Source organism: Duganella sp. Dugasp78, assembly GCF_059491455.1.
This window is the reverse complement of the sequence record NZ_CP168506.1, coordinates 3469144-3696141: the sequence shown is the minus strand read 5'-3', so window position 1 is coordinate 3696141 and position 226998 is coordinate 3469144. Positions and strand designations below refer to the sequence as shown.

201 protein-coding genes (2 of these 201 cut by a window edge) are annotated in these 226998 nt (G+C 65.0%); 106 read left to right on the top strand and 95 right to left on the bottom strand.

Going from position 1 to position 226998, the window contains the following annotated elements; all coding sequences use genetic code 11:
* Positions 1 to 847: the 3' portion of a LysR family transcriptional regulator gene (locus ACEN9O_RS16375; RefSeq protein WP_495612933.1), read on the top strand. The gene continues 173 nt to the left of window position 1, outside the view; only the last 847 of its 1020 coding nucleotides appear in the window; its start codon lies beyond the left edge, outside the window; the stop codon is at positions 845 to 847.
* Here the strand turns inward: ACEN9O_RS16375 and ACEN9O_RS16370 are convergent.
* From ACEN9O_RS16370 to ACEN9O_RS16355, 4 genes are all read right to left on the bottom strand, one after another.
* Positions 839 to 1408 (bottom strand): hypothetical protein, encoded by a 570-nt coding sequence (locus ACEN9O_RS16370; protein WP_495612932.1) that lies wholly within the window; start codon positions 1406 to 1408, stop codon positions 839 to 841. The two genes, ACEN9O_RS16375 and ACEN9O_RS16370, sit on opposite strands and share 9 nt — an antisense overlap.
* Before the next feature lie 136 nt (positions 1409 to 1544).
* A complete protein-coding gene (locus ACEN9O_RS16365; protein WP_495612931.1) occupies positions 1545 to 2549 on the bottom strand; it encodes a GlxA family transcriptional regulator in 1005 nt (334 codons plus the stop codon).
* A 189-nt stretch (positions 2550 to 2738) separates the two neighbouring features.
* A complete protein-coding gene (locus ACEN9O_RS16360) occupies positions 2739 to 3362 on the bottom strand; it encodes a hypothetical protein (RefSeq protein ID WP_495612930.1) in 624 nt (207 codons plus the stop codon).
* A gap of 58 nt (positions 3363 to 3420) precedes the next feature.
* Positions 3421 to 3951, bottom strand: coding sequence for a glycoside hydrolase family protein (locus tag ACEN9O_RS16355; RefSeq protein ID WP_495612929.1), 531 nt, complete (start codon positions 3949 to 3951; stop codon positions 3421 to 3423).
* Positions 3952 to 4171: 220 nt separating this feature from the next.
* Between ACEN9O_RS16355 and ACEN9O_RS16350 the strand changes: the two genes are divergently transcribed.
* The 5 genes from ACEN9O_RS16350 to ACEN9O_RS16330 all read left to right on the top strand — a co-directional run bounded on the left by ACEN9O_RS16350 (position 4172) and on the right by ACEN9O_RS16330 (position 11683).
* Positions 4172 to 4663, top strand: a complete 492-nt coding sequence (locus ACEN9O_RS16350) for an Hcp family type VI secretion system effector (protein WP_495612928.1) — start codon at positions 4172 to 4174, stop codon at positions 4661 to 4663.
* Between the two features lie 975 nt (positions 4664 to 5638).
* The gene (locus ACEN9O_RS16345; protein WP_495612927.1) at positions 5639 to 7066 is read left to right on the top strand and encodes an AAA family ATPase; all 1428 of its coding nucleotides are present in this window, start codon (positions 5639 to 5641) and stop codon (positions 7064 to 7066) included.
* On the top strand, positions 7038 to 7712 hold the full coding sequence (locus ACEN9O_RS16340; RefSeq protein WP_495612926.1) for an HNH endonuclease: 675 nt from the start codon (positions 7038 to 7040) through the stop codon (positions 7710 to 7712). Before ACEN9O_RS16345 ends, ACEN9O_RS16340 begins: the two co-directional genes overlap by 29 nt.
* Positions 7713 to 8000: 288 nt before the next feature.
* Positions 8001 to 10691, top strand: coding sequence for a DNA mismatch repair protein MutS (mutS, locus tag ACEN9O_RS16335; protein ID WP_495612925.1), 2691 nt, complete (start codon positions 8001 to 8003; stop codon positions 10689 to 10691).
* Positions 10691 to 11683, top strand: a complete 993-nt coding sequence (locus tag ACEN9O_RS16330) for a hypothetical protein (RefSeq protein WP_495618488.1) — start codon at positions 10691 to 10693, stop codon at positions 11681 to 11683. The genes mutS and ACEN9O_RS16330 overlap by 1 nt, the downstream gene beginning before the upstream one ends.
* Before the next feature lie 57 nt (positions 11684 to 11740).
* Here ACEN9O_RS16330 and ACEN9O_RS16325 read toward each other — a convergent pair whose 3' ends face one another.
* On the bottom strand, positions 11741 to 12283 hold the full coding sequence (locus tag ACEN9O_RS16325; RefSeq protein ID WP_495612924.1) for an FKBP-type peptidyl-prolyl cis-trans isomerase: 543 nt from the start codon (positions 12281 to 12283) through the stop codon (positions 11741 to 11743).
* Positions 12284 to 12386: 103 nt separating this feature from the next.
* Between ACEN9O_RS16325 and ACEN9O_RS16320 the strand changes: the two genes are divergently transcribed.
* The 3 genes from ACEN9O_RS16320 (at position 12387) to ACEN9O_RS16310 (ending at position 14539) form a co-directional block, all read left to right on the top strand.
* A complete protein-coding gene (locus ACEN9O_RS16320) occupies positions 12387 to 13508 on the top strand; it encodes a JmjC domain-containing protein (protein ID WP_495612923.1) in 1122 nt (373 codons plus the stop codon).
* Between the two features lie 15 nt (positions 13509 to 13523).
* Positions 13524 to 14000, top strand: coding sequence for a DUF7931 domain-containing protein (locus ACEN9O_RS16315; RefSeq protein ID WP_495612922.1), 477 nt, complete (start codon positions 13524 to 13526; stop codon positions 13998 to 14000).
* A 296-nt stretch (positions 14001 to 14296) separates the two neighbouring features.
* Positions 14297 to 14539, top strand: a complete 243-nt coding sequence (locus ACEN9O_RS16310; protein WP_116990225.1) for a hypothetical protein — start codon at positions 14297 to 14299, stop codon at positions 14537 to 14539.
* Positions 14540 to 14679: 140 nt separating this feature from the next.
* Here the strand turns inward: ACEN9O_RS16310 and bamC are convergent, their stop codons facing one another.
* From bamC to ACEN9O_RS16260, 10 genes are all read right to left on the bottom strand, one after another.
* Positions 14680 to 15795, bottom strand: coding sequence for an NlpB/DapX family lipoprotein (gene bamC, locus ACEN9O_RS16305; protein WP_495612921.1), 1116 nt, complete (start codon positions 15793 to 15795; stop codon positions 14680 to 14682).
* Between the two features lie 138 nt (positions 15796 to 15933).
* Positions 15934 to 16809: a 4-hydroxy-tetrahydrodipicolinate synthase gene (gene dapA, locus ACEN9O_RS16300; protein WP_495612920.1), complete on the bottom strand. Its 876-nt coding sequence runs from the start codon at positions 16807 to 16809 to the stop codon at positions 15934 to 15936.
* A gap of 84 nt (positions 16810 to 16893) precedes the next feature.
* Positions 16894 to 17454 carry a class I SAM-dependent methyltransferase gene (locus ACEN9O_RS16295; protein WP_495612919.1) on the bottom strand — a complete coding sequence of 187 codons (561 nt, stop codon included), beginning with the start codon at positions 17452 to 17454 and terminating at the stop codon, positions 16894 to 16896.
* On the bottom strand, positions 17451 to 18653 hold the full coding sequence (locus ACEN9O_RS16290; RefSeq protein WP_495612918.1) for a tryptophan--tRNA ligase: 1203 nt from the start codon (positions 18651 to 18653) through the stop codon (positions 17451 to 17453). The genes ACEN9O_RS16295 and ACEN9O_RS16290 overlap by 4 nt, the downstream gene beginning before the upstream one ends.
* Before the next feature lie 8 nt (positions 18654 to 18661).
* Positions 18662 to 19339 carry a site-2 protease family protein gene (locus ACEN9O_RS16285; RefSeq protein WP_495612917.1) on the bottom strand — a complete coding sequence of 226 codons (678 nt, stop codon included), beginning with the start codon at positions 19337 to 19339 and terminating at the stop codon, positions 18662 to 18664.
* Positions 19340 to 19446: 107 nt separating this feature from the next.
* A complete protein-coding gene (locus tag ACEN9O_RS16280; RefSeq protein ID WP_495612916.1) occupies positions 19447 to 20070 on the bottom strand; it encodes an L-threonylcarbamoyladenylate synthase in 624 nt (207 codons plus the stop codon).
* 43 nt (positions 20071 to 20113) lie between these two features.
* The gene (gene htpX, locus ACEN9O_RS16275; RefSeq protein WP_495612915.1) at positions 20114 to 20998 is read right to left on the bottom strand and encodes a protease HtpX; all 885 of its coding nucleotides are present in this window, start codon (positions 20996 to 20998) and stop codon (positions 20114 to 20116) included.
* A 129-nt stretch (positions 20999 to 21127) separates the two neighbouring features.
* Positions 21128 to 21961, bottom strand: a complete 834-nt coding sequence (locus ACEN9O_RS16270) for a 3',5'-nucleoside bisphosphate phosphatase (protein ID WP_495612914.1) — start codon at positions 21959 to 21961, stop codon at positions 21128 to 21130.
* Positions 21962 to 21990: 29 nt separating this feature from the next.
* Positions 21991 to 23031: a threonine ammonia-lyase gene (locus tag ACEN9O_RS16265; RefSeq protein WP_495612913.1), complete on the bottom strand. Its 1041-nt coding sequence runs from the start codon at positions 23029 to 23031 to the stop codon at positions 21991 to 21993.
* Between the two features lie 253 nt (positions 23032 to 23284).
* Positions 23285 to 24169, bottom strand: a complete 885-nt coding sequence (locus tag ACEN9O_RS16260; protein ID WP_495612912.1) for an alpha/beta fold hydrolase — start codon at positions 24167 to 24169, stop codon at positions 23285 to 23287.
* Between the two features lie 156 nt (positions 24170 to 24325).
* Here ACEN9O_RS16260 and ACEN9O_RS16255 point away from each other — a divergent pair, with 156 nt between their 5' ends.
* From ACEN9O_RS16255 to ACEN9O_RS16245, 3 genes are all read left to right on the top strand, one after another.
* Positions 24326 to 24850, top strand: coding sequence for a gamma carbonic anhydrase family protein (locus ACEN9O_RS16255; RefSeq protein ID WP_495612911.1), 525 nt, complete (start codon positions 24326 to 24328; stop codon positions 24848 to 24850).
* A gap of 3 nt (positions 24851 to 24853) precedes the next feature.
* Positions 24854 to 25819 carry an Hsp33 family molecular chaperone HslO gene (gene hslO, locus ACEN9O_RS16250; RefSeq protein WP_495612910.1) on the top strand — a complete coding sequence of 322 codons (966 nt, stop codon included), beginning with the start codon at positions 24854 to 24856 and terminating at the stop codon, positions 25817 to 25819.
* Positions 25820 to 26163: 344 nt separating this feature from the next.
* Positions 26164 to 27174 (top strand): IS110 family RNA-guided transposase, encoded by a 1011-nt coding sequence (locus tag ACEN9O_RS16245; protein WP_495612909.1) that lies wholly within the window; start codon positions 26164 to 26166, stop codon positions 27172 to 27174.
* A gap of 5 nt (positions 27175 to 27179) precedes the next feature.
* Here ACEN9O_RS16245 and ACEN9O_RS16240 read toward each other — a convergent pair whose 3' ends face one another.
* Positions 27180 to 27494, bottom strand: coding sequence for a hypothetical protein (locus ACEN9O_RS16240; protein WP_495612908.1), 315 nt, complete (start codon positions 27492 to 27494; stop codon positions 27180 to 27182).
* Between the two features lie 118 nt (positions 27495 to 27612).
* Here ACEN9O_RS16240 and ACEN9O_RS16235 point away from each other — a divergent pair, with 118 nt between their 5' ends.
* Both ACEN9O_RS16235 and ACEN9O_RS16230 read left to right on the top strand, forming a co-directional pair.
* Positions 27613 to 30012: a TonB-dependent receptor gene (locus ACEN9O_RS16235; RefSeq protein WP_495612907.1), complete on the top strand. Its 2400-nt coding sequence runs from the start codon at positions 27613 to 27615 to the stop codon at positions 30010 to 30012.
* Positions 30012 to 31181 (top strand): glycerophosphodiester phosphodiesterase, encoded by a 1170-nt coding sequence (locus ACEN9O_RS16230; RefSeq protein ID WP_495612906.1) that lies wholly within the window; start codon positions 30012 to 30014, stop codon positions 31179 to 31181. Before ACEN9O_RS16235 ends, ACEN9O_RS16230 begins: the two co-directional genes overlap by 1 nt.
* A gap of 111 nt (positions 31182 to 31292) precedes the next feature.
* On the opposite strand, the gene ACEN9O_RS16225 is transcribed toward ACEN9O_RS16230, so the two are convergent.
* On the bottom strand, positions 31293 to 32045 hold the full coding sequence (locus ACEN9O_RS16225) for a DUF4440 domain-containing protein (protein ID WP_495612905.1): 753 nt from the start codon (positions 32043 to 32045) through the stop codon (positions 31293 to 31295).
* Between the two features lie 171 nt (positions 32046 to 32216).
* On the opposite strand from ACEN9O_RS16225, the gene ACEN9O_RS16220 reads away from it, so the two are divergent.
* Positions 32217 to 33299 carry an extracellular catalytic domain type 2 short-chain-length polyhydroxyalkanoate depolymerase gene (locus ACEN9O_RS16220; protein ID WP_495612904.1) on the top strand — a complete coding sequence of 361 codons (1083 nt, stop codon included), beginning with the start codon at positions 32217 to 32219 and terminating at the stop codon, positions 33297 to 33299.
* 18 nt (positions 33300 to 33317) lie between these two features.
* Positions 33318 to 33800 (top strand): hypothetical protein, encoded by a 483-nt coding sequence (locus tag ACEN9O_RS16215; RefSeq protein WP_495612903.1) that lies wholly within the window; start codon positions 33318 to 33320, stop codon positions 33798 to 33800.
* Between the two features lie 12 nt (positions 33801 to 33812).
* On the opposite strand, the gene ACEN9O_RS16210 is transcribed toward ACEN9O_RS16215, so the two are convergent.
* The 11 genes from ACEN9O_RS16210 to pyrG all read right to left on the bottom strand — a co-directional run bounded on the left by ACEN9O_RS16210 (position 33813) and on the right by pyrG (position 42655).
* The gene (locus ACEN9O_RS16210) at positions 33813 to 34343 is read right to left on the bottom strand and encodes a gamma carbonic anhydrase family protein (RefSeq protein ID WP_495612902.1); all 531 of its coding nucleotides are present in this window, start codon (positions 34341 to 34343) and stop codon (positions 33813 to 33815) included.
* A gap of 4 nt (positions 34344 to 34347) precedes the next feature.
* Positions 34348 to 34974 carry a glutathione S-transferase gene (locus ACEN9O_RS16205; protein ID WP_495612901.1) on the bottom strand — a complete coding sequence of 209 codons (627 nt, stop codon included), beginning with the start codon at positions 34972 to 34974 and terminating at the stop codon, positions 34348 to 34350.
* Positions 34975 to 34989: 15 nt separating this feature from the next.
* A complete protein-coding gene (locus ACEN9O_RS16200) occupies positions 34990 to 35682 on the bottom strand; it encodes an aspartate/glutamate racemase family protein (protein WP_495612900.1) in 693 nt (230 codons plus the stop codon).
* Between the two features lie 89 nt (positions 35683 to 35771).
* On the bottom strand, positions 35772 to 36083 hold the full coding sequence (locus ACEN9O_RS16195) for a DUF4124 domain-containing protein (protein ID WP_495612899.1): 312 nt from the start codon (positions 36081 to 36083) through the stop codon (positions 35772 to 35774).
* Between the two features lie 78 nt (positions 36084 to 36161).
* On the bottom strand, positions 36162 to 37076 hold the full coding sequence (locus tag ACEN9O_RS16190; RefSeq protein WP_495612898.1) for a L,D-transpeptidase family protein: 915 nt from the start codon (positions 37074 to 37076) through the stop codon (positions 36162 to 36164).
* A gap of 58 nt (positions 37077 to 37134) precedes the next feature.
* Positions 37135 to 37530: a VOC family protein gene (locus ACEN9O_RS16185; protein WP_495612897.1), complete on the bottom strand. Its 396-nt coding sequence runs from the start codon at positions 37528 to 37530 to the stop codon at positions 37135 to 37137.
* Positions 37531 to 37534: 4 nt separating this feature from the next.
* Positions 37535 to 38332: a hypothetical protein gene (locus tag ACEN9O_RS16180; RefSeq protein WP_495612896.1), complete on the bottom strand. Its 798-nt coding sequence runs from the start codon at positions 38330 to 38332 to the stop codon at positions 37535 to 37537.
* Between the two features lie 7 nt (positions 38333 to 38339).
* Positions 38340 to 38660 (bottom strand): cell division protein FtsB, encoded by a 321-nt coding sequence (gene ftsB / locus ACEN9O_RS16175; RefSeq protein WP_444844257.1) that lies wholly within the window; start codon positions 38658 to 38660, stop codon positions 38340 to 38342.
* 42 nt (positions 38661 to 38702) lie between these two features.
* Positions 38703 to 39986, bottom strand: a complete 1284-nt coding sequence (eno, locus tag ACEN9O_RS16170; protein WP_495612895.1) for a phosphopyruvate hydratase — start codon at positions 39984 to 39986, stop codon at positions 38703 to 38705.
* 129 nt (positions 39987 to 40115) lie between these two features.
* On the bottom strand, positions 40116 to 40970 hold the full coding sequence (gene kdsA, locus ACEN9O_RS16165) for a 3-deoxy-8-phosphooctulonate synthase (protein WP_161083621.1): 855 nt from the start codon (positions 40968 to 40970) through the stop codon (positions 40116 to 40118).
* Positions 40967 to 42655 carry a CTP synthase gene (gene pyrG / locus ACEN9O_RS16160; RefSeq protein WP_495612894.1) on the bottom strand — a complete coding sequence of 563 codons (1689 nt, stop codon included), beginning with the start codon at positions 42653 to 42655 and terminating at the stop codon, positions 40967 to 40969. Before pyrG ends, kdsA begins: the two co-directional genes overlap by 4 nt.
* 223 nt (positions 42656 to 42878) lie before the next feature.
* Here pyrG and ACEN9O_RS16155 point away from each other — a divergent pair, with 223 nt between their 5' ends.
* The gene (locus tag ACEN9O_RS16155; RefSeq protein ID WP_495618487.1) at positions 42879 to 43298 is read left to right on the top strand and encodes a PRC-barrel domain-containing protein; all 420 of its coding nucleotides are present in this window, start codon (positions 42879 to 42881) and stop codon (positions 43296 to 43298) included.
* On the opposite strand, the gene ACEN9O_RS16150 is transcribed toward ACEN9O_RS16155, so the two are convergent.
* On the bottom strand, positions 43295 to 46468 hold the full coding sequence (locus ACEN9O_RS16150; RefSeq protein ID WP_495612893.1) for an error-prone DNA polymerase: 3174 nt from the start codon (positions 46466 to 46468) through the stop codon (positions 43295 to 43297). The two genes, ACEN9O_RS16155 and ACEN9O_RS16150, sit on opposite strands and share 4 nt — an antisense overlap.
* Positions 46469 to 46667: 199 nt before the next feature.
* Here ACEN9O_RS16150 and ACEN9O_RS16145 point away from each other — a divergent pair, with 199 nt between their 5' ends.
* The 10 genes from ACEN9O_RS16145 to ACEN9O_RS16100 all read left to right on the top strand — a co-directional run bounded on the left by ACEN9O_RS16145 (position 46668) and on the right by ACEN9O_RS16100 (position 60200).
* The gene (locus ACEN9O_RS16145; protein WP_495612892.1) at positions 46668 to 49070 is read left to right on the top strand and encodes a TonB-dependent receptor plug domain-containing protein; all 2403 of its coding nucleotides are present in this window, start codon (positions 46668 to 46670) and stop codon (positions 49068 to 49070) included.
* Positions 49071 to 49165: 95 nt separating this feature from the next.
* Positions 49166 to 50050 carry a LysR substrate-binding domain-containing protein gene (locus ACEN9O_RS16140; RefSeq protein ID WP_495612891.1) on the top strand — a complete coding sequence of 295 codons (885 nt, stop codon included), beginning with the start codon at positions 49166 to 49168 and terminating at the stop codon, positions 50048 to 50050.
* Between the two features lie 122 nt (positions 50051 to 50172).
* Positions 50173 to 51246, top strand: coding sequence for a porin (locus tag ACEN9O_RS16135; protein ID WP_495612890.1), 1074 nt, complete (start codon positions 50173 to 50175; stop codon positions 51244 to 51246).
* Positions 51247 to 51331: 85 nt separating this feature from the next.
* Positions 51332 to 52630: an MFS transporter gene (locus tag ACEN9O_RS16130; RefSeq protein ID WP_495618486.1), complete on the top strand. Its 1299-nt coding sequence runs from the start codon at positions 51332 to 51334 to the stop codon at positions 52628 to 52630.
* 10 nt (positions 52631 to 52640) lie between these two features.
* On the top strand, positions 52641 to 53981 hold the full coding sequence (gene gudD, locus ACEN9O_RS16125) for a glucarate dehydratase (RefSeq protein WP_495612889.1): 1341 nt from the start codon (positions 52641 to 52643) through the stop codon (positions 53979 to 53981).
* Between the two features lie 130 nt (positions 53982 to 54111).
* Complete coding sequence (locus tag ACEN9O_RS16120) at positions 54112 to 54552, top strand: DUF2844 domain-containing protein (protein WP_495612888.1); 441 nt, start codon at positions 54112 to 54114, stop codon at positions 54550 to 54552.
* Positions 54553 to 54562: 10 nt separating this feature from the next.
* Complete coding sequence (locus tag ACEN9O_RS16115) at positions 54563 to 56344, top strand: DUF3443 family protein (RefSeq protein ID WP_495612887.1); 1782 nt, start codon at positions 54563 to 54565, stop codon at positions 56342 to 56344.
* A gap of 318 nt (positions 56345 to 56662) precedes the next feature.
* Entirely contained in the window at positions 56663 to 58759 is a 2097-nt protein-coding gene (locus tag ACEN9O_RS16110; RefSeq protein WP_495612886.1) for a bifunctional 2',3'-cyclic-nucleotide 2'-phosphodiesterase/3'-nucleotidase, read from the top strand.
* A 55-nt stretch (positions 58760 to 58814) separates the two neighbouring features.
* Positions 58815 to 59558 (top strand): tetratricopeptide repeat protein, encoded by a 744-nt coding sequence (locus ACEN9O_RS16105; protein ID WP_495612885.1) that lies wholly within the window; start codon positions 58815 to 58817, stop codon positions 59556 to 59558.
* A 135-nt stretch (positions 59559 to 59693) separates the two neighbouring features.
* A complete protein-coding gene (locus ACEN9O_RS16100) occupies positions 59694 to 60200 on the top strand; it encodes a hemerythrin domain-containing protein (RefSeq protein WP_495612884.1) in 507 nt (168 codons plus the stop codon).
* A gap of 73 nt (positions 60201 to 60273) precedes the next feature.
* Here the strand turns inward: ACEN9O_RS16100 and coaD are convergent, their stop codons facing one another.
* From coaD to ACEN9O_RS16075, 5 genes are all read right to left on the bottom strand, one after another.
* On the bottom strand, positions 60274 to 61422 hold the full coding sequence (gene coaD / locus ACEN9O_RS16095) for a pantetheine-phosphate adenylyltransferase (protein ID WP_495612883.1): 1149 nt from the start codon (positions 61420 to 61422) through the stop codon (positions 60274 to 60276).
* 33 nt (positions 61423 to 61455) lie between these two features.
* On the bottom strand, positions 61456 to 62844 hold the full coding sequence (locus ACEN9O_RS16090; RefSeq protein ID WP_495618485.1) for an ATP-binding protein: 1389 nt from the start codon (positions 62842 to 62844) through the stop codon (positions 61456 to 61458).
* 5 nt (positions 62845 to 62849) lie between these two features.
* Complete coding sequence (locus ACEN9O_RS16085) at positions 62850 to 63509, bottom strand: response regulator (RefSeq protein WP_495612882.1); 660 nt, start codon at positions 63507 to 63509, stop codon at positions 62850 to 62852.
* Positions 63510 to 63555: 46 nt separating this feature from the next.
* Positions 63556 to 65058: a Do family serine endopeptidase gene (locus ACEN9O_RS16080; protein WP_495612881.1), complete on the bottom strand. Its 1503-nt coding sequence runs from the start codon at positions 65056 to 65058 to the stop codon at positions 63556 to 63558.
* Positions 65059 to 65289: 231 nt separating this feature from the next.
* Positions 65290 to 65748 (bottom strand): Hsp20 family protein, encoded by a 459-nt coding sequence (locus ACEN9O_RS16075; RefSeq protein WP_495612880.1) that lies wholly within the window; start codon positions 65746 to 65748, stop codon positions 65290 to 65292.
* Positions 65749 to 66000: 252 nt separating this feature from the next.
* Here ACEN9O_RS16075 and ACEN9O_RS16070 point away from each other — a divergent pair, with 252 nt between their 5' ends.
* The 3 genes from ACEN9O_RS16070 (at position 66001) to ACEN9O_RS16060 (ending at position 69261) form a co-directional block, all read left to right on the top strand.
* Positions 66001 to 67881, top strand: a complete 1881-nt coding sequence (locus ACEN9O_RS16070) for a M61 family metallopeptidase (RefSeq protein WP_495612879.1) — start codon at positions 66001 to 66003, stop codon at positions 67879 to 67881.
* A gap of 61 nt (positions 67882 to 67942) precedes the next feature.
* A complete protein-coding gene (locus ACEN9O_RS16065) occupies positions 67943 to 68869 on the top strand; it encodes a sensor domain-containing diguanylate cyclase (protein WP_495612878.1) in 927 nt (308 codons plus the stop codon).
* A 44-nt stretch (positions 68870 to 68913) separates the two neighbouring features.
* Entirely contained in the window at positions 68914 to 69261 is a 348-nt protein-coding gene (locus ACEN9O_RS16060) for a hypothetical protein (RefSeq protein ID WP_495612877.1), read from the top strand.
* 82 nt (positions 69262 to 69343) lie between these two features.
* On the opposite strand, the gene ACEN9O_RS16055 is transcribed toward ACEN9O_RS16060, so the two are convergent.
* From ACEN9O_RS16055 to imuA, 3 genes are read right to left on the bottom strand one after another with little or no spacing between them, the layout of a single operon-like run.
* Positions 69344 to 70099, bottom strand: coding sequence for an alpha/beta hydrolase family protein (locus tag ACEN9O_RS16055; protein ID WP_495612876.1), 756 nt, complete (start codon positions 70097 to 70099; stop codon positions 69344 to 69346).
* A gap of 31 nt (positions 70100 to 70130) precedes the next feature.
* Positions 70131 to 71609, bottom strand: a complete 1479-nt coding sequence (locus ACEN9O_RS16050) for a Y-family DNA polymerase (RefSeq protein ID WP_495612875.1) — start codon at positions 71607 to 71609, stop codon at positions 70131 to 70133.
* A complete protein-coding gene (gene imuA, locus ACEN9O_RS16045; RefSeq protein ID WP_495618484.1) occupies positions 71539 to 72255 on the bottom strand; it encodes a translesion DNA synthesis-associated protein ImuA in 717 nt (238 codons plus the stop codon). Before imuA ends, ACEN9O_RS16050 begins: the two co-directional genes overlap by 71 nt.
* A gap of 133 nt (positions 72256 to 72388) precedes the next feature.
* Here imuA and ACEN9O_RS16040 point away from each other — a divergent pair, with 133 nt between their 5' ends.
* On the top strand, positions 72389 to 73642 hold the full coding sequence (locus ACEN9O_RS16040; protein WP_495612874.1) for a putative Na+/H+ antiporter: 1254 nt from the start codon (positions 72389 to 72391) through the stop codon (positions 73640 to 73642).
* Between the two features lie 14 nt (positions 73643 to 73656).
* Here ACEN9O_RS16040 and ACEN9O_RS16035 read toward each other — a convergent pair whose 3' ends face one another.
* Positions 73657 to 74505, bottom strand: coding sequence for an extracellular catalytic domain type 1 short-chain-length polyhydroxyalkanoate depolymerase (locus tag ACEN9O_RS16035; protein ID WP_495612873.1), 849 nt, complete (start codon positions 74503 to 74505; stop codon positions 73657 to 73659).
* 360 nt (positions 74506 to 74865) lie between these two features.
* Positions 74866 to 79134, bottom strand: a complete 4269-nt coding sequence (gene hrpA, locus ACEN9O_RS16030; protein WP_495612872.1) for an ATP-dependent RNA helicase HrpA — start codon at positions 79132 to 79134, stop codon at positions 74866 to 74868.
* 55 nt (positions 79135 to 79189) lie between these two features.
* Here hrpA and argA point away from each other — a divergent pair, with 55 nt between their 5' ends.
* Together argA and ACEN9O_RS16020 are read left to right on the top strand one after the other, a co-directional pair.
* Positions 79190 to 80500 carry an amino-acid N-acetyltransferase gene (gene argA, locus ACEN9O_RS16025; protein ID WP_495612871.1) on the top strand — a complete coding sequence of 437 codons (1311 nt, stop codon included), beginning with the start codon at positions 79190 to 79192 and terminating at the stop codon, positions 80498 to 80500.
* 34 nt (positions 80501 to 80534) lie between these two features.
* Positions 80535 to 80807, top strand: coding sequence for an oxidative damage protection protein (locus ACEN9O_RS16020; RefSeq protein WP_008451241.1), 273 nt, complete (start codon positions 80535 to 80537; stop codon positions 80805 to 80807).
* A 44-nt stretch (positions 80808 to 80851) separates the two neighbouring features.
* On the opposite strand, the gene ACEN9O_RS16015 is transcribed toward ACEN9O_RS16020, so the two are convergent.
* Both ACEN9O_RS16015 and rpiA read right to left on the bottom strand, forming a co-directional pair.
* Positions 80852 to 81214, bottom strand: a complete 363-nt coding sequence (locus ACEN9O_RS16015) for a hypothetical protein (RefSeq protein ID WP_495612870.1) — start codon at positions 81212 to 81214, stop codon at positions 80852 to 80854.
* Between the two features lie 118 nt (positions 81215 to 81332).
* A complete protein-coding gene (gene rpiA, locus ACEN9O_RS16010) occupies positions 81333 to 82010 on the bottom strand; it encodes a ribose-5-phosphate isomerase RpiA (protein ID WP_495612869.1) in 678 nt (225 codons plus the stop codon).
* Positions 82011 to 82233: 223 nt separating this feature from the next.
* On the opposite strand from rpiA, the gene ACEN9O_RS16005 reads away from it, so the two are divergent.
* From ACEN9O_RS16005 to ACEN9O_RS15985, 5 genes are all read left to right on the top strand, one after another.
* The gene (locus ACEN9O_RS16005; RefSeq protein ID WP_495612868.1) at positions 82234 to 82605 is read left to right on the top strand and encodes a response regulator; all 372 of its coding nucleotides are present in this window, start codon (positions 82234 to 82236) and stop codon (positions 82603 to 82605) included.
* A 2-nt stretch (positions 82606 to 82607) separates the two neighbouring features.
* On the top strand, positions 82608 to 83234 hold the full coding sequence (locus ACEN9O_RS16000) for a chemotaxis protein CheC (RefSeq protein WP_495612867.1): 627 nt from the start codon (positions 82608 to 82610) through the stop codon (positions 83232 to 83234).
* The gene (locus ACEN9O_RS15995; RefSeq protein ID WP_495612866.1) at positions 83231 to 84205 is read left to right on the top strand and encodes a GGDEF domain-containing protein; all 975 of its coding nucleotides are present in this window, start codon (positions 83231 to 83233) and stop codon (positions 84203 to 84205) included. The genes ACEN9O_RS16000 and ACEN9O_RS15995 overlap by 4 nt, the downstream gene beginning before the upstream one ends.
* A gap of 73 nt (positions 84206 to 84278) precedes the next feature.
* Positions 84279 to 84686, top strand: a complete 408-nt coding sequence (locus ACEN9O_RS15990) for a DoxX family protein (protein ID WP_495612865.1) — start codon at positions 84279 to 84281, stop codon at positions 84684 to 84686.
* 21 nt (positions 84687 to 84707) lie between these two features.
* Positions 84708 to 85151 (top strand): VOC family protein, encoded by a 444-nt coding sequence (locus ACEN9O_RS15985; protein WP_495612864.1) that lies wholly within the window; start codon positions 84708 to 84710, stop codon positions 85149 to 85151.
* Between the two features lie 81 nt (positions 85152 to 85232).
* Here ACEN9O_RS15985 and ACEN9O_RS15980 read toward each other — a convergent pair whose 3' ends face one another.
* Positions 85233 to 86084, bottom strand: coding sequence for a DUF6597 domain-containing transcriptional factor (locus ACEN9O_RS15980; protein ID WP_495612863.1), 852 nt, complete (start codon positions 86082 to 86084; stop codon positions 85233 to 85235).
* Between the two features lie 91 nt (positions 86085 to 86175).
* Here ACEN9O_RS15980 and ACEN9O_RS15975 point away from each other — a divergent pair, with 91 nt between their 5' ends.
* The 6 genes from ACEN9O_RS15975 to ACEN9O_RS15950 are packed head-to-tail and all read left to right on the top strand — an operon-like array spanning position 86176 to position 89698.
* Positions 86176 to 87606, top strand: a complete 1431-nt coding sequence (locus ACEN9O_RS15975; RefSeq protein ID WP_495612862.1) for a cytochrome P450 — start codon at positions 86176 to 86178, stop codon at positions 87604 to 87606.
* A 13-nt stretch (positions 87607 to 87619) separates the two neighbouring features.
* Positions 87620 to 88237, top strand: coding sequence for a hypothetical protein (locus ACEN9O_RS15970; RefSeq protein ID WP_495612861.1), 618 nt, complete (start codon positions 87620 to 87622; stop codon positions 88235 to 88237).
* A 53-nt stretch (positions 88238 to 88290) separates the two neighbouring features.
* Positions 88291 to 88509, top strand: coding sequence for a DUF7661 family protein (locus ACEN9O_RS15965; RefSeq protein ID WP_495612860.1), 219 nt, complete (start codon positions 88291 to 88293; stop codon positions 88507 to 88509).
* Positions 88510 to 88569: 60 nt separating this feature from the next.
* Positions 88570 to 89085, top strand: coding sequence for a hypothetical protein (locus ACEN9O_RS15960; protein ID WP_495612859.1), 516 nt, complete (start codon positions 88570 to 88572; stop codon positions 89083 to 89085).
* A 60-nt stretch (positions 89086 to 89145) separates the two neighbouring features.
* The gene (locus ACEN9O_RS15955) at positions 89146 to 89427 is read left to right on the top strand and encodes a BrnT family toxin (protein ID WP_495612858.1); all 282 of its coding nucleotides are present in this window, start codon (positions 89146 to 89148) and stop codon (positions 89425 to 89427) included.
* Positions 89420 to 89698 (top strand): BrnA antitoxin family protein, encoded by a 279-nt coding sequence (locus ACEN9O_RS15950; RefSeq protein ID WP_495612857.1) that lies wholly within the window; start codon positions 89420 to 89422, stop codon positions 89696 to 89698. Before ACEN9O_RS15955 ends, ACEN9O_RS15950 begins: the two co-directional genes overlap by 8 nt.
* Positions 89699 to 89881: 183 nt before the next feature.
* On the opposite strand, the gene eda is transcribed toward ACEN9O_RS15950, so the two are convergent.
* Both eda and edd read right to left on the bottom strand, forming a co-directional pair.
* Entirely contained in the window at positions 89882 to 90505 is a 624-nt protein-coding gene (gene eda / locus ACEN9O_RS15945) for a bifunctional 4-hydroxy-2-oxoglutarate aldolase/2-dehydro-3-deoxy-phosphogluconate aldolase (RefSeq protein ID WP_495612856.1), read from the bottom strand.
* 3 nt (positions 90506 to 90508) lie between these two features.
* Complete coding sequence (gene edd, locus ACEN9O_RS15940) at positions 90509 to 92431, bottom strand: phosphogluconate dehydratase (protein WP_495612855.1); 1923 nt, start codon at positions 92429 to 92431, stop codon at positions 90509 to 90511.
* A gap of 220 nt (positions 92432 to 92651) precedes the next feature.
* Here edd and pgi point away from each other — a divergent pair, with 220 nt between their 5' ends.
* The 10 genes from pgi (at position 92652) to ACEN9O_RS15890 (ending at position 108013) form a co-directional block, all read left to right on the top strand.
* The gene (gene pgi, locus ACEN9O_RS15935; RefSeq protein ID WP_495612854.1) at positions 92652 to 94301 is read left to right on the top strand and encodes a glucose-6-phosphate isomerase; all 1650 of its coding nucleotides are present in this window, start codon (positions 92652 to 92654) and stop codon (positions 94299 to 94301) included.
* Between the two features lie 133 nt (positions 94302 to 94434).
* The gene (locus ACEN9O_RS15930; RefSeq protein WP_495612853.1) at positions 94435 to 95331 is read left to right on the top strand and encodes an SMP-30/gluconolactonase/LRE family protein; all 897 of its coding nucleotides are present in this window, start codon (positions 94435 to 94437) and stop codon (positions 95329 to 95331) included.
* Positions 95332 to 95451: 120 nt separating this feature from the next.
* Positions 95452 to 96924 carry a glucose-6-phosphate dehydrogenase gene (gene zwf / locus ACEN9O_RS15925; protein WP_495612852.1) on the top strand — a complete coding sequence of 491 codons (1473 nt, stop codon included), beginning with the start codon at positions 95452 to 95454 and terminating at the stop codon, positions 96922 to 96924.
* Entirely contained in the window at positions 96925 to 97779 is an 855-nt protein-coding gene (locus tag ACEN9O_RS15920) for an SIS domain-containing protein (RefSeq protein WP_495612851.1), read from the top strand.
* Positions 97780 to 98016: 237 nt separating this feature from the next.
* On the top strand, positions 98017 to 98952 hold the full coding sequence (tal, locus tag ACEN9O_RS15915; RefSeq protein ID WP_495612850.1) for a transaldolase: 936 nt from the start codon (positions 98017 to 98019) through the stop codon (positions 98950 to 98952).
* 181 nt (positions 98953 to 99133) lie between these two features.
* A complete protein-coding gene (locus ACEN9O_RS15910) occupies positions 99134 to 100333 on the top strand; it encodes an efflux RND transporter periplasmic adaptor subunit (protein WP_495612849.1) in 1200 nt (399 codons plus the stop codon).
* A gap of 12 nt (positions 100334 to 100345) precedes the next feature.
* Positions 100346 to 103498, top strand: a complete 3153-nt coding sequence (locus ACEN9O_RS15905; RefSeq protein WP_495612848.1) for an efflux RND transporter permease subunit — start codon at positions 100346 to 100348, stop codon at positions 103496 to 103498.
* Complete coding sequence (locus ACEN9O_RS15900) at positions 103491 to 104948, top strand: efflux transporter outer membrane subunit (protein ID WP_495618483.1); 1458 nt, start codon at positions 103491 to 103493, stop codon at positions 104946 to 104948. The genes ACEN9O_RS15905 and ACEN9O_RS15900 overlap by 8 nt, the downstream gene beginning before the upstream one ends.
* A 107-nt stretch (positions 104949 to 105055) precedes the next feature.
* On the top strand, positions 105056 to 106135 hold the full coding sequence (locus tag ACEN9O_RS15895) for a patatin-like phospholipase family protein (RefSeq protein ID WP_495612847.1): 1080 nt from the start codon (positions 105056 to 105058) through the stop codon (positions 106133 to 106135).
* 135 nt (positions 106136 to 106270) lie between these two features.
* Positions 106271 to 108013, top strand: a complete 1743-nt coding sequence (locus ACEN9O_RS15890; RefSeq protein ID WP_495612846.1) for a methyl-accepting chemotaxis protein — start codon at positions 106271 to 106273, stop codon at positions 108011 to 108013.
* Positions 108014 to 108020: 7 nt separating this feature from the next.
* On the opposite strand, the gene ACEN9O_RS15885 is transcribed toward ACEN9O_RS15890, so the two are convergent.
* The 7 genes from ACEN9O_RS15885 to ACEN9O_RS15855 all read right to left on the bottom strand — a co-directional run bounded on the left by ACEN9O_RS15885 (position 108021) and on the right by ACEN9O_RS15855 (position 114992).
* A complete protein-coding gene (locus tag ACEN9O_RS15885) occupies positions 108021 to 109265 on the bottom strand; it encodes an anthrax toxin-like adenylyl cyclase domain-containing protein (RefSeq protein ID WP_495612845.1) in 1245 nt (414 codons plus the stop codon).
* 87 nt (positions 109266 to 109352) lie between these two features.
* On the bottom strand, positions 109353 to 110612 hold the full coding sequence (hemW, locus tag ACEN9O_RS15880; protein ID WP_495612844.1) for a radical SAM family heme chaperone HemW: 1260 nt from the start codon (positions 110610 to 110612) through the stop codon (positions 109353 to 109355).
* Positions 110609 to 111193 carry an RdgB/HAM1 family non-canonical purine NTP pyrophosphatase gene (gene rdgB, locus ACEN9O_RS15875; RefSeq protein ID WP_176363572.1) on the bottom strand — a complete coding sequence of 195 codons (585 nt, stop codon included), beginning with the start codon at positions 111191 to 111193 and terminating at the stop codon, positions 110609 to 110611. The genes hemW and rdgB overlap by 4 nt, the downstream gene beginning before the upstream one ends.
* Before the next feature lie 63 nt (positions 111194 to 111256).
* Positions 111257 to 112186, bottom strand: coding sequence for an ABC transporter substrate-binding protein (locus ACEN9O_RS15870; protein ID WP_495612843.1), 930 nt, complete (start codon positions 112184 to 112186; stop codon positions 111257 to 111259).
* A 66-nt stretch (positions 112187 to 112252) separates the two neighbouring features.
* Positions 112253 to 112987 carry a ribonuclease PH gene (gene rph / locus ACEN9O_RS15865; protein ID WP_495612842.1) on the bottom strand — a complete coding sequence of 245 codons (735 nt, stop codon included), beginning with the start codon at positions 112985 to 112987 and terminating at the stop codon, positions 112253 to 112255.
* A gap of 12 nt (positions 112988 to 112999) precedes the next feature.
* Positions 113000 to 113962 (bottom strand): PP2C family protein-serine/threonine phosphatase, encoded by a 963-nt coding sequence (locus tag ACEN9O_RS15860; protein ID WP_495612841.1) that lies wholly within the window; start codon positions 113960 to 113962, stop codon positions 113000 to 113002.
* Between the two features lie 19 nt (positions 113963 to 113981).
* Entirely contained in the window at positions 113982 to 114992 is a 1011-nt protein-coding gene (locus ACEN9O_RS15855) for a serine/threonine protein kinase (RefSeq protein WP_495612840.1), read from the bottom strand.
* 88 nt (positions 114993 to 115080) lie between these two features.
* Between ACEN9O_RS15855 and ACEN9O_RS15850 the strand changes: the two genes are divergently transcribed.
* Positions 115081 to 115971, top strand: a complete 891-nt coding sequence (locus ACEN9O_RS15850) for a YicC/YloC family endoribonuclease (RefSeq protein ID WP_495618482.1) — start codon at positions 115081 to 115083, stop codon at positions 115969 to 115971.
* Between the two features lie 259 nt (positions 115972 to 116230).
* Positions 116231 to 117616: an NCS2 family permease gene (locus ACEN9O_RS15845; protein WP_495612839.1), complete on the top strand. Its 1386-nt coding sequence runs from the start codon at positions 116231 to 116233 to the stop codon at positions 117614 to 117616.
* Positions 117617 to 117625: 9 nt separating this feature from the next.
* Here the strand turns inward: ACEN9O_RS15845 and ACEN9O_RS15840 are convergent, their stop codons facing one another.
* Genes ACEN9O_RS15840 through ACEN9O_RS15795 form a run of 10 tightly spaced genes read right to left on the bottom strand, consistent with a single transcriptional unit; the run spans position 117626 to position 129487 of the window.
* A complete protein-coding gene (locus ACEN9O_RS15840) occupies positions 117626 to 117988 on the bottom strand; it encodes a response regulator (protein WP_495612838.1) in 363 nt (120 codons plus the stop codon).
* A 28-nt stretch (positions 117989 to 118016) separates the two neighbouring features.
* Positions 118017 to 119465 (bottom strand): ATP-binding response regulator, encoded by a 1449-nt coding sequence (locus ACEN9O_RS15835; RefSeq protein WP_495612837.1) that lies wholly within the window; start codon positions 119463 to 119465, stop codon positions 118017 to 118019.
* On the bottom strand, positions 119462 to 120535 hold the full coding sequence (gene cheB / locus ACEN9O_RS15830; RefSeq protein ID WP_495612836.1) for a chemotaxis-specific protein-glutamate methyltransferase CheB: 1074 nt from the start codon (positions 120533 to 120535) through the stop codon (positions 119462 to 119464). Before cheB ends, ACEN9O_RS15835 begins: the two co-directional genes overlap by 4 nt.
* A complete protein-coding gene (locus ACEN9O_RS15825; protein ID WP_495612835.1) occupies positions 120532 to 122823 on the bottom strand; it encodes a hybrid sensor histidine kinase/response regulator in 2292 nt (763 codons plus the stop codon). Before ACEN9O_RS15825 ends, cheB begins: the two co-directional genes overlap by 4 nt.
* A gap of 15 nt (positions 122824 to 122838) precedes the next feature.
* Entirely contained in the window at positions 122839 to 124611 is a 1773-nt protein-coding gene (locus ACEN9O_RS15820) for a sensor histidine kinase, YfiR-like protein-associated (RefSeq protein WP_495612834.1), read from the bottom strand.
* Complete coding sequence (locus ACEN9O_RS15815; RefSeq protein ID WP_495612833.1) at positions 124612 to 125178, bottom strand: YfiR family protein; 567 nt, start codon at positions 125176 to 125178, stop codon at positions 124612 to 124614.
* Positions 125166 to 127103, bottom strand: coding sequence for a TOL_0244 family TonB-dependent receptor (locus ACEN9O_RS15810; RefSeq protein WP_495612832.1), 1938 nt, complete (start codon positions 127101 to 127103; stop codon positions 125166 to 125168). Before ACEN9O_RS15810 ends, ACEN9O_RS15815 begins: the two co-directional genes overlap by 13 nt.
* A gap of 14 nt (positions 127104 to 127117) precedes the next feature.
* The gene (locus ACEN9O_RS15805; RefSeq protein ID WP_495612831.1) at positions 127118 to 127729 is read right to left on the bottom strand and encodes a chemotaxis protein CheW; all 612 of its coding nucleotides are present in this window, start codon (positions 127727 to 127729) and stop codon (positions 127118 to 127120) included.
* The gene (locus tag ACEN9O_RS15800) at positions 127729 to 129045 is read right to left on the bottom strand and encodes a CheR family methyltransferase (RefSeq protein WP_495612830.1); all 1317 of its coding nucleotides are present in this window, start codon (positions 129043 to 129045) and stop codon (positions 127729 to 127731) included. Before ACEN9O_RS15800 ends, ACEN9O_RS15805 begins: the two co-directional genes overlap by 1 nt.
* On the bottom strand, positions 129035 to 129487 hold the full coding sequence (locus ACEN9O_RS15795; RefSeq protein WP_495612829.1) for a chemotaxis protein CheW: 453 nt from the start codon (positions 129485 to 129487) through the stop codon (positions 129035 to 129037). Before ACEN9O_RS15795 ends, ACEN9O_RS15800 begins: the two co-directional genes overlap by 11 nt.
* A 169-nt stretch (positions 129488 to 129656) precedes the next feature.
* Here ACEN9O_RS15795 and ACEN9O_RS15790 point away from each other — a divergent pair, with 169 nt between their 5' ends.
* From ACEN9O_RS15790 to ACEN9O_RS15775, 4 genes are all read left to right on the top strand, one after another.
* Positions 129657 to 130409, top strand: a complete 753-nt coding sequence (locus ACEN9O_RS15790; RefSeq protein ID WP_495612828.1) for a DUF72 domain-containing protein — start codon at positions 129657 to 129659, stop codon at positions 130407 to 130409.
* A gap of 83 nt (positions 130410 to 130492) precedes the next feature.
* A complete protein-coding gene (gmk, locus tag ACEN9O_RS15785) occupies positions 130493 to 131131 on the top strand; it encodes a guanylate kinase (RefSeq protein ID WP_495612827.1) in 639 nt (212 codons plus the stop codon).
* 24 nt (positions 131132 to 131155) lie between these two features.
* Complete coding sequence (rpoZ, locus tag ACEN9O_RS15780; RefSeq protein ID WP_056443456.1) at positions 131156 to 131359, top strand: DNA-directed RNA polymerase subunit omega; 204 nt, start codon at positions 131156 to 131158, stop codon at positions 131357 to 131359.
* Between the two features lie 113 nt (positions 131360 to 131472).
* Positions 131473 to 133803, top strand: a complete 2331-nt coding sequence (locus tag ACEN9O_RS15775) for a RelA/SpoT family protein (RefSeq protein ID WP_495612826.1) — start codon at positions 131473 to 131475, stop codon at positions 133801 to 133803.
* A 91-nt stretch (positions 133804 to 133894) separates the two neighbouring features.
* On the opposite strand, the gene ACEN9O_RS15770 is transcribed toward ACEN9O_RS15775, so the two are convergent.
* Together ACEN9O_RS15770 and greB are read right to left on the bottom strand one after the other, a co-directional pair.
* Entirely contained in the window at positions 133895 to 134497 is a 603-nt protein-coding gene (locus tag ACEN9O_RS15770) for a transposase (RefSeq protein WP_495612825.1), read from the bottom strand.
* Between the two features lie 83 nt (positions 134498 to 134580).
* Positions 134581 to 135147, bottom strand: coding sequence for a transcription elongation factor GreB (gene greB, locus ACEN9O_RS15765; RefSeq protein ID WP_495612824.1), 567 nt, complete (start codon positions 135145 to 135147; stop codon positions 134581 to 134583).
* A gap of 115 nt (positions 135148 to 135262) precedes the next feature.
* Here greB and ACEN9O_RS15760 point away from each other — a divergent pair, with 115 nt between their 5' ends.
* From ACEN9O_RS15760 to ACEN9O_RS15705, 12 genes are all read left to right on the top strand, one after another.
* Positions 135263 to 135832, top strand: coding sequence for a hypothetical protein (locus tag ACEN9O_RS15760; RefSeq protein ID WP_495612823.1), 570 nt, complete (start codon positions 135263 to 135265; stop codon positions 135830 to 135832).
* Positions 135833 to 135858: 26 nt separating this feature from the next.
* Positions 135859 to 137043: a sensor histidine kinase gene (locus ACEN9O_RS15755; RefSeq protein WP_495612822.1), complete on the top strand. Its 1185-nt coding sequence runs from the start codon at positions 135859 to 135861 to the stop codon at positions 137041 to 137043.
* A 20-nt stretch (positions 137044 to 137063) separates the two neighbouring features.
* On the top strand, positions 137064 to 137711 hold the full coding sequence (locus ACEN9O_RS15750; RefSeq protein ID WP_495612821.1) for a response regulator: 648 nt from the start codon (positions 137064 to 137066) through the stop codon (positions 137709 to 137711).
* A 149-nt stretch (positions 137712 to 137860) separates the two neighbouring features.
* Entirely contained in the window at positions 137861 to 139432 is a 1572-nt protein-coding gene (locus ACEN9O_RS15745) for a GGDEF domain-containing protein (RefSeq protein ID WP_495612820.1), read from the top strand.
* A gap of 299 nt (positions 139433 to 139731) precedes the next feature.
* Positions 139732 to 141342 (top strand): flagellin N-terminal helical domain-containing protein, encoded by a 1611-nt coding sequence (locus tag ACEN9O_RS15740; RefSeq protein ID WP_495612819.1) that lies wholly within the window; start codon positions 139732 to 139734, stop codon positions 141340 to 141342.
* 89 nt (positions 141343 to 141431) lie between these two features.
* Positions 141432 to 141821 (top strand): flagellar protein FlaG, encoded by a 390-nt coding sequence (locus tag ACEN9O_RS15735; RefSeq protein WP_495612818.1) that lies wholly within the window; start codon positions 141432 to 141434, stop codon positions 141819 to 141821.
* 251 nt (positions 141822 to 142072) lie between these two features.
* A complete protein-coding gene (fliD, locus tag ACEN9O_RS15730; protein ID WP_495612817.1) occupies positions 142073 to 144763 on the top strand; it encodes a flagellar filament capping protein FliD in 2691 nt (896 codons plus the stop codon).
* A gap of 28 nt (positions 144764 to 144791) precedes the next feature.
* Complete coding sequence (fliS, locus tag ACEN9O_RS15725) at positions 144792 to 145226, top strand: flagellar export chaperone FliS (RefSeq protein ID WP_495612816.1); 435 nt, start codon at positions 144792 to 144794, stop codon at positions 145224 to 145226.
* Between the two features lie 3 nt (positions 145227 to 145229).
* Positions 145230 to 145559: a flagellar protein FliT gene (locus ACEN9O_RS15720; protein ID WP_495612815.1), complete on the top strand. Its 330-nt coding sequence runs from the start codon at positions 145230 to 145232 to the stop codon at positions 145557 to 145559.
* Positions 145560 to 145573: 14 nt separating this feature from the next.
* Complete coding sequence (gene fliK / locus ACEN9O_RS15715; protein WP_495612814.1) at positions 145574 to 147247, top strand: flagellar hook-length control protein FliK; 1674 nt, start codon at positions 145574 to 145576, stop codon at positions 147245 to 147247.
* Positions 147244 to 147576, top strand: coding sequence for an EscU/YscU/HrcU family type III secretion system export apparatus switch protein (locus ACEN9O_RS15710; RefSeq protein WP_495612813.1), 333 nt, complete (start codon positions 147244 to 147246; stop codon positions 147574 to 147576). The genes fliK and ACEN9O_RS15710 overlap by 4 nt, the downstream gene beginning before the upstream one ends.
* 14 nt (positions 147577 to 147590) lie before the next feature.
* Positions 147591 to 148349 carry a flagellar brake protein gene (locus ACEN9O_RS15705; RefSeq protein WP_495612812.1) on the top strand — a complete coding sequence of 253 codons (759 nt, stop codon included), beginning with the start codon at positions 147591 to 147593 and terminating at the stop codon, positions 148347 to 148349.
* Here the strand turns inward: ACEN9O_RS15705 and fliE are convergent.
* The gene (gene fliE / locus ACEN9O_RS15700) at positions 148346 to 148690 is read right to left on the bottom strand and encodes a flagellar hook-basal body complex protein FliE (protein ID WP_495612811.1); all 345 of its coding nucleotides are present in this window, start codon (positions 148688 to 148690) and stop codon (positions 148346 to 148348) included. The genes ACEN9O_RS15705 and fliE overlap by 4 nt on opposite strands.
* Before the next feature lie 227 nt (positions 148691 to 148917).
* On the opposite strand from fliE, the gene fliF reads away from it, so the two are divergent.
* The 15 genes from fliF (at position 148918) to ACEN9O_RS15625 (ending at position 171071) form a co-directional block, all read left to right on the top strand.
* A complete protein-coding gene (gene fliF, locus ACEN9O_RS15695; protein ID WP_495612810.1) occupies positions 148918 to 150669 on the top strand; it encodes a flagellar basal-body MS-ring/collar protein FliF in 1752 nt (583 codons plus the stop codon).
* Entirely contained in the window at positions 150662 to 151660 is a 999-nt protein-coding gene (fliG, locus tag ACEN9O_RS15690; protein WP_008451337.1) for a flagellar motor switch protein FliG, read from the top strand. Before fliF ends, fliG begins: the two co-directional genes overlap by 8 nt.
* Entirely contained in the window at positions 151660 to 152415 is a 756-nt protein-coding gene (locus ACEN9O_RS15685; protein WP_495612809.1) for a flagellar assembly protein FliH, read from the top strand. The genes fliG and ACEN9O_RS15685 overlap by 1 nt, the downstream gene beginning before the upstream one ends.
* Before the next feature lies 1 nt (position 152416).
* On the top strand, positions 152417 to 153832 hold the full coding sequence (gene fliI / locus ACEN9O_RS15680) for a flagellar protein export ATPase FliI (protein WP_495612808.1): 1416 nt from the start codon (positions 152417 to 152419) through the stop codon (positions 153830 to 153832).
* Between the two features lie 36 nt (positions 153833 to 153868).
* On the top strand, positions 153869 to 154309 hold the full coding sequence (gene fliJ, locus ACEN9O_RS15675) for a flagellar export protein FliJ (protein WP_495612807.1): 441 nt from the start codon (positions 153869 to 153871) through the stop codon (positions 154307 to 154309).
* Positions 154310 to 154344: 35 nt separating this feature from the next.
* Positions 154345 to 156054, top strand: a complete 1710-nt coding sequence (locus tag ACEN9O_RS15670) for a flagellar hook-length control protein FliK (RefSeq protein ID WP_495612806.1) — start codon at positions 154345 to 154347, stop codon at positions 156052 to 156054.
* A 204-nt stretch (positions 156055 to 156258) separates the two neighbouring features.
* Positions 156259 to 156783, top strand: coding sequence for a flagellar basal body-associated protein FliL (gene fliL, locus ACEN9O_RS15665; RefSeq protein ID WP_495612805.1), 525 nt, complete (start codon positions 156259 to 156261; stop codon positions 156781 to 156783).
* Between the two features lie 10 nt (positions 156784 to 156793).
* Positions 156794 to 157774 (top strand): flagellar motor switch protein FliM, encoded by a 981-nt coding sequence (gene fliM, locus ACEN9O_RS15660; protein ID WP_008451348.1) that lies wholly within the window; start codon positions 156794 to 156796, stop codon positions 157772 to 157774.
* 44 nt (positions 157775 to 157818) lie between these two features.
* The gene (gene fliN / locus ACEN9O_RS15655; protein WP_495612804.1) at positions 157819 to 158247 is read left to right on the top strand and encodes a flagellar motor switch protein FliN; all 429 of its coding nucleotides are present in this window, start codon (positions 157819 to 157821) and stop codon (positions 158245 to 158247) included.
* On the top strand, positions 158244 to 158921 hold the full coding sequence (gene fliO, locus ACEN9O_RS15650; RefSeq protein ID WP_495612803.1) for a flagellar biosynthetic protein FliO: 678 nt from the start codon (positions 158244 to 158246) through the stop codon (positions 158919 to 158921). Before fliN ends, fliO begins: the two co-directional genes overlap by 4 nt.
* Positions 158911 to 159687, top strand: a complete 777-nt coding sequence (fliP, locus tag ACEN9O_RS15645; RefSeq protein ID WP_495612802.1) for a flagellar type III secretion system pore protein FliP — start codon at positions 158911 to 158913, stop codon at positions 159685 to 159687. Before fliO ends, fliP begins: the two co-directional genes overlap by 11 nt.
* A 9-nt stretch (positions 159688 to 159696) precedes the next feature.
* Entirely contained in the window at positions 159697 to 159966 is a 270-nt protein-coding gene (gene fliQ / locus ACEN9O_RS15640; RefSeq protein WP_116990396.1) for a flagellar biosynthesis protein FliQ, read from the top strand.
* A gap of 96 nt (positions 159967 to 160062) precedes the next feature.
* On the top strand, positions 160063 to 160905 hold the full coding sequence (gene fliR, locus ACEN9O_RS15635; protein WP_495612801.1) for a flagellar biosynthetic protein FliR: 843 nt from the start codon (positions 160063 to 160065) through the stop codon (positions 160903 to 160905).
* Positions 160906 to 160990: 85 nt separating this feature from the next.
* Entirely contained in the window at positions 160991 to 169783 is an 8793-nt protein-coding gene (locus tag ACEN9O_RS15630) for an SPM autocatalytic domain-containing protein (protein WP_495612800.1), read from the top strand.
* A gap of 277 nt (positions 169784 to 170060) precedes the next feature.
* Entirely contained in the window at positions 170061 to 171071 is a 1011-nt protein-coding gene (locus tag ACEN9O_RS15625; RefSeq protein ID WP_495612799.1) for an IS110 family RNA-guided transposase, read from the top strand.
* Between the two features lie 23 nt (positions 171072 to 171094).
* Here the strand turns inward: ACEN9O_RS15625 and flgL are convergent, their stop codons facing one another.
* The 11 genes from flgL to flgB form a co-directional block, all read right to left on the bottom strand.
* Complete coding sequence (gene flgL / locus ACEN9O_RS15620) at positions 171095 to 172357, bottom strand: flagellar hook-associated protein FlgL (RefSeq protein WP_495612798.1); 1263 nt, start codon at positions 172355 to 172357, stop codon at positions 171095 to 171097.
* A 5-nt stretch (positions 172358 to 172362) separates the two neighbouring features.
* Positions 172363 to 174321, bottom strand: a complete 1959-nt coding sequence (gene flgK / locus ACEN9O_RS15615) for a flagellar hook-associated protein FlgK (RefSeq protein WP_495612797.1) — start codon at positions 174319 to 174321, stop codon at positions 172363 to 172365.
* A gap of 52 nt (positions 174322 to 174373) precedes the next feature.
* On the bottom strand, positions 174374 to 175348 hold the full coding sequence (flgJ, locus tag ACEN9O_RS15610) for a flagellar assembly peptidoglycan hydrolase FlgJ (RefSeq protein ID WP_495612796.1): 975 nt from the start codon (positions 175346 to 175348) through the stop codon (positions 174374 to 174376).
* Positions 175349 to 175360: 12 nt separating this feature from the next.
* On the bottom strand, positions 175361 to 176533 hold the full coding sequence (locus ACEN9O_RS15605; protein WP_495612795.1) for a flagellar basal body P-ring protein FlgI: 1173 nt from the start codon (positions 176531 to 176533) through the stop codon (positions 175361 to 175363).
* Complete coding sequence (locus ACEN9O_RS15600; RefSeq protein WP_495612794.1) at positions 176533 to 177192, bottom strand: flagellar basal body L-ring protein FlgH; 660 nt, start codon at positions 177190 to 177192, stop codon at positions 176533 to 176535. The genes ACEN9O_RS15605 and ACEN9O_RS15600 overlap by 1 nt, the downstream gene beginning before the upstream one ends.
* Positions 177193 to 177202: 10 nt before the next feature.
* Positions 177203 to 177985: a flagellar basal-body rod protein FlgG gene (gene flgG / locus ACEN9O_RS15595; RefSeq protein ID WP_008451365.1), complete on the bottom strand. Its 783-nt coding sequence runs from the start codon at positions 177983 to 177985 to the stop codon at positions 177203 to 177205.
* An 81-nt stretch (positions 177986 to 178066) separates the two neighbouring features.
* A complete protein-coding gene (gene flgF, locus ACEN9O_RS15590) occupies positions 178067 to 178807 on the bottom strand; it encodes a flagellar basal-body rod protein FlgF (protein WP_495612793.1) in 741 nt (246 codons plus the stop codon).
* A gap of 11 nt (positions 178808 to 178818) precedes the next feature.
* Positions 178819 to 180378 carry a flagellar hook protein FlgE gene (locus ACEN9O_RS15585; RefSeq protein WP_495612792.1) on the bottom strand — a complete coding sequence of 520 codons (1560 nt, stop codon included), beginning with the start codon at positions 180376 to 180378 and terminating at the stop codon, positions 178819 to 178821.
* 37 nt (positions 180379 to 180415) lie between these two features.
* On the bottom strand, positions 180416 to 181117 hold the full coding sequence (locus ACEN9O_RS15580; protein WP_495612791.1) for a flagellar hook assembly protein FlgD: 702 nt from the start codon (positions 181115 to 181117) through the stop codon (positions 180416 to 180418).
* A gap of 16 nt (positions 181118 to 181133) precedes the next feature.
* The gene (gene flgC / locus ACEN9O_RS15575; protein WP_026334163.1) at positions 181134 to 181541 is read right to left on the bottom strand and encodes a flagellar basal body rod protein FlgC; all 408 of its coding nucleotides are present in this window, start codon (positions 181539 to 181541) and stop codon (positions 181134 to 181136) included.
* Between the two features lie 2 nt (positions 181542 to 181543).
* Positions 181544 to 181969 carry a flagellar basal body rod protein FlgB gene (gene flgB / locus ACEN9O_RS15570; RefSeq protein ID WP_495612790.1) on the bottom strand — a complete coding sequence of 142 codons (426 nt, stop codon included), beginning with the start codon at positions 181967 to 181969 and terminating at the stop codon, positions 181544 to 181546.
* A gap of 158 nt (positions 181970 to 182127) precedes the next feature.
* On the opposite strand from flgB, the gene flgA reads away from it, so the two are divergent.
* The 3 genes from flgA (at position 182128) to ACEN9O_RS15555 (ending at position 183742) form a co-directional block, all read left to right on the top strand.
* Complete coding sequence (gene flgA / locus ACEN9O_RS15565; RefSeq protein ID WP_495612789.1) at positions 182128 to 182838, top strand: flagellar basal body P-ring formation chaperone FlgA; 711 nt, start codon at positions 182128 to 182130, stop codon at positions 182836 to 182838.
* A 108-nt stretch (positions 182839 to 182946) separates the two neighbouring features.
* Positions 182947 to 183258 (top strand): flagellar biosynthesis anti-sigma factor FlgM, encoded by a 312-nt coding sequence (gene flgM / locus ACEN9O_RS15560; RefSeq protein ID WP_495612788.1) that lies wholly within the window; start codon positions 182947 to 182949, stop codon positions 183256 to 183258.
* Positions 183259 to 183265: 7 nt separating this feature from the next.
* A complete protein-coding gene (locus ACEN9O_RS15555) occupies positions 183266 to 183742 on the top strand; it encodes a flagella synthesis protein FlgN (protein ID WP_495612787.1) in 477 nt (158 codons plus the stop codon).
* Positions 183743 to 183842: 100 nt separating this feature from the next.
* Here the strand turns inward: ACEN9O_RS15555 and motD are convergent, their stop codons facing one another.
* From motD to ACEN9O_RS15505, 10 genes are all read right to left on the bottom strand, one after another.
* Positions 183843 to 184613, bottom strand: a complete 771-nt coding sequence (gene motD / locus ACEN9O_RS15550) for a flagellar motor protein MotD (protein WP_495612786.1) — start codon at positions 184611 to 184613, stop codon at positions 183843 to 183845.
* A 1-nt stretch (position 184614) separates the two neighbouring features.
* The gene (locus tag ACEN9O_RS15545) at positions 184615 to 185361 is read right to left on the bottom strand and encodes a flagellar motor protein (RefSeq protein ID WP_495612785.1); all 747 of its coding nucleotides are present in this window, start codon (positions 185359 to 185361) and stop codon (positions 184615 to 184617) included.
* Positions 185343 to 186074, bottom strand: a complete 732-nt coding sequence (locus tag ACEN9O_RS15540) for an RNA polymerase sigma factor FliA (protein ID WP_161082781.1) — start codon at positions 186072 to 186074, stop codon at positions 185343 to 185345. Before ACEN9O_RS15540 ends, ACEN9O_RS15545 begins: the two co-directional genes overlap by 19 nt.
* A gap of 43 nt (positions 186075 to 186117) precedes the next feature.
* Positions 186118 to 186915 carry a MinD/ParA family ATP-binding protein gene (locus ACEN9O_RS15535; protein ID WP_495612784.1) on the bottom strand — a complete coding sequence of 266 codons (798 nt, stop codon included), beginning with the start codon at positions 186913 to 186915 and terminating at the stop codon, positions 186118 to 186120.
* Entirely contained in the window at positions 186908 to 188344 is a 1437-nt protein-coding gene (flhF, locus tag ACEN9O_RS15530) for a flagellar biosynthesis GTPase FlhF (protein ID WP_495618404.1), read from the bottom strand. Before flhF ends, ACEN9O_RS15535 begins: the two co-directional genes overlap by 8 nt.
* A 150-nt stretch (positions 188345 to 188494) precedes the next feature.
* A complete protein-coding gene (locus ACEN9O_RS15525; RefSeq protein ID WP_495618403.1) occupies positions 188495 to 189466 on the bottom strand; it encodes a DUF4351 domain-containing protein in 972 nt (323 codons plus the stop codon).
* Positions 189467 to 189515: 49 nt separating this feature from the next.
* Complete coding sequence (gene flhA, locus ACEN9O_RS15520) at positions 189516 to 191636, bottom strand: flagellar biosynthesis protein FlhA (protein WP_495618402.1); 2121 nt, start codon at positions 191634 to 191636, stop codon at positions 189516 to 189518.
* On the bottom strand, positions 191633 to 192814 hold the full coding sequence (flhB, locus tag ACEN9O_RS15515; protein ID WP_495618401.1) for a flagellar biosynthesis protein FlhB: 1182 nt from the start codon (positions 192812 to 192814) through the stop codon (positions 191633 to 191635). Before flhB ends, flhA begins: the two co-directional genes overlap by 4 nt.
* Before the next feature lie 107 nt (positions 192815 to 192921).
* On the bottom strand, positions 192922 to 193932 hold the full coding sequence (locus ACEN9O_RS15510) for a fumarylacetoacetate hydrolase family protein (protein ID WP_495618400.1): 1011 nt from the start codon (positions 193930 to 193932) through the stop codon (positions 192922 to 192924).
* Entirely contained in the window at positions 193929 to 194648 is a 720-nt protein-coding gene (locus ACEN9O_RS15505) for a pseudouridine synthase (protein WP_495618399.1), read from the bottom strand. Before ACEN9O_RS15505 ends, ACEN9O_RS15510 begins: the two co-directional genes overlap by 4 nt.
* A 170-nt stretch (positions 194649 to 194818) precedes the next feature.
* Between ACEN9O_RS15505 and ACEN9O_RS15500 the strand changes: the two genes are divergently transcribed.
* Positions 194819 to 195109, top strand: coding sequence for a hypothetical protein (locus ACEN9O_RS15500; protein WP_495618398.1), 291 nt, complete (start codon positions 194819 to 194821; stop codon positions 195107 to 195109).
* 208 nt (positions 195110 to 195317) lie between these two features.
* Here ACEN9O_RS15500 and ACEN9O_RS15495 read toward each other — a convergent pair whose 3' ends face one another.
* The 4 genes from ACEN9O_RS15495 to ACEN9O_RS15480 are packed head-to-tail and all read right to left on the bottom strand — an operon-like array spanning position 195318 to position 198440.
* Positions 195318 to 196343 (bottom strand): S49 family peptidase, encoded by a 1026-nt coding sequence (locus ACEN9O_RS15495; protein WP_495618397.1) that lies wholly within the window; start codon positions 196341 to 196343, stop codon positions 195318 to 195320.
* A gap of 19 nt (positions 196344 to 196362) precedes the next feature.
* Positions 196363 to 196734, bottom strand: a complete 372-nt coding sequence (locus ACEN9O_RS15490; protein ID WP_495618396.1) for a Rieske (2Fe-2S) protein — start codon at positions 196732 to 196734, stop codon at positions 196363 to 196365.
* Positions 196734 to 197393 (bottom strand): HAD-IIIA family hydrolase, encoded by a 660-nt coding sequence (locus ACEN9O_RS15485; protein WP_495618395.1) that lies wholly within the window; start codon positions 197391 to 197393, stop codon positions 196734 to 196736. The genes ACEN9O_RS15490 and ACEN9O_RS15485 overlap by 1 nt, the downstream gene beginning before the upstream one ends.
* Positions 197394 to 197441: 48 nt before the next feature.
* Positions 197442 to 198440 (bottom strand): RluA family pseudouridine synthase, encoded by a 999-nt coding sequence (locus tag ACEN9O_RS15480; RefSeq protein ID WP_495618394.1) that lies wholly within the window; start codon positions 198438 to 198440, stop codon positions 197442 to 197444.
* Positions 198441 to 199143: 703 nt separating this feature from the next.
* On the opposite strand from ACEN9O_RS15480, the gene ACEN9O_RS15475 reads away from it, so the two are divergent.
* The 5 genes from ACEN9O_RS15475 (at position 199144) to ACEN9O_RS15455 (ending at position 206800) form a co-directional block, all read left to right on the top strand.
* Positions 199144 to 202173 carry an Rne/Rng family ribonuclease gene (locus ACEN9O_RS15475; RefSeq protein WP_495618393.1) on the top strand — a complete coding sequence of 1010 codons (3030 nt, stop codon included), beginning with the start codon at positions 199144 to 199146 and terminating at the stop codon, positions 202171 to 202173.
* A 183-nt stretch (positions 202174 to 202356) separates the two neighbouring features.
* On the top strand, positions 202357 to 203466 hold the full coding sequence (moaA, locus tag ACEN9O_RS15470; RefSeq protein WP_495618392.1) for a GTP 3',8-cyclase MoaA: 1110 nt from the start codon (positions 202357 to 202359) through the stop codon (positions 203464 to 203466).
* Position 203467: 1 nt separating this feature from the next.
* On the top strand, positions 203468 to 205354 hold the full coding sequence (gene moeA, locus ACEN9O_RS15465) for a molybdopterin molybdotransferase MoeA (RefSeq protein ID WP_495618391.1): 1887 nt from the start codon (positions 203468 to 203470) through the stop codon (positions 205352 to 205354).
* Positions 205355 to 205358: 4 nt separating this feature from the next.
* Positions 205359 to 205994: an ABC transporter ATP-binding protein gene (locus ACEN9O_RS15460; RefSeq protein WP_495618390.1), complete on the top strand. Its 636-nt coding sequence runs from the start codon at positions 205359 to 205361 to the stop codon at positions 205992 to 205994.
* Entirely contained in the window at positions 205991 to 206800 is an 810-nt protein-coding gene (locus ACEN9O_RS15455) for an ABC transporter permease (protein WP_495618389.1), read from the top strand. The genes ACEN9O_RS15460 and ACEN9O_RS15455 overlap by 4 nt, the downstream gene beginning before the upstream one ends.
* Here the strand turns inward: ACEN9O_RS15455 and ACEN9O_RS15450 are convergent.
* From ACEN9O_RS15450 to cqsA, 4 genes are all read right to left on the bottom strand, one after another.
* Positions 206797 to 208761, bottom strand: coding sequence for an acyl CoA:acetate/3-ketoacid CoA transferase (locus ACEN9O_RS15450; RefSeq protein WP_495618388.1), 1965 nt, complete (start codon positions 208759 to 208761; stop codon positions 206797 to 206799). The genes ACEN9O_RS15455 and ACEN9O_RS15450 overlap by 4 nt on opposite strands.
* A gap of 94 nt (positions 208762 to 208855) precedes the next feature.
* Positions 208856 to 210169, bottom strand: coding sequence for a DNA recombination protein RmuC (locus tag ACEN9O_RS15445; RefSeq protein ID WP_495618387.1), 1314 nt, complete (start codon positions 210167 to 210169; stop codon positions 208856 to 208858).
* A 4-nt stretch (positions 210170 to 210173) separates the two neighbouring features.
* On the bottom strand, positions 210174 to 210572 hold the full coding sequence (locus ACEN9O_RS15440) for a group II truncated hemoglobin (RefSeq protein WP_495618386.1): 399 nt from the start codon (positions 210570 to 210572) through the stop codon (positions 210174 to 210176).
* A gap of 30 nt (positions 210573 to 210602) precedes the next feature.
* Positions 210603 to 211862, bottom strand: a complete 1260-nt coding sequence (gene cqsA / locus ACEN9O_RS15435) for an alpha-hydroxyketone-type quorum-sensing autoinducer synthase (RefSeq protein ID WP_495618385.1) — start codon at positions 211860 to 211862, stop codon at positions 210603 to 210605.
* A 169-nt stretch (positions 211863 to 212031) separates the two neighbouring features.
* Between cqsA and ACEN9O_RS15430 the strand changes: the two genes are divergently transcribed.
* Both ACEN9O_RS15430 and ACEN9O_RS15425 read left to right on the top strand, forming a co-directional pair.
* Positions 212032 to 213312 (top strand): sensor histidine kinase, encoded by a 1281-nt coding sequence (locus ACEN9O_RS15430; RefSeq protein WP_495618384.1) that lies wholly within the window; start codon positions 212032 to 212034, stop codon positions 213310 to 213312.
* Between the two features lie 3 nt (positions 213313 to 213315).
* The gene (locus ACEN9O_RS15425; protein ID WP_495618383.1) at positions 213316 to 214326 is read left to right on the top strand and encodes a response regulator; all 1011 of its coding nucleotides are present in this window, start codon (positions 213316 to 213318) and stop codon (positions 214324 to 214326) included.
* A gap of 3 nt (positions 214327 to 214329) precedes the next feature.
* Here ACEN9O_RS15425 and ACEN9O_RS15420 read toward each other — a convergent pair whose 3' ends face one another.
* Together ACEN9O_RS15420 and ACEN9O_RS15415 are read right to left on the bottom strand one after the other, a co-directional pair.
* Complete coding sequence (locus ACEN9O_RS15420) at positions 214330 to 216867, bottom strand: ABC transporter permease (protein WP_495618382.1); 2538 nt, start codon at positions 216865 to 216867, stop codon at positions 214330 to 214332.
* A gap of 113 nt (positions 216868 to 216980) precedes the next feature.
* Positions 216981 to 217988, bottom strand: coding sequence for an adenosine deaminase (locus ACEN9O_RS15415; protein ID WP_495618381.1), 1008 nt, complete (start codon positions 217986 to 217988; stop codon positions 216981 to 216983).
* A gap of 507 nt (positions 217989 to 218495) precedes the next feature.
* Here ACEN9O_RS15415 and ACEN9O_RS15410 point away from each other — a divergent pair.
* The 8 genes from ACEN9O_RS15410 to ACEN9O_RS15375 form a co-directional block, all read left to right on the top strand.
* On the top strand, positions 218496 to 220418 hold the full coding sequence (locus ACEN9O_RS15410; protein ID WP_116990439.1) for a PrkA family serine protein kinase: 1923 nt from the start codon (positions 218496 to 218498) through the stop codon (positions 220416 to 220418).
* A 110-nt stretch (positions 220419 to 220528) separates the two neighbouring features.
* A complete protein-coding gene (locus tag ACEN9O_RS15405) occupies positions 220529 to 221797 on the top strand; it encodes a YeaH/YhbH family protein (RefSeq protein WP_495618380.1) in 1269 nt (422 codons plus the stop codon).
* Positions 221798 to 221808: 11 nt separating this feature from the next.
* The gene (locus ACEN9O_RS15400) at positions 221809 to 223347 is read left to right on the top strand and encodes a SpoVR family protein (RefSeq protein WP_495618379.1); all 1539 of its coding nucleotides are present in this window, start codon (positions 221809 to 221811) and stop codon (positions 223345 to 223347) included.
* A 506-nt stretch (positions 223348 to 223853) separates the two neighbouring features.
* A complete protein-coding gene (locus ACEN9O_RS15395; RefSeq protein WP_495618378.1) occupies positions 223854 to 224513 on the top strand; it encodes an energy transducer TonB in 660 nt (219 codons plus the stop codon).
* Between the two features lie 83 nt (positions 224514 to 224596).
* Positions 224597 to 225490, top strand: a complete 894-nt coding sequence (locus tag ACEN9O_RS15390) for a MotA/TolQ/ExbB proton channel family protein (RefSeq protein WP_495618377.1) — start codon at positions 224597 to 224599, stop codon at positions 225488 to 225490.
* 6 nt (positions 225491 to 225496) lie between these two features.
* Positions 225497 to 225925 carry an ExbD/TolR family protein gene (locus ACEN9O_RS15385; protein WP_353403241.1) on the top strand — a complete coding sequence of 143 codons (429 nt, stop codon included), beginning with the start codon at positions 225497 to 225499 and terminating at the stop codon, positions 225923 to 225925.
* Positions 225926 to 225985: 60 nt separating this feature from the next.
* Entirely contained in the window at positions 225986 to 226417 is a 432-nt protein-coding gene (locus tag ACEN9O_RS15380) for an ExbD/TolR family protein (RefSeq protein WP_199538691.1), read from the top strand.
* Positions 226418 to 226488: 71 nt separating this feature from the next.
* Positions 226489 to 226998, top strand: partial view of a tetratricopeptide repeat protein gene (locus tag ACEN9O_RS15375; protein WP_495618376.1) — the 5' end (the start) only. Its footprint extends 714 nt past the window's final position; 510 of the gene's 1224 nt are visible here — the first part of the coding sequence; its start codon is at positions 226489 to 226491; its stop codon lies off the right edge, out of view.

Below are 226998 nucleotides of genomic sequence, written 5' to 3'. Positions count from 1 at the left end.
ACTGGAGCGCCAGATCGATACCCGGCTGTTTCTGCGCACCACGCGCAGCACTTCGCTGACGGGCGAAGGCGAACTGTTTTACGAGAACTGCAAGCCGGGAGTGGAACGCATCGCCCGCTCGATCGAAGAGATGCGCGAGCTACGCAGCGGCACGCCGCAAGGCACGCTGCGCCTGAGCGCCACGACGGGCTTCGGGCGCAAGGTGGTGGCGCCGCTGTTGCGCGGCTTTCGCGCAGCCTACCCGGATATCAAAATCGATCTGCTGCTCGACGACCATCCGGCCGACTTCATCGCCGACCGTATCGACGTGGCCTTCCGCAATGGCCGCATGGATGACAGCCAGGTGGTGGCCAAGCAGCTGATCCCCATGCAGATGCTGGTGTGCGCATCCCCCGACTACATTCGGCGGCACGGCATGCCGCACACCATCGGCGAGCTGGCGCAACACCGCTGCATCAATCTGCTGCTGGCCTCGGGGCGGACGGGTGAGTGGCAATTCAAGGTGGCGGGGATCGAGCAGAAATTCATGCCCCGGTCCAACAGCAGCTACAACGATGCCGAGCTGGTGTTGCAGGCCGTGCTCGACGGCGAAGGCCTGGCGCAGCTGGCGGGCTATCAAGTCTGCGAGCACCTGCGCACCGGCCGGCTGGTGGCCTGCCTGGCCTCGTATGCGCCCGACGACCGCGGCCACTATGTGTGCTACCTGAGCCGCCATCAGCTGCCGCAGAGGATACGGGTCTTCATCGACTACATGACCCAGCACATCCGCGCGCTGGACCTGCACTGCCTGACCCATTTCACGCCGGTGGCACAGGCAGAGGGCCTGCGCCGCGACGGCTCAGAATAAGCTGCTGTCGATGACGTCGGGGCGATGCTGGTCGTAGCGCACGGCGTCATTGATCTTGCCGCCCAGGCCGGTCAGCTGTTTGTAATCATCCGGCAGTTGCGCATCGAACGCCATCAAGGCCTGGCGTATCTCCGCATTGGACTTGCCGCCGGCTTTCTGCTCGTTGTAGAGGCTGATACGCTGATGGGTAACCTGGTCGAGCTGCCGCCGGACCCGTTGCCGTACCGTGTCGGTCAGCGTTTCGCCGGTTGCGGCCAGACGATAGGGCATGACATTGTCAGGGATGATGGCGGCGCCGTCCGGGCGGTAGGCGTTGTACTCCAGGTCGTCGGCGTCGGCCGGCGGCAATTCTGGAAAGCCCCAACCTATCTCGTCAAAGTAACGCACCGGCATTTTTTGCCCGCTACGCGGTGCGGCGCTGGCGGCCGGGCTGGCCGTGGAGGCCACGCGATCGGGTGCCGGGAAAAGCGTGGCGCGGGCGGCATCCTGGTTCTGGCGCGGGTTCACCGCCGTCGCGGCCTGGTAGGGATGGGGGTGGACGTTTCCGATTCGATTGATCATGCGGCATCTCCGTTTCAAGCGCCATGTGGACGGCAACGCGCACGTCCACCGCGCTCCATCATGCCTGCTGCGCCGGCCCCGGATTGGCGCATTTCCGACAACACGGCGGTGAGCTGTGCGCACCACTGCGGTGGACTCAGTCGGCTTGCGCACCGGCCGAAAAGCGCTTGCGGTAATCCGATGGCGACATGCCCAGGTGGCGATGAAAAATCACCCGCATGCGCTCCTGGTCGGCAAAGCCGCAGTCGCCGGCGATCTGGTCCAGATTGCGGGTCGAGTTCTCCAGCTGGCGCCGCGCCTTCTCCAGACGAAACAGCTCGACCGCCTTATACGGCGCGTTGCCGGTCTTTTGCTTGTAGACCCGCGAGAAATTGCGCGGACTCATGCACGCACGCTCGGCCAGCATGCTGACCGAGATGTTTGCCAGGCTGAGGTTTTCGGCCAGCCACAGGTGCAGCTCGTCAAAAGCCGCCGTATCCTTGGACTGCGCCTGCAACAACTCGCTGTGCTGCGGCTGGCCGCCGGAGCGCTTCATGAACACCACCAGCTCCTTGGCGACCTGCATGGCCATGGCGCGGCCGCTGTCGGCCTCGATCAAGGCCAGCGCCAGGTCGATGCCGGCGGTGACGCCGGCCGAAGTCCAGGTCGCGCCCTGCTGCACGAAGATGGCTTCGGTGTCCACGCTCAGCGCGGGGAAACGCCGTTGCAGCTCGTCGCACATGGCCCAGTGGGTGGCGACCCGTTTTCCCTGCAACAAACCGGCCTGGGCCAGCAGAAAGGCGCCCGTGCACACCGATGTCGTGCGGCGCGCCAGCTTGGCGTTGGCGCGTATCCAGTCGATCGTGGCCCGGGTTTCTCCCAACACCTCCAGGATGTACGGTGCGCCCGGCACCACGATGGTGTCGATCACACGCCCGTCGAAGTCGCTAAACGGCCGGCTATCGATGCCGACGCCTTCCGCCGTTTGTATCAGTCCACCGTCCAGGCTGACGGTATGCCGCTCGTAGCCGGGCGAGCCACGCTTGAGCATGTTCTTCGAAGCGACCCAAAACGCGGAGTGCGGACCGGTCAGGTCCAGCAATCCCATTTGGGGGAACGCAACGAATAACACCAGCGGTGCTTGGCGATGGGATAGCAGCATAGGAGGTAGGCTTGTAAGGATTAGGCGGGAAGTTGATTTTTACGGAAATAATACGCGCTTCAGCACGGCGTGCGCGCTTGCACCGGCAACGATAGCGCAGTCGGGCCAAGGGCGGTAGTGCCGAGCCGGACGTCACGCTGTTGCATTGCGGGCACCAATGCCCGCAAGGAGTGAATGATGAGCTACGTCTCAAAAAACAGTACGACCGCATGAAAACAGGACACGAGGCCAAGCTAGCGCATCAACGTCCCGCTGAAGAAGCGTAATACGATCAGTCAACCGACACCGTTTTACTCGCGCTGAAAAGTGGAAGCCGTCATAAGCTGTGCTGTAAGGTCGCCGATGTCCCTCTCTAACGGCGTCGAAATAGTATCCTTCCCAATGAATGACAATGCGGCCGGCGGCTTTAAGGTAGATGTGGGTGCAACCGGCATCGATGGCCGTCACCGGATCAGGCAGTCCCATGTTCACCGAGCTTACATGCCCCTCCTCCCGGAAGGACTTGGCGAGATCGTCCACGCTGCGCTCGTAGGATGGCCCCTTACACGTCCGGTTAGCGATTCTGAATCGATCCTTGGCGATCAGGACCTCTTCGCCGAGCATGGCCTTGGCTTGGCGGTCCGACATCGCCGCGATGTCGGCAGAGTCAAGCACCTTAACGAGACGCCATTTTCCGTAGATGTCCACGTTCGGCTCGACCGGAAACTCCACAGCACCTGCTGACCAAGACGCCAGCGCCGTGAGCAGAAGCGCAGCCAGCGCGCGCCGGGCAGCAGTCTGGCGCGCCGTCGAAAATAAGTCGGCAAATCGCATGTCGATCCCTTCAAAGTCTGGATAATTGGACCGCCGCGAAAACGGCGTTGCGCCTATGCTAATTCGATGGCGCCCGGAAAGGCGCGCTCTCCTCCGCGCGCCTTCCGATGAGGCCGTGAGCGATGACCTTCTTCGGCCCCTTCTTCGTGCGCACCGTCATGTAGATCGTTCGAGAGATCGCGCTTGCGGCACCCTTGAAATCGCCATCGTCGACAAGCGAGAGCGCGTTCTCGGCGCCTCTTACGCCCGCGTTGTAGACAAAACTGACCAGTGCGTCGAACTGCTCCTGACTTAGGGCCTGGCGCGACACTTTTCGGCGGACTATCCTCTCCGCGTCGGCGATCCGCGATACGAAGGCCGCCTCGACCTCGGCCGGCCCGACCTTCGTCTTGAGCTCGGTTTCGGAACAGGGCCCTTTATGCGCGAGTGTCCCGATGCCCCACGTACAATTACCGCGACCGGGCCTTCCACCATCGTCGTAATAATAGTATTTGGGGTCTTCGTTCTTGCGCATGCGCGCCTTGGCGGTAGAGCTCATCCGCAGTTTGGAGTTGTCGGTTTTCTGGTCTTTCGAGGCATCATCCGGCATGTCTTCCTCCCGGTGGTTGTGGCTTGGACCGGCCGGCCCAGCCTTGGCACAACTCTATGCTCGCCGGACGCCCCCACCGTGACAACGCGCAAGGGCCGGCATGGCACGCGGTCGGGCAGTGAGCCAACCCATTGAGCGGCCGCAACGGGCTCGGCAGGCGGTGGCGGAATAATGGGTTCCCGCCCGGCGCCGCCGCGCGCGAACCCACGAGGAGAAGGCCATGGCGATCGACGTATATCTGCGCATCGGCGACATCAAGGGCGAGTCCAACGACGACCGCCACAAGGATTGGATCGAATGCAGGTCCGTCCGTTGGGAGCTCTCGCAGCCCAGGTCGGCGACGGCATCGACGGGTGGCGGCCACACGGCCGAGCGGAGCGACCACGGCGACATCGTAATCTCCAAGCTCGCGGACCTGTCCTCGCCGCAGCTCTTGCAGCACTGCTCGTCGGGCAAGACCTTCCCGCCGGTCACCATCGAATTCATGCGCGCCGACGCGATGGGCGAACGGGTCAAGTATTTCGAGATCGCGTTGGAGAATGTGCTGATCGGTGGCGTATCCGCGGCCATCCGGGAAGGCGACATCTTGGGAGAGCATGTCGCGCTGAAATACTCGAAGATTACCTGGCGCTACACGCAGCAGAAGATCACGGGCGGCGCGGGCGGTAACACTGCTGGAAGCTGGAATCTTTCAACCAATCGAGTAGCTTGACCAGCTTGCCACCGCGCTTCCAGTTTCGATCACCGCCCTGAAAGCGAACGCGCTGAGCAGGACGTCTATGGAAAAAACGATCACTATGAAATCCTGAATGAATCCATATCTCGGTTGCGCAGACGAATCCACATAAAAAGTCGCGACTTTGTCAGGTATAACAAAGAGGTCAAAGCGTTCATCCTTGCGCTTGCCAATTTCGGCCACGTCAATTATGGACAGGCATCCTATTACCCTCCTCTAGCCGTCCTTACCGAGCCTACTACGACCCAGATGACAAGTCGGACCTGCTAATTCTTTGCGAAGACTTGTTCGATCGAGAATACAAATACAAAGAGCGTCATGGGGGAAATAGTGAACAGGGCTTTGCTCTTGGATTGTTCGCATCAGACAACCACAAGTACATATCGGCCCTTCTCTACACCTCATCTCTGTCATTAGAAAAACTCACGAGCCTAGCCCCAGATCACGGAAATACGCCAAAGTACGTTTGTGTGGAGCGAGAGATTGTCGAGATGCTTCGGATCAGCGGCAGCTCCCCAAACGAATCTCTCGGGGACGGAGTGTCTTTCCCCCCCCTCGCAGAGTACCCGCTGGAAAATGATTTTTTGCCCTTAAAAAGTATTAGCCATGTGCGATTCGTGGAGGACGAAGCTCAGATAAAAATATCCTGCCATGGCAATAGCTCCCTAATTCAGCGGCGCATCGGACCTCTTGAATTATTACAGGGCAAAATTGACAACCTTGAAAATTTAATACCCCCCCCACAGCTTCCAAAACGATAATGGAAGCGCTCTTGCACGGCTGTCCTGATCGCGGAGCAACTCCTTTTGACGACCTTTCATGTCCGCAGCCATGAATCGATTGTGACAATTGATTGTGACAATTTGATATAAACCAGCCAATTGCAACATGCTAAGATTTATCTAATTTCAAAATGAAATTTTTGATCGAAAAACTACAACCAGGAAAAAAATGCTATTGCGCAACATGAGCATCAATGGGCACGACCTTTTCGGAAATGTTTCATTTGATTTGTCTGATTCGGACGATGTCAACGTCAATTATAAAACTGTGGTGATCGGCCCCAATGGAACGGGGAAAAGCACCATCCTCTCCTGTCTCGCTGATGCGATCACCATTGAATGTAGCGAAAAGAAAAACAAATCGTTAATGGCAATCAATTATGGCTACGACCTGCAACTAAGAGATGGCGAAAAAGATCTGTTGGTGAGTAGTAGTGATCAGACAAAAATAAAAAAATACGGAAAAGGAAAAATTTTAGCGATTTCGTCGACTCCCAACGACCGTTTCCCTTATTTAGCAAAAAACAGCGTCAGAAAGACGCAACAGTATTGCTACTTGGGAATGAAGTCCGCCTCGAATAATATATTCTTCGCGAACATGAAGGAGAAATTATTTCAGGATATCGTGGTCGTTTGTAATTCATTAACGCGCGTGAAAGGCGCGCGACGTGTCTTAGGCGAATTGGGATTTAGTAGCAAATTTTCAATCACCCTCAATAAAGGCAGTAATTTCTCCGCTTTTCAGAAAGCATCCGTCAATATCGCGCCTCGCACTAATAGCAGTACGAAATTTCAAAATGCGGCTTTTTCGGATTTTATTGCATCCACCTTATTTAAGAGAAATCGTAAGTCCATCGGCGGAATAATACGTGAGATCAACAGTTCGAGCGCACCTTACCGGATAGATGCCAATATCGCTACTATTCGTCGAAATAAGATCCTTCTGGATAAGATTGCCTTGGTATCCAATCTTGTGGCAACAAAAATATTGACCATTAGCTCATTTTCAATATTTTCTGAAAATGGTATCGATTTGCACCAGGCCAGCTCGGGTGAGTTTAATATCTTGAAAATCCTCCTTTCCATTCTTGCAAATGTGGAAAACAACTCCGTCATATTAATTGACGAACCGGAGGTAAGCCTGCATCCCAACTGGCAAATCAGCTTCCTCGATTTGTTGGACAAAACCCTGAAGGATTTCTCAGGCTGCCACTCAGTCATAGCGACGCATTCGCACTTCATACTCTCCAACCTGCAGGACAGCGATTCGAGCATCCTCGCGCTTCAACGCAACCATGCGGAAAATAGTATTGAAATTAACAAGCTGGATGTGCATAGCTACGGCTGGTCCCCCGAACACACCTTATATGAGGTATTTGGTGTTACCGGATTCAGAAATAAATATTTGGAACTGGATCTTAGAATACTTATTTCATACATAAGCAATAACAGGGGAAATTTCGCTGATTTTTCCGCCGCCGTTAAGCGTGTAGCAAAATTCAATATTCAAAAAAACGACCCGCTCTACAAATTAATACAGAACGCCAAAGCGATGATAGGAGAAAAAAATGCGAAAAGCGTTGCTATTTCAAGATAAAATAACTTCTGTGGGGACGCTGCTGCCGGCGGAGCGAGCTGTAGTGAAGGCTCTTCTTGCATCAAGTTTAACTCATGATAAAATTTGGAGTGGCACTGGCTGGACCGTTTCTTCTGCCACCATAACAGAACGGAACGACATAAAGAAAAGAATTAAAGATTTTCTGTTGATTGAGCAGGAAAAGTATTGCTACTATTGCGGCTTCAGCTTTGAGTTTAGAAATGGTTTGAAAGGGATACGAGGCATACATCTTGATCATATCGCACCAAAACATAATCACAGAGATCAAATATTTGGCACGAAAAATCTTATACTTGCCTGTTCAAAATGCAACTCCTCCGATTATAAAGGACCTAAGGATACCGTATTAAAAAAGGCCGCTGCGTATAAAAATTGGGAATTCAACATCATCCATCCTTATTTGGATACGTTTTCAGATCATTTGCAATTGTATGATGATGGTAGCCTGCGCTTGGTAAAATCTTCTTCAAAAGGGCGTGCAACCAAGGATATGTTTGGATTGGATGAATCCACGATGGTGCAGATGAGGTCATGTTGCCTCATGTTTGATGCGCATGAAATAGATGACCTGGCCGAGCTGGAAGTTAGGCGGATTACCAAAAAGAACCTTACATCGCATCGATAGGGCCAGGATTCGCTTCGGCCGCCCGACGAGGATGGAGTGGATGCGCACATCTACTACATCGAGAAGATGCTGGCAGGCCTGAACGGCAACTCCCAACGGCGTTCGGTGCCGGGCGAAATGTGCTTCGCCGCTACGTAGCCGGCGACTTGCTGCGAGCCGCGAGCGCGCTCACGTGCGGAACGCAGTTCTTTGGGCACGTGCGTCCGAAAGCGGTAAAATGACAGGTTACGCGCGGGGGCCGGTTGAGCCTTCGCAAAACCAGACTCATGCACCGCCGAAAAAGAACCAATGACCACCGTCCCGAACGAAATCAACGCCGCCGCCGTCAAGAACAGCCCTACCGAAAAAGTCACTCCCATGATGCAGCAGTACCTGAGCATCAAGGCCGAATACCCGGACATGCTGGTGTTCTACCGCATGGGCGACTTCTATGAGCTGTTCCACTCCGACGCGGAGAAGGCGGCGCGGGTGCTGGGCATCACGCTGACCGCGCGCGGCAGCTCGGGCGGGCAGCCGATCAAGATGTGCGGCGTGCCTTTCCATTCGCTCGAAGGCTACCTGGCCAAGCTGGTCAAGATCGGCGAGTCCTGCGCGATCTGCGAGCAGATCGGCGACCCGGCCACCAGCAAGGGGCCGGTCGAACGCAAGGTGATGCGCGTGGTCACGCCAGGCACGCTGACCGACGCCGACCTGCTGCCGGAAAAGGCCGAACGTCCGCTGCTGGCAATGTGCATCATCAGCCAGCGCAAGGTGGCCACGGCCGGCCTGGCGTGGCTGTCGCTGGCCAGCGGCGCGTTGAAGCTGATGGAGTTCTCCGGCGACAGCCGCACCGTCACCGCCCGCATGCAGCAGGAGCTGGAGCGCATCGCGCCGGCCGAGGTGCTGCGCGGCGATAACGCCGACCTGTTTGAAGAAACCCTGAGCTGTCACGTCAACCGCGTGCCGGACTGGCACTTCGACGTCGTCAGCGGCCACAAGTCCCTGCTCGACCAGCTGAGCGTGGCCACGCTGACCGGCTTCGGCGCCGACGGCCTGGGCGCGGCGTTCGGCGCGGCCGGCGCGCTGCTGCGCTATGCCCAGTCGACGCAGGGACGCGGCCTGCAGCACGTGCGCACGCTGACCACCGAAACCGAGAACGAATTCATCGGCCTCGATGCGGCCACGCGCCGCAACCTGGAACTGACCGAGACCATCCGCGGCCAGGAATCCCCCACCCTGTTCTCGCTGCTGGACCACTGCCGCACCGCGATGGGTTCGCGCCTGCTGCGCCACTGGCTGCACCATGCGCGTCGCGACCAGGCCATCGCCCGCTCGCGCCACGAAGCCATCGCCGCGCTGGGTCACGCCGATGCCACCGGCGCGCTGTCGCACACGCTGGCGCAGGTGCCGGATATCGAACGCATCACCACCCGCATCGCGCTGCTGTCGGCGCGTCCGCGCGACCTGGCCAGCCTGCGCGACGGCGTGCAGCAACTGCCGGCGCTGCGCCACGCGATGCAACGCGCGCTGACCGATACCGACGGCCTGCTGGCCGCGATCCACGCCGACATGGCCACGCCCGAAGCCTGCCTCGACCTGCTGCAACGCGCGGTGGCATTGGAGCCAGCGGCGATGGTGCGCGACGGCGGCGTGTTCGCGCGCGGCTTCGACGCCGAGCTGGATGAACTGCGCGCGCTGTCCGAGAACGCCGGCCAGTTCCTGGTCGACCTGGAGACGCGCGAACGCGCCCGCACCGGCATCGCCAACCTGCGCGTGGAGTACAACAAGGTGCACGGCTTCTACATCGAAGTCACGCACGGCCAGACCACCAAGGTGCCGGACGACTACCGCCGCCGCCAGACCCTGAAGAACGCCGAGCGTTACATCACGCCGGAGCTGAAGGCCTTCGAGGACAAGGCGCTGTCGGCGCAGGACAAGGCGCTGGCGCGCGAGAAGATGCTGTACGACCAGCTGCTGGGCGACCTGGCGCCATTCATCGGCAGCCTGCAGACGATCTCCAAGGCGCTGGCCCAGCTGGACGCCCTGACCTCGCTAACCGACCACGCGCTGCGCCACAACTGGTGCGCGCCGCAGCTGGTGGACACGCCGTGCATCAACATCGCCGAGGGCCGCCATCCGGTGGTGGAGAATCAGATCGAGCGCTTCATCGCCAACGATTGCCGCTTCGTCGAAGACCGCCGCCTGCTGCTGATCACCGGCCCGAACATGGGCGGTAAATCGACCTTCATGCGCCAGGTGGCGCTGATCACGCTGCTGGCCTACGTGGGCAGCTACGTGCCGGCCACCAGCGCCACCATCGGCCCGATCGACCGCATCTTCACCCGCATCGGCGCCACCGACGACCTGGCCGGCGGCCGCTCGACCTTCATGGTGGAGATGACCGAATCGGCGGCGATCCTGAACGGCGCCACCGAACACTCGCTGGTGCTGATGGACGAAGTGGGCCGCGGCACCTCGACCTTCGACGGCCTGGCGCTGGCGTGGGCCATCGCGCGCCACCTGATCGACACCAGCCGCAGCTTCTCGCTGTTCGCCACCCACTACTTCGAACTGACGCAGCTGCCGGAGAGCCATCCGACGGCGGCCAATGTGCACCTGTCCGCGGTCGAGCACAAGGACAGCATCGTGTTCCTGCACGCGGTGCAGGATGGTCCGGCGTCGCAGAGCTACGGCTTGCAGGTGGCGCAGCTGGCCGGCGTGCCGCAGCCGGTGATCAAGGCCGCGCGCAAGCACCTGGCGCGCCTGGAAGCGCAGGCGCTGGACGCCACGCCGCAGCTGGACCTGTTCGCCGCGCCGACCACCGACGCCGACGACGAGGAACTCGACGCGCCGGCGCATGGCGCGCCCGCAGCCGCCAGCCCGGCGATGCGTGAGCTGCTCGATGCGCTCGACGATCTCGATCCCGATGCGCTGACCCCGCGCGAAGCGCTGGAGCGCCTGTATCAGCTCAAGCGCCTGACGGAGACGGCGCAGGCATGATGCGGCTGCGCGTCTCCGGCACGGCCACCGCGACTACGCCGTTGCGCCGCCTGCTCGCGATCGCGGCCGGCGTGGCGGTGCTGGCCGCGGGCCATGTGCAGGCCGCGCAGGCCGTGCAGCCGGCCGTGCGCGGCTTCCAGTTCGGCGTGATCGGCCACTCGTTCAAGAGCGGAGCGGATGAATCGGTGCTCAGGCGCGCCATCGCCGACGTCACGCAGACCGCGCCCGCCTTCATCGTCACCACCGGCATCAAGGCCAGCAGCGAGCCTTGCAGCGACAAGCTGTATGCGCAGCGCCGCGCGCTGCTCAACGAGGCGGCGGCGCCGATGATCGTCTCGCTGGCCGGCAGCGACTGGAGCGGCTGCGTCAATTCCATCGGCCGCTCCAACGCCATCGAGCGCCTGAACCGCTTGCGCGAATTGTTCTACGCCGACGGCGAATCGCTGGGCGAACGCCGCCTGCCGCTGACGCGTTTGTCGGCCAGCGCCAAGTTCCGCAGCTACGCCGAGAACGCCCACTGGGAGTATGGCAAGGTGCTGTTCGCCACCATCAACCTGCCGGCCAATAACAACCACTTCCGCGCGGAGGCTGGCCGCAACAGCGAGTATGAAGACCGGCTGGTGGCCAACCGCGCCTGGCTGCACCGGCTGTTCACGCTGGCGGAGCGGCAGAAGATGCACGGCCTGGTGCTGTTCTCGGACGGCGATGTCGGCGTGCAGGCGGAGCAAGGCTTCTCGCTGCTGCCGAGTTTTCAGTCCAAGCAGGATGGCTACGCCGAACCGCGCCGGCAGATACGGGCGATGGCGGAAAAACTCAAAGGGAAGGTGCTGCTGGTCGATACCCAGGGCGGCGCCGGGACCGAGCCGTCCATCGTCTGGCGCGGCAATGTGGGGCATCTGAGCCTGGCCGCGGAATGGGCCGAGGTGCGCGTCGCCCCCGGCACCGCCGCCCTGTTCACGCTCAAGGGCGGCAGCGCCGAGACGACACCGTAACCCCCACCGCAAAGGGGTCAGACCCCGTTCGGGGTCTGACCCCAGGCTTTCGGGGTATCAGTGGATCGGGTGGATGGCGACGTGATCGCCCTCTTCGCCTTCGTCGTCCTCGTCGCCGTGGTGGTGGCCGTGGGCGCCGTGCACGTGGCCGTGGGCGATTTCCTCGTCCGATGCTTCACGCACTTCGGCGACGTTCAGCGCGAAGCGCAAGGCCATGCCGGCCAGCGGGTGATTGCCGTCCAGGACCACTTTGTCGTCAGCGATTTCGGTGACGGTGAAGATCATCGCTTCTTCGCCATCGTCGCCGTCCGGCATGCCTTCGAACTGCATGCCCACTTCCAGCGGCTCCGGCAGGCGGTTGCGCGGCTCGACCTTCACCAGCGAGGCGTCGTAGTCGCCGAACGCATCTTCCGGTTCGATCTGGATGATGGAGGAGTAACCGACTTCCTTGCCATCCAGTTCTTCTTCAATTTTTGGCAAGGTGTTCTCGTAGCCACCATGCAGGTAGACCATGGGCTGACGGCCGTCTTCGATCAGATTGTCCTGGGCATCGGACAGCTTGTAATTCACAGTCACGACCGTGTTCTTGGCAATCTTCATTTTGTAAATCCTTTCTGTATATGAGCCCCGGAATTATACCTTGGATCGCCGGGCGGACCGCCGCCGGCCCGACAATCGGCGCGGCGATGGTTATAATGAGCGCATGAAAAAATTACCTCTCCTCGGCGATATCACGCCGGCGCAATTCCTGCGCGACTACTGGCACAAGAAGCCCCTGCTGATCCGTAACGCCATCCCCGGTTTCAAGCCTTTGCTGAGCATGGAGGCGCTGACCAAGCTGGCCTCGACCAACCACACCGAATCGCGCCTGGTGACCAATGTCGACGGCCAGTGGAATATGCAGCACGGCCCGCTGGAAAGCCTGCCTCCGATGGACCAGAAGGAATGGACCATGCTGGTCCAGGGCGTCAACCTGTTCGACGCCAAGGCCGACGCGCTGCTGCGCCAGTTCCGCTTCCTCCCCGATGCCCGCCTGGACGACCTGATGGTCAGCTTCGCCACCGACGGCGGCGGTGTCGGCCCGCACTTCGATTCCTACGACGTGTTCCTGCTGCAGGCCCAGGGCCAGCGCCGCTGGAGCATCGGCCCGCAGAAGGACCTGACGCTGGTCGAAGGCCTGCCGCTGAAGATCCTGGCCAATTTCAAGCCGAACGAGGAGTTCGTGCTCAATCCGGGCGACATGCTGTACCTGCCGCCGCACTACGCGCACGACGGCATCGCCATCGGCGACTGCCAGACCTATTCGATCGGCTTCCGTTCGCCGTCCTACCAGGAGCTGGGCGAAGCCTTCCTGCAATTCATGGCCGATTCGATCGACCTGCCGGGCCGCTACGCCGATCCGGAGCTGGAAGCGACCGCCAAGCCAGCGGAAATCCCGCGCCACATGCTGAACACCATCGCCGAGGAAATCAACAAGGTCAGCTTTACCGAGGAGGACATCACCATCTTCCTGGGCGAATACATGTCCGAGCCCAAGCACAATGTGTTCTTCACCGGCCCGGCCAAGCCGCTCACGTTCGGCAAGTTCGGCGAAGCGGCGGCGAAAAAAGGCTTGTCGCTGTCGCGCAAGACGCAAATGCTGTACCGTGGCAAACATGTGTTCATCAACGGCGAGTCGTTCGGCGTCGGCCGGGCCGACAAGGTCACGCTGGAACTGCTGGCCAATCACCGCGCGCTGGCCGGCGCGGAAGTCACCCAGGCGTCTGACGATGTCATGGACGCTTTGTACACCTGGTATCAGGACGGCTGGATCGAGTTGGGCTAACCACGGGGAGGCAGCATGGACAGGCAGAGTTTTCCATTCACCACCAGGGCGGAATTTCTCCAGCACCTGTCCAGCTGCTTCACCCGCGCCGCGCACACGCTGACGCTGTTCGACCCGGATTTCGCCATCTGGGAGCTGGGCAGCAGCGCCACCGACGCGCTGCTGCGCCATTTTCTCAAGGCCGGCGGGCAGTTGCAGCTGGTGGCGCATGACGGCCATGCGGTGGAGCGCGACGCGCCCCGCTTTCTGCGCTTGATCAAGGACTACGGCCACCTGGTGGAAGTCCGCCGGACCAGCCAGCAATTACGCCAGCTGACGGACTCGTTCTGCATCGCCGACGGCCGCGATATCGTGCGCCGTTTTCATGCCGATCATTTCCGTGGCGAAGCGGTTTTTGACGGACCGGAAGATACCCAAACCAGCGCCGACCGCTTTATTACAATTTGGTTAGAATCTACCCCCGGTTTGTTCGCAAACTCAACTGGATTATGAGTCAGTTCAAGGTAAAATGCCGGTGTTCGATGCGAACGCTGGTATTTGGTGCGGATTCTGCTAAAGTAGAGTCGAAACCGAAATGTTGCGATATCGCAAAATAGTTGTGCTTACGGCTGTTTGTCCTATTGCGACGCACTAAAAATCGCTATAATATTCGGTTAGGAAGTTTCCGTTGTCTGGCAGGCACCATTTCAGGTACGAAAGCCTTCGAAGACGACCTAATGAGCGATAATTACCGGTAATTATTAATCGCAACAATTGTGTTTAATTTTGAATTAATTAAGGAAAACCCCATGAAAAAATCCCTGCTGATCGTTTCCCTGCTGGCTGTTGCTCTGGCTGCTTGCTCGAAAAAAGAAGAAGCTCCTGCTGCTCCAGCTCCAGTAGCTGCTCCAGAAGCTGCTGCTCCAGCTGCTGCTCCAGCACCAGCACCAGCTGCTGACGCTGCTGCTCCAGCCGCTGCTGCTCCTGCTGCTTCGGACGCTGCTGCTGCTCCAGCCGCTTCGGCTGCTGCTGCTCCTGCTGCTTCGAAGTAATCAGCTTGCGAAAAAAAGCCGGCCTTCGGGTCGGTTTTTTTTCGCCTAAAGCTTTTGCGCAGTTATAAAAAAACCCCGACTGCCTGAACGCGCTCAAGATCGCGCTCAGTGCAGTCGGGGTTTTTCTTTAATGGAACGCTTTATTTCAATTGCTCGTGCAGCAGCGTCAGGATCTTATCGGCCACTGGCGAAGCTTCCGCTTTACCGGCATTGCTCAACACGGTAACGGTGCTGCTGTTACCCGCACCGGCTTTCACCGAAATGCGATAGCGCTGCGCTTCCTTATCGGCTTCCGACGACGAACCCCAGCTGAACAGCTTGCTGAAGAAGCCCTTGGTCTCGGCCGCATCGTCGACATAACGCACGAAGTACATACCCTGGGTACGGTCGCGGTCTTCCACGGTGAAGCCGGCGCGGTCCAGCGCCAAACCGACACGGCGCCAGGCGCGGTCGAAGCCCTCGTCCACCTGCACGGCGCGGTCGGCGCCAGCGCCCACCAGCGACGCATGCTGCGGTTGCACAATCGCGGTATCCACGGCGGTCTTGGCTTGCGCCACTTCCGAACCGTTGCCCAGCTTGGTCATCAGACGCGCCAGGAATTCGGCTTCCAGACCGGGATCGTTAGGACGCGGAGTCCAGGTGGTCGATTCCTTCTGGGCACCGGTCACCACTTCCTGGGCGCCGCGATGGCTGATGTAGATCTCGCTGGCGCCATCGGCGCGGCGTTCGATGCGGGTGCGGAACTTGTCACGCTCGCCGCTCGAATACACCGAGTCGAAGACCTTGCCGATGGTGTTGCGGATGAAGTCTTGCGGGATTTTCGCGCGATTTTCATTCCATTCGGTTTCCATGGTGCCGGCGGTGGCATTTTCCTTGGCCAGCACAAAGCCCGAATCTTCCCAGAACTGCTTCAGCTGCGGCCACAGTTGCTCAGGCGTTTGCTTGATCACCAGCCAGCGCTGGTTGCCGTCGCGCTCGACCTTGATATCGTTGACACTGGTCGGCACCACGGTACCGGCGGCAGGCGTGCCCGGCATGATGGCGGCCGGGCCGGTGGCGATGCCCTTGGAAGCGTTGTAGCCGGAAGCGGTGGCCACACCGTTGTTCGAGTCCGGCAGCGAGTAGCGGTTATCTTTCTGCAATTGCGTCAGATCCGGAGGCACGTCCAGCGTGCTGGCCTTCTTGGCGGACTTGTAATCCACCTTGTCGTTGCCGATTACGGAGCCGATCATGCCGCAACCGGTCAAACTGGCCATCAATGCGCCTACTACGACGGCGCGCTGCGAGGAAATAGAAGCTGTCTTGCGAATAGTCATGTCGTTACTGTTTAAGAAGCTGAAAAGCAGCAAATCAGGGATGATCCGAACCGAAGTCGGGGCTTGTTGCTAAGGTTTTTACAGTACGCCGGCTTCTCGCAGGGCCGCGCGCACCGCTTCGTGGCAATCGGCCGCCAGCGGCACCAGCGGCAGACGGATGCCGCCTGGCATTTTGCCCATTTCCGCCAGCGCCCATTTGACCGGCACCGGATTCGGCTCGATGAACAGTTTCTGGTGCAGCGGGAACATTTTATTGTTCAGCTCCACAGCCTTGGCGATGTTGCCGGCGATGGCAGCTTCGCACATGTCGGCCATGTCGCGCGGGGCGACGTTGGCGGTGACGGAGATATTGCCCGCGCCGCCGGCCAGCATCAGGGCCATCGCGGTCGGATCGTCGCCGGAGTACACGGCGAACGATTTCGGCGCCAGGCGCAGCAGGTCGTAGCCGCGGCCGATGTTGCCGGTCGCGTCTTTGACGCCGACGATGTTCGGGATCTGCGCCAGGCGCAGGATGGTGTCGTTGCTCATGTCGGCAACGGTACGGCCCGGCACGTTGTACAGGATCACCGGCAGGTCCACCGCCTCGGCGATGGCCTTGAAGTGCTGGTACATGCCTTCCTGGGTAGGACGGTTGTAGTAGGGAACCACTTGCAGCGTGGCGTCCGCACCGGCTTCCTTGGCGTAGCGGGTCAGCTTGATCGCCTCGGCGGTCGAGTTGGCGCCGGCGCCGGCGATGATCGGGATGCGGCCCTTGGCGTGGGCAACCGTCGCCTTGATCAGCGCGCAGTGCTCGTCCACGCTCACCGTGGCCGATTCGCCGGTAGTGCCGGCGATGACGATGCTGTCCGTACCTTCGGCGATGTGCCAGTCGATCAGCTGATTCAGACCCTCGAAGTCCAGACTGCCGTCTGCGTTCATCGGGGTGACGATTGCTACTATGCTGCCCTTAATCATAGGTAACCACTGCATAAAGTATTAAAACAACGATTGTAGACGATAGGCCGCTCATATGGTGCAATCAGGGCGACAAATCGGCCGTCAAAATGGCGGTAAAAGCGCCGCCACGCGCGGGAAATCCGGCTTCACGGCGCATAGACGTTGCACCATAGCAGCTTTTGGCGTGTCGATGACGCCGTCTTCGAAGGCCACCACCCGCAAGCCGTGGGTGAGCGCCCATTCCAGCAGCTCGCCGGTCCGCAGCAAAAAGTCGGGATTCGATGGTTTGCCGAACTGCGCATTGCCGTCCGCGAAGGTCTCGTAAATCAACACGCCGTTTGGCGCCAGACTGCTCAACATGTCGGCGATTAGCGGACGATGCAGATAGTTTGTGACCACGATGCCGGCAAATCGATCCGGACCGAAGGGCCAGGCGGCGCCCGCCTGTTCCAGGTCGATGGCGCTGGTGATGATCTCTGGCCCGGCTGCGGCGGCCAGCGCCTCGGCATCGCGGTCCACCGCCACCACGGCATGGCCCAGCGAGGCCAGGTGGCGCGAGTGGCGGCCGCTGCCGCAGGCGAGGTCCAGCACTTCCCCGCCCGGTATCAACGGGGCGTAGCGCTGCACCCAAGGGGAGACGGGATTGCTCAAGGCGTCGCTCATGTGTAGGCCAGGCCCATCGCTTCGCGCACGTCGCGCATGGTTTCCAGCGCCAGCTTGCGGGCGGCGTCGTTGCCGTCGGCGACGATGGCGCGCACCAGCGACGGGTCGTCCAGGTATTGCTGGGCGCGCTCGTGCATCGGCTCCTGCTCCTTGACGATGGCGTCGATCACCGGCTGCTTGCATTCGATGCAGCCGATGCCGGCGGATTTACATCCTTTTACCACCCATTCCTGGGTTTCGTTGTTGGAATACACCTGATGGAACTGCCAGACCGGGCAACGGGCGGGATCGCCGGCGTCGGTGCGGCGCACGCGGGCCGGGTCGGTCGGCATGGTGCGGATCTTCTTTTCCACCGAAGCCTTGTCTTCACGCAGCGCGATCGAGTTGCCATAGCTCTTGGACATCTTGCGGCCGTCCAGGCCCGGCAGGCGCGAGGCGGCCGTCAAACGGGCCTGCGGCTCGACCAGGATCAGCTTGCGGCTGCCTTCCAGATAGCCGAACAGGCGCTCGCGGTCGCCCATCGACAGGCTCTGGGCGTCGTCCAGCATGGCCTTGGCCTGTTCCAGCGCCTCTTCCTTGCCGTCCTGCTGGTATTCGGTACGCAGTTCGTTGTAGAGCTTGGCGCGTTTGCTGCCCAGCTTTTTGACGGCGTCCTGCGCCTTTTCCTCGAAGCCTTTTTCCTTGCCGTACAAGTGATTAAAACGCCGCGCAATTTCGCGCATCATCTCGATATGCGGCACCTGGTCGTCGCCCACCGGCACCTGGCTGGCGCGGTAGATCAGCACGTCGGCCGCCTGCAGCAGCGGGTAGCCGAGGAAGCCGTAGGTGGCCAGGTCCTTGTTGGCCAGGTTCTCGATCTGGTCCTTGTAGGTCGGCACGCGCTCCAGCCAGCCCAGCGGCGTGGCCATCGACAGCAGCAGGTGCAGCTCGGCGTGCTCCGGCACGCGCGACTGGATGAACAGCGTGGACTGCGACGGATCGACGCCGGCCGCCAGCCAGTCGACCAGCATGTCCCAGGTACTGCGCTCGATGACGGACGGGTCGTCGTAGTGCGTGGTTAGCGCATGCCAGTCGGCCACGAAGAACAGGCATGGCAGCTCGGACTGCATCTTGATCCAGTTTTTCAAGGCGCCGTGGTAGTGGCCCAGGTGCATGGCGCCGGTGGGGCGCATGCCGGATACAACACGATCGGGATACATAGTCAGGCTCAGTTCAGAAGGAAAATAAGGGGGTACAACAGCACGTGGAAAATGCTCTGCAAGATGTGCATGCCACCGATCAGGAAGCCGGTCAACAGGCCGAACTGCATCATCAGGATCAGGCCGATGAACACGTACATGCCGTAGCGCTCGATCTGGGCGTATTTACGGGCCAGCGGCAGCGGCAGGATGCCGGTGACGATGCGGCCACCGTCGAGCGGCGGCAACGGGATCAGGTTGAAGATGCACATGGCCGAATTGACGCCGATGCCGGCCTTGCTCATCTCGATAAAGAAATCGTCCTGCGGCACGCTCAGCGCGTAGGTCAGCACCACCCACAGCGCCATCCAGCCCAGGCCCATGGCGAAATTGGCCGCCGGACCGGCCGCCGCCACCAGCGCCATCTGCTTTTTCGGATTGCGCAGGCGGCCGTAGTCCACCGGCACCGGCTTGGCGTAGCCGAGCGCGGGCAGGTGCAGCAGGCTCAGGATCAGCGGCAGGATCACCGTGCCGAAGGGGTCGATATGACGCAGCGGATTGAGGCTCAGGCGGCCTTCGTTGGCTGCGGTGGGGTCGCCGAAGTAGCGGGCGACGTATCCGTGTGCGGCTTCGTGCAGGGAAATTGCAAAAAGAACAGGGATCAGGTAGACCGCGATGGTCTGGATAATACTGTCGGTGTCGTTCATGAGGGGGATTTTACCAGAGGCCGCGAAGTGCTCTTGTTGCGCCGTCAGGGGCCGGCGCACTTGCCCTATTGAAAGCCTGACAATGACAGCCCAGGCTTAGGCCGGGCTTACAGGCCGAACATGGCCGCATCACCCCGGCCCTGGCGCACCAGCTCGGCTTCCGAGCCGCTGAGGTCGATCACCGTGGTCGGCTCCAGGCTGCAGGCGCCGCCGTCGATGACCAGCTCGATCTGCTTGCCGAGCCGCTCGCAGATGGTGTCGGCGTCGTTCAGCGCATCGTCCTCGCCCGGCATGATCAGGGTGGTGCCCAGCAGCGGCTGCTGCAACTCCTCCAGCAGCGCATGGACGATGGCATCCTCCGGCACCCGCAGGCCGATGGTCTTGCGCGACGGATGACTGAGCCGGCGCGGCACGCACTTGGTCGCCTCCAGGATGAAGGTGAACGGCCCCGGCGTGGCGGCCTTGAGCAGGCGGAACTGGCGGTTGTCGACCCGCGCGTAGACGCCGATCTCGCTCAGGTCGCGGCACAGCAGGGTCAGGTGGTGTTTCTCGTCGATGCCGCGGATGCGCCGCAGCCGCTCGACGGCCGCCTTGTCGTCCAGATGGCAGACCAGGGCGTAGCAGGAATCCGTCGGCACGGCGACGATGCCGCCGTCGTGCACAATCTGCGCCGCCTGCTTGATCAGGCGCGGCTGCGGATTGACGGGGTGAACCTGGAAGAATTGACTCATATGGCCGCTGCCGGGGCATGCTCCCGGCCGCTGTTAATAATGGTTAAGATTGTACGCTACGCAAGGCGGCAATACGCTGTTCGAACGGCGGATGGGTCGAAAACAGCGCAGTCCAGCCGCCGGCGGCGGTGATGCCGGCCGCCGCGATCGACTGCGGCAAGGCGCCCGGCTCCATGCCGTTCAGGCGCGCCAGCGCGTGCTGCATCGGCAAGCTGCTGCCCAGCAGCTTGGCGGAACCGGCGTCGGCGCGGAACTCGCGCTGGCGCGAGAACCAGGCCACGATCAGCGAGGCGGCCAGGCCGAAGATGATTTCGCAGACGAACACCGTCACCATGTAGCCGATGCCGGGGCCGCGGCGCTCGCTGTCGGCATTCTTCAGCAGCACGTTGTCGACGAAGAAGCCGACCACGCGCGCCAGGAACACCACGAAGGTATTCACCACGCCCTGGATCAAGGTCATGGTGACCATGTCGCCGTTGGCAATGTGGGCGACTTCGTGGCCCAGCACGGCTTCCACCTCATCGCGGTTCATATTGGCCAGCAGACCGGTGGAGACGGCCACCAGCGCGGAATTCTTGAAGGCGCCGGTGGCGAAGGCGTTCGGTTCGCCGTCGTAGACCGCCACTTCCGGCATGCCGATGCCGGCCCGCTCGGACAGCGCCTTGACGGTGTTGACCAGCCACAGCTCGGTCGACGACGACGGCGTGGCGATCACGCGGGCGCCGGTCGACCACTTGGCCATGGGTTTGCTGATCAGCAGCGAGAAGATCGCGCCGGTAAAACCAACCACCAGCGAAAACGCCAGCAGGCTGCCCAGTTGCAGCGTGTTGCCCGATCCCGGACGGCCTATGCCCAGCAGCGACAGGACGATGGACAGCACCAGCATCACGGCGAGGTTGGTGGCGATAAACAGGATGATGCGTTTCATGGGAGGTCTCCGGTACGGACAAAGTTTGTCCAAGTAGTAAGGTATGACCGTGCGAACGCGAATTCAAGATACAAGCTATTACAAGGCGCCGGTAATCGGCGCGGTAATTCACCGCTCAGAAGTAAGGTCCTAGAACCAGTCGTGCCAGACCGGGGTGACGCTGGCCGGCAGCGGCGGCAGCAGCGAGAAATCGACGCGCGACTCGCCCGGCGCATGGAAATCAGTGCCGCGCGAGGCCAGGAAGCCGTAGCTGTTGGCCAGCTGCGCGTAGACCGCGTATTGCTCCGGCGTGTGACTGCCGGTAACCACCTCGATCGCCGTGCCGCCCAGCTGCTTGAACTCGTCGAACAACTGGCCCTGGGCCAGCTGGCTGAACTTGTAGCGGCCCGGATGGGCGATCACGGCGACGCCGCCGGCGCCGCGTATCCAGTTGACCGAATCGGCCAGCGTGGCCCAGCAATGCGGCACATAGCCCGGCTTGCCTTCGGACAGGTACTTCTTGAACACATCGGGAATATTGGCGCAGGCGCCAATTTCCACCAGGTAGCGGGCGAAGTGCGTGCGCGACATCAGGTCCGGATTGCCGACATACTTGAGCGCGCCCTCGTAGGCGCCCTCGATGCCGACCCTGGCCAGCTGGTTGGCAATCTCGCGGCCGCGGTTGTCGCGGCCGGAGCGCGTGCGGGCCAGGCCGGCGACCAGCCCCGCATTGGCTTCATCGATCTGCAGGCCGACGATGTGCACGGTTTCATTGGCCCAAGTGATCGAGATCTCGACCCCGGTCACAAAGCGCATGCCCTGCTCCTGCGCGGCGGCGCGGGCGGCCGGGATGCCGCCCACCTCGTCATGGTCGGTCAGCGCCCACACGTCCACGCCCGCCTTGCGCGCGTGCTGCGCCACGGCGGCCGGCGCGAGGACGCCGTCGGAAACGTTGGAATGGCAATGCAGATCGACTTTCAACATATGGCTCTGTGATTACGGCAATGAAGTGATCATTGTACGCTGCCTGCGCAAAATCCATCCATCGCCACATCAAGGCTCGCGCCACGGACGCGCGCGCCGCGTGCCAGCAGTTCGGCAAAGCGCACCGGGTCGATGTTGGAGCCGCACACCAGCAGCGCCACGCGCTTGCCCGCCAGCCGCTCGCGCAGCGGACCGAACAGGGCGGCGGTCGCCACCGCGGCGGCCGGTTCCGCCACCAGCTTGGCATCGCGGAACAGGTGCAGCATGGCCAGGCAGATCTCGTCGTCGGTCACCCGCACCACCTCGTCGACGAAGCGCCGGCAGACGCCGAAACTATAGGCCATCGCGTACGGCGCGCCCAGACTGTCGGCCACGGTGTCGACCCGCTCCAGCGCTTCCGGCTGGCCCGACACGAAGGAGCGGTACAGCGCATCCGCGCCGAACGGTTCCACGCCGTACACCGCGCAGGCTGGATTGATCTGCTTGACGGCGGCGGCGATGCCGGCACACAGGCCGCCACCGCCCACCGGCACCACGATCGCGTCGAGCTGCGGCACCTGCGCCATCAGTTCCAGGCCGATCGTCGCCGTGCCTTGCGCGGTCAACGGTCCCTCATAGGGATGCAACATGGTGCGCGTCTCGTCGCGCTCGATCTCGCGGCCGCGCGCGAAGGCCTGGTGCACATCGGACATCAGCAGCACTTCGGCGCCCAGTTCGCGGCAGGCGGCGATGCGGGCAGGACAGGCGTGCTGCGGCATCACCACCTTGGCGCTGCACGCGGCCAGCCTGGCGGCGTAGGCTGCGGCGATCGCGTGGTTGCCGGCGCTGACGGCGACGATGCCGCGCTGCCGCGCTGGCTCATCCAACGCTTCGATGCAGTTGAGGGCGCCGCGCAGCTTGAAGGTGCCGGTCTTTTGAAACAGTTCCAGCTTGAGCCAGAGTTCGCCGCCGGCGAACTGCTGTTCGGCCACGCCGGTCTGCCAGCGCCACACGGGCGTCTCCAGGATTTTGCCTTGCAGGCGACGTGCGGTGTCGTGGATCTCGGCCAGCGAGGGATAGAGTTGGGTCATGGTGCTGCTCCATAAAATATTCGAGGGAATGCGGCTCAGCCGCGTGAGAGAGGCTGGGGGCGCCGAGCACCGGCGCAGCCGCAGCTCAGCGACCCTGAATAATTCGAATAATGGAGACGGCGGACAGACTCCGACCGGCAAACGCGGCAGCACCAGCGTCGGAAGCGACGTGGCGGCGGGTTGGCAAGATGGTCGGATAGGAGGTCATGGGATCGATCATGCCAAATAAGCAAAGCCTTGGCAAGTTTTTCCTTTAGCGCGCCAGGAACGCTTCGATCAGGTGCGCCAGCTCCTCGGGCTGGTCGTGGTGCAGCATATGGCCCGCATCGGCCAGCACCTTGCACTCGACGTCGCGCAAATGGCCAAGCCGGCGCTGCAGTTCCGCGCGCCCTTCCTGCTCGCCACCCATCCAGATCCACATATTGGTCTGCGCGGCCTCCACCCACAGCGTCGGCGCGGTGATCGCGCTCCAGCAGGCCATGATGTCCTCTACATGGTAGGGCAGCGGCCCCGGCTGCTTATGGGCCGGATCGCCGAGGATTTCCCACTCGCCCGCCTCGTTCGGCGCCGACCAGTGCTGCGACAGGAAGGCGGCGCGCTCGTCGCTGAGGCGCGGGTTGGTCTTTTGCAACCGCGCGGCGACGGCGGCCTGCGATGGATAGTTGCGCATTTCCGGTTGCTCCAGCAGCGCGTCCATCCACTTGGCGTAGCGGCCCGGCGCCTGCTTCGGCTTGCTGGAGCGCAGGCCGCCGCCTTCCAGGTTGATCAGCTTGCGGATGCGCTCCGGCCGCGCGCCGGCGTAGATGCCCACCACGTTGCCGCCCATGCTGTGCCCCAGCAGGTTGACCGCCTGCTCCGGCGAATAGTGGCGCAGGATGGCGTCGAGGTCGGCCAGGTAGTCGGGGAACCAGTAGGTATCGGTGCCGCAGCGCTGCGACAGGCCGAAGCCGCGCCAGTCCGGCGCGATCACGTGCCAGTCGCCCTGCAGGGCGTCGACCACGAACTGGAACGAGGCGCCCACGTCCATCCAGCCATGCAGCATGAAGATCTTGGGCGCGCCGTCCCGGCCCCAGTGGCGCACGTGGCAGCGCAGGCCGCGGATAGTCAGGAATTCGGAGCGGGACGAAGTGAAGGTCATGATGGTCCTTGAAAATACGTAAGCCGGCGCAATATCGGTTGCTTGCTGGCGATGAAGTAAAATAATAGCACGACCGTTCGATAGACGCTCAAGCGTAAAATAGCGCCATCCCACCGCTCATCAGCGCTGAATTCAGCACTCAACCTAAGGTTTCCAATGTCTATATATCAACTGGGCGAACATGCGCCCGAGATCGATGCATCGTCATTTGTTGCCGACACTGCCACAGTGATCGGCAAAGTCAGCCTGCACGCCAACACGTCGGTGTGGTTCGGTGCGACGCTGCGCGGCGATAACGAACGCATCACCATCGGCGAAAACAGCAATGTACAGGAAGGCACGGTCATGCACACCGACATGGGCTATCCGCTCACGGTGGGCAAGAACGTCACCATCGGCCACCAGGCCATGCTGCACGGCTGCACCATCGGCGACGGCGCCCTGATCGGCATCCAGGCCGTGATCCTCAACGGCGCCAAAATCGGCAAGGGCTGCCTGGTCGGCGCCGGCGCGCTGGTCACCGAGGGCAAGGAATTCCCGGACAACTCGCTGATCATCGGTTCGCCGGCCAAGGCCGTGCGCACGCTGACCGACGACGACGTCGCGCGCCTGCTCGCCAGCGCCGACAGCTACGTCAAGCGCGGCCAACTGTTCAAGACGCAACTCAAAAAGATCGGATAAACAATGAGCATCACCCCCATCATCGGCCAGGACACCCTGCAGAAATTCATCTTCGACAACGCCGCCGTGCGTGGCGAGTTCATCGACATCTCCGCCACCTGGCGCGAGGTGCTGTCGCGCCACGCCTACCCTGCCCCGGTCAAGAAACTGCTGGGCGAGATGGTGGCCGCCGCCGCGCTGCTGTCGGCCAACCTGAAGTTCAACGGCTCGATCATCATGCAGATCCACGGCGACGGTCCGGTGCGCCTGCTAGTGGTCGAGTGCGATGCCGACCTGCACCTGCGCGCCACCGCCAAGATCGATCCCGACGCCGTGATCGCCGACGACGCCAAGCTGCCGTCGCTGCTGAATGCGCACGGCAAGGGCCGCTTCATCATCACGCTCGACCCGGCCGACAAGATGCCGGGCCAGCAGCCGTACCAGGGCATCGTGCCGCTGGACGGCGACGATGTCAGCACCGTCATTGAAAACTATATGCTGCGTTCGGAACAGCTGGACACCAAGCTGTGGCTGGCGGCGGACGACAACGTCTCGCGCGGCCTGCTGCTGCAGAAGCTGCCCTACAACGGTGGCAAGACCGCCGTCGAGACTGCGCCGCTGACCGAGGACGAAGCGCTGGAAACCTGGAACCGCGCCGTGATCCTGGGCTCGACCTTGAAGCAAGAGGAACTGCTGTCGACCACCATCGACGTGCTGATGCAGCGCCTGTTCTGGGAAGAGACCATCCGCGTGTTCGACCCGCTGCACCCGGCCTTCCACTGCACCTGCACCCGCGAGAAGGTCGGCAACATGCTGAAGATGCTGGGCCGCGCCGAAGTCGACAGCGTGCTGGAAGAGCAAGGCCACGTCGGCGTCAACTGCGATTTCTGCGGCCAGCGCTACGACTACGACAAGGTCGACTGCGCCCAGCTGTTCGCCACCGACGCGCCGGTCGAAGCGCTGATCCCGGCCGGCGAAGTGAAGCACTGATCACCCGCCGTCGCCGTCAAAAAAAACGCGCCCGACGCTCAAGTCCGGCGCGTTTTTTATTGCCGCACCGGTGGGGTCAAGTCTGACATTCGGACACGGCCTCAGCCGTGGCGGCCGCCACGGCTGAGGCCATGTCCGAATGTCAGACTTCGTATATTGAGCATACCGCATCTCCATCGGATAATAAGGAGGTAGGTGCGGCCAGGCGGAGTGACGCTGATCAGACTTAGTGCCGTGGAGCACGTGGGTCAGATAGGTGCCTCTGCCTGTTTCATTTGATAAGTCCGAACGGTATCTGGGGCCATCGCGCCAGCGCGTAAGCCCGCATACGAGGAAGGTCAAAAATGGATACGATATGCGCAGCGGTAGGTATTGATGTCAGCAAGAAGAAGTTAGATATTGCACTGCTGGTCAACGGAAAAACCAAGACCAAAGTGCTGGAAAATTCCGCCGAAGGCCATCGGGCAATGGTCGACTGGCTCACCAAATCCAAAGTTCCCCTGTCGGCAATGCATGCTTGCATGGAGGCGACCGGGGTCTATTCCGAGCCGTTGGCATTGGCGCTCCACCAGGCCGGGCTGGTGGTGAGCGTGGTCAATCCAGTCTGCATCAAGGGCTTCGGCCACAGCGAAAATATTCGCAACAAGAACGATACGATCGACGCCGGGCTGATTGCACGCTACTGCGTCGCGATGAAGCCCGCGCCCTGGAGTCCGCCGCCGCTGGAGCAGCGCCAGTTGCGGGCTTGGTCGCTGCGCGTCCAAGCCTTGAAGGACATTCGCCAGCAGGAAGAAAATCGGTTGGAGGCATTGATCATCAGCGGGATGGAGGACGTCGCGCAGCATGTGCGACAGCATGTCGCTTGGCTCAGCGTAGAAATAGAGAAGCTCGAAGGCGACATCGACGATCACATAGATCGCCATCCTGGCCTCAAGCACGATGCCGATCTGCTCGCCACCATACCTGGCGTCGGAACGACGACCGTGGCAAAAATACTGGGGCATTTGGGGGATATTCGCCGCTTTGACAGCGCGAAAACCTTCGCTGCCTTTCTTGGGGTAACGCCCAAACAACGCAGCTCTGGAAGCTCGCTGAGGGGACGAACGACGATCAGTCGAACCGGCAGCACCTCAATGCGCGCTGCCCTGTACATGCCGAGCTTGGTGGCGCGCCGACATAACCCCATCCTGCGGCAATTCGCCGAACGGCTTGCCGCGACCGGAATGGCAAAGAAAGCCGTGATCGGGGCAGTCATGCACAAGCTGGCTCACTTGATTTATGGGGTGATACGCAATGACAAGCCTTTCGATCCTAATTACTTATCGAAAGGGCTTGCCATTCAAGACGGTATCTGACCCCATCATATTTTCGCGCAGCGGATTTCCATCACGTCGATCGCACCCAGCGTCTGCGCGGAGGTGGCGCTGCGCACCATGTCGACCCGTTCGACACATGAGCCGCGCAGCAGGCGCTCCTGGTTGCGGGTGCAGATCGTCACCGTGCCGGCCGTGCTGGTATTGCAGTAAAACCCTTCGGCGCGCATGCGCACCAGCGCCTGGTCCAGCGGCATGCCCGGCTGTACGGTCTGCGAAATGAAATTGCCCAGCCCCGCCTGATTCACCGTGTAGCAGCCGGCCAGCTGCACAGCCAGCGCCAGCATCAAAAGTTTGCGCATCGCGATCCTCTCTTTATTTCCAGCCAGCAGTGTATCGCACCGTCGTCATGATCCGGTAACACGCGGTGCCTATCATGCGCAAAGTTTCCATTCCTCCAACTGGTATCCAAGGCAGATCATGAACAAGAAATTATCCGCAGTGTGCTTCGCCGCGCTGAGCCTCCCTATGCTGGCGATGGCCGCCAACGTCGCCGCCGCCGTGGCCGACATGGCCGCCGATGCGCCCGCAGCGGCCGCGCCAGGCCTCGCCGTGGATCTGGAAGCGGCCGCCGGCGCGCCGGTCGCCACGGTGGAAATCTCCACCCGCCGCACCCGCTCCTCGGTCGCGCTGACCAAGGGCGATATGCAGAAAATCCTGCCGGGCATTAATCCTTTGAAAGCCCTGGAAACCCTGCCAGGCGTGAGCTTCCAGACCGCCGACCCGTGGGGCAACAACGAGCAGAATCTGTCGCTGTTCGTGCACGGCTTCAGCGGCCAGCAGCTGGGCTACACCATGGACGGCGTGCCGCTGGGCGACCAGCAGTACGGCAACTACAACGGCCTGTCGCCGCAGCGCGCCGTCATCAGCGAGAACGTCGGCAGCGTGATCCTGTCGTCCGGCGCCGGCGACCTGTCGACCGCCTCGACCAGCAACCTGGGCGGCACCATCGAGACCTTCTCCAGCGATCCGCAGCACAGCCGCAACCTGGCCGCGCAACAGACCGTCGGCAGCCACAGCACCTCGCGCACTTTCCTGCGCTACGACACCGGCGACTTCGGCAACGGCAACAGCGCCTACATCTCGGCCGTCCACCACGAGCAGAAGGCCTGGGACTTCAACGGCCGTCAGGGCGGCGACCAGATCAACGCCAAGTACATCAACCAGAGCAACGCCGGTAAGCTGACCTTGTACTTCAACTATTCGGACAAGATCGAGCCGAACGAAGACGCCACCGTGCACTCGGCCACCGAGAAGTTCCAGCCCTACACCCGTCCATTCACGTACCCGAACTTCCAGACCGCGCTGGCCTACCTGTCGCCGACCGGCGCCACGCCTGCGGCCGAAGGTAACAACTACCGCAACTACTACAGCGACGCCCAGCGCACCGACTACCTGACCTACGCCAAGTACGACATGAACATCGGCGAATCGACCACCTGGTCCAACCAGGTCTACTACCACAACGACGACGGCGTCGGCGTGGTGGCCGGTCCGATCGGCGTGGCCGGCCTGCCGGGTCTGTTCGCGGTTTACTTCCCCGGCCAGAACCTGAAGCAGGTGTTCGGCAACTCAGGCTACGCCACCCGCACCACCGAATACGCGATCAACCGCAACGGCTGGCTGTCGACGCTGAGCAGCGAGTTCGGCAACCACAAGCTGCAAGGCGGCCTGTGGCTGGAACATAACCGCTCGTCGGCCTACCGCCGCTGGTACGCGCTGGACGTGAACAACCCAAGCTCGCCATACGATCGTCCGAGCAATCCGCTGATCACGCAATACGGCAGCGAGATCGACAACAAGGTCGCCCAGATCCACGTGCAGGACGAATGGCATGTGCGCAACGACCTGGCGCTGCAGGCGGGCTTCAAATCCAGCCTGCAGTTTGCCGACGGCCAGTTCCCGGTACAGCCTGCCAAGGGCGCGATCGCCAACGGTTCGCTGGCGCTGCCGGTAGGCGAGATCATCACCAAGAAATGGTTCCTGCCGCAACTGGGCGCGCGCTGGGACATCTCGCCTCAGGATCAGATGTTCGTCAACGTGCAGAAGAACATGCGCCAGTTCGTCACCTACGGCGGCGGCGGTGCTTCGCCGTGGAGCCTGGCGAGCCAGGCCGCGTTCGACCTGTTCAAGAGCAGCGCCAAGCCTGAAACCTCGATCACCTACGAACTGGGCATGCGCACCAGCCACCAGCTGGACCTGGGCCCGCTGAAGGCCATCGACGGCCAGGTCAACCTGTACCACGTCGACTTCAAGGACCGCCTGCTGACCATCAGCCCGACGCCGGTGATCACCTCCATCATCGGCGGCAATCCGGTGCTGGCCAACGTCGGCAGCGTCAAGACCGACGGCATCGACATCTCCGGCACGCTGCATTTCGGCCGCGTGTTCTCGTTCTACGATGCACTGTCGTACAACCGCTCGACCTACTCGGACAACTACAACAACGGCAAGGACGTGGTGCAGACCGCCGGCAAGGCCGTGCCGGGCAGCCCGGAGTGGATGAACAAATTCGTCGCCACGATGACCGTGGCCGCCACCGAGTTCCAGCTGATCGGCGACTACGTCGGCAAGCGCTACGCCACCTACACCAACGACCTGGACGTGCCGAGCTACTTCCTGATGAGCCTGGGCGTATCGGGCAAGTTGCCGATGCTGAACAACAGCTGGATCAAGAACGCGCGCTACCGCCTCAACGTCAGCAACCTGGCCAACCGCGAAGGCAGCCTGAACGTGGTGGTCGGCGCCGCCAGCGGGACGTACAATACCTTCCCGATCGCTCCACGTCAGGGCTTCCTGACTTTGATGGCTGACTTCTGATGAACAATCTTTATTTGCCCAAGCGCCTGTCGCGGCGCGGCTTCATCCAGACCGCCGCGGCCGCCACCGCCTCGGCGCTGATACTGCCGGGTTCGGTGCTGGCCGCTGCCACGCCCGACCTGTCCGGCATGCCGGGCATCGGGGCGGTGGGCGCGGGCCCGAAGACCCCGCTGGTGTTCGGCCACCGCGGCGCCAGCGCGCTGCGTCCCGAGCACACGCTGGGTTCGTACGCCAAGGCCATCGCCGACGGCGCCGACTACATCGAGCCGGACCTGTGCAGCACCAAGGACGGCGTGCTGGTCGCGCGCCATGAAGCCTTCCTCAGCGAAACCACGGACGTCGCCAACCATCCCGAATTTGCCAGCCGCAAGACGCGCAAGACCATCGATGGCGAAACCCACGAAGGCTGGTTCGTCGACGACTTCACGCTGGCCGAGCTGAAGACGCTGCGCGCGGTGGAACGCCTGCCGCAGTACCGTCCCGGCAGCGTGCAGTACAACGGCATGTTCCAGGTGCTGACGTTTGAAGAGATCATCGACTTCACGGCAGCGGAAGCGGCGGCGCGCGGCCGCATCATCGGCCTGGTGCCGGAGCTGAAGCACTCGACCTACTTCGCCAGCGTCGGCCTGCCGCTGGAGGACCGCTTCCTGTCCATCCTGGCCGCACACGACTACACGCGCCGCAACCCGGTCGAGATCCAGTCGTTCGAAGTGGCCAACCTGAAGTACATGCGCGGCAAGCTGGGGCAGCGCGCCAATCTGCGCCTGATGCAGTTGGTGATCGGCGAGAACGTGCGGCCGATGGACGTGGCCAAGGCCGGCGGCACGCTGACCTTCGCGCAGATGTGCACGCCGGCCGGCCTGCGCGACATCGCGCAATACGCCGACGTGGTGGCACCGCCGACGCGCTCGCTGATACCGCTGAAAAAGGATGGCAGCCTGGACCAGCCAAGCTCGCTGGTGGATGACGCGCACAAGGCGGGCCTGCGGGTGGAGCCGTGGACCTTCCGTCCGGAGAACCATTTCCTGGCGGCGGACTTCCGCAACAACGCGGGCGACGCCGCGCGCAACGAGGCCGGCTCGATCGCCGAAATCAAGCGCTACATCGCCACCGGCATGGACGGCTTCTTCACCGACGACCCTGCACTGGGCCGCGCCGCCCTCGCCTGAGTCATTCCCGCGAAGGCGGGAATCCATGCACTGCATGAATTCCCTCCATGCGCTGCATGAATTCCCTCCATGCTGAGTATGGGTTCCCGCTTTCGCGGGAACGACGCCCGCTTATTGCATGGGGCTGCTGTGGACGACGACCAGTTGCCACTGGCCGTTGTCCGCCTGCCGCCAGATGCGGGTGAAGCGCAGCAAGGCCTGGAAGTCCTGTCCGCCGTAAGAACCGTCGAGCTTGACGCAGATAGAGGTCATCGGCAGCGCCGCGCTGCCCAGCACTTGCAGCTCGACCGTCTCAACGCTGCGCAATCGCAGCGTGCCGGAGCGATGCAGCTCCAGGTCCTGCGCCTTGTTAATGATTTGCCCCATGTGATTGGTGAACAGCAGGTCATCCGCCAGGATCTGGTCCAGTTCCTTCACGTCCGAGGCCTGCATGGCCAGCCGCAGGCGCTCTTCGGCTGCGCGGATTTCAACATGGCGCTTCAGCGCACTCAATACTTCAGGGAAGTCGCCCACCACCATCGGACCGAACTCGGCTTCCTGCGGTCCCGTGATCTCGGTGCTGTAGCTGACACGCGTCAGACCCGATGGCAGCGCTTCGATGCGGTGACAAACCAGCACGCGATTGTCGTCGATAACCGTTTCGTCGGTGAACTCCTGGTTCTCGCGTACCGTCCGCAAGGTGCTGGTGAAGATATCGTCGCCCGGCACCTGCATCGTGAAGCGGCTGCCCTCCGCGAAAGGGCCGTGCAGTTCGATGTTGACGATGCCGGCGTTCCAGCGCTTCCAGCCGGCGACGTCCGACAGCAGCGCCCACACCTGCGCCGGTGTCGCGCTCGTTTCTATGCTTGATACATGAGTCCACATGGAATTCTCCTCGATTCGATGGAGGACACAGCATAGCGAAACATTAACATTGAAGCAATCCTCTCATATTCATCCATTCTTCAGATATCTTAATGCGGCTCAATGCCCCTCCCCCGCGCGCCCGCACACTGTCGCTTCTACGCGAAGTCTCATCTCACCAGGAGGTCCACGATGGTTGCAAATGCAAACGGAAAAATTGTCAAACTCGGATCGTACAAGGCGTCGAAACAAAATAATTCCATCTCCGGCCTGTCGTCCGGAGCCTTCATGACCGTGCAGCTGCATCTGGCGCGGTCGTCCAGCTTTGCCGGAGCGGGCATCATCGCCGGCGGGCCGTTCCGCTGCGCCGAGACCTACCAGCCAAGCGGGATGGTGACGGCGGAAGATTCCCGCATCGAGAACTCCCTGTACATCTGCATGAACCCGCTCACCCCGCAAACCGGTCCGGATGCGCGGCAGCTGGCCGATATGGCCAGGAAGACGGCCGAAGCCGGCCTGATAGAAGACATCGCCAATCTCGCCGACGACCGGCTCTACATTTTCACCGGCAGCACGGACGAGAAGGTGTCTTCCAACGTCGTCGAGAGAACCCGGCAGTTCTACGAAATACTGGGCGTAAGCCAGGACAATATTGACTACCATGACGATGTGCCCGCAGGCCACAGCATCATCACGGACAACCCGGAAGACTCGGACCTCGAGCTCAATCAGCCGCCCTACATCAACAACGGCGGCTTCATGCAATCCCACCGCATCCTGCGCCATATTTACGGCGACGACCTGAACGCCCCTGCCGAGCAGCTCGCCGGGAAGTTGCTCTGTTTCGATCAGCGGGAATTTCTCGGGGCGGACGAGCCGTGGACCAGCATGAGCCACTTCGGCTACGTCTATATTCCGTCGGGAGTGTTGGACGGCAGTGTGACGCAACCGCGCGTGCATATCGCCCTGCACGGCTGCAAGCAAGGCTACAACTACACCGACTACGTCAACGGCCGCGCGGACACCGCCAACCAGCCGCCGTTTGGCAACCGCTACATTACCACCACCGGCTACAACCACATCGCCGAAAGCAACGGCATCATCGTGCTCTATCCGCAGGCCGAAGGCAAGGACGACGGCCAGATCCAGAACCCGGACGGCTGCTGGGACTGGTGGGGTTACAGCACCAAGGACGAGCGGTCACCTTACTATTCGCGCGACGCGGTGCAGATCAAAGCGATACACGCCATGCTTGACCGCCTTTGCGCTGCTTAAACGACTACGGAGGATGCAATGAGCAAGTTTCCCATTTCTGTCGGATCGAATCCCATTGAGAAAAAAGAAGGCGTCGTCGCCGCGTCGATGGCGCTGGCAGCCAACACCTTCGCGCCGCTGGCGCATGCGATGACCACGCAAAGGCTGGTGCAAAAAGACGCCTCCCATCTGCTCAACAACAGCGCCATGACCATGGCGCTGACGACCAAGCTCTGGGACCCGCAGGTCTGGGGCGAGTTGGCGCAATTGCAGGCCGCGATAGCGCAGCGCCTGTACACCCAGTACCAGGACTGGCACAAAGGCTACGCGATTCTGGTCGACGACTATGGACAGATAAAGCAGGCCAACACCATGTCCAAGCTGCTGGAAAAGCAGGGCAATCTGGTCTCGCAATCGGCCGAGATCCTGACCAGCCAGACCACCAATTTCGTCGAGCTGCTGGAAAACATCGACGTCGATTTTGGATACTGGATGAGCCGCAAACTACAAGACGGTAGCTGACCCCGGTGTTTTTCAGGCGGCCAGATAGTTGTTCTTCACGCGCACATAGTGCTCGGCCGAGTACTTCAGGTAGGCGATCTCCTCGGCGGTGAGCGCCCTCACCTTCCGCGCCGGGCGGCCAACGTACAGGTGGCCGCTCTCCAACACCTTGCCCGGCGAAACCAGACTGCCGGCGCCGACCATCACGCGATCCTGCACGACGACGTCGTCCATGATGATGGAGCCCATGCCGATCAGGCACTCATTGCCGATGGTGCAGCCGTGCAGCAGCACCGAGTGGCCGATGGTGACGTAGTCGCCGATGAGCAGCGGCGAGCCGTCCGGCTTGGCGGCGTTCTTGTGCGAGACGTGGCCCATGGCGAAATCCTGCACGTTGCTGCACGCGCCGATGACGATGCGGTTGACGTCGCCGCGCAGCACGGTGTTGCACCACACCGAGCTGTCGCGGCCGATGCGCACATCGCCGATCACTTGCGCGGAGGCGTGCAGATAAATGTTCTCGTCGAGGACGGGGCTGGTGTTCAGATAGCTGGAGATCGGCATGGCGTTAAGCGACGTAGGTGCTGTCGCCGTGCGGCGCAGCCTGGAAGGCAGGCAATGCTTCGGCCTGGCGGGAGAATTCAACTTGCAGCGGATAGCGCGACGCGTCCACCACTTCCGGCAGCATCTGCTGCATGAAGTGCCAGGTCACGGCGGTCATCACGCCGGCGTGGTCCATCTGCGCCACCGAGAACGGATGCGCGCGCAGCTCCGCCTCCAGCGCATCGAAGGCCGCCAGCATCTGCACGGTCACGCGTTCGACCCACGGCTGGTGCAGCTTCTCGGCAGGACGCACCATGCGCTCGTACACCAGCTGCACGCCCTTGTCGCAGGCGGCCAAGGCCAGGCCCAGCACGCGCAGCGAGCGCAGCAGCTCGGTCGGCATCGACGGCGTCAGGCGGCTGGAAGGCATGGCCAGCGCTTCCGCGTACTGCACGATCAGCGTCGAATCCATCAGCACAGTGCCATCGTCGGCCACGAAGGTCGGCGCCTTGACCACCGGATTGAGCTGGCGGAACTGCTCGAAGGTGCTGAACACCGACAGCGACTGGTGCTCGAAGCGCACGCCCATCAACTGCAAGGTCACCGCCACGCGGCGGACATAAGGTGAATCGAGCATGCCGATTAATTTCATGTTTTCTCCCAAAAGTTAAGCCAGCGCCCACTCGGCGGCCTTGCGCGCGTGGATGGCGGTGGTGTCGAACAGCGGCACGTCGGTGTCCGGCTGTGCGACCAGCAGCGAGATTTCGGTGCAGCCCAGAATGATAGCCTGCGCGCCCTGCGCCACCAAGCCGGCGATGATGCGGCGGTACTCGTCGCGCGAGGCGTCGACGATGCGGCCCAGGCACAGCTCTTCGTAAATGATGCGGTGGACGATGTCGCGGTCGTGCTGGTCCGGCACGATCACGTCGAGGCCGTGGCGCTCGCGCAAACGGTCCTTGTAGAAGGCCTGCTCCATCGTGAAGCGGGTGCCCAGCAGGCCGACCTTGGCGTAGCCGGCTTGCTTGATCTCGGTGGCGGTGGGGTCGGCGATGTGGAACAGCGGAATGTCCACCGCCGCCTCGATGGCATGCGCGACCTTGTGCATGGTGTTGGTACACACCACCAGGAAATCGGCGCCTGCGGCGCGCAGCGAGCGCGCGGCGTCGGCCAGCAGGGCGCCGGCCGCGTCCCAGTCGCCGGCATGCTGCAGGCGTTCGACTTCATGGAAGTCCACGCTGTACAGCACCACCTTGGCCGAATGCAGCCCGCCCAGATGCTGCTTCACCGTCTCGTTGACCTGACGGTAGTAAGGCACCGTCGATTCCCAGCTCATGCCGCCTATCAGTCCTATGGTTTTCACTCGCGCTCCCTCATGTCATCGTGCCTGGAACGCAAGCATACACGCCGCCGCGCATTTGCGCAGCGGACGGAGGCGACGGTCAGGCCATGTCAGAACTGCTGGGTGGACGCCAGTTGCGGCGCGGCAGGCTTGCGCGGACGATAGTTCGGCGCCAGCAGCTTGTATTGCTGGCGGCGTTTGAATTCCTCGGCGCGCTGCTGCCAGGTCGGGCCGTTGGCCGGCGGCGCCGGCAGCACGGTCGGCTCGCCGTTCATTTTCAGCTCGGCGATCGGCGCGTCGCCGGCATCATCCTTGTTGTCGGTGTAGTGAATGCGGCCCTGGGCATCGGCCCATTTGTAGATCTGCGCCTGGCCGCTCGCGCAGGCGCACAGCAAGGTGATAGTCAGTAGTGTTCGGAACATGGCGGATTGTTCTCATGAAGAATCGACCGCCCGATTGTACGAAAAATTTCTAGACGGAAATCTATTGAAATGTCACCTTTATTGCAATAGCACCACCGCACCGCGCACGATCGAATGCACGACGGCCATCACGTCCCAGTTGGTGAGGCGGATGCAGCCGTGCGATTGGGTCTTGCCGATCTTGCCCGGCTCGGGCGTGCCGTGGATGCCGTAGTGTTCCTTGCTCAGTTCTATCCACGCCAGGCCGACCGGATTGTTGGGGCCGGCCGCGAGACGCGCCTTGGCGTCGCCGGCCTTGGCGTCCCAGAACAGCTTGGGGTTGTAGCGGTATTCGGGATTGGTGGCCACGCCGCGCACCTGCCAGCGGCCTTCGGGCAGCGGATCGTGCTTGCTGCCGGTGCTGGCGGGGAACTGCGCGAACGGCATGCCGCTGGCGTCGAGCAGGGTCAGCGTGCCCTCGTGCGCGTCGACCAGGATGGAGCTGGCTTTCGGCAGCGGCTTGGCCACGGCCACGTTGGGCACGACCAGCTGGGTACCGGCGCGCGTCAGCGACTTGCCGGGATTGAGGCGGCGCAGCAGATCGGGGCTGCAATGGAATTTTTCGCCCAGCGCTTCGGCCAGACTGGCGTAACCCAGCGCGGGCAGCTTGGCCTTGGCCATCATGCCGGCCGGGATAGGTGTGTAGGGACCGGCGACGTCCTGTGCGGTGATGGTGTAGGTGTCGAGCACGGGCGCCTGGTCGCGCTCCAGCTCGGCCCAGGTGGCGGCATCGACCACGCCGGTCAGCGGCAGCTGGTGCAGCTTCTGGAAGCCGCGTATCGCCTGGCGCATATTGCTGCCGTAGGTGCCGTCCATTTCGCCTGAAGAAAAGTGCGCACGGTCCAGCAGCACTTGGGCCCGCAACACCTGATCGCCCTTCGCGTGCGGCCCGATGGTTGCCGCATTGGCGGTGCTGGCCACCGCCAGCGCTACTGCAAAAAATAAGACTCTCAAACCAAAACTCGAATGACGATGTGGGCGCCTATTCTAGCGTAAGCGTGCCCGCTGCGGCTCAGGAGTCCAGCTGTTGTGCGACCTCCCAGCTGTGGCCAGCCGGGTCGATGAAGTTTGCCGTGCGCATGCCCCACGGACGGTCGACGGGGCCGGCCAGCACGGTCACGCCGCGCTGTTGCAGCTGCGCGCAGACCGCATCCACGTCCGGCACCCAGATGCTGATCTGGAAGCGCGAGCCGGCATCGCGCGGCGCCACCACGCCCGGCGCGATGATCTCCGGCGCGCTGGCCGTGTGCAGCAGGTTGACGATCAGGTTGTCGAACTTGAGCGCGGCCGACACCGCGTCTTCGTACACCACCGGCACGCCGAACACGTCGAGATAAAACGCTTTGGCCGCCGCCACGTCTTCGACGAACAGGCTGATGGCGCTGAGATGATGCAGGGGAGATGTCATGGGCTTACTCCGGTTTGCGGTATTTTTGCATCACTTCGCCGAGGCGGCCGCGATGGGCATCCAGCCAGCTCCACAACGCTTCAACCTGCTCGTGATGGGCGCGGTAATAATTGGCGTTGAAGGCCAGCCACAGCCGCGTGTTGATCAGCGGCTGCGGCAGCTGCACCACCACGCCGCGATAGCGCTTCAGCGTGGCCGCCAAATGCTCGGGCTTGACCAGGTTGACCGCCACGCCGTCCACCCGGCCCAGCTTGAGCTTCTCGATATTGCGCTCCAGGTCGCGGGCGCCGTCGTCCAGCGTCAGGCCGGACTCGCGCAGGCGGGCGTTGTAGCCGCCGCCTTGCGACGAGCCCAGCACCTTGCCGCGAAAATATTCGTTGGGATTGGTGTTTGCCGGGAGCTTGTCCTTGACGCGCACCAGCACCACCAGTGTGTTGTGCAGCGCGCGGTTGCGGTCGACATTGCCGTCCTTGTCGCGCGGCAGCGCGATCTCGGCCGCGTAGCTGGGCTGCTCGCCCAACGGCGTCATGTCGATGTCGCCCGCCTCCAGCGCCACCCGCAGGCGCGCCACCGGCAAGCGCACCAGCGTCGGCGGACAGTTGAAGCCAGAACCCATGACCGCGTTGCGGATCAGGTCGACCGCCGCGCCCGGCGGTTCAGGCACCTGCTCGCCCTCGCCCATCCAGTACGGCGGACGGTTCTGGTCCATATAGCCGACCCGCAGCGGCGTGCAGACGCCCGCGCCGTGCGCCAGCGGGACAAACGTGGCCAACATCAGCAATATGCCAGCACGGCTCGTCATGGATGACTCAGTTTTCGGGAGGTTTCGGTGCAAGCGGCGGCGGCGCTGCGGCCTGGCCCTTGCCGACGATCTGGATGAAGATTTCGTTTTGCTTGATCATGCTGAGCTCGTAGCGAGCACGCTCCTCCACTGCGCCGGTGCCGTCCTTGAGGTCGCGCACTTCGGAGTCGAGCTTGGCGTTGCGGGCGATCAGTTCCGCGTTTTTCTTGTGGGCCGTGTCGACCTGGGCCTCGAAGTCCTTCACGCGCAGCCATCCCCCCTTGCCCAGCCAGAGCGGGTACTGTATCAGCAGCAGCAAGGCCGCCAGTGCGAGGGTGATCAGACGCATGAGTGGAAAGCGGCCGGAAGTTATCCGGCCGCGCTTACTTGATTACTTCAGATTATAGAACGCGTCGCGGCCTGGGTAGGAAGCGATATCGCCCAGATCTTCTTCGATACGCAGCAGCTGGTTGTACTTGGCCATGCGGTCCGAACGCGACATCGAGCCGGTCTTGATCTGCAGGGCGTTCAGGCCAACGGCGATATCGGCGATGGTCGAATCCTCGGTTTCGCCCGAACGGTGCGAGATCACGGCGGTGTAGCCGGCGCGCTTGGCCATTTCGATGGCGGCGAAGGTTTCGGTCAGGGTGCCGATCTGGTTAATCTTGATCAGGATCGAGTTGGCGATGCCTTTCGAGATGCCTTCCTTCAGGATCTTGGTGTTGGTGACGTACAGGTCGTCGCCCACCAGCTGGATCTTCTTGCCCAATTCCTTGGTCAGGATCGCCCAGCCGTCCCAGTCGCCTTCGTGCATCGCGTCTTCGATCGAGATGATCGGGTACTTGTCGCACCAGGTCGCCAGCAGGTTGGTGAACTCGGTGGCGGTCAGGCTCAGGCCCTCGCCTTCCAGCTCGTACTTGCCGTCCTTGTAGAACTCGGAGGCGGCGCAGTCCAGGCCGATGGCGATCTGGGTGCCTGGCTCGTAGCCGGCGTCTTCGATCGCCTGGATGATCAGCTTGATCGCTTCTTCATGGTTGGCCAGCGATGGCGCGAAACCGCCTTCGTCGCCCACAGCGGTGCTCAGACCCTTCTTGTGCAGGATCTTTTTCAGCGTGTGGAACACTTCGGCGCCGTAGCGGACCGCTTCCTTGAACGACGGCGCGCCCACGGGAATGATCATGAATTCCTGGATGTCCAGGTTGTTGTCGGCGTGCGCGCCGCCGTTGATGACGTTCATCATCGGCACCGGCAGCTGCATCGCGCCCGAACCGCCGAAGTAACGGTACAGCGGCAGGCCGGCTTCCTCAGCGGCGGCCTTGGCCACGGCCATCGACACGGCCAGCATGGCGTTGGCGCCCAGGCGTGCCTTGTTTTCGGTGCCGTCCAGGTCGATCAGGGTGCGGTCCAGGAAGGCTTGCTCATTGGCGTCCAGGCCCATGATGGCTTCCGAGATTTCGGTGTTGATGTTCTCGCAGGCTTGCAGCACGCCCTTGCCGAAGTAACGCTTCGGATCGCCGTCGCGCAGCTCGATCGCTTCGCGCGAACCGGTCGATGCACCCGACGGTACGGCGGCGCGGCCCATCACGCCCGATTCCAGCAGCACGTCGCATTCGACGGTAGGATTGCCGCGCGAGTCAATGATTTCACGTCCGATGATGTCAACAATAGCACTCATGTCATTCTCCAAAGTTAGGCGATGCGAAGTCGCTCCGCGTTCTGATGCGCGTTGCGGACGAAATAACGGGGATTGTACCCGGCGCAAGAGCGCCACTCATACGAAAACTCGTACGCCAGGTATGTTGCATTAGTTGAAGCTGCTTTCCAGGAAGCCAGCTTTCTTGGTGATGCGGTCCAGCTCGATGAGCGTGGACAGCAACTCCTTCATGCGACCCAGCGGCACGGCGTTCGGGCCGTCCGACAGGGCTTCTGCAGGGTTGGGATGGGTTTCCATGAACACGCCGGCCACGCCCACGGCCACCGCCGCGCGCGACAGCACCGGCACCATCTCGCGCATGCCGCCCGAGGAAGTACCGTTACCGCCCGGCAGCTGCACCGAGTGGGTCGCATCGAACACCACAGGGCAGTTCGATTCGCGCATGATGGCCAGCGAACGCATGTCCGAGACCAAGTTGTTGTAGCCGAAGGAAGCGCCGCGCTCGCAGGCCATGAAGTTGTCTTCGTTCAGGCCCTTGGCACGGGCGGCCAGGCGGGCTTTGTCGATGACGTTCTTCATGTCGTGCGGGGCGAGGAACTGGCCCTTCTTGATGTTGACCGGCAGGCCGGACTCGGCGCAGGCGACGATGAAGTCGGTCTGGCGGCAGAGGAAGGCCGGGGTTTGCAGCACGTCGACCACCGCCGAGACTTCAGCGATTTCGTCGATCGAGTGCACGTCGGTCAGCACCGGCACGCCCAGTTCGCGTTTGACGTCGCCCAGGATCTCCAGGCCCTTGTCGCGGCCGGGACCACGGTACGAGGTACCGGAGGAACGATTGGCCTTGTCGAACGAGGACTTGTAGATGAACGGGATGCCCAGCGCGGCCGTCATTTCCTTCAGCGCGCCGGCGGTGTCGAACGCCATCTGGCGCGATTCGATCACGCAGGTGCCGGCGATCAGGAAGAACGGCTGGTCGAGGCCAACGTCAAATCCGCAGAGTTTCATGCTGCATCTCCTTGCAGTGCATCAGTCACAGCGTGCAGGCGTGCGCCGCCGGCGGCCTTGTGGGCCAGTGCTGCCTTGATATAGGACGTGAACAGCGGATGGCCGTCACGCGGGGTCGATTTGAATTCAGGGTGGTACTGCACGCCCATGTACCAAGGGTGCGAATTCTCGCCGGTACGCGGCAGTTCCATGATTTCGCACAGGTCTTCGGTCGGCGTACGGGCCGCCACCACCAGGCCGGCCGCTTCAACGCGCGGCAGGTAGTGGTTGTTGGCTTCGTAGCGGTGACGGTGACGCTCGGTGACCACCGCGCCGTAGATTTCCGACGCCAGCGTGCCCGGCTTGATGGCGCAGGTTTGCGCGCCCAGGCGCATGGTGCCGCCCAGGTCGGAATTCTCGTCGCGCTTCTCGACCTTGCCGTCCTGGCCTTGCCATTCGTCGATCAGGGCGACGACGGGCTGCGAGGTTTCCAGGTCGAACTCGGTCGAGTTGGCGTTGGTCAGGCCGGCCTTGTGGCGGGCGTATTCGATCAGCGCCACCTGCATGCCGAGGCAGATGCCCAGGTAAGGGATCTTGTTTTCACGGGCGAACTGGGCGGCCATGATCTTGCCTTCCACGCCGCGTTTGCCGAAGCCGCCCGGTACCAGGATGGCGTCGTACTTGCCCAGCGCGGCGCAGCCGATGGTCTCGATCTCTTCCGAGTCGATGTACTCGATGTTGACCTTGGATTCGTTGTGGATGCCGGCGTGGCGCAGCGCTTCGGTCAGCGACTTGTACGACTCGGTCAGTTCCACATACTTGCCGACCATGCCGATCGACACTTCGGTCTTCGGATGTTCCAGCGTGTAGATCAGGCGGCTCCAGACCGACAGGTCGGCCGGGGCAGGGTTCAGGTCCAGCGCCTCGCAGATGATCGCGTCCAGGCCTTGGTCGTGCAGCATCTGCGGCACTTTGTAGATGGTGTCGACGTCCCACACGGAGATCACGGCCTGCTCTTCGATGTTCGAGAACAAGGAGATCTTGGCGCGTTCGTCTTCCGGGATGGCGCGGTCGGCGCGGCACAGCAGCGCGTTCGGCGAGATGCCGATTTCGCGCAGCTTCTGCACAGAGTGCTGGGTCGGCTTGGTTTTCAGCTCGCCGGCGGAGGCGATGAACGGCACCAGCGTCAGGTGGACGAAGGCGGTGTTCTTGCGGCCAGCGCGCAGGCTCAGCTGACGCGCGGCTTCCAGGAACGGCAGCGATTCGATGTCGCCCACGGTGCCGCCGATTTCGCACAGGGCCACGTCGTAGCCTTCGGCGCCGCGACGGATGTAGTCCTGGATTTCGTTGGTGATGTGCGGGATCACCTGCACGGTCTTGCCCAGGTACTCGCCGCGGCGTTCCTTGCGGATCACCGATTCGTAGATCTGGCCGGTGGTGAAGTTGTTCACCTTTTTCATGCGGGTGGAGATGAAGCGCTCGTAGTGGCCGAGGTCGAGGTCGGTTTCGGCCCCGTCGTCGGTGACGAAGACTTCACCGTGTTGCATAGGGCTCATCGTGCCAGGATCGACGTTGATGTACGGGTCGAGCTTGAGCATGGTGACTTTGAGGCCGCGCGATTCGAGGATCGCGGCGAGAGAGGCGGCGGCAATCCCTTTACCAAGGGAAGACACGACGCCGCCGGTGACGAAGACAAATTTGGTCATTGCAGATGGTGCCGAACGGCACGTGCGGGAAATTGAAATTATATCCTAAAACCTCCGATTCTTCACCTTCCTGCCCGGAAAAATCCGCAACCGGCCGGGAAAGTCCCGGGAAAGAAAGTGCAAAAATAGCCAGTTTACCTATCAGCCACCACTGTGTTGCACCGTACAGACCGGCGCCTTCAACAAGGCAAAAATGACAACTCATTCATTCAGGGAGGTCATGATGAACTATGAAGAACTCGATGCCTTGGGCATGTATGTGGACCACGGCCACAAGGGGCCCGGTCCGGAACTGATGGGTGCCGATACGCTGATCGGCAATCACGTCCACAACCTGAAAAACGAGCACCTGGGTGAGATCAAGGAAATCATGCTCGACATGCATACCGGCAGAATCGCGTATGCGGTGATGGCGTTTGGCGGCGTGTTCACGCTGGGCGAAAAGCTGTTCGCCGTGCCGTGGGAGGCGCTGACCCTGGATACCATCAACAAACGTTTCACGCTGAACCTGGACAAGGAGCGCATCGAAGCCGCCCCCGGCTTCGATAGCGACCACTGGCCCAATATGGCCAACCAGACCTGGGCCAGCCAGGTCCATACCTACTACGGCACCAGCGGCAACCGCAGCGCCGGCCTGGGCTAGCAGAAATCGCGGCTGATGGTCGGCAGCCGTCCCAGCAGATGGGACATGTCGACCAGCCGCTTGGCGACCAGGTGGCGCACCACGCCCTCCTGCTGCCAGACGCCATACACCCCCAGCAGCGGCGCGCTCAGCACTTCGCGCCGCTGCTGCTCCACCAGCGACGGCCAGATGATGACGTTGACGTTGCCGGTCTCATCCTCAAGAGTGATGAACAGCACGCCCTTGGCCGTGCCCGGACGCTGCCGCACCGTGACCATGCCGCAGGCGCGCGCCAGCATGCCGCTGGTGTAGGTGTTGAGCGTGGAAGCCGGCAGGAAGCGGTGCTCCAGCAGCTTGGCGCGCAGCAGCGCCAGCGGATGGCGGCCCAGGGTCAGCCCGTGCGAGCGGTAGTCGCCCAGGATTTCCTCCCCTTCCGTCGGCGGTTTGAGTACCGGAACTTCCTCATCCGGCGTGGTCGGCCGCAGCAGGTCCTTGTCCGGCGTGGCGCCGACCGCCTGCCACAAGGCTTGCCGCCGGTTGCCGGCCAGATGCTGCAGCGCGTTGCCTGCGGCCAGCACCTGCAGGTCGTGGCGGTCGAGGTCGGCACGGCGCGCCAGGTCCGCCACGCTGGCGTACGGTTGCAGCGCGCGCTCCTGCCCGATACGCTGGGCAGCCTCTTCCCGCATGCCCTTCAGCAGCGACAGGCCGAGCCGCACGGCCGGCTGATTACGCCTGCCCACCCGCTCCTCCAGCGATGAATCCCAGCCACTGACGGTGACGTCGATCTCGCGCACCTGCACGCCGTGGCGCCTGGCGTCCTGCACCAGTTGCGACGGGCTGTAGAAACCCATCGGCTGGCTGTTGAGCAGCGCGCACAGGAAGGCGGCCGGCTCGTGACACTTGAGCCAGGAACTGGCATAGGTCAGCAGCGCGAAGCTGGCGGAGTGCGATTCGGGGAAACCATATTCGCCGAAGCCCTCGATTTGCTTGCAGATCGCGTCGGCAAAATCATCCTCGTAGCCGCGCTCGCGCATGCCGTCCTTGATGCGGCGCTCGTACTTGTCCACGCCGCCCTTGCGCTTCCAGGCCGCCATGGCGCGCCGCAGCTGGTCCGCTTCGCCTTCGCTGAAGCCGGCGGCGATGACGGCGATCTGCATCACCTGCTCCTGGAAGATCGGCACGCCCAGCGTGCGCGCCAACGCCTCCTCCAGTCCGGGCGGACAATGCACCTTTTCCTTCTCCATGCGCCGCTGCAGATACGGATGCACCATGCCGCCCTGTATCGGTCCCGGCCGCACGATCGCCACCTCGATCACCAGGTCGTAAAACTCCCTCGGCCGCAAGCGCGGCAGCATGCTCATCTGCGCGCGCGATTCGATCTGGAACACGCCGATGGTATCGGCCTCGCACATCATGTCGTACGTGGCCGGGTCTTCCTTGGGGATGTCCTGCATCCGGAACGGCGCGCCGCGCTGCGCGCCGACCAGCGCCAGCGTGCGCCGCAACGCCGACAACATGCCCAGCGCCAGCACATCCACCTTCATCAAGCCCAGCTCTTCCAGATCGTCCTTGTCCCACTGGATCACGCAGCGTCCCTCCATCGTGGCCGCCTCGATCGGCACCAGCCGCGACAGCTTCTCGTGCGAGATGACGAAGCCGCCGGGATGCTGCGACAGGTGGCGCGGGAAGCCCAGCAAGGCGATCGCCAGCGCGGCCCACTGCTGCGCCAGTTGCGATTCCGGGTCCAGCCCGCACTCGGCCAGCCGGCCCAGCAGGTCGTTGCGGCTGTCGAACCAGTGGTGCGCCTTGGCCACCTTCTCGACAATCGCCAGGTCCACGCCCAGCGCCTTGCCGCTGTCGCGCAGCGCGCTCTTCGGCCGATAGCTGATCACGACGGCCGCCAGCGCGGCGCGGTCCGCTCCGTATTTTTTGTAGATGTACTGGATCACCTCCTCGCGCCGCTGGTGCTCGAAGTCGACGTCGATATCGGGCGGCTCGTTGCGCTCCTTGGAAATGAAGCGCCCGGTCAGCATATTGCTGCGCTCCGGGTCGACCTCGGTCACGCCGAGGCAATAGCACACCACCGAGTTGGCCGCAGATCCCCTGCCCTGGCACAGAATGTCCTGCGAGCGGGCGTAGCGCACGATGTCGTAGACCGTCAGGAAGTACGGCTCGTACTTCAGGTCCGCGATCAGCTCCAGTTCCTTCTCGATCTGCCCGCGCACCTTGTCGGACACGCCGGCCGGAAAGCGCCCCTGCGCGCCGGCATACACTTCCTGCCTCAGATAGCTGCCCGGCGTGTGGCCCGGCGGCACCAGCTCATGCGGATATTCGTAGCGCAGCTGACCCAGGTTGAAGCTGCACTGCTGCATGATGTTCAGCGTTTCCGCCAGCGCCTGCGGTGGATACAGGTTCGCCAGCCGCAACCGCGAACGCAAATGCTGCTCGGCGTTCTGCGCCAGCGCGTAGCCGCACTCGGCCACCGGCTTGCCGACCCGCACCGCGCACAAGGTGTCCAGCAAGGGTTTGCGCGAGCGCACATGCATGCAGACATGCCCCAGCGCCACCACCCGCATGCCGTGCTGCAGCGCCACCTCGTCGATGCTGAAGCGATGCGCCTCGTCCAGCGCGCGCTGCAGCAGGTTCAGGCCCATCCAGCTACGACCCGGAAATGTCGCCTCCATCCACGCCGCCTGCGCGTGCAGGCGATCGACGTCGTCTGGCTGGAACGCCGGGTAGTGCGGCAGCAGGATCATCAGGCAGCCAGGCAGGCCTTTCAGGTGGGCATAGGCCGGCGGCGGCGCGGCCAGGTCGGCCGGCGTCAGCAGGTAGCTGCCCTTGGCGACCCGGTTGCGCCCTATCGTGATGAGCTCGCAGAGATTGCCGTAGCCCTCGCGATCCTGCGCCAGCGCGATCAGCGACAGCGCCGGGATGCCGTCGGGATTTTTCAAGTGGAAATGGCTGCCGATCAGCAGCGGCAGGCCAGCCTCCCTGGCTTGGGCGTGAGCGCGCACTACGCCGGCCAGCGAGCATTCGTCGGTGATGGCCAGGCCGGCATAGTCCAGCTGCACGGCGCGCGCGACCAGCTCCTCGGCGCTGGAGGCGCCTTGCAGGAAGGAGAAGTTGGTCAGGCAGAACAGCTCGGCATAGGCCGGCAAGCCCTGCGCGGATGGCGTGACGGTGGCATTCATAGCAAGATACTGTGTTTTTATACAGTATCATACACCCTGCGCGGCCATGCTGTCGCCGCGCTAAGTAGTACTACGCAGCGCTGGCGCCACTCTGGCGCGGCAAAACAACAGTAAATAAAGTTTGGCCGCAAAATTGTCAGAAAAATCATTCACTAATGAGCTATTTGACTAAAATCAAATTTTGCACGGGAGAGAAAACTTGTTCGCTAACACGCCATTACGTCATGCCGTACTGCTCAGCCTGTACGGTGCAGCCGCCCTGAGTTTCGCACCATCCGCTTTCGCACAGACCGCATCGGAAGCCAAACCAGACACCCCCATTCAGTCGATCAACGTGGTCGGCTCGCGCCGCGCGACCAGTTCGTCCACCGACACCGTGGTGCCGGTCGATATCATTCCGATGAGCAAGTCCACAGAACAAGGCGGCCAGTTCGACCTGGCGCAAACGCTGACTTATATCTCGCCATCGTTCAACTCGACCCGCCAGACCGGCTCCGACGGCGCCGACCTGGTCGACTCCGCCGCGCTGCGCGGCCTCGGCTCCGACCAGACCCTGGTGCTGGTCAACGGCAAGCGCCGCCACACCACCGCGCTGGTCAACCTGTTCGGCGCCCGCAACCGCGGCAACACCGGCACCGACATGAACACCATCCCGCTGCTGGCGATCAAGGACGTGCAGGTGCTGCGCGACGGCGCCGCCGCCCAGTACGGCTCGGACGCCATCGCCGGCGTGATCGACATCGGTCTGAAGAAAAGCAAGGGGTGCGAAGCCATCGCCGGCTTCAGCGAATACTCCAGGCGCGACGGCAAGAACTACCTGACCTCGGCCTACTGCGGCTTCGAGATCGGCAACGGCGGCACGCTCGGCGTCACCGGCGAGTACCTGGACCGCGGCCGCTCCAACCGCGCCGAAGCGGACAACCCGCGCATCATCGGCGACACCAAGACCAAGAACCAGACCATCTACCTGAACGGCGAACTGCCGACCGTCGGCACGGGCAAGCTGTACTTCACCGCCGGCGGCCAGACCCGCGACGCCTCCAGCGCCGCCTTCGCGCGCGGCGGCGTCGGTTCCGACGACATCCCGAGCCGCAACTCGGCAGCCATGTACCCGAACGGCTTCGTACCGTTCATCAACGCCGACATCGATGACCGCTACGCCATCCTCGGCCACCGCAGCGTGGTGGCCGACTGGAACCTGGACCTGTCGCAGACGTATGGCTACAACAAGATGAAGTACAACATCAGCCACACACTCAACGCCTCGATCGCCAACAAGGACCTGCTGGCCGGCGGCAAGGGCATCAGCCCGGACCGCTTTGATGCCGGCGGCTTCTCGTTCCAGCAGCTGACCACCAACCTCGACCTGAACCACTACTACGACGGCCTGGTCGGCGACGGCCTGAACGTCGCCTTCGGTGGCGAGTACCGCAGCGAGAACTACAAGATCTTCGCCGGCGAACCGGGCTCGTACAACGACGTCGACGGCATCGGCTTCGGCGGCAACGCCGGCAGCCAGGGCTTCCCCGGCTTCCAGCCTGCCGACCAGGTCAACGCCAAGCGCCACAGCACCGCCGCCTACCTCGACCTGGAAGCGGACCTGAGCAAGACCGTCAAGCTGCAGGGCGCGGTACGCTACGAGAAGTTCAGCGACTTCGGCTCCACCGTCACCGGCAAGCTGGCCGGCAGCGTGCGCGTGGCCAACAGCGTGCTGCTGCGCGGCTCGGCCAGCACCGGCTTCCGCGCGCCGTCGCTGCAACAGGTTTATTTCTCGTCGACCTTCACCGACTTCATCGGCGGCGTGCCGACCGACGTGGTGCTGGCGCCCAACGGCGGCACCGTCGCCAACGCGGCCGGCATTCCCAAGCTGAAGGAAGAGAAGTCGACCAGCTTCACGCTGGGCACCACCTGGACGCCGAACGCCGCCGTCTCCGTGACCGCCGACCTGTACGACATCAAGATCAAGGACCGCATCGTGCTGTCGGGCCGCTTCAATGCCGACACCTATCCTGACCTGGCCGAGCGCCTGGCCAAGCTGGGCGTGGGCGAGGCGCAGTTCTTCGTCAACTCGGTCGACACCAAGACCCAGGGCCTGGACCTGACCGCGTCGCACAAGACCAATTTCGGTTCCAACAAGCTGACCACCTTCCTGGCGCTCAACGTCAGCAAGACGGAAGTGACCGGCATCCACGCGCCGGCTTCGCTGAAAGGCTTCGAGGACGTGCTGCTGTCGGAGAAGGAACGCCTGTACATCGAACAAGGCGCGCCGCGCTCGAAGGCCACGCTGGGCTTCGACTACGTGACCGGCCCGTGGGAAAGCGACCTGAAGATCATCCACTTCGGTCCGCAGACCCTGGGCACGTTCAGCGGTACGGCTGCCGGTGTGCCGAACCAGCACTACGAGTCGAAGACCTCGGCCGACCTGAGCTTCACCTACAGCATCAACAAGAACATGAAGTTCACCTTCGGCGGCAACAACATCTTCAACGTCAAGCCGACGTCGCAGAACGCCGACGAGACCGACAACGGTTTCAAGTATGAGAGCGTGCAGTTCGGTCTGAACGGCGCGTCGTACTTCGGCCGCCTGTACGTCAAGTTCTAAGCTTGCGGTCGCGGAACCTGCCGCGCGTGTAGACTGAACCCCGAAAGTTGCCAGCAACTTTCGGGGTTTTTTCATGTCGTTACGAAAGGTGGAAAATGTTTGAGATCAGCCAGCTGCGCTGTTTTGTCGCCGTGGCCGAAGAGCTGCACTTCAGCCGCGCGGCCGAGCGGCTGAATATGACGCAGCCGCCATTGAGCCGCCAGATTCGCCTGTTGGAACACAATGTCGGCGCCGAGCTCATCGAACGCAACAGCCGCATGGTCCGGCTGACCGCCGCAGGCAAGGCTTTCCTGCCGGAGGCCGTTCGTATTCTTCGGCTGGCACATGAGGCGGCGCTCACGGCGCGGCGCGCGGCCAAGGGCGAGCAGGGGCATCTCGCCATCGGTTTCACCTCCGCGTCGGGCTATAGCTTGCTCCCCGAGGTAGTGCGGCGGCTGCGCGAACACTGCCCCGGCGTCTCCCTGACGTTGAAGGAACTGGTCAGCACGGCGCAAGTCGAGGCGCTCAATTCGGGCGAGCTGGACCTCGGCCTGATGCGCCCTCACACACTTAACGCGGAACTCGAAACCATTCCGCTGGTGACCGAGTCGTTGATGTTGGCCATCCATGAGGACGACGCCGGCAACTGGCCGCTAGCGCCTACGCTGCAGAGCTTGCACGGCAAGCCTTTTGTGATGTACTCGCCGTTCGACGCGCGGCCATTTCATCATATGCTGAGCGAGCGATTCGCCAAAGCCGGCGTGGAGCCGGACATCGTCGAACATGTCGGCCAGGTGCATACCATGCTGGCGTTGGTCCGCGCGCGCCTGGGCGTGGCCCTGATTGCCGAAGGCGCGGCACGGCTCGGCTTCAGCGGTCTCGTGATGCGAAAGATGGAGACCGAACCGGTGCATATGGTGTGCGTCCACCGGCGCGATAACGACAACCCCGTATTACGTGTCTTTAAACGCGAGGTATTGCCAACGTTTCACGCTGACTGATCCCACGCGGCGATTCATTATTTGAATTGCTGGCGACACTCTTTGGTTTGGTGATGCATAGATGCCAGCCCTATGATTGATTTGCAAGCCAATCATAAAAATACATAAATCAAGGAGACAGCATGAAACTAGCGGCAGCTATCGCACTCGCCCTGGGCGCAGCCACGGCACAGGCCCAGTCCTCCGTCGCGATCTACGGCATCGTCGATGCCGCCATCGTCGGCGAACGCGGCGGCAGCGCCGGCAACCTCACCAAGGTCACCAGCGGCGCCGGCTCCGCCTCGCGCATCGGCTTCCGTGGCACCGAGGAGCTGGGCGACGGAATGTCGGCGTTCTTCACGCTGGAGGCCGGTACTAAGATCGATACCGGCGAGATCGATGCTGCCGGCACCATATTCAACCGCCAAGCCTTCGTCGGACTGAAGAGCGACATCGGCTCGGTCGCCCTCGGCCGGCAGTACACGCCCTACCACACTACGCTGGTCAATATCGTCGACCCATTTAGCACGGGGTATGCCGGCACCTCCAAGAACCTGTTCCCGGACTCCGGCGCGAACGTCCGCACCAGCAATACGATCAGCTACGCAACGCCGCGCATGAATGGCGTCGACGGCGAATTGTCCTACAGCGCCGGCGAGCAGACCAATATCCGCGCCGGCCGCCAATTCGGCGGAGCGGTCGGCTATGCCGCAGGTCCGTTGAGCGTGCGCCTGGCCTACAACAGCAAGAATTCCGACGTGGTCGCCAGCGGCAGCACCCCGGCGGTAAGCCGCTCCCTGGGCCGCAACACGCTGCTGGGTGCGAACTACAACTTCGGCTGGATCAAGGTCCATGCCGGCTACGGCATCGACAAAGGCGATAACGCCGCGCCCTTGGGCAACCCGAATAATCCTTATGGCGGCGTCAAGCCAACGGCTTCGACCGATGGCCGCGACTACCTGCTTGGCTTCAGCATGCCAGCCGGGACGGGCACCGTGCTGGGCTCGGTGATGCACAAGGACGACCGCACCAGCTTCAACCAGGACGCCAATGCCTGGGGCATCGGATATCTGCATCCCCTGTCGAAACGCACATCGCTGTACGCAGCGTACGGCCACATCCACAATAAAAACGGCGCCGGCTACACGGTCGCCAACAACACAGAAAGCGGCACCGGCAACACTGGCTACAACCTCGGCATGCGTCACACTTTCTAAACCGGCATAAATAGAGACAGGGCATACCGTGGAACAAGCTCAATTCACCAAGCCGCAGACGCGCAAACGCTGGGTCATCCTGGCCATGCTGTTTGCGATCACCACCATCAATTACGCCGACCGCGCGACGATTTCAATCGCCGGGCCGGACATCAAAAAAGCGCTCGGCCTGGACGCGATCCAGATGGGCTTCGTCTTCTCGGCCTTTGCCTGGTCCTACGTGCTCGCCCAGCTTCCGGGCGGCTGGCTGCTGGACCGTTTTGGATCGAAGATTACCTACTTCTTCAGCATCTTCCTGTGGTCCACATTCACGCTGTTCACCGGCGCCGCAGGATTCGTGACCGGAGGCGCGGCCGTGGTGCTGCTGTTCGTGCTGCGCCTGCTGGTTGGCGCCGCTGAAGCACCTTCGTTCCCAGGCAACAGCCGGATCGCTTCGTCGTGGTTCCCCACCCACGAGCGTGGCCTTGCCGCAGCGGTGTTCAACTCGGCACAATACTTCGCCACGGTACTGTTCGCGCCCATCATGGGCTGGCTGGTGCATTCCTACGGATGGCAGAGCGTGTTCTTCGTCATGGGCGCGCTGGGCATCTTCATGGCGTTTGTCTGGCTGAAGACGATCTACGGTCCCAAGGATCACCCCGGCATCAGCGCCAGCGAATTGCAATACATTCAGCAGGGCGGCGCACTGGTCGACCTGGAAAGCGGAGCGCACGCCGCCCAGCCTGCGCAGGTGCAGACCATGGCGTGCATTAAAGAGCTGCTCAGTAGCCGGATGCTGCTGGGCGTGTATATCGGCCAGTATTGCATCACCACGCTCACCTATTTCTTCCTGACCTGGTTCCCCGTGTACCTGGTGCAGGAACGTCACATGACGATCCTGAAGGCGGGCTTTGTCGCCTCGCTTCCCGCCATCGCGGGCTTCCTTGGTGGCGTTAGCGGCGGCTGGCTGTCGGATCGCTTGAACAAGGCGGGCTATTCCCTGTCGGTGTCGCGCAAGCTGCCTATCGTGATCGGCATGCTGCTGTCGATGAGCATGATCGCTTGTAACTACATCGAGACTGATATGCTGGTGGTCGCCATCATGTCGCTAGCCTTCTTCGGCAAGGGCATCGGCGCGCTCGGTTGGGCGGTGGTGTCGGATACCTCGCCCAAGGAAGCCGGTGGCCTGAGCGGTGCGTTGTTCAACACCTTCGGCAATACAGCCGGCATCACCACCCCCATTGTCATTGGTTACATCGTGCAAAATACCGGTTCGTTCTCGGGCGCGCTGGTGTTTGTCGGCGCCAATGCCGCGATGGCCATCTTCAGTTACCTGTTCATTGTCGGCGATATCAAACGCGTCTCGCTGACGACTTCGTTGAATCCAATATCCCAACCACGCTAGAGCTAATTTTATGAACCACATCGTCACCAACGCCCCGGTCGTGACCGACATGCGCGTCGTTCCCGTCGCCGGCCAGGACAGCATGCTGCTCAATCTCAGCGGCGCCCACGGTCCATGGTTTACCCGCAACATCCTGATCCTGACCGACAGCGCCGGCAATACCGGCCTCGGCGAGGTGCCCGGCGGCGAGAAAATCCGCCAGACCATCGAAGACGCACGCCCGTTTGTCATCGGCAAAACGCTGGGCGACTACAACGGCGTGCTCAACACGATGCGCGCCGCCTTCGCCGACCGCGACGCCGGCGGCCGCGGCCTGCAAACCTTCGACCTGCGCACCACCATCCACGCGGTGACGGCGATGGAGTCGGCGCTGCTCGACTTGCTGGGGCAGTTCATGAACGTGCCGGTCGCGGCCTTGCTGGGGGAAGGCTTGCAGCGTCATGCGGTCGAGATGCTGGGCTACCTGTTCTACGTGGGCGACCGCAACAGGACGCCGATGGCCTATCGCAGCGAGCCCGGTGCCGATGATGCCTGGTTCAGGCTGCGCAACGAGGAGGCGCTGACGCCGGAAGCCATCGTGCGCCTGGCCGAAGCGACGCACGCGCGTTACGGCTTTAACGATTTCAAACTGAAGGGGGGCGTGTTGTCCGCCGACGAGGAGATGGAGGCGATCGTCGCCCTGCACGAACGCTTCCCCGAAGCCCGCGTGACGCTGGACCCGAACGGCGGCTGGCTGCTCAAGGATGCGATCCGCGTCTGCCGCGACAAGCACGGCATCCTGGCTTACGCGGAAGATCCGTGCGGCGCGGAGGACGGCTACTCGGGCCGCGAAGTGATGGCCGAATTCCGCCGCGAGACGGGCCTGCCGACCGCCACCAACATGATCGCGACGGACTGGCGCCAAATGGCGCATTCGATCCAGCTGCAATCGGTCGATATCCCGTTGGCCGACCCGCACTTCTGGACCATGCAAGGTTCGGTGCGCGTCGCCCAGCTGTGCCAGATGTTCGGCCTGACCTGGGGTTCGCACTCGAACAATCACTTCGATATTTCGCTGGCGATGTTCACCCACGTTGGCGCGGCGGCGCCGGGCAAGGTGACCGCGATCGACACCCACTGGATCTGGCAGGACGGCCAGCGCCTGACCAGGGAGCCATTGAAAATCGAGGGCGGGATGATCCATGTTCCGGCCCGGCCCGGCCTGGGTGTCGAGCTGGATCCGGTCGAATTGGAGAAGGCCCATCAAGCCTACAAGAACATGGGCCTCGGGGCGCGGGACGATGCCGTGGCGATGCAGTTCCTGGTTCCAAACTGGAAGTTCGACAACAAGCGCCCTTGCCTGGTGCGATAAGGCCGGATTTTCGCCCGCTATCGATGTGTAACGTTTGCTTACACATCGCTAACACTATCCAACCCGGCGCCGTTCTACACTGCCTGCATCTTAGGCACAGGAGCGATTGATGCGCCGGGCATTCCTACTCATGTTGTTGCTCACCCTGTTGCAGGGCGCGCTCGCCTACGCGGCGCTGGGCAGCTCTCCCTCCAATTTCGGTGCGACGCCCGTCAGGCAGGCCGCGCGCAGCCTGGCCGCGGCCGGCGGCGACAACACGGGCGTCTACACCGTCAGCCAGAGCACGCTCGATAGCGGCACCGTCGTGCGCGAGTATGTGAACACGCAAGGCACGGTGTTCGCCGTCAGCTGGAACGGCCCGGCCCTGCCCGACCTGCGCACCCTGCTGGGCGACAAGTTCGCCGTGCTGACCAGCACCGCCGGCAAGCGTCCCAAGGCGGGACACTCGCAACTGGCGTTCGAACAGCCGGACCTGGTGATCGTCTCCGGCGGACACATGCGCGCCTATGCCGGCCACGCGTGGATACCCGGCGCGCTGCCGGCCGGCTTCGATACGTCCACCATCGAATAGGGAGACGCGCATGCACCGTTCCCTCGCCACCGGCCGGCTGCGGCATCGCGCCGGCGCGGCCCTGCTGGCCGCGTCCGGCTCTGCCTGGTTCATTTGGCTCGCCAACCTCATGCTCGCGCTGATCCTCAGCGCCTGCGGCGGCGGTGGCGGCGGCAGCAACACCGCCGCCACAACGCCCACCAGCCAGGCCGATGCCACTGTCACGCCCGTGGTCAGCATCAGCGCCACGCCGACCGCCACCACGGTCGGCCAAGTCGTCACGCTGAGCTGGAGCGTCAGCAATCCCAGCGCGACCGGTTGCACCGCCTCGGGCGCCTGGAGCGGTGCGCTGGACAACAGCGGCTCGCAGACTGTCACGGCCGGCGCGGCCGGCACCGCTTTCTACACCGTCACCTGCAGCGGCGTCAGCAAGACCACCAGCGTTGTCGTCAGCACGCCGCCGCCCTCGCCCACCGTCAACCTGACGCTGGCGCCGGCCAGCATCACCACCGCGCAGAGTTCGGTGCTGAGCTGGTCGTCGGCCAACGCCAGCAACTGCACCGCCGGCGGTGCCTGGAGCGGCGCCAAGGCCACGTCGGGCTCGGTCAGCGTCGTCCCCAACGTTGCAGGCAATTTTGTCTACACCCTGTCCTGCACCGGCGACGGCGGCAACGTCAAAGCCAGCGCCGCGCTCAGCGTGACTGCGCCGCTGAGCAACAGCACCGCCATCGTGGTCGACAGCGGCCCGACCGGCATCAACGGCGCGATCAATATTCCGTATGTCAGCGTGACGGTATGCCAGCCCGGCACCACTACCTGCCAGACCATCGACCACGTGCTGCTCGACACCGGCTCCTACGGCCTGCGCCTGCTGGCGCCGCTCGATGCGGCGCTGAACCTGCCCACGGTGAAGACGCCGTCCGGCGCCGACGCCGGCGAATGCGCCAAGTTCATCAGCGGCTACACCTGGGGCGCGGTACGCCAGGCCGACGTCCGCATGGCCGATGAATTGGCGGCCGGCATCTCGATCCAGGTGGTTGCCGACGGCGGCGCCAACTACGCGGCCACGCCGTCCAGTTGCAGCAGCGCCGGCAACAGCCTCGGCACGCTGGCGGCGATGGGCGCCAAAGGCATCCTCGGGGTCGGCCTGTTCAAGCAGGACTGCGGCGACAGCTGCGCCAGATCGGCGGTCAGCGGCGCCTACTACGCCTGCACCAGCAACGGCTGCGTCGCCAGCAACATGGCGCTGGCGTCGCAGGTCAGCAATCCGGTGGCGTCGTTCGCGGTCAACAACAACGGCGTGCTGCTGGTGCTGCCCAGCGTCGGCACGGCCGGGCTGACGTCGGTCAGCGGCACGCTGATCTTCGGCGTCAACACCCAGAGCAACAACACCCTCGCCGGCGAGACCCTGTTCAAGGCCAACAGCAGCGGCGACTTCAGCACCACCTACAAGGGCCAGACCTACGGCGCCAGCTTCATCGACAGCGGCTCCAACGGCTACTTTTTCAGCGACAGCACGATACGCACTTGTTCGGGAGGGGATTTCTATTGCCCGGCTGCGACGCTCTCGCTCAGCGCCACCAATGCGGCAGCCGACGGCAGCGCCAGTGGCGTGGTCAACTTCAACGTCGCCAACCTGGTGCAGCTGGCCTCGACCATCTCGGCGGCGCAGGTCGGCGGCACGGTGGGCAACACAGCCGGGGCCGGCACTTACTTTGATTGGGGATTGCCCTTCTTCTACGGCCGCCGCGTGTTTGTCGTGTTCGAAGGGGGCGCCGTCAACGGCAAGGCTGGGCCGCTGTGGGCCTATTAGGACGGCGGGCCGTCGTGGCCGGCAGCGCCCGATAAGCGCTGCCGTCAGAGCCGCTGTTGTGGTCCATCTTTTGGTTAGTTGCCTGCCTTCTCGCCATGGGTGCTTGGCCGAAGGATGACGCATCTCTGTGCGCGCCGGCGTTTGTGACCCCGGCATCGCTTGCCAGAATAGCGACAGCCACCCTGGCGGTATCGCGAAATCACGACAAATCCCTGTTAAATCGCGCCACAGGACAAACAATTGTTTGTGTTTTGTCACGACTATGTCATGTACGTTAGGTACAGTCCCGACCTTGAATTTTCCTAATTTGAGGATGCAATGAAAACAAATCTGGTGATGTTGGCTGCATTGACGGCAGCGGGTCTGGTCGGTTGCGGTGGCGATTACACGGCGCCGCCAGCCATCGCCGAAGGCACGACCGTCACGCTGGCGCTGATGGAAACCACCGACATCCACGCCAATGTGATGAGCTACAACTACTACTCACTGGCGGAAGACACCAGCCTGGGCCTGGAGCGCACCTCGACCCTGGTCAGCGCGGCCCGCGCGGAAAACCCGAACAACGTGCTGCTGGACGACGGCGATGTCATCCAGGGCACCCTGCTGGGCGACATGCAAGCCGTCACCAAGCCGGTCGCCTGCACCGACACCATGGCCGTGCACAAAGTCATGAACGCCATGAAGTACGATGGCGGCGGCTTCGGCAACCACGAGTTCAACTACGGCCTGCCGCTGCTGAGCCAGATCACCAATACCGACTTCGGCATTCCGGGCGTTAGCAAGCCAAGCGGCACCTGCGGCGCGCCAGCCTTCCCACTGGTGCTGACCAACGTCACCGGCGCAGCCAGCAACAAGCCCATCGTGCAGCCGTACACGCTGCTGCCGCGCACCTTCACCGCCACCAAGCTGGACGGCACCAAGGTCGACGTCAAGCTGAACATCGGCATCATGAGCTTCGTGCCGCCGCAGATCCTGGACTGGGACCAGAAGAACCTGACCGGCAAGGTCGCCGTGAGCGGCGTGCAGGAAGCGGCCAAGCAGTACGTGCCGGAGATGCGCGCCAAGGGCGCCGACCTGGTGGTGGCGCTGTCGCACGGCGGCCTCGACCCAAGCACCTACAGCCCGAAAATGGAAAACGGCAGCTATCACCTGACCAGCACCGGCATCGACGCGCTGCTGATCGGCCATTCGCACCTGATCTTCCCGAAAGGTAAAGAGACCGGCGCGCCGGCGCTGGACCCATCGTTCGCCGCCTTCCCGGCCAGCGCCAGGATCGACGCCGTCAACGGCTTCGTCAACGGCGTGCCGACCGTGATGGCGCAGAGCTGGGGCCGCCGTCTGGGCATCATCAAGATGACGCTGGTCTTCACCAGTGGCAAATGGGTGGTGCAGCAGGATAAGACCAGCGTGGAATCGCGCGGCTTCAAGTACACCGACGGCGCCACCATCGTGAAGGCCGATCCGGCCATCGCGCCCATCGTCGCCACCGAGCACGCGGCCACCATCGCCTACGCCAAACAGCCGCTGGGCGTGACCACCGACTTTGAAATGTCGGCCTACTTCTCGCTGGTCGGCGACGTCAGCGCGATCCAGCTGGTCAACCAGGCGCAGCTGGACTACGTGAAGAAATTCATCGCCGCCAGCACCGATGCCACCATCGCCAGCTACAAGAACATTCCGGTGATCTCGTGCAGCGCGCCGTTCAAGGCCGGCCGCAACGGTCCTTCGGACTTCACCGACGTCGCGCCGGGCGCCAGCGCCGCCGCGCCGGTCGGCCTGCAAGTGCGCAATCCGGGCGACCTCTACCTGTACAGCAACAACAACCTGCAGGCGGTGAAGATCAAGGGTTCGGACCTGAAGGCCTGGCTGGAAACGGCCGCCAAGCAGTTCGGCCAGATCGACCCGGCCAAGACCACCGAGCAAGACCTGGTGCCGTCGTATGGCACGATCTACAACTACGACGTGTTCTACGCTGAGAACAACGCGCTGACCTACCAGATCGACGTGACCAAGCCGGTCGGCAGCCGCATCGTCAACCTGACTTACCTGGGCAAGGCCGTGGCCGATGGCGACGACTTCATCGTCGCCACCAACGACTATCGCGCGGGCGGCGGCGGCGCCGTGCCCGGCATCGACGGCAGCAAGACCATCATCAAGTCGCCGGACGCCAACCAGACCGTGGTCAGCAACTACCTGACGGCGCAGGGCGCGGCCAGCGGCAAGGTCACGCTGGCGGCCAACGGCAGCGCGCGCAGCTGGAGCTTCGTCAAGGTGGCGACCGCCGGCCCAGTGATCCTGCGTTCGGCGCCCGGCCATCTGGCGCTGGCGAAGGGCAGCGGCATCACCGCCGTCACGGCCGAGGGCGCGCTGGATGCCAGCGGCTTCGCCAAGTACTCTGTGGATCTGAGCAAATAATTCAAGCGTGGTGCGCGGGGCCGGCGATGCCGGCTCCGCTGGTCGTGAGGTCTTTATGCAAGTTAAAAATTATCCCGGCGTAGCGCTGGTCGGCCTGCTGGCCGGCGTGTTCCTGTTCGGCTGCCAGCTGCAGCAGGAAAAGCCGAACTCGGCGCAAATCGAGACGGTGGGCATGAAGGCCATGCAGCAGGCCGACGCCAGCGCCGAGCGCAAGCTGATGGCGTGGTCGGCGCAGAACATGCCGGTGGCGCAGCGCGAACTGGCGCTGTTGTATCAGACCCGTCCGGCGCAGCGGGCGGAATCGCTGAAGCTGTTTGAGCAGGCCGCGCGCAGCGGCGACGTCGACGCGGCGTTCCAGCTGGGCGAGATGCTGCGCGTGGGCGTGACCGGCGTGCCGGCGGCGCCGGCTGCGGCGGCGCCGTGGTACGCGATGGCCGCCAAACAAAACCATGCCAGGGCGGCGCTGATGCTGGGCATGCTCTACAAAAACGGCGACGGCGTCGCGCGCGACGATGCGCAGGCCGCGCGTTGGCTGAACACCGCCAGCGAGCTTGGCAATCCACACGCCATGTTCCTGCTGTCCTACATCTACCGCGAAGGCCGCGGCGTCGCGCAGGACAGCGCCCAGGCCCGCCACCTGCTGGAAGAAGCCGCCGAGCACGAGTATCCGCCAGCGATCCAGGAGCTGGCAATGACGGTGCAATTGGGCGACGCCCTCAGTCCCAAGGACGAACGCCGCGCCGGCTACCTGCTCAAGGAAGCCGCCGAGCACCGCCACAACAACTGGAATCGCTTCTGAGGCGATCGACGATCTCGATCGCATTCAAAGCCAACGGCAACAACGACTCCGTTGAACAACGCACAGACCGTCATTGATCGCGCTCCTAGACTGGGTAAGCAGTCCCCCCATCCATTCGCCATGCAAGGAGCCGACATGAAAAGCACCACCCATACGCAGGACAAGATCCCCAAGCCGATACCCACCGAGACAGATCAGCAGGACGCGATCACGCTGCTGACGGAAGACCATGAACACGTCAAGTCGCTGTTCGAACAGTATGAAGGACTGGGCGACCGCGCCCGCGTCAGCAAGCAGAAACTGGCTTTGCAGATCTGCACCGAACTGACCAAGCACGCCACGGTGGAAGAGGAAATCTTCTACCCTGCCGCGCGCGCCGCCATCAAGGCCGACGACATCATGGACGAGGCCGCCGTTGAGCACGCGTCGGCCAAGGACCTGATCGCACAAATCATCTCGATGGAACCCACCGACGACCTGTACGATGCCAAGGTCAAGGTACTGTCCGAGCTGATCGAACACCACGTCCAGGAAGAAGAGACCGAGATGTTCCCCAAAGTCCGCAACACCAAGCTGGACCTCGATGCGCTGGGCGCCGAGATCGCCGCGCGCAAGGAGCAAGTCGAACTGCCGCCGCACTAGGCCCGGTTCGGTCAGCGGCTGGTAAATGCCGGACAGGCAGCCACGCCCCTGTGACGGAGCGCAGCTGATTTTTTCACTTTACCGCCAGCGCTTCCATCTCGCGCTGCATATTGTCTATGGCGCGCTCGTTGTACTGGTCGGCAAAATAGTCGTTGCCGAACAACTGGCCCGCATTGGCCTTGCGGCACAAATGGGCCAGCGCGCCGCCGCGCTGTTCGCGGTATTTGACGTCCGGCAGGTGGATGTATTCCTGGCGGATGGCGCGCGCGTAGTTCTGGTAGACCTCGTCATCCTGCCCCAGGATGGCCAGGTCGACGCTGAGCAGGGTGTCCTTCAGGCGGTGGCTGATCGAGGCTTCCTGGAAATGGTCGGTGGCGCGTATCAGTTCGGCGGCGTCGCCCATCTCCTGCCCCAGGTGGCTGCCCAGCCAGAGTTGGGCGCTGGCTTCCTCGTTGGTCAGCGCGCCCGGCTCGCCGCTGTGGCCGTACTCGGCGTCATGGAACCAGAAGGCTTGCTTGACGATGTCGACGTCGGCAGGATCGGGCCGGGTGTTGGCGGCCCACACGCGGATCTCGCACAGGCCGTGCACCAGGTGGTCGAGGTTGTGATAGTGGCGCGCCGGACCGCCGTAGGCGGTGGCGCCGGTCAGCTGCACGAACCACTGGTCGGCGTGGGCGATGGCGGTGGCGTCGCGGTGCTCGTAGTCCCACAGCGTCTCCCACTCCTTGCGCAGCCAGCTCAGCACCCAGGCGTGGTAGGCCGGGCCGGGCACGAATTTCTTCATGATCCAGTTCCAGCCGATCGGCCCCTCCAGCGCCTTGACGAAGCTGGAGCTGACCGAGCCGAGGTCGCGCGGCGGCATCACGAAGATGGTCTTGGCGCCTTGCAGCACGTCGACGTTGGTTTGCTGGATCAGGTTCTCGTAGTCGAAATCGGCGGTGGTGCGGATGCCGCGTATCAGGCAGTGCACGCCCTGCTTCTTGGCGGCGCGCGCGGTGTAGTCGCCCTTGACGATGACCACCTTGACGTTGTCCCAGCCCTGCTCGGCGCAGCTGAGGGCGATGATGCTCTTGCGCTCCTCGGCCGAGAACTTGGGCTTCTTGGCCGGGTTTTCGGACAGGAACACCACCACCTCGTCCGCCAGCGAACGGGCTTCGTTCATCACCCACATATGGCCGTTGGTGATCGGGTCCAGGGTGCCCGAAAAGCCGATTTTCTTCATACGCCACTCCAACACCAATGTCAAAGTGGCATTTTAGACTGGAGTGGCCCTTGCAGTCTCAGGAAAATCGACTTTGACCTGCAGCCCGCCCAGGCGTTCGGACTGGCCCAGGGTCAGCACGGCGCCGTGGCGCTCGGCGATCGACTTGATGATCGCCAGCCCCAGGCCGCTGCCGCCGGCCTGGCTGCCCGGCACGCGGTAGAAGCGGCTGAACACGCGCTCGCGCTCTTCCGGCGGGATGCCGGGGCCGGAATCCTCGACGCTGAGCACCACGCGGCCAGGCGCGGCCTTTGTGGCGCCGGCGCTACGGTGCAGGTCGATATCGACGGTGCCGCCGGCCGGCGTGTACTTGATGGCGTTGTCGATCAGGTTGCGCAGCAGGATGATCAGCGCGTCCGGCTGGCCGTCCACCGTGGCTTCGTCGGCGTGGTCCAGGCCCAGGTCGATCTGGCGCGCCTGCGCCAGCCCGGCCATGTCGCCCAGCGAGCGCTTGACCAGCTCGGTGATGCTGACCGGCTCCAGCTTGACATCGTTGACCGAGCCTTCCTGGCGCGCCAGCACCAGCAACTGCTCCACCAGCCGCGTGGCGCGCTCGATGCCGGCCGTGACGCGGCCGATGGCGATGCTGCGTGCGGCCTCGTCCTGCGCCCGCTCCAGGCTCAGCACCTGGAGTTTGAGCGCCGCCAGCGGCGAGCGCAGTTCGTGCGCGGCGTCGGCGACGAAGTGCTGCTGCGCCTCGAAGGCGGTGCGCACGCGGCCGAACAGCAGGTTGAGCTCGTGCACCAGCGGCAGCACCTCGTCGGGCAGATCGTTTTCGGAGACCGGCGACAGGTCGTCCGCCTGGCGCGCCGCCACCTGCCGCTTGACGCGCGACACCGGCGCCAGCGAGCCGCTGACCACCCACCACACCACCAGCATCAGCACCGGCGCCATCACGGCGATCGGGCCGACCGTGCGCAGCGCCAGCGTGCCGGCCATGCGCTGGCGCACCGCCATGTCCTGCGCCACCTGCACCGTCTGGTTGCTGGTCTGCACCGAGAAGATGCGGTAGGTGGTGTTGTTGGCCTTGACGTTGGAGAAGCCCAGCACGGCGCGCTGCGGCAGCGCCGCGCGCGACAGCGAACGGAACACCTGGGCGCCGTCCGGCGTCCACACCTGCACCACCAGGTCGTCGTTTTCGGGATCGGCCGCCGTGTCGGCCGCCTTGTTGGTCAGCGTGGCGCTGGAGCGCAGCGACATCGCCATCTGCTGCATGTGATAGTCGAAGATCTGGTCGGCGTCGCTGAGCGCGCTGCGGTAGGCGATCATCGCCTGCGCGATGGCCGCCATGGTGATGGCGGCCAGCAGAAACCACAGCAGACGGCCGCGCAGCGAGTGGGTCACCACGGGCACCCGCGGCAGCGACGGCAGCCTCACCTTCATCGCCTTCATAGCTTCGGTACCATGTATCCCAGGCCGCGCACGTTTTGGATCAGTTCCGCGCCAAGCTTCTTGCGCAGGCCATGGATGTAGACCTCGACCGCGTTGCTGTTGACTTCATCCTTCCAGCTGTACAGCTTTTCCTCCAGCTGGTGGCGCGACAGCACGATGCCGGGCCGCGCGATCAGCGCCTCCAGCACCGCCCATTCGCGCGCCGACAGGCTGACCTGCTTGCCGTCGGCCAGCACTTCGCGGGTTTGCGGATTGACGCTGACGCCGCCGTGCTCGAAGATCGGCTCGGCGCGGCCGGCCGAACGGCGCAGCAAGGCGCGGATGCGCGCCAGCAGTTCGTCGAGGTCGTAGGGTTTAAGGACATAGTCGTCGGCGCCGGCGTCGAGGCCGGCGATGCGCTGCTCCTTGGCGTCGCGCGCGGTGGCCACCAGCACCGGGGTCAGCTCCTTGCGCGCGCGCATCGAGCGCAGCACTTCAAGGCCATCCTTGCGCGGCAGGCCCAGGTCCAGCAGCACCAGGTCGTAGGTCTGGGTCTGCAGCGCGGTGTCGGCCATCGCGCCATCCTTAACCCAGTCCACCGCGTAGTGCTCGGCCCTCAGCAGGTCGAGCACTACCTCGCCGATCATCGTATCGTCTTCTACCAGCAGAAGTCGCATATTGTTTCCTTTCTGTTTTTGTGTTGCGTTCTGCCGGCCCGCGGGCTTAGCCCAAACGCACCGGTATGAAGATTTTATCGTCGCCGCGCTGTATCAGCAATGCCACCGACTTGCCGGACTTGCCCACCACATCGCGCACCTGGTCGACCGAGTTGACCGGACGGCCGTTCACCGACAGCAGCACATCGCCCGGCTGCACGCCGGCATCGGCCGCCGCGCCGCGCGCATCCTCGATCAGCAAGCCGTTCGGGATGCCGGACTGGCGCTTCTCCATGTTTTCCAGCGGCCGCAGCGACAAGCCCAGCTTCAGCTTGGCGTTGGCCTGCTCGGTGCGGTCATCGTCGGCGGCCGCGACCTTGTCGTTGGCGTTGCCCAGCGTGGCGCTCAATTGTACCGGCTTACCCTGGCGCCAGACTTCCATCGTCACCTTATCACCTGGCGAGGCCAGGCCGACGATGGCCGGCAAATCGCCGGAGCTGACGATCTTGTTGCCGTTGAGCGCGCGGATCACGTCGCCGGGCTTGAGGCCGGCCTTATCGGCTGGGCTGCCCTTCTCGACGTTGTACACCAGCGCGCCCTCCGGCGTGGCCAGGTTGAACGAGTCGGCAAAGCCCTGGTTGACCTCCTGCACCCCCACGCCCAGCTTGGCATGGGTGACCTTGCCGGTCGCAACGATCTGGTCCTTGATCTTGCCCGCCACGTCGATCGGGATCGCGAACGACAGGCCCTGGTAGCCGCCGGTCTGGCTATAGATCTGCGAGTTGATGCCGACCACTTCGCCGCGCGTGTTGAACAGCGGGCCGCCCGAGTTGCCGGGGTTGACGGCGACGTCGGTCTGGATGAACGGCACGTTCCCGTCCGGCAGCGAGCGGCCCTTGGCGCTGACCACGCCGGCGGTCACGGTGTTATCGAGGCCGTATGGCGAGCCGATCGCCAGCACCCATTCGCCCACCTTCAGGTCGTTGCCCTTGGCCAGCGGCACCACCGGCAGGTTCTTGGCGTCGATCTTCAGCACGGCCACGTCGCTCTTCGGATCGGAGCCCAGCACCTTGGCGCGGAATTCGCGGCGGTCGGTCAGCTTGACCACCACCTCGCTGGCGTCGCGCACCACGTGGGCGTTGGTCAGGATGATGCCGTCGGCGCTGACGATGAAGCCGGAGCCGAGGCCGTGGGTCGGCACGCTGCGCGGGCCGCCGCGCTGCTGCGGGCCCTGGAAGCGGCGGAAGAATTCATAGAAAGGATCGTCGGCGAACGGATCGCCACGGCCGGCCTGCTCGCCGCCGTCGAAGCCGACCTTGGTGCTGCCGGTGACGCTGATGTTGACCACCGCCGGGCCGTTATGGGCGGCGATCACGCTGAAGTCGGGCAGCGCCATCATGGGCGCAGGCACGGCGACTGGCGCGGCGGCCTGCACCGGCGCGACGGCCTGCAGTACCACGGGAGCGGCGGCAACGGCATTGCCTTGTTTGACGGCGACGGCGCCACCCACGCCTATCACGCCCAGCACTGCCACGGCGAGGGCTGCACGTTTGAGAGTAGATTCGGACATAGCTGCACTCCTGAATTGAATGAGGTTTGTAGATGTATCCAATATGAGGGCAAAAACTTAGACCCGTCTTAACAAAACAATTGCTTACACCCAAGGCTGGTTTACGCAAAACTGGCCGGATATACCGGCCAGTTCAAAAGCCGTCGTTCCCGCGCAGGCGGGAACCCATACATCGCGTCGTCAGAGGCGCAGCATGGATTCCCGCCTGCGCGGGAATGACGAATTAGCGGATCAGGCGGCCTGGCGCTGCTCCAGGGCGGTGACGTTGTCGCTGCCGTCGATGACGATCTTGCGTGGCTTCAGCGCCTCGGGCACTTCGCGCACCAGTTCGATATTGAGCATGCCGTTGTCGAAGGTGGCGCCGGTCACTTTGACGTGGTTGGCCAGCTGGAAGCGCTGCTCGAAATCGCGGGCGGCGATGCCGCGGTGCAGATAGGTGCGCTCGGTGGTGTCCTTCTGCTTGCGGCCGACGATGTGCAGCGAATCGCGCTCGAAGGTGATGTCGATTTCCGAACGGTCGAAGCCGGCCAGCGCCATCACGATGCGGTATTTGTCTTCCGACACCAGCTCGATGTTGTACGGTGGATAGCTTGGGGTGGCGTCGCCGCGCTGGGCGTCGTTGAGCAGTTGTGCCAGGCGATCAAAGCCGATGGCGGAACGATACAGTGGGGTCAGGTCAAAAGTACGCATGATGAATATCCTTTTAAAGTTAAGCGATATGGACGGGGAAGATTCCCCTCGGTGGTCCCCATCTGGGCAACCACTGAGTCCGATATAAGGATGGGTTTCGGGCCTTTCAAGGCCTTGAAAAACGGCCACAAGATCCCCAGAGCCGCAAAATTTTTCAAAAATATTTACACCGCGCCGCGCCGTCTTTTTGCCAGATTTACAAGTTGCCCGCATGCTACACTCGCCCTCTTGTCCACCCTTGTTATCGACCACATGTCCATATCACGTGCCGCCCTCGCCGTCCTGTTGGCTACCGCCTTCAGCGCCCAGGCAGAAGCCATCTCCGAACAGCCTTACCCAGGCACCATCGTCTTGAAAGTGGACGCCACCAACACGGCGCAGCAAATCTTCCGCGTACGCGAGAGCATCCCCGCCGTGCCCGGCAAACTGACCCTGCTCTATCCGCAGTGGATACCGGCCAACCACGGCCCCAGCGGCGCGCTCAACCAGTTCGCCGGCCTCAAGGTCAGCGCCAACGGCAAGCCGCTGGACTGGCAGCGCGACACCGTCAACGTCTACGCCTTTCATATCGAGGTGCCGGACGACGCCTCGTCGGTGGACGTGGAATTCCAGTACCTGTCGCCGACCGAGGCGAACCAGGGCCGCACCACGATCACCAACGACATCGTCGGCGTGCAATGGCAATCGCTGACCCTGTACCCGGCCGGTTACAACAGCCGCCGCATCACCATGCAGCCCAACCTGACGGTGCCGGCCGGCTGGCAGTACGGCACCGCGCTGGAAACGGCCGCGCGCGACGGCGACCAGATCGCCTTCAAGCCGCTCGACCTGGAAGCGATGATGGATTCGCCCTTGTTCGCCGGCCGCTACTTCCGCCGCATCGACCTCGATCCGGGCGCCAGGGTGCCGGTGCACCTGAACGTCGTGGCCGACTCGGCCGAGCAGCTGGAGGCGACGCCGGAACAAATCGCCCCGCACCGCGCCATGGTGCAGCAGGCCTACAAGCTGTTCGCCTCGCGCCACTATCAGCACTACGATTTCCTGTTCGCCGTCAGCGACGAGTTCGGCGGCATCGGCCGCGAGCATCACCAGTCGAGCGAGAACGGCGTCAAGCTGGGTTACTTCAGCGACTGGGCCAAGCACGAGACGACGCGCGAACTGCTGCCGCATGAATTCACGCACTCGTGGAACGGCAAGTTCCGCCGCCCGGCCGACCAGAACGTCCCCAACTTCAACACGCCGCTGCAGAACTCGCTGCTGTGGGTGTACGAGGGCCAGACCCAGTACTGGGGCGCGGTGATCGCCGCGCGCTCCGGCCTGATCAAGCCCGAGCACACGCGCGACCTGCTGGCCGCCACCGCCGCCCGCTACGACAACACCCGCGGCCGCGAATGGCGCGCGATGCAGGACACCACCAACGACCCGATCGTCAACGCCCGCCGCCCGCAGGGCTGGAACAACTGGCAGCGCGCCGAGGATTACTATTCCGAAGGTGAGCTGATCTGGCTGGACGCCGACACGCTGATCCGCGAAAAGTCCGGCGACAAGCGCTCGCTCAACGACTTCGCCCGCAGCTTCTTCGGCGTCGACGACGGCGTCAACGTGGCCATGCACTACACCTTCGACGATGTGGTGAAGGCGCTCAACGCGGTCCAGCCTTACGACTGGGCCGGCTTCCTGCGCACCCGCCTGGACGGCCACGGCCCCGGCGCGCCGCTGGACGGCCTGGCGCGCGCCGGCTGGAAACTGGTGTACACCGACAAGCCGACCGACTTCCTCAAGGCCCAGGAGGAGCAAAGCAAGTCGGCCAACTTCCAGTACTCGCTGGGCTTCTCGGTGGGCTCGGAGGGCAAGCTGGAAGCCTTCCAGTGGGAAGGCGTGGGCTTCAAGGCGGGCCTGTCGGGCGGCAGCACGCTGCTGGCCGTGAACGGCCGCGCCTACAAGGCCGAAGTGCTGCGCGCCGCCGTCAGGGCCGCCAAGACCGGCAAGGAGCCTATCACCTTGCTGGTGAAAAAAGCCGGCATGTACCAGACCTTTGTGCTCGATTACCACGACGGCCTGAAGTATCCGCGCCTGGAGCGCATCGAGGGCACGCCGGACCGCCTTGAGGCAATTCTGCAACCGCTAAAGTAATTGTCGCTTCAACGGGGCGCCGGCCGCTTGCGGCAGCGCCCCCCCGGGTTATACTGGCCCCATGCCAGACCGGACCGATCCCCGCCCTCCACCGCGCACCGAGCTCGACCAGCTACGCGCGTCCGACCGCATTTTTCACGCCCTGCTCGACAACGCCCCCATCCTGATTTCGACCAAGGATTTGCAAGGCAATATCACGATGGCCAACCGCCATTTCGATATCCTCGACGGCTACGACCCCGCCACCTTTGTCGGCGCGAACGTGTTCGAACTATTCCCGCGTGAAATCGCCGAACAGCTGTGGCGCAACGACCGCACGGCCGCGCAGGAACGGCGCGCCGTCAACGAGGAGGAGTCGGTCTACCACCGCGACAAGACGCTGCACACCTACATGACGGTGAAGTTCCCGCTGCTCGACGACGACGGCCGGGTCTACGCCACCTGCGCCGTCTCCACCGACATCACCGACGCCAAGGCCGCGCAGTTCGACAGCGTGACCGACGAGCTGACCGGGCTGAAGAACCGGCGCTACTTCAACATCCGCTTCAGCGAAGAACAAAAGCGCGCGCACCGCGACCAGCGCCTGCTGACGCTGCTGCTGATCGACGTCGACCGCTTCAAGGAATACAACGACAGCTACGGCCATCCGCAAGGCGATCAGGTGCTGAAGGCAGTGGCCGATGCCATGCAGCGGGCGCTGAGCCGTCCGGGCGACCTGAGCTTCCGCATCGGCGGCGACGAGTTCGCCTGCCTGTTCGCCAGCCACAACGCCGACGAGAGCGAGGCGCTGGCCGAGCAGATCCGCGCCGACCTGGCGGCCCGCCTGATCCCGCACCAGGGCAACCCGCCCTGCGGCCACGTGACGCTGTCGCTGGGGCTGGCCTTCATCGCGCCGGACGCCACGCTGAGCCAGGAAGAAATCTACGAACAGGCCGACCAGGCCTTGTACCGGGCCAAGCACAAGGGCCGCAACACCGTCTCGCGCTAGGGCGGCGGCCTTGGCGTTTGGCTGTTTTGGTGTATGCTAACCGGATGAACAAAGACACCGACATCCAACTCAGCGGCCCCTTCAAGGCCACCGACGGCTCCGGCCGTGCCTACGACGCCAAGGCGATCCGTATCTTCGACGAAGGTTACGGCGCGATCGACGTGTACGTGGACTTTTCCACCTCGATCAGCGGCCTGCACAAGGACAAATCGCTGATCGACGCCGTGGTCGCGCAGCTGCGCACCGTCGGCTACAAGGGCCCGGCCCTGACCGCCGGCGATTCCGTGCTCCAGGAAAGCAAGCTGCTGGTGCTGGAAGCGCCGGACGAATTCAACACCTTCGCCGCCGGCAAGGGCTGGAAAGACCTCGCCGAAGAATTCGACGACGAATAATAGTCATTCCCGCGCAGGCGGGAATCTATGGAACCGGGCCGCAGTTGGCTCAGCATGGATTCCCGCTGTCGCGAGAATGACATCAAATGTAGCGGTCGCTCCAGGCCGCGATCAGGTTCGCCACGTAGACGGCATCGTCGCGCTCGGTCAGCAGGTGGTCCGCGCTGTCAAGCGAGATGAAGCTTTTCGGATGCTTGGCGGCGGTAAAAATCTCCATCGCGTTGCTGATGCCGACCGTGTCGTCGCCCGGCGCGTGCATCACCAGCAAGGCCCGCTTCAGGGCCGCGATCTTCACCTTCAAATTGTGCCCGCCCGCATCCTCGACAAATTGCTGCTTGATGCGGAAAGGCCGGCCCGCCAGCTGCACCTGCGCCTCGCCCTCGCTGGCGATCTCGTCGAGGTGCTGGCTGAACAAGCCGGTCACGCGCACCGGATCGCTGGGCGCGGCCAAGGTCACCACCGCCTTGGCCTCCGGCACCTGCGCGGCCACCGCCAGCACCGCCGCGCCGCCCAGGCTGTGGCCGATCAGCAGGCTGGGGGCGTGGTGGTCGGCGCGCAGGTAGGCGGCCGCCGCCAGCAGGTCCGCCAGGTTGGACGAGAAATTGGTGTTGGCGAATTCGCCCTCGCTGGCGCCCAAGCCGGTGAAGTCGAAACGCAGCACGGCAAAGCCATGCTCGGTCAGTGCCTGCGCGATGCGGCTGGCGGCAAACACGTCCTTGCCGCAGGTGAAGCAGTGGGCAAACAAGGCGTAGGCCCGAATGGCGCCGTCCGGCATATCCAGCCGGGATGCCAGTTTCTGGCCGTCGGCGCCAAGGAATTCCTGTCGATGTGATCGCATGCGCTGTCCCGTGAATGATGGCAGACGCTATTTAACCAAACAAACCGTGCAGATACCAGCGCGCCGACTGCTCGCCCTCGTGGCCGGTGCGCTCGCGGTACAGCCAGTAGTGGGCAAAATCGTCGCCCTCGGCCATGAAGTAGTCGCGGGTTTGCATGGCGCCCCACCAGCCGGCCTCGATGCGCTCGCCGCTGGACATGATCTTCAGCGGCGAGCCGTAGAACGGCCGGTGGTCGCGCATCAGCAGGGGAATGGGCTTGGCCAGCAGCCACGCCGGACGCGGCAGGCTGGGCATGTCCGGCGGCAGCTGGGCGCGGGCGTCGGCGGGACGGATTTTCTCCTGCACGCTGACCCAGGCGTTGGCCTGCTCGGGGCGGTAGTCGGCGCGCGGTGCCGCCTGCAGCACGTTGTCCGGCCCCAGCCGCGCGGTCAGCAGTTCCAGCAGGCGCTGCCAGTCCTCCTTGCTGCCGCCCGGCTCGGGAAACAGCGTATCGCTCGGCGGCGCCATCGGCTGCACCTGCGGCGCCTCCAGGCACAGGCCGATCACCGGCGCGTCCAGCACCTGCTTGGCCAGCCGCTCCTTGAGCAGGCGCACCAGATGCTCGTCGCGCCAGGTCGGCTCGGCCAGCACGATGTCGATCACCGTCGGCGGGCCGGCCACCTTGCCGCGCTCATGCTCCAGCAACAGCCGGATGCGCTCGACCGCGAACTGGCGCGCGCTGAGCCAGCCGGTCAGCTGCTGCAGCAAACGGCGCGCGCCGAACAGCAGCGCCTCGGCGTGCTCCACGCGGTCGAACAATTCCAGCTTGGCGCGGAAGCTGGCCGGCGCTTCCAGCCACTGATGCATCTCGGCACGCTCGCCGTAGGCGTCGTCCAGCATGTCCAGCAAGGCCCTGCCGCAGCGGCGCTGCAAGCCGGGACGCGGCAGGCGGCGCATCTCGCCCAGCGTCAAGCACCCTATGCCTTCCAACCAGCTCAGGTAGGGCCGAGCCGGAGGCAGCAGGCTGCCGGGCAAGCGGTCCATGCGCCGCACTAACGCGTCCATCGTCAAGGCCCGCCCTGCATCGCTGCGGGCCAGCAGCCAGGCGCCGCGCGCGGTGGGCGCGCAGCTGAGCATGGCCGTGAAACCAAGCGCCTCCATGCTGGCCGCCACCAGCCGGCACAGCGCGCGGATGCCGCCGAACAGGCGCAGGCTGGCGCCGACGTCGAGCAGCAGCGTGGCCTCCTCCGCCTGCGCCAGCTGCGGCGTAAATTGCAGCAGCGCCATCGCCACCGCGTGTTGCGCGTCCGCCTCCCGCTGCGGCGCGCGCTGCTGGAACTGCGATTGCGGCGCCAGCATCAGCGCGCCGCCGCGCCGCATGCCGACGTCGACGCCGGCATGCCGCGCCAGCGCCGACATGGCCACTACCCGCTCCTGCTCCAGCACCACGGTGCAGCGGTCATCCGACCAGCGCGGGCAGAATACTTCGAGCGGGAGCCGTGGCAGGTGTAGTCCGATCCAGAGGCGCATGGCGTTGTAGGAGCGATGGGGTTAATGGCAAAAATAAGGGCGTGTCGCGCTGCGGCCCTCGTCGTTTGACGAAGCCGATGTTGATGCCGCCCGACGCCGTGTGCAGCGACAGCCGCAGCGGCGCCGGCGAGGCATCCTGCGCGGCCGCCAGCGGGCGCAGCATGCAGAACAGCGTATCCCCGCTTTGCGCCGCCAGGTGCAAGCGGCGCAGCGTTTCGCCGCGCGCATGGTTTTGCCACAGCAGCAGCGCGCCGCAACAGCCGCTGCGCAGCACCTGTTCGGCGGCCCACAAGGCGTCGCCGCTCTTGGCGCCGCTGCGTATCCAGATCAGCTGCGACGGCTCCAGCCCCAGGGCCGCCAGCGCCAGCGCCTGCGGCGCATGCGGCGGTTGCAGCAACACGATAGGCCGCTTGCCCAAGCCCAGCAACGCCGGCCGCAGCAGGCGCAGCTCACCGATGCCGTGCTGCTGCACCAGCAGGTCGGTCAGCACGCCCAGCGGCCAGCCGCCGCCCGGCAGCTGCGCCGACAAGGCGGCAAAGCCGGTGTCGACGCAGCGCGTGGCGCTGTGCGCCAGTTGCGACGCCAGCCATAGCGATGGATGGACGGCTTCGGGCACAAGGGCGGAAGAGGTGGCGGATCGGCTCATCATGTGGAACGGATTTTACCGCAAATACTGTATAAATACACAGTACTATTTATGGCCGTTTTTGGCAAGGCCAATCTGTATCGTGTAGCCCATGCTGTACCATGTGGTTTAAGCAACTCAACAAGGACATCCTTTGCAAACCATCCAACTGGTCGGCGCCATTTTGTTCGGACTGGCGCTGCTGCACACCTTCGCAGCCAAATCCTTCGAGGTACTGTCGCACCGGCATCCGCGCCACGCCGGCCTGTTCCACCTGCTGGGCGAAGTGGAGGTGGTGTTCGGCTTCTGGGCCTTCATCCTGATCGCCGCCATCGCGCTGCTGAGCGGGGGCGAGTCGGCCATCCATTACGCCGAATCGCGTCAATATACCGAGCCGCTGTTCGTGTTCACCGTCATGGTGGTGGCCGCCTCGCGGCCGGTGCTGGACATCATGGAGCGCCTGCTGCTGGTGCTGGCGAAGCTGCTGCCGATGCGCGTCGAACTGGCGCTGGTGTGGTTCGGCCTGGCGCTGGTGCCACTGACCGGCTCGCTGATCACCGAGCCGGCCGCGATGACCTTGGCCGCGCTGATGCTGGCGCCGCTGGTCTTCCGCGACGGCATGCCGGAATGGCTGAAGTATGGCGCGCTGGGCGTGTTGTTCGTCAACGTCTCGATCGGCGGCACGCTGACCGCCTACGCCGCGCCGCCGGTGCTGATGGTGGCCGGCACCTGGCAATGGGACAGCGCCTTCATGGTCACGCATTTCGGCTGGAAAGCGGCCATCGCGGTGCTGATCAACGCGAGCGCGATCACTTTCGTCCTGCGCCGGCATCTGCGGGCGCCGGCCGCGCCGTCGGCCGAGGCCGCGGCGGCGCCGGCGGTGCCGTTGGCGGTCACCGCAATCCACTTGACCTTCCTGGCGGCGGTGGTGCTGCTGGGCCATCACCCGGTGCTGTTCCTCGGCATCTTTATGCTGTTCCTGGGATTCACGCAGGCTTACCAGCGCTACCAGAATCCGCTGATCATCAAGGAAGGCCTGCTGGTCGGCTTCTTCCTGGCCGGGCTGGTGGTGTTGGGCGGCATGCAGCAATGGTGGTTGCAGCCCATCGTCGAGAGCTTGCCGCCGATGGCGCTGTTCTTCAGCGCGCTCGGCCTGACGGCGATTACCGACAACGCCGCGCTGACCTATCTCGGTTCATTGATCCAGGGGATTTCGGCGCAGTCGCAATACATGCTGGTGGCCGGCGCGGTGGCCGGCGGCGGTTTGACGGTGATCGCCAACGCACCGAATCCGGCCGGCGTCTCGCTGCTGCGGCGCGGCTTCCAGGATGAATCGATAGGCGCTATCGGCCTGCTGGCCGGCGCGCTGGCGCCGACGATCGTGGCCGCGCTGGCTTTTCTGCTTTAACGTCTATACGCCACCTATACGCGCCGGTGGCGTGAGAAGAATTCCAGCATCATCTTGCTGGCGTCCGGGCCGGCCTTGGCGTTGAAGGCCAGTGCGGGGTCGCCACCGCTCCAGGCGTGCTCCAGGTCAGCGATCCGGGCGACGCGCAGCAGCAGTTTTCTTCCTTCGTAAAAATCGTGCAGCTGGTGGGCGTTGTGGCGGCCGCCGCGTCCTTGCGGCTTGTGCGTGATCTTCGGCGCTGCGGACAGGCGATTCAGCAGCCTGCTTTGATGCGCCAGCTGGAATTGGTTGATCGGGCGGACCACCTGGTCGCCCTCGCCCTGGATCAGGATCGCGGGCATGCCGGGGAATTGCGGATGGCGCATCAGCACCTCGTGCGCGGCGGCCTCGGACCGCATGGCGGCGCCGTGCTGCATCACGCCCAGCGCGCCGATGGTGTTGTGGCCAGCACCGAACACCGGGCCTGAATGCAGCCCCATGGCGGCGAACAGCTGCGGATGATTCAGCGCGATGATGTTGGCCATGCCGGAGCCGGCCGAAATGCCGGCGATGTAGATGCGCGAACGGTCGATGGCGTATTGCGACATCACTTGGTTGATCATGCCGACGATGGTGGGGACGTCGCCGCCCCCCTCCTGCGTGGCGCGGTCGTACCATTTCCAGCAGCGCTGCGCCTGCGCGCTGACCAGTTGCTGCGGATAGAGCACGGCGTAGCCCATCTGCTCGGCCCACTGGTTCATCCGCGTGCCTTGCGCGAACTGGGTCGCGGTCTGGTGGCAGCCGTGCAGCATCACCAGCAGCGGCAGGCCTTTGCGTTGCGTGTCTTCGGGCCGGTTGTCGGGCAGGTAGAGCCAGTAGCTCATACGGCGCGTGGGTGCGGCGTAGTGCGATGCAAGCCATTTGCCCGGCGAGGGCGGGACGTGGGGCGCGCGCTGACCCCGCACACCAGATGCCGGGGTCTGACCCCGTCCGGGGTCAGACCCCTTGCTGGCGGGTTTCGACTTGGCGGCCGGCTTGCGTTTTCGTTTGGGTTTGGCGGCTGCGGGGGCGGTGAACAGTGCCGTCACGAGCTTGCTGACGGAACGGCTTTGCCGCGTCCCCGTGCGGACCAAAGTTCGCAACAAACTGCTGGCGGCTTTCTTCATCGCGGCGATCTCCTGTTGCGATAAAGTCTACCCCGAAAGCCGCTCCAGGCTGCGTACGCCAGCGCTCATAACCAACGCTTAGCGCTGCATCGACTCCCACACTTTTTGCAGACGCTTGGCCGATACCGGCATCGGCGTGCGCAACTCCTGCGCGAACAAGGACACACGCAACTCCTCCAGCATCCAGCGGAATTCCACCATCTTCGGATCGGTGTTCTTGCCTGCCGATTTGTCCTTGTTGGCGCGCTGGTACAGTGTCGCGGCCTGCTGCCATTCGGCCATCAGCTTGGCGTCGCGCGCGGGGTCGCCGCGCAGCTTCTCGATGCGCACGTTCATCGCCTTCAGATAGCGCGGGAAGTGCGACAGCTGACTGTACTCGTTCTCCGACAGGAAGCGCTTGTTGACCAATCCCTGCAACTGCGACTGCATGTCGGCCGCCGCCTGCGCGGGCAGTCCCTGCAGGCGCTTGGGCAGGCCATGGAACTCGGTCAGCACCTGCGACAGCAGACGCGCGATCTCGTTCACCAGCAGCACCAGGCGCGATTTGCCCTCGTCCTTGCGCTTGGCGAAACCGGCTGCATCCAGCGGCAACGGATCTTGCAGGCAGGCGATGTCCAGCGCCTTGTTGATGATCTGCTCGCGCAGCTCTTCCTGCGTCCCCATGCTCATGAACTGCATGCCCATCTGCTGCAAGCCGGGAATGCTCTTTTCGATGAACTTGATCTGATCCTTCATCTGCAGCGAGAACAGGCGTCGCAGGCCGACGCGGTGCGTGCGCGCGGCCACGGTCGGATCGTCAAACACTTCCAGATCGCAGTGCGTGCCCTTGTCGACCAGCGCGGGGAAGCCGATCAGCGTCAGCTTGCCTTGCGCGATCTCCAGCAGTTCCGGCAATTCGCCGAAGGTCCACGAAGTCAGGCCGGTCAGCGTGATACCGCTGGTGGCCGTCGACGCAGCGGCGGGCGCGCCCTTGCCTTGCGCCGCCGGTGCGGAGGCTTTCGCCGATGCGGACGACGCGGTGCTGCCTGCGCTGCCGCTCGTACCCAGCGCGCGCATGCTGACGCCCTGGCCGCCCGACGACTCGGCCATCTTCTGGAAGCTCTCGCGCGCCTGCGTGCCGAATTCCGCCTGCAGCGTGGCCAGGTTGCGGCCCATCTCCAGCTGGCGTCCGTGCTCGTCGATCACCTTGAAGTTCATGAAGTGGTGGGCTGGCAGCGTCTCCGGCTTGAAGTCGCTGGTCAGCACCGAGATCGTGATCTGCGCGCGGATGTCGGCGATGATGGCGTCAATCAGATCGCCACGGCCGAACACACCCGCTTCATGCACACGCTCGCAGAACTTGGCGGCGTAATCCGGCAGCGGCACGCAATGGCGGCGCAGCTTCTGCGGCAGGGATTTGAGCAGCAGATGCACCTTCTCCTTCAGCATGCCCGGCACCAGCCACTCGCAACGCTCGCGCGGCAGCTGGTTCAACGCGTACAGCGGCACCGACATGGTCACGCCATCGCGCACGCTGCCAGGCTCGAAGTGATAGGTCAGCTGCATCTCCAGGCCCGTCACCGACATCATCTTCGGGAACAGGTCCGTGGTGACGCCGGCCGCTTCGTGGCGCATCAATTCGTCGCGGTTCAGGTACAGCAGCTTGGGCTCGGCGGCCGTCGCATCCTTGTGCCACTTCTCGAAACCGGCGCCGTTGACCACGTCGGCCGGTATCAGCTTGTCGTAGAAGGCGGCGATCAGTTCATCATCCACCAGCACATCGAGACGGCGCGACTTGTGCTCAAGGTTTTCGATTTCCTTGATCAGTTTATGGTTGTGCGCGAAGAACGGCGCGCGCGTTTCGTAGTCGCCGCCGACCAGCGCATCGCGGATGAAGATCTCGCGCGCCTCCACCGGATTGAACAAACCGTAATTGATGCGGCGCTGGCTGTACACCACCAGCCCGTACAAGGTGGCCCGTTCGGACGCGCTGACCTGCGCCGTCTTCTTCTCCCAGCGCGGCTCGCCCCACGATTTCTTCAGCAGGTGGCCGCCGACCTTCTCCAGCCACTCAGGCTGGATCTGCGCCACGCAGCGCGCATACAGGCGCGTGGTGTCGACCAGTTCGGCCGCCATGATCCACTTGCCCGGCTTCTTCAGCAGCGAGGAGCCCGGCCAGATGTTGAACTTGATGCCGCGCGCGCCAAGGTAGCCGGCGCCCGGTTCATCTTCGCTCTTGAAGCCGATGTTACCCAGCAGGCCAGTCAACAGCGCCAGGTGCAGGTTCTCGTAGGTGGCCGGCGTGTCGTTGATGCGCCAGCCCTGCTCTTTCACGATGGTCAGCAGCTGCGAGTGCACGTCGCGCCACTCGCGCAGGCGCAGCTGCGACAGGAAGTTGGTGCGGCAGTTGTCCATCAGCTGGCGATTGGTCTTCTTGTGCTCAATCGCGTTTTCGAACCACTTCCAGATCTTGATATAGCTGAGGAATTCGGACTTCTCGTCGGCGAACTTCTTGTGCGCCTCGTCGGCGGCCTGCTGGTGCTCCATCGGCCGGTCACGCGGGTCCTGCACCGACAGCGCGGAGGCGATGATCAGCATCTCGTCCAGGCAAACGTTGTCCAGCGCGGCCAGGATCATGCGGCCCACGCGCGGGTCCAGCGGCAGCTTGGCGAGCTTCTTGCCCAGTGGCGTGAGCTGGTTGTATTCGTCGACCGCGCCCAGTTCCTGCAGCAACTGGTAGCCGTCGGCGATGGCGCGCGCCAGCGGTGGCTCGATGAACGGGAAGGTCTCCACATCCGTCAGATGCAGGGACTTCATGCGCAGGATGACCGAGGCCAGCGACGAGCGCAGGATTTCCGGCTCGGTGAACTTGGGCCGTTGCAGGAAGTCCTGCTCTTCGTACAGGCGGATGCAGACGCCGTCGGCCACGCGGCCGCAACGGCCGGCGCGCTGGTTGGCCGCCGATTGCGCGATCGGTTCGATCTGCAGCTGCTCGACCTTGTTGCGATAGCTGTAGCGCTTCACGCGCGCCAGGCCGGCGTCGACCACGTAGCGGATGCCCGGCACGGTCAGCGAGGTTTCGGCGACGTTAGTGGCCAGCACGATGCGGCGCGCGTTGGTCAGCTTGAACACGCGCTCCTGCTCCTCGGCCGACAGGCGGGCGAACAGCGGCAGGATCTCCACGTGCGGCGGGTGGTGCTTGCGCAGGGCTTCGGCGGCGTCGCGGATTTCGCGTTCGCCGGGCAGGAACACCAGCACGTCGCCCGAGCCGAGGCGCGCCAGTTCGTCGACGCCGTCGACCACGGCATCCATCAGGTCGCGCTTTTCGCGGGCGGCGGCGGTGCGCTGGCCCTTGCCTTCGGCGTTGGCCACGGCCGGGTTCTGCACGTCGCTTTCGATCGGGCGGTAGCGCACTTCCACCTTGTACAGGCGGCCGGAGACTTCGATCACCGGAGCCGGCTTCTCCGGCGTGCCGAAGTGGCGCGAGAAGCGGTCGGCGTCGATGGTCGCGGAGGTGATGATCACCTTCAGGTCCGGACGGCGCGGCAGCAGCTGCTTCAGGTAGCCGAGCAGGAAGTCGATGTTCAGGCTGCGTTCGTGCGCTTCATCGATGATGATGGTGTCGTAGTTCTTCAGCAGCGGGTCGGTTTGCGTTTCGGCCAGCAGGATACCGTCGGTCATCAGCTTGACCGAGGCGCCCTTGGTCAGCGTGTCGGCGAAGCGGACCTTGAAGCCCACCGTGACGCCCAGCGGCGTGCCCAGCTCCTGCGCGATGCGCTTGGCGGTGGACGAGGCGGCGATACGGCGCGGCTGCGTGTGACCGATCAGGCCCTTCTGGCCTCGGCCCAGTTCCAGGCAGATCTTCGGCAGCTGCGTGGTTTTGCCGGAGCCGGTTTCGCCGGAGACGATGATGACCTGGTGGCCTTGCAGCGCTTCGGCGATCTCGTGGCGGCGGCCGGAGACCGGGAGGTCTTCGGGATAGGTGATCGGCGGCAGCGGGTTGCGGAAGGCGCGTTCGGCTTCCTTGGCGGCCAGTTCCTCGGGCGTCAGGCGCGACCGGGGTTCGCGGCGCGGCGGCGGCAGCGAGCCCTCGCCATCCGGCAGCGGCGCGCGCCGCCCCCCCCGCAAACCGGAGCCAGGGGTCTGACCCCGTACGGGGTCAGACCCCGCCTCGGTTCGGGGTGCACGTCCAGGCAAACGCGGCTGGCCGCTCTCCGGGCGCGGGCCGCGCGGGCGCGCCTCGCCTTGCGGGCGTGGCTGGCCCTGCCCTGGCCGGGCGTTGGGCGCTTGCGGAGTGCGGGAGGGGGCGTTCTGCGTGCTGGCGGGCGTGCTGGACGCGCCTTTAGACTTGTTGCTGGCTTCTGACATTGTTTTTTACAAAGGTTTTGGCGCGGAAGTCGCGCACCGAATTATAATGCGGCTAATGGAAAACCCTACCCAATTCGTCCAATGGCTGCGCTCCGTCGCGCCGTACATCCACGCCTTCCGTGGCAAGACCTTCGTGGTCGCCTTCCCTGGTGAACTCGTCAGCGCCGGCGCGCTGCAGGTGCTGGCGCACGATTTGTCGCTGCTGCACGCGCTCGACATCAACGTCACCGTGGTCTACGGCTCGCGCCCGCAGGTGGCCGAGCAACTGGCCCTGCGTAACGTCGAAGGCCGCTTCCACAACGGCGTGCGCATCACCGACACCGCCGCCATGGAGTGCGCCAAGGAGGCCGCCGGCGAGCTGCGCCTGGACATCGAGGCCGCCTTCAGCCAAGGCTTGCCCAACACGCCGATGTCGCACGCGGCCATCCGTATCATTTCCGGCAACTTCATCACCGCCCGTCCGCTGGGCGTGATCGACGGCGTCGACCTCGAGCTGACCGGCATCACCCGCAAGGTCGACGCCGAGACCATCCACTCCATCCTCGGCTCCGACGGCTTGGTCCTCCTTTCGCCGCTGGGCTTCTCCCCGACCGGCGAGGCCTTCAACCTGACCATGGAGGACGTGGCCTGCAGCACCGCCATCGCCCTGCACGCCGACAAGCTGATCTTCATCACCGAGACCCCGATGATGACCGACGCCGGCGGCACCGAGATCCGCGAGCTGTCCTCGCACCAGGCCGAGGCCGTGCTGCAGGCCGGCTTCCTGCCGGACGCCACCGCCTTCTACCTGAAGCACTGCGTCAAGGCCTGCGACAACGGCGTCGAGCGCTCGCACATCGTGCCGTTCGAGATGGACGGCTCGGCCCTGCTGGAACTGTTCACCCACGACGGCGTGGGCACCATGATCTCGCACGAGAACCTGGAATCGCTGCGCCAGGCCACCATCGAGGACGTCGGCGGCATCATCAAGCTGATCGAGCCGCTGGAGGCGGACGGCACGCTGGTCAAGCGCGGCCGCGAGCTGATCGAGCGCGAGATCGACTACTTCTCCGTCATCGACCACGACGGCGTGATCTTCGGTTGCGCCGCGCTGTACCCGTTCCCGGAACAGAAGATGGCGGAAATGGCCTGCCTGACCGTCAACCCCGACGTCCAGGCCCAGGGCGACGGCGAGCGCATCCTCAAGCACATGGAGAACCGTGCGCGCGCCATCGGCGTGCAAAAGCTGTTCGTGCTGACCACCCGCACCTCGCACTGGTTCCAAAAGCGCGGCTTCGTGCCGTCCACCGTGGACGCGCTGCCCAAGGACCGTCAGCGCATGTATAACTGGCAGCGCAAATCCCAGGTTTTGATTAAGACCTTATAATCTCGTTTTACAGTCAGCTTTAGGAGCAACACAGATGGCCCGCACCGTGCAATGCATCAAACTCAACAAGGAAGCCGAGGGTTTGGACTTCCCGCCGTATCCGGGTGAACTGGGTAAGAAGATCTATGAATCGGTTTCCAAGGAAGCCTGGGCGGCCTGGTTGAAGCACCAGACCATGCTGGTCAACGAAAACCGTCTGAACCTGGCCGATCAGCGCGCCCGCAAATACCTGGCGACGCAAATGGAGAAACACTTCTTCGGCGACGGCGCCGACGCCGCCATGGGCTACGTGCCGCCAACCGAATAAGGTGGTTGGAAACGCCGGCGGCGCCTGCCGCCGGCGTGCAGGACCTACATCGCCTTACACTGCTTCAGTTCGCATTTCGCCATGAAAACTTTGCCGTTTTCACAAGTCATGCGATACACCTCGACCGGTCCCGGTTCGCTCACCAAACCCGCGCCCCAGCCGCCGTGGCAGCCCTGCTGCTTGGCCAGGCTCTCGACCGTCGCCGACGACACGCCGGCGCGGAACGGCACCTTCTGGATTTCGACCCCGTCCACATAGCTCAACGGCGTGCCGTCGTCGGCGGTGGTGCGCGGCGCCGGCTTGCGCGGCGCGGCTTGCTCGTCGCGCGGCTTGCCGATCGACGGCAGCCAGGAACAGGCGCTCAGCAGCGAGGCGCAGGACAACAGCAGTACCGGCAATCGTTTCATGGGACTGGCTTTCACAGTAGTTGGCGGCGCTTCTACCCCGCCACCATATCCGGCGGAACCGGCTCCGCCACTTAGGGGTCGGACCCCGCAGGGGTCTGACCCCACCACGGGTTGGGGGTCAGAATTTCAGCGTCTGCACGCCGTCCGCCACGCCCAGCAGGCAGACGTTGGCGCCGCGTGCGGCGAACAGGCCGACCGCGATCACGCCGACGATCTGGTTGATCTGCTGCTCCAGCGCCACCGGATCGGCGATCGCCAGGCCGGCCACGTCGATGATCATGCCGCCGTTGTCGGTGATGAACGCTTCCTCGGTGCCCGGCTTCAGACGCAGCTTGGGCGTGCCGCCCAGCTTGGCCAGCGCGCGGGTGACGGCGGCGCGCGCCATCGGCAGCACTTCCACCGGCAGCGGGAACTTGCCCATCACCTCGACCAGCTTGGAGCCGTCGGCGATGCAGACGAACTGCTGCGACACCGAGGCGACGATCTTCTCGCGCGTCAGCGCCGCGCCGCCGCCCTTGATCATGGCGCCGGTATTGGTGATCTCGTCGGCGCCGTCGATGTAGACGGCGATTTCCGGCACGTCGTTGAGGTCGAACACCTCGATGCCGTGGCCGCGCAGGCGCGCCGCGGTCGCTTCGGACGAGGCCACCGCGCCCTTGATGCGGTGCTTGATCTTGGCCAGCTCGTCGATGAAGAAGTTGGCGGTCGAGCCGGTGCCGACGCCGATGATCTGGTTGTCCACCACGTAATCGATGGCGGCGCGGGCTACGGCTTGTTTCAGTTCGTCTTGGGTCATGATGTTTCTATCAGAGAGGGGAATTCAATCCCGCTATTTTAACGGATCGCCCCCGTCCGCCACCGTTTTCGGCAAAAAATTGCGCACAGACAACATCCATCCGGCGCCATTGTCGCAGACTGGCACAAGCGCTGCGGCGACGCAACGATGGTTGCCAGCGACGGGGCCGGATATGCGAGAATGGTCATCACGCAGGTCCAATAATGATGACCGGGGATGAGACATGATGCCGACCAAAACAGTCTTGATTGTCGATGACAGCCGCGTATCGCGCCTGATGGCGCGCCAGTACATCGCCAGCCTGCATGCCGACTGGATCGTCGAAGAGGCGGGCACGGGCGAGGACGCGCTGCTCAAGGCGCGCGCCGCGCCGCCGGACCTGATCCTGATGGACGTCAACATGCCCGGCATGGGCGGCATCGCCGCCGCCGAGCTGCTGCGCCAGGAATTCCCCGCCATACCGATCTCGCTGCTGACGGCCAATGTGCAGTCGGCCACCCGCGAGCGCGCCACCCAGCTCGGCATCGGCTTCATGGAAAAGCCGATCACCGAGGCGCGCATCGCGCAGCTGCTGTCCACGCTGGAAGCGGCCTGATCATGTTTACCCTGTCCGAACTGGAAAACGACGCGCTGATCGAGATCTTCAACATCGGCGTCGGCCAGGCGGCGGCCTCGATGAGCGCCATCGTCAACGAGACGGTGCGCATGTCGGTGCCGTCGGTGAGCTTCATCAACCGCGCCGAGGCCGCACGCCTGCTCGACGGCAAGACCCACGAGGCCGAGGCCATCTGCGGCGTCAGCCAGCACTACGAGGGCGCGTTCGCGACCGAGGCCATCCTCATGTTCCCCGAGGATAAGAGCCTGGAGATCGTGCGCCTGATGGTGGGCGAGGCGGTGCCGCTCAAGGAGCTGACCGAGATGGAGCAGGAGGCCATGTGCGAGATCGGCAACATCATCCTCAACTCCTGCGTCGGCACGCTGGCCAACATCTTCCAGCGCGAGCTGCACGGCTCGCTGCCGCGTTACCACGTCGGCACCAGCGACGAGATCCTGATCGCCTCCGGCAGCCTGCCCGACACCGTGGTGCTGATGCTGCACATCGACTTCCTGCTGGAAAAGCACCAGATCCACGGCTACGTCGCCTTCGTGCTCGACGTCTCGGCGCTGCACGACCTCAAGGAGCAGATCAACCTCTACATCGCCCGCGCCATGGGCCAGGCATGATGAGCCCGTTGACCGAAGCGCACCGCCTGCACCTGCTGCACAGCGTGCTGTGCGCGGTGAACCTGGGCGCCATCGTGCTCGACAACGAGCGCCGCATCGTGCTGTGGAATTCCTGGATGATCAAGCATTCCGGCCTGGGCCACGACAAGGTGATCGGCGCCGACTTCTTCACGGTCTGCCCCGGCCTGCGCGGCGGCCGGGTCGAGGCGGCGATCCAGCAGGCGCTGTACAACAACTTTCCCTCGCTGCTGTCGCAGACGCTCAACAAGGCGCCGTTCGCGCTGTACGCCAGCCCGGTGGCGGCCGCGCGCAACGAGCGCATCCAGCAGGCGGTGGAGGTGACGCCCATCGCGGTCGAAGGCGCGGCGCGCCACTGCCTGATCCAGATTAACGACGTCAGCATCGCCGTCGGACGGGAGAAGCTGCTGCGCGAGCAGGCCATGGTGCTGCGCTCGCAGACCTTTGCCGACGGCCTGACCGGCATCGCCAACCGCCGCCACTTCGACGTCGCCATGGAAAAAGAGCACCGGCGCGCCAAGCGCGGCGGCACGCCGCTGTCGCTGCTGATGATCGACATCGACCACTTCAAGGCCTACAACGACCACTACGGCCACCAGAAGGGCGACCAGTGCCTGATCCAGGTGGCGGCCGCGCTGGCGGCCATGCTCAAGCGCCCGTGCGACCTGATGGCGCGCTACGGCGGCGAGGAGTTCGCCATGATCCTGCCGGAGACCGACGTCGAGCAGGCCACCGTGATGGCCGAGGCGATCCGCGCCCGGGCCCAGGAGCTGGCCATCCCGCACGAGCGCAACGGCGGCGACACGCAGCAGATCACCATCAGCATCGGCATCGCCACGCAAAAGGTCGATGCGACGGTGGAGATCGAGGCGCTGATCGGCGCCGCCGACCGCGCGCTCTACCTCGCCAAGCGCAACGGCCGCAACCGCACCGAAGCCTTGCTGCCGGGCTGATATCCAGCGCGGGCCGCTTGTGCTAGAGTGCCTCCGTGACAATGCAAAAACAATAACATTCCCGGAGAGCCTCATGAAAATCTTTGCACGCGCCAGCGCCGGCACCGACCTGCTGCGCCTGGTTTTATGCGCCATTTTGTTCACCCACGGCGCCTACCGCTTCTACGAGGGCAGCAGCCCCATCCTGGGCCAGATCCTCGAAGAAGAAGGCTTCCCGGCCGGCAGCGGCACCGTGCTGGCCTACGCGGTCAACCTGGTCGAGACGCTGGGCTCGGCGCTGTTGGCGCTGCGTTTATTTACCTTGCCGGTGTGCGCCGCGCTGACTATCATCTACACCACCGGCATCATCCTGTTCCACCGCCACAACGGCTTCTTCGTGGTCGGGCCGGGCACCGGCGGCTGGGAGTACAGCGCGCTGCTGATCACCTGCCTGCTGACCACCGCCTGGGAAGAGCTGAAGCTGAAAATCCCTGTACGATAAATCCACACCGAGGACCAACTTATGACGCAGCTGGCGCCCAACCGCTCGATCCAGGATGTGATGGTGATCCCGGTGTTGCATTACCAGGATGTGGCGGTGGCGGCGCAATGGCTGTGCGAGGCGTTCGGCTTCAGCGAGCGGCTGCGCATCGGCGACCACCGCATCCAGCTCGACATCGCCGGCGGCGCCGGCGCCGTGGTGGTGGCGCAGCGGCCGGCGCCGGCGCCGCCCTGCCCGCACCCGTGCCACTCGATCATGGTGCGCATCACCGACATCGACCAGCACTACAAGCGCGCGCTGGCCGCCAGGGCGCGCTCGCTGAGTCCTCCGACCGGCTATCCCTTCGGCGAGCGCCAGTATTCGGTGGCCGATCCCGGCGGGCATGTGTGGACCTTCACGCAAACCATCGCCGACGTCGACCCGGCCGCCTGGGGCGGCACCCTCATAGGCGGGGGTCAAGTCTGACATTCGGACACGGCCTCTGCCGTAGCGGTCGCTACGGCAGAGGCCGTGTCCGAATGTCAGACTTGACCCCCGCAGTTTGGTTTAGGTCCAGATGCGGTAGATCCAGTAGCTTTCGTCTTCGGATTTCAGCATGCGCGCCAGCTCGTGCGGGCTGTGGCCGGTGATCTCGCGCGCTTCGCGGCAGAAGTGGGCCTGGTCGGAATAGCCGCCGCGCGCGGCCACGTCGGACCATACCACCCGCCCGGCCAGGAACTCGTCGCGGGCGTCGAAGAACGATTGCTCGGCGCGCTGCAAACGCAGCAGCTTGCGCATCGGCTGGCCGGCGCGCGCCTTGATGTGGCGCTCGATGCTGCGCACGCCGCGCCCCAGCGCGGTATCGGCCACCTGCCACGCCAGGTGGCGCACCCAGTCGCCCGCCGTCGCGCCGGGACCGCCGGGACGCGCGGCCTGCCAGCGCGGCGCCAGGAACGATTCCAGCACCGCCAGCCGCGCCGCGTCGTCGGCCGCGGCCAGCAACTCGCCGGACATCGCCTGCCACTCTGGCCCCAGCACACGGTCGACCGCGTCCCAGCGGTTGACCCAGGCCGGCACATCCAGGCCGCTCAACGCGTGCATGGCCTGCGGATAGAAACACACCATCAGCATCCGCACCGGCCCCGGATTGTAGGTGGCCATGGGCCGCGTCTGCGGGCCGACGAACACGGCGCGGATCGAGGTCTTCGGCATCCCCGGCGGCTGCACCACCTCGGCCTCGCCCTCGATGAACCAGGTGATCGAGCAATGCGGCGTGGCGGGGAAGTGATTGAAGCGGTCGGCCGGATCGGTCAGCGGCCGCTCCACCGTGCTGCGCGTGACGCAGGCGCGCACGCAGGAGGCCAGCGCGAAAGGCGGCACGATCAAACGCGTCAGGGATGGTTGGTCGGTGTTGGACATTTGCAAAGTTTATACCAAAGCTGTCGCAAACGTTCAATACGGGCCGGCGGCGGCGCGGCATAGTGAGGCATCGTCACTCAAGGAAGCCGAAATGGAACATGCCATCACCGCCGCCCCCATCCTGCGCACCGTCGAGAACCTGCCGGGACCTCGCCCCTGGCCGCTGCTGGGCAACCTGCCGAACATGCGGCTCGATAGCATCCATCGCGATGTCGAGGAATGGAGCAAGCAGTATGGCCCCGTGTTCAAGATCAGCATAGGCAACGTGCCGATGGTGGTGCTGGCCGGGCATGAACTGGTCAACGCCGTGCTGCGCGACCGCCCGGATGGCTTCCGCCGCCCTTCCATCACGGCCGAGGTGTCGAATGAAATGGGCGGCCGTCCCGGCCTGTTCCTGGCCGAAGGCGCGGCGTGGCGCAACGAGCGCCGCATGGTGATGACCGCGCTGGCGCCCCACGCGGTGAAGGCCTACTTCCCTTCGCTGGTGAAGGTCGGCCTGCGGCTGCAGCAGCGCTGGCGCCAGGCCGCGCGCGACGGCAGCGCCATCGACCTGACCGAGGACCTGAAGCGCTTCAGCGTCGACGTGATCGCCGGCCTGGCCTTCGGCACCGACGTCAACACCATCGACGGCGGCGAGGATGTGATCCAGCGCCATATGGACGCGATCCTGCCCGAGGTGTCGCGCCGCTCGTTTGCGCTGTTCCCGTACTGGCGCTACGTGAAGCTGCCGCGCGACCGCCGCCTGGACGAGAGTGTGCGGCAGCTGGACAAGGCGGTCGATCAACTGATCGGCACCGCGCGCGCGCGCCTGGCCGCCGAGCCGCACCGGCGCGAGCATCCCGCCAACCTGCTGGAGGCGATGATCTGCGCGGCCGACGAAGGCGACAGCGGCGTCAATGACATCACCGTGGCGGGCAACGTCACCACGCTGCTGCTGGCCGGCGAGGACACCACCAGCAATACGCTGGCCTGGATGCTGTACCTGCTGCAAAAGAACCCGGCCGCGCTGCGCAAGGCGCGCGAGGAAGTGCAGCGCGTCGCGCCCGACACGGCGGCGTTCACCATCGAGCAGATGGATGCGCTGGACTATCTGGACGCCTGCGCCCAGGAAGCCATGCGTTTGAAACCGGTGGCGCCCTTCCTGCCGCTGGAGGCCTTGCGCGACAGCGTGATCGGCGATGTGCAGATCCCCAAGGGCGGCATGGTGTGGTGCGTGATGCGTCACGACAGCGTCAGCGAGAGCCACGTCCCGCAGGCCAGTCAGTTCGATCCCGAACGCTGGCTGCAGAAAGGCGACGGCGCGATGAACAAGCATGTGTCGATGCCGTTCGGCGCCGGCGTGCGCACCTGCCCTGGGCGCTATCTGGCCCTGCTGGAAATCAAACTGGCCGGCGCCATGCTGCTCAACAGCTTCGACATCGCCTCGCTCGACACGGTGGATGGCAGGGAGCCGGACGAGTTGATGGCCTTTACGATGTCGCCGGTGGGCCTGCGCATGCGGCTGCGCGACCGCGCGGCATAAGGCATAAGCCGACATGCTGCACAGGATCCATCGCGCAGGCGCCTGCGTGCTCGGCGCTTTTTTGACGCTGCATCTGTTCAATCACCTGCTGGCGACAGTCAGCCCGCAGGCGCACATCCACTTCATGGAGGCGTTCCGTACGGTGTACCGCAACCGGGTGGTCGAAGTCATCCTGCTGCTGTGCGCCGCCAGCCAGGTCGCCAGCGGATTGACCTTCGTGCGCCGGCGCTGGCGCGACCGGCATGAAGGACTCGACCTGTTGCAGCTTGGTTCAGGACTGTATCTGGCGTTCTTCCTGCTGGTGCATGTGGGCGCGGTGCTGGCCGGACGCATGCGGTTCGGGCTCGATACGAACTTCTACTATGCCGCCGCCGGCATGCACGTGCTGCCGTATCGCTACTTCTTCATGCCCTACTACTTCTTCGCCGTGCTGGCGATCACGGTCCATCTGGCGCGGGCGCTGCACTGGCTGGCGCATGATCGCCTGAGCGCGCGGGCGATGCGCGCGGCCAAGGTGCTGCTGGTGGTCTCCGGCTTCACGGCCGCCACGCTGATCGTCGCGGCCTTCTCCGGCGCCCTATACGACGTAACGGTGCCGGCGAAATATCTTGCCACGTTCCGGCCTGCCTGAACTTCGTGTAGAGTTTCCATCTTCAGACGAGGCAGTACCACTCAGGAGTGCGCATGAAAGAATTCAGGTTTAACATTTTCGGTGCCTTTATCGCCATCACTGGCTCAGGCGGAGACTGGCGGGCCTTTTACCTTGGGGCCGATGGGAAGCGCAGGCCGGCGGACTTTGTCGTGCCCGGTGACGTCGCTGAAGACGAGCTGTGTGAATATCTGGCGGACTTGTATCACGAGAATGCCACGCCTCGAAACTGCAAAGCAGTGCAATTAAGCTGAGTCGGGTGAGTGAGCGTATATACTTCGGCGCTGAAGCTCAGTCACCAATCAAGGATGTATATGAAGATGCTGTCTCGCGTTGACGCGAACGTCGCTGCCGAAATCCACCGGCAGTTTCCGCAATTGAAGCAAATCAGGGAGCTGGACTCGGACGGCGGCATGGAGCGCCTGGCGGTCTCCGTGTTCGACCACTGGCTCGACGACGAGAGCGAATGGCATCTGCTGGACTGTTTCGAAGGCCAGGAACGCGTACAGCGCAACAAGAAGTTCGAGCAGCACTGGGCGGCGTTGTTCGACCTGACGCCGGTCTACACGCTGCGCTACCGCGGCCGCTGGCCGGCCAAGGCCAAGGTGGTACTGAAGCGCTACACCGACCGCGAAGGCTTCCTGCGCCAGTCACGCTTCAACGACTACGGCGTGCCGTCGCAATTCGTCATCCTGCCGGAACTAGGCTGCATCTACGCGGCCGGTTGGGACGACACCAATATCCTGTATTTCAAAAACAAGGACCAAGCCGCGCCGGTGCTGGAACTCGCCGTCAAAGCGGGACTATTCTGCCTGAATCCCAACCGCTGATAACTCTAGAACTGTGCAACGTCAAGGCGCACGCTTCGCTTGACGTTATATGTATAGGATATGCATAATCCCTATACAGATGTCGAATTCGATCCAGCCAAGGCAAGAGCAAATCTGAACAAGCACAAGGTTAGCTTTTCCCAGGCGGAAGAAGCGCTGAACGATCCAATGGCCGTCACGATTCAAGATAACGACTCATTGGATGAGCAGCGCTTTGTCACGCTGGGCGCTGACTCTAGCGCAAGAATTTTGGTCGTCGTCCATACCCCTCGTGGAGATCGCACCCGGCTGATTTCTGCGCGCAAGGCCAGCAAAGGCGAGGCGGAGCAATATCATGCGTAAAGAATATGATTTCAGCAAGGGAAAGCGCGGCGCCGTTATCGCGGCAACAGGAAAAACGCGCATTACCATCATGCTTGATGACGATGTCATCCAACATTTTCGAGATTTGGCCGAAGCGCAAGGTACCGGCTATCAAACCATGATCAACACCGCGCTACGGAGCGCAATGAATCCACCTGCCGAACCTGGAAAGCCGATTACGGCGGCGGCTCTCAGAAAGGTCATCCGCGAAGAACTTTCGATGCTTCGGAAAAATGAGAAACCCGCCTGATCTGCCATAAAAAAAGACGCCAGCGGCGTAATGCCGTTCAGTTAAGCCTGAATAGCTTATTGTCATTCCCGCGAAAGCGGGAATCCATACGGCGCCTGCAGGACAAAATCAGCATGGATTCCCGCCTTCGCGGGAATGACGACGCTTGACTGAACGGCATTCGCCAGCGGCGTCTTTTTTCTATCAGCGCAGGCCGCTGGCCGCCTTGGCCAGGTCCGTGATGCGTTGCCAGTCGCCGGCCGCGATGGCGTCTTTCGGCGTCAGCCACGAGCCACCTACGCAAGCCACATTCTTCAGCGCCAGGAACTGCGACGCGGTCTCCTGCGAGATGCCGCCGGTCGGGCAGAACATCACGTCCGGCAGCGGACCGCCAATCGCGTTCAGCATGCCGATGCCGCCGGCCGGCACCGCCGGGAACAACTTCAACTGACGGAAGCCATGCTCGCGCGCCGCCATCACTTCCGACGGCGTCATCACGCCCGGCAGCAGCGGCAGGCCGCTGCTCTTGGCGGCGGCGATCAGCGCCTGCGTCAAGCCCGGCGACACGCCGAACACCGCGCCCGCATCGCGCGCTGCGACAAATTCCTCCGGCTGCGTCAAGGTGCCGACGCCGACGATGGCGCCTTCCACTTCCGACATGGCCTTGATCGCGCCCAGGCCGTGCTTGGTGCGCAGCGTTACTTCCAGCACGCGGATGCCGCCGGCCACCAGCGCGCGCGCCAGCGGTACTGCATGTTCAGGTTCGTCAATCGCGATCACAGGGATCACGGCCGAGGTACGCATAATGTCGAGCAGAGTCATGGTCATGATTTACGCTTCTTTCTTCATCGAGAAATCTTCATCGGAACCTGGCACGGTATTGCCGACCGGGTCTTTGGCATGCAGGCCTACCGTGGTAGGAATCGGCGACGGCAGCGGGAACGTGGTCGCGCCCTTCTCCGCTTCGCACACGCTGTTGCGGAACATGGCGAACAGCTCACGGCCCATGCCCACGCCGTTCGGCGTCAGGTCGGCCGTGGCCAGCGAGCGCGAATGCCACACGCTCGATTCGACCAGCGCTTCCAGCGTGCCGGTCCTGGCGCAGACGCGGATGATGTCGCCATCGCGCACCAGGCCCAGCGGACCGCCGGCCAGGATCTCAGGCGACACGTGGATCGCCGCGGGCACCTTGCCCGACGCGCCCGACATGCGGCCGTCGGTGACCAGCGCCACGTGGCGGCCGGCGTCCTGCAGGTTGGCCAGCGCTGGCGTCAGCGCGTGCAGTTCCGGCATGCCGTTGGCGCGCGGGCCCTGGAAGCGCAGCACGGCGACGAAGTCGCGATCGAGCTGGCCGGCCTTGTAGGCGTCCATGAAGTCTTCCTGCGAATTGAAGGTCAACGCGGGCGCTTCCACCGTCTGGTGCTCCGGCTTGACGGCCGACACCTTCATCACGGCGCGGCCCAGGTTGCCCTGTACCAGCACGGTGCCGCCGTCCGGCGAGAACGGCGCGGTGATCTTGCGCAGCACCGCCTCGTCGCCCGACTCGGCCGGCGCGTCCTTCCAGACCACGCCCTTGCCGCCCTCGCCCAGGAATGGCTCGGTGCAGTGCGCGCGCAGGCCCTTGCCCAGGATGGTGGTGACGTCGTCGTGCAGCAGGCCACCATCGAGCAGTTCGCGGATGACGAAGCCAGTGCCGCCGGCGGCGTGGAAGTGGTTCACGTCGGCGTTGCCGTTCGGGTAGATGCGCGTCAGCAGCGGCACCACTTTCGACAGCTCGTCGAAGTCGTTCCAGTCGATGACGATGCCGGCCGCCTTGGCGATGGCCACCAGGTGCAGCGTGTGGTTGGTCGAGCCGCCCGTGGTCAGCAGCGCGACGATGGCGTTGACGATGGACTTCTCATCGACCACGTGGCCGACCGGCAGGTATTCCTTCGATTGCGCGGTGATGACGGCGGCGCGCTTGGCGGCAGCCTTGGTCAGTTCGTCGCGCAGCGGGGTGTTCGGGGTGATGAAGGCGGCGCCCGGCAAGTGCAGGCCCATCACCTCCATCAGCATCTGGTTGCTGTTGGCGGTGCCGTAGAAGGTGCAGGTGCCGGCGCTGTGGTAGGACTGCGATTCGCCTTCCAGCAGTTCGGCGCGGCCGACCTTGCCCTGAGCGTACAGCTGGCGGATCTTGGCTTTCTCGGAGTTCGACAGGCCGGTGGTCATCGGGCCGGCCGGCACGAACACCGCAGGCAGGTGGCCAAAGTGCAGCGCGCCGATCAGCAGGCCCGGTACAATCTTGTCGCACACGCCCAGATAGACGGCGGAGTCGAACATATTGTGCGACAGTGCGATGGCGGTCGACATGGCGATGGCGTCGCGCGAGAACAGCGACAATTCCATGCCCGGCTGGCCCTGGGTGACGCCGTCGCACATGGCGGGCGTGCCGCCGGCGTATTGGGCGACTGCGCCGACTTCGCGCACCGCATCCTTGATCAGCGCCGGGAAGCCTTCGAACGGCTGGTGGGCCGACAGCATGTCGTTGTAGGCCGAGACGATCGCCACCGACGGCTTCTTGAGTTCCTTCAGCGCCAGCTTGTCGTTGGCGGGGAAGGCGGCAAAGCCATGGGCCAGGTTGGTGCAGGCCAGCGCGCCGCGCTGCACGCCTTTGACGCGGGCGGCTTCAAGATGGGCCAGATAAGCGCCGCGCGATGGTTTGCTGCGCTGGATAATGCGTGCGGTGACGGTTTCTAGGACTGGATGCAACGCCATGATCGTTCCTTATGAATGAATTCCGTGAAATTTTACTACAAAATTTCGAATTCAGCCTACTTTTCTTATATCGATGCGTTGCCGGTCGGATCAAAATAACATCCCGCACCTGGGAGCAACGCCCTTCGCGATATAGTTTTCAAGGAACCGTAGTGAATTTACCGGATTTTCCTGTATCATTCACGCATCCCTCCCTCAGACTTAACGACGCCACTCAATTATGCGCCAGCCAGCACTGACCTCCACTTCCAGCTTCCTAGCCCTCGAATCCCATGCCGCCGACGCGAAATACTGGCAATTGCGAGAACTGTTCGCCGCCGACGCCCAGCGCTTCCCCAAACTGACGGTGGACGCGGCCGGCCTGTTCCTCGATTATTCGAAGAACCGCCTGAACGCCAAGACCATCGGCCTGCTGCTGGACCTGGCGCGCGAACGCGGCGTGGAGCACCAGCGCGACGCCATGCTGGGTGGTGAGAAGATCAATCTTACCGAACATCGCGCCGTGCTGCACACGGCACTGCGTATGCCGCGCGGCAAGGCACTGACGGTCGACGGCCAGGACATCGCGCACGACGTGCACGCGGTGCTGGACCACATCAAGGATTTCACCGACCGCGTGCGCAGCGGCACCTGGCTGGGCCACACCGGCAAGCCGATCACCGACGTCGTCAACATCGGCATCGGCGGTTCGGACCTGGGACCGAAGATGGCCGTGCTGGCATTGCGCTCGTATTCGCACCCACGCCTGAAGATGCACTTCGTCTCCAACGTCGACGGCCATGACATGGACGCCGCGCTGGCGCAGGTCAATCCCGAGACCACGCTGTTCATCATCGCCTCCAAGACCTTCGTCACCGCCGAGACCATGCTCAACGCCGGCACCGCCCGCAGCTGGTTCCTGCAAACGGCCAAGGAAGAAGACCTGGCGCGCCACTTCGTCGCCGTCTCCACCAACACCGACGCGGTGAAGGCCTTCGGCATCGATCCGGCCAATATGTTCCCGTTCTGGGACTGGGTCGGCGGCCGTTATTCGGTGTGGTCGGCGATCGGCCTGGCGGTGGCGCTGGCGGTGGGCTTCGGCTACTTCAGCGATTTCCTGGGCGGCGCGCACGCGATGGACGAACACTTCCGCGAGGCGCCGCTGGAGCAGAACATGCCGGTGCTGCTGGCGATGGTCGGCTTCTGGAACCGTCAGTTCCTCAACGCCGGCTCGCTGTCGATCGCGCCGTACCACCAGGACCTGAGCCGCTTCCCGGCCTACCTGCAACAGCTGGACATGGAGAGCAACGGCAAGCGCGTCACGCGCGCCGGCGCAGAAGTCGACACGCCGACCTGCCCGGTGGTGTGGGGCGAGTGCGGCACCAATGCGCAACACGCCTACTTCCAGCTGCTGCACCAGGGCACCGACGTCACGCCGATCGACTTCATCGCCGCGCTGCGCGCCACGCACGACCTGGCGGGACATCACGATTCGCTGCTGGCCAACTGCTTCGCGCAATCGGAAGCCTTCATGACCGGCAAGACCGCCGCCGAAGTGCGCGCCGACCTGACCGCGCAAAAACTGAGCGAGGCCGAAATCGATGAGCTGGTGCCGCACAAGACCTTCCCCGGCAACCGCCCGTCCAACACCATCCTGATGGACCAGCTGACGCCGTCCACGCTGGGCGCGCTGATCGCGCTGTACGAGCACAAGACCTTTGTGCAGGGCGTGATCTGGGACGTCAACAGCTTCGACCAGTGGGGCGTGGAGCTGGGCAAGGTCCTCGCCAAGAACATCCACGCGGAGCTGACCGGCGACATCAAGCCGGAACGCCACGACAGCTCCACCAATGGCCTGATCATCATGGCCAAGGCCGCGCAACACCTGTAACCGCACCGCCGTCATTCCCGCGCAGGCGGGAATCCATGCTGAGCATCCCGGCCAGCGCACTATGGAGGGAATTCATACAGTGCATGGATTCCCGCCTACGCGGGAATGACGGATCTACTGATAGAGCTGGAATATGAGCACACCAAACATCGAAGTAGCCTACGACGCCGTCATGCAAACCGGCGAGTGCCCGCTGTGGCACGCGCAGGAGCAGGCGCTGTACTGGGTCGACATCCCCGCCTTCACCGTGCATCGCCTCGACCCCGCCAGCGGCGCGCACCGTTCGTGGAAGCTCTCCAGCGAGCCAGCCACCCTGGCCGTCAGCGACCAGGGCGGCCTGGTGGTCGCCATGCGCAGCGGCTTCGCGCACCTGGACACCAGCAGCGATGAAGTGCGCCTGACCGAGATCGCCGCCGCCCCCTACGACACCGCCATCACCCGCTTCAACGATGGCCACGTCGACGGCGCCGGGCGCTTCTGGGTCGGCACCATCTACGAGCCGCGCGACAAGCCGGCCGCCGAGATGTTCGTGCTGGAGAAAGGCGCGATCCGCAAGGCCTGGTCGGGCGGCATGACCAACTCGAATGGCCTGGGCTTCAGCCCGGACTACAGCACCATGTACCACGCCGACACCAGCGCCCACCGCGTCACGAAGCTGGATTTCGACGTCGCCACCGGACTCGTGTCCAACCAGCGCCTGCTGCACCAGTTCTCGATGGACAAGGAGCACAACTACGGCGGCCGCCCCGACGGCGCCGCGGTCGACAGCGAGGGCAATTACTGGGTCGCCATGTTCGAAGGCGCGCGCCTGGTCAAGCTCTCGCCCACCGGCGAGTTGATCGGCGAGATCGCGCTGCCGGTGCGCTGCCCCACCATGATGGCCTTCGGCGGCGCCGACCTGCGCACTCTGTACATCACCAGCGCGGGCGCGCGTCCGGCGCCGGAACTGGCGCAGTTCCCGCTCAGCGGCAAGCTGTTGTCGCTGCGCATGGATGTGGCCGGCCGCACGGAGCCGGCGTATATCGAATAAACTATATGCTGCAATCGCAGCATATGTAGTAAATTTTCTTGCAAAACGACAAATCGTGTAGTAAATTTACAGTCACGACTAGTAATCCCTCTTTCAGCACTCTACATACTGCGAATAATTATGGCTCTTACCGATTTTGACCTGGTTCTGTTTGGCGGCAGCGGCGATCTGGCGATGCGCAAATTGCTGCCCGCGATGTACGCCCGCGACGTCGCCAATGACTTGCCCGCCACCGCCCGCATCATCTGTGTCGGCCGCGCCGACGCCAGCCAGCAGGACTTCCTGCACACGGTAGAGACCACGTCCAAACCGCACATCAAGTCGCCGGCCGTGACGCCGGCCGCCTGGGCCAAGTTCGCCGCCCGCATCGTCTACGTGTCGCTCAACGCCACCGACTCCGACAGCTACAAGTCGCTGGTCGAGGCGCTGCGCAAGGACGACGCCATCACCAAGGTCTACTACCTGGCGACGCCGCCGGCGATCTTCTCGCAGATCTGCGAGAACCTCAAGGCCAACGGCCTGGTGACCAAGAACTCGCGCGTGGTGCTGGAAAAACCGCTGGGCCGCGACCTGGCCTCGGCCAAGCAGATCAACGCCGAAGTGGGCCAGGTCTTCGAGGAATCGCAGATCTACCGTATCGACCACTACCTGGGCAAGGAGACCGTGCAGAACCTGCTGGCCCTGCGCTTCGGTAACATCCTGTTCGAGCCGCTGTGGCGCCGCGAGTGGATCTCCGACGTGCAGATCACCATCGCCGAGAAGCTGGGCGTGGGCAACCGCATGGGCTACTACGACACCTCGGGCGCGCTGCGCGACATGCTGCAGAACCACCTGCTGCAGCTGCTGTGCATCGTCGCCATGGAGCCGCCGACCTCGATCGCGCCGGACGCCGTGCGCGACGCCAAGCTGCAGGTGCTGCGCTCGCTGAAAAAATTCACGCCGACCACGCTGGCGCAGAACATCGTGCGCGGCCAGTACCGCGCCGGCCACGTGGACGGCAAGGCCGTGCCGAGCTACCGCGACGAGCCGGATGCGCCGGAACATTCGCGCACCGAGACCTTCGTGGCGATGAAGGCGGAAATCGATACCTGGCGCTGGGCCGGCGTGCCGTTCTACCTGCGCACCGGCAAGCGCATGGCCGACGGCCTGGCCGAGATCGTGGTGCGCTTCAAGCAGATCCCGCATTCGATCTTCGCGCAGCCGACCAACAGCTTCCAGCCCAATTCGCTGGTGATCCGCCTGCAGCCGGACGAAGGCCTGCGCATGAACCTGATGGCCAAGACGCCGGGCGACGGCATGCGCTTGAAGCAAGCCGAGCTGGAGCTGGACTTCCGCGAATCGTTCAAATCGCCGCGCATGGACGCCTACGAGCGCCTGCTGCTCGACGTGCTGCGCGGCCAGCTGACGCTGTTCATGCGCGGCGACGAACTGGAAGCGGCGTGGGAATGGGTCGAGCCTATCCTGAACAACTGGGAAGCCGACGACAGCTTCCCGATTCCCTACGCCTCCGGCACCTGGGGCCCGGCCGCCGCGTCGGCCCTGATCGGCCGCGATGGCCTGCAGTGGCGCGAAGAAGCGCTACCCGAGGACTAAATGCTGTTAGATTCCATCCGCACCCAACTCGACTCGCTCTCCAAATCGGAGCGCAAGGTCGCGCTGGCCGTGCTTGATCATCCGGGCCAGACGGTCAGCCAGAACATCACGGCGCTCGCCAAGAGCGCGCAGGTGTCCGAGCCGACCGTGGTGCGTTTTTGCCGCACGCTGGGCTACGACGGCTGGCACGAGTTCAAGCTCAAGCTGGCGCAAGGCCTGGCGCTGGCCTTGCCCGGCCTGAACGAGCAACCGACCCAGGACGACCTCGCGGCCGACCTGGTCAACAAGATCTGCAGCCGTTCGATCAACACCCTGCTGGACCTGCGCAACAACCTTGATCCGGAAGCGATCCAGCGGGCGCTGGACATCCTGTCCAAGGCCAACAAGATCGAGTTCTACGGCCAGGGCACGTCCGGCATCGTGGCGGCCGATGCGCAACACAAGTTCTTCCGCTCCGGCGTGCCGACGGTGGCCTATGCCGACCCGCACATCCACAGCATCGCCGCCGCCCTGCTGCGCACGGGCGACGCGGTGGTGGCCATTTCGCAGCGCGGCAACAGCCCGTCGCTGGTGCGCTCGATCAAGCTGGCGCGCCGCGGCGGCGCCGACGTCATTGTGCTGGCGCCGTCCGGCACGCCTCTGGCCGATCTGGCGACGGTGCTGATCCCGATCGACCTGATCTTCAACATCGATCCCTACACGCCGATCTCGGCGCGGCTGGCCTACCTGGTGGTGATCGACGTGCTGGCGGTCGGCCTGGCGCTGCAACGCGGGCCGGAGTTCCGCAAGAAAATGCAGAACGCCCAGAAGGCACTGCAGGAATTCGACCTGCAGTTCGACTCCTTCATCGGCTAAAAACACAACCCCGCATCCTGAAGCGATACGCTGGCCGCACCACTTAGGGGTCAGACCCCGCACGGGGTCTGACCCCGCTTGGCTGTGCGGGTTCCAGGCCGTCGCATTGCCTGAACGGCAAACTGGCCTTTATTGCGTGTCAATATAGAGACTATTGGATTTCGCATTCTTTAACAATCCTTCATGGTTGAGTACAATAAGACAAGCCATATTCCCCTCAACTGACAGTCAGCGCACATGAACCAGCTCGAACAGCTCAAGAAATTCACCACCGTAGTCGCCGACACTGGCGATTTCCAGTCCATCCAGGCCTACACTCCGCGCGACGCCACCACCAATCCTTCGCTGATCCTGAAGGCGGTGCAGAAGGACGAGTACAAGCCGCTGCTGGAAAAAGCCGTGCGCGACAACCTCGACAACTCGATCGCCGAGACCATCGACCACCTGCTGATCGCCTTCGGCAAGCAGATCCTGCGCATCATCCCGGGCCGCGTCTCGACCGAGATCGACGCCCGCCTGTCGTTCGACGTCGAGGGCTCGGTGGCCAAGGGCCGCGAGCTGATCAAGCTGTACGAGCAGGCCGGCATCGAGCGCGAACGCGTGCTGATCAAGATGGCCGCCACCTGGGAAGGTATCCGCGCCGCCGAGATCCTGGAAAAAGAAGGCATCCACTGCAATATGACCCTGCTGTTCTCGCTGGGCCAGGCCATCGCCTGCGCCGAAGCGGGCGCGCAGCTGATCTCGCCGTTCGTCGGCCGCATCTACGACTGGTATAAAAAATCCACCGGCATCGACTACGTCGGCGCCGAAGATCCGGGCGTGCAGTCGGTCAAGCGCATCTACAACTACTACCGCAAGTTCGGCTACAAAACCGAAGTGATGGGCGCGAGCTTCCGCAACACCGGACAGATCCTGGAACTGGCCGGCTGCGACCTGCTCACCATCAGCCCCGACCTGCTGCAAAAACTGGCCGACACCAACGCCCCGGTCGAACGCAAGCTGAGCGCCGAGAGCGTGCCGGGCGCCGGCATCATCAAGCTGTCGCAGGACGAGAAGACCTTCCGCTTCCAGCTCAACGAAGACCAGATGGCCTCCGAAAAACTGGGCGAAGGCATCCGCGCCTTCTGCGCCGATTCGGGCAAGCTCAAGCAGATCATCTCCGGCATGCGCTGATCCAGCACCAGCCAGCCAGGGCAAAAAGGCGGTGACGCAGCGCAAGCTGCGTTACCGCCTTTTTTTGTTTTTTATACATACAAAACGTTACACAACTAGCTGTATTACAATGTTGCGATCTCTGCCAGCTACCCGCCTGGCCGACCAAGCGCCACATATCAATCTTTTACGAGATCCATCCATGAGATTAGTACCTCGTTACACTGCCATTGCCACCGCCGTTTTCACCCTGTCCCTGCTGGCCGCCTGCGGCGACAAAGCCGCCGCACCGGGCGCCCCGCCGCCCGCCACTGTCGCCGTCATCACCGTCGCTCCAGCCGCCGTCACCCTCAGTACAGAACTGCCGGGCCGCACCGAAGCGTCGCGCATCGCGCAGGTGCGCGCGCGTACCGCCGGCATCGTGCTGCAGCGGGTGTTCAAGGAAGGCGGCGACGTCAAGGCCGGCGAGGTGCTGTTCCGCATCGACCCCGCCAGCTTCCAGGCCTCCTACGACAGCGCGCAGGCGGCCGTCGCCAAGGCCGAGGCCAACCTGGCCCAGGCCGAATTAAAGGTAAAACGATATAAACCGTTACTGGCCGCGCAGGCCGTCAGCCAGCAGGAATACGACGACGCCGTCACCGCGCAGAAGCAGGCCGCCGCCGACCTGGCCACATCCAAGGCCGCGCGCACCAACGCCGGCCTGACCCTGGGCTATGCCACCGTCACCTCGCCGATCTCCGGCCGTATCGGCCGCGCGCTGGTGACCGAGGGCGCGCTGGTGGGACAAGGCGAAGCGACGCCGATGGCCACCGTGCAGACGCTGGACCCGATCTACGTCACCATCAGCCAGTCGTCGACCGAGCTGCTGCAGCTGCAGCGCGCGCTCGCCAGCGGCAAGATCAAGGGCGTCGGCAAGAACGAGGCGCGCGTCACCCTGGTCACCGAAGACGGCCAGGCCTACCCGCAGACGGGCAAGCTGCTGTTCTCGGACGTGTCGGTGGACGAGACCACCGGCGCGGTGTCCATGCGCGCCGAGTTCCCGAATCCGAACCGCACCCTGTTGCCGGGCATGTACGTGCGCGCGCGGCTGGACCAGGGCGTCAACGACGCCGCCATCACCGTGCCGCAGCAGGCCGTGGTGCGCAGCCCCGAAGGCTCGTCGGTGCTGATCGTCGGCGCCGACAACAAGGTGCTGGCGCAGCCGGTCACCGCCACCGCCAACGACGGCCAGAACTGGGTGGTCAGCTCCGGCCTCAAGGGCGGCGAGCGCATCGTGGTGGAAGGCTTCCAGAAGGCCAAGCCCGGCGCCACGGTCAATCCGCAGCCGTGGAAAGGCCCGGTCGGCACGGCGCCCGCAGCGGCATCCGCGCCGGCGGCATCCGATCGCGGCACCGCCAAATAACAGGGAGTCCCGATGGCCAAGTTTTTCATCGACCGCCCCGTATTTGCGTGGGTGATCGCACTCTTCATACTGCTGGGCGGGATGCTGGCGATCACGGTCTTGCCCGTGTCGCAGTACCCGACCATCGCGCCGCCATCGATCGTGGTGACGGCCAACTACCCCGGCGCCACCGCGCAGGTGCTGGACGACGCCGTCACCAGCGTGATCGAACAGGAGATGAACGGCGCCGACGGCTTGCAATACGTCGAATCGTCCAGTGAGGCCAGCGGCGCCGTCACCATCACCGTCACCTTCGTCCCCGGCACCAATCCGGATCTGGCGGCGGTCGATGTGCAGAACCGCATCAAGCGCGTGGAATCGCGCCTGCCGGCCGCCGTCACGCAGCAGGGCGTGCAGGTCAACAAGGCGCGCTCCAACATCCTGATGTTCGTCGGCCTGACTTCGACCGACGGCCGGCTCGACCCGACCGGCCTGGGCGATTACCTGGCCCGCAACGTGGTCAATGAAGTCAAGCGCATTCCCGGCGTGGGCCAGGCGCAGTTGTTCGGCACCGAGCGCGCGATGCGCATCTGGGTCGATCCGGCCAAGCTGATCGGCCTGAAGATGAACATGGCCGACGTCACCGCCGCCATCCGCGCCCAGAACGCGCAGGTCACCTCCGGCACGCTGGGCGACCTGCCCAGCCCCGCCAAACAAACCTTCTCCGCGCCCATCGTGGTCACTGGCCAGCTGTCGTCCACCACGGAATTCGGCCAGATCGTGCTGCGCGCGAATCCCAACGGCTCGCTGGTGCGCTTGAAGGACGTGGCGCGCATCGAGATGGGCGGCGCCAGCTTCAACATCAACGCGCGCCTGAACGGCGCGCCGTTCTCCGCCATCGCGGTGCAGCTCTCCCTGACCGGCAACGCGCTGCAAACGGCGACCGCAGTGCGCGCCAAGATGGACCAGCTGGCCAAGTTCTTCCCGCCCGGCGTGAAATACACCATCCCTTACGACACCTCGCTGTTCGTCAAGATCTCGATCGAGGAAGTGGTCAAGACGCTGCTGGAGGCGGTGGTGCTGGTGTTCCTGGTGATGTACCTGTTCCTGCAGAACTTCCGCTACACGCTGATCCCGACCATCGTGGTGCCGGTGGCGCTGATGGGCACCTTCGCCGCGATGCAGGTCTTCGGCTTCTCGATCAACGTGCTGACCATGTTCGGCATGGTGCTGGCGATCGGCATCCTGGTCGACGACGCCATCGTGGTGGTGGAAAACGTCGAGCGCATCATGAGCGAGGAAGGCCTGTCGCCGCGCGACGCCACCCGCAAGGCCATGAGCCAGATCACCGGCGCCATTATCGGCATCACGCTGGTGCTGATCGCCGTGTTCATACCGATGGCCTTCTTCGGCGGAGCGGTCGGCGCGATCTACCGCCAGTTCTCGCTGGCGATGGTGTCGGCCATGCTGTTCTCGGCGCTGATGGCGCTGACCCTGACGCCGGCGCTGTGCGCCACCATCCTGAAACCGGTGGAAGCCGGCCATCATCACGAGAAGAAGGGCTTCTTCGGCTGGTTCAACCGCCGCTTCGCGGTCACCGCCACCGGCTACCAGGGCGTGATCGCCAAGATGATCAAGCGCACCGGCCGTTATCTGGTGATCTTCGCGCTGATCTGCGGCGTGGTGGGCTGGCTGTACGCGCGCCTGCCGTCGTCGTTCCTGCCGAACGAGGACCAGGGCTACCTGATCGCCAACGTGCAGCTGCCGGCCGGTGCATCGAGCAACCGCACGCAGGCCGTGCTGGCGCAGGCCGACGCCTACTTCCGCAAGCAGCCGGGCGTGGCGCGCACCATCGCGGTGGCGGGCTTCAGCTTCTCCGGCAACGGCCAGAACGCCGGCCTGGTGTTCATCCCGCTGACGGACTGGAAGGAGCGCGGGCCGGAACAATCCGCGCAGGCGATCGCGCAGCGCGCGTTCGGCGCGCTGTCGGGCATCCCGGATGCGATCATCTTCCCGCTGTCGCCGCCGCCGATCCGCGAACTGGGTAACGCCACCGGCATCACCGCGCGCCTGCAGGACCGCAGCGCGCTTGGCCACGACGCGTTGATCGCGGCGCGCAACCAGCTGCTCGGCATGGCCGGCAAGAGTGCCATCCTCAAGGGCCTGCGTCCCGAAGGGCTGGAGGACGCGCCGCAGCTGCAGGTCGATATCGACCGCGAGAAGGCCAATGCACTGGGCGTGAGCTTCGCCGACATCAACTCGATGATGTCGACCGCGCTGGGTTCGTCCTACGTCAACGACTTCGCCAGCAGCGGGCGCCAGCAACGCGTGATTGTGCAGGCCGACGCGCCGCGCCGCCTGCAGCCGGCGGACATCATGCAGCTCAACGTGCGCAGCGCGACCGGCACGATGGTGCCGTTCTCCTCGTTCGCCAGCTCGCACTGGATACAAGGTCCGGTGCAGCTGGTGCGCTACAACGGCTACCCCGCCATCAAGCTGACCGGCGACGCCGCACCAGGCCGTTCGACCGGCGAGGCGATGGACGAACTGGAACGCCTGGCGGCGCAACTGCCGCCAGGCTTCAGCATCGAATGGACCGGCCAGTCGCTGGAAGAGAAGACCTCCGGCTCGCAGGCGCCGATGCTGTTCGCGCTGTCGCTGCTGGCCGCCTTCCTGGTGCTGGCGGCGCTGTACGAAAGCGAATCGATACCGGTGGCGGTGCTGCTGGTGGTGCCGCTGGGGATCCTGGGCGCGCTGCTGGGCGCCACCCTGCGCGGGCTGCCGAACGATGTGTACTTCAAGGTCGGCCTGATCGCGATTATCGGCCTGTCGGCCAAGAACGCGATCCTGATCATCGAATTCGCCAAGGACCTGCAGGCGCAGGGCAAGGGCCTGATCGAAGCGACGCTGGAGGCGGTGCACCTGCGCTTCCGGCCGATCATCATGACGTCGCTGGCCTTCATCCTCGGCGTGCTGCCGCTGGTGATCGCCACCGGCGCGGGATCGGCCAGCCAGCGCGCCATCGGCACCGGTGTGATGGGCGGCATGATCACGGCCACGGTGCTGGCGGTGTTCCTGGTGCCGGTGTTCTTCGTCGTGATCCGCAAGATCTTCAAGGGCAGCGAACGCCAGCGCAAGCTGGCCGCACATGAACTGAACGATAAGAAGCATGAAACCTATGACTAAGTTTGCCCACAAGCCCGCCCTGCCCCTGACCGTACCGGCAACGCTGCTCGCTGCGCTGCTGTCGGCCTGTTCGCTGGCGCCGACCTACCAGCGTCCCGCCGCGCCGGTGGCCGCCGCCTTCCCGGCCGACAGCGCCGGCACCGCCGCGCGCACCAGCGTGCCGCTGCCGCTGGCGGCCGGCGTGCGCGACGCCGCCGATACCGGCTGGCGCGACTACTTCGCCGATCCGCGCCTGCAGCAGCTGATCGCCGCCGCGCTGGAAAACAACCGCGACCTGCGCACCGCCGCGCTGCGCATCGAGGAAGCGCGCGCGCAGTACGACATCCAGTCGGCCGACCGTCTGCCGAATGTCAACGTCAACGCCGGCGCCACCAGGGCCAAGACGCCGGCCTTCCTGTCGCCGAGCGGCCAGACCACCATCGGCAAGCGCTATGACGCCGGGCTGGCGCTATCGTCCTTCGAGCTGGATTTCTTCGGCCGCGTGAAAAGCCTGAACGACGCCGCGCTGGCGGCCTACCTGGCCACCGACGAAGCGCGCCAGGCGGCGCAAATCAGCCTGGTGGCGCAGGTGGCGCAAGCCTATTACACCGAGCGCGCCTACGCCGAGCAGTACGCGCTGGCGCAGCAGACCTACGACGCGCGCGCCCGCACCTACAAGTTGACGCAGCAGCGCGCCGAAGTGGGCGCCTCCTCGCGGCTGGACCTGCGCTCCAACGAAACGCTGATGGAAACCGCGCGCGCCGCCGCGTTGACGCTGGCGCGCCAGCGCGCGCAAGCGGACAACGCGCTGACGCTGCTGGTCGGCCAACCAGCCAGCGGCGCCAGCACCGGCGCCATGCCCAGCGACCAGCAGATCGACGCCCTGAGCGCGCTGCCGACCGGCCTGCCGTCGGATTTGCTGACGCGCCGGCCCGACATCCGCGCCGCCGAGCAGCGTTTGAAGTCGGCCAACGCCAACATCGGCGCCGCGCGCGCCGCCTTCTTCCCGCGCATCAGCCTGACGGCGGCGCTGGGCAGCAGCAGCCCGTCGCTGCACGGCCTGTTCGACAGCGGTTCGGGCAGCTGGTCGTTCGCACCGCAATTGACGCTGCCGATCTTCGACGCCGGCCGCAACCGCGCCAACCTGAGCCTGGCCGAGGTGCGCAAGAACCTGGCCGTTGTCGACTACGAGAAGACCATCCAGACCGCCTTCCGTGAAGTGGCCGACGCGCTGGCCGCGCGCGACTACCTGGGCGAGCAGGTATCAGCGCAGCGCGCCGTGCAGGACGCCCAGGCCGACCGCCTGAAGCTGCTGCAACTGCGCTTCGACAACGGCGTGGCCAGTTCGCTGGACGTGCTGGACGCGCAGCGCGAGCTGTTCAGCGCCCAGCAAGCGCTGGTGCAAGCGCGCCTGCAGCGCACCACCAGCGCCATCGACCTGTACCGCGCGCTGGGCGGCGGCCTAAAATAACCGAAGTCATTCCCGCGCAGGCGGGAATCCATACTGAGCTTGCTACAGATGCGTTGCATGGGTTCCCGCCTGCGCGGGAACGACGCGCCCATTTCGTTGACTACGCCATGACTTCTCCAATCACCATCCGCCTGGGCGCGCGCGCCCGCCAGCGTATCGCCGCCGAGGGCGTGCGGGCGGCCGATATCGCCATCGTGCCGGCCGCCGCCGGCGGGCCCAAGGGCCTGATCCTGCACGGCCTCGACTGCTGGATGTTCGGCGGCTGGCTGCAGGCCGCGCCGCGCCAGCGCAAGCTGGTCGGCGCCTCGATCGGCGCCTGGCGCATGGCGGCCTCGGCCTTCGACGATCCGCTCGCCGCCCACCAGCGGCTGGCCCGCCTGTACGCCGGCCAGCGCTATCCGGCCAAGGTCACCGCCGCCTACGTCAGCCAGACCATCCGCGCCCTGCTCGACGAGCTGCTCGACGGCCGCGCCGCCGAGGCGGTCCGCCATGCCGACCACCACGTCTCGGTGCTGACCATGCGCGGCATCGGCCCGCTGGCCGATACCAACGGCCAGCGCTGGCGCGAAGTGGCCGGCTTCCTGCGCGCGGCGGCCGGCAACGCGCTGTCGCGCCGGCGCCTGGCGGGCTCGATGGAGCGGGTGGTGTTCCACAACACCCGCGACGACGCCAACTGGCTGCGCCAGCAGTTCGACGCCTTCACCGGCCATTTCGTCGGCCTCGACGAGGCCAACTTGCGCGACGCGCTGCTGGCCTCGGGCTCGATCCCGCTGGTGCTCGAGGCGGTGTCCGGCATCGCCGGCGCGCCCGGCGGCGCCTACTGGGACGGCGGCCTGATCGACTACCACCTGCACCTGCCCTACCAGCGCGATCCCGGCCTGGTGCTGTATCCGCATTTCAGCGACTACATTGTGCCCGGCTGGCTGGACAAGGCCATGCCCTGGCGCCGCGCCGGTGCCGGTAACCCTGCGCTGGACAACGTGATCCTGGTGTCGCCGTCGGCCGAGTTCGTCGCCAAGCTCCCCAACGGCAAGCTGCCCGACCGCAAGGACTTCCAGTTCTATGGCCAGAACCACGCCGCCCGCACCCGCGACTGGACCCGCGCCATCGCCGAGAGCGAACGCCTGGCCGACGCCTTCGCCCGCTGGTGCGACAAGCCCGACCTGAACCAGGCCGCCGCCTTTTAACTGTTTCAAAAAAGCAACACAACAGCCTGAAGTAGCGTGCCCGCCGGCGCGCGACGGGAGCATACTTGTGACTTGCCAGCCGCGTCGTCCGGCGCACCTGCGCAGCCCTCGTCGGTCCACTTCGGAGCGTCCATCATGAATCTACTGTCTCAACTGCGTATCGGCACCCGCCTCGCGGTCGGCTTCGCCATCGTCCTGCTGCTCGCCATCTGCGCCACCTCGGTGGCCCTGTACAACGCCCGCGCCAACGCCGCGGCCACCCGCCACATGATGGAGCAGCCGCTGGCCAAGGAACGCCTGGCCTCCGACTGGTATGTGCTGATCTACTCGGCCGTGGCGCGCACCGCGCTGATCGCCCGCAGCAGCGACGACAGCCTGTCGACCACCTTTGCCGACGTCATCGCCGACAGCACCAGGAAAGGCGGCGAGCTGATCGGCAAACTCAAGGAGCTGCTGGTCAGCGACGAGGAAAAAGCCGTGTTCGACGCCTCCGCGGCCCTGCGCGCCACCTACCAGAAGGCCAAGACCGACATCATGAACGCCAAGAAGGCCGGCGACGCCGAGCTGGCGGAAAAACTGTACAAGGAGGTCTTCATGCCGTCCGCCACGGCTTACCAGAACCGGGTCCAGGCGCTGCTGACCTTGCAGCGCAAGGCCATCGACGACAACGCCCACGCGATCGACGCCGCCAACGACCGCAGCAACATGCTGCTGATGGTGCTGACAGTGCTGATGGTGTCGATAGGCTCGCTGGCGGCGTGGGTGATCTCGCGCTCGATCACGGCGCCGCTGAAGTCGGCGGTGCAGATCGCCGCCACCGTGGCCAACGGCGACCTCACCACCCGCTTCGCAGAGCAGACCACCCCGTGCGAGATCGGCGAGCTGATGACCGCGCTCAAGGGCATGAACGACGCGCTGCGCAATATCGTCAGCCAGGTGCAGAGCGGCACCAACACCATCGCCACCGCGTCCAACGAGATCGCGGCCGGCAATATGGACCTGTCGCAGCGTACCGAGGAACAGGCCAGCTCGCTGGAGGAGACCGCCTCGTCGATGGAGCAGCTGACCTCGACCGTGCGCCAGAACGCCGAGAACGCCAGGCAGGCCAACCAGCTGGCGCAGGCGGCCTCCGACGTGGCCGAGCGCGGCGGCACCATCGTCGGCCAGGTGGTCGACACCATGGGCTCGATCGACGCCTCGGCGCGCAAGATCGTCGACATCATCGGCGTCATCGACGGCATCGCCTTCCAGACCAATATCCTGGCGCTCAACGCCGCCGTCGAAGCGGCGCGCGCCGGCGAGCAGGGGCGCGGCTTCGCGGTGGTGGCCTCGGAGGTGCGCAACCTGGCCCAGCGCAGCGCGGCGGCGGCCAGGGAGATCAAGGAGTTGATCGGCAATTCGGTCGAGCAGGTCGACCTCGGCGCCAAGCTGGTGCAGCAGGCCGGCAGCACCATGGGCGACGTGGTGGCCAGCGTGCGCCGTGTGACCGACATCATGGGCGAGATCACCTCGGCCAGCAGCGAGCAAAGCATCGGCATCGACCAGGTCAACACCGCCATCACGCAGATGGACCAGGTGACGCAGCAGAACGCGGCGCTGGTGGAAGAAGCGGCGGCGGCGGCGGCCAGCATGCAGGACCAGGCGGCGCGGCTGGCCGACGTGGCCTCGTCGTTCACGCTGGGCGACGAGGGCTTGCGGCCGGCGCTGGCGGCGCCGGCGCGCGCCAGGGCGGCACTGCCGGCCGCGCCATCGGCGGCCCGCTCTGCCCCGGCCGCCCGTCCGGCGCTGCGCCCGGTAGCGGCGGCCAGGCCAGCCACCAAGCCGGCGGCCAGCAAGCCGGCCACCGTCGGCGGCGACCAGGATTGGGAGGAATTCTAAGCGCGGCCTACACCGCCCGCATGGCGTCGCGGATCGACATGCCCCACGCCGCGTTGCGCGGCAGGAAGTAGCCGGCGTCCTGCAACAGGCCCGCATACACGCGGAACTCGCGCATGTTGAGCAGCGTCGAGACGTTGCCGTAGGCGGCGATGGCGGGACTGCGGATGCCGGCAGCATTGGGCTGGAACACGGTCAGCGGAAAGCCGTCGTTGTCGTTTTCCATGTCGGCCCGGGTGAGCGCGCCGAACGCCACGTGGCGGTGCGACTCGGCGTTGTGGTGCACGCGGCGGAAGGCGCCGTTGCCGTTGACCATGCGGCCGTTGAGCAGGTTGATGCAGCGCAGGATGCGCGGCGTGACGTTGCCCATGTCGTAGTGCTCCTCGTTGCCGAAGCCGGCCGGCGCCTGCCAGCCCTGCGGGCGCGGGCGGCCGGTGCTGCTCTCCATGGTCAGCACCTTGTCGAGGTTGGTGCCGCGTTCAAACACCTGGCCCAGGCGCGGCGCCATGCCGTTCATCACCAGCCCGGGCTTGGCGATCCGCGCCGAGCTGGTGCTGCCGTAGTCGCTCCAGCGCGGACACACCGCCATCAAATCGTAGTCGCCGGTCATCGGCCGGTTGTTGGCGCCGGCTTCGGACGAGCACATCACCTCCAGCGGCAGCAGCAGCCGCGAGGCCATGCCGCGCGCGCTGAAGTCGGTGGCGATGGTGTAGACGTGGATCTGGTAGACCGCCTCGCCCGCCGTCGGGCCGGCGCGCTGCCAGCGCGCCAGGAATTCGAACAGCTGGCCGTCGCCGGAACGCTGCGCCAGCAGCGAATAGTCGCGGGTGCCGGGCACGGCCTCCATGAACTGCAAGGCGGTGCGCGGCGGCATTTCCTCGGCCAGCAGCATCTGCAGCGTCAGCTGCTCGAGCGTCAGTTCCAGCACGCGGGCGGTGGCGAAGCGGTCGTTGATGCCCTTCTGGTTGGCGCGCGTGCCCTTCTGCGCTTTGGTCTGGTCGTGGCCGACCTTGCTGTAGGTGCCGTCGTACGGCACGAAGCCGGCCTGCGGCCCCCAGTCCGAGCTCTTGCCCTTGACGTGGAAATTCTTGCTGGGATAGCCGTCCTCCAGCCAGCGCCGCGACCACGGCCCGGTGGAACGGAAGATGATGACCTCATCGAGCTCGTTGGCCACCTGCTGGCTGGCGATCATGTCGAGCCGGGTCATGCCGTTTTCCGGATCGTCAAACGAGGGCGCTAAACCAAATAAGGGCATGGCTGCTCCAGGCTGGATAGGGATTTCCAGTATCCAAGCCTGCCCAACCGGCGTCAAGAAAAATGGTTAAAAATGCCAGTTCCGGCGTCAGCCGTTGAGGAACATCTGTTGCAAATCGTTCAAGAAGCGCTGGCCCAGTTCGGTCGGCTTGATCAGCTTGTGGTCGCGGTAGAGCAGGCCCTTGGCTTCGGCGGCGTTGAGGTTCTTCTCGATCGCGTTCAGGCCCAGGCCGGTGCGCTCGGCGAACAGGTTGGGATCGAAGCCGCCGTGCAGGCGCAGGGTGTTGAGCATGAACTCGAAGCCCATGTCGTCGCGGCCGATCTCGTACTCTTCCTGCACCGGCGCCCCCAGGCGCACCTGCTCCATATAGGCCTTGGGCTGCTTGTAGCGGGCCTGGCGCAGGATGCGGTGCGGGAACGACAGCTTGGAGTGCGCGCCCGCGCCGATGCCCAGGTAGTCGCCGAACTCCCAGTAGTTCAGGTTGTGGCGGGCGCGGTGGCCCTCCTTGGCGTAGGCCGACACTTCGTACTGCTGGTAGCCGTTGGCGGCGGTCAGCCCGGCGATCATGTCCTGCATGTCGGCGCTGGCGTCGTCGTCGGGCAGCGCCGGCGGGTACTTGGCGAACAGCGTGTTCGGCTCCATCGTCAGGTGGTACAGCGACAGGTGCGGCGGCTTGAAGGCCATCGCGGTTTCGACGTCGTGGCGCGCCTCCTCCAGCGTCTGCGACGGCAGCGCGTACATCAGGTCGAGGTTGAAGTTGTCGAAGTTGGCCAGCGCGATTTCCACCGCGCGCTTGGCCTCGTTGTCGTCGTGGATGCGGCCCAGCGCCTTCAGGTGGCGTCCATTGAAACTCTGGATGCCGATCGACAGGCGGTTGATGCCGCTGGCCCGGTAGGACTTGAACTTCTCGGCCTCGAAGGTGCCGGGATTGGCTTCCATCGTGATCTCGCAGTCGCTGTCGAGCGGCAGCAGGGTGCGCACGTCCGACAGCAGGCGATCGAGCCCGGCGGCCGACATCAGGCTGGGCGTGCCGCCGCCGATAAAGATCGTATAAATCTTGCGGCCCCAGATCAGCGGCAGCGCCATTTCCAGGTCGGTGCGCAGCGCGTCCAGGTATTCCTGTTCGGGGAAAGTGTGACCGTCCTTGGCCTCGTGCGAGTTGAAGTCGCAGTAGGGGCACTTCTTCACGCACCACGGGAAGTGGATGTACAGCGACAGCGGCGGCAGCGCCTGCAGGTTCAGCGAACCGGCCTGCAGGTACTTGGCGGCCACGCCGGCCGCTTCGCTGATGTCGGTGGCCGGTTTGGCCGCCTTGCCGGTGGCGCCGACGATTTTAATCGGGATCATTTCAGCTTCTCTACCAGTGCGCGCAGCGCCTGGCCGCGGTGCGACAAGGCGTTCTTTTCGTCGGCCGTCAGCTCGGCGGCGCATTTGCCCAGCGCCGGGATGTAGAAGTGCGGGTCGTAGCCGAAGCCGCCGTTGCCGCGCGGGGTGGCGATCATTTCGCCGTTCCAGCGACCGTCGGCGATCACCGGCTGCGGGTCGTCGGCGTGGCGCACGAACACCAGCACGCAGTAGTAGTACGCGGATTTGTCGGCATGGGCGGCCAGGTCGGCGATCATTTTCTCGTTGTTGCGGGCGTCCGACTTCGGCTCGCCGGCGTAGCGCGCCGAGTACACGCCGGGCGCGCCGCCCAGCGCGTTGACGCAGACGCCGGAATCGTCGGCCAGCGCCGGCAGCCCGGTCAGGCGTGAGGCGTGGCGGGCCTTCTGCAGCGCGTTTTCCACGAAGGTGTGGAACGGCTCGTCCGCTTCGGGGACGTCGTACTCGCCCTGGGCGTGCACGGAAAAGCCAACCGTGGACAGCAGCTCGTTGAATTCTTTCAGCTTGCCGGCGTTGTTGGAGGCGAGGATCAGGCGTTGGGTCATGAGTAATCTGGCGAAACGATGGGGGAACCCGCCATTGTAATCCTTTTGCGCGCCCCGCTGCCGCTAGGGGACCAGCAGCGAGCGGATCTCGGGGTTCTGGTAGTTCTGCTGCGTGACCATGACCGCGCCGGTCAGGATCAGCGAGGGCTTGACGGCGGCGCCCTTGGCGGCGGCCACCGCGGCCTTCATGGCCTGGTAGCCCATCTGGCGCGGGTCCTGCACCACCAGGCCGTGGATTTCGTTCCGCTTCAAGCCGTCCAGCAGGAAATCGGTGGTGTCGAAGCCGACAAACCTCTTTTTGCCGGCCAGGCCGGCCGCCCGCAGCGCGCGCAGCATGCCGTCGCTGGTCGATTCGTTGACGGCGAAGATGCCGTCGACATCGGGATACTTTTCCAGCAACGTGGCCGCGCTGCGGGCGGCCTTGCCGCGCGTGCCGCCGCCGTACTCGTCGGCGACGATGCTCATGTGCGGCGCGTTTTTCTTCAGGTAGTCGACGAAGCCGCTGCCGCGGTCGTCGGTCGAGCCGCTGCCGGCGATGGTGCGCAGCACCGCCACGGTGCCCTGCCGGTTCAGCAAGTTGGCCATGCGTTCCGCCGCCAGCGCGCCGGCGGCGTAATTGTCGGTGGTGACAAAGTTAGTGTGTGCATTGCCGTCCAGCGCGGAGTCCACCACCACGATCTTGATGCCCAGCGCGGCCGCCTGCTTGACCGGTTCGACCAGGCGCGAACGGTCGCCCGGGGCGATAACGATGGCGTCGACATCCGGCTTGGAATAGATGCGCAGGATCTGGATCTGCGAATCGATGTCGTCGTTGTAGGCGGGCCCCCGCCAGGTCAGCTGGACGTGCCCGGCCTCGCTCATGGCGCGGTCCACCCCTTGCCGCATGAAGGTCCAGAAGTCCTGGTCGCGCGACTTCGGAATGAAGACGACGTTCAGGTCCTTGGCGTATGCCGGGACCATCGAAAACGCAATGGCCACCAGCAGGAGCGACATCCATTTTTTCATCCGGATATTGTACTACCGTGGCGCGGCCGCTTGGAATTCCCTCAACTTGCCGGCTCAGGCGGCCAGGCCCAGCGCCTGCTTCTGCAGCTTGATCAGGTCGGCGATGCCGCCCTGCGCCAGGTCCAGCAGGCGGTTCATGCCGGCGCGGTCGAAGGCGGCGCCTTCAGCCGTGCCCTGCACTTCGATGAAGTGGCCGGCGTCGTTCATCACCACGTTCATGTCGGTGTCGCAGCCGGAATCCTCGACATAGTCCAGGTCCAGCACCGGCATGCCCCGGTAGACGCCGACCGAGATCGCCGCCACGAAGCTTTTCAACGGGATCGCCGGCAGCACGCCGCGCGCCACCAGCCTGGAGAAGGCGTCGTACGCCGCCACCATGGCGCCGGTGATGGACGCGGTGCGGGTGCCGCCGTCGGCCTGGATCACGTCGCAATCGAGATGCAGCGTGCGCTCGCCGAACGCTTCCAGGTCGAACGCGGCGCGCAGCGAGCGGCCGATCAGGCGCTGGATCTCCTGGGTGCGCCCGGACTGCTTGCCGCGCGCGGCCTCGCGGTCCATGCGGGTGTGGGTCGAGCGCGGCAGCATGCCGTATTCGGCCGTCATCCAGCCCTGGCCTTTACCCTTCAGGAAGCCCGGCACCTTTTCCTCGATGCTGGCGGTGCAGATCACCTTGGTGTCGCCGCATTCGATCAGCACCGAGCCTTCGGCGTGCTTCGTATAGTCGCGGGTCAGTCGCAGGGTGCGCAGCGCATCGACGGCGCGGCCGCTCGGACGGGATTCAAATGGCATAAACAGTATTCCTTATTTCAGTATTTGGGAGGATTTTTCGATGGCGCCGCGGATCTCGGCGATGGCCTTCTCGATTTCATCGTCGTCGAAGGCGTCGACCGCCGCCGGCGCGGCTGGCTGCTCCGGCACCGGCGCGCTGTTGATCGTGGTGCTGTGCAGGTCCTGCGGCAGGGCTTCGGTCGAGATCACGGTCGACAGCTCGGCCGCGGTCATCACGCCCATGCTGTCGATCACGGAGCTGCCCTGCCACATGATGGCCAGCGCGGTGACGTTGTCGCTGGCGCTGCCCGCCGCGCCCAGCGCCGCTTGCAGCAGGTCCGGCACGGCGCGCACCACGGTCTGGCTGTGCAGGCGCCGCAGCAATTCGTCGTCCGGCAGCATAGACCACAAACCGTCCGAGCACAACAGCATCAGGTCGCCCGGCAGCATGCCGGCGCCGCCGGAGATCTCCACTTTCGGCAGGCTGTCGGCGCCCAGGCAGTTGTACAGCTTGTTGCGGTCGGGATGGGTGGCGCGCTCGGACGGCTGCGCCAGGCCCTTGGCGATCAGGCTTTCGATGTGCGAGTGGTCGCGCGTGCGCGCCAGGATCTGGCCGTCGCGCATCCAGTACAGGCGCGAATCGCCGCAGTGCGCCCAGGTGGCCGTGTTGTGCTGGATCAGGCAGGCGACCACGGTGGTGCGCGGCGTCTCCGGCAGGCCGTGCTCGGCGCGGTAGCGGTGGATGTCGTGGTGGGCGGCCAGCAGAGCCTCCTCCAGGAAGCGCTGCGGCTTTTTCACATACGGCGTGGCCTGCTGCTGGAACAGCGAGGAAATGGTCTGCAGCGCCACGGTGGCGGCGATCTCGCCGCGCAGGTGGCCGCCCATGCCGTCGGCCAGCACCAGCAGCAGCGCGTCGCGGGTGAAGCTGTAGCCCATGCGGTCCTGGTTGACCTTGCGGCCGCCGATGTGGCTTTCCTGATACACGGAGAATTGCATGGTTCAGCCTCTTGTCGAATTAGATCAGCGTATCGGGTCCGGCCTTGGGCTTGGACCTGGCCAGGCCGCCCAGCCGGTCAGCCAGCCCGCGCAGGCCCAGTTTATCGATCACGCCCTGCGGCGGCGGCGGTGCGGCGGGCGCGGCCGCGGCAGCCGCCTGCAGCACCTTCTGCAGCGCGAACAGGCTTTGCGGGCGTTCCAGCGGGTCCAGCTCCAGGCACCAGCGCACCATCTTCACCAGCTCCGGCGTGTACAGGCCTTCGAGCTTGTCGAAGTGGCCGGCCATCTTATCCCCGGTCTTGCGCTGGTCGGCCGGCTGCGGCGGCGAGCCCACCATGCAGGCGAACATCGAGGCGCCGATGCTGTACACGTCCGACCACGGCCCCAGGCCGCCGGTCTTGGCGTACAGCTCGGGCGGGGCGAAGCCGGGGGTGTACATCGGCGTCAGGGTCGGCATGTCGTTGTTGACGGTCTGGCGGGCCGCGCCGAAGTCCAGCAGCATCGGCGTGCCGTCGGTGCGCAGGTAGATGTTGGCCGGTTTCAGGTCCAGGTGCAGCAGCTTGTTGGCGTGCACCTCGCGCAGGCCCTTGAGCACCTGCAGGAAGATGGTGCGGATGAAGGCCTCGCCCACCTTGCTGCCCTTGCTGCGCTGCCTTTGTATATGTTCTTGCAAGGAATGGCCGGACTCGTAGGCCATCACCATGTAGACGGTCTCGTTGGCGCGGAAGAAGTTGAGCACGCTCACCACGTTGGGATGGGAGATGCGGGCCAGCGCCCTGCCCTCCTCGAAAAAGCACTTGAGGCCGATGCGGAACACCGGCAGATGCGCCTTGGAGATGGCCGGCACCAGTTCGCCCTCCTGCCGCAAGGCCAAAGAACTGGGCAAATATTCCTTGATCGCCACCGCGACGCCGTCACCGTCGTACGCCAGGTAAACAATACTGAACCCACCGGACGCAATTTTCTTTACAATGCGATATCCAGCAATTTCCAGACCATCGGGTAACGGGGCGTTGTTTTGTGCAGCCATAGAGTTCCTCGCCTCAACAACCGGATTGTGTGGATAAATCACTGTTTTGTAAAGATTAAATCGGGGACATCCATTGAGCATTTCCAGTATGACGGGCTACGCGGTCGCCACCAGTGAAAGTGCGGCGGGAACACTGACTATCGAAATCAAGAGTGTCAACTCGCGATTTCTAGACCTTCAGTTTCGAATAAACGACGATTTGCGAGCGCTTGAACCCGATTTGCGCTCGGCAATCATGGCGGCGATCACCCGCGGCAAGGTCGAATTGCGCCTCAGCTTTGGCCGCAAGGCCGCGAGCAGCGGCTCGCAGGCGCTGAACCTGCCGCTGTTGACCGAATTGCAACGCCTGCAGGCCGAAGTGAGCGGCCATTTCCCGGCCGCCCCCACCATGTCGGTGGCCGAGCTGCTGCGCTGGCCCGGCGTGATCGAGGAAGCCCAGATCGGCCAGGAATCGCTGCAGGCCGACGTCGCCGCGCTGACCGCGCGCACCGTGCAAGCCTTCGTCCACAGCCGCCAGCGCGAAGGCGCGGCGCTGGAAACCATGCTGACCTCGCGCATCGAGGCGATGGAGGCGATCGTCAAGCGCATCACGCCGCTGATCCCGCAGGTGGTGGCGGCGTTCCAGCAGAAAGCCGTCGAGCGCATGCAGGACGCGCTGGGCCTGGCCTGCCAGGGCTCGAACTCGGCGCTGTCGCGCCAGGACGCGCTGGAGCGCATCCGCCAGGAGGTGATCCTGTACGGCATCCGCATCGACGTGGCCGAGGAGCTGGGCCGGCTGTCGGCGCACCTGACCGAGACCCGCCACATCCTGAAGAAAGGCGGCCAGGTCGGCAAGCGCCTGGACTTCATGATGCAGGAACTGAACCGCGAGGCCAACACGCTGGGCGCCAAGGCCTCGGTCAAGGAACTGGCCGACGCCTCGATGGAACTCAAGCTGCTCATCGAACAGATGCGCGAACAGGTGCAGAACCTGGAATAAGCCTGTCCATCCGCCGCCACACCGCGCCGACTTGCCGCACCCGGCGCGCCGTGGCGGCCGGCCGCCCGGCCACCCTCCTCATAGGGGATTCCCCATCCCCGGCAAATGCAATATGCGTACGGCTATGACAGGTATCGACCGCCGCCGTGCAGCGCCAGCACGCTTTCCCCTAAGCTCTCCTTGCAATACCCATAACGAGACACTGCCCAGGACGGCCGCACCGGCCGCCTAGGCGGACAACAACAGGAGCAGCACCATCATGTCATCAGCCCAGCCACAACTGCGCCCCGTGCGCGAGCCAGCCACGCCTGCCGTCCCCCTCACCCGGCTCGACCAGTACTTCCAGATCACCGAACGCGGCAGCACCACGCGGCGCGAGGTGGTGGCCGGCGTCACCACCTTCCTGGCCATGGTGTATTCCGTCTTCGTCGTGCCCGGCATGCTGGGCGCGGCCGGCTTCGATGTCAGCGCCGTGTTTGTCGCCGTGTGCCTGACCGCCGCCGTCGGCTCGCTGCTGATGGGCGTGTGGGCCAGGCTGCCGATCGCGGTCGGCTGCGCCATCTCGCTGACCGCCTTCACCGCCTTCGGCCTGGTGCTGGGCAAGGGCCTGTCGCCGGCCGTGGCGCTGGGCGCGGTGTTCCTGATGGGCGTGGTGTTCACGGCGATCTCGGTCACCGGCGTGCGCTCGTGGATCCTGCAGAACCTGCCCGCCGGCGTGGCGCACGGCACCGGCGTGGGCATCGGCCTGTTCCTGCTGATGATCGCCTCCAGCGACGTCGGCCTGGTGGTCAAGAACGCCGGCGCCGGCCTGCCGGTCGCGCTGGGCAAGATCACCTCCTTCCCGGTCGTCATGAGCATGCTGGGCCTGGCCGCGATCTTCGGCCTGGAGCAGCGCAAGGTGCCCGGCGGCATCCTGCTGGTGGTGGTCGCGCTGTCGGCGCTGGGCCTGGCGTTCGACCCGGCCGTGCACTTCACCGGCGTGTTCGCCATGCCGCAGCTGAGCGCGCCCGGTCACGCCTCGCTGATCGGTGCCATGGACATCCGCGGCGCGCTCAGCGTGGCCGTGCTGCCCAGCGTGCTGGCGCTGGTGATGACCGCCGTGTTCGACGCCACCGGCACCATCCGCGCGGTGGCCGGCCAGGCCGGCCAGGTCGAGCCGAACGGCTACATCCGCAACGGCGGCCGGGCCCTGACGGCCGACTCGCTGAGCTCCATCTTCGCCTCGCTGGTGGGCGGCGCGCCGGCCGCGGCCTACATCGAATCGACGGTGGGCACCGCCGCCGGCGCCCGCACCGGCCTGACCGCCGCCGTGGTCGGCGTGCTGTTCCTCGGCCTGATCTTCTTCTCGCCGCTGGCCGGCCTGGTGCCGCAGTACGCCACCGCGCCGGCGCTGATGTATGTCGGCCTGCTGATGCTGGGCAGCGTCGCCCACATGAAGATGGACGACAAGCTGGATGCGCTGTCCGGCCTGGTGTGCGCGGTGTTCATCCTGCTGACCTGCAACATCGTCACCGGCATCATGCTGGGCTTCTGCACGCTGGTGGTGGGCCGCCTGCTGGCGGGCGAATGGCGCAAGCTCAACGTCGGCACCGTCGCCATCGCCATCGCGCTGGCCGTGTTCTACGCCGGCGGCTGGGCCATCTGATCCGCAGACTCAGGCCAGCGCCTCCTCGATCAGCGCCACGAACTCCTCGACGCTGATCGGCTTGCTGATATAGCCGTCGCAGCCGGCCGCGCGGATGCGGTCGGCATCCCCCGCCATCGCGAAGCTGGTGAAGGCCAGCACCTTGATGGCGCCGGTGCGCGCGTCGGCCTTGAGCGTGCCGGTCGCCTCCAGCCCGTCCATGCCCGGCAGTTGCACATCCATCAGGATCAGGTCCGGCAGCCGCTCGCGCGCCAGCCGCAGCGCGCTTTCGGCCTCGTTCGCCTGCAGCACCTGGTGGCCCGCGTGCTCCAGCAGGAAGGTCGCCAGCAGCATGTTGGACGGGTTGTCTTCGACGATCAGGATAGTTGCCATCGCGCCCAGCGGCCAGCCGCTGCCTCTCTCATAGACCGGCGCCGCCGCACGGCAGCCACAGGATGAACTCCGAACCGGCACCCGGCGCGCTGTGCACCGCCAGCGCGCCGCCGTGCAGCTCCACCAGCTGCTTGACCAGCACCAGCCCCAGGCCCGTGCCCTCGTACAGGCGCGACAGCTTGCTGTCGAGCTGGACGAACTGGCGGAACAGCCGCGGCAGGTCGTCGGCGGCGATGCCGATGCCGCTGTCGGTCACGCTGATCTCCAGATATCCGTCCGGGTCCGCCCTGAGCGCGGCGCCGCCGCCGATCAGCGCCATGCCGGCCAGCCGCGCCGGCGCCACCCGGCTGGCGCGCAGCGTCACGCTGCCGCCGTCGGGGGTGAACTTGACCGCGTTCGAGAGCAGGTTCAGCACCACCTGGGTCAGCTTGCGGCGGTCGGCCGGCACCGGCGCGGCCAGCGTCGTCTCCAGCTGCAGCACGATGCGCTGGCGCAGCGCGCGCTCGCGCACCACCACCAGGCACTCGCCCAGCAGCGCCGCGATGTCCACCGGCGCCAGCTCCAGCGTCATCATGCCGGCCTCGATCTTCGACATGTCCAGCACGTCGTTGATCACCGCCAGCAGGTGTTTGCCGCTGAGCAGGATGTTGCCGGCGAATTCTTCCTGCTGCGCCGTCAGCTTGCCGGCCATGCCGCTGCGCAGCACCTCGGAAAAGCCGTTGATGGCGTTGAGCGGCGTGCGCAGCTCGTGCGACATATTCGCCAGGAAGGCCGACTTCATGCGGTTGGCCTCGCCCAGCTCGACGTTCTGGCGCGCGATCTCGCGGTTGGACGCCTCCAGCTCGGCGTTCTTGCGCTCGACTTCCCGGTTCGAGTGTTCCAGCTGGGCGGTGTGGCGGCGCAGCTGCAGGTTCAGGTCGTTGACCTGCTGCTCGCGCGACTGCAACTCGCCGTTCACCTGCACCGCCTGCTCGTAGGTCGCCACCAGCAGGTCGAGGATTTGCTGGCGCTCCGAATGGATGGTGTGCTCGCGCCCGTTCAGGTAGAGCACGATGCCCTGGTCCGGGTCGGTCTGCCGGCGCAGCCGGCGGTTGGTCAGCACCTGCTCCAGCCGCGCCAGCAGGTAGGCCGGGGCGTAGGGCTTGCGGATGAAATTGTCGGCGCCGCATTCGAGGCCGCGCACGATGTCTTCCGGGTCGAACAGCGAGGTGATCAGCACCACCGGGATGGCGCGCCAGTCGGGATTGGCCTTGACCGCCCGGCACAGCTGGTAGCCGTTCATTTCCGGCATCACAATGTCCGACAGCACCAGCGCCGGCGCGCGCTCGGCGATCGCCGCCAGCGCCAGCCGGCCGTTGGCGGCCGCGCGCACCGCGTAGCCCTGCCGCTCCAGCAGGTGGCGCAGGTGCTCGGCCTGGGTGCGGCTGTCCTCGACGATCAGGATCTCGGCGCCGGCTGGCGCCACATCGGTGTTCATGGCGCCCCCGGCGTCAAGCTGTTCAACAATCCGGCGATCGCTGCCGGCGCCAGCACGTGGCGCGCGGCGCCCAGCCGCACCGCCTCGCCCGGCATGCCGTTGACGATCGCGCTGTCCCGGTCCTGCGCGATGGTCAGCGCGCCGGCCTCCTGCATGGTCTTGAGTTCCTGCGCGCCGTCGCGCCCCATACCGGTCAATAGTACACCGGCCGCGCCCGCTCCGAACGCCGCCGCCGAACGAAACAGGTTGGCCACCGCCGGCCGCGCGCCGTGCTCCGGCGGCGCGTCCGACAGGGCGATGCGCGCCACGCCGCCCTCCGCCCGCACCGTCAGGTGGGCATCGTCGGGCGCCAGGTAGACGTTGCCGGCCAGCGCCAGCTCGCCATGGCGGGCGACCTGCACCGCGCCGCCGCAGCCGCGCCCCAGCCATTCGACCAGGCCGGCCACGAAGCCCGGCGAGATATGCTGCACCACCAGGATGGGCGCGGCAAACGGCCGCTTCAGGTGCGCCAGCACGGTGTGCAGCGCCAGCGGGCCGCCGGTCGAGGCGCCGATCGCCACCAGCCGCAGCGGGGTGCCGGCCGGCTGCGGAGGCGGCGGCACCAGCGCGGCGGCGCCCCAGCGTTCGCTGCGCGGCCAGCGCCGCACCACGCTGACCTCGGCCATCAGCTTGATGGTGCGCAGCAGCTCCTCGGTGATCTGCGCGTGCTCCGGGTGGCCGGGCCCGGACGGCTTGGCCAGCACCGCCAGCGCGCCCGCCTCCAGCACCCGGAAGCTGTCCGCCACGTCGTGCGCGACCGGACTGGCGGTGACCATCACGATGCGGGTCGGGCTGCTCTCCATGATCATCCGGGTGGCGGCGTAGCCGTCCAGCCGCGGCAGGTGGATGTCCATCGTGATGACGTCCGGCCGCAGCCGCGCGGCCGCCTCCACCGCCTGCTCGCCGTCGGCCACCATGCCGATCACCGTCAGCGCCGGATCGGAATTGATCAGGTAGGCCAGCAGCTCGCGCGCCACCGGCGAATCGTCCACCACCAGCACCCGGATCGCGGCGGTGCGCGGGGCGTTCATCGCAGCAGCCTGCGCACGGTGGCCAGCAGATTGTTCTGCTCCAGCCCCTGCTTGGCGATATAGGCGCTGGCGCCGACGTCGACGCCGCGCTCGCGGTGCTCGCGCGAGGCCAGCGACGTCACCAGCACCACCGGCAGCTCGGCCAGCCGGCGGTCGGCGCGGATGCTGGCGGTCAGGTCGAAGCCATCCATGCGCGGCATCTCGACATCCGACACCACCAGGTCGTAGCTGCCGCCGCGCAGCGCGCTCAGCGCGTCGACGCCGTCGACCGCCACCGTCACGCGGTAGCCGCCCACCTCCAGCATGTTCTTGAGCAGCGCGCGCGAGGTGATCGAATCCTCCACCACCAGCAGCGACGGCCGCGCGGCCTGCGCCGCCGGCGCCGGCAGGGGCGCGCCGCCCACGCCCGCGCCCAGCGCAGACTTCAGCAGGTCGGCCACGTGCAGGATGGGCACCACCTGGCCCGCCCCCAGCACGGTGGCGCCGGCGATGTTGGGCACCCGCCGCAGCTGCGGCCCCAGGCCCTTGACCAGCACCTCCTGCTCGCCCAGCACCGCATCCACCAGGCAGGCCATGCGGCGGCTGCCGCTGGTCAGCAGCGCCAGCGTCAGATAGCCCGACGGCGCCGACGGCGCTGTCAGCCCCAGCACGCGCCACAGCTGCACCAGCGCCAGCACCTCGCCCTCCAGCACCACGGTGGGGTGGCCCTCGACGCTCTGCACCGATTCCGGCAGCACGCGCGCGACCCGCTCGACATGGCGCGACGGCAGCACGAACTGGCGGCCGGCCGTGGTCACCAGCAGGCCGCGGAAGGTCGCCAGCGTGGCCGGCAGCACGATGCGAAAGCGCGTGCCGCCGCCCGGCGCCGCCTCGGCCGCCACGCTGCCGCCCAGCTTCTCGGCCTTCTCGCGCACGATCGCCAGCCCCAGGCCGCGCCCGGACAGGTCGGTCAGCATGGCGCTGGTGGAGACGCCCGATTCGAACACCAGCGCCAGCATCTGCGCCGTGCTCAGCGCCGCGGCGGTCTCGGGCGCCAGCAGGCCGTCGCGCACGGCGCGCTCGCGCACCTGGCGCGGGTCGATGCCGCGGCCGTCGTCGCTGACCAGCAGCTCGACCTTGTCGCCGTCGCGCGGCAGCACTTCGATCGCCAGCCGCGCGCGTTCCGGCTTGCCCGCCTGGCGGCGCTCGGCCGGCGTCTCGATGCCGTGGTCGATCGCGTTGCGCAGCAGGTGCACCAGCGGATCGCGCATCTGCTCGAGGATGCGGCGGTCGATCTCGATCGCCGCGCCGTCGATGCGCAGCTCGACTTGCTTGCCGCTGTCGTGGGCCAGGTCGCGCACCAGGCGCGGCGCCATTTCCAGCAGCGTGGAGAACGGCAGCATCAGGGTGCGCTTCATGTCTTCCAGCAAATTGTCGACCATGCTGGCCAGCGCGCGCCGCTCCTGCCAGGCGCTGCGCTCGATCTGCACGAAACGCTCGCTCGCGGTCTTGGCCAGCAGCGCGTCGCGCTCGACCGCCTCCAGCAGGCGCTGCAGCGACTGCCCCTGGCGGTGTGCGCCGGCCGCGCCCTGGCGGCGCTCCTGCGCGCGGCCGATGGCGCGCGCCTCGGCGACGGTGCGGCTCCAGTGCTTGCGCCAGCCGTCCAGCTCAGCGTGCAGCGCGCGCAGGTCGTCGGCCTGGTGCTCGGCGCTGAACTTGAAGGCCAGCAGCTCCTCGGCCTGCAGCAGCAGCGCGGTCAGCTTGGCGGTGGAGATGCGCACCGTCTGCTCCGGCTCCGGCATGGCGGCGGTGGCGGGCGGCGCGAGCACCGATGGCGCTGCGGTGGCCGCCGGCATCGGCAGCGACGACGACACCGGCGGCATCGACGGCGCGCCACCGGCGGCCGATGGCGGCGTGGACATGCCGTACTGCGCCTCCAGCAGCGCCTGCAGCAACCCGCCCAGCTCATAATGGCCGCCGTCGAGCAGCCCGCGCAGCACGTCGATGGTGCGGTACAGCAGCTCGAACAGCGGCGCCGGCGGCGCGCAGCGGGCGCGCTTGAGCAGCGCCAGCACGCTCTCCAGCGCCTGGCACACGGCCTCGATGTCGGCCAGGTTGACCGCGCGCGCCGCGCCCTTGAGGCTGTGCACCTCGCGGAACAGCGTCTCCACCAGGCCGGCCGCGCGATCGGGCTCGCCGGGCCGCTCCAGCTCCAGCACCAGCGTCGACATGGCGCCGACATGCTCGTCCGCCTCCAGCCGGAAGGTCTCGAGCAGGCGCTGCAGGAATTGTTCGTCGTCCGTGGCCATGCGCCCCTCTTCGCTTTACACCCGATACCGCCCGACCATCGCCTTGAGCTTCTGGCCCAGCGCATGCAGGTCGTGCGCGGCCGCCTCGGCCTGGCGCGTGCTGGCCATGTTCTGGGTGGTCGAGGTCTTGATGTTCTCCATCGCCAGCGCCAGCTGGTCCATGCCGGCCAGCTGCTGGTGCGCCGACACCGCGATCTGGCTGGCCGCCAGCGCGCTGTCGCCGATGCTCTCGGTGAGCTGGCGGATCGCCTCGCCGGCGTCGCGCGACTGCCGCACGCCCAGCTCGACCGCCTTGGCGCCCTGCTCGGTGGCCAGCACCGCGCTGCCGGTGGCCTTCTGGATGTCGCCCAGGATGGTGCGCACCTGGGCCGTGGCCTGCTTGGACTGCGCCGCCAGGCTCTTGACCTCCTGCGCCACCACCGCGAAACCCTTGCCGTGCTCGCCGGCCTTGGCGGCCTCGATCGAGGCGTTCACCGCCAGCAGGTTGGACTGCTCGGACAGGTCGTTGACGCTGGCGATCAGCTCGCCGATCGCCTGGCTCTGCTCGGACAGCCGCATGATGCTCTCGGCGATCAGCTCCATCTGCTCGCGGATCTGCTGCATGCCGTCGATCGACTCCTCCACCGAGCGCTTGCCGGTCTGCGACACCTGGGCCGCCTTCTGCGCCGCCTCGGCCACGTTCTTGGCCTTCTGGCTGGCCATCAGCGCGGTCTGCTTGACCTCGTCGAGCGTGGCCGAGGTCTCGCTCATCACCGCCGCCGCCTCGCTGGCGCCGGCCGCCACCTGGGTGGTGCCGGCCAGGATCGCGCTCGACGACGCCGCCAGCACGTCGACGCCCTCGCCGATCTCGCGGTTCATCTCGCGCAGGTTGAGCACCATCGCGGCGAAGGCCTTGCCCAGCACGTCGTTCCCGGACTGCGGCGCCAGCACCCCGGTCAGGTCGCCGGTGGCGATGCGCTCGGCCGCGGCGGCCTTCTCGCGCAGGTTGTCGACCATCGCCGCGAAGGCCAGGCCCAGCGCGTCCTGCGCCGAGCGCGGCACCACCTGCAGCAGCAGGTCGCCCGAGGCGATGCGGGTGGCGACCTCCACCTTCTCCTGCAGCGACAGCGCCATCTCGCGGAACTTGTCCTGCAGCAGGCCGATCTCGTCGGCGCGCGCGCGCCCGGCCGGCCGCACCACGATCTCGCCGGCCGCCACCAGCCGCGCCGCCTCGGCGATGTCGCGGATCGGCTGCACGATCACCTTGTGCAGCCGCAGCGCGCTGGGCAGCGAGATCAGCAGCGAACCGACCATCACCAGCAGGATGATGCCGCCGTAGCGCACCAGCCGCGTGGCCATCGGCTCGGTGCTCATGCGCAGGTAGACGCTGCCGACCTGGCGCTGCTTCTCGCGGATCGGCCAGGACCCCACCAGCTCGTCGCCGACGAAGCGCCGGCCCTGCGCCTCGGCGCGCGCCGGCAGCGGCAGCGCCTGGCGGTCCGGGCGGGCGTAGCTGGCGAACGGCGCGCCGTCGGCCGCGTACAGCGCGGCGGCGGCGATCTCCGGGTTGGCCTGCAGCGCGTTGAGGTATTCCTGCGCCGCCTTGGGGTCGCTGAACACCAGCGACGGCGCCACGCTGGCGGCCAGGATCTCGGCCTGCACCGCGATCTCCTGCTGCTTCTGGGCGCGGTAGGTGTAGACGTCATAGCTGACGATCACCAGGCCGGCCATCAGCAGGGCGATGGCGCTGGCCAGCACGGTGATGAGCATCAGCTTGCGCCGGATCGGACTGTCGATAAACCAGTGCATTCAACGGCCCTCCTTGCCCGCGCGCGGCTTCACGCTGAGCGCCATGTTCAACAGCTTGGAGCTGATCACCAGGCCGTTGCGCGCGGCCGCCTCGTCGTCCACGCTGAAGCGCACCCGGTTGTCCTTGAGCGCGAAGCTGATCACGCCGCCGCCGCGCGCCTCGCTGACGGTCAGCACCCCGCGCAGCGGCTCGTGCGGCGCCTCGATGCCGCCCAGGTAGGCCACGTGGCAGCCGGCCTCGCGCGTGAGGCTCTTGAGGCGCCGCAGCTGCAGCGGGTGGCTGTCGACATGCTCGCCGTTGATGGCGCCGTCGAGCGCGGCGCCGAACGGGTCGTCGCCCACCACGCACAGCACCAGCGGGCTGGCCGGTGCCGCAAAGGTGCCGGCCGGCCACTCGACGTACAGGCCGAACTTGTACAGGTAGGCGCCCTTGACCGCGTATTCCACCGACTCGGCCTCGGCCGCGCAGGCGGCCGGCGGGGCCAGCGCCAACGCCAGCGCCAGCAGCAGAGGCAGCAACAACGCCGAACGCGCCAGCGCGCGCGGCAGGCGGGTCAGAATTTCCATAGCAGTTGCAGGTCGAGTGTGCGTTCAAACACGGCACGCGGCGAGGTGCCGGCAGCGCTGCCGAACTCGGCGTGGCCCCGGTTCAGCAGGTTGACCGCGCTCAGCGCCAATTCCAGCCGCGCGGACGGATGCCAGCCCAGGCGGACGTCAAGCGAGGTGTAGGCCGGCACCGAGGGATAGGGCAAGGCCGCCACCCGGTCCAGCGACAGGTCCAGTTCCACGCCGCGCGGCAGGTCGTGGCTGGAGCGCAGCGTGTAGCGGTGCGCCGGGTCGTTGCCCAGCAGCGTGCCCGGCCCGCCTGCCGGCGGCGGCCCGCTGGCGCCCGCCTGCAGGCTGACGCGCTCGCGCAGCAGGGTGTGGCTGGCGCTCAGGCGCCAGTCGCGGTTGACCTGGAAGTTGCCCCAGATTTCCAGGCCGGCGGCGTTGCCCTCGGCCTGGTTGCCGACCTCCAGCGTGCCCTTGGCCGCGCCCGCCTCGATGGCGCGCAGATCGTCGTACTTGTTGTAGTAGGCGTTGACCGAATACGAGAGCCGGCTGGTGGGCTGGGAGCGGTAGCCCAGCTCCAGCGCGGTCAGCCGCTCGGAGCGGAAGTTCGGCCCGCCGCGCAGGGCCGCGCCCGGGATGCCGAACAGATAGGCCTCGCGGTCCACCCGCGACGGCGTGCGCAGCGCCCGCGACAGCGCGGTCCACAGCAGCGAATGGGCGTCCGGCTTCCACGCCAGCCGCAGATTGGGCTGGAATTCCAGGCCGGTGTAGGTATTGCGCTCGGCCTTGGCGCCCAGCGTCAGCTTCCACCGCTCGTCGAGCGCGATGGTGTCCTGCACGAACAGATTGGCCAGGTGGGTCGTCACCTGCTCGGGCAGGAACTTCAGGAACGCGCCGTTGGTGGCGGTGCTGCGCCACAGCCGCAAGCCGCCGCCCCACACCAGCTCCTGGCGCGCGCCCAGCGGCAGCCGGTGCTGGGCCTCGAGGTCGTAGGTGTCGTTCGCTTCGCCCAGCATGATCGCGCCCGGTATCAGGTTGTTGACGCGGTCGTAGTAGCCCTGCACCTGCAGCGCCGCGCCGTCGGCCAGCGCGCGCTCCCAGCGCGCCAGCAGGTTGCCGCCGGAGCGGTGCCGCTCGCTGCCGCCATATTGGTCCAGCTGGCGGTCGTACAGGTCGCCCTGCAAGGTGGCGCCGTTGTCGGCCCCGCCCCAGTCGGCGCGGAAGCCGAGCTGGCGGCCGGACCAGCCGTCGCCGGCCGCGGCGCCGGCCACGGTCTGGTTGGCGTCGCGCCGGAAGCCCTTGGCGTACAGCCGCATGCTGGCGTCCTCGCCCAGCCGCCAGCCCTGGCGCACGGCGACGCCGCGCTCCTGGTTGCCGCCGCCCAGCGACACCAGCGTGCCCTGGCTATCCTTGCTGCTGCGGGTGATCACGTTGATCACGCCGTTGACCGCGTTCGAGCCCCACAGCGTGCCGCCGGGACCGCTGATCACCTCGATGCGCTCGATGTCCTCCATCATCACGTCCTGGGCTTCCCAGAACACGCCGGCGTTGAGCGGGTTGTAGACCACCCGGCCGTCGATCAGCACCAGCAGCTTGTTACCGTTGCCGTTGCTGCCGCCGCGCGCGGTGACCGCATACGTGGTGCCATTGCTGCGCGCCACCTCCAGGTTGGGCGCCAGCCGCAGCGCCTCGGCCAGGCTGGTGGCGCCGCTGCGCCGCACGTCCTCGCCGGTGATGATGTAGACGGCGGCGGCGGCGTCGCCCAGCGACTCGGCCTTCTTCGACACCGAGGTGATCGGGATTTCAGCCAGCTCCTCGATGCTCATGCGCGAGAGCTGGCTGGGCAGCTGCTGGGCCGCCGCGCCGGCGGCCCAGCACAGCAGGCCCGCGCCCAGCCACAGCGGGGGCAAGCGGCACTGCGGTATCGATAAAAGCTCCATCGGCATCTCCTTGGTCAGACTACTTGCTGCTCCACCACCATCGCCGGATCGGACAGCAGGCGTCCACCGTCCAGCACGATCAGGCGGGCGGCGGTCACGCCCTTCAGGTAATCGGCGCGGATGCCGCCCAGGGTGGGCGGCGGCGGCTGCAATGCGGCCAGCAGCAGCTGGTTCACGCCGAGGATCTGGTCGGCCAGCAGGCCGAAGCGCATGGCGCCGCCGCGCAGCACGATGATCTTGTTCAGGTCCGTCAAGCCCTGCTCCGGCAGGCCGAAAAAACGCTTCAGGTCGACCAGCGACAAGATCCGCCCGCGCACGTTGACGATGCCCAGCACGAAGGCCGGCGTGCACGGCAGCGGCGTCAGGTCGCGCAGCACGTGCACCTCGTGCACGTGGCGCATTTCCAGCGCATAGCGCTCCTGGGCCAGCATGAATTCCAGCACCTCGGTCTCGGCGTCGGGCGCCGGCGCGGCCGGTGGCACCTGCGCCAGCTGCCGCGCGCGCGCTTCGAGCAGCGCGCGCTGGTGTTCCGGCGGCGCCGCGTTCTGCTGGCGCGCCATGGCGGCGGCCGCCGCCAGCCGCGCGCGCACCCGCTCCCAGTCCATGCCCTGGCGCCGGCCCGGCATCAGCAGGCCCCGCCGCCGACGCGCATCAGCTCGGCCAGTTCGCCGGCGCGCACCCCGCCCGAGTGCGCCAGCACCTGGTCCGGCGCCTGCCCGCGCAGCAGTTCCAGCGCGTTGGCGAAATGGCGCTGCGCCGCGCGCGCCGCGCCGTTGCGCCGGCACAGGCTGCCCAGCGTGAAATGCGCCAGCACGAAGTCCGGGTCGAGATAGAGCGCGTCCCTGAGGGCGCCGATGGCTTCGGCGGTACGGCCTTGTTCTTCCAGGATCAGCGCCCGCAGGTAGCGCAGCGCCGGGTCGCATTTGTCGGTGGCGATCGCGGCGGCACAGCACAGGCTGGCGTCGTCCAGCAGGCCGCGGTCGGCGCACAGGCGGGCCCGCAACGCCAGCGCGGGGGCCGGCGCGGCGACGCTGGGCGCGATCACGATGGGCGCCGGCGCGGCCGGCGTTGGTTCGGGCCGGAGCTCGGCCGGCCGCCGGCGGTACAGCACGGCGGCGGGAAAGCGCACCGGCTCGAACGGCGCCAGCAGGGCGTGGCCGGCCTCGGCCATGCCGACCGCCAGCCAGCCGTCCGCCGCCAGCGCGCCCCCCAGCCGCTGCAAGGCGCGCGCGGCGCTGGCCGGCTCAAAATACATCAGCACGTTGCGGCACAGGATCAGGTCCATGGGCGGCGCCCCCCTTTCCGGGCCGGGAAACAGGTCGGCCGCCAGGTTCAGGTAGTCGTAGCGCACGCCGCGCCTCAGCGCCGGCGCGATGGCGCGCAGGCCGTCCTGCGGCGGCCCGAAGTGGCGCTGCTGCAGCCAGGCCGGCACCGCGCGGAACGACCAGTCGCGGTAGCAGCCCTGCTCGGCCTTGCGCAGGAAGCCGGGGTTGACGTCGGTGCCGAGCAGGCTGACGCGCCAGTCGGCCAGGTCGGGAATCAGGCGCTGCAGCAGGATCGCCACCGAATACAGTTCCTCGCCGGTGCAGCAGCCGGCGCTCCAGATGCGCAGCGTGCGGCCGGCGGCGCGGCGCGCGGCGATCAGCGGCGGCAGCACCTCGTGCTCGAGCGCGTCGAACACGGCCGGTTCGCGGAAAAAATAGGTCTCGCCGACGGTCAGCTGCTGGGCCAGTTGTTCGATCTGCTCGCGGGTGGGCGGCGCCGCCATCAGGCGCCGCATGCAGGCGGCGGGCCCGGCGCGGTCCAGCGCCTGCGCGGCGCGCACCAGCTCGGGCCATTGTCCGCGCGGGAAATGCAGGCCCAGGTGCTGCGTGATGCAGCCGCTGAACGCCGTCAGCAAGGCATCGGACGGCAGGGCTTCGGTATCGCGGTCAACCAGCATCGGATAGCGCCTTCTCGAGAGCCAACTCCTCGTCCAGTGACAGGAAGCGATCCAGGTCGTGGATCAGGATCATGCCGTCGTCCAGCTTCATGACGCCGCTCAGGCACCCGGCGTCGGGAACAATCGAGCCGACCGCCACCAGGGCCTCGTCGGCGCACTCGGCGACACCGTCGACGGCATCGGCGATCAGCGCCAGGCGCCGGCGCGCGCTGCTCGCCAACACCATCTGGTCGCTCAGCGCGACGGCGCGCTGCGGCAGTTGCAGCCGGCGCCGCAGGTCGATCACGGCCACCACCTGTCCCTGCACGTTGACGACGCCGCACACCGCGCCGGGCGCCGCCGGAAAGGGCGTCACAGCGACCGCACGCACCACCCGCTCCACCGCCGCCAGCGGCAGCGCGTAGCGTTGTCCTTCCAGGGTCCAAATCAGCAGCTGTGGCACGATGGTTTAGCCCGGTCGATCCTGCTCAGGTGAGTGAGGAATGCTTGCGATTAATTGTGATACAGAAATCACAAGAAATCCATCCAATTGTCACGCTATCGGCTTTTTACAACAATGCGGGCGACAGGCATCTGCGCTATCATCGGCGGATCGACTGGGAGGGCGGCGCATGGCGAAAACAGGCACGGTGCGGGTGGGCATAGGCGGCTGGGATTACGCGCCGTGGCGCGAGACTTTCTATCCGCAAGGCGTGCCGCAGAAGAAGGCGCTGGAGTACGCCAGCCGCCAGGTCACCAGCATCGAAATCAACGACACCTTCTACCGCACAGCCAAGCCCGAGCACTTCGCCTCCTGGGCCGCGCAGACGCCGGACGATTTCGTCTTCTCGGTCAAGGCCAGCCGCTTCGCCACCAACCGCAGGGTGCTGGCCGAGGCCGGCGAATCGATAGCACGCTTCATCGGCAGCGGCCTGGACGAACTGGGCGACAAGCTCGGTCCGATCCTGTGGCAGCTGGCCGCCACCAAGCAATTCGACCCCGACGACCTGCAGGCCTTCTTCCAGCTGCTGCCCGCCAAGCTGGGCACGCGCAAGCTGCGCCACGTGCTCGACGCCCGCCACGACAGCTTCCTGTGCGACGCTTATTACCAGCTGGCGCGCAAGCACAAGATCGCCACCGTGATCACCGACTCGCCCAAGTACCCCAACCTGGCCGAGCTCACCGGCGAGTTCGCCTACGCGCGCCTGATGAACGCGCAAAGCGAGGTGGAGACCGGCTACACCAGGCCGGCGCTCAAGCAGTGGGCCGCGCAGGCGCACCAATGGCAGCAAGGCGCCAAGTCCGGCGACGCCTACGTCTACTTCATCAACGGCGCCAAGGAACGCGCGCCGGCCGCCGCCATGCACCTGCTCTCACTGCTGTAAATTGGATGCAAGAGCTTGCTCTTGGTAAAATACATCTTTGGGCGACGCAGTCGTGCGCCCGTTGACGTTTTCGAAAGAGAGACATGAGCTCAACCAACTCATTCGCCGGCAGCTTGTTCATGGTCGTCGCGCCCTCGGGCGCCGGCAAGTCCACGCTGGTCAATGCGCTGCTGGCGCAGGAACCGACCATCAAGCTGTCGATTTCCACCACCACCCGCGCGCCGCGTCCGGGCGAGACCCACGGCAAGGAATACTACTTCACCAACGCCGAGGATTTCGTCCAGCGCGCCGACGCCGGCGAGTTCCTGGAGTGGGCCGAGGTGCACGGCAATTACTACGGCACCTCGCGCATCATGGTCGAGCAGCAGATGAAGACCGGCACCGACATCCTGCTGGAAATCGACTGGCAGGGCGCGCGCCAGGTGAAGAAGCAGTTCCCGCAGGCGGCCGGCATTTTCATCCTGCCGCCGTCGATCGACGCGCTCGAGGAACGCCTGCAGAAACGCGCCACCGACGCGCCCCATGTGATCACGCGCCGGCTGCTGGCGGCGGGCGGCGAAATCGCCCACGCTCCCGAGTTCGAGTATGCTATCATCAACGAAGAATTTGCAGTCGCCCTGTCGGAACTGACGGCGATTGTCAGAGCGGCCCGTTGCCGGTTTGCGCAACAAGCGGCGCGCAATGCCTCGCTCTTTGCCCAACTGGGTATCCACGCTGAATAAATACACAAGATTTTAGGAGTTAAGATGGCCCGCATTACGATTGAAGATTGTTTGAAAAATATCCCTAACCGTTTCCAGCTGACCCTGGCCGCGACCTATCGCGCCCGCCAGCTGCTGCAAGGCCACACCCCCAAGGTCGAAGCCAAGGACAAGCCGACCGTCGTCGCCCTGCGTGAAATCGCCGCTGGCAAGGTCGGCCTGGAAATGTTGAAAAAGGTCCCAATGTAAGTTGGGCCCGGCGTTCCCGAACAATGTGAATGGTGCGGTTAGTCAGTAAGTATGGGATATTCTGGTATTGAATATTTTCATTTCACATTCTCATCGAGACGGAACGCAAACGTATGAATCTGATCCCTGCCGATCCGACACTGAGTGGCAAGCCCGTCCGGGCCAACCAGCCGGCCCCTGCGCCGGCTGCGACCACATCAGGCGCCGACGCAGGGGATAGCACCACCACCCTCGCCTCATCCGCACCAGCTCCCATCCCGCCTGTGATTTCTTCGTCGCCCCTGGCCACGCCCACCCTGACCGCGGGCGTAGCCTCGGTCACGCACCTGACCGAAAAACTGGCCGAGTACATGACCGCCGCCGACCTCAAGAAGGTCAAGGAAGCCTACCGCTTCTCGGACGAGATGCACCTGGGCCAGGTGCGCAAGTCGGGCGAGCCCTATATCTCGCATCCGATCGCCGTGGCCGAGATCTGCGCCGACTGGAAGCTCGACGCCCAGGCCATCATGGCGGCGCTGCTGCACGACGTGATGGAGGATCAGGACGTCAAGAAGGACGAGCTGATCGAGCGCTTCGGCGCGCCGGTGGCCAACCTGGTCGACGGCCTGTCCAAGCTGGAGAAGATCGAGTTCCAGAGCCAGATCGAGGCGCAGGCGGAGAACTTCCGCAAGATGCTGCTGGCCATGGCCTCGGACGTGCGCGTCATCCTGATCAAGCTGGCCGACCGCCTGCACAATATGCGCACCATGGAGGTGATGGCGCCGGCCAAGAAGGCGCGCATCTCCAGCGAGACCATGGAAGTGTATGTGCCGATCGCGCACCGGCTCGGCCTCAACAACATCTACCGCGAGCTGCAGGACCTGTCGTTCTCGCACCTGTACCCGCTGCGCTACCGCACGCTGGCCAAGGCCGTGAAGGCGGCGCGCGGCAACCGCCGCGAGGTGGTCAAGAAGATCCTCGAGTCGGTCAAGAACACGCTGTCCATGGCCAATATCGAGGCCGAGGTCTACGGCCGCGAAAAAACCCTGTACGGCATCTATAAGAAAATGCGCAGCAAGCACCTGTCGTTCTCGCAGGTACTCGACGTGTACGGCTTCCGCGTGGTGGTCGACAGCTTCCCGAACTGCTACGTGGCGCTGGGCACCCTGCACTCGCTGTACAAGCCGATGCCGGGCAAGTTCAAGGACTACATCGCGATCCGCAAGCTCAACGGCTACCAGTCGCTGCACACCACGCTGATCGGCCCGTACGGCACGCCGGTGGAGTTCCAGATCCGCACCCAGGAAATGCACCGCACCGCCGAATCGGGCGTGGCCGCGCACTGGCTGTACAAGAACGGCGACTCGAACCTGTCGGACATGCAGCAGCGCACCCACGCCTGGCTGCAGTCGCTGCTCGACATCCAGCAGCAGACCGGCGACTCGGCCGAATTCCTCGAGCACGTCAAGGTCGACCTGTTCCCCGATTCGGTGTACGTGTTCACGCCCAAGTCCAAGATCATCGCGCTGCCGCGCGGCGCCACGCCGATCGACTTCGCGTATTCGATCCACACCGGCATCGGCGACCACACGGTGTCGGTCAACATCAACAACGAGCCGGCCTCGCTGCGCACCGAGCTGCGCAACGGCGACATCGTCGAGATCGTCACCGACGCCAACTCGCGGCCGAGCCCGACGTGGCTGTCGTTCGTGCGCACCGGCAAGGCGCGCTCGGCGATCCGCCACCACCTGCGCACCATCAACCTGCCGGAATCGATCACGCTGGGCGAGCAGCTGCTGTCGCAGGCCCTGAGCTCGCTGGGCATCAATCCGGAGCTGGAAGAGCACCTGGTCGAGCGCCTGCTCAACGAGTCGAGCGCCAAGTCGCTCGACGAGCTGTATGCCGACATCGGCATCGGCAAGCGCATGGCGGCGCTGGTGGCGCGCCACATCTTCGGCCTGCGCGGCGGCGAATCGGCCAGCGCGCCGGTCGACCACAACAGCGCGGCCGAGCTCGATCCGGTGACCATCTGCGGCAGCGAGGGCGTGTCGGTGCAACTGGCGCCGTGCTGCCTGCCGATCCCGGGCGACTCCATCATCGGCCAGCTGCGGCGCGACCAGGGCTTGCTGGTGCACACCGGCGACTGCGTGCTGGCCAAGCGCCAGAAGCTCAAGGAGCCGGACCGCTGGATCGCGGTCAAGTGGGGCACCGAGCTGAACCGCCGTTTCGACAGCCGCATCAAGCTGCTGATCAACAACGAGAAGGGCATCCTGGCGCGCGTGGCGGCCGAGATCGGCGAGTCCGACGCCAACATCACCTATGTCGGCATGGACGAGGACAAGGAACACGTGCTGCACCAGCTGCGCTTCACCATCCAGGTGAAGGACCGCGTGCACCTGGCGGGCCTGCTGCGCAACGTGCGCCGCGTGGCCGGCGTCAACCGCATCCTGCGCGAGCGCAGCTGACCCCGCACTGCCAGGCGGGGTCGGACCCCATACGGGGTCCGACCCCTAAGTGGTGAATCATGCGTATCGCTTAGGGTTGCGGGGGTGGTCCTCACAACGGTTTGCCACTATTGCTCGACGACCTGATTAGCGCTATCTGCTCCCGCGTCAAGTCCTGTTGGAACAGCCGCATATACGCTTGCCGCCGCTCCGCCGGCGTCAGACCCAGCCGCTGATATATCGAATGCTCACTCAGCAAAACGTCCGGCCGCCCTTCCGCATTCGCTCTGTAACTGGACCAGCGATAATTACCTGGAAACCTCACCATGCCAGCCCTCACCGGGTTGAGCTCGATGTAGCGCTGACATACCAAAAAATACGCTTCCGTCTGCACCACGCAACTCTTGTAGCGCCCGTCCCACAGCGCTCCGCTGCAATGATGAACGTTATTAAAAAACTGCGCGTAGCGTTGTGCAACCCCCTTCATCATCCCTGCAAGCCCACCCGCATCGCTGGCCGACACCAGCAAATGCACGTGATTACTCATGAGGACATAGGCGTGCAGCAGACACCCATGCATCAATGCCTGCTCATGCAACCACCGCCTGTAAGTCTCAAAATCATCATCGATGAAGAAGCACCGCTGTCTGTCATGTCCACGCTGGATAACGTGTAGCGGAACTCCCGGCAAGATCAAGCGCGCGTGACGAGGCATGATTTATCCCCCAAAGTGAGCCAGCATAGCCAAGCCACCCAGGTGCTTGCTGACCGCGCTCAACCAACGCTGCCCGCAAGGCTCTAATCGGCGGCCGGAGCCGGATAACTCACTTCAAGGATCTCCAGCTCCTCCACGCCATGCGGCGCCTGGAAGGTGATGACGTCGCCTTCGCGCGCCTTGGTCAGCGCGCGCGCTACCGGCGCCACCCAGCTGATCTTGCCGTTCAGCGGATCGAGCTCGTCGATGCCGACGATGGTGATGGTGCGCGTTTCATCGAGCTGGTTGCAATACGTGACGGTGGCGCCAAAGAACACCTGGTCGCTGCCGTGGTGCACGCTGGGGTCGACGATGGCGGCCGAGTCCATGCGCTTGGTCAGGAAGCGGATGCGGCGGTCGATCTCGCGCAGCCGCCGCTTGCCGTAGATGTAGTCGCCGTTTTCCGAGCGGTCGCCGTTGGACGCGGCCCAGTGCACGATGCGCACCACCTCCGGCCGGTCGACGTCGATCAGCTGCAACAGCTCGTCCTTGATGCGCTGGTAGCCTTCCGGCCGGATATAGTTCTTCGACCCGGCCGGGATCGCCAGGGCCAGCGCCGCCGCCTCCTCGTCGTCGTCCTGCTCCGACTCTTTCACAAATGCTTTGTTCATGCGGGCTATTGTAACGGCTTCGAGCGGTGCCGTGGCTGTTGTGCACGTTCGGTGTTTTTCCCCGCGCCGGCGATGCTTTCACGTATCATGATAGCGATAGAACAATGCTTCAACGATGAAACTCCTCCACCGCTTCTGCCGCTCGCTGTTTGCCCCGCTGGTCTACCTGGCGGCCCTGCTGTTGCTGCTGGAGGACTGGCTGTGGGACGTCGGCATGCGCGCGCTGCAGCGGCTGTCGTCGTGGCCGCCGCTGCACCGGCTGGAGGCCTGGATCTGCACGCTGAGCCCCTACGCCGCGCTGGCGCTGTTCGTGCTGCCGGCGCTGCTGCTGTTCCCGGTCAAGCTGCTGGCGCTGTGGGCGATGACGCGCGGCCATGCGCTGCTGGGCCTGCTCGTCATCGTGCTGGCCAAGGTCGGCGGCGCGGCCGCGGTGGCGCGCATCTTCCTGCTGACGCGGCCGGTGCTGCTGACCATCGTCTGGTTCGCCCGGCTGCTGCACTGGTTCCTGGCGCTCAAGGAACGCTGGATCGAACGGCTGCGCGCCACCCGCGCCTGGCGCCGCGTCAGCGCGCTGGCCAAGGCCTGGCGCCACTGGCGCCAGCACGCCACGCCGTCGCCGCGCGGCTGGATCGCCCGCTTCCGCCGCCTGCTGCGGCGCTTCCGCGCGCGCTGGCGCCCCCGCTAACCCGCCATACTATTTAGATCATTACCATGAGCGCAGCCCCCCTCCCCCCTCCCGACAGCGCGGCCCTGGCCGACGAGCTGGAACAGGTGCGCGCGCGCTTCGACGCCATCGTCTCCAACACGCCCGGCCTGGTCTACCAGTTCGTGCTGCACGCCGACGGCAGCGTCTCCTTCCCCTACCTGAGCGACGGCTGCCAGGCGCTGCTGGGCCTGACGGCGGCCGAGCTGAGCGAACACCCCGCCCGCTTCCTCGAGCTGATCCTGTCCGACGACCGCAAGTCCTACCTGGACGCCATGCAGGCCTCGGCGGCCGCGCTGTGGAGCTGGAACTGGGAGGGCCGGATCTGGGTCGACGCCTGGAAGGACGTCAAGTGGATCAACCTGCGCTGCACGCCGCACGCACTGGCCGACGGCGCGGTGCGCTGGGACGGCATCATGACCAACATCACCGAAAGCAAGCAGGAGCAGCTGGAGGTGCGCCATTCGCGCGCCCGCCTGGCCGAGCTGAGCGCGCACGCCGAGCGCGTCAAGGAGCAAGAGCGCACCCGCATCGCGCGCGAGATCCACGACGAGCTGGGCGGCAACCTGACGGCGATCAAGATGGCGCTCGCCATGCTGGCCGCGCGCCTGGACGAGGTGGGCGACTACCCGGCGCTGCGCGAAAAGACCGACTACGTCGACGCCCTGGTCGACCGCACCATCGACGCCGTGCACCGCATTTCGCTGGACCTGCGCCCGGCGCTGCTGGACCTGGGCCTAGCGGCGGCGCTGGAATGGCTGGTCAAGGAATTCGAGAAGCAGACCGGCATCGCCTGCAGCTTCGCCGCCAACCAGCGCGAGATCGAGCTCGACAACGAGCAGGCCACCGCCCTGTTCCGCATCGCCCAGGAGGCGCTGACCAATATCGCCAAGCACGCTGGCGCCACCCGGGTCAGCGTCAAGCTGGCGCGGCTGCGCCACCACATCCGCCTGAAGATCGGCGACAACGGCAGCGGCATCCGCCAGGCCGACCGCGCCAAGCCGGCCTCGTTCGGCCTGCGCGGCATGGCCGAACGCGCGCGCGCGCTGGGCGGCACGTTGGCGCTGAGCCACGCGGCCGGCGGCGGCACCGTGGTGTCGATCAAAATTAAGCGCGAAACCGAGCGCGCGGCCCTCATCGCGGCCGCCGCCGGCGCTACAATAGCGGCTGAAAACATTTCTGCTGTGAAATAGAAAAAGATTGAGAGAGTCACATGTCAGAAAAAGCCATCATCAAGGTCTTCATTGCCGACGACCACGCCATCGTGCGGGAAGGCTTGAAACAAATCCTGGCCGAGACGCGCGACATCGTCGTGGCCGGCGAGGCCGAGAACGGCCTGGACGCCATCAAGCTGTTCCGCAAGTCGGACTGCCAGGTCATGCTGCTCGACATCTCGATGCCGGACCGCAGCGGCATCGAGGTGCTCAAGCAGATCAAGAAGGAAAAACCGGAGCTGGCGGTGCTGATGCTGTCCATGCACCGCGAGGACCAGTATGCGATCCGCTCGCTCAAGGCCGGCGCGGCCGGCTACCTGACCAAGCAGAGCGCGCCGCGCGAGCTGGTGACGGCGATCCGCCAGGTGGCCGGCGGCCTCAAGTACATCAGCGCGGCGCTGGCGCAGGAGCTGGCCAACCACGTCGGCGAGGACCACGAGGCGCCGCCGCACGACACCCTGTCCGACCGCGAATACCAGACCCTGACCATGATCGCCTCCGGCAAGACGGTGGGCATGATCGCCAAGGAACTGTCGCTGTCGGTCAAGACCGTCAGCGAGTACCGGGCCCGGCTGCTGGTCAAGATGAAGCTGAAAAACAGCGCGGAACTGACCCATTACGCCATCAAAAACCAGCTGATAGAATAGCCGGTCATCCGCCACGGCCGCGCGCTTGCCGCTCTGCCTACGCTTGATGCCCTAATGAAAGATGCCTTCCGGCCTTTTATTCAAGCTATGCCGACCGGGACTCGCACTTATTATGGTTTAATGAACAAACCTTTAAGAGGCAGTATCTGATGTCCAGCAAATCCTCCCCTCCCGAGCAGAATCCGGCCGACATCGCGCGCGAGGCGTTCAAGCGCCTGGCCGTGCGCCGCATCGCGCCGACCCCGGAAGCCTACCGCGACATCTACAACGAAATCGCCGGCGTTCCCACGCCGCCCGCCGCCCCCATCGGCGCGGTCGACCCCGGCCCGGAATCCGTGCTCAGCCAGTTCGCCACCCGCCTGACCGAAAACACCGGCGACCTGGCCGACTTCGGCCGCCGCTTCAACCGCGCCGTCAAGTCGCGCGACTGGGAGGGCTATGCCAAGGCGCTGTCGCAGCTGGTGGAGAAGCACTTCGTCAGCCGCAAGGGCGGCATCGAGGTGGCCGGCCTGGAGGACGAGCAGAGCCGCACCCTGCGCGACCTGCTGAGCCGCACGCTGACCTTCGCCGTGGCCTCGCTGCTGTCGGGCGCGCCGGTGCTGGTGGCCGAGGCCGAATCGCTGGGCGCGGCCACCAAGCTGGCCCACAGCGAGGAGGCGCTGGCCGAGATCGCCGTGCGCCTGAAGCAGCTGTGCTACCAGATCGAGCTGCGCGGCGGCGACAGCGGCGAGCAGCAGGAGCTGCTGCTGCGCCTGTTCAAGCTGCTGCTGGAGAACGTCAGCGAGCTGCTCGACGACGACAGCTGGCTGCGCGGCCAGATCGAGTCGGTGCAGAACCTGATCACCGGCCCGATCGACGTGCGCGCGCTGGAGGAGGCCACGCGCAGCCTGAAGGAAGTGATCTACAAGCAGGGCCAGCTCAAGCACAGCCTGTCGGACGTCAAGCTCACCGTCAAGAACATGATGATGACCTTTATCGACCGCCTCGGCCAGGTGGCGGCCTCGACCGGCGACTTCCACGAGAAGATCGGCGGCTATTCGGAAAAGATCAGCAAGGCCGACAATATCGCCGAGCTCAACAACATCCTCGACGAGGTGCTCAAGGAGACCCGGCTGGTGCAGAGCGAGGCCCTCAAGGCGCGCGACAAGATGGTGCTGGCGCGCCAGGAGGTGCAGGACGCCGAGAACCGCATCCACGCGCTGGAGGCCAAGCTGCAGCATTTGAGCGAGCTGGTGCGCGAAGACCAGCTGACCGGCAGCCTCAACCGCCGCGGCCTGGACGACGTGTTCGAGCGCGAGACCGCGCGCGCCGACCGCCGCGGCACGCCGCTGTGCATCGCCATCCTCGACCTGGACGACTTCAAAAAGCTCAACGACACCTACGGCCACATCGCCGGCGACGCCGCCCTGAAGCACCTGGTCAAGATCGTCAAGGACACGCTGCGCTCGATGGACGTGATCGCCCGCTTCGGCGGCGAGGAATTCCTGATCCTGATGCCGGAGACCTCGGTCGAGGCGGCCTCGAGCACCATGACCCGGCTGCAGCGCGAGCTGACCAAGCACTTCTTCCTGCACGATAACGAGAAAGTGCTGATCACCTTCTCGGCCGGGGTGGCGCTGCGCCGTCCCAACGAGGATCAGACCGAACTGGTCAAGCGCGCCGACAAGGCCATGTACACCGCCAAGCAGACCGGCAAGAACCGGGTGGTGGTGGCGGAATAAGCGGTTTTATTGTCAGTTTGCTTACAGCCCGGCGCCCGCCGGGCTTTTTTTTGCCCAAAAACAAGGCTGAAATATAATTATTTTTGCCCTAAAGATTCCGCGATCGCTGTCGTTTAAACGGGCATGGATGTTGAACTTTAGGCCCGCCAGAGAAAATTTCCCGCCTTTTTAGCCCTTAATTTTCCCACTGGGCAACCGTTACCGATTACAACAGCGGTTTGATTGTCTCGGAATGTGGAGACAGACCAATGGGAACTGAGCATATCGCCGAATCGAAGTATTAAGTCTGGAGAAACATCATGGCACAAGTCATTAACACTAATATTGCATCGCTGAATTCGCAACGTAACCTGACCACGTCGCAAGCCTCGCTGTCGACTTCCCTGCAACGCCTGTCTTCCGGTCTGCGCATCAACAGCGCAAAAGACGACGCCGCCGGCCTGGCGATTTCCGAGCGCTTCACCTCGCAAATTCGCGGCAATACCCAGGCAGCACGTAACGCCAACGACGGCATCTCGCTGGCGCAAACGGCCGAGGGTGGCTTGAGCACCGCAGGCGATCTGCTGCAGCGTATCCGCGAACTGGCAGTCCAGTCCGCCAACGGCACCAACTCCGATTCCGACCGCAAGTCGATCCAGGGCGAGGTCTCGGCCCTGTCGAACGAGCTGGACCGCGTGGCCAACACCACCCAGTTCAACGGCCAGAACGTGCTGGACGGTTCGCTGACCTCGGCCCAGTTCCAGGTCGGCGCCAACTCCGGCCAGACCATCAATATCGGCGTCGGCTCGGCCAAGGCCACCGACCTGGGCAACAACACCGCCACCTCGGCCTACGGCGGCACCCGCGTGTCCGAAGCGGTCGCCGGCAACAAGAACAACATCGCCGCCGACGAAACCCTGACCCTGAGCTCGGGCGCCGGCGTGACCACCAACGTCGCGGTCAAGACCAGCGACAGCGCCAAGACCATCGCCGCGGCCGTCAACAGCCAGTCCGGCACCAGCGGCGTGAAGGCCTCGGCCGTCACCAGCGCCACCCTGTCGGGCTCCGATCCGGCCGCCCCGACCAACGGCCTGAAGGACGGCTCCTACCAGTTCACCCTGCGCGGCACCAACTCGGTGGCCAACGACAAGGAATCGAGCGCGGTCACCATCGCGGCCCAGGTCAAGGGCGGCGACGTGTCCTCGCTGGCACAGGCCATCAACGCCCAGAGCGGCACGACCGGCATCAGCGCCACCATCAAGACCAACTCGGCCGGCACCGCCAAGGAAATCGCCCTGAGCGACGCCAACGGCGACGACATCCAGATCCAGAACACCAACACGGCTGCCGATGACGGCCTGGCCAGCGCCTTCCTGCGCGGCGCCGACAAACCAGCGTCGGGCACCACCGCCGCCGTGCTCGCCACCGGCGTGACCTTCGGCGCCGGCGGCACCGCCGACACCGTCGACAACTCGGGCGCCACCCCGGTCATCACGGCCGGCGCCGGCTCCAGCATCACCGTTGGCGGCCACCTGGACTTCACGTCGGACAACGGCTTCTCGATCAGCAGCACCGGCACCGCCATCGTCGCTGCCACCCAGGCCAGCTCGCTGCAATCGGTGTCCAAGCTCGACGTCAGCACCGTGAGCGGTTCCAACGCCGCGCTGAAGACCATCGACTCGGCCCTGAACCAGATCAACAGCAACCGCGCGGCACTGGGTGCGATTCAAAACCGTTTCGCCTCGACCATCTCGAACCTGAATACCGCGACCGAGAACCTGTCGGCCTCGCGTAGCCGGATTCAAGATACCGACTTCGCGTCGGAAACGGCCAACCTGACCCGCGGCCAGATCCTGCAACAAGCTGGTACCGCCATCCTGGCCCAGGCCAACTCGCTGCCGAACGGCGTGTTGTCCCTGCTGCGTGGCTAAAATCCGGGGAGGGGTTGACCGCCAAGGTCGCTCTGACTAGGTTCCCCGGCTGATTTATTCAGCCGGGGATTTTTCACAAAGGAAGCATCATGACTATCGATACCATCGGCTCGGCCCCTCAGGCCCGCCCAGCAGACCGCCCGGCCAGCGCCGCCGGCGGCGAGGTCGCTGTTCAGGGCGCAGCGCGCGCGCCGGCCACGGCAGTCGAAACCGCGGCCGCCGTCAAAGGCCCGGCCAACGTGCCGACGCTGGATCAGGTCAACCAGGCCGTGTCGCAGCTGAACAAGTCGGCGCAGGCCAAGTCGCAAGGCCTGGAATTCTCGGTCGACACCGACACCAAGCGGACCGTGGTGAAAGTAATCGACCAGACCACCAAGGAAGTGCTGCGCCAGATTCCCTCGCCCGAAGCGCTGGAAATCGCCAAATCGCTGGAATCGAAATCCGGCACCTCCGGCTTGCTGATCCAGCAAACCGCCTGAAGCGGCCGCGCTCGCGCGCGCCGCTTTTTCTGTCTTCATGGCATCCTGCAGGCAGGAGTGCCACCGCCGCGGATCCGACGGCCCCCGCCGGTTGCGACGCCAGGCCGCCGCCCCGCCCCGCCACGCCCCTGCGCCGCCGCGCGCTGCCGTTTTTTTCAGCTTTGCCTGAACTGGCAGGTATTTTCCCCTCTCAAGTCCGGTTTGATTCTGCCGATATTGTCTTATATTATTGCTTTACTCAGGAGCACAACGTGGGCATCTCTTCACCAGGCATCGGCTCGAACATCCCGGTCGACTCCATCGTCAGCAAGCTGATGTCGGTCGAGTCCGCGCCGCTGGCCGACTTCGACAAGAAGTCGGCCAGTTATCTGGCGCAGGTGTCCGCGTTCGGCAATCTGTCCGGCGCGCTGGGCTCGTTCCAGAGCGCGCTGGCCGGCCTGACCTCGGTCAACAGCTTCCAGACCCTGGTCAGCTCGCCCAGCGACAACACCGTGATCACCGCCACCGCCAGCAGCACCGCGCAGCCGGGCAACTACCGCATCAACATCAGCCAGATCGCGCAGGCGCAAACGCTGGCCGCGGCTGGCCAGAAGAGCACCACGGCCGCCATCGGCCTGGGCGCCAAGACCACCATCAATTTCTCGCTCGGCACCACCAGCGGCGGCACCTTCGGCATCGCCGGCACCCAGCTGGGCGCCAGCCTGTCGAGCGGCGGCCTGTCGCCGGGTTCGCTCAGCGTCAACGGCACCGCCATCGCCACCGACGGCTCCACCCGCAGCGCGCGCCTGCTGGCCGACGCCATCAACGCCAAGAGCACCACCACCGGCGTGTCGGCCAAGGCCGCCGCCACCGCCACCAGCGCCACCCTGTTCGGCGCCGCCGGCGTCTCCAGCTTCGGCGAGGTCGACACCAGCGGCGGCGGCACCTACAAACTGACGGTGGGCGGCGTGGAAATCGCCGCCCAGGCCACCGGCGTGGCCGCCGGCGCCGCCGGTGGCGTCACCGCCGCCTCGCTTGACGCGGCCCTGGCGCCCACCACCGCCGTCGGGCGCGCGCTGGCCGACGCCAACATCACCGTCACCGGCACGGCCGCCGGCGGCGACCTGCAATTTTTCAACGCGGACGGCAGCAACATCGCCATCGCCGAGGCGGTCGACGGCACTGTCACCGGCGGCATCGGCAACAGCGGCACGGCCAACATCGGTTCCAGCACCACGGCCGTGGGGTCGATCACCCTGGTGTCGGCGGACGGCAGCCCGATCACGGTGGGCGGCACCGACCCCGCCAAGGCGGGCTTCACCGCCGGCGTCGGCGGCGCCTATCTGGGCGCCAGCTTCGCGGCCGACGCCAGCCGCACCAGCGGCAACATCGTCATCGACAGCTCCAACAATACGCTGCAGGGCATCGTGGCGGCGATCAACAAGGGCAACTTCGGCGTCACCGCCAGCATCGTCTCGGACGGCTCGACCGGCACCAACGCCACCCCGAACCACCTGATCCTGACCTCGTCGGCGACCGGCGCCAGCTCGACCATGAAGATCACCCTGGCCGGCTCCGGCGGCAATCCGCCGGACGACGCGCTGGTTGCCCTGCTGGGTTACGACCCGGGCGGCGTCCAGAACCTGAGCCAGAAGGCGGCCGCGGCCGACACGCTGGCCACCGTCAACGGCATCGCCGTCACCAGTCCCAGCACCGGCATCAACGGCGCCATCAGCGGCATCAGCATCAACGCCCTCAAGGTCGGCAGTTCGTCGCTGTCGGTGAGCAAGGACAGCGGTTCCCTGACCAACTCGGTCAACGGCTTCGTCAAGGCCTACAACGATTTGAGCGGCCAGATCGCGCAGCTGGGCGCCTACGATCCGGACACCAAGACCGGCGGCCCGCTGCTGGGCGACAGCACGCTGCGCAACCTGCAGGCGTCGATCCGCCGCCAGCTGGGCACCTCGATCACCGGCTTGCAGGGCACCAGCCTGACCAATCTGTCGCAGATCGGCATCTCGTTCCAGAAGGATGGCACGCTGAGCCTGGACAACGCCAAGCTGCAAAAGGCCGTCACCAACAACTTCAACGACATCGCCGGCCTGTTCGCGGCGGTCGGCCATGGCAGCGATCCGGACGTCAAGTTCGTCAGCTCGGGCAGCAACTCCCAGGCCGGCGACTACGCCATCAACATCACCCAGCTGGCCACCCAGGGCACGCTGCAGGGCACCGCCGTGCTGCCGGCCGAAACCGTGATCGACACCGACACCACCTGGACCGTGACGCTGAACGACACCAAGCCGGCCACGCTGGCCAACACCGCCACCATTTCGCTGCCGGCCGGCAGCTACAATCCCAGCCAGCTGGCCACGCTGCTGCAATCGTCGATCAACGGCGTGAGCGCGTTTGCCAACGCCGGCGCCACCGTCACCGCCACCATCGGCGACGACGGCAAGCTCAAGCTGGCGTCCACCAGCTACGGCGCCAAGTCGAACATCCATATCGCCACCGCGACCGGCACCGACATCTCGGCCGCCTTCGGCGCCGGCGCCTCGGTTGACGGCCTGGACGTGGCCGGCACCATCGGCGGCTACACCGCCAGCGGCAGCGGCCAGACCCTGACCGGCTCGCCCGGCGCGCCGGTCGACGGGCTGAAGCTCACGATCACCGGCGACACCACCGGCTCGCGCGGCAGTTTTGGCTTCTCCCAGGGCTACGCCTACCAGCTCAACTCGCTGGCGGCGGGCTACCTGGGCGCCCAGGGCGCGATCACCAGCCGCACCACCGGCCTGAACAACACAGTCAAGGATATCGGCAAGCAGCGCGACGCCTTCGCCGCCCGCCTGACCGATATCGAAGCGCGCTACCGCGCGCAATACACGGCACTCGACACCTCGATCGCCAGCATGAATACCACCGCGTCATTCTTGACGCAACAGTTCGCGGCGCTTGCCAAGCAATAGCCGCTGACGCTTTAACAGGAGACAGAGTATGTTCGGATCGCGACAAACTGGCGTGCATGCCTATGCCAAGGTCGGTATGGAAACCGGCGTGGTGGCCGCCAGTCCCCACAAGCTGATCGTCATGTTGTTCGACGGCGCCCTGGTGGCGCTGAGCAGCGCGCTCAACGGCATGCGCAATGGCGATATCGGCGAGAAAGGCAAGTCGATCTCCAAGGCGATCATGATCATCGACAGCGGCCTGCGCGCCGCGCTCGACAAGAAGGCCGGCGGCGACATCGCCGAGGGCCTGGACGCGCTGTACGAATACATGAGCGCGCGCCTGCTGACGGCCAACCTGAACAACGATCCAGCGATCCTGGAGGAAGTGCAGCGCCTGCTGACCGAGTTGCGCGACGCCTGGAATGCGATCGCCGACACCCCTGCCGCCACCGGCATCCGCCCCACCAATCTCGCGAGCGCCTGATCCATGATGACGAGTCAAGATATTTTATCCGTGTACGCCGCCATGGCCGAGCTGACCGAACAGATGGTGCAAGCCGCCACCAGCAGCGACTGGGACCAGCTGGTGCTGCTCGAACAGCGCTGCGCCGCCCACGTGCAGGCGCTGCGCGAACAGGAGCCGGCCCAGCCGATGCAGGGCGCCGACCGCGAGCGCAAGATCAGCCTGATCCGCCAGATGCTCAACGCCGACCGCCAGATCCGCGACCTGACCATGCCGTGGATGGCGCAACTGTCCAAACTGATCAACTCCACCGGCACTGAACGGCGCGTGATTAGCGCCTACGGCAGCGTCTAAAGCAGGGGCGCGCCATGCTGCCGCCGGTTGTCACCATCCTGCCGGTCGCTCCGGCGGCCGATGTCGGCGGTGTCGCGCCGGTCGGCGACGGCCGTCAGGCGGCGTTCCAGCGTGCGCTGCAAAGCCTGGTCGGACAATCGGTCACGGCCGAGGTGATGTCCAAATTCAACGACGGCAGCTTCCTGGTCAAGGTGGCCGACAACGCGGTGCGCATGATGCTGCCGCCGGAGGTGCAGGTCGGCGCCGAGGTGCCGCTGACCGTGCTGAGCGCCAATCCCCGCCCCACTTTCCAGCTCGGCAATGGCAGTCCCGGCAGTTCGGCCACGCTGGTCTACAGCGAACCGGCCGAGGCCGGCGACGGCCTGTACTCGCCCACCCTGCCCTCGCAGGACGCGCCGGCCACACTGCCGGCCACGTCCCGCCCACCGGCTGGCGCCGCCACGCCGGGGCAAGCGGCCACGCCCGGCGCGGCCGCCGCTGAAGCGGGCCCGCCGGCCGAAGTCGATGGCCTGCCCGGCCAGCCCAAGCCGGGAACGCCAGCGGCGGCCGCAACACCGGCAGGCGCGGCGCCGGCGACGGGCGCCGCGCAAACGGCGGCCGGAGCGACAGCAACAGGAGCAGGAGCAGGTGCGGGTGCGGGTGCCGCCGCTGCGGCCGCTGAAGCCGCCGAGAACCCAGCCACAACGGCAGGCCGTCCCGCCAACACGCCGGCGAGCGCCGCCAGCGCGGCGACGCCCGCCACGGCGGCGCCAGGCGCGGTCGCCACGCCAGCCGCTGCTGCCGGTACTGCTGCCGGCGCCGCCGGTGCCGGTGCCAAGGCCAATGCCGCTGCCGGCGCCAGCGCAGCCCCTCAGCCTGGCGCCGCAGGCGCCGCGCAAACGTCCGGCGGCGCGGTCCCGGCCGACGCCGTCAAACCGCACAGCCTGGCCGCCACCTTGCTCGGCAAGGCCCCGCTGACGCCATCCAACGAATTGCCCGACCTCGACCCCGCCACGCCGCAAGCCACGCTGAGCAACACGGCCCGCGTGCTGACCAGCGTCCTCAGCACGGCGCAGGGCGGCACCGGTGCGCAACTGGCGCTGGTCGGCAAGAGCGCGCTGTTTGGCAACGCCGCGCCGGTCACCGACCAGCTGGCGCAGAAACTGCAGGACACCATCTCGCAAAGCGGCCTGTTCTACGAATCGCACGTCACCGAATGGGCCAAGGGCGAGCGCACCCTGCCCGAGCTGATGCGCGAGCCGCAGATGCAGCGCATGCTGCAAAGCGGCGAGAGCGCAGCCCGCGCCGCCGCCAACGGTCCCGACCTGAGCGCGGCGCAACTGATCAACCAGCAACTGCACACCCACGAGCAAGGCCGGGTGCAATGGAACGGCGAAGCGTGGCCGGGGCAACCCATGCAGTGGGAGATTCGCCGCGAACAGCGCGAGGGCCGCCAGGACGACGGCAAGGACGGCGCCGAGGGGGCGCCCGAGCAGATCTGGCGCAGCGGCGTGCGCTTCCGCTTCCCGATGCTGGGCGCGGTGTCGGCGGCGGTGACGCTGGTCGGCGGCCAGGTGCATATCCAGGTGCAAGCCGACGACGGCGACACCGCCGACACCCTGCGCGCCTACGCCAGCCAGCTGGAGCAGGCGATGGAGGCGGCCGGCACCCCGCTGTCCTCGCTGACCATCGCCCAGGAGTCGCCATGACCGCCGACCTGCCGCGCCGTCCGCTGCAGCAGGCGGTGGCCCTCACCTACGAGAACGGCGCCCCGGCGCCCAAGGTGGTCGCCAAGGGCCGCGGGCTGGTGGCCGAGCAGATCATCAGCGTCGCGCTGGAGGCCGGCGTGTTCATCCACGAGTCCAAGGAACTTGTCTCTCTGCTCATGGATGTAGACTTAGATCAACAAATTCCGCCGGCGCTCTATAGGACGATTGCGGAACTATTAGCGTGGCTATATCATATTGAATCAGCGCAAAAGTCTGGATTGCCGCTTCCAGCCGCGCCGGACACCAGCATTCCCCTTACAGAAATTTGACGCGAACGGCAACGATGTACCCACACTTTCAGGATGCGGAATTGGAAAACTGGCACGATTTTGAAGTCGAATCACGCAAGGAGATCATCTCCTTGCTGCGCGGTATCGGCGAAAAAAATCAGTTGATCCGCATGCTGATCCACGGCGAGGCCGACGTCTGCGTCACCTCGATCCTGGAAGTGGACGAGCAGCACAACAGCGTCTACCTGGATTGTTCCATCGACCGCGAGCAGAACAAGCGCATCCTGGCCTCGCGCCGGCTGTCGTTCGAGACCACGCTGGACAAGGTGCGCATCCTGTTTGCGGCCGACCGCATCGAGACCACGACCTTCGAAGGCAGCCCGGCGTTCAAGATCGTCGTGCCGCCGACGCTGATCCGCCTGCAGCGGCGCGAGTACTACCGCATCGCGACGCCGGTAACCAATCCGGTGCGGGTGCTGATTCCGCTGCCGGAGGAAATGGGCGGCAGCACCACCTTCCCGCTGGCCGACATCAGCTGCGGCGGCATCGCCATCCTGGACAACAAGATGATCCTGGGCGACGCCATCGGCCGCAACTACCTCGATTGCAAGATCGACCTGCCGGAAGTGGGCCAGGTGGCGACCTCGCTACAGATCCGCAACTCGCTGGACCTGACACTGCTCAACAACAAGACCAACCGCCGCCTCGGCTGCGAGTTCGTCAACATCTCGCGCGGCATGCTGTCCTACGTGCAGCGCTACATCACCAAGCTGGAACGCGAACGCAACGCCCGCATCGCCGGCCTGATCTAAACTTGCATGTTCATGATGTCGTGGTAGGCCGACACCAGCTTGTTGCGCACCTGGATCGTGGCCTGGAAGTTGATGCTGGCCTTCTGCATCGAGATCATCATGTCCGACAGGTTGACGCTGTCGTCGCCCATCGCGAATTTCTTGCCCATGTCGTCGGCCTGCACCTGGCTGGCGTTGACGCCGTCCAGCGCGTTTTTCAGCGCGTCGGAAAACTCCACCTTGGCCGCCGGCGCCGGCTCGGTCTTGATCACCGGCGGCGTCAGCCCCGGACGCGTGGCGTGCGCCTTCAACTGGGCGATCATGGCCTGGATCTGGCTACCGTCAATTCCACCTGTTTTCATCTCACACTCCATCTTGTTGCTGCCGTGGAACAAATTCCCACGACATCACCGAGCGCGGCGTTACAATACGGCACGGCTCTATCAGTGCTGCCAGAATACCAAGGGCAAGGCCAGCACCCATGGCCGAGCAGGACCGTAAACGGCGCTCTGTTTGGCCGATTGATTTGCCCGCGATCAGGCAATAATGGCTCATCCTCTCTAGAACCTCGCACCGGAAACCAACCATCATGGCCGTAGCCGAACCCATCGACAACGACACAGCAGCCGACGCCGCGGATGACGATGTCGAGAAGCTGCCCTTTATCCAGACGCCGATGGGCCGCAACTTCCTGCGCGCGGCCGGCGCGGCGGCCATCGCCGCCATCCTGCTCGGCCTGTGGCTGTGGAACAAGCCGCCCGAATACGGCGTGCTGTTCTCCAACTTCACCGACCGCGACGGCGGCGCCATCACGGCCGAACTGGACAAGCTCAACGTCAAGCACAAGTTTTCCGAGAACGGCACCGCCATCCTGGTGCCGACCGACCAGGTGCACGACATCCGCCTGAAACTGGCGGCCCAGGGCTTGCCCAAGGGCGGCAACGTCGGCTTCGAGCTGATGGAGAACCAGAAGCTGGGCGTGTCCCAGTTCCTCGAACAGGTCAACTACCAGCGCGCGCTGGAAGGCGAGCTGGCGCGCTCGATCCAGTCGCTGGCGGCGATCGAGAACGCCCGCGTCCACCTGGCGCTGCCGAAACCGTCCGTGTTCGTGCGCGACCAGCAGAAGCCGACCGCCTCGGTGATCGTCACCCTGCACCCCAACCGCCAGCTCGATCCGTCCCAGACCGCCGCCATCGTGCACCTGGTCGCCTCCAGCGTGCCGGAACTGCTGCCGGCCAACGTCAGCGTGATCGACCAGGCCGGCAACCTGATCTCCGACCAGAGCAAGAACGGCAACGCCGGCCTCAACGCCAAGAACATGGACGAGACCCAGCTCAAGTATGTCAAGGACATGCAGCTGCAAGTCATCAAGCAGGTCGAATCGATCATCATCCCCATCGTCGGCGAAGGCAATGTGCGCGCCGAGGCCACCGCCGACGTCGACTTCGCCCAGATCGAGCAGGCCGCCGAAACCTACAAACCGAACTCGCCGCCGGCCGCCTCGGCCATCCGCAGCCAGCAGAGCAGCGAGACCAACGGCAACAACGGCAGCACCAATCCGGGCGGCATTCCGGGCGCGCTGTCGAACCAGCCGCCGGGCACGGCCACCGCGCCGCTGACCCAGACCGCCGGCTCGCCGACCGGCACCGCGCCGGCGCCGGGCACGCCGCCGGGCGCGGCCGCCAACACCACGGCCACCGGCCCGAGCCACAAGGAATCGACCACCAACTACGAAGTCGACAAGACCGTGCGCTACGAGCAGCGCGGCATGGGCGGCCTGCGCCGCCTGACGGTGGCGGTGGTGGTCAACTACAAGCGCATCATCGGCAAGGATGGCAAAGTCACCATCAAGGCCTATACTCCAGAAGAGATGGTCAAGATCAACGACCTGGTCAAGCAGGCCATGGGCTACAACCAGGACCGCGGCGACGCCGTCAGCGTGGCCAATTCGCCGTTCGACGGCGTCGACAAGCCGTTCGAACCGCCGCCGGAATGGTGGCGCGATCCGGCCAACTTGCCGATGGCCAAGGACCTGGCGAAGTTCCTGATCACCGCGCTGATCCTGCTGTACATCGTGCTGCGCATCGTCAAGCCGATGATGCGTCCGGTGTTCAAGAAGATCGACGAGATCAACGCGCCGGAGCCGGAGCCGGAAGAGCCGGAGGAAGTGGTCGAGGAAGGCCCGGACGAGGCCCTCATCGCCGAAGAAGAACTGCGCAAGATGGAAGAAAACACCGTGCGCTCTTACCGCGAAAACCTGGCCATGGCCAAGAAACTGGCCACCGAGGATCCGCGCATCGTTGCCAACGTGATCAAAGAATGGATAGGCGCAAATGACTGAGAATACCGGACTGCAAAAGGCCGCCATCCTGATGCTGGCCATGGGCGAGAGCGAGGCCGCCGAGGTGATGAAGTTCCTCGGCCCGCGCGAAGTGCTCAAGCTGGGCGCCGCCATGGCGACCATGAAGAACGTGCCCCACGAGGAAGTGGTGGGCACCTTGGACAACTTCCGCGACATGGTCGCGGCCGCCTCCACCGTGGGCCTGGACTCGGACGAGTACATCCGCCAGGTGCTGACCAAGGCGCTGGGCGACGACAAGGCCTCGGTGCTGCTGTCGCGCATTTTGGGCGGCAAGGACGCGTCCGGCATCGAATCGCTGAAGTGGATGGATTCGCAGTCCGTGGCCGAGCTGATCCGCAACGAACACCCGCAGATCATCGCCACCATCCTGGTCCACCTGGAGCGCGACCAAGCCTGCGAGATCCTCGGCCACTTCACCGACCGCCTGCGCAACGACGTGGTGCTGCGCATCGCCACGCTGGATGGCGTGCAGCCGGCCGCGCTGCGCGAGCTCAACGACGTGCTGACCAAGCTGCTGTCGGGCAACGAGAACATCAAGAAATCGTCGCTGGGCGGCGTGCGCGCGGCGGCCGAGATCCTCAACTTCATGTCGGGCGAGCAGGAAGGCTCGGTGATGGACAACATCAAGAACTACGACAACGACATGGCGCAGAAGATCATGGACGAGATGTTCGTGTTCGACAACCTGATCGATATCGACGACCGCGGCATCCAGCTGCTGCTGCGCGAAGTGCAGTCGGAAATGCTGATCATCGCCTTGAAGGGCGCGTCGCAGGAACTGCGCGACAAGATCTTCAAGAATATGTCGGCCCGTGCGTCGGAAATGATGCGCGAGGACCTGGAGTCGAAAGGCCCGGTGCGCCTGTCCGAAGTGGAAACCCAGCAGAAGCAGATTCTGCAGATCGTCCGCCGCCTGGCCGACGAAGGCCAGATCGTGCTTGGCGGCAAAGGTGAGGATTCGTTCGTCTAATGTCTCTGTTACCCAAAGAACAGCAGTCGGCGTTCCAGCGCTGGGAGATGACCTCGTTTGGCGACGAGCGTCCCAGCGTGCTCGCGCTGCGCGAAGCCGAACAGCGCGAACGCGACGCCGAACAGGCCCAGCTGGACGCCGAGCAGCGCGTGCAGGAGGCGCTGCAGGAGCAGCAGGAGGCGCTGGAAATGGGCCCGCCGCTGCCGCCGCCGATGGCCTACCCCACCGTTGAGGAACTGGAAGCGATCCGCGAGGAAGCCCGCAAGGACGGCTACGACGAGGGCCATGCGGCCGGCCACGCCGACGCCATCGAGGCCGGCAAGCTGGTCGCGGCCGAGGAGCTGGAACACCTGCGCAGCCTGGCGGCCAGCTTCAGCCACTCCCTGCAGGACGCCGACCAGCTGATCGCCAACGACGTGCTGGAACTGGCCTTGCAACTGGCCAAGGGCATGCTGAAGAACGCGCTGCAGGTCAAGCCCGAGCTGATCCTGCCGATCGTGCGCGAGGCCATCGAATACCTGCCGGTGCTGCAGCAGCCGGCACTGCTGGTGCTGCACCCGGACGACGCCGCCGTGGTGCGCGGCGGCATCGGCGAGGAGCTCGACAAGGGCGGCTGGCGCGTGGTCGAGGACCCGCAGATCGGCCGCGGCGGCTGCAAGGTCGATACCGCCAGCAACCAGATCGACGCCACCGCCGCCGCGCGCTGGCAGCGCCTGAGCCACGCGCTCGGCAAAGAAGTGGACTGGCTGGCCTGACATGGATGCCGCCGCTCCCTCCGTCCCCGCCAGCCCGCACGCCGGCCGCTGGAAATCCTATCTGCACGACTGCGGCGCGCTGGTCGGCTTCGTCGAGCCGATGCAGGTGTCGGGCCGCGTCACCCGCGTGGCCGGCCTGGTGATGGAAGCGGTCGGCCTGCGGCTGGCCGTGGGCGCCGCCTGCACCGTGCCGCTGCCGTCCGGCGGCAAGATCGAGGCCGAAGTGGTCGGCTTCGAAGGCGACAAGCTGTTCCTGATGCCGCAAAGCGATGTCGAAGGCGTGGTGCCCGGCACCCGCGTGTTCCCGGTCGAGCCGGCCATCCCCCGGCCCGGCACCGTCAACCACCCGCGCCGCCGCCCCAGCGACCGCGCGCGCCACCTGCCGGTCGGCCCCGAACTGCTGGGCCGCGTGCTGGACGGCGCCGGCCGCCCGCTGGACAACCTCGGCCCGCTGCATGCCACCGACAGCGCGCCGATCAACACCCGCCCCGCCAACCCGCTGGGCCGCGCGCCGATCACCGAAACGCTGGACGTCGGCGTGCGCTCGATCAACGCCATGCTGACCGTCGGCCGCGGCCAGCGCATGGGCCTGTTCGCGGGCTCGGGCGTCGGCAAGTCGGTCCTGCTGGGCATGATGGCGCGCTACACCGAGGCCGACGTCATCGTGGTCGGCCTGATCGGCGAACGCGGCCGCGAGGTCAAGGAATTCATCGAGCAGATCCTGGGCGAGGAAGGCCTGGCGCGCTCCGTCGTCGTGGCGGCCCCGGCCGACACGCCGCCGCTGATGCGCCTGCAGGGCGCGGCCTACGCCACCGCAATCGCCGAGCACTTCCGCGACCAGGGCCAGAACGTGCTGCTGATCATGGATTCGCTGACCCGCTACGCCATGGCGCAGCGCGAGATCGCGCTGGCCATCGGCGAACCGCCGGCCACCAAGGGCTATCCGCCGTCGGTGTTCGCCAAGCTGCCTATCCTGGTGGAACGCGCCGGCAATGGCGAGATGGGCGGCGGCTCGATCACCGCCTTCTACACCGTGCTGACCGAAGGCGACGACCAGCAGGACCCGATCGCCGACTCCGCGCGCGCCATCCTCGACGGCCACATCGTGCTCAACCGCCGCCTGGCCGAGGCCGGCCACTACCCCGCCATCGACATCGAACAGTCGATCAGCCGGGCCATGCACTCGATCACCTCGCCCGAGCACCAGACCCGCTCGCGCCACCTGAAGCAGCTGTTCTCGCGCTACGAGCGCAGCCGCGACCTGATCAGCGTCGGCGCCTATGCGCCGGGCAGCGATCCGGTGCTCGACCAGGCCATCCAGTTGCATGACCGGATAGAGAATTTCCTCCAGCAGCAAATCACCGAACGGGTGACCATGGGCGAGAGCTTGGCCCAACTTACCTCTCTATTCGACTGATTGCCGCTCACAACAGCGACCTATAATTGACGCATCATGGCTTCCAAAGCGCAACTTGAAACACTGATGGACCTGGCGCGACGGGAATCCGACGACGCCGCCAAGCGGCTGGGCGCCGCGCTCAAGGCGGTCGACGAGGCCAGGCAAAAGCACCAGATGCTGGTCGGCTATCGCGAAGAGTATGCGAAACGCTTCGAAGCGTCGCAGGCGGCCGGCATCACGCCCATGGCTTACCGCAATTTCCAGGCCTTCATGGAAAAGCTGGACGTGGCGGTCAAGGGCCAGCTGGACATGATCAAGCACGCGGAATACCGCGGCGAGCAGGAAAAGGCCGCCTGGCAGGCCAGCGAACGCAAGCGCATGTCCTACTCCACCCTGAACGACCGGGCGGCGGCCGAGGCGCTCAAGCTGGAAAACAAGCGCGACCAGAAGCAGATGGACGAACACGCAGCACGGCAGGCCTACTACAAACGCTGACCTCTTTAGACGCAACCAACCAACACGGCGCGATCATGCAAACCCAGAATCTCCAAATTCCTACTCTGAACGCCAATGCAGTGGCGGCGCCCAAGGTGAACCTGAATCTGAATGCCGGCGGCGCCGACAATGCCTTCCAGCGCGCCCTGTCGCGCGAGATGGACCAGCGCCAGGCCAACGCCGGCGGCGGCAACGCCACCAACAACGCCGCTATCGGCGCCAAGGCGCCTGAGCGTCCCGCCGCTTCGCGCTCGTCCGCGCCCAAGCAGGCGGAGCAGGCCAAACCCGCCTCGCCGCAAAACCAGCAAGCCGACGCGGCCGACAACAACCAGGCCGTCGCCAGGAACGACACCCAGGCCGCACCGGCCGCCCCGGTGCCGGCCAAGAGCGCCGCCAAGGACAGCGACGCCAGCGCCGACGAGACTGCCGCAGACAGCGCCGCCAACGATGCCCAGGCCGCCGCCCAGGCCGATCCGGTCGCGGACATGCTGGCCCTGGTCGCAGCCTTCAACCAGCCGGCAACGCCGGTGGCCGCGCCGGTCGCCAGCGCGGCCGATACCTCGGCAGCCAGCGCCACCGCCGCCACCGGCGCCGTGAGCGCCGCCGACCTGGCAGCCCAGGCCGCAGCTGCAGCCGCCGCCGCGACCTCCGCAGCAGCCGGCGCCGCCACCGACGAGGCAAGCACCGCAGTGGACGCCAAGCCGACCACCGCCCTGCCCATCGCCGCCACGCCGGACGCCGACCCGCTGGCCCCCGACACGCTGAAAACCGCCCAGAGCGGCGCCGACGCCAATGCCGCGGCCGATTTCAAGGCAGCCCTGACGAAAGCCGGCTCGACCGTTCAAACCGCCGCCGACGCGGCCGCAGCAGCCGCGGCAGCCGCCAAGGCCGCCACCGCCGCCAGCACCACAACCGCCGCCACGGCCGTGGCCGTCAGCGCCGCTGCGGCCAAGCCGGTAACGGCCGACAGCAAACCGGTCAGCGCCATCCCCGACGGCCCGGTCATCGATACCCAGACCGACACCACCGACGCCGCGCCGGCCGCGCCGGCCGAACCGGCCGCGCCGATCAAGGCCGGCCCCGGCATGGAAAACCAGGACCACGTGGCCCGCGCCACGCCGCGCCAGGCCGATCCGCTGCAACCCGTCTTCAACGGCAAGACCACCCAGCCAACCGAAGCGGCGCCGGTGCTGAAGGAAGCCGCGCCGGCCATCACCATCGCACCGAGCGCGCAATCGGCGCTGGAAGCGGCCAAGACCGCCATCACCGCCGTGCCGACGGACAAGCTCAGCAGCCGTGTCGGCACCCAGGCCTGGGATCAGCAACTGGGGCAGAAGATCATCTTCATGGCGGCCGGCGGCGAGCAAAGCGCCACCATGGAATTGAATCCGCCCGACCTCGGCCCGCTGCAGGTGGTGCTGAGCGTGAACAAGGACCAGGCCACCGCCGCCTTCAGCTCGGCCCAGCCGGAAGTGCGCCAGGCGCTGGAAGCGGCCATGCCCAAGCTGCGCGAAATGATGAGCGAGGCCGGCATCCAGCTGGGCAACGCCACCGTCTCGGCCGGCATGTCCGACCAGAACAACGGTTTTAACCAGCAGGCCAGCTCCGCGCAGAGCGGCGGCCAGGGCGGCGGCAACCGTTCCGGCGCCAGCTTCGGCGGCGACAGCGGCGCCACGATCGAGGCGCCGCGCAGCGCCCCGCCGGTGCGCCGCGCGCCGGCCGGCGCGGTCGACACTTTCGCCTGATCCCGCTGCGGCCCCAACGACAACCGGGACCGGCCACCCTGCCTCCCGGTTTTGTTGTTTATTTCGATACGGAAACTTCAAGCAGCGCCCGGATCGCCCTTCTTTTCGACGTATGCTATGCCGCAGTCCCAACCGATAATGACATAATGGCGTCATGATCCACTTCCGCACCACGCAAGGGCAATTTTGAAAGCGAACCCAAAAATGAAAGCCGATCAGAAAGTTGAAGCAGCGCCTAGCGGCGGCGGCAGCAAAAAACTGATCATCATCATCCTGGCGGTGGTCCTGGTATTGGGCGCGGCCGGCGGTGGTGCGGCCTGGTTCTTCCTGCATGGCAAGGGCGACGCGGCCGAGGAAGAGGCGCCCTCCAAGAACAAGCACAAGAACGCCAAGAAGGCCAAGGCGGGTCCGCCGGAATACGTGCCGGTGGAGCCGTTCACGGTCAACCTGCAGCCGGGCGACAACGGCGCCGACCAGTACCTGCAGATCGCCTTCACGCTGGAAGTGGGCGGGCTGGAAGAGAAGGAAAACGTCAAGAGCAATATGGCCAAGGTGCGCAGCCGCATGCTGTTGCTGCTGTCGAGCAAGCGCGCCATGGACATCAATACGCCGGAAGGCAAGGTCCAGCTGGCCAAGGAAATCATTGCCCAGCTCAAGGAACCCTTCGAAGACCGCGGTTCGCCGCAGGAAATCGAAGATGTGCTGTTTACCTCGTTTATCATTCAGTAAGTAGATCGTCATGGCTGATAATTTTCTCTCCCAGGAAGAAGTCGATGCCCTTCTGAAGGGCGTCAACGGCGACCAGGACGACGTCCAGGCGCAGGAAGATGTCGCGGGAGTACGAACGTATAACCTGGCCACCCAGGAACGTATCGTCCGTGGCCGCATGCCGACACTGGAGATTATCAACGAGCGCTTCGCCCGTCTGCTGCGGGTGGGCCTGTTCAACTTCCTGCGCCGCAGCGCCGAGGTGTCGGTCGGCTCGGTGCGGGTCTCCAAGTATTCCGAGTTCATCCGCAACCTGGTGGTGCCGACCAACCTCAACCTGGTGCACATGAAGCCGCTGCGCGGCACCGCGCTGATGGTGTTCGACCCGGGCTTGGTGTTCCTGCTGGTGGACAACCTGTTCGGCGGCGACGGCCGCTTCCACACCCGCGTCGAGGGCCGCGACTTCACCCAGACCGAGCAGCGCATCATCCTGCGCATCCTGGACATCGTGTTCGAGGCCTACACCAAGTCGTGGGAGCCGGTCTATCCGGTCGAGTTCGAGTACATCCGCTCGGAAATGAATACCCAGTTCGCCAACATCGCCACGCCGAACGAGGTGGTGGTGGCGTCCACCTTCACGGTGGAGCTGGGCTCGGTGTCGGGCCAGATCCACTTCTGCATGCCGTACTCGATGATCGAGCCGATCCGCGATTCGCTGACCTCCAGCCTGCAGGGCGAGGCGCTGGAAGTGGACAAGCGCTGGATCCGCCTGATGACGCAGCAGATCCAGATCGCCGAGGTGGAGATCGTCGCCTCGCTGGGCACGGCCAAGGTCAATTTCGACGAGATCCTCAATATGCGCGTGGGCGACATCATCCCGCTGACCATCCCGGAACTGCTGTCGGCCACCGTCGACGGCGTGCCGGTCATGGATTGCAGCTACGGCGTGATGAACGGACAATACGCGCTCAAGGTGGAGAAACTGCTCGCCAATGCCGATAACATCAAATAAGGCCGGCGCAACCGCCGCCGGTGACCGCAATACAGGAGAGAAGCATGTCGGATAATCAAGACGATACGATGGACGACGACCCATGGGGCGCGGCCATCGCCGAGCAGGCCCAGGCGGAAGCGGCCGCGCTGGAAAAGCAGCAGGCCGCCCAGGCGGCCAGCGCCGCCGTGTTCACGGACTTTTCCAGCACGCCGAGCAAGACCGAAACCCATAACGATATCGACTTCATCCTCGATATCCCGGTGCAGCTGACGGTCGAACTGGGCCGCACCAAGATCGCCATCAAGAACCTGCTGCAACTGGCGCAGGGCTCGGTGGTCGAGCTGGACGGCCTGGCCGGCGAGCCGATGGACGTGCTGGTCAACGGCTGCCTGATCGCCCAGGGCGAGGTGGTGGTGGTGAACGACAAGTTCGGTATCCGCCTGACCGACATCATCACGCCATCCGAACGTATCCGAAAACTGAATAAATGAAGCACGGACTGACCTCAACCCTGATCCTCGCGGCGGCCCTGGCCGCCGCGCCTGCAATGGCCCAGCGCAGCGTTTCGGGCACCATCGGCGGCCAGCATGCGGCCAGCGCCAGCGCACCGGCCGTGGCCGCGCCGCCGGCCGCCGAAGCGTCCACCGCCGCCACCGCACCTGCCACGGCACCCGCCGCCACGACCTCGCCTGCGGCGGCATCCCCGGCTGCCGGCGCGCCGGTCGATGCGCCCGCGGCGGCGCCAGCCACGGCGAGCACGCCGAACGCCCCCGCCGGCCCGCTGGCGATGACCATCCCCACCCCGCAGCCATCGGCCTCGCCGGCCGGCGGCGGCTTGCTGCAAACCACCTTCGCGCTGATGTTCGTGCTGGCCCTGCTGATCGGCGCGGCCTGGTTCCTGAAGCGCTACGGCCCCAAGAACTTCGGCGGCGGCAACAGCAACGTCAAGCTGGTCGGCGCGCTCAGCGTCGGCGCGCGCGAGCGCATCCTGGTGGTGGAAGTGGGCGAACAATGGATCGTGGTCGGCGCCTCGCCGGGCCGCATGAACGCGCTGGCCACCATGCCGCGCCAGGAAAGCAGCGAAGCGGCCACCACGGCCCCGCTGCCGACCGCCAACTTCGCCGAATGGTTCAAACAAACGATAGACAAGCGCAATGGCAAATAAGCGGGCCGGCATCACCCTGGCTAAGGCCGTCCAACCCCTGTTGATGCTGGCCGCGCTGGCCTGGCCATTGGCGGCCGGCGCCGATTCGAGCATCGGCATCCCGGCCTTCAACGCCACCCCGGCGCCGGGCGGCGGCACCAGCTACACGCTGCCGATCCAGACCATGCTGCTGATGACGGCGCTGACCTTCATCCCGGCGGCGCTGCTGTTGATGACCAGCTTCACCCGCATCATCATCGTGCTGTCGCTGCTGCGCCAGGCGCTGGGCACGCAGTCGGCGCCGCCCAACCAGGTGATGGTCGGGCTGGCGCTGTTCCTGACCCTGTTCGTCATGGGCCCCACCTTCGACAAGATCTACACCGAGGCCTACCTGCCGCTGCAGGAAAACAAGATCAATATGAGCGTCGCCATGGACAAGGGCGCGGCACCATTAAAAACTTTCATGATGAAGCAAACCCGGCAGGCCGACCTGGCCTTGTTCGTGAAATTGTCGCGCAGCCCCGCGCTGCAAGGGCCGGAAGACGTGCCGCTGCGCATCCTGGTGCCGGCCTTCGTCACCAGCGAGCTGAAAACCGCGTTCCAGATCGGCTTCGCCATCTTTATTCCATTTCTGATTATCGACATGGTGGTCGCCTCTGTACTGATGTCGATGGGAATGATGATGATGTCGCCGGCCGTGATCTCGCTGCCGTTCAAGCTGATGCTGTTCGTGCTGGTGGACGGCTGGCAACTGCTGCTCGGTTCGCTGGCGCAGAGTTTTTACTAGGAGACCGCCATGACACCCGAAAGCGTGATGACGATGGGCCGCCACGCCATGGAGGTGACGCTGATGATCGCCGCCCCCATGCTGCTGGTGGCGCTGATCATCGGCCTGGTGGTCAGCATCTTCCAGGCCGCCACCCAGATCAACGAGGCGACGCTGTCCTTCATCCCCAAGCTGGTCGGCATCTTCGTCGCGCTGGTGGTGGCCGGGCCGTGGATGCTGGCGGTCATGCTCGACTACATGCGCGAAGTGTTCGGCGGCATCCCCGGCCTGGTCGGCTAGATATTTTGCCAAGATGTAATAATTTACGATTCAATAAGAAGTTGACTTAAAATAAGAAGGCTGATGCTCGGTGGAAATAAATAGGGAAAACGCCTCATGATTTCGTTCTCCACTGCCGATATCAATCTGTGGATCGCCGGTTTGCTGTGGCCGCTCACGCGCATCCTCGGGCTGCTGGCGGCGTCTCCGCTGTTCGGCAATGCCAGCGTGCCGGCCCCGGTCAAGATCGGCCTGGGCGTGCTGCTGGCGATGATCGTGGCGCCGGCCGTGCCGCTGCTGCCGGGCAGCGATCCGATGTCGCTGGCCGGGCTGCTGATCCTGGCGCAGGAAATGCTGATCGGGCTGGCGATGGGGTTCAGCATCCGCGTGGTGTTTGCCGCGGTGGAGATGGCGGGGGAAATCTCCAGTTTGACCATGGGCCTGGGGTTCGCGACGTTTTTCGACCCCAACACCCAGGGCCGCTCGTCGGCGATCAGCCAGTTCCTGGCGCTGGTGGCGACCATGACGTTTTTGGCGGTGAACGCCCACCTGGTGCTGCTGTCGGTGCTGGTGGAGAGTTTTTACACGCTGCCGGTGTCGGCCTCGCCGGTGTACGGCGGCGGCTTCAAGCAGCTGGCCGACTGGGGCGGCAAGATTTTCAGCACCGGTGTGCAGCTGTCGCTGCCCATCGTCGCGGCTTTACTGATTACCAACGTTGCGCTGGGCATCCTGACACGCGCGGCGCCGCAGCTGAATTTGTTTGGCATCGGGTTTCCGATTACTTTAGGTGTAGGTTTGCTGGTCATCGCCATGACACTCCCGTACTTGGCGACGCCCGTGCAAAACCTGTTTTTGGACGGCGTTGAACGCGCGCGGCTGATGCCGCGCACCTGGTCGCAACGCCCCGACGCGGTCAAACCGGCAAGCTTGCCGGTTCGGCCTCCGGGGCCGCGGCCATAGCGAAATTCAATAGCCGGCCAGCGATTTTTGGTTTCCATGAGGCAATTACTGGCGTATCATGGGAGCTCCCCGGGAGAATAATGCAATGACTTCGATCGTTACCAGTTTCACAACCGACCAGATCGTCAGCCTCACGGTTGCGCAGATCGGCCTGTTCACGACCGAAGACATGCAGGCGCTCAACTCCGACCAGCTCGGCGTGATGAGTTCGTCCCAGGTGCGCGCCATCACCACGCTGCAGCTGAACTACCTGACCACCGACGCCCTGCCCGGCCTGAGCACCGCCAATGTGCCGCAGCTGACCCAGCTGCAGGTGGCCGCGCTCAACACCGATCTGATCAGCTCGCTCAGCACCGACCAGCTGGTCGCCCTCAGCAGCCACGAAATGCAGGCGCTCACCAGCGTCCAGCTCAACATGCTGAACTCGGACCAGATCGCAGCGCTGGAAACGGCCGACCTGCACGCGCTGTCCACCGTCCAGCTGAGCACGCTCGGTTCCGACCAGGTCGTCAGCCTGAGCAGCGACCAGCTCGGCTCGCTGGCCGGCCAGCAATTGCGCGCCCTGAGCACCGGCGCCGTGCAAGCCCTGGCCACCGACCAGATCCAGCTGCTGTCCACCGCCCTGATGGCGCAGCTGACCACCAGCCAGCTCAACGCCCTGACCGTGGACCAGCTGGCCGCCATCACCACCGACCAGATCGTCGGCCTGGGCTCGCTGCAGCTGAGCATGCTGTCGACCGCCTCGCTGATCAACCTCAGCAGCGACCAGATCGCCGCGCTGGAAACCCGCGACCTGGTGTGGCTCAACAGCAGCCAGATCGGCGCGCTCAGCGCGTCGCAACTGAGCGCCCTGAGCAGCGCCCAGATGCAGGCGCTGCGCAGCAACGAAATCGCGGCGCTGACCACCGACCAGCTGCCGCTGCTGAGCACTGACCAGATCAACGCGCTGAGTTCGCTGGCGGCGCTCAATTCCGCCCAGATCGGCGCGCTCACCACCGACCAGCTGACCTCGCTGACCACCCGCACCGTCGCCGCCCTCAGCAGCGCCCAGCTGGCGGCGCTGGCCGCCGGCCAGCTGCAATCGCTCAACAGCGACCAGATCATCGCGCTGTCGACCGCCCAGGTGGCCGCGCTGACCACCGACGCGATCAGCGCGCTCACCACCGACCAGGTGCTGGCGCTTGAGACGCGCGACTTCGCCGCGCTCACCACCGGCCAGATCCGCGCGCTCAGCACCGACCAGATCGTCGCGCTGAGCACCGACCAGATCGTCGCGCTGAGCACCGCCGACGAAGCCGCCCTGCTGCCCGAGCAGCTGGCCGCGCTGACCACCGACCAGATCGGCGTGCTGAAGACCGTCGTGCCGCTGAGGACGGTGCAAATCCAGGCGCTGACCACCGACCAGGTGATCGCGCTGCAAAGCAGGTCCATCGTCAACCTCAGCAGCGTGCAGCTGGCGGCGCTGACCGTCGACCAGGTGCAGGCCCTGAGCAGCGACCAGATCATCGAGATGACGGCGGCCCAGTACAGCACCCTGAGCAGCAATATGCTCAACCTGCTCACCAGCACCCAGATCGGCCAGATCGAGACGCGCGACATCGCCGCGCTGCGCTCGGTGCAGATCGCCCGCCTGTCGACCGACCAGCTGGTGGTGCTGCTGTCCAACCAGTTCGCCGCGCTCACCAGCAGCGCCATCGCCGCCCTCAGCACCGACCAGATCAGCGTGCTGACCACCGACCAGCTGAACGCGCTGTCGACCCTGGCGGGCCTGGCGAGCCGCCAGATCAGCTCCTTCACCACCGTGCAGCTGAGCTCCCTGTCCACGCACAACCTGGCAACGCTGGCCACCGGCCAGCTGCGGGCGCTGAACTCCGACCAGATCCAGTCCCTGACCACCGACCAGATCGTCGCGCTGAGCGCCGCCCAGTTCCGCGGCCTGAGCTCGGCCGCCATCGCCGCCCTCACCAGCGACCAGGTCATGGCCATCGAGACCCGCGATATCGCCGGCCTCAACACGGAGCAGATCAACAAGCTGGGCACCGCCCAGATCGGGGTGTTGAGCACCGACCAGATATTCGCGCTGAACTCGGCCGAAACCGCGGCGCTGACCACCGACCAGGTGCAGGCGCTCAACAGCGATCAGATCGACGCGCTGCGCTTCCTGACGGCGCTGACCACGCGCCAGATCCGCGCGCTGACCACCGACCAGATCGGCACCATCACGACCGCCGACCTGTCCAGCCTGACCACGCGCCAGTTCACCGGCTTCACCAGCGACCAGCTGCAGGCGCTCACCAGCGACCAGATCATCGCGCTCAACTCGGCCCAGCTGGTGGCGCTGAGCACCAGCGCCATGGCCGTGCTGTCGACCGCCGCCATTGCCGCCATCGAGACGCGCGACATCCGCGCGCTGCGCACCGCCCAGATCGCCCAGCTGAGCACCACCCAGGTGGTGGCGCTGACCACCGCCCAGCTGGCCGCGTTCACCACCGGCGAGATCCGCGCGCTGACCTCCGACCAGCTGTCGGTGCTGAGCAGCGAACAGATCGTCGCGCTGTCGACGCTGGGCGCGCTGGCGAGCCGGCAAATCGTCGGCCTGACCACCGACCAGATCGCGCAGATGTCCACCACCGACTTCGCGACCCTGCTGACCAACCAGCTGGCCGCCTTCAATATCGCCCAGGCCGGCGCCATCACCAGCGACCAGGTGGTGGCGATGTCGACCGCGCAGGTGCGCGCGCTCAGCACCGACGCCATCGCCGCGCTCGGCACGGACCGCATCGCCGCGCTGCGCAACGGCGACCTGGTCTCGCTGAGCACGCGCCAGGTGGCGGCGCTGACCACCGACCAGCTGGCGGCCTTGAGCACGCAACAATTGCGGACGCTGACCACCAGCGAAATCGCCGCCCTGACGCTGACCCAGATCGCCGGCCTGAGCAGCGACCAGATCGACGCCCTGTCCACGCTCAGCGCGCTGACCAGCAAGCAGCTGGCCGGCTTCAGCACCGACCAGTTGTCGACGCTGAACCTGGCCGACCTGCGCGCGCTCGGTTCCAAACAGATCCACGCGCTCAGCACCGATCAGCTGGTGTCGCTGACCACCAACCAGATCGCCGGCATGCAGGCGGCCCAGCTGCGCGGCATCGCCGACGGCGACATGGCGGCGCTGACCACCGGCCAGATCGCCGCGCTCACCAACGCCGAGCTGGCCTCGCTGAGCACCCGGCAGCTGGTCAACCTCACCACCGACCAGATCGTCTCGCTGCGCACCGCCCAGATCACCGGCCTGACCACGCAGGAAATCGCCGCCCTCAGCTCCGATCAGAAAGCGGCGCTGACCAGCGACCAGCTGGGCGCGCTCAGTTCGCTGGCCAGCTTCTCCACCGCGGCCATCGCCGCCCTCACGACCGCCCAGATCGCCTCGCTGCCGCTGGCCATCCTGGCCGGCCTGACCACGCGCCAGATCGCCTCGCTGACCACCGACCAGATCGTGGCGCTGAGCTCCGATGAAATCGTCGCGCTGAGCACCGCCCAGTTCCGCGCGCTCGGCAGCGACCAGATCGCCGCGCTCACTTCCGACCAGGTGCCGGTCATCACGCTGGCCGACCTGCAGGCGCTGTCGACCCGCCAGGTCAGCGCGCTCACCACCGACCAGCTGAGCGAGCTGACACCGGGCCAGTTCGGCGCGCTGAGCACGCCCGACATCGCCAGCCTGACCACCCAGCAGATCGCCGCCCTGTCGACCGACCAGGTGGCCAGCTTCGCCACGCTGGCGCCCTTGACCAGCCGGCAGATCGCCGCCCTCACCACGCTGCAGATCGCCAGCCTGGCGCTGGCCAAGATCGCCACGCTGAAAACCAGCCAGATCGCCGGCCTGACCAGCCTGCAAGTAGGCGCGCTCACCACCGACCAGATCGTCGCGCTGAGCACGGCCCAGGTGCGCAGCCTGAACGCCGCCACCCTGGCCGCGCTGTCGACCGACCAGATCGCCGCGATCGAGGTGGCGGACGTGGCCGCGCTGGGCACCGGCCAGATCACCGCCCTGTCAAGCGACCAGCTGGCGGCGCTCACCTCCGTCCAGTTCGCCGCGCTCAGCACCCGCACCCTGGCCAGCCTGACCACCGCCCAGATCGGCAGCCTGCTGCTGACCCAGATCGACAACCTGGCCTCGCTGGCGCCGCTGACCACCAACCAGCTGCTGGCGCTCAACAGCGCCCAGTTGGCCAGCCTGGGCCTGGGCCAGATCGCCACCCTGAGCACGCGCCAGCTCAACGCGCTGGCCAGCGCCCAGCTGCAAGCGCTCACCACCGACCAGATCGTTGCGCTGGACACCAAACAGTTCCGCAGCCTGGGCTCGGCCAGCCTGAACGCGCTGACCACCGACCAGATCGTCGTCATCGAGCTGGCCGACATCGCCGCGCTGCGCACCAGCCAGATCGCCGCGCTGTCCACCAGCCAGATCGCCGCGCTGACGCTGGCCCAGCTGGGCGCCTTCACCTCGCAGGAAATCGCCGCGCTGACCACCCGCCAGCTGGGCGTGCTCACCACCGACCAGTTCGCCGCCCTGGGCAGCCTGGCCGGCCTCGGCACGCGCCAGATCAGCGGCCTGTCGAGCGACCAGATCATCGCGCTGACGCCGGCCCAGCTGGCGGCGCTCAAGACGGCCCAGATCGCCTCGTTCAGCTCCACCCAGATCCGCTACCTGACCACCGACCAGATCCCGGCGCTCACCACCGGCCAGGTGCGCTCGCTGTCGACCGCCGTCATTGCCGCGCTGACCACCGACCAGATCCAGGCATTGAGCGACGCCGACCTGGCCGTGCTGAACACCCTGCAGATGATGGCGCTCACCAGCGACCAGCTGGGCGCGCTGACGCTGCCCCAGTACGGCACCCTGGTCAGCCGTGAAATCGCGGCCCTGACCACCCGCCAGCTGAGCTACCTGAACAGCGACCAGATCGCCGCGCTCGCCAGCCTGGCCGCGCTGACCACCTTGCAGGTGGGCGCCCTCAACACCGACCAGCTGGGCACGCTGACCGCGCAGCGCTTCGCCACGCTGAGCACCAGGCAACTGGCCGCGCTCAGCAGCCGCCAGGTGGACGGCCTCAACAGCGACCAGATCATCGCCCTCTCGACCGGCCAGATCCGCGCGCTCAACACCGCCCTGCTGGCCGCCTTCAACACCGACCAGATCGAAGCCATCGAGGCGCAGGACTTCGCCGCCCTGAGCTCCACCCAGCTGCGCGCGCTGACCACCGACCAGATGCAGGCCCTGCTGACCGACCAGCTGCACGCGCTCAGCCAGGCCGCCATCGCTGCCTTCACCCAGACCCAGCTGTCGGTGCTGAGCAACGCCCAGGCCGGCGCGCTGGGCAACCTGGCCGACTATTCGACGCTGCAGATCGCCGCCATGTCGACCACCCGCATCGCCAACCTGTCGCTGCAGGACATCGACCTGCTGAGCACGCGCCAGATCGGCGCCCTGTCCTCGCTGCAGGTGTCGGTGCTGAACAGCGACCAGCTCATCGAGCTCAACGGCGCCCAGGTGGCCGCCATCAGCCTGGCCGCGCTGGCCGGCATGAGCACCGACCAGATCGCCGCCCTCGAGCCGGCCGACCTCACCTTGCTGAAGTCGGCCCAGCTGCAGGCGCTGACCAGCGACCAGCTGCTGGCGCTGACCAGCGACCAGATCGGCGCGCTGACCACGCGCGAACTGGCGGTGCTGAAGGCCAGCCAGGTAGCGCTGCTGAGCACGGACCAGCTGGTCAGCGTGAACAATATCGGCGGCCTGACCACGGCGCAGATCCGCGCCCTGACCTCCGACCAGCTGAGCGCCCTGCTGCCGTCGCAGATCGCCGCGCTGCGCACCGGCCAGATCGCCGCGCTGAGCAATACCCAGGTCGTCAACCTGACCACCGACCAGATCGTCGCGCTGACCAGCGCCGACATGCTGGCCCTGAACCCGCGCAGCCTGGCCGCGCTGAGCTCGGACCAGGTGGCCGCGATCGAGCTGGCCGACCTGGCCGCCCTGCGCTCGACGCAGCTGGTGGCGCTCACCACCGACCAGATCGCCGCCATCACCACCAGCCAGATCGCCGTCCTGGCCAGCGGCGCCATCGCCGCCCTGACGGCCAACCAGGTGCACGCGCTCACCACCGACCAGATCGTCAACCTGACGGAGGCGCAGTTCCGCGCGCTGTCGACCAAGGCGATCGCCGCCCTCAGCACCGACCAGTTCGTCGCGATCGAGCTGGCCGACCTGGCCGTGTTGCGCAGCCAGCAGATGCGCGCCCTGACCTCCGACGAGCTGGTCAGCATGACCAGCACCCAGCTGACCAGCCTGAGCACCGCGCAGATCGCCGCCCTGAGCACCACCCAGCTGAGCGTCCTGACGCCGGACCAGTTCATCCTGCTCGGCGGCGTGGGCTCGCTCAACACCAGCCAGGTCGCGACCCTGTCCACCGACCGCATCCAGGCGCTCAGCGACGCCCAGCTGGACGCGCTGAGCACCGGCCAGCTGGCGGCGCTCGGCAGCGTCCAGGTCGGCGCCTTCACCACCCACCAGATCGTCCAGCTGTCGCTGCCCCAGTGGCGCGCGCTGAGCACCTCGGCGCTGCGCGGCCTGTACAGCGACCAGCTCGCCGCCATGGAAGCGGAAGACCTGTCCGGCCTGAAGACCAACCAGATCGCCTCGCTGAGCACGCTGCAGATTTCGCTGCTCAGCGTCGACCAGTTCGGCATCCTCACCACGGCCGAGGTGGCCGCGCTGACCGCCGCCCAGGCCAAGGCCCTGACCACCGACCAGCTCAACGCCCTGGCCACGCTGTCCGGCCTGACCACCCTGCAGGTCGGCGCGCTGACCAGCGACCAGCTGGTCTCGCTCAACGCCGACCATATGCTGACGCTGCGCACCGCGCAGATCGCCGCGCTGACCAAGACCCAGCTGCAGGCCATCACCAGCGAGCAGCTGGTCGGCCTGACCACCAGCCAGGTGCGCGCGCTGAGCGTGGCCGCGCTGGCCGGCCTGAGCACCGACCAGATCCCGGCCATCGAGGGGGAGGACATCGCCGCCCTCAGCAGCGCGCAGCTGAACGCGCTGACCAAGGCCCAGTTCTCGTCGCTGACGCTGGCCCAGGTCGGCAGCCTGGCGACGCGGCAGATCGCCACGCTGAGCGCGGTCGACATCGCGGCCCTGAGCACCCAGCAGCTCAACTCGCTCAGCACCCTGGGCGTGCTCAACGCCGGCCAGGTGGCGGCGCTCACCACCGACCAGCTGGGCAGCATCGACGTCGACCACTTCGCCACGCTGCGCTCGGCGCAGATCGCCGCGCTGTCGGCCAGGCAGATGGCGCTGCTGTCGACCGACCAGCTGGGCGCGCTGAGCACCCAGCAGGCGCGCGGCCTGAACCTGTCCATCCTCAGCACCGACCAGATCGTCGCGCTGAACATCGACGCGGTCTCCTCGCTGAGCTCGGCGCAGCTGGCCACCCTCAGGACCAACCAGCTCGGCGCGCTCACCGGCGCCCAGTTCGCCGCGCTGTCGACCCGCTCGCTGGCCTCGCTGGCGGTGACGCAGATCCGCGGCCTGACCACCGCCCAGCTGACCGCGCTCAGTTCGCTGAGCCCGTTCACGCCGACCCAGATCGCCGGCTTCACCTCCGACCAGATCAGCGGCCTGTCGATCGACATGGTCAACAGCCTGCGCACCAGCCAGATCGCCGCGTTCGGCGCCACCCAGTCGCTGGGCCTGACCACGGCGCAGATCTCCTCGCTCGATCCGTCGCTGGTGGCGGCGCTGTCGGTGGCCGCGCTGAACACGCTCAGCGCCGACCAGGTCCACTCCTTCGACGGCAACGACATCGTGGCGCTGAAGACCGCGCAGCTGTCCAACCTGTCGGCCACCACCATCGCCAACTTCAGCGCCGGCCAGGTGGCCGCCTTCACCACCGCGCAGATGCGTTCGCTCAAGGCCACCCAGATCAAGGCGCTGACGCTGGAGCAGATCGGCGCCCTGACCGTGACTGAAATCTCGGTGATGGCCGCGGCCCAGGTGTGCGCGCTGACCGTCGACCAGCACGCGGCGCTGACGGCCGACCAGCTGGCGGTGCTGCCGCTGGGCAGTCCGCTGATCCTCGACCTGGACGGCAACGGCATCCGCACGCTGGGCATGGACGCCGGCGTCAAGTTCGACCTGTACGCCGACGGCGAGCGGCTCAACACCGGCTGGGTCGGCCAGGGCGACGGCCTGCTCGCGCTGGACCGCAACCACGACGGCCGGATCAACGACGGCAGCGAGCTGTTCGGCACCGCCACCAACGGCAGCGGCGGCGGCAAGGCCAAGGACGGCTTCGCCGCGCTGGCCGACATGGACAGCAACCACGACGGCGTGGTCGATGCCAGGGATGGCCAGTTCGGCGACCTGCGCGTGTGGGTCGACGCCAACGCGGACGGCGTCAGCCAGGACGGCGAGCTAAAGACGCTGGCGGCGCTGGGCATCGCCAGCCTGACGGTGAGCGCCACCAAGGTGAGCGAGCTCGACAACAACAACTGGATCGGTCTGCGCTCCAGCTACACCAGCACCGACGGCACGGCGGGCCAGATGGCCGACGTCTGGTTCCTGGCCAGCCGGGCCGCGCAAACCAGCGCGCTGACGCAGGCCATCAACAGCTACGGCCAGCAGGCCGGCGCCGCGCAGGGCAGCGCCAGCGGCCAGCTGACGCCGGCGACGGCGCCCGGCCTGGCCGGCAATGTTGCCGCGCTGGCCGAGCAGATGCAGCGCTACGACGCCACCGCCGGCCTGAGCGGCAGCGCCACGGCGGGCGAGCAGGACTGGTTCCGCAAGCAAGCCACCGCTGCCGGCATGCTGGCGGCAAAATAACTGCGGGGGTCAAGTCTGACATTCGGACACGAGCTCTGCCGTAAGCAATGTTACGGCAGAGCTCGTGTCCGAATGTCAGACTTCGTATATTGAGCATACCGCATCTCCATCGGATAATAAGGAGGTAGGTGCGGCCAGGCGGAGTGACGCTGATCAGACTTAGTGCCGTGGAGCACGTGGGTCAGATAGGTGCCTCTGCCTGTTTCATTTGATAAGTCCGAACGGTATCTGGGGCCATCGCGCCAGCGCGTAAGCCCGCATACGAGGAAGGTCAAAAATGGATACGATATGCGCAGCGGTAGGTATTGATGTCAGCAAGAAGAAGTTAGATATTGCACTGCTGGTCAACGGAAAAACCAAGACCAAAGTGCTGGAAAATTCCGCCGAAGGCCATCGGGCAATGGTCGACTGGCTCACCAAATCCAAAGTTCCCCTGTCGGCAATGCATGCTTGCATGGAGGCGACCGGGGTCTATTCCGAGCCGTTGGCATTGGCGCTCCACCAGGCCGGGCTGGTGGTGAGCGTGGTCAATCCAGTCTGCATCAAGGGCTTCGGCCACAGCGAAAATATTCGCAACAAGAACGATACGATCGACGCCGGGCTGATTGCACGCTACTGCGTCGCGATGAAGCCCGCGCCCTGGAGTCCGCCGCCGCTGGAGCAGCGCCAGTTGCGGGCTTGGTCGCTGCGCGTCCAAGCCTTGAAGGACATTCGCCAGCAGGAAGAAAATCGGTTGGAGGCATTGATCATCAGCGGGATGGAGGACGTCGCGCAGCATGTGCGACAGCATGTCGCTTGGCTCAGCGTAGAAATAGAGAAGCTCGAAGGCGACATCGACGATCACATAGATCGCCATCCTGGCCTCAAGCACGATGCCGATCTGCTCGCCACCATACCTGGCGTCGGAACGACGACCGTGGCAAAAATACTGGGGCATTTGGGGGATATTCGCCGCTTTGACAGCGCGAAAACCTTCGCTGCCTTTCTTGGGGTAACGCCCAAACAACGCAGCTCTGGAAGCTCGCTGAGGGCACGAACGACGATCAGTCGAACCGGCAGCACCTCAATGCGCGCTGCCCTGTACATGCCGAGCTTGGTGGCGCGCCGACATAACCCCATCCTGCGGCAATTCGCCGAACGGCTTGCCGCGACCGGAATGGCAAAGAAAGCCGTGATCGGGGCAGTCATGCACAAGCTGGCTCACTTGATTTATGGGGTGATACGCAATGACAAGCCTTTCGATCCTAATTACTTATCGAAAGGGCTTGCCATTCAAGACGGTATCTGACCCCCGTTTTTTTTGCGCCGGCGTCAGGTGATGTAATTGAACAGCGACAGCCCGGACAGGCTCTTGAACGATTTCTGCGCCGCGTCCAGCGTGGTCTGCTGCTGGGTGAACAGCGAAATCGCCTTCACCGTGTCGACGTCCTGCAGGTTCGACAGCGTGGTCGCGTACTGCAGGTTCAAGTCGTCGCCCGAGCTGTCCAGGTAGTCCAGCTCCTTCAGGCGCGAACCCACTTCCGCCTGGATCGACAGGATGTTGTCGGTGGCGTTGTCGATATTCACATGGGCCTGGTTGAGCTTGTTGTTCAGGCTGGCCTGCCCCGCCGGGCCGTCGCCCGATGAGCGCAGCGCCGAGATCAGGTCGGTCACGGTGGTGAAGATCGATTGCTTGGTGCTGGGCTGCACGGTGAAGTTGTCGAGGTCGGCGGGATCGCCCTTGACGTCGAACTGCACGCCGTCGAAGGTGATGTTCTGGCCGCTGACATAGGGCTGCGGCACGGCCGGCACCGGCGCCGGCGGCACCGGCTGGTTCAGCGTCAGGTCGGTGACGGTGTAGGTGGTGACCTTGGGGATGCCCGGCGTGGCCGGCACCACCTGGAAATCGACCTGGTATTTGTGGCCGGTCAGCTGGGTCGCATCCTTGACCGAGCCGGCGCTGATGATGCCCGAGCCGCCGCGCGTGAAGTTGGCCGGATCGGCGGCGGTGACAAAGGTGCCGTTGCCGGTCGCGTTGTTTTCAAACACCGACGAGCCGGAATCGCTGATCGGCAGCTTGCGGGTCGAGCCCACCTGCAATTCGCGCTGGCCCTGGTCGCCCTGGTAGGCGGCGCCGGTGGCGGTCTGGGTGAACGGCAGGGTGGTCGACTTGTAGCCCGAGAACACATAGCCGCCGGTGCCGTCGGCGGTGTTGGCCTGGCCCAGCAGGTCGGCCAGCCGGCCCTCCAGCTCGGTCGCCAGCGACTCGCGGTCCTTCTGCGTCATGCTGCCGTCGCCGGCGTTGACCGCCAGCGTCTTGATGTCCTGCAGGATCGAGGTCGAACTGGCCAGCGCCACCGTCTCCTGCGACAGCGTGCCCTTGGCGTTGGAACGGTTGGTCACCAGCTGGGTGTTGATCGATTGCGATTGCGTCACCTCCAGCGCGCGCGCGGTGGCGATCGGATCGTCGGCGGCGCTGAGGTTCTTGCGGCCGGTCGAGAGCTGCTGCTGGGTGCGGGCGAGCGCGGTCTGCAGGGAGCTGATCTGCCCTACGCCGACGTCGTAGATCGTCTTGGAACTGATGCGCATGGACATGATAATTACCTAAGGTTGAGCAATACATCAAACAGGGTGCTGGCCACTTGCATGACCTTGCCGCTGGCCTGGTAGGCCTGCTGATAGCGTAACAGATTTGCCGCCTCCTCATCCAGGTTCACACCGGAGACGCTCTGCTGCTGGGCGGTGGCCTGGGCCACGGCGGCGTCGGCGGCCGAGCCGCTGATCTGCGCCTCGCGCGCCTTGTTGCCGACAAAGTTGACCATCTGCGCGTAGGTGGTCTGGTAGGTGGCGTTGCCGTTGTCCAGGATGTTCTTGGTCTGCAGGCCGGCCAGCAGCGCGCCGTTGCGGCTGTCGCCGACGCCGCTGACGTTGGGGCCGACGGTGAAGGTGTCGAGGTCGGCCGGCGTGCCGCTGATGTTGAAGTTGATGCCGCCGAAGCTGATCGCCGCGCCGTCGGTGTACGGCACCGTCGGCGTGCCGGCCGGATACACGGTGGCGACGCCGTTGACCGTCACCGTCACGTCCTGCGCCGGCGGGAAGCCCGACAGCGAGCCGCTGGCCTTGTCGTAGCTCAGCGTGACCGGCGCGGCCAGCGCGTTGCCCGGCGTCAGGTAGTTGATGTCCACGGTGCCGGCGGTGATCTTGGCGTTGCCGGCGTTGGTGGTCGGCGCGGCCGTGGCGATCGGCGCCGCCAGCGCGATCTTGGTGCGGTCGGTGATGGCGACGCTGAACTGGTCGGCCGCGTTGTAGGTCGGCCGCACCAGGAAGTTATCCTTGGCCACCGGCGCGCCGGTGATGGTGTAGTCGACGCCGTCGATGGTTTGCGGCACCGCCTGCGGGAACGGGTTGATCTGCGTGATCTGGCCGTCGCTCAGGCGGGTGACGTTGAAGTTGGTGCCGTCGTAGTCGACGCTGTAGTCGCTGGCGGTGAGCTTGCTGGCGTCGGTGACGACGGCGCTGACGTCGGCCGTGCTGACCGGCGAGTTATGGCTGTTGACGCCGACATAGGCGTTGATCGGATTGAAGAACGCCGTGCCAAGCGCGCCGTTCTGGTCCTGGCCCAGCACGTGCTGGGCGTTGAAGCTGACCGCCAGCCCGGCCGCCACCTGGCCCAGCGAGTTTTGCGCGCGGTCCATGGCGCCGTTGCGGAACGACACCAGGCCGCCCAGCTGGCCGCCGCTCAGCACGCTCTCCGGCAGCGCGTTGAAGACCCCGGTGTCGCTTTGGTAGCCGACCGTCACGCGGCTGGCGTCGGTGGGCGAGTTGGAGGTGGCCAGCTGGAAGGCGGTGCCGCCCACCACCAGCGGCTGGCCCGTGCCGAACTCGACCGTCAAGGTGTTGTTGTCGCCGGCGATGACGGTGGTCTTGATCAGCTTGTTCAGCTCGGTCAACATCTGGTCGCGGTGGTCCAGCATGTCGTTGGGCGCCTTGCCGTCCGTGGTCAGGCCGGCGATGGTCTTGTTCAGCGCGGCGATCTGGGTGGCGTAGGAATTGATTTCGCCGACGTTGGAGGTGATCTGGCCGTTGACGCCGGTGGCGATCTCCGACAGCCGCGCGCTCAGGCCCTGGAAGCGCGAGGCCAGCGACGACGCGGTCGACAGCATCGCCTGGCGCGACGCGGCCGAGGCGGGATTCGAGGTGGCGTCCTGCACACCGTTGAAGAAGTCCTGCAGGGCCGGCGACAGGCCGGCGGTGGGATCGGCCAGCAGGTTGTCGATCTGGCTGATCTGCTTGGTGTAGGCGTCCAGCGAGGCCTGGTTGGACTCGGCGTTGCGCAGCTGCACCGCGAGGAAATTGTCGTAGTAGCGGCGCACGGCCGTCACCTCGGTGCCGGTGCCGACGAAGCCGAAGCCCTGGTCCAGGGTCGCGGTGTCGGACTGGATGGCGGCCTGGCGGCTGTAGCCCACCACGCCGGCGTTGGAGATGTTGTTGCCGGTGGTCGACAGACCTACCTGGGCCGCCAACAAACCGCTTTGACCGATGCTGAGAAGACTGGACATGATGTTTTGACTCTATCTGTAGGGGGTAACGGCAGGCCGTCGCCAAACTTGACTAGCCCGCCAGCGAGCGCTTGATGATGCTGGTGAGCTTGTTCGCGTAATTCGGGTCGGTGGCATAGCCGGCCTTCTGCAGGCCGTGCGCGAAGCTGCTGGCGTCGCCCGCGCTGGCCAGCACTTTTTCGTAGCGCGGATTGCTGGCCAACAGCCTGGCGTAATCCTTGAAGCTGTCGCTGTAGCTGTCGTAGGCACGGAAGCGCTCGACCCTGGTGTGCGCCTTGCCGTTGACGTATTCGGTGGTGGTGGCCTCGACCACCTTGCCCTTCCAGTCGCCGCCGGCCTTGATGCCGAACAGGTTGTGGCTGTTGCTGCCGTCGCGGCCTTTGATCTCGCGCTTGCCCCAGCCGCTCTCCAGCGCCGCCTGGCCCAGCATGAACTTGGCCGGGATGCCGGTGGCGCGGCTGGCCTCCTCGGCGTCGGCGCTGAGCTTTTGCTGGAAGCTGCGCACGTGCGGCGCCTGGCTGCCCTTGTTGCCAATGTTCGTGGCCGGCACCGCGCTGTTGTCGTCCACCGAGCCCGCCGCGCCGGGACCGCCGGCCGCCGCGATGGCGCGCTGCAGTTTGGCGTCCATCAGGCTCGACAGGCCGCCGAAGCTGCCGCCGTTGGCGCCGCTGCTGCTGTCGCCGGCCTCGTTGCCGATCGCCAGCGCCTGCTTGTCGGCGGTCTTGGACAGCTGGCGTATCAGCATGTCCGACAGGCCGATGCCCTTCTTGGCGATGTTCTGGCTGGTCTGCTGGTCCAGCATGGTGGTGAACATCTTGGTCTGCTGGCTGTCCATCATGCCATCCTGCGGCGTCGCCTCGCGCATGCTCTTCATCATCATGTTGACGAACATGGCTTCGAACTGCGTGGCGGCCGTCTTCAACGCCTCCGGGCTGCCGGCCTTGGCCGACTGGCGCAGGCTGCCCATGTCTTTGACGTCAAGGGCGAACTTGCTGCTGAGGTCGTTGGAGGTGTTTGGACTGGTCATGATGCGCCCCGCTTAGATGATTTCCAGTTCGGCGCGCAGCGAACCGGCCGCTTTCATCGCCTGCAAAATGGCCAGCAGATCCTGCGGCGTGGCGCCGATGGCGTTGAGTGCCTTGACCACCTCGGCCAGCGAGGCGCCGCCCTTGACCATCATCACCTTGCCGCTGTCGGCCTTGATGCCCACCTGCTGGTTGGGCGCGACCACGGTGCGCCCGCCCGACAGCGGGTTCGGCTGGCTGACCTGCGGATCGGCGGTCACCGAGATCGACAGGTTGCCGTGCGAGATGGCGCAGGTGTCGAGCGTGACGGCGCGGTTCATCACCACCGAGCCGGTGCGGGCGTTCATGATCACCTTGGCCGGCTGCTCGGCCGGGTTGACCTGCATGTCCTGCAGGGTGCCGATGAAGCTCACGCGCTGGTCGCTGCTGCTGGGCGACTGCACGCGGATCACGCGGCTGTCCAGCGCATAGGCGATGCCGGAACCGTATTTGTCGTTGATCGCCTCCACCACGCGGCTGGCGGTGGCGAAGTCGGCGGTGTTCAATTCCAGCTTGATGAAGTTGCCCTCGCCCAGGCTGGAGGCCACCGCGCGCTCGACCGTGGCGCCGCCGGAAATCTTGCCCACGCTGAGGTGGTTGACGGTCAGCGAGCTGCCGCCCGCGCCGCCGGCCGCGACGCCGACGCCGCCCACCAGCACATTGCCCTGGGCCATGCCGTAGACCTGGCCGTCGGCGCCCTTGAGCGGCGTCATCAGCAGCGTGCCGCCGCGCAGGCTCTTGGCGTTGCCCATCGACGAGACCGTGATGTCGAGCGTCTGGCCCGGCTGCGCGAACGGCGGCAGCGAGGCCGTCACCATTACGGCGGCGACGTTCTTCAATTGCAGCGAGGTGCCCTGCGGCAGGTTCACGCCCAGCTGCTGCAGCATCGAGACCACGCTCTGCACGGTGAACGGGGTCTGCGTGGTCTGGTCGCCGCTGCCGTCGAGGCCGACCACCAGGCCGTAGCCGATCAGCTGGTTCTGCCGCACGCCGGCGATGCTGACCAGGTCGCGCAGGCGCTCGGCGTGGGCCGGCTGCACCAGTAGCGAGGCCGCCACCAGCAGCAGCACCATGGCCGCCAGCTTGCACAGGCCGGCCGCGCGGCGCACGGCTTCGTAGATGTGTTGAGTGCTGTCCATGATCGCCATCAGAAAGGTAACAGGCTTTGGAAGAAGCGCGAGGCCATCGAGGTCATCTCGGCGCGGTCGATCTGGCTATTGGTGCGGTACTCGACCTTGGCGTCGGCCACGGCGGTCGACTGCACGGTGTTGCCGGTGGCGATATTGTCGGGGTTGATCATGCCGGAGAAGCGGATGAACTCCACGCCCTTGTTCATCGCCACCTGCTTCTCGCCGGCCACGATCAGGTTACCGTTGGACAGCACCTCGACCACGGTCACGCCCATGGTGCCGGTGAAGGTGTTGCTGGCCGACTGGTTGTCGCCGTCGGCGAACTTGCTGGCGCTGTTGACGCCCAGCGTGCCGCCGAAGGTCGCTTGCAGCGGGCCGGGCACGCTGGCGCTGACGCTGCCGGACTTGTTGCCCGAACTGGCGCCGGCTTTCACGGCCGAGGTTTTCTCGGTGATGACCAGGGTCAGCACGTCGCCCACCTGGCGCGCGCGGCGGTCCTCGAAGATCGGACGGAAGGCGGCGCTCTGGTAGATCGCGCCGCTGGTCGGCGCCGCCTGCAGCTGGGCGCTGGTCAGCGGACGGGCCGACATCGGCATCTGCACGATGGAGGTCGGCGTGGTCATGCAGCCGCTCAGGGCGCCTGCTGCCGCAACGATGATGATGATGGCGTATTTCATGCTCAGCTCCTTACATCTGCGACAGCTTGGCCAGCATCTGGTCGGAGGTGGTGATGGCCTTCGAGTTGATCTCATAGGCGCGCTGGGTCTGGATCATATTGACCATCTCCTCGACCACGTTGACGTTCGAGGTTTCCACATAGCCTTGCAGGATGACGCCGGTGCCGTTGGTGCCGGGGGTGTTGGTCTGCGGATTGCCGGAGGCGCCGGTCTCGACGTACAGGTTCTCGCCCTTCGATTCCAGCCCGGTCGGGTTGATGAAGGTCGACAGCTGGATGCTGCCGATCTGCTGCGGCGCCACCTGGCCCGGCAGCGTGACCGAAACGGTGCCGTCGCGGCCCACGGTGATCGATTGCGCGGTGATCGGGATGGTGATGGCCGGCTGCAGCACGAAGCCGCTGGAGGTGACCATCTGGCCGTTGTTGTCGCGCTGGAAGGAGCCGTCGCGGGTGTAGGCGGTGGTGCCGTCCGGCAGCAGCACGTTGAAGAAGCCGTTGCCGTTGACCATCAGGTCCTTGTCGTTGCCGGTCGACTGCGGGTTGCCCTGGGTGTGCACCCGTTCGATCGCCACCGGACGCACGCCGGTGCCCAGCTGCATGCCCGACGGCAGGTTGGTCTGCTGCGACGACTGGCCGCCCGGCTGGCGGATGTTCTGGTACAGCAGATCCTCGAACACCGCGCGCGATTTCTTGAAGCCGTTGGTGCTGACGTTGGCCAGGTTGTTGGACGTGACATCGAGCGCGGTCTGTTGCGCTTCCATGCCAGTCTTGGCGATCCACAGTGAACGTATCATGATGCTTCTCCCGTTGCTTGGACGGGAGCTGCCAAAAGCGACAGCTACTCATCCCACGCAATCATTATGCGGGAGAGGGCATCAACTCAAAGCGAGGATCTGGGTGGCTTTTGCGGCGTTATTCTCGGCGTTCTTCAGCAAACTCATTTGCATCTCGAACTGCCTTGCCAGACTGATCATGTTGACCATGGAATCGACCGGATTGACGTTGCTGCCCTCCAGCGCGCCGTCCACCACGCGCACCGCCGGATCATTGTCGGCCGGCGTGCCGCTGAGCTGCCGGAACAGGCCGTCGTCGCCGCGCACCAGGCTCTTGGGGTCCGGATTGACCAGCTTGATCCGCCCCAGCACGTTGGCCGGGCCAGGCTTGAAATCGGTGGAGATGGTGCTGACCGTGCCGTCGCCGGCCACCATCACCGTGGTGTCGGGCGGGATGGCGATCGGGCCGCCGTCGCCCACCAAGGTCTGGCCGCTGGTGGTTTGCAGCAGGCCGTTCTCGCTGACCTTCAGGCTGCCGTTGCGGGTGTAGGCTTCCGAACCGTCGGCCGACTGCACCGCGATCCAGCCCTGGTCGCGCACCGCGATGTCCAGCGCGCGGCCGGTGGTCTGGATCGGGCCGGCGCGCATGTCCGCGCCCACCGTGGAGTTGACCACGAAGGCGCGCGTCTGCAAGCCGTCCGACACCACCGGCACCGCCCGGAAGGTATCGAGCTGGGCGCGGAAGCCGGTGGTGGTGGCGTTGGACAGGTTGTTGGCAACGGTGGCTTGCTGATCCATCACGTGCCGCGCACCTGTCATCGCGGTATAAACCAGGCGGTCCATGGCTTACTCGATTACCGCAGGTTGACCAAGGTCTGCAGCACCGAATCCTCGGTCTTGATGGTCTGCGCATTGGCCTGGTAGACGCGCTGCGCGGTGATCATGTTGACCAGTTCGGCCGTCAGGTCGACGTTCGACACTTCGACCGAGCTGGCCCGCAACGCCCCCATCGAGCCGGCGTTTGGCACGCCGACGCTAGGCGTGCCGGAGGCCGAGCTTTCCGCCCAGGCGTTGTTGCCCAGCGGGGTCAGGCCGTCGACGCTGGCGAAGTTGGCCATCGCGATCTGCCCCATCGGGCGCGACTTGCCGTTGCTGTACTGGCCCAGGATCACGCCGTTGGCGTCGATGGCGTAACGCTGCCACGAGCCGGCCGAATAACCGTTCTGCACCGAGCCCAGGTCGTTGGTGACGCTGCCGTACTGGGTGGTCTTGTCGAAGGTGGTGGCGACCGTCATCGGCTGCTGCGCGCCCGTGTCCGGGAAGATCGGCAGCTGGATGTTGAACGGCAGCGTTTGCGGCGTCGGCACCATCAAGGCCATCGCCTCCGGGTCCAGCACGCCGGTCTTGCTGAACAGCAGCGTACCGGCTTTGACGGCCGGCACGGTGATGGCGGCGGCCAGCTTGGCGTTGATCTGGTCCGGCGTCATGCCGGTGATGGAACCGCTGCTGGTCGGATCGAGCGCAGTCAGGGCGGCTGCCAACGCATCGAGCTGCGCCTGGGAGGCGGCAGCCGGTGGCGTGCTGGCGGCGGTGGTCATCGCGGCGCCGGCGGCAATCGCATATTGCGCAGCGGCCTGGGCGATGACGAGCGGGTCCGGCGGCGTCGCGCGCACCGCGTCGTTGTACACCAGACGCGCGTCGAGCGTGGGCTGATCGGAGTTGATCGCCGCTGCCACACCGGCCGAGACGATTTCCTTGTTGTCGGCCGCCGCGTACACGTCCCAGGTATTGGCATCGGTCTTGACGTAGTAAGTCGTCATGATGTGCGAGGTGCCCAGGCTGTCGTACACGTTGAGCACGGTCTGCTTGTTGTAGCTGGTCGGATCGCCGGCGTCGAACGGGATCGTGGCCGGCACCTTCTCGGCCGAGCTCAGGTTCAGCTGGAAGTTGGCGGTGGTGGTTTGCACCGGCGTCAGGTCCGACTTGTCCAGCGTCAGCGGCACCGGCGCGCCCAGCTGGATCACGCCGGCCGAGTTCGACAGATAGCCGGTCAGCTGCGCGCCCTGGGCGTTGATCAGCGTGTGGGTGTTATCTTCGTGGAACTGGCCGTTGCGCGAGTACTGCACCGCGCCGTTGACCACTTCGCGGAAGAAGCCGCCGCCGTTGATCGAGATGTCCAGCGGATTGTTGCTGGTCTCGATATTCCCCTGCGTGAATTGCTGGGCCAGCTTGGCGGTGGTCGCACCGATGCCAGGGTTGTTGCCCGACACGCCGTTCAGCGAATTGGCGTACAGGTCCGCAAACTGCGCCTGCGAGCCCTTGAAACCAACGGTGCTGGCGTTGGCGATGTTGTTGCCGATAACGTCCAGCGATTTGGATGCTGCGTTCAGGCCGCTAAGTCCTTGTTGGAACATGGTATTCCCCTATGCTAGGTATGACGTGTGAACTGCGTTACAAAACTTCTTTAACATCGGACATCGCGAACTGTCCGAGCGAGGTGTTCAGTTTGACCCCGCCGCTGCCGGTCGACACGCTGGCCACGGCCGCCAGTTGCAGCGGCGAGGCGTCGGTCAGGGTCTTGCCGGCGCTGACCGCCTTGACGGTGAAGGTGTAGCTGCCGGCCGGCGCGGCGGTCTTGGCGTCGGTGGTGCCGTCCCAGGTGATCGGGTAGGTGCCGACGTCGGTGCTCTTCATGTTCATGGTGCGCACCACGGCGCCGCTCTTGTCCTGGATCGAGATCGTCACGCTCTCGGCCGGCGAGGCCAGGTCGATGCCGAACACGCTGGTGCTGGTGGTCTTGCCGGCGCTGTCGGTGCTGGTCGACAGGTCGACGCCCTTGCCCGACACCAGCACGCCCTTGCCGATCAGGTTGGTGGCGGTCAGCGATTGCGAGGCGGCCTGGTCGGTACGCAGCGACTCCAGCGTGGCGTTGACCTTGTTGATGCCGGTCACCGTCGACAGCTGGGCCAGCTGGCTGGTCATGGCCGCGTTGTCCATCGGGTTCAGTGGGTCCTGGTTCTTCAGCTGCGTCACCAGCAGCTTCATGAACTTGTCCTGGTCGGCGCCGACGTCGTCGGTGGACTTGGTGCCGGTGCTGCCGGTGGTGTTGAGCGGCGCCGCCACGGGCGTGTCGATCACTGCGCTGATAGTCATGATGTCCTCTTAAAAATTACTGGCCGATGGTCAGGGTTTTGAGCAACAGCGTCTTGGCCGCGTTCATGGTCTCGACGTTGGTCTGGTAGGAACGCGAGGCCGACAGCATGTTGACCATCTCGTCCACCACGTTCACGTTGGGCATAGTCACATAGCCCTTGTCGTCCGCCATCGGATGCTTGGGGTCGTACATCTGCTTCATCGGCGACTGGTCTTCCACCACCTGCTTGACGCGCACGCCAGTGGCGGCGCCGCCGTCGGCCGGCGTGGTCGCTTCGAACACCACCTGGCGCGCGCGGTAGGCCTCGCCGCTGGCGCTGGTGGCGCTGTCGGCATTGGCCAGGTTGGAGGCCACCACGTTCAGGCGCTGCGCCTGGGCGCTCATGGCCGAGCCGGAAACATTAAAGATATTAAACAGCGACATGATCAGTTACCTCCCTGTATCGCCGCCATCATGTTCTTGATCTGGGCGTTGATTGCGGTGATGCCAGCCTCGTAGCGGATGGCGTTGTCGGCGAACTGGTTGCGCTCGACGTCCATGTCGACCGTGTTGCCGTCGACCGCGCCCTGCACCACGCCGCGGTACAGCAGCGGCGTGCCGTCCGCCATGGTGGTGCCGTCTTGCGGAGGGTTGGGGTAATGCTTGCTGGCCGTGATCTTCAGCGTGGCGTTGGCGCTGGGGCTGGCCTTGTCCAGCGCGGCCTGCATGGCGCTGGAGAAATCGATGTCGCGGGCCTTGTAATTGGGCGTGTCGCCGTTGGCGATGTTCGAGGCGAGCACGCTCTGCCGCTGAGAGCGCAGGCCCAGCGCGGCTTCGTTAAAGCGCAGATAATCGTCGAGTTTCCCAACCATGGCAGCTCCCAATGGACGCACTTGTTATGACAGGATCGATGATACGGAGTTGCTTGTGGTAACCATCGAGCGAGAAGACAGCGCTTTTCGGTCCTATTCAGGGCTTCAAGTCCAGGCCGCCAGACTATGATGGCAACATTGAAGGGGACTCTCACACCATGAAACGACTGCTCATCACTGCCGCCCTGCTGGCCCTGCTGCCGGCGGCCCAAGCTCAGGCTCAGACTCAGCAAGCCGCGCCGCTGCGCCAGGACGCGGCCGCGCTCAAGCGCACCGTCGAACAGTTCCTGCAAGTACAAAGCGGCGGCCTGCCTGGCCAGGTCACGGTCGCCGTCGGCGCCGTCGACCCGCGCATGAACCTGGCCGCCTGCGACTATCCGCAAGCCTTCTTCATGCCCGGCGCGCGCGCCTGGGGCAAGACCACGGTCGGCGTGCGCTGTGCGACACCGGCGGCCTGGACGGTATATATTCAAGCCACGGTCACCGTGGTCGGCGACTACATCGCCAGCGCCGCGCCGCTGGCCCAGGGCCAGACCATCGAGGCCGGCCAGCTGGTGACCCTGAAGGGCGATTTGACAACATTGCCTGCCGGGATAGCCACCGACATGGGCCAGGTGATCGGCCGCAGCACCAATATCTCGCTGCCGCCGGGCACGCCGCTGCGCCTCGACACGCTGCGCAGCAAGCCGGTGGTGCAATCGGGCCAGCTGGTGCGGCTCGTTTCCAGCGGCAACGGCTTCAGCGTGTCGGCCGAGGCGCGCGCCATGAGCACGGCCGGCGACGGCCAGGTAGTCCAGGTAAAAACTTCCGGTGGGCAACAAATCACCGGGATCGCCAAGGCAGGCGGGCTGGTGGAAGTGGCGTTTTGATCGAACGCCAGGGGTCTTGAAGTACGGCAAAGCTAAAGTTTTGGCCTTGGCCGCCGTTACATACTCAGATCCCGGAGTTTCGTACTCCTACCAGAGAAGGATGATGCTGTGAAAATTAACGATACATTGAAGAGCACGACCGGCTTGCCGTCGTCGTCGCCCGCTTCCACCTCGACTGCGCGCGGCGCGGACAAGGCGGCAGCCCCGGCGACGCCGGCGACGTCCGACAACGTGCGCCTGTCGCCGCAAGGCCAGGCATTGGCGGCCAGTGCGGCCGGCGGCAGCGCGGTGTTCGACACCAAAAAAGTCGAGCGCATCAAGCTGGCAATCGCCGACGGTCAGTTCCAGGTCAACTCGGAAAAAGTAGCGGATGGCTTGCTGGACACAGTCAAGGATCTGCTGCACTCTCGCAAACGATAGGTCCACCATGTCAACCGCTACCCCGCTGAACAGCCTGCGCGAAGAAGAACACATCATGACGACCCTGCTGGGCGTCCTGAAGCAGGAGCAGCAGTGTCTGGTGGCGGCGGAAATCGACGGCCTGACGGCGGTCACCACCAAGAAATCGGCACTGGTCACGCAGATGACCCTGTTGTCGGCCCAGCGCCACCGCGCCCTGGGCAAGGCCGGTTACCCGGCCGAGGAAGCCGGCATGGATGCCTGGGTTGCCGCCAGCGGCGCCGAAGCCACCGAAGCGGCCGCCCTGTGGCAAGCGCTGCAGCATCATGCGCGCGAAGCCAAGGAGCTGAACCGCATCAACGGCATGCTGATCAACAAGCAGATGAACCACACGCAAGGCGCGCTGCAAGCGCTGCGTCCGCAAACGGCGGCCGCGAACAACTTCTACGGCCCTGGCGGCCTGTCCACGTCCCTGCCCCGCAGCCGCGGCTTCCTGGCCGGCTGATCCGCTTTCACCCCGCACGGCCAAGCGGGGTCGGACCCCGTCGGGGTCCGACCCCTAAGCGGCGCGGCCAGCGTATCTACTTAGGCACGCGGGGGAACAATCAAGGCAACGCCGGCGTCGGCACTTCCGTTACCGTATCCGGCATCCCGGACAAGATCGTGACCGCCACGCGGCGATTGCGCGCGCGGCCGATCGGATTGTCGTTCGGCGCCACCGGCACATTCGAGCTGAAGCCCACCGCCGTCAGGCGCTCCGGCGCCACGCCGGCGTCGATGAACAGCCGCACCACGCTGCTGGCGCGCACCGCCGACAATTCCCAGTTGGACGGGAACAGCGTGTTGCGGATCGGCTGGTTATCGGTGTGGCCTTCGACCTGCACCTTGTGATCGTCGTTCTTCAGCAGGCCGGCGACGGCGCGCAAGGCTTCGGTCGATTCATTGGTCAGCCTTGCGTCGCCCGGATCGAACAGCACCGAGGCATTGATCTCGACGCTGACGCCGCGGCTGTTCTGCGTGACGCGCACCTTGCCCTCCTTGACCAGCGGCGCCAGCGTGGACAACAAGTCCTGCGCCAGCTTGGTCATCTGGGTCTTTTCCTTGCGCAGCAGCTCGGCGTGGCGGCGCAGGTTGGGATTGGGGATGGGCAGGTTGGGCACTTCGGTGTTGACCGGCTTGGCCGAGCCGGCGCCGCCGAAGGCATCGCCCAGCGCCACCGACAGCACCTTGTAGCGGCCGATATTGACCACCGAAATCGCATACATGACAACGAAGAACGCGAACAGCAGCGTGATGAAGTCGGCGTAGGAGATCAGCCAGCGCTCGTGGTTTTCCGGTTCGTCGTCGAACTTCCTGCGGGCGCGCCGGTTCTGCATGTCAGTGTTCCCGCATCAGCGTGGCGATGCGTTCGTCGATGACGCGCGTGTGGTCGCCGGTGGCGATGTCGTAGAACACGGCGGCGGCGATTTCCTGCTGGTGCACCGCCTGCGTGACGATGGCCTTGAGCTTGTTGGCGATCGGATAGAAGAACAGGTTGGCCAGGCCGACGCCGTAGATGGTCGACACGAAGGCCACCGCGATGCCGGAACCGAGCTTGCTGGGATCGGACAGGTTTTCCATCACGTGGATCAGGCCCAGCACCGCGCCCAGGATGCCGATGGTGGGCGAATAGCCGGCCGCCGATTCCCAGATGCGCACCGCCTGGCGCTCTTCCGTTTCGTAGGCGGTGATTTCGGTGTCGAGGATCTGGCGCAGCTTGTCGGGGTTGATGCCGTCGACGATCAGGCGCAGGCCCTTGGTGTTGAACTTGTCCTTGGAGGCGAGCATATAGCGCTCCAGCGACAGCAGGCCGTCGCGGCGCGCCGCCAGGTTCCAGGCGTTGATGTCGCGCGCCAGCACGGCGCGGGTGTCGGCCGGCGGCGCGAACACCAGCCGCAGCATCCGCACGCCGTGCAGAAAGGTTTTGAAACGGGTCTGCAACATCACCGCGCCGAAGGTGCCGATCACGACGATCGCAAACGCGGCCGGCTGCAGCAACGACGCCAGCTTGCCGCCTTCGAGCGTCTGGCCGACCACGATGCCGGCCAGCGCCAGCAGCACCCCGGCTACGCTGGCCCAGTCCAAGACCGCTCCCGGAGTGAGGCGCGCAGACGCGCCACGGCCTGCGTATGCAGCTGCGATACGCGCGATTCCGATACGCCCATCACGGCGCCGATTTCTTTCAAGTTGAGCTCCTCTTCGTAGTACAGCCCCATCAGGATTTTTTCGCGCGGCGGCAGCGCGTCGATGGCGTCGATCACGGCCTGGCGGAAGTCGCCGTCCAGCAGCGAGCGCAGCGGGTCGCTCTCCTCGTCCGAGCAGTAGCGGTCGAGGAAGCTGTCGTTGCCGTCGTCGTCGTGAAAATCTTCGTAGTACACCAGCTGGTGGCCGCCGCCATCGGACAGCATTTCCTGATAGTCGGCCAGCGACAGCTTGAGCATCTTGGCCACTTCCGACTCGGTCGGCGGATGGCCGAGGCGCTGCTGCAGCGTGCTCATCGCGGTCTCGATCTTGCGCATGTTCTGGCGCATCGAGCGCGGCAGCCAGTCGCTGTTGCGCAGCTCGTCGAGCATGGCGCCGCGGATGCGCAGCACGGCGTAGGTTTCGAACTGGGCGCCATGCGTTTCTTCGTAACGGCTGATGGCGTCGAGCAGGCCGATCATCCCGGCTTGCACCAGATCGTCGACTTCGACGCTGGGCGGCAGTTTCGCCTTCATGTGATGGGCCAGGCGCTTGACCAACGGCATATGCTCCGTCAGCAAAGAATCCTTGTCCGCTTTCCCTTTGACCGTGTACATAGCCTGTTTATTATTGATTAAGCGCTAAAATTGTCATGCTCCCTTAACGGAAAGATGGCGAGCCCGCCAGCGCGAAGCGCCCCGCCAGTTGACGAAACGCGACCGAGGCCCCGGCCAGCGGAAACGCATCGACCACCGCACGCCCCAAGCGTGCCGCGCGTTGCAGGTATTCGTCCGCCGGCACCGAGCCCATCGAAACGAGATTCACCGCGAGGTATCGGCTGGCTGCCTGTGCCATATTATCGTATACCACCTTTGCTTCAGATTCGGAAGCCCCGGTGACCAGAATTCCAAACGGCCGGCGACCCAGCTCCTGGTTCAGGCGCTTGATCATACTGTACGCGGCCTTGATCGAGGTAGCGCTATTCGACACCTGCACCACGATTTCCGAGCTGGCCATGACCGGCACCGGGAAGGCCACGCCGTCGAACTCGCCGTCGACGATGACGATGCCGGTCTGCTTGGCCAGCACGTCGAAGGCCTTGGCCAGGCGGCGCGTCTCGTCCGGGCCGTTGCGCGGCAGGCCGCGTGTCATCGACGCCACAGCGAAGCCTTGCGGCACCTGGTGGATCACCTGGTTCAGCGCGCATTCCTGGCGCGCCACGTTGAGCAGGCTGGCGCCGCCGTCCACGCCCAGGCGCGAGGCCACGCCGTGGGCGCTGGCGCAGGCGTCGACCAGCAGCACGTCGTTGCCGGCACGGGCCAGCGAGGCGCCCAGGTTGACCAGCATGGCGCCCTTGTCGTCCTGCGGCGTGGCCGACAGGAAGGTGACGATGCGGGGCTTGGGCCCCGCCAGCATGCGGCGCAGTCCCTCCGCCTGGTCGAAATCGAAATTAGCCAAGGTGCACCTCGCGCATTGCTGGTTCGCCGTTGCTCATCAGCAGAGGCAGTTCGGCATCCAGGTATTGGGTGTTGACGACATCGCGTTTCAATTTGAAAGCGCGGTCGATCAGGTAGGCCGGATCGGCCAGGTGCAGGTCTTCCGGCACGCGCTGGCCGTTCGACACGTAGAACAGATTGAGTTTTTGGCGGATCACCACGTCGAGCACATTGCCGATGGCGGCCGCCTCGTCCAGCTTGGTCATGATGCAGCCGGCCAGGCCGCTGCCCTGGTAGGCGCGCACCACTTCGTTCAGGGTTTCCTGGGTGGCCGTGGCGTTCAGGCACAGCAGGCGCTTGACGTCGGCGCCGGCGCCTTGCAGCATCGATACCTGCTCGGTCACCATCTGGTCGCGCTGGCTGACGCCGACCGTGTCGATCAGCACGGTGTGCTTGTTCTTCAGTTCCTTGAGGGCGATGCGCAGGTCGGCCTCGTCCTTCACCGAGTGCACCATCACGCCGAGGATCTTGCCGTAGATGCGCAGCTGCTCGTGGGCGCCGATACGATAGGCGTCGGTGGTGATCAGGGCCAGCTTGTCCGGGCCATGGCGCATCACGCAGCGCGCGGCCAGCTTGGCGGTGCTGGTGGTCTTGCCGACGCCGGTCGGGCCGACCAGCGCGAACACCCCGCCCTGCTCGATCAGCGCGTCTTCGTTGGCCATGGTTTGCAGGTTGCGGGTCAGGACATTCTTGATCCAGCGCAGGCTGTCGGCGGCGTCGCGGTTGGCCGGCAGTTTTTCGATCAGGTAGCGCGCCAGGCTGGCCGAGAAGCCGGCCGCCAGCATCTCGCGCAGCACGGCGGCCTTCTGCGGCTCGCGCGCCTGCGTGGTGCCCCAGGAGATTTCGGCCAGCTGGGTTTCCATCATGCCGCGCATGGCGCGGATCTCGCTCATCATGCCCTGCATCTCGGCGGCGGCGTTTTGCTTGGCGCTGGCGACGGCTGCGCTGACCATGGCGGCGATCTGGTCGGCATCCACCAGCGGCTTGGCCGGCGCTGGTGCTGGTGCAGCGGCTGCCGCCTTGGTGGCGCTGGCGAACGACGAGGCGGACGCCACCACGCGGCGCACCGGTTGCGCTGGCAGGGTGGCTGGCGCCGGAGTTGCGGTTGGGGTATGCGATTCGAGGCGCGGCTCCATGCGCTGTTCCAGGCGCGGCTCGGCGCGGCCTTGCGGCACGGCGGTGTTCAGGTCGAGCGACGGTGCCGGTTCGGCCATCGGCGAATGTGGCGCCGGCATGGCCAGCGAGGCGGCATCGTCGTTGGCGAGGGCGAGGATTTCAACGCCGCCGTCGGCCTGGCGATTGGACAGGATCACGGCATCGGGGCCGAGCGATTCGCGGACTTTGCGCAGCGCCTCGCGGGAAGTCGGTGCGGTAAATTTTTTGACGTTCATGGCCGGCTCTCAGGAGTCTAAGTCAGGCAATGCGTCTTCCGGATGAAACGCCTTTACGCTGACAGTGCCATTATTGACGATGCACTCTGGAAACGATCCGAGGAACAGGGGGGCAAATCGGCCGCATTTCGCCATTGCGGCCGAGGCGGCTTAACTGGCGCGGAAAACCTCGTCCAGCGAGGTGGCGTCGACAAAGTTGCGCGCCCACGTGGACAGCTGCGGCACCTCAGCCCCGGCGATGCGCGCCTGCACCGGCGCATCCAGCGGGCCGAAGCGTTGTGTCAGCAGCTCAGTGAGCACCTCGACCCACCCTTCCTGCCTGCCTTCTTGCCGGCCTTCTTGCCGACCTTCTTTCAAGCCTTCCTTCCTGCCGATTTCCATTCCAATGCGTTCGATAGAAGACAAATAAGTCATGGCCTTCCTCCTTTCAATCTGCAACATTCCGGATCGCAAACGCGCCTCAAGCCCCTCCGGCAAACGCATGATCCAGTCGATCACCCGGTACAAATTGATGATACGCTGCTTGTCCCAGTCACGCTGATACAGAAGCTTAGTGAGCTGCCATTTGGCGATACGCCGCCGATGGGCATTCCCCTTGGTTTGCTGCGCCTGAAGATGCGCCACCGTCACCAATGCAAAAGGATTCGGATGCACATGCAGTTCGTCGATGCGGCCGGAAAAATCGAGCAGCTTCACGACTGGAAATTCAATCTTCATTTCACAGCCCAGCAGCCTATAGCCAAACGATCCAGGCCGCCATCGCGAACCACCATCGGTCAGCAGCGCCAGGCTGGCGACCGGTCGCTGGTAGCGATCATAGACACGATAATTGTAGACAAACATGCGCTCGGCAAACCGCACATCGCGCCAGCCCTGCACCTCCAGATGCACCAACACCCACTGCTCGCTGCCATCATGCAGATGCACGCTGACCAGCTTGTCGAGCAGGCGCTTGCCCAGCTCGGCATCGCGCGTCAACGCGCCGAATTCCTGATCGAGAAAAGTATGCTGCCGCGACCAGTCGATCGCAGCATGCGCAAGGGGAAAGTAGAACGCCATGAACTCCGGAAAGTGGTGCATGACCACTTCCTTCCACGGCGTATCGAAATCGTCGGCGTCCATGCGAGCAGTCTAGGCCGCCCGCATGGATGCATCCGCGATCCGCTCAAACTTAGGCCGGCTGCTGCCCCACCAGCGCTGTCACGCGGATGGTCTTGGTCTCCGGGATCTCCGCATGCGACAGCACCTTCAGCTGCGGCAGGGCGCGGCGCAGGAAGCGCGACAGCAAGGCCCGCAGCGGCCCCGGCACCAGCAGCACCGGCGTCAAGCCCAGCGCCTCCTGCTGCTGCGCCGCCTGCTGCGCCTGCTGGGCGATGGTGTCGGCCAGCCCCGGCTCGATGCCGGCGCCGTCCGGACCGCTGGCCGCCAGCGCCTGCATCAGCAAGCGCTCCAGGCGATTATCCAGCGTCATCACCGACAACTCGCTGGCGCCAGGGAACAGCTGCTGCACGATGGCGCGGCCCAGCGCGATGCGCACCAGCGCGGTCAGGTCGCTCGGGTCCTGCGTATGCACGGCGTGCTCGGCCAGCGTCTCGATGATGGAGCGCATGTCGCGGATGTGCACGCCTTCCATCAGCAGGTTCTGCAGCACCTTCTGCAGGGTCGACAGCGACACCATCTTCGGCACCAGGTCCTCCACCAGCTTGGGCGCGTCCTTGCCCAGGTGATCCAGCAGCGACTGCACTTCGGCCCGGCCCAGCAACTCGGAAGCGTGGGTCGTGATCAGGTGATTCAAATGCGTGGCCACCACCGTGCCGGCGTCGACCACCGTGTAGCCCATGCCCTGCGCCTGGTCGCGCAGGTTGGCGTCGATCCAGGTGGCCGGCAGGCCGAAGGCCGGATCGGTGGTCGCCATGCCCGGCAAGGTGCCGCTGGCCATGCCCGGATTGATCGCCAGGAACTGGCCGTTGAAGGCCTCGCCCGTGCCCACCTCCACGCCCTTGAGCGTGATGCGGTAGGCCGACGGCTTCAACTCCAGGTTGTCGCGGATATGCACCGGCGGCGCCAGGAAGCCCACCTCCTGCGCGAACTTCTTGCGGATGCCCTTGATGCGCTTGAGCAGCTCGCCGCCCTGGGTCTTGTCCACCAGCGGGATCAGGCGATAGCCCACTTCCAGGCCCAGCGTATCGACCGGCATGATGTCCTGCCAGCTGGCCTCTTCCTGCTCCGGCGCGGCGGCCGGTGCGGCGGCCGCTTCGGCCGCAGCCACCTCGGCGGTCTTGCCGGCCTCGGCCTTGCGCGTCATCAGCCAGGCCGAGCCGGCGAGCACGCTGGCCAGCAGCAGGAACACCAGGTTGGGCATGCCGGGGATCAGCCCCATGCCGCCGATGATGGCGGCGGTGATGTACAGCACCTGCGGCTTGGCGAACAACTGCCCCACCACCTGGGTGCCGATGTCCTGCTCGCTGGCCACGCGCGACACCACGATACCGGCCGCGGTCGAAATCACCAGCGACGGGATCTGCGCCACCAGGCCGTCACCGATGGCCAGCAGCGTGTAGTTCTTCAGCGCGTCGGCAAAGCTCAGGTCGTGCTGCAGCAGGCCGACCAGCAGGCCGCCGACCACGTTGATCACCGTGACCAGGATGCCGGCCACGGCGTCGCCACGCACGTATTTGCTGGCACCGTCCATGGCGCCGTAGAACTCCGCTTCCTGCGCCACTTCGCTGCGGCGCTTGCGGGCGTCGGCCTCGCCGATCAGGCCGGCGTTGAGGTCGGCGTCGATCGCCATCTGCTTACCCGGCATCGCATCCAGGGCGAAACGCGCGCCCACCTCGGCGATACGGCCCGCACCCTTGGTCACCACGGTGAAGTTAATGATCGTCAAAATAATGAAGACCACGATACCGACCGTGTAGTTACCGCCGATCAGGAAGTGGCCGAAGGCCTCGATCACCTTACCGGCGGCGTCGGCGCCGGTGTGGCCCTCGGTCAGCACCACGCGGGTCGAGGCCACGTTCAGCGACAGGCGCAGCATGGTCGACACCAGCAGGATGGTCGGGAAGGCCATGAAGTCCAGCGGCTTGACCGTGTACAGGCTGGTCAGCAGCACGATCACCGCCAGTGCGATGTTAAAGCTGAAGAAGATGTCGAGCACGAAGGCCGGCAACGGCAGCACCATCATCGCCAGCAGCATGATGATCAGGATAGGCGCGGCCAGGCTGCTCTTGTTGCGGCTGTTGGCCAGGCCTTGCAGCCACGGCGGCAGTTTCAGGTTGCTCAGGGCGTTCATGCGGGTGCTCCGTTATTCAAGTCGGGTTTCTTCTTTTGCGATGCGGGGTTGAGCGGATCGAGCTCAGGCGGCACATCGAGTTGCTTCGGTATATCCGGACGGTTGCCGCCGCCCTTGCTGAACATGCGCAGCTGGAACACATAGGCCAGCACCTCGGCCACGGCCGAGTACAACGCTTCCGGAATCTCGTCGCCGATCTCGGTGTGCTTGTGCAGCGCACGCGCCAGCGCCGGCGCTTCCAGCATCGTCACCTTGTGTTCTTTGGCGATCTCGCGGATCTTGGCCGCCACCTCGTCGGTGCCCTTGGCCACCACCTTCGGCGCGCCGCGCATGCCGTCGCTGTACTTCAGCGCCACCGCGTAGTGGGTCGGGTTGGTCACCACCACGTCGGCGGTCGGCACGTCGGCCATCATGCGGCGCTTGGCCATCTCGCGCTGCAGCTGGCGGATCTTGGCCTTGATCTGCGGGTTGCCGTCGGATTCCTTGGATTCCTGGATCAGCTCCTGGCGGGTCATCTTCAGCTTGTTCGCGTAGTGCCACATCTGGTAGGGACCGTCGATGGCGGCGATCAGGCCCAGCGCGCCGACGATGAACAGGAAGCTGCTGCCCAGCATATTGAACAGGTGCACCATGCCCAGCTTGAGCGGCTCCACCGCCAGGCCGATCACGGCGTCCTTCTGCTTCATCACCACCAGCCAGGCCACCAGGCCGACCACCAGCGCCTTGGCCACCGCCTTGAACAGCTCGACCAGCGAGTTGGACGAGAACATATTGCCGAGACCGTTGGCGGGATTGAGTTTATTGAAGTTGGGCGCGATGGCCTTGCCGCTGAACAGCCAGCCGCCCACCAGCAGCGGCGACGCCAGCGCCACGATCATCACCGCGATGCCCAGCGGCAGGCAGGCGATCAGCACCCGCACCACGTCGACCAGGATGCGGTTGAGCAGGATGTCGGCATCGAAGATTTGTTCCTGGTTCAGGGTCAGGCCGGACACCAGGGCGGCATTGAGCTGGCGTATCAGCCCGTCGCCGGTCATCCACAGGCCGGCGCCGGCCGCCATCAGCACGGTAAACGTCGCCACTTCCCGCGAGCGGGGAACGTCGCCCTCTTCACGCGCCTGCTCGAGGCGCTTCGCTGACGCGGGTTCGGTCTTTTCTGCGTCGCTGTCTTCTGCCATGGAATCTGCCTGCTGCGGGGTTTATCTCGACCGTGCCATTATCGGGCGCGACAGGGCCGGGCCATCGCCGGAATACGGCGGTATTTCCAGCCCTGCTCGTAGATTCCTTACGGCAATTTCCGGCCGATCGGCTCGGCGACGGCCTGCTTGACGGCCTGCTCGATGGCGCCGAACACGGATTTGCCGTCGCCGTTGAGCATTTCGATGCGGATGGTATCGCCGAACGCCATGTACGGCGTGAGCGGCGCGCCGCCGGCGATGGTCTCCAGGCAGCGCTGCTCGGCGATGCAGGAATAGCCGCGCTTGGCATCCTTGTTGGACACCGTGCCGGAGCCGATGATGCTGCCGGCGCGCACATTGCGCGACTTGGCCAGGTGGGCGATCAGCTGCGGGAAGTTGAACACCATGTCGACGCCGGCCTGCGGCTTGCCGACCAGCTTGCCGTTCCAGGTCGACAGCAAGGGCAGATGGACCTTGCCGCCCTTCCAGGCGTCGCCCAGCTCGTCCGGCGTGACCGCCACCGGCGAGAAGCTGGTGGCCGGCTTGGCCTGGACAAAGCCGAAGCCCTTGGCCAGCTCGTCCGGGATCAGGTTGCGCAGCGAGACATCGTTGGCCAGCATCAGCAGGCGGATGCGCTGGTGCGCCTGGTCCGGCGTCGCGCCCATGGTCACGTCGTCGGTGACCACCGCCACCTCGGCCTCGAAGTCGATGCCCCACTCCTCGTGGAACAGTTCGATATCGTCGGTCGGCCCGAGGAAATCGTCGCTGCCGCCCTGGTACATCAGCGGATCTTCCCAGAACGACGGCGGCAGCTCGGCGCCGCGCGCCTTGCGCACCAGCTCGACATGGTTGACGTAGGCCGAGCCGTCGGCCCACTGGAAGGCGCGCGGCAGCGGCGCCATGCAGTTGCCCGGCTCGAACTCGAAGCTGCGGCGCGCGCGGCCCTGGTTGAGCTCCTGGTAGATGGTGTCGAGCTGCGGCGCGATGAAGCTCCAGTCGTCCAGCGCGCGCTGCAGGGTGCGCGCCACGCCGTCGGCCAGTTGCGCGGTCTTGAGGTCGCGCGACACCACCATCAGCTGGCCGTCGCGGGTGCCGTCCTTCAGCGTTGCCAGCTTCATGCGGCGGGCGCCAACAGCGCCAGTTGTTCAGCCGTCAGGTAGCACCACTCGCCTTCGGCGATGCCCAGCGACTCCAGCGTCAGCGTGCCGATGGCGGAACGGTGCAAGGCGCTGCAATGGTTGCCGGCGGCCGCCAGCATGCGCTTGACCTGGTGATACTTGCCCTGCTCCAGCACGATTTCCAGCTGATGCTCACCACGCTTGACGCAGGTCTGCGCCGCCAGCGGCGCCGGCTCGTCGTGCAGCTGCACGCCGGACAGCAATTGCGCCACCAGCTCGTCGGTCACCGGGTCCTGCGTGGTGGCCTGGTAAATCTTCGGCACATGGCGCTTGGGCGACGATTGCGCGTGGATGAAGGGGCCGTCGTCCGACATCAGCAGCATGCCGGTGGTGTCGTGGTCGAGGCGGCCGACCGGCTGCACTTCGCGCCAGCTGAACTGCTCAGGCAGCAGGGTCAGCACGCCGGGATGGTGGCTGGGCTTGCGCGAGCATTCGAAATTGGCCGGCTTGTTGAGCGCGATGTACAGGTGTTCGCGGTAGACCCATTCTTCGTCGAAGATGGTCAGCACCAGGCCATCGGTCTCGATGCTGGCTTTGTAGTTGTCATGCACCACGCCGCCGATGCTGACTTCGCCGTCCTCGATGAGGGAGCGGCAATACTTGCGGGTGCCGTAACCCTGCGATTGCAGGATGCGGTCTAGGGATAGTTTACTCATGGCCGGATTTTACAGGATGCCGATGGCAGCGGGAAGGCAGGTTTTGTTGCGGCGCAGCATGCATACTAGACAGCAGTCAACCTTGATATAGATCAATCCTCGCGCCAATTCTGTTGATAAACTGAATTTGCGCTAGGAATCCGCCTAGTCCATTAGGATCAGGACTTACCATGTCTACCTTACTCTCCGTTACAACCGCAGCCCAAGAACAGGCCGCCACGCACAGAACCGAACTGCTGCTGGCGCGCTGCCGCAGTGGCCTGCCTGCGGACGCCACGCCCGCTGGCACACTGGAGCACTGGCATGCCGCCCGACAAGCGCAATTCCTGGCCTGGCTGGACGCCGGCGGCTTCGCACAAAGCGACGCCGAAATTGAAAACAGCGGCATTGCGCCGCTGTTTTCAGCCCCATCACAGGACTCTTTACGAGGAATCGAAATTCTCTCTACTCCGCATCAATGATGCAGCTGAGTAGTTCCATCAAACTGAACAAGATCGTGCTGACAACAAGATAAACTGTTTATATCGGCCCCCCTTGGAAAGAACTACAACACCACTATAGTCCACCCGGTTGGATATGCAAGCATGAAAAAGGCTGGATTGATAATGTTAATCGGCAGTCCAGTGATGCGATCACTGCGACTAACGGCCAGCCTGCCTCGCCACCCGCCTAACGCAGGCTGGGCTTGCCGTTATCCATCGCCGATTTGACCGCGCCGGCGCCCATCGCCGCGCCGAATTTCTTCAGCACGCGCTCCGGCAAGCCTTCATGCTGGGTGTAGTCGATGATGTCTTCCGCCTTGACCACGTCGCGCGCCACGCTGTCGACGGTGCCGAAGGCGTCGGCCAGGCCCATGTCGATGGACTTGGCGCCAGTCCAGAACAGGCCGGAGAACATTTCCGGGGTTTCCTTCAGGCGCTTGCCGCGGCCGTTGCGCACCACCTGGATGAATTGCTGGTGTATCTCGTTGAGCATGGTCTGCGCGTGCTGCTTGTGCTTTTCGGTCAGCGGGCTGAACGGGTCCATGAAGCCCTTGTTTTCGCCGGCGGTCAGCAGGCGCCGCTCGACGCCGACTTTTTCCATGATGCCGGTGAAGCCGAAGCCGTCCATCAGTACGCCGATCGAGCCGATGATGCTGGCCTTGTTGACGTAGATGCGGTCGGCGCCGGCGGCGATGTAGTAGCAGCCGGAGGCGCAGATCTCATCGACCACCACATACAGCGGCTTGGCCGGATAGCCCTTGCGCAGGCGCACCATCTCGTCGACGATCATGCCGGCCTGCACCGGGCTGCCCCCCGGACTATTAATATGCATCACCACCGCCACCGAGCCGCTGTCGGAAAACGCCTTGTTCAGCGCCGGAATCACCACCGAGGCGGCGCCGCTGCCCTCCGACTCGATCGCGCCTTCGATCTCGATCAGGGCCGTGTGTCGGCCCAGGGTTTCCTCGGAACCGGTCCAGCTGATATCCAGGTAAGCGCTCAACCCGACCACGATTACCAGCAAGGTCACGGCCTTGAAGAAAATGCCCCAGCGGCGCGCCGCCTTCTGTTCCTTGAGCGTGGCAAACACCAGCTTTTCCAGCACCTCGCGCTCCCAATTGGACGCGGTGACGCCCGCCTTGGCCGGCGCGACAGGCGCGGATACTGGTTTTTCGGCGCTGTTGCCGTCGTTTTCGCTAGTGTTATCGCTCATAGTTCTCGTCTTGTCACAGTCAGGCGCGCGCGGGGCGCACGTAGTCATCCGGTTGCCAGAAAATCTGCTGATCGCGCTCGACCACGCTGATCGGGCGCAAACGTCCGCCTTTGCACGGTCCGCCGGCGCAAAAACCGCTTTCCGGCGCATAGATCGCGCCGTGGGTGGAACACATCAGGTACAGCCCGCTGGACTCGAAGAACTCGCCTTCTGCCCAGTCCAGTTCGATCGGCACGTGGGCGCAGCGGTTCAGGTAGGCATAGGCCTTGCCGCCGTAGCGCACCACAAAGCCGGTGCCGTCATCGCCGCCCGCGGTCACCAGGAAGCGCACGCCCTTGCCGCCTTCCAGCACGGCGTCGGCGGCGCAGATCAGGATTTCCTCATCGGCCATTATGCGTGCTCGCTCAGCCATTGATGCAGCTCGGCCACCGTGGCGGCCGAATACAGCGGGTTGCAGGCCGCCAACTGGTCGACCGGATGGGCGCCATACTGCACCGCGATGGCGGACGCGCCGGCATTGTTCGCCATCAGCAAATCATGCGAAGTATCGCCGATCATCACGGTACGGCGCATATCCTGACCCAATTCCCGCGTCAGCTCCTGCAACATGGCGGGATGGGGCTTGGAGAAGGTTTCGTCCGCGCAACGGGTGGCATCAAACATCGACAACAGCTTGACATCGTTCATGGCACGATTCAGGCCTACCCGGCTCTTGCCGGTGGCCACCGCCAGGAAATAGCCGTTCTGCGTCAACTCCGTCAGCATGTCGTGCACGCCGGGGAACAGGGTCAGCTCGTGATCGCGCGACAGGAAATGATAGCGGTAACGTTCCACCATGCGCGGATAGTAGGACGGATCGATCTCCGGCAATACCGCCTGCATGGCTTCGTGCAGGCCGAGGCCGATCACATGGGCGGCAACGTCGTCACGGGGTATCGGCAGGGACAAGTCCCTGGCCGCCGCCTGTATGCATTTCACGATCGTTGATGTGGAATCCATCAACGTTCCATCCCAATCGAAGACGATCAGATCAAATTGCTTTCTTGCCATGTATTCCGGCCTGCTAGCGCTGGCCGGCTCCTTCAATAATATTTGCGATTAGTTAAGAGGTTTCCCCAAGCTTAGCAAGAATCGCTCACATTCGGCGGCCAATGGCGCGTTCAGTGTCATGATTTTGCCGGAATCCGGATGCGTAAAGGTAATCTGATGGGCGTGCAGGAACATGCGCTTGAGTGCGCCACGCGTGGCATCGGCTTTCAGCAAGACGCGGTTCAGCGCAAAATCGCCGTATTTGTCGTCACCCAGGATGGCGAAGCCAGAAGATGACAGGTGGACGCGGATCTGGTGCGTGCGCCCGGTCTTCAGTTCGGCCTCCAGCAGCGCAAAGTCCTGGAACTTCTTCAGCAGCGTGAACACCGTGTGCGAAGGCATGCCCTCGGCCTGCACGGCCACGCGGCGCTCGCCGTCGGCGGTGGTGTATTTGTGCAGCGGCAGCTTGATATGCTGGCGCGCGTTTTTCCAGTCGCCCGCCACCATCGTCAGGTAGCGCTTGTCGGTGTGGCCGTCGCGCATCTGCTCGTGCAGATTGGTCAGCGCCGAACGTTTCTTCGCCAACAACAGCAAACCGGAGGTGTCGCGGTCCAGGCGGTGCACCAGCTCCAGGAACTTGGCGTCCGGACGGGAGGCGCGCAACTGCTCGATCACGCCGAACGACACGCCGGAGCCGCCATGCACGGCCACGCCGGCCGGCTTGTCGATCACCAGCAGGTGGGCGTCCTCGAAAATGACCTTGAATTCGGCCGCCGGCACATGCGCGGTATCGGCCTTCTCGGCGATGCGCACCGGCGGAATACGCACGATATCACCCTGTACCAGACGGTACAACTGGTCGATGCGGCCCTTGTTAACGCGCACCTCGCCCGACCGCAGAATACGATAGACGTGGCTCTTCGGCACGCCCTTGCAGACGCGCAGCAGGTAGTTGTCGATGCGCTGACCTGCTTCTTCTTCAGTGATGGTGACGAACTGTGCTTGCAGCGGAACCGGCAGGCCAACCTGGGTTGTTGAAGGTGGGATAACATCTTTTTGTTGCTTCATTTGCTCTGTCTTCCCAGAAATCTCTCTAAGTCCTTCATTTTGAATATATAATTGTTTCGCTGCGCTTCCATCTGCGGCAAGTGTAAGAATAAAAGCACATTTTACACAGGGGCGTCTCCACTGGCCTCGCCAAATTGCAAATTCAGAGGAAAAAATGTATACGCACCACCCCTGCAGGAATCAAGGTTGCACCGTTGTTGTAATCGGATGTCGGCAGGGATGCTGAATTAATATGGTTGGATTGTAAGGATAAAGTCCGGCCAGCTTGGCCTAGGTCGAGCTGGCCGGTTGATGAAGTTGATAACGCTTGCCGTTTTCGCCAGACCCCATGCTTTGCTGCAAGCTCGATGGACGGCTGAAACAAGCCTGAAGCATTGTATCTTCGCGAAGTTGCGATACTTGTAGTACGTAAGCCTGGTCAGGATTTGGCTCTCAGCGACGTTGCTCACCGCCTGCATTTCTCTGCCGTCCGTAGGGGCCGCATGGATGAGTTGCAGGTGATGCGAGCACTCGGCATGTCGATCGACTCATGCGCCCAGTTGCGGTCGCAATACGGATGTTTTCGTTCGCGTTGCTGCGCCGCACAGGATGGGCATACCCACCGCAATCACATTAATTCTCGCGTATATCCCTGTACCACGCTGCCTCGGTCTAAGAAACCGAGCGGCACAGAGATGACCTACGGGTCGCGGAGTTAATAAAAATGAAACGCATGTTGTTTAATGCTACGCAGCAAGAAGAACTGCGCGTAGCGATCGTCGACGGTCAGAAACTGATCGATATCGACATCGAAACCGCCGGCCGCGAACAGCGCAAATCCAATATCTACAAAGGCGTGATCACCCGCATCGAGCCGTCGCTGGAAGCTTGCTTCGTCAGCTACGGCGAAGATCGCCACGGTTTCCTGCCATTCAAGGAAGTAGCACGCACTTACTTCCGCGAAGGCGTGGATGTCCGTAACGCCTCCGTCAAGGAAGCGCTGCGCGAAGGCCAGGAAATCATGGTCCAGGTCGAAAAGGAAGAGCGCGGCAACAAGGGCGCCGCCCTGACCTCCTTCGTCTCGCTGGCCGGCCGCTACCTGGTCCTGATGCCGAACAACCCGCGCGGTGGTGGTGTATCCCGCCGTGTCGAAGGTGAAGAGCGCCAGGAACTGCGCGAAACCATGGACAAGCTGGACTTGCCGCCAGGCATGTCTGTGATTGCCCGCACCGCCGGCATCGGCCGCAACGTCGATGAACTGCAGTGGGACTTGAACTACCTGATGCAACTGTGGCGCGCGATCGAAGGCGCCGGCAAGTCGGCCTCGGGCGCCTTCCTGATCTACCAGGAATCGTCGCTGGTGATCCGCGCCATCCGCGATTACTTCCAGCCTGACATCGGCGAGATCCTGATCGACACCGACGACATCTACGAACAAGCTCACCAGTTCATGAGCCACGTGATGCCGGACATGGTGCACCGCGTCAAGCGCTACAGCGACGACGTGCCGCTGTTCTCCCGCTTCCAGATCGAGCACCAGATCGAAACCGCCTACAGCCGCACCGTGCCGCTGCCATCGGGCGGCGCCATCGTGATCGACCACACCGAAGCGCTGGTCTCGGTCGACGTCAACTCGGCCCGCGCCACCCGCGGCTCGGACATCGAGACCACCGCCTTCAACACCAACTGCGAAGCGGCCGAAGAAGTGGCCCGCCAGCTGCGCCTGCGCGACCTGGGCGGCCTGATCGTGATCGACTTCATCGACATGGAAGTGGCCAAGAACCAGCGCGAAGTCGAACAGCGCCTGAAAGACGCGCTGCACCACGACCGCGCCCGCGTCCAGATGGGCAAGATTTCCCGCTTCGGCCTGATGGAACTGTCGCGCCAGCGCCTGCGTCCGTCGCTGTCCGAAGGCTCGCACGTGACCTGCCCGCGCTGCTCCGGCACCGGCCATATCCGTGACACCGAATCGTCGGCCCTGCAAGTCCTGCGCATCATCCAGGAAGAGGCGATGAAGGAAAACTCGGCCACCATCCACGTGCAGGTTCCGGTGGACGTGGCAGCCTTCCTGCTGAACGAAAAGCGCGGCGAAGTGCTCAAGATCGAGACCCGCCACCGCATCAGCATCATCCTGGTGCCGAACAAGCACCTGGAAACCCCGCACTACAAGCTCGAGCGCATCAAGCACGACGATCCGCGTCTGGAAGACAGCCAGGCGAGCTACTCGCTGGCCGAGCAAGCCGAAACCGACATGGCCTACAGCAAGCGCCAGAAGGAAGAAGCCAAGCCGCGCCAGGAAGCCATGGTCAAGACCATCACTCCGGACCAGCCTGCACCGCTGGTCGAGCGCAAGCCGACCGAGACCGTCATCAAGCCAGCACCGGCCCCGGCGCCAGCGCCGGCCGAGCAAGGTTTCTTCGCCAAGCTGTTCAGCTTCCTGAGCCCGAAACCGGCGCCGACGGCCCTGCCGCAGCAGCCGACCATCGTGGTCAAGGCGCCGGCCGGCGACCGTGGCGACCGCAACGCGCGTGGCCCGCGTGGCCGCAACCGTAACGGCAAGGGCGCAGGCCGTGGCGAGCGCGAAGAGCGCGAACCAGGCGCAGCGCGTCCAGCCCAGGACGAAGCGAAAGCAGCCGACGCCAACGGCCGTCCGGCACGTCCACCGCGTCCACCGCGCGAGCCACGCGAACCGCGTGAGAACCAGGCAGCGGAAGGCCAGGCGCCACGCGAACGCGCAGAACGTCCGGAGCGCGCAGAGCGCACCCCGCGTCCTCCGCGTGAACCACGCGGCGAGAAAGCGCCAGTCGAAGCCAAGGTTGAAGAATTGGCGCTGAACGTCGGCGTGCCGTCGACCGGCCCGGTGACCGAAGCGGCCACCAGCATCCTGAAAACCGCGCCGAGCACCGGCCCGGAAGGTGAGGAAAACGAAGCAGCGGTGGACGGTGAAGAGCCGCGTCGTCGTCGTCGTCGTGGCGGCCGCAACCGCAATCGTCGCGACCGTGACGGCACCGAAGGTGTGGAAGGCGCGGAAGGCCAGGAAGCGGCCGCAGGCGAAGCTGGTGAGCAAGGCGAGCAGATCGTCCTGAGCTTCAGCGCGCCAGCCGCCGAGGCAGCCGTTGCTCCGGCAGCCGCCGAGGCGGTGGAAGCGCCGGCCGTGGTGGCACCAGTCGCCGCCGCGCCAGTGCTTGCTGAAGCACCGGTCGCCGAGCCAGTCGTTGCGGCTATCGTTGCACCGGAACCAGCGCCAGTTGTTGAAGCGCCTGTGGTCGAAGCAGCGCCAGTCGCCGCCGAGCCAGTCGCTGTCGTGGTGGAAGCACCAGCAGCGCCGGTCGAAGCGCCAGTGGCCGAGCCAGTCGTCGCGGTAGCGCCGGCCGTGGTGGAAGTTGCCGCACCAGTCGTGGTGGAAGCCGCGCCGGTCGCAGCGGCGCCGGCACCGGCTCCTGCCCCAACGCCAGCTCCTGCCCCGGTTGCAGCGCCAGTGCATGCCGAGCCAGTCGCTCCGGTCGCCGCAACGCCTGCGCCTGCGCCGGTCGCAGCACCAGCACCAGCGCCGGTTGCGCCATCGGCCCCGATCGACCTGCAAGCAGTGCTCGGCTCCGCCGGCCTGACGCTGGCAGCCACCGATCCAGCCAAGCTGCGCGCCGCGCAGGAAGCCGCCGCCAAGGCGGTAGCACCAGCCCGCGTTCCTCGCGAACGCAAGCCGTTGCCACCGCAAAATGACGAGCCGCTGGTCCAGGTGGACACCCGCCGCTAATCGCAGCGGACCGCAAGACCAAAAAGCCCCGCCGGCACCGAGCGCGCTCCTCAGCGCGTTCAGGCCGGCGGGGCTTTTTTAATGGAAGCCCGCCCCACCGAGTTGGCGGCGGCGTGCTATCGTAGCTTCTTGTCGTTACCCAAGCGTTATCCCGCATTTCAAAAACAGCAAGGTTGTAGAGTCATGGCAGAGAAAATTATCATGCTGGCCAACCAGCGCCCCGCGCCGCCAGCCATTCCCGCTATCCTGGAAGCGCCGACCGGCCTGTTGAGCGATCAACTGGCCCGCCCGCTGCATGACCTGCGCATCTCCGTCACCGACCGCTGCAACTTCCGCTGCGTCTACTGCATGCCCAAGGCGGTGTTCGACAACGACTACCAATACCTGCCGCACACCTCGCTGCTGTCGTTCGAAGAGATCACGCGCCTGGCGAAAACCTTCATCGCCCATGGCGTCGAGAAGATCCGCCTGACCGGCGGCGAACCGCTGCTGCGCAAGAACATCGAACGGCTGGTCGCCATGCTGGCAGAACTCAAGACCGTCCACGGCAAGCCGCTGGACCTGACGCTGACCACCAACGCCTCGCTGCTGGCGCGCAAGGCGCAATCGCTCAAGGACGCCGGCCTGCAACGCATCACCGTCTCGCTCGACGCGCTGGACAACGCCACCTTCCAGAAAATGAACGACGTCGACTTCTCGGTCGACGACGTGCTGCACGGCATAGACGTGGCGCACCAGGTGGGCCTGGGCCCGGTCAAGATCAACATGGTGGTCAAAGCCGGCATGAACGACCAGGAGATCCTGCCGATGGCCCGCCATTTCAGGAACACGCCCTACATCCTGCGCTTCATCGAATACATGGACGTCGGCGCCTCCAACGGCTGGAAGATGGACGAGGTGATCCCGTCGGCCGAAGTGGTGCGCCGCATCCACGCCGAGATGCCGCTCGAGTCGCTGTCCCCCAACTACACCGGCGAAACCGCCGCCCGCTGGCGCTACGCCGACGGCAGCGGCGAGATCGGCCTGATCTCCAGCGTATCCCACGCGTTCTGCGGCGACTGCACCCGCGCGCGCCTGTCGACCGAGGGCAAGCTGTACACCTGTCTGTTCGCCACCAGCGGCCACGATCTGCGCGCCCTGCTGCGCGACGGCCGCAGCGACGAGGAAATCAGCACCGTGCTGGCGCAGTTGTGGCGCGCGCGCGGCGACCGCTATTCCGAGCTGCGCACCAACAATACCGACGGCCTGCAACGCAGCGCCAACAAAGTGGAAATGTCTTACATCGGAGGGTAGTTTGTCTTTGAAGAGCAAGGTCACCGGACTGATACTGGCGGGCGGGCGCGGCACGCGCATGGGCCGCGTCGACAAGGGTTTGCAGCCGTTCCGCGGCGCCACGCTGGTGGAACATGTGATGCGCCGCCTGGCGCCGCAAGTGTCGGCCGTCGTCATCAACGCCAACCGCAACCTGCCGCAGTACCAGGCCGTGGCGGGCGCCGCGCCGGTGCTGCCGGATTACCTGGACGGCTTTGAAGGACCGCTGGCCGGCCTGCAGATCGGCCTCCAGTACTGCCCCACCGAATTGCTGCTGACCGCTCCGTGCGATTCCCCCTTCCTGCCTGAAGACCTGGCCGAGCGCCTGCACGCGGCGATGCTGGCGCAGGATGCCGACGTCGCGCTGGCCGTGACGATGGAGAGCGAAGCAGGCGCCGAGCCGCAGCGCCAGCCCCATCCCGTGTTCGCGCTGCTCAAGGCCAGCCTGCTGCCGCAGCTGGACGCCTACCTGGACACCGGCGCGCGCCGCATGGAGAGCTGGTTCAAATCGCTGCGCGTGGCCGAGGTGATGTTCGACGACGCCGACGCCTTCCGCAACATCAACACGCTGGCCGAGCTACAGCAGCACGAACGGGCGCCAGCACCGGCCCCCAAAATCCCCGCAGCCGATCCCGCTGCGCTGTCCGTGACCGAAGCGCAGCGCATCATCTGCGAGCGCGTGGCGCCGATCGCCGCCACCGAACGGCTCGCGCTGCGCGAGGCCCTCGACCGCGTGCTGGCCGAAGACATCATCTCGCCGATCAACGTGCCGGCCTACGACAACTCGGCGATGGACGGCTACGCACTGCGCGGCGCCGACCTGCCCGCGGCCGGCGCGCCCGACGCCACGTTCAAGGTGATCGGCATCGCCTACGCCGGCCAGCCGTTCACGCAAGCACCACAAGGCGGCGAGTGCATCCGCATCATGACCGGCGCCGCCATCCCGCCCGGCTGCGACAGCGTGCTGCCGCAGGAACTGGCCGCGCACATCGGCAGCGACACGGTCACCATCCGCCATGGCGCCATCCGCACCGGCGCCAACCGCCGCTTCGCTGGCGAGGACTTGAAGGCCGGCGGCGTCGCGCTCGCGCAAGGCAAAATCATCCGCCCCGCCGACCTGGGCCTGGTGGCCTCGCTTGGCATCGGCGAAGTCACCGTGCAACGCAAGCTGCGCGTGGCCTTCTTCTCCACCGGCGACGAACTGCGCTCGCTGGGCGAGCGCCTCGACGACGGCTGCGTCTACGACAGCAACCGCTACACCCTGTTCGGCATGCTGACGCGCTTGGGTTGCGACGTCATCGACATGGGCATCGTGCGCGACGATCCGGCCGCGCTGGAAGCGGCGCTGCGCGACGCTTGCGCCAACGCCGACGCCATCATCACCTCCGGCGGCGTTTCCGAAGGCGCGGCCGACTACACGCGCGACATCCTCGGCCGCATCGGCGATGTCGCCTTCTGGAAGCTGGCGATGCGCCCCGGCCGTCCGCTCGCCTTCGGCCAGATTCAAAGCGAGGCAGACAGCGCCTGGCTGTTTGGCCTGCCCGGCAATCCGGTGGCGGTGATGGTTTCGTTCTACATGTTCGCCCGTCCCGCGCTGCTGCGCATGATGGGCACGCAGGCGACGCAGCAGCCGATGCAGGCCCGCACCACGGAGGCGATCCACAAACGCCCCGGCCGCACCGAATACCAGCGCGGCATCGTCAGCGCCAGCGCCGACGGCGCACCGCAAGTGCGCCTCACCGGCGCGCAGGGCTCAGGCATCCTGAGCTCCATGACGGAAGCAAACTGCATCGTCGTTCTGCACGAGGCGCAGGCGGACATCACCGCCGGCGACATGGTCGAGGTGCTGCTGTTCGACGGCTTGATCTGAGCACATGATCCAGCCCGACGGAGCTCACCCGCGCCTGCGCATCCGCAACCTGCAATCGCCGCTGGCCGGCCCGTTTTCCTTCGACCTGGAAGCGGGCCAGTGCCTGACCATTTCCGGCCCGTCGGGCGCGGGTAAAAGCCTGTTGTTGCGCATGGTGTGCGATCTCGATCCCAACACCGGCGAGGCCCTGCTGGATGGCCTGCCGCGCTCCGGCATGGGCGCACCCGCATGGCGCGCCGGCGTGATCTACCAACCCGCCGAAGCCGCATGGTGGCTGCCGACCGCCGGCGACCATTTCAAACCCACGCAGATGGCGCGCGTGCGCGAGCTGCTGCCGCAACTGAACCTGACGCCATCGCTGCTGGAGGCCGACATCGGCCGCCTGTCCACCGGCGAGCGCCAGCGCATGGCGCTGGTGCGGTCGCTGGCCTGCAAGCCGCAGGTGCTGCTGCTCGACGAACCCACCGCCGCGCTGGACCCGGCCGCCGTCGCCGCCACCGAACAGCTGCTGCAAAAGGAACTGGCCGCGGGCCTGTCCATCATCCTGGTCACGCACTCCACAGCGCAGGCACAAACGCTGGGGCACCGCAGCATGACGATGTGCGAGCGACGCCTGACCGAAAACGGGGCCGCGCCATGAGCGCCAGCATGACGCCGATCCAGCCGGGCGCCATCGACCTGGCCATCGCCTCCTCGCTGGTGCTGCTTAACGCCGGCATCTCCGCTTACCTGGGCTTGCGCATGCAACGCAAGATACTGTGGTCCGCCACACGCATGGTAGTGCAGCTGCTGCTGGTCGGGCTGGTGCTGCGCTGGGTGTTCGCGCTGGCTTCACCGGCCGCCACGCTGGCCGTGGCGCTGCTGATGATCGTCGCCGCCGCGCGCGAAGTGGCGATGCGGCCCGCGCATGGCCTGCGCGGCTGGCCCGGCGTATGGCTGGCCACCGCCAGCGTCGGCCTGTCCAGCGTCGCCACCGCGATGCTGGCGCTGCTGACGGTGCTGCATCCGACGCCGTGGTATGAGCCGCAGTATGCGATCCCGCTGATCGGCATCGTGCTGGGCAACGTGCTCAATTCAGCCAGCCTGGGATTGGACACCTTCTACGGCGGCGTGGTCAACGCGCGCAACGCGATCGAAGCGCAGCTGGTGCTGGGCGCCACCCGCAACGAGGCGCTGGCGCCGCTGATCCGCGAATCGGTGCGCAAGGGACTGATCCCGCTGATCAACCAGATGTCGGCCGCCGGCATCATCACCCTGCCCGGCATCATGACCGGCCAGATCCTCGCCGGCATGGATCCGATGGACGCGGTGCGCTACCAGATCCTGCTGATGTTCCTGCTGGCCGGCGGCAGCGGGCTGTCGGTCACGCTGGCGGTCTACCTGGCGGCGCGCAGCGTCACCGACGAGCGCCACCGCCTGCGGCTGGAGCGCCTCGCCAGCCGCTAATCTTCCTGCTGCTGCAAACGCAGCAGCGCCTCGGCAGAGTTGGCGAACAATGCCGCGTCCTTCTCGATGCGGCGGAAGGCACGTCCCAGGCTGGCGCGCATGAAGGTGCTGTGCGCGTAGCGCGTCACCTTGCTGTAATAGCGCTCCGCCAGCTGGTTCACCGCCGCCACGTACTGGTCCATCAAGTCCGGCACGATCGAGAAGTTATCATAGTTGATCACCGCCGGCACCTTGCGGCCCAGCGGCGCCAGGCGCTCCGCCACCATCGCGCAGATGGTGGCGATGGTCTCGGCATCGCTGATCTCGAAGCCTTCGAAGTTGACGAAGAAGAGCTCCTGCTGCGCGTCGTACACCAGCCGCTGCTCCAGCGGCAGCGCCAGGAAGTCGGCGCGCCAATCCATCGCCAGCGGGCCGAAGATGCGCGCGTCCATCACCTTCAGCTGCGCGCTGATCGCAGGCTTGAAATCCATATGCGCCAGGATGTCGCGCTCCACGTCCATGCCGGGCGCGATCTCGATCAGCTCCAGCCCCGATACACCGCCGTCCAGCACTAGCCGCATCACGCAGCGCTCGGTGATGAACAAGGCTTCCTGTCCGCGCCGCGCCGCGTACTCGCCGCTGTAGGTGCGATGCTCCACCTCGTTGATGAACTTGCGGGTGGCGCCCTTGTCCGCCGTGAAGGTGCCGACAAACACCACCTTGCGCGCGTTCTGGCTGATGTTGATGAAGCCTCCGGCGCCGGCCAGCTTGCTGCCGAATTTGCTGACGTTCAGATTGCCGTGGCGGTCGGCCTGCGCCAGGCCGAGCACCGCCACATCCAGCCCACCGCCGTCGTAGAAGTCGAACTGGTAGGGCTGGTCGATGACCGCGTCGGCATTGGTGGCCGCGCCAAAGTTCAAGCCACCGGCCGGCATGCCGCCGATCACGCCCGGCTCCGCCGTCAGCGTGACCAGGTCGAGCAGCTTCTCCTCCGCCGCCACCGCCGCCACGCCCTCCGGCATGCCGATACCGAGGTTGACCACGTTGTTCGGCCGCAGCTCCATCAGCGCGCGGCGGGCGATGATCTTCCGCTCCGACATGGCCATCGGCGCCACCGCCGACAAGGGCACGCGCAGCTCGCCCGCATAGGCCGGGTTGTACGGCTCGGCGAAGGTCTGCATATGGTATTCGGGCTTTTCCGCCACCACCACGCAATCGACCAGGATGCCGGGAATCTTGACCTGGCGCGGATTGAGCGTGCCGCGCTCCGCGATGCGCTCGACCTGCACGATGACGATGCCGCCCGAATTGTGCGCGGCCATCGCGATCGCCAGCGCCTCCAGCGTCAGCGCCTCGCGCTCCATGGTGATGTTGCCCAGGGCGTCCGCCGTGGTGCCGCGGATGATCCCCACGTGCACCGGCTGCGATTTGTAAAACAGGTATTCCTTGCCGCCCAGCGTGAGCAGCTCCACCAGCTCCTCGGTGGTGCGGGCGTTGATCTTGCCGCCGCCGTGGCGCGGATCGACAAAGGTGCCGAGGCCGACGTGCGTCAGCAGGCCAGGCTTGCCGGCCGCGGTGTCGCGGAACAGCTGGCTGATAACGCCCTGCGGCAGATTGTAGGCTTCGATCTTGCCGGTCATGGCCAGCTGCTGCAGCTTGGGCACCAGGCTCCAGTGGCCGCCGACCACGCGCTTGAGCAAGCCCTCGTGGCCGAAGTGATTCAGGCCGCGCTCCTTGCCGTCGCCCTGGCCGGCGGCGTAGACCAGCGTCAGGTCGCGCGGATGGCCGCCGCTGTCGGCGGACAGGAAGCGCCGCTCCAGCGCCACCGCGATATTCTCCGCGAAGCCGACGCCGACAAAGCCGCCGGTGGCGATGGTGTCGCCATCACGTATCAGGCTGACCGCGTCGGCCGCGCTGACGATCTTGTTACGCTGAACGGCTGGCTTGCCGATCGTGGAAAAATCGGGACTGCGGTTTGACATGGCTAGCTCCTGTTTTTACCCCACACGGCGCTCAGCGGCAGGGGTCTGACCCCGTACGGGGTCAGACCCCGACTTGTCGGGGTGACGGCGCGTCTCAATCTACATCCAAATCATTCTTGTCGATTTCAGGTCCAAGCAGCAGTTGCGCCGCCTCGCTCGGCAGCGCCTCCACCGTCTTCAGCTTGCGCGCCATCTGGCGGCTGCGCGTCTCGGCCGATTCGATATTCTTGGCGGCCCGCTCCAGCGCCAGCCTGGTGGCCGACAGCACGTCGCCGAACTTGCCGAACTCGGTCTTCACCGCGCCCAACACCTGCCACACCTCCGACGAGCGCTTCTCCAGCGCCAGCGTGCGGAAGCCCATCTGCAAGCTGTTAAGCAGCGCCGACAAGGTCGACGGCCCGGCGATGCTGATGCGGTTCACGCGCTGCAGCTCGTCGGCCAGGCCGGGACGGCGCATCACTTCCGCGTACAGGCCTTCGGTCGGCAGGAACAGGATGGCGAAATCGGTGGTGTGCGGTGGCGACACGTACTTCTCCGAGATGGTCTTGGCCTCGCCGCGCACCGCGCGTTCCAGCTCGCGCCCGGCCAGCGCCACGCCTTCCGCGTCGGCGCGGTCGGCGGCATCCAGCAGGCGCTCGTACTGCTCCTTCGGGAACTTGGCGTCGATCGGCATCCACACCGGCGCCCCGCCCTCCACCTGACCCGGCAGCTTGAGCGCGAACTCCACCCGCGCGCCGCTGCCGGCGATGGTCTCCACGTTCTTCGCGTACTGATCGGGCGTCAGCACCTGCTCCAGCAGCATCTCCAGCTGCACCTCGCCCCAGGTGCCGCGCGTCTTCACATTGGTCAGCACCCGTTTCAGGTCGCCCACGCCCAGCGCCAGCTGCTGCATCTCGCCCAGGCCCTGGTGCACGCGCTCGAGCCGCTCGGACACCTGCTGGAACGAAGCGCTCAGGCGCGCCTCCAGCGTCGCGTGCAGCTTCTCGTCGACGGTCTTGCGCATTTCCTCCAGCCGGGCGCCGTTGTCCGCCTGCAGGTCCTTGATCTTGGCTTCCAGCGTGGCGCGCACTTCCTGCATGCGCGCGGCGTTGGACTCGGTCAGCCGCGCCAGCGTTTGATTCATGCTGTCGGCGAACTGCTTCAGGCTGCGGCCCTGCTCGTCGCGGCCGACCAGCCCCTGCGCCTCCAGCTGGCGGCGCATGGCTTCGAACTGCTGCACGCTGGCCGCGTGCGTGGCTTGCGCCGTGGTTTGCAACTGCATGCGCACTTCGCGCTCGACGCGCTCGATGCGCTCGGCCAGGCCGCCATCGGCGCCGGCTGCGCCACGCGCGCGCAGCAGCGACAGCAGCTGCAAGCCGATCACGGCGGCAACGGCCAGCAGCAGCACATAGAATTCGATCTGGCTCATGGCGTCAATCCGGCTTGTTGCGCATCCAGTCGGCGGTTTGATAGAAGGACTCCATCAACCGCAACCGCAACGCCTCGTCGATGCCGACGTCCTCCATCGCCCACGCCATCGCGCGCAGCCACTGGTCGCGCTCCTGGGTGCCGATGGCGAACGGCATGTGCCGCATGCGCAGGCGCGGATGGCCGTGCGCCTCGATGTACAGGTCCGGCCCGCCCATCCAGCCGCTCAGGAACATGAACAGGCGTTCGCGCGCGTTGTCCAGCGTGGGCGGGTGGGCGGCGCGCAGCAGCGCAAACTCCGGCTCCAATTCCATCAGGTCATAAAAGCGGTCGACCATCTCGCGCACGCGCGATTCGCCGCCGATTACTTCATAGAGAGTTCGGGATTCAGTCATAAACTCCATGATAGCGCACCAGGCGGCGAACCGCGGCCTTCACACCAGCGCAAGCCGGCGCAGGCGCCGTGTCGACGACCAGTTCTCCAGGTCGGCCTCGTCGCGGACGTCGTCGCAGGCCTGGATGATGCGCGACAGCTGCATGCGGTCCAGGCCGGAGTTCAGCGTCAGCCGCACCAGCGAGCGGTTCTTCGGCGTGGCCGGCGCGCAGAACATGGCGCCGTAGACGCCGTGCCGCTCCAGCAGCTTGCGCAGCGCCAGCGTCTTCGGCTCCGGGCCCGGCTCCAGCGCGATGATCTGCTCGCTGCCGTCGCTGACGTTGTAGCCCAGCGCGCTCAACTCCTCGCGCACCTCGACCGCGTGCGCGCGCAGCGCGGCGCGGCGGTCGTCGGCCGCGGCGACGAAATCGATGGCGGCGTCGAACCAGGCCAGCTCATGTCCCAGCAGGCAGGAGCTGAAGATGGCCGGGCGCGACTCCGACAGGAAATAGCCCTTGAACTTGCTGGAGCAGGTGATGAAGCCGGCGCGCCCGGCAAACGCCTTGGCCAGCGACGCCGTGCGGAAGTGCACCCGCTCGCTCAAGCCCAGATCGGCCACCAGCCCGGCGCCACGCGGGCCGTGCGTGCCCAGCGAATGCGATTCGTCGACGATCAGCAGGCAGCCGCTGCGCTCGGCGATCTCCACCAGCTCGCGCAGCGGCGCCACGCTGCCATTGGTGCTGTACAAGGCGTCGACCACGATCAGGCCGCGTCCGTGGCGGACCAGCTGCTTTTGCAGATGCTCCAGGTCGTTGTGCAGGAAGGGCACGGGCATCGCGCCGGCCGACTGCACGCCCTCCCACAGCGAGGCGTGGGCCTGCATGTCGAGGTAGACCGGGATGCCGGGCGCCGCCAGGGTCTGCACCAGGCCGACATTGGCGGCCCAGCCGGACTGCGCCAGGATGCCGTCCTGCGCGCCCATGAAACGGGCGAATTTGCGCTCCAGCCGGTGCTGCGCGCTGCCCTCCTGCAAGTACACGGCCGACATCAGCAGCTCGCCCTGGCTGTTGGCCAGCGCCGCCATCTGCGCCTGCATCAGCAGCGGCTCGCCGGCCAGGCACAGGTAATCATTGCCGGCCAGAAATACCGCGCCGGCCGGCGTCGGCTGCCATGCGTGCGGGTGCTCGCCGCCCAATAGCAACTCGATACGGGTGACATAGTGCTCATCCATGCGCCGTGTCACGAAATCGGGCATGTGTTGTTCGGCCGGTAACGCAAAAATCTGGCCATGGGTGTTGTGCTGGGTTATCGCGCGATGCATTTCTAGCTCCTTTCGTTGTTTGGGAATGGTTGCTTTTTTATGAATACGATGCCAACCATGAGGCCAAAAAAACAATAGGTAGTTGATGCTGATCAACCAATGAATTGATATGCAAGAGGGCGTTGCAATTTAGGGCGATCATGGCACCTTGATAAAAGTCAAATTGCTCATGACGCCTCCACTGCAAGAACGCTGGAAACGCTGGCAGCACGGTCTGGTCCAGTCGCTGTTGCTTTACCATGGCCGCGAGGACCATGCGCTGGTGCGCGTGCTGTTGCTGGCCAGCATAGGCACGGTCGGCATGCCGCTGTACTACGTGATCTGGCAGAACTTTTTCCCGCAGGAATACGAAACCCTGCCGCTGCGCCTGCTGGGCATCCTGTTGTGCGCGCTGGGCCTGTTCGCCCGCCAGTTCAGCCGCCGCATGCTGAACCTGTACCTGCTGATCACGCTCAGCTACATCTTCCCGTTCTTCTTCACCTTCATGTTCCTGATGAACCACGGTTCGGGGGTCTGGAGCGAGTCGCTGCTGATCGGACTGGTGGTGCTGTTTCACTTCGATACCAGCCTGGCGCTCAAGGCTTACCTGATCGGCACCAGCACGGCTTGCGTGGCCGCCGTCGCGCTGGGCGAAGGCGCGAGCATCGTGAGCCAGCCGGTGCTGCAGCAGTTGCCGATCCACCTGTTCACCATCGCCGCGCTGTCGGCCGCCAAGATCAGCCGGCACGTGCTGGCGCAGGAAAAGCTGGCCGGCCTGGGCGCCGGCCTGGCCACCGTGGCGCACGAGCTGCGCACGCCGCTCACCAGCGTCGACGCCAATGTGCGCGGCCTGCTGCGCATGTACGCCGACACCAGCAACCGCACCCGGGAGGACCGCCTCAGCGCCATCGACGCGCTGGCGCGCATCCAGTTCGAGGTGCGCCACATGAACCACATGATCGACCTGTTCCTGCTCAGCGCCACGGCGGTGCGGCAGAACCTGCGGCCGGTGGAGGAGGTGACGATGGAGACGGTGGTGGAAGCGGCGCTCAAGCGCTATCCCTTCGCCAACGTCAGCCAGCAAAAACTGGTGGCGCTGGAAGTGCGCGGCAACTTCAGCTTCGCCGGGCAGACCGAATTGTCGGTGGTGGTCCTGCTGAACCTGCTGCGCAACGCGCTCAAGGCGGTGCAGCGCGCCGGCAAGGGGCGGGTGCGCATCGTGGTCGACGGCGCGCACCAGCCGCCGCGCCTGCTGTTCATCGACACCGCGTGCGGCATCCCCGCGCAGCAGATGCCCCTGATCTTCCGGCGCTTCTACTCCCATCCGCCGCACAACGGCGCCGGCATCGGCCTGGCCCTGTGCGAGGAGATCATGCTGGCCTGGAACGCCACCATCCGTTGCGTGTCGCGCGAGGGCGCCTACGCCATCTTTATCCTTGAATTCCCCCCGCAGCAGCCCATTCCGAGGTGATCCATGCATTTGCCCGTCTATTCCCATCCGACCCTGACCGTGCTGGTCGACGACAGCGACTCCTTCCTGCGCAGCCTGTCGTTCCAGCTCGACCCCCGGCTGGCCAGCCAGACCTTCCACGACACCACGGCCGCGCTGCAATGGCTGCGCCAGGAACCGCAGTCGGGCTGCGTGCCGCTGCATGTCAACTTCGACATGCACAACCTGCCGGCCGACCAGTGCAACGTGGCGCTGGACCTGGAGCGCATCTACCGTATCGGCGAGCAGCGCCACCGCTTCGCCACGCCGTCGGTGCTGGTGGTCGACTATTCGATGCCGCAGATGAACGGGCTGGAATTCTGCGCGGCGGTGGCGCACCTGCCCTGCAAGAAGATCCTGTTCACCGGCGCGGCCGATGAGAAGATCGCCGTCAGCGCCTTCAACCGCGGCCTGATCGACCGCTACATCAAGAAGAGCGACGACCATGCGCTGGACATCCTGGAGCTGGAAATCGCGGCGCTGCAGCGCGACTACTTCGACACCCAGTCGGAAACGCTGCGCGAGCTGGTGCTGCTGCATAACTACCACTTCCTGGGCGATCCGGCGCTGGCGCGGCTGGTGCAGGAACTGAGCGCCAGCATGGGCTTCGTCGAGCACTACATCTTCCCGAATCCGACCGGCATCCTGTTCCTCGACAAGCACGGCAAGGCCAGTCTGATGGTGATCGAAACCGAACAGGGCATGTATGCGCAATACGAGATCGCGCGCGACAGCGATGCGCCGCCGTCCTTGATGGACGCGCTGCTGGAGCGGCGCGTGCTGCCGTTCTTCTCCGACCGGGACGGCGACGGCATGTACTCGCGCCGGGTCGGCGACAACTGGCACCGCTACTGCGCGGCGCCGCGCGTGTGCCAGGGCCGCGAGACCTACTACTGGGCGCTGTTCGAGCTGCCGCCCCACTACTTCGACCAGCAGCCTTACGCCTACGCCGACTTCCTCAGGGAGCACGCGGCGCAGGAAAGCGTCGCGGCCTAGGCTCTAGGCTTCGCGCAGCGTTTGCAGCGGTGGCTGGCGCAGCACGTTGCGCAGGCCCAGCCAGCCGCCGGCGATGGCGCACAGCGCGCCCGCCACCAGGCCGACCAGCCACACGACCGGGCTGAAACTCCAGGCGAACTTGAACTGGTAAGTGGCCAGGGCCCAGCCCATGGCCGCCGCGCCGCTCGCCGCCAGCACGCCGGACAAGGCGCCCACCAACGAGAACTCGATCAGCTGCGCCTGCGACAGCTGCTTGCGGGTCGCGCCGAGCGCGCGCAGCAGGCCGGCCTCGCGGGTGCGTTCGTCCTGCGATCCCATCAGCGCGGCATACAGCACCAGCACGCCGGAGGCCAGCGTGAACACGAACAGGAATTCCACCGCCGTCACCACCTGGTCCAGCACCGCCTGCACCTGGCGCAGCAGGCCGCCGACGTCGACGATGGTCAGGTTGGGATAGTCGCGCGTCAGGGCGTTCATCACCGCGCCCTGCCCTGGCGGCAGGTGGAAAGCGGTGATCCAGCTCTGCGACACTTCCGTCATCGCGGCCGGGTTGATGATGACGAAGAAGTTGACCCGCATCGAGCCCCACTCCAGCTTGCGCAGGCTGGTGATGGTGGCGTCCACCGGCGTGCCGGCGATATCGAAGCGCAGCTTGTCGCCCAGCTTCCACCTCAGTGTCTTGGCGATGCCCTCCTCCACCGAGGCTTCCGGCGCGCCGGGCTTGTCGGCGAACCACCGGCCGGCGCTGATCTTGTTCTCGGCCTGCATCTGCGCCATGGTCGACAGGTTGAATTCGCGGTCGGCCAGGCCCTTGGCGCGGTCGTCGGTGTAGGTGTCGGCGGTGACGGGCTTGCCGTTCACGGCGGTCAGGCGGCCGCGTATCATCGGATACTGCGGCGCGTAGCTCACGCCCGCCGCCTGCAGGCGCTTGCCGATATCAGCCGCCTGCTCCGGCTGGATGTTGATGATGAAGCGGTTGGGCGCGTCCGGCGGCGTGGCGTTGCGCCAGGCCGTCATCAGGTCGCCGCGCACCACGGTCAGCACCAGCAGCGCCATCATGCCCAGCGCCAGCGAGACGATCTGCACCACGGTGGCGCCGGGCCGGCGCTGCAGCGAGGTGATGGCGAAGCGCCAGCTTTGATGGTTGATCGCGCGCCGCAGCGGCTTGAGCGCGGCCAGCGCGCCCCAGCCCACCAGGCCAAACAGCGCGAAGGCGCCGAGGAAGCCCAGCGCCGTGTACAAGGCCAGCTGCACGTCGCCCGCCTGCCACAGCAGCAGCGCGACGAAGCCGGCCAGCCCCAGGCCGTAGGTGGCCAGCGCGGTCACCTGCGGCGGCTCCTGCTCGCGGCGGATCACGCGGTTGTGCGGCACTTTGCGCAGCTGCAGTATCGGCGGCAGCGCGAAGGCGGCCAGCAGCAGCATGCCGGTGGCCACGCCCTGCAACGCCGGGTAGAGGGTCGGCGCCGGCAGGCTGGCCGAGAGCAGCTTGCCCAGCACTTCGAGCAGCACGTAGTGGCCGCCGAAGCCGAGCGCCACGCCCATCGCGCTGCCGGCCAGGCCGACCAGCAGGAATTCGATCAGGTACATCAGCGTGACTTCGTTCTGCGTCAGGCCCAGGCAGCGCAGCATGGCGCAGGCGTCCAGGTGGCGCTGCATGAAGCGGCGCGCGGCCATCGCCACGGCCACCGCCGCCAGCATCGCCGACAGCAGGCCGACCAGCGACAGGAAGCGGTCGGCGCGGTCCAGCGTGGCGCGCATTTCGGGCCGGCCGTTTTCCAGCGACTCGACGCGCACGCCCTTGATATTGTTTTGTTTGATCTGCGCCTGCAGCCATTGTTCATAGGCTGTGGCGACGGCCGCGCCGTTCTTCAGCGACGATGGCGCCGCCAGCAGCAGGCGGTAGGACACGCGTGAGCCGGGTTGTATCAGGTTGGTGGCCTCCACGTCTTCCAGCGCGAACATCACGCGCGGCGCGAAGGCCAGGAAGTTGGCACCGCGGTCGGGCTCGGAGGCGATCAGCTGCGCCACCGTGAAGCTCTTGTCGCCCAGTTTGATGCGGCCGCCGATGGCGGTCTTCAGGCCGCCCAGCAGGCCGGCGTCCAGCCACACGGTGCCGGGTGCGGGCACGCCGCTGGCCGCGGTGCCGTAGCTTTGCTCGGCCTGTTCGGGGTTGGTGGTGATCTTCAGCTGGCCGCGCAGCGGGTAGCCGGGGCCGACCGCCTTCAAGGACGCCAGCAGCGACATCGATTGCTCGCCCTCGCCCGCCTGCGCCATGCTGGCGAAGCTGATGGTGTCGGTCATCAGCAGGCCACGCCTGGCCGCCTCGGCGCGCCAGGCCGGGTTGACCGGCAGGTCGGCGCTGATGACGACGTCGGCGCCCAGCAGCTGGTGGGCGTCGCGATCGAGCCCGCTGCGCAGGCGGTCGATGAAGAAGCCGGTGGCGGACAAGGCAGCCACCGCCACCGTCAGCGCGATCAGCAAAAAGCGCAGCTGGCCGGCGCGCCAGTCGCGTGCCGTCATCTTCAAGGCGAGTTTGAGCATGGGAGTCTTTCCTTGTCACGGCAGCCGCCGCACGTCATTCCCGCGCAGGCGGGAATCCATGCTGAGCCGGCTTCGGATACGGTCTGTGGATTCCCGCGTGCGCGGGAATGACGTTACAGGGCGGCGAAATACGCGTCGACTTCATCGAGGAACTTCTGCTTCTGCTCGGCCGGCAGGAAGGCCGCCGAGAAGCTGTTGCGCGCCAGCCGCTGCGCGTGGGACAGGCCCAGCGGCAAGGCCTCAAAGGTGGCGACGAAGTTGGCGTTCATGTAGCCGCCGAAGTAGGCCGGGTCGTCCGAGTTCACGGTGGCGACAATGCCGGCATCCAGCAGCTGCAGCAGGTTGTGCTGCTCCATGCGCTCGAACACGCACAGCTTGACGTTGGACAGCGGGCACACCGTCAGCGCGACCTGCTCGCGCGCCAGGCGCTGGGTCAGCGCCGCGTCTTCCAGGCAGCGCACGCCGTGGTCGATGCGCTCGACCTTGAGCACGTCGAGCGCGGTCTCGATATACGCCGGCGGGCCCTCCTCGCCCGCGTGCGCGACCAGGTGGAAGCCCAGCTCGCGGCACTTGGCGAACACGCGCGCGAACTTCTCCGGCGGATTGCCGACCTCGGACGAATCGAGCCCGATGCCCATGTACTTGTCGCGGTAAGGCAGCGCCTCTTCCAGCGTGGCGAAGGCGTCCTCCTCCGACAGGTGGCGCAGGAAGCTCAGGATCAGCGTGGCGCTGACCGGGCTGTCCTGGCAGGCGCGGTGGATGCCGTCGATCACGGTCTTGATCGGCACGCCGCGCGCGGTGTGCGTCTGCGGGTCGAAGAAGATTTCGGTGTGGCGCACATTGTCTGCCTCGGCGCGCTTGAGGTAGGCGGCGGTCATGTCGTAGAAGTCCTGCTCCTGCAACAGCACGCTGGCGCCGGCGTAGTAGATGTCGAGGAAGGATTGCAGATCGGTGAACGCGTACGCGGCACGCAGCTCTTCCACCGAACCGTAGGCCAGCTTGACCTGGTTGCGCTGGGCCAGCGCGAAGATCAGCTCCGGCTCCAGCGAACCTTCGATGTGGATGTGCAGTTCGGCCTTGGGCATCCGCTGTACAACGGTGCGCAATTGTTCGTTCAACATTATTATTTTTTCCTGTGACAGTGAGCGGGATCAGCGCATCTTAGCGCATGCGGCGAGAGTGCGACAGCGGCGGCCAAGTTGCGGCAAAATTTATCTGTTTGCGGCACGATCAGCACAGCGCGCGCAGGCGTGATACTGTGGCATAAAAGCGCAAAAAAATGCCCTTGAAATTCACGAAAAGATCACAAATTTTCTTAAAAATAATCTTATTAATCAATTAGTTACGAAAGAGTATTAACCATATTACGACATATCTTTTGACTTCCGGCACCAATAGCGCAATAATCAATTTCATAGACGTAAGAAGCGTTACGGCCAACACATAAAAGCCGCCAACCGGCCATAAAGCCAGCTCACCGGCACGGGCAATCCGTGCCATAAAAAAGAAGCTGGCGACGTATAAATAAGAAGAAAAATAATAAAGCAAAGGGTATGCACGGACCAGGGCCAGGGCAGGCGAACTGCCGGTGACCCGTGACAAGCAGGTTTACATTAAAGGACATCCAAATGACCATTTTTGACAACTACGCCGCACGGTACGAACGGACCAAAGAAGAAGAGATGTCCATGAAGGAGTATCTCGAACTTTGCAAAAAAGATCGACTTACCTACGCCAGCGCTCCGGAGCGCATGTTGGCCGCCATCGGCGAACCGACATTGGTCGATACCCGCAACGACACGCGGCTGTCACGCATCTTCGCGAACAAGGTCATCAAGATTTATCCGGCGTTCCGCGAGTTCTACGGCACCGAGGAAGTGATCGAGCAAGTGGTCTCCTACTTCCGCCACGCCGCGCAGGGGCTGGAGGAACGCAAGCAGATCCTGTATCTGCTGGGCCCCGTGGGCGGCGGCAAATCGTCGATCGCCGAGAAGCTCAAGTCGCTGATGGAGCACGTGCCCTTCTATTGCCTGAAAGGCTCGCCGGTGAATGAATCGCCGCTCGGCCTGTTCAACGAGGAAGAGGACGGCGTGATCCTGGAAGAGGACTACGGCATCCCGCGCCGCTATCTGCGCAACATTCCGAGCCCGTGGGCGGTCAAGCGCCTGCACGAGTTCAACGGCGACATCAACCAGTTCCGCGTGGTCAAGCGCTACCCGTCGGTGCTCAAGCAGGTCGCCATCTCCAAGACCGAGCCGGGCGACGAGAACAACCAGGATATTTCCTCGCTGGTCGGCAAGGTCGACATCCGCAAGCTGGAAGATTATTCGCAGGACGATCCGGACGCCTACAGCTACTCGGGCGGCCTGTGCCTGGCCAACCAGGGCCTGATGGAATTCGTCGAGATGTTCAAGGCGCCGATCAAGGTGCTGCACCCGCTGCTGACCGCCACGCAGGAAGGCAACTACAAGGGCACCGAGGGCTTCGGCGCGATTCCGTTCGACGGCATCATCCTGGCGCACTCGAACGAGTCGGAGTGGAAGACCTTCAAGAACAACCGCAACAACGAGGCTTTCCTTGATCGTATCTACATCGTCAAAGTGCCGTACTGCCTGCGCGTGACCGACGAGATCAAGATCTACGACAAGCTGGTGGCCAACTCCTCGCTGTACCAGGCCCCATGCGCGCCCGGAACCCTGAAGATGATGGCGCAGTTCGCGATCCTGTCGCGGCTGAAGGACCCGGAGAACTCCAGCATCTTCAGCAAGATGCTGGTCTACGATGGCGAGAACCTCAAGGACACCGATCCGAAAGCCAAGTCCATGCACGAGTACGTCGACTATGCGGGCGTCGACGAGGGCATGAACGGCTTGTCCACGCGCTTCGCGTTCAAGATCCTGTCCAAGGTCTTCAACTTCGACAACACCGAAGTGGCGGCCAATCCGGTGCACCTGTTATATGTGCTGGAGCAGCAGGTCGAGCGCGAGCAGTTCCCGCCAGAGACCGAGCAGAAGTACTTCTCGTATATCAAGGAACACCTGGCGCAGAAATACGTGGAGTTCATCGGCAAGGAAATCCAGACCGCCTATCTGGAATCGTATTCGGAATACGGCCAGAACATCTTCGACCGCTACGTGACCTTTGCCGACTTCTGGATCCAGGATCAGGAATACCGCGATCCGGACACCGGCGAGAGCTTCGACCGCGAGTCGCTGAACAACGAGCTGGAGAAGATCGAGAAGCCGGCCGGGATTTCCAATCCCAAGGATTTCCGCAACGAGATCGTCAACTTCGGCCTGCGGGCGCGCGCCAACAACGGCGGCAAGAATCCGGCCTGGACCAGCTACGAGAAGTTCCGCACCGTGATCGAGAAGAAGATGTTCTCCAACACCGAGGAACTGTTGCCGGTGATTTCCTTCAACGCCAAGGCCAGCGCCGAAGACGCCAACAAGCACGCCGACTTTGTCGCCCGCATGGTGGAGAAAGGCTATACGGCCAAGCAGGTGCGGCTGCTGTGCGAATGGTATTTGCGTGTGAGGAAGTCGTCTTAAGCAGCCCCGCATGCTTTTAGCGACACGCGTGCGCACCACTTAGGGGTCTGACCCCGTGGGGTCAGACCCCGCCAGGCCGTGCGGGTATAAATAGTAGCAGGAGGCATCTTTTGACTTACCTCATCGACCGACGTTTGCAGGGCAAGAACAAGTCTGCGGTCAACCGCGAGCGCTTCTTGCGGCGCTACAAGGCCCAGATCAAGGACGCGGTGGGACGTGCCATCAAGGGCCGCTCCATCACGGATATTGAGAACGGCGAAAAAGTCTCCATCCCGGTCAAGGACGTGGGCGAGCCCTCGTTCGGCCACGCCCACGGCGGCGTGTGGGAAACCATCAACCCCGGCAACCAGGAATACCTCAAGGGCGACCTGATCAACCGTCCCAAGGGCGGCGGCGGGGCTGGCCGCGGCAAGGCCGGCAATAGCGACCAGATGACCGAGGACGATTTCATCTTCGAGCTGTCGCGCGAAGAATTCATGAACTACTTCTTCGAAGACCTGGAGCTGCCCAACCTGGTCAAGACCCAGCTGACCGCCACCACCGAGTTCAAGAACCAGCGCGCCGGCTACAATATGTCGGGCACGCCGTCCAACATCCACGTGCTGCGCTCGCTGCGCGGGGCCCTGGGACGGCGCATCGCGGTCGGCGGCAGTTCGCGCAAGCGCGTGATCGAGGCCGAGCGCGAGCTGGAGGAACTGCTGCTGGACGGTGAGCCGCTGGACGCGCCGCGCGTGGTGGAGCTGAAAAAGCTGATCCACCATCTGCACACGCGGCTGCTGGCCATCCCCTTCATCGACCCGTTCGACCTACGCTACAGCAACCGCATCAAGGTACCCAAGCCGATGACGCAGGCGGTGATGTTCTGCATCATGGACGTCTCCGGCTCGATGGACGAAACCCGCAAGGACACGGCCAAGCGCTTCTTCATCCTGCTGTACCTGTTCCTCAAGCGCGTGTACGACAAGATCGAGGTGGTGTTCATCCGCCACCACACGGCCGCGGCCGAGGTCAACGAGGAGGAGTTCTTCCACTCGCGCGAATCGGGCGGCACCGTGGTGTCGTCGGCGCTGCACCTGCTCGACAAGATCATCGACGAGCGCTACGGCGCCGGCAGCTGGAACAGCTACGTCGCCCAGGCCTCCGACGGCGACAACTGGGACAACGATTCGGTACTGTGCCGCCAGCTGCTGGTCAATACCATCATGGCCAAGGTGCAGTACTACACCTACGTGGAGATTACCGACGGGCCGCCGCAAAACCTGTGGGAGCAATACTCGCAGATCCCCGACCATCACCCGCATTTCGCGATGCAGAAGATCGTCACGCCGGCCGATATCTATCCGGTGTTCCGTGAACTGTTCAAGAAACAGCCTAAATAGGCAGCCGAACAATGAATGATATGACCGCCAAGCCGCGCCATCCGCGCGCCCTGCCCGAACAGTCCGAGTGGACGTTCGAACTGATCGAGCAGGCCCACCAGGAAATCCGCCGCGTGGCCGAAGGCTTCGGGCTGGACACCTATCCCAACCAGCTGGAGATCATCACCGCCGAGCAGATGATGGACGCCTACACCTCGGTCGGCATGCCGGTATCGTACAACCACTGGTCGTTCGGCAAGCATTTCCTGTCGACCGAAAAAGGCTACAAGCGCGGCCAGATGGGCCTGGCCTACGAGATCGTCATCAACTCCAATCCCTGCATCGCCTATCTGATGGAGGAGAACAGCCTGACCATGCAGGCGCTGGTGATCGCGCACGCGGCCTACGGCCACAACTCCTTCTTCAAGGGCAACTACCTGTTCCGCACCTGGACCGACGCCGACGCCATCGTCGACTACATGGTGTTCGCCAAGAACTACATCGCCGAGTGCGAGCAGCGCCACGGCATCGACGCGGTCGAGCTGCTGCTCGACTCCTGCCACGCGATCCAGAACTACGGCGTCGACCGCTACAAGCGGCCGGCCAAGCTGTCGATGATGGAAGAGCGCGCGCGGCAGAAGGAGCGCGAAGCCTATGTGCAGTCGCAGATCAACGACCTGTGGCGCACCCTGCCCCGCCGCGAGGAAGAGGAAGAGGAAAAGGTGGCGCCGCGCTTCCCGCCCGAGCCGGAAGAGAACCTGCTGTACTTCATCGAGAAATACGCGCCGCTGCTGGAACCCTGGCAGCGCGAGATGGTGCGCATCGTGCGCAAGATTTCGCAGTACTTCTACCCGCAGCGCCAGACCCAGGTGATGAACGAGGGCTGGGCCACCTTCTGGCACTACACCATCCTCAACCAGCTGTACGACGAGGGCGTGGTGGGCGACGGCTTCATGATGGAGTTTTTAAAGAGCCATACCAACGTGGTGTACCAGCCGCCGGTCAACAGCCCCTATTACAGCGGCATCAACCCGTACGCGCTGGGCTTCGCCATGATGACCGACATCCGCCGCATCTGCGAGCACCCGACCGACGAGGACCGCGAATGGTTCCCGGACATCGCCGGCAGCGACTGGCGCAAGACGCTGGATTTCGCAATGCGCAATTTCAAGGACGAGAGCTTCATCGCCCAGTACCTGTCGCCCAAGCTGATCCGCGAATTCCATTTCTTTGCCGTACTGGACGACGACAATAACGAAAAACTGGCAATCTCCGCCATACACGACGACCTGGGCTACCGCTACGTCCGCCAGCAGCTGGCCGAGCAGTACAACCTGGGCAACCGTGAGCCGAACATCCAGGTCTGGTCGGTCAACACCCGCGACGACCGCGCGCTGACGCTGCGCCACACGCAGTTCCAGCGGCGGCCGCTGAACCAGCAGGCCGGCGAGGTGCTCAAGCACGTGGCCCGGCTGTGGGGCTTCGACGTGCACCTGGAAACGGTGGGGCCGAGCGGAGAAATCATCAGTTCGCTGGAGGTGAAACGGGAGAAACGGGCGCGCGGAAGTTGAGTGACATATATATAGCGCTTTTTCCGGTCCCGGGCATGGCTCTTGCAAGGGATGAATCGGGGTCAGAGGCACTGCTCTGACCCCGGTTTTTTTAAAAAATGCATGCCGCAGGCCAGAAGTCAACAACTTTCGTCACTGACTTGCAAGATGCCTGCCGCAAGAATTTCGTAAAAGAAACTTTTGCGGCCAAATTATCAATTGTTAGTAGTAAAATTACGCGCATAAAATTCCGTTTTTGGGCTTAAGGGAAAACTAAGTAATGTCGTGGTGCGTTCCGCCCCAAAATTGCCCCGGACAGTCTTGCAAATTGGGCTAGAACGGTGCAAAGAGAGCGCTATCACATAGGAAAACCCTATGAAATTTAACCGGTTTTAGGGATGAAAATTCTATGTAAAATCAAGAATTCGTATGTATAATTCGCCGACGTCCCGGATGCGGCTGTTGTTTTATGTCGCCATTTTGGGGTTTAGTAGCAACAAAAAGAGTTGGTATTGGAGAAAGCAGGCATGAATTTCACGCACAACGAGAAAAGCACCGGGAAGAACTTTACAGGCATTACCATTGTCGTTTTGTTGCACCTCCTGGTTGCTTATGGGATCGTGACGGGCTTGGGTAAACGTCTGGTGAGCAAGATGATCGCACCAGTGGAGACCAAGATCATCGAGGAGGTTAAACCTCCACCACCGAAAGAACTCCCCCCGCCACCACCTCCGCCAGAGATGAAAGCGCCACCACCGCCTTTCATCCCCCCAGTTGAGGTGAATGTGCAGCAGCCTCCGCCGCCGCAAAACACGATCGCTAACGCGACCAACGTGAAACCTGCGACGACCGAGATCCAGAAAGCGCCTCCGGCTCCGCCGGCGGCGACGCCAGGTCCGGCAAAATCGGTGCGCACGCCAGCCGTGGCTGACATGAGCACCTGCGCCAAGCCTGATTATCCGAAAACCTCGCTGCGTAATGAAGAAACCGGTGTCACCACCGTGTCGTTCCTGATTGGCGTCGATGGTTCTGTGATGGATTCCAAAGTCACGAAGTCCTCGGGCTTCCGCGACCTGGACAAGGCAGCTCAAAACGCCTTGGGTAAGTGCCGGTTCAAGCCAGCCATGGTCGATGGCAAGCCGGAGCAGCAGTGGCAGCCAGTGCAGTACGTCTGGTCGCTGGATTAAACCGAGACCGAGTCTTCAGTCTCATATTTGTGATTTCGTTGTCAAATAGTTCAGCGATCTTATTTTATCAATTTGGAGGAAGCATGTTTAAGAATACCCGTTTGTCCGCTGTACTGGCCGCTGTGCTGTTTTCCGTGACCGCAGCCACCGCCCTGGTTAGCGCCCCAGCCTTCGCTGACGCGCCAGCCTCGGCCGCCGCTTCGGCACCAGCAGCGGATGCGGCAGCCGCACCTGCACCAGCAGCAGAAGCTCCAGCTGCCAAGGGCGGCAAAGAAGAAGTGGACAATCCTTACGGCTTCGAAGCTGTCTGGAACGGTGGTTTCGTATCGCGCGGCACCCTGATCATCCTGTCGCTGATGTCCATGGGTTCGTGGTACATCATCATCACCAAGCTGATCGACCAGATGAAGATCTTCAAGCAGTCGAAAGAAACCTCGGCCAAGTTCTGGAAAGCATCGTCGATCGCTGCTGGTTCGGCAGCCCTGAAAGACGGCTCGCCATTCCGCTTCATCGCTGAAACCGGCACCAAGGCCACCGTGCACCACGACGGCGCCCTGCTGGAACAAATCGACCTGTCGACCTGGGTGACGATGTCGATCCAGCGCGCTGTGGACAAAGTTCAGTCGCGTCTGCAAGACGGCCTGTCGTTCCTGGCAACCGTGGGTTCGACCGCACCGTTCATCGGTCTGTTCGGTACCGTTTGGGGTATTTACAATGCACTGATCGCCATCGGCATGTCGGGTAACGCATCGATCGACAAGGTTGCAGGTCCAGTGGGTGAAGCGCTGATCATGACCGCTTTCGGTCTGTTCGTCGCGGTTCCTGCCGTTCTGGGTTACAACTGGCTGGTACGTCGTAACAAAGCCGCAATGGAAGACGTGCGTTCGTTCTCCGCTGACGTGCACTCGGTACTGATCTCGGGCGCGATGTCCACCAGCGAAGCTGGCCGTGCCGCCGGCGCTAAAAAGATTGGATAATTAATCATGTCGATGTCCGTAGGCTCCGATAGCGGAGACGAAGATCAAGTCATGTCAGAAATCAACACGACGCCCCTGGTGGACATCATGTTGGTTCTGCTGATTATCTTCCTGATCACGAGCCCGGTTGTTCTGAAGCTGATCAAGATCAAGCTGCCAGAAGAAGCCAACCAGGTTATCCAGACCAAGCCGGAAGATGTCAACATCGTTGTCAGCAAGGATGGCGACATCTACTGGAATCAGAGAAGGATGCGCGACGCGAATGAGTTGTTCGACAATCTGAAGGTGGAAGCAGTGAAGTTGCCTCAGCCGGAAGTCCATGTACGTGGCGACCAAGAAACACGCTACGAAGCAATCGGCAAGGTTATCTACACCACCCAGCGCGCTGGTATTCAGAAGGTCGGCTTCATCACCGAACCGCCTGACAAGGGTTAATCCCCTCTAGTGCATCGCAGGCCCGCAGTCCGGGGCCTGCCCTTCTTAAAAGGAAACACCATGAGTATGAATGTCGGCTCCCCAGCCAGCGGTGGCGCGGACCCGGAACCAATGATGGAAATGAATATGACGCCCCTCATCGACGTGATGCTGGTGCTGATTATCATGATGATCATTACGATTCCAAAGGCCAACCACTCGGTCAACCTGAACATGCCGGTCGGCACCCCGCCGCCGCCAGTCAAGGAACCTGTGGTCATTACGATTGACGTCGACTTCGACGGTACGATTCTGTGGGATAACGCTGTCGTTCCCGACCGCGGCACCCTGGAAGCGAAACTGACCGACGTCGCAGCGCAACCAGACCAACCGGAAGTGCATCTGCGTCCGAACAAGCTGGTGTCGTACAAAGTCGTGGCAGGCGTGATGGCTGCGGCCCAACGTCTGGGCGTGACCAAGATTGGCCTGGTCGGCAACGAACAGTTCCAATAATCAGTTCTATGTTCAACAATAGGCAGGACCATTCCTGCCTATTTCGCATTTTGATGAAAGAAAACTTACCCATGACCAAGTTTCGTCTCGCTCATCTCGGCCTGGTAATGGCCGCTATTGGTTTCACAGCAGCAGCTCCTCTGGCAGGTCTCTCCTCGGTTGCCTACGCGGCCGACGCGGTGCGCGCTGAAATCGGCAAACCATTGCAGGAAGCACAGAAACTGGCTGCGGCAGGCAAGAATAAAGAAGCACTGGCAAAACTCAAGGAAGCCGATGCTGTCGGTGGCAAGTCGCCCCACGAATCCTATCTGATCGAACGCACCCGCGCATCGGCCGCAGCAGCCGCTGGCGATAACGACGCCGCCGCCAAGGCCTTCGAAGCCGTGATCAACTCCGGCAAGCTCTCGCCTGCCGAACAACCGAAATTCACCCAGGCCCTGGCCGGCATCTACTACCGCGCCAAGGACTATCCAAAAGCCATCACCTGGATCCAGCGCGCGCTGAAAGACAACCCGAGCGACGGCCAGATGCACGAACTGCTGATCCAGACCTACTACATCAGCGGCAAGTACGCCGAAGCG

Excerpts from the sequence above, each read along its gene's own strand:
- ACEN9O_RS16370 (WP_495612932.1), bottom strand. The coding sequence starts at position 1,408 with ATGATCAATCGAATCGGAAACGTCCACCCCCATCCCTACCAGGCCGCG.
- ACEN9O_RS16365 (WP_495612931.1), bottom strand. The coding sequence starts at position 2,549 with ATGCTGCTATCCCATCGCCAAGCACCGCTGGTGTTATTCGTTGCGTTC.
- ACEN9O_RS16360 (WP_495612930.1), bottom strand. The coding sequence starts at position 3,362 with ATGCGATTTGCCGACTTATTTTCGACGGCGCGCCAGACTGCTGCCCGG.
- ACEN9O_RS16355 (WP_495612929.1), bottom strand. The coding sequence starts at position 3,951 with ATGCCGGATGATGCCTCGAAAGACCAGAAAACCGACAACTCCAAACTG.
- ACEN9O_RS16350 (WP_495612928.1), top strand. The coding sequence starts at position 4,172 with ATGGCGATCGACGTATATCTGCGCATCGGCGACATCAAGGGCGAGTCC.
- ACEN9O_RS16345 (WP_495612927.1), top strand. The coding sequence starts at position 5,639 with ATGCTATTGCGCAACATGAGCATCAATGGGCACGACCTTTTCGGAAAT.
- ACEN9O_RS16340 (WP_495612926.1), top strand. The coding sequence starts at position 7,038 with ATGCGAAAAGCGTTGCTATTTCAAGATAAAATAACTTCTGTGGGGACG.
- mutS (WP_495612925.1), top strand. The coding sequence starts at position 8,001 with ATGACCACCGTCCCGAACGAAATCAACGCCGCCGCCGTCAAGAACAGC.
- ACEN9O_RS16330 (WP_495618488.1), top strand. The coding sequence starts at position 10,691 with ATGCGGCTGCGCGTCTCCGGCACGGCCACCGCGACTACGCCGTTGCGC.
- ACEN9O_RS16325 (WP_495612924.1), bottom strand. The coding sequence starts at position 12,283 with ATGAAGATTGCCAAGAACACGGTCGTGACTGTGAATTACAAGCTGTCC.
- ACEN9O_RS16320 (WP_495612923.1), top strand. The coding sequence starts at position 12,387 with ATGAAAAAATTACCTCTCCTCGGCGATATCACGCCGGCGCAATTCCTG.
- ACEN9O_RS16315 (WP_495612922.1), top strand. The coding sequence starts at position 13,524 with ATGGACAGGCAGAGTTTTCCATTCACCACCAGGGCGGAATTTCTCCAG.
- ACEN9O_RS16310 (WP_116990225.1), top strand. The coding sequence starts at position 14,297 with ATGAAAAAATCCCTGCTGATCGTTTCCCTGCTGGCTGTTGCTCTGGCT.
- bamC (WP_495612921.1), bottom strand. The coding sequence starts at position 15,795 with ATGGCCAGTTTGACCGGTTGCGGCATGATCGGCTCCGTAATCGGCAAC.
- dapA (WP_495612920.1), bottom strand. The coding sequence starts at position 16,809 with ATGATTAAGGGCAGCATAGTAGCAATCGTCACCCCGATGAACGCAGAC.
- ACEN9O_RS16295 (WP_495612919.1), bottom strand. The coding sequence starts at position 17,454 with ATGAGCGACGCCTTGAGCAATCCCGTCTCCCCTTGGGTGCAGCGCTAC.
- ACEN9O_RS16290 (WP_495612918.1), bottom strand. The coding sequence starts at position 18,653 with ATGTATCCCGATCGTGTTGTATCCGGCATGCGCCCCACCGGCGCCATG.
- ACEN9O_RS16285 (WP_495612917.1), bottom strand. The coding sequence starts at position 19,339 with ATGAACGACACCGACAGTATTATCCAGACCATCGCGGTCTACCTGATC.
- ACEN9O_RS16280 (WP_495612916.1), bottom strand. The coding sequence starts at position 20,070 with ATGAGTCAATTCTTCCAGGTTCACCCCGTCAATCCGCAGCCGCGCCTG.
- htpX (WP_495612915.1), bottom strand. The coding sequence starts at position 20,998 with ATGAAACGCATCATCCTGTTTATCGCCACCAACCTCGCCGTGATGCTG.
- ACEN9O_RS16270 (WP_495612914.1), bottom strand. The coding sequence starts at position 21,961 with ATGTTGAAAGTCGATCTGCATTGCCATTCCAACGTTTCCGACGGCGTC.
- ACEN9O_RS16265 (WP_495612913.1), bottom strand. The coding sequence starts at position 23,031 with ATGACCCAACTCTATCCCTCGCTGGCCGAGATCCACGACACCGCACGT.
- ACEN9O_RS16260 (WP_495612912.1), bottom strand. The coding sequence starts at position 24,169 with ATGACCTTCACTTCGTCCCGCTCCGAATTCCTGACTATCCGCGGCCTG.
- ACEN9O_RS16255 (WP_495612911.1), top strand. The coding sequence starts at position 24,326 with ATGTCTATATATCAACTGGGCGAACATGCGCCCGAGATCGATGCATCG.
- hslO (WP_495612910.1), top strand. The coding sequence starts at position 24,854 with ATGAGCATCACCCCCATCATCGGCCAGGACACCCTGCAGAAATTCATC.
- ACEN9O_RS16245 (WP_495612909.1), top strand. The coding sequence starts at position 26,164 with ATGGATACGATATGCGCAGCGGTAGGTATTGATGTCAGCAAGAAGAAG.
- ACEN9O_RS16240 (WP_495612908.1), bottom strand. The coding sequence starts at position 27,494 with ATGCGCAAACTTTTGATGCTGGCGCTGGCTGTGCAGCTGGCCGGCTGC.
- ACEN9O_RS16235 (WP_495612907.1), top strand. The coding sequence starts at position 27,613 with ATGAACAAGAAATTATCCGCAGTGTGCTTCGCCGCGCTGAGCCTCCCT.
- ACEN9O_RS16230 (WP_495612906.1), top strand. The coding sequence starts at position 30,012 with ATGAACAATCTTTATTTGCCCAAGCGCCTGTCGCGGCGCGGCTTCATC.
- ACEN9O_RS16225 (WP_495612905.1), bottom strand. The coding sequence starts at position 32,045 with ATGTGGACTCATGTATCAAGCATAGAAACGAGCGCGACACCGGCGCAG.
- ACEN9O_RS16220 (WP_495612904.1), top strand. The coding sequence starts at position 32,217 with ATGGTTGCAAATGCAAACGGAAAAATTGTCAAACTCGGATCGTACAAG.
- ACEN9O_RS16215 (WP_495612903.1), top strand. The coding sequence starts at position 33,318 with ATGAGCAAGTTTCCCATTTCTGTCGGATCGAATCCCATTGAGAAAAAA.
- ACEN9O_RS16210 (WP_495612902.1), bottom strand. The coding sequence starts at position 34,343 with ATGCCGATCTCCAGCTATCTGAACACCAGCCCCGTCCTCGACGAGAAC.
- ACEN9O_RS16205 (WP_495612901.1), bottom strand. The coding sequence starts at position 34,974 with ATGAAATTAATCGGCATGCTCGATTCACCTTATGTCCGCCGCGTGGCG.
- ACEN9O_RS16195 (WP_495612899.1), bottom strand. The coding sequence starts at position 36,083 with ATGTTCCGAACACTACTGACTATCACCTTGCTGTGCGCCTGCGCGAGC.
- ACEN9O_RS16185 (WP_495612897.1), bottom strand. The coding sequence starts at position 37,530 with ATGACATCTCCCCTGCATCATCTCAGCGCCATCAGCCTGTTCGTCGAA.
- ACEN9O_RS16180 (WP_495612896.1), bottom strand. The coding sequence starts at position 38,332 with ATGACGAGCCGTGCTGGCATATTGCTGATGTTGGCCACGTTTGTCCCG.
- ftsB (WP_444844257.1), bottom strand. The coding sequence starts at position 38,660 with ATGCGTCTGATCACCCTCGCACTGGCGGCCTTGCTGCTGCTGATACAG.
- eno (WP_495612895.1), bottom strand. The coding sequence starts at position 39,986 with ATGAGTGCTATTGTTGACATCATCGGACGTGAAATCATTGACTCGCGC.
- kdsA (WP_161083621.1), bottom strand. The coding sequence starts at position 40,970 with ATGAAACTCTGCGGATTTGACGTTGGCCTCGACCAGCCGTTCTTCCTG.
- pyrG (WP_495612894.1), bottom strand. The coding sequence starts at position 42,655 with ATGACCAAATTTGTCTTCGTCACCGGCGGCGTCGTGTCTTCCCTTGGT.
- ACEN9O_RS16155 (WP_495618487.1), top strand. The coding sequence starts at position 42,879 with ATGAACTATGAAGAACTCGATGCCTTGGGCATGTATGTGGACCACGGC.
- ACEN9O_RS16150 (WP_495612893.1), bottom strand. The coding sequence starts at position 46,468 with ATGAATGCCACCGTCACGCCATCCGCGCAGGGCTTGCCGGCCTATGCC.
- ACEN9O_RS16140 (WP_495612891.1), top strand. The coding sequence starts at position 49,166 with ATGTTTGAGATCAGCCAGCTGCGCTGTTTTGTCGCCGTGGCCGAAGAG.
- ACEN9O_RS16135 (WP_495612890.1), top strand. The coding sequence starts at position 50,173 with ATGAAACTAGCGGCAGCTATCGCACTCGCCCTGGGCGCAGCCACGGCA.
- ACEN9O_RS16130 (WP_495618486.1), top strand. The coding sequence starts at position 51,332 with ATGCTGTTTGCGATCACCACCATCAATTACGCCGACCGCGCGACGATT.
- gudD (WP_495612889.1), top strand. The coding sequence starts at position 52,641 with ATGAACCACATCGTCACCAACGCCCCGGTCGTGACCGACATGCGCGTC.
- ACEN9O_RS16120 (WP_495612888.1), top strand. The coding sequence starts at position 54,112 with ATGTTGTTGCTCACCCTGTTGCAGGGCGCGCTCGCCTACGCGGCGCTG.
- ACEN9O_RS16115 (WP_495612887.1), top strand. The coding sequence starts at position 54,563 with ATGCACCGTTCCCTCGCCACCGGCCGGCTGCGGCATCGCGCCGGCGCG.
- ACEN9O_RS16110 (WP_495612886.1), top strand. The coding sequence starts at position 56,663 with ATGAAAACAAATCTGGTGATGTTGGCTGCATTGACGGCAGCGGGTCTG.
- ACEN9O_RS16105 (WP_495612885.1), top strand. The coding sequence starts at position 58,815 with ATGCAAGTTAAAAATTATCCCGGCGTAGCGCTGGTCGGCCTGCTGGCC.
- ACEN9O_RS16100 (WP_495612884.1), top strand. The coding sequence starts at position 59,694 with ATGAAAAGCACCACCCATACGCAGGACAAGATCCCCAAGCCGATACCC.
- coaD (WP_495612883.1), bottom strand. The coding sequence starts at position 61,422 with ATGAAGAAAATCGGCTTTTCGGGCACCCTGGACCCGATCACCAACGGC.
- ACEN9O_RS16090 (WP_495618485.1), bottom strand. The coding sequence starts at position 62,844 with ATGAAGGTGAGGCTGCCGTCGCTGCCGCGGGTGCCCGTGGTGACCCAC.
- ACEN9O_RS16085 (WP_495612882.1), bottom strand. The coding sequence starts at position 63,509 with ATGCGACTTCTGCTGGTAGAAGACGATACGATGATCGGCGAGGTAGTG.
- ACEN9O_RS16080 (WP_495612881.1), bottom strand. The coding sequence starts at position 65,058 with ATGTCCGAATCTACTCTCAAACGTGCAGCCCTCGCCGTGGCAGTGCTG.
- ACEN9O_RS16075 (WP_495612880.1), bottom strand. The coding sequence starts at position 65,748 with ATGCGTACTTTTGACCTGACCCCACTGTATCGTTCCGCCATCGGCTTT.
- ACEN9O_RS16070 (WP_495612879.1), top strand. The coding sequence starts at position 66,001 with ATGTCCATATCACGTGCCGCCCTCGCCGTCCTGTTGGCTACCGCCTTC.
- ACEN9O_RS16065 (WP_495612878.1), top strand. The coding sequence starts at position 67,943 with ATGCCAGACCGGACCGATCCCCGCCCTCCACCGCGCACCGAGCTCGAC.
- ACEN9O_RS16060 (WP_495612877.1), top strand. The coding sequence starts at position 68,914 with ATGAACAAAGACACCGACATCCAACTCAGCGGCCCCTTCAAGGCCACC.
- ACEN9O_RS16055 (WP_495612876.1), bottom strand. The coding sequence starts at position 70,099 with ATGCGATCACATCGACAGGAATTCCTTGGCGCCGACGGCCAGAAACTG.
- ACEN9O_RS16050 (WP_495612875.1), bottom strand. The coding sequence starts at position 71,609 with ATGCGCCTCTGGATCGGACTACACCTGCCACGGCTCCCGCTCGAAGTA.
- imuA (WP_495618484.1), bottom strand. The coding sequence starts at position 72,255 with ATGAGCCGATCCGCCACCTCTTCCGCCCTTGTGCCCGAAGCCGTCCAT.
- ACEN9O_RS16035 (WP_495612873.1), bottom strand. The coding sequence starts at position 74,505 with ATGAGCTACTGGCTCTACCTGCCCGACAACCGGCCCGAAGACACGCAA.
- hrpA (WP_495612872.1), bottom strand. The coding sequence starts at position 79,134 with ATGTCAGAAGCCAGCAACAAGTCTAAAGGCGCGTCCAGCACGCCCGCC.
- argA (WP_495612871.1), top strand. The coding sequence starts at position 79,190 with ATGGAAAACCCTACCCAATTCGTCCAATGGCTGCGCTCCGTCGCGCCG.
- ACEN9O_RS16020 (WP_008451241.1), top strand. The coding sequence starts at position 80,535 with ATGGCCCGCACCGTGCAATGCATCAAACTCAACAAGGAAGCCGAGGGT.
- ACEN9O_RS16015 (WP_495612870.1), bottom strand. The coding sequence starts at position 81,214 with ATGAAACGATTGCCGGTACTGCTGTTGTCCTGCGCCTCGCTGCTGAGC.
- rpiA (WP_495612869.1), bottom strand. The coding sequence starts at position 82,010 with ATGACCCAAGACGAACTGAAACAAGCCGTAGCCCGCGCCGCCATCGAT.
- ACEN9O_RS16005 (WP_495612868.1), top strand. The coding sequence starts at position 82,234 with ATGATGCCGACCAAAACAGTCTTGATTGTCGATGACAGCCGCGTATCG.
- ACEN9O_RS16000 (WP_495612867.1), top strand. The coding sequence starts at position 82,608 with ATGTTTACCCTGTCCGAACTGGAAAACGACGCGCTGATCGAGATCTTC.
- ACEN9O_RS15995 (WP_495612866.1), top strand. The coding sequence starts at position 83,231 with ATGATGAGCCCGTTGACCGAAGCGCACCGCCTGCACCTGCTGCACAGC.
- ACEN9O_RS15990 (WP_495612865.1), top strand. The coding sequence starts at position 84,279 with ATGAAAATCTTTGCACGCGCCAGCGCCGGCACCGACCTGCTGCGCCTG.
- ACEN9O_RS15985 (WP_495612864.1), top strand. The coding sequence starts at position 84,708 with ATGACGCAGCTGGCGCCCAACCGCTCGATCCAGGATGTGATGGTGATC.
- ACEN9O_RS15980 (WP_495612863.1), bottom strand. The coding sequence starts at position 86,084 with ATGTCCAACACCGACCAACCATCCCTGACGCGTTTGATCGTGCCGCCT.
- ACEN9O_RS15975 (WP_495612862.1), top strand. The coding sequence starts at position 86,176 with ATGGAACATGCCATCACCGCCGCCCCCATCCTGCGCACCGTCGAGAAC.
- ACEN9O_RS15970 (WP_495612861.1), top strand. The coding sequence starts at position 87,620 with ATGCTGCACAGGATCCATCGCGCAGGCGCCTGCGTGCTCGGCGCTTTT.
- ACEN9O_RS15965 (WP_495612860.1), top strand. The coding sequence starts at position 88,291 with ATGAAAGAATTCAGGTTTAACATTTTCGGTGCCTTTATCGCCATCACT.
- ACEN9O_RS15960 (WP_495612859.1), top strand. The coding sequence starts at position 88,570 with ATGAAGATGCTGTCTCGCGTTGACGCGAACGTCGCTGCCGAAATCCAC.
- ACEN9O_RS15955 (WP_495612858.1), top strand. The coding sequence starts at position 89,146 with ATGCATAATCCCTATACAGATGTCGAATTCGATCCAGCCAAGGCAAGA.
- ACEN9O_RS15950 (WP_495612857.1), top strand. The coding sequence starts at position 89,420 with ATGCGTAAAGAATATGATTTCAGCAAGGGAAAGCGCGGCGCCGTTATC.
- eda (WP_495612856.1), bottom strand. The coding sequence starts at position 90,505 with ATGACCATGACTCTGCTCGACATTATGCGTACCTCGGCCGTGATCCCT.
- edd (WP_495612855.1), bottom strand. The coding sequence starts at position 92,431 with ATGGCGTTGCATCCAGTCCTAGAAACCGTCACCGCACGCATTATCCAG.
- pgi (WP_495612854.1), top strand. The coding sequence starts at position 92,652 with ATGCGCCAGCCAGCACTGACCTCCACTTCCAGCTTCCTAGCCCTCGAA.
- ACEN9O_RS15930 (WP_495612853.1), top strand. The coding sequence starts at position 94,435 with ATGAGCACACCAAACATCGAAGTAGCCTACGACGCCGTCATGCAAACC.
- zwf (WP_495612852.1), top strand. The coding sequence starts at position 95,452 with ATGGCTCTTACCGATTTTGACCTGGTTCTGTTTGGCGGCAGCGGCGAT.
- ACEN9O_RS15920 (WP_495612851.1), top strand. The coding sequence starts at position 96,925 with ATGCTGTTAGATTCCATCCGCACCCAACTCGACTCGCTCTCCAAATCG.
- tal (WP_495612850.1), top strand. The coding sequence starts at position 98,017 with ATGAACCAGCTCGAACAGCTCAAGAAATTCACCACCGTAGTCGCCGAC.
- ACEN9O_RS15910 (WP_495612849.1), top strand. The coding sequence starts at position 99,134 with ATGAGATTAGTACCTCGTTACACTGCCATTGCCACCGCCGTTTTCACC.
- ACEN9O_RS15905 (WP_495612848.1), top strand. The coding sequence starts at position 100,346 with ATGGCCAAGTTTTTCATCGACCGCCCCGTATTTGCGTGGGTGATCGCA.
- ACEN9O_RS15900 (WP_495618483.1), top strand. The coding sequence starts at position 103,491 with ATGACTAAGTTTGCCCACAAGCCCGCCCTGCCCCTGACCGTACCGGCA.
- ACEN9O_RS15895 (WP_495612847.1), top strand. The coding sequence starts at position 105,056 with ATGACTTCTCCAATCACCATCCGCCTGGGCGCGCGCGCCCGCCAGCGT.
- ACEN9O_RS15890 (WP_495612846.1), top strand. The coding sequence starts at position 106,271 with ATGAATCTACTGTCTCAACTGCGTATCGGCACCCGCCTCGCGGTCGGC.
- ACEN9O_RS15885 (WP_495612845.1), bottom strand. The coding sequence starts at position 109,265 with ATGCCCTTATTTGGTTTAGCGCCCTCGTTTGACGATCCGGAAAACGGC.
- hemW (WP_495612844.1), bottom strand. The coding sequence starts at position 110,612 with ATGATCCCGATTAAAATCGTCGGCGCCACCGGCAAGGCGGCCAAACCG.
- rdgB (WP_176363572.1), bottom strand. The coding sequence starts at position 111,193 with ATGACCCAACGCCTGATCCTCGCCTCCAACAACGCCGGCAAGCTGAAA.
- ACEN9O_RS15870 (WP_495612843.1), bottom strand. The coding sequence starts at position 112,186 with ATGTCGCTCCTGCTGGTGGCCATTGCGTTTTCGATGGTCCCGGCATAC.
- rph (WP_495612842.1), bottom strand. The coding sequence starts at position 112,987 with ATGCCATTTGAATCCCGTCCGAGCGGCCGCGCCGTCGATGCGCTGCGC.
- ACEN9O_RS15860 (WP_495612841.1), bottom strand. The coding sequence starts at position 113,962 with ATGCAATTCTCCGTGTATCAGGAAAGCCACATCGGCGGCCGCAAGGTC.
- ACEN9O_RS15855 (WP_495612840.1), bottom strand. The coding sequence starts at position 114,992 with ATGGCTGCACAAAACAACGCCCCGTTACCCGATGGTCTGGAAATTGCT.
- ACEN9O_RS15850 (WP_495618482.1), top strand. The coding sequence starts at position 115,081 with ATGACGGGCTACGCGGTCGCCACCAGTGAAAGTGCGGCGGGAACACTG.
- ACEN9O_RS15845 (WP_495612839.1), top strand. The coding sequence starts at position 116,231 with ATGTCATCAGCCCAGCCACAACTGCGCCCCGTGCGCGAGCCAGCCACG.
- ACEN9O_RS15840 (WP_495612838.1), bottom strand. The coding sequence starts at position 117,988 with ATGGCAACTATCCTGATCGTCGAAGACAACCCGTCCAACATGCTGCTG.
- ACEN9O_RS15835 (WP_495612837.1), bottom strand. The coding sequence starts at position 119,465 with ATGAACACCGATGTGGCGCCAGCCGGCGCCGAGATCCTGATCGTCGAG.
- cheB (WP_495612836.1), bottom strand. The coding sequence starts at position 120,535 with ATGAACGCCCCGCGCACCGCCGCGATCCGGGTGCTGGTGGTGGACGAT.
- ACEN9O_RS15825 (WP_495612835.1), bottom strand. The coding sequence starts at position 122,823 with ATGGCCACGGACGACGAACAATTCCTGCAGCGCCTGCTCGAGACCTTC.
- ACEN9O_RS15820 (WP_495612834.1), bottom strand. The coding sequence starts at position 124,611 with ATGCACTGGTTTATCGACAGTCCGATCCGGCGCAAGCTGATGCTCATC.
- ACEN9O_RS15815 (WP_495612833.1), bottom strand. The coding sequence starts at position 125,178 with ATGGAAATTCTGACCCGCCTGCCGCGCGCGCTGGCGCGTTCGGCGTTG.
- ACEN9O_RS15810 (WP_495612832.1), bottom strand. The coding sequence starts at position 127,103 with ATGGAGCTTTTATCGATACCGCAGTGCCGCTTGCCCCCGCTGTGGCTG.
- ACEN9O_RS15805 (WP_495612831.1), bottom strand. The coding sequence starts at position 127,729 with ATGCCGGGCCGGCGCCAGGGCATGGACTGGGAGCGGGTGCGCGCGCGG.
- ACEN9O_RS15800 (WP_495612830.1), bottom strand. The coding sequence starts at position 129,045 with ATGCTGGTTGACCGCGATACCGAAGCCCTGCCGTCCGATGCCTTGCTG.
- ACEN9O_RS15790 (WP_495612828.1), top strand. The coding sequence starts at position 129,657 with ATGGCGAAAACAGGCACGGTGCGGGTGGGCATAGGCGGCTGGGATTAC.
- gmk (WP_495612827.1), top strand. The coding sequence starts at position 130,493 with ATGAGCTCAACCAACTCATTCGCCGGCAGCTTGTTCATGGTCGTCGCG.
- rpoZ (WP_056443456.1), top strand. The coding sequence starts at position 131,156 with ATGGCCCGCATTACGATTGAAGATTGTTTGAAAAATATCCCTAACCGT.
- ACEN9O_RS15775 (WP_495612826.1), top strand. The coding sequence starts at position 131,473 with ATGAATCTGATCCCTGCCGATCCGACACTGAGTGGCAAGCCCGTCCGG.
- ACEN9O_RS15770 (WP_495612825.1), bottom strand. The coding sequence starts at position 134,497 with ATGCCTCGTCACGCGCGCTTGATCTTGCCGGGAGTTCCGCTACACGTT.
- greB (WP_495612824.1), bottom strand. The coding sequence starts at position 135,147 with ATGAACAAAGCATTTGTGAAAGAGTCGGAGCAGGACGACGACGAGGAG.
- ACEN9O_RS15760 (WP_495612823.1), top strand. The coding sequence starts at position 135,263 with ATGAAACTCCTCCACCGCTTCTGCCGCTCGCTGTTTGCCCCGCTGGTC.
- ACEN9O_RS15755 (WP_495612822.1), top strand. The coding sequence starts at position 135,859 with ATGAGCGCAGCCCCCCTCCCCCCTCCCGACAGCGCGGCCCTGGCCGAC.
- ACEN9O_RS15750 (WP_495612821.1), top strand. The coding sequence starts at position 137,064 with ATGTCAGAAAAAGCCATCATCAAGGTCTTCATTGCCGACGACCACGCC.
- ACEN9O_RS15745 (WP_495612820.1), top strand. The coding sequence starts at position 137,861 with ATGTCCAGCAAATCCTCCCCTCCCGAGCAGAATCCGGCCGACATCGCG.
- ACEN9O_RS15740 (WP_495612819.1), top strand. The coding sequence starts at position 139,732 with ATGGCACAAGTCATTAACACTAATATTGCATCGCTGAATTCGCAACGT.
- ACEN9O_RS15735 (WP_495612818.1), top strand. The coding sequence starts at position 141,432 with ATGACTATCGATACCATCGGCTCGGCCCCTCAGGCCCGCCCAGCAGAC.
- fliS (WP_495612816.1), top strand. The coding sequence starts at position 144,792 with ATGTTCGGATCGCGACAAACTGGCGTGCATGCCTATGCCAAGGTCGGT.
- ACEN9O_RS15720 (WP_495612815.1), top strand. The coding sequence starts at position 145,230 with ATGATGACGAGTCAAGATATTTTATCCGTGTACGCCGCCATGGCCGAG.
- fliK (WP_495612814.1), top strand. The coding sequence starts at position 145,574 with ATGCTGCCGCCGGTTGTCACCATCCTGCCGGTCGCTCCGGCGGCCGAT.
- ACEN9O_RS15710 (WP_495612813.1), top strand. The coding sequence starts at position 147,244 with ATGACCGCCGACCTGCCGCGCCGTCCGCTGCAGCAGGCGGTGGCCCTC.
- ACEN9O_RS15705 (WP_495612812.1), top strand. The coding sequence starts at position 147,591 with ATGTACCCACACTTTCAGGATGCGGAATTGGAAAACTGGCACGATTTT.
- fliE (WP_495612811.1), bottom strand. The coding sequence starts at position 148,690 with ATGAAAACAGGTGGAATTGACGGTAGCCAGATCCAGGCCATGATCGCC.
- fliF (WP_495612810.1), top strand. The coding sequence starts at position 148,918 with ATGGCCGTAGCCGAACCCATCGACAACGACACAGCAGCCGACGCCGCG.
- fliG (WP_008451337.1), top strand. The coding sequence starts at position 150,662 with ATGACTGAGAATACCGGACTGCAAAAGGCCGCCATCCTGATGCTGGCC.
- ACEN9O_RS15685 (WP_495612809.1), top strand. The coding sequence starts at position 151,660 with ATGTCTCTGTTACCCAAAGAACAGCAGTCGGCGTTCCAGCGCTGGGAG.
- fliI (WP_495612808.1), top strand. The coding sequence starts at position 152,417 with ATGGATGCCGCCGCTCCCTCCGTCCCCGCCAGCCCGCACGCCGGCCGC.
- fliJ (WP_495612807.1), top strand. The coding sequence starts at position 153,869 with ATGGCTTCCAAAGCGCAACTTGAAACACTGATGGACCTGGCGCGACGG.
- ACEN9O_RS15670 (WP_495612806.1), top strand. The coding sequence starts at position 154,345 with ATGCAAACCCAGAATCTCCAAATTCCTACTCTGAACGCCAATGCAGTG.
- fliL (WP_495612805.1), top strand. The coding sequence starts at position 156,259 with ATGAAAGCCGATCAGAAAGTTGAAGCAGCGCCTAGCGGCGGCGGCAGC.
- fliM (WP_008451348.1), top strand. The coding sequence starts at position 156,794 with ATGGCTGATAATTTTCTCTCCCAGGAAGAAGTCGATGCCCTTCTGAAG.
- fliN (WP_495612804.1), top strand. The coding sequence starts at position 157,819 with ATGTCGGATAATCAAGACGATACGATGGACGACGACCCATGGGGCGCG.
- fliO (WP_495612803.1), top strand. The coding sequence starts at position 158,244 with ATGAAGCACGGACTGACCTCAACCCTGATCCTCGCGGCGGCCCTGGCC.
- fliP (WP_495612802.1), top strand. The coding sequence starts at position 158,911 with ATGGCAAATAAGCGGGCCGGCATCACCCTGGCTAAGGCCGTCCAACCC.
- fliQ (WP_116990396.1), top strand. The coding sequence starts at position 159,697 with ATGACACCCGAAAGCGTGATGACGATGGGCCGCCACGCCATGGAGGTG.
- fliR (WP_495612801.1), top strand. The coding sequence starts at position 160,063 with ATGATTTCGTTCTCCACTGCCGATATCAATCTGTGGATCGCCGGTTTG.
- ACEN9O_RS15630 (WP_495612800.1), top strand. The coding sequence starts at position 160,991 with ATGACTTCGATCGTTACCAGTTTCACAACCGACCAGATCGTCAGCCTC.
- ACEN9O_RS15625 (WP_495612799.1), top strand. The coding sequence starts at position 170,061 with ATGGATACGATATGCGCAGCGGTAGGTATTGATGTCAGCAAGAAGAAG.
- flgL (WP_495612798.1), bottom strand. The coding sequence starts at position 172,357 with ATGTCCATGCGCATCAGTTCCAAGACGATCTACGACGTCGGCGTAGGG.
- flgK (WP_495612797.1), bottom strand. The coding sequence starts at position 174,321 with ATGTCCAGTCTTCTCAGCATCGGTCAAAGCGGTTTGTTGGCGGCCCAG.
- flgJ (WP_495612796.1), bottom strand. The coding sequence starts at position 175,348 with ATGACCAGTCCAAACACCTCCAACGACCTCAGCAGCAAGTTCGCCCTT.
- ACEN9O_RS15605 (WP_495612795.1), bottom strand. The coding sequence starts at position 176,533 with ATGGCGATCATGGACAGCACTCAACACATCTACGAAGCCGTGCGCCGC.
- ACEN9O_RS15600 (WP_495612794.1), bottom strand. The coding sequence starts at position 177,192 with ATGAAATACGCCATCATCATCATCGTTGCGGCAGCAGGCGCCCTGAGC.
- flgG (WP_008451365.1), bottom strand. The coding sequence starts at position 177,985 with ATGATACGTTCACTGTGGATCGCCAAGACTGGCATGGAAGCGCAACAG.
- flgF (WP_495612793.1), bottom strand. The coding sequence starts at position 178,807 with ATGGACCGCCTGGTTTATACCGCGATGACAGGTGCGCGGCACGTGATG.
- ACEN9O_RS15585 (WP_495612792.1), bottom strand. The coding sequence starts at position 180,378 with ATGTTCCAACAAGGACTTAGCGGCCTGAACGCAGCATCCAAATCGCTG.
- ACEN9O_RS15580 (WP_495612791.1), bottom strand. The coding sequence starts at position 181,117 with ATGACTATCAGCGCAGTGATCGACACGCCCGTGGCGGCGCCGCTCAAC.
- flgC (WP_026334163.1), bottom strand. The coding sequence starts at position 181,541 with ATGTCGCTGTTTAATATCTTTAATGTTTCCGGCTCGGCCATGAGCGCC.
- flgB (WP_495612790.1), bottom strand. The coding sequence starts at position 181,969 with ATGGTTGGGAAACTCGACGATTATCTGCGCTTTAACGAAGCCGCGCTG.
- flgA (WP_495612789.1), top strand. The coding sequence starts at position 182,128 with ATGAAACGACTGCTCATCACTGCCGCCCTGCTGGCCCTGCTGCCGGCG.
- ACEN9O_RS15555 (WP_495612787.1), top strand. The coding sequence starts at position 183,266 with ATGTCAACCGCTACCCCGCTGAACAGCCTGCGCGAAGAAGAACACATC.
- motD (WP_495612786.1), bottom strand. The coding sequence starts at position 184,613 with ATGCAGAACCGGCGCGCCCGCAGGAAGTTCGACGACGAACCGGAAAAC.
- ACEN9O_RS15540 (WP_161082781.1), bottom strand. The coding sequence starts at position 186,074 with ATGTACACGGTCAAAGGGAAAGCGGACAAGGATTCTTTGCTGACGGAG.
- flhF (WP_495618404.1), bottom strand. The coding sequence starts at position 188,344 with ATGAACGTCAAAAAATTTACCGCACCGACTTCCCGCGAGGCGCTGCGC.
- ACEN9O_RS15525 (WP_495618403.1), bottom strand. The coding sequence starts at position 189,466 with ATGGACGCCGACGATTTCGATACGCCGTGGAAGGAAGTGGTCATGCAC.
- flhA (WP_495618402.1), bottom strand. The coding sequence starts at position 191,636 with ATGAACGCCCTGAGCAACCTGAAACTGCCGCCGTGGCTGCAAGGCCTG.
- flhB (WP_495618401.1), bottom strand. The coding sequence starts at position 192,814 with ATGGCAGAAGACAGCGACGCAGAAAAGACCGAACCCGCGTCAGCGAAG.
- ACEN9O_RS15510 (WP_495618400.1), bottom strand. The coding sequence starts at position 193,932 with ATGAAGCTGGCAACGCTGAAGGACGGCACCCGCGACGGCCAGCTGATG.
- ACEN9O_RS15505 (WP_495618399.1), bottom strand. The coding sequence starts at position 194,648 with ATGAGTAAACTATCCCTAGACCGCATCCTGCAATCGCAGGGTTACGGC.
- ACEN9O_RS15500 (WP_495618398.1), top strand. The coding sequence starts at position 194,819 with ATGTCTACCTTACTCTCCGTTACAACCGCAGCCCAAGAACAGGCCGCC.
- ACEN9O_RS15495 (WP_495618397.1), bottom strand. The coding sequence starts at position 196,343 with ATGAGCGATAACACTAGCGAAAACGACGGCAACAGCGCCGAAAAACCA.
- ACEN9O_RS15490 (WP_495618396.1), bottom strand. The coding sequence starts at position 196,734 with ATGGCCGATGAGGAAATCCTGATCTGCGCCGCCGACGCCGTGCTGGAA.
- ACEN9O_RS15485 (WP_495618395.1), bottom strand. The coding sequence starts at position 197,393 with ATGGCAAGAAAGCAATTTGATCTGATCGTCTTCGATTGGGATGGAACG.
- ACEN9O_RS15480 (WP_495618394.1), bottom strand. The coding sequence starts at position 198,440 with ATGAAGCAACAAAAAGATGTTATCCCACCTTCAACAACCCAGGTTGGC.
- ACEN9O_RS15475 (WP_495618393.1), top strand. The coding sequence starts at position 199,144 with ATGAAACGCATGTTGTTTAATGCTACGCAGCAAGAAGAACTGCGCGTA.
- moaA (WP_495618392.1), top strand. The coding sequence starts at position 202,357 with ATGGCAGAGAAAATTATCATGCTGGCCAACCAGCGCCCCGCGCCGCCA.
- ACEN9O_RS15460 (WP_495618390.1), top strand. The coding sequence starts at position 205,359 with ATGATCCAGCCCGACGGAGCTCACCCGCGCCTGCGCATCCGCAACCTG.
- ACEN9O_RS15455 (WP_495618389.1), top strand. The coding sequence starts at position 205,991 with ATGAGCGCCAGCATGACGCCGATCCAGCCGGGCGCCATCGACCTGGCC.
- ACEN9O_RS15450 (WP_495618388.1), bottom strand. The coding sequence starts at position 208,761 with ATGTCAAACCGCAGTCCCGATTTTTCCACGATCGGCAAGCCAGCCGTT.
- ACEN9O_RS15445 (WP_495618387.1), bottom strand. The coding sequence starts at position 210,169 with ATGAGCCAGATCGAATTCTATGTGCTGCTGCTGGCCGTTGCCGCCGTG.
- ACEN9O_RS15440 (WP_495618386.1), bottom strand. The coding sequence starts at position 210,572 with ATGGAGTTTATGACTGAATCCCGAACTCTCTATGAAGTAATCGGCGGC.
- cqsA (WP_495618385.1), bottom strand. The coding sequence starts at position 211,862 with ATGCATCGCGCGATAACCCAGCACAACACCCATGGCCAGATTTTTGCG.
- ACEN9O_RS15430 (WP_495618384.1), top strand. The coding sequence starts at position 212,032 with ATGACGCCTCCACTGCAAGAACGCTGGAAACGCTGGCAGCACGGTCTG.
- ACEN9O_RS15425 (WP_495618383.1), top strand. The coding sequence starts at position 213,316 with ATGCATTTGCCCGTCTATTCCCATCCGACCCTGACCGTGCTGGTCGAC.
- ACEN9O_RS15420 (WP_495618382.1), bottom strand. The coding sequence starts at position 216,867 with ATGCTCAAACTCGCCTTGAAGATGACGGCACGCGACTGGCGCGCCGGC.
- ACEN9O_RS15415 (WP_495618381.1), bottom strand. The coding sequence starts at position 217,988 with ATGTTGAACGAACAATTGCGCACCGTTGTACAGCGGATGCCCAAGGCC.
- ACEN9O_RS15410 (WP_116990439.1), top strand. The coding sequence starts at position 218,496 with ATGACCATTTTTGACAACTACGCCGCACGGTACGAACGGACCAAAGAA.
- ACEN9O_RS15400 (WP_495618379.1), top strand. The coding sequence starts at position 221,809 with ATGAATGATATGACCGCCAAGCCGCGCCATCCGCGCGCCCTGCCCGAA.
- ACEN9O_RS15395 (WP_495618378.1), top strand. The coding sequence starts at position 223,854 with ATGAATTTCACGCACAACGAGAAAAGCACCGGGAAGAACTTTACAGGC.
- ACEN9O_RS15390 (WP_495618377.1), top strand. The coding sequence starts at position 224,597 with ATGTTTAAGAATACCCGTTTGTCCGCTGTACTGGCCGCTGTGCTGTTT.
- ACEN9O_RS15385 (WP_353403241.1), top strand. The coding sequence starts at position 225,497 with ATGTCGATGTCCGTAGGCTCCGATAGCGGAGACGAAGATCAAGTCATG.
- ACEN9O_RS15380 (WP_199538691.1), top strand. The coding sequence starts at position 225,986 with ATGAGTATGAATGTCGGCTCCCCAGCCAGCGGTGGCGCGGACCCGGAA.